At 58.5% G+C, this 203600-nt stretch carries 174 protein-coding genes and 3 riboswitches (1 of these 177 only partly in view); of the genes, 100 read left to right on the top strand and 74 right to left on the bottom strand.

Annotated elements, in window-relative coordinates; all coding sequences use genetic code 11:
• The first annotated feature begins 175 nt into the window (after positions 1-175).
• The 4 genes from lhpI to ACQZ5M_RS13235 all read left to right on the top strand — a co-directional run bounded on the left by lhpI (position 176) and on the right by ACQZ5M_RS13235 (position 5630).
• Positions 176-1126: a bifunctional Delta(1)-pyrroline-2-carboxylate/Delta(1)-piperideine-2-carboxylate reductase gene (gene lhpI / locus ACQZ5M_RS13250; RefSeq protein WP_449079950.1), complete on the top strand. Its 951-nt coding sequence runs from the start codon at positions 176-178 to the stop codon at positions 1124-1126.
• A 4-nt stretch (positions 1127-1130) separates the two neighbouring features.
• Positions 1131-3617: an ATP-dependent helicase HrpB gene (gene hrpB / locus ACQZ5M_RS13245; protein WP_449079949.1), complete on the top strand. Its 2487-nt coding sequence runs from the start codon at positions 1131-1133 to the stop codon at positions 3615-3617.
• A gap of 18 nt (positions 3618-3635) precedes the next feature.
• Positions 3636-4943, top strand: a complete 1308-nt coding sequence (locus tag ACQZ5M_RS13240) for an ActS/PrrB/RegB family redox-sensitive histidine kinase (RefSeq protein ID WP_296074023.1) — start codon at positions 3636-3638, stop codon at positions 4941-4943.
• Positions 4944-5045: 102 nt separating this feature from the next.
• On the top strand, positions 5046-5630 hold the full coding sequence (locus ACQZ5M_RS13235) for an ActR/PrrA/RegA family redox response regulator transcription factor (protein WP_296014007.1): 585 nt from the start codon (positions 5046-5048) through the stop codon (positions 5628-5630).
• A 15-nt stretch (positions 5631-5645) separates the two neighbouring features.
• Here ACQZ5M_RS13235 and ACQZ5M_RS13230 read toward each other — a convergent pair whose 3' ends face one another.
• Entirely contained in the window at positions 5646-6131 is a 486-nt protein-coding gene (locus tag ACQZ5M_RS13230) for an MmcB family DNA repair protein (RefSeq protein WP_296014005.1), read from the bottom strand.
• A gap of 183 nt (positions 6132-6314) precedes the next feature.
• Between ACQZ5M_RS13230 and ACQZ5M_RS13225 the strand changes: the two genes are divergently transcribed.
• The gene (locus tag ACQZ5M_RS13225) at positions 6315-7001 is read left to right on the top strand and encodes a L,D-transpeptidase (RefSeq protein WP_296014004.1); all 687 of its coding nucleotides are present in this window, start codon (positions 6315-6317) and stop codon (positions 6999-7001) included.
• A 117-nt stretch (positions 7002-7118) separates the two neighbouring features.
• Here the strand turns inward: ACQZ5M_RS13225 and ACQZ5M_RS13220 are convergent, their stop codons facing one another.
• The 4 genes from ACQZ5M_RS13220 to hslV form a co-directional block, all read right to left on the bottom strand.
• Positions 7119-9287 carry a malate synthase G gene (locus ACQZ5M_RS13220; protein WP_296074027.1) on the bottom strand — a complete coding sequence of 723 codons (2169 nt, stop codon included), beginning with the start codon at positions 9285-9287 and terminating at the stop codon, positions 7119-7121.
• A gap of 118 nt (positions 9288-9405) precedes the next feature.
• A complete protein-coding gene (locus ACQZ5M_RS13215; protein ID WP_296081046.1) occupies positions 9406-10359 on the bottom strand; it encodes a DUF1402 family protein in 954 nt (317 codons plus the stop codon).
• 173 nt (positions 10360-10532) lie between these two features.
• Entirely contained in the window at positions 10533-11840 is a 1308-nt protein-coding gene (gene hslU / locus ACQZ5M_RS13210) for an ATP-dependent protease ATPase subunit HslU (protein WP_449079948.1), read from the bottom strand.
• Between the two features lie 78 nt (positions 11841-11918).
• Entirely contained in the window at positions 11919-12443 is a 525-nt protein-coding gene (hslV, locus tag ACQZ5M_RS13205; protein ID WP_296081050.1) for an ATP-dependent protease subunit HslV, read from the bottom strand.
• A 213-nt stretch (positions 12444-12656) separates the two neighbouring features.
• Here hslV and hisB point away from each other — a divergent pair, with 213 nt between their 5' ends.
• From hisB to coaA, 7 genes are all read left to right on the top strand, one after another.
• On the top strand, positions 12657-13253 hold the full coding sequence (hisB, locus tag ACQZ5M_RS13200; RefSeq protein WP_296105764.1) for an imidazoleglycerol-phosphate dehydratase HisB: 597 nt from the start codon (positions 12657-12659) through the stop codon (positions 13251-13253).
• 59 nt (positions 13254-13312) lie between these two features.
• Complete coding sequence (locus ACQZ5M_RS13195) at positions 13313-13801, top strand: DUF2628 domain-containing protein (protein WP_296105765.1); 489 nt, start codon at positions 13313-13315, stop codon at positions 13799-13801.
• 1 nt (position 13802) lies between these two features.
• Positions 13803-14453: an imidazole glycerol phosphate synthase subunit HisH gene (gene hisH, locus ACQZ5M_RS13190; RefSeq protein WP_449079947.1), complete on the top strand. Its 651-nt coding sequence runs from the start codon at positions 13803-13805 to the stop codon at positions 14451-14453.
• Position 14454: 1 nt separating this feature from the next.
• Positions 14455-15189 (top strand): 1-(5-phosphoribosyl)-5-[(5-phosphoribosylamino)methylideneamino]imidazole-4-carboxamide isomerase, encoded by a 735-nt coding sequence (gene hisA / locus ACQZ5M_RS13185; protein ID WP_449079946.1) that lies wholly within the window; start codon positions 14455-14457, stop codon positions 15187-15189.
• Positions 15190-15295: 106 nt separating this feature from the next.
• On the top strand, positions 15296-16072 hold the full coding sequence (gene hisF / locus ACQZ5M_RS13180; protein ID WP_449079945.1) for an imidazole glycerol phosphate synthase subunit HisF: 777 nt from the start codon (positions 15296-15298) through the stop codon (positions 16070-16072).
• 20 nt (positions 16073-16092) lie between these two features.
• On the top strand, positions 16093-16416 hold the full coding sequence (locus ACQZ5M_RS13175) for a phosphoribosyl-ATP diphosphatase (RefSeq protein WP_449079944.1): 324 nt from the start codon (positions 16093-16095) through the stop codon (positions 16414-16416).
• A 5-nt stretch (positions 16417-16421) separates the two neighbouring features.
• Positions 16422-17414, top strand: a complete 993-nt coding sequence (gene coaA, locus ACQZ5M_RS13170) for a type I pantothenate kinase (RefSeq protein WP_449079962.1) — start codon at positions 16422-16424, stop codon at positions 17412-17414.
• A gap of 22 nt (positions 17415-17436) precedes the next feature.
• On the opposite strand, the gene arfB is transcribed toward coaA, so the two are convergent.
• Both arfB and ACQZ5M_RS13160 read right to left on the bottom strand, forming a co-directional pair.
• Positions 17437-17871: an alternative ribosome rescue aminoacyl-tRNA hydrolase ArfB gene (gene arfB, locus ACQZ5M_RS13165; protein WP_296081745.1), complete on the bottom strand. Its 435-nt coding sequence runs from the start codon at positions 17869-17871 to the stop codon at positions 17437-17439.
• A gap of 207 nt (positions 17872-18078) precedes the next feature.
• On the bottom strand, positions 18079-19689 hold the full coding sequence (locus ACQZ5M_RS13160) for a phosphoenolpyruvate carboxykinase (RefSeq protein ID WP_449079943.1): 1611 nt from the start codon (positions 19687-19689) through the stop codon (positions 18079-18081).
• A 338-nt stretch (positions 19690-20027) separates the two neighbouring features.
• On the opposite strand from ACQZ5M_RS13160, the gene chvI reads away from it, so the two are divergent.
• From chvI to trxA, 12 genes are all read left to right on the top strand, one after another.
• On the top strand, positions 20028-20753 hold the full coding sequence (chvI, locus tag ACQZ5M_RS13155; RefSeq protein ID WP_296016191.1) for a two-component system response regulator ChvI: 726 nt from the start codon (positions 20028-20030) through the stop codon (positions 20751-20753).
• 44 nt (positions 20754-20797) lie between these two features.
• A complete protein-coding gene (locus ACQZ5M_RS13150; RefSeq protein WP_449079942.1) occupies positions 20798-22585 on the top strand; it encodes a stimulus-sensing domain-containing protein in 1788 nt (595 codons plus the stop codon).
• Positions 22575-23039 carry an HPr kinase/phosphorylase gene (locus ACQZ5M_RS13145; protein ID WP_296081750.1) on the top strand — a complete coding sequence of 155 codons (465 nt, stop codon included), beginning with the start codon at positions 22575-22577 and terminating at the stop codon, positions 23037-23039. Before ACQZ5M_RS13150 ends, ACQZ5M_RS13145 begins: the two co-directional genes overlap by 11 nt.
• A gap of 145 nt (positions 23040-23184) precedes the next feature.
• Positions 23185-23586, top strand: coding sequence for a PTS sugar transporter subunit IIA (locus ACQZ5M_RS13140; RefSeq protein ID WP_449079941.1), 402 nt, complete (start codon positions 23185-23187; stop codon positions 23584-23586).
• A gap of 12 nt (positions 23587-23598) precedes the next feature.
• A complete protein-coding gene (locus ACQZ5M_RS13135) occupies positions 23599-23874 on the top strand; it encodes an HPr family phosphocarrier protein (protein ID WP_296081752.1) in 276 nt (91 codons plus the stop codon).
• Positions 23875-24004: 130 nt separating this feature from the next.
• Positions 24005-25405, top strand: a complete 1401-nt coding sequence (gene ahcY, locus ACQZ5M_RS13130; protein ID WP_296081754.1) for an adenosylhomocysteinase — start codon at positions 24005-24007, stop codon at positions 25403-25405.
• A gap of 204 nt (positions 25406-25609) precedes the next feature.
• Positions 25610-28195 carry a sensor histidine kinase gene (locus ACQZ5M_RS13125; RefSeq protein ID WP_296077759.1) on the top strand — a complete coding sequence of 862 codons (2586 nt, stop codon included), beginning with the start codon at positions 25610-25612 and terminating at the stop codon, positions 28193-28195.
• Positions 28192-29709: a tRNA (adenosine(37)-N6)-threonylcarbamoyltransferase complex ATPase subunit type 1 TsaE gene (gene tsaE / locus ACQZ5M_RS13120; RefSeq protein ID WP_449079940.1), complete on the top strand. Its 1518-nt coding sequence runs from the start codon at positions 28192-28194 to the stop codon at positions 29707-29709. The genes ACQZ5M_RS13125 and tsaE overlap by 4 nt, the downstream gene beginning before the upstream one ends.
• A gap of 10 nt (positions 29710-29719) precedes the next feature.
• A complete protein-coding gene (locus ACQZ5M_RS13115) occupies positions 29720-30439 on the top strand; it encodes a nucleotidyltransferase family protein (RefSeq protein WP_296077854.1) in 720 nt (239 codons plus the stop codon).
• Between the two features lie 22 nt (positions 30440-30461).
• The gene (gene addB / locus ACQZ5M_RS13110) at positions 30462-33638 is read left to right on the top strand and encodes a double-strand break repair protein AddB (protein WP_449079939.1); all 3177 of its coding nucleotides are present in this window, start codon (positions 30462-30464) and stop codon (positions 33636-33638) included.
• Entirely contained in the window at positions 33628-37206 is a 3579-nt protein-coding gene (addA, locus tag ACQZ5M_RS13105) for a double-strand break repair helicase AddA (protein ID WP_449079938.1), read from the top strand. Before addB ends, addA begins: the two co-directional genes overlap by 11 nt.
• 75 nt (positions 37207-37281) lie before the next feature.
• The gene (trxA, locus tag ACQZ5M_RS13100) at positions 37282-37602 is read left to right on the top strand and encodes a thioredoxin (RefSeq protein ID WP_296016098.1); all 321 of its coding nucleotides are present in this window, start codon (positions 37282-37284) and stop codon (positions 37600-37602) included.
• A 66-nt stretch (positions 37603-37668) separates the two neighbouring features.
• On the opposite strand, the gene ACQZ5M_RS13095 is transcribed toward trxA, so the two are convergent.
• From ACQZ5M_RS13095 to ACQZ5M_RS13060, 8 genes are all read right to left on the bottom strand, one after another.
• Positions 37669-39012, bottom strand: coding sequence for a bifunctional folylpolyglutamate synthase/dihydrofolate synthase (locus tag ACQZ5M_RS13095; protein WP_296016194.1), 1344 nt, complete (start codon positions 39010-39012; stop codon positions 37669-37671).
• 37 nt (positions 39013-39049) lie between these two features.
• Positions 39050-39943, bottom strand: a complete 894-nt coding sequence (gene accD / locus ACQZ5M_RS13090) for an acetyl-CoA carboxylase, carboxyltransferase subunit beta (protein WP_449079937.1) — start codon at positions 39941-39943, stop codon at positions 39050-39052.
• 168 nt (positions 39944-40111) lie between these two features.
• Complete coding sequence (gene trpA, locus ACQZ5M_RS13085; RefSeq protein WP_296016103.1) at positions 40112-40939, bottom strand: tryptophan synthase subunit alpha; 828 nt, start codon at positions 40937-40939, stop codon at positions 40112-40114.
• A 1-nt stretch (position 40940) separates the two neighbouring features.
• On the bottom strand, positions 40941-42161 hold the full coding sequence (gene trpB, locus ACQZ5M_RS13080) for a tryptophan synthase subunit beta (RefSeq protein WP_296016105.1): 1221 nt from the start codon (positions 42159-42161) through the stop codon (positions 40941-40943).
• Between the two features lie 2 nt (positions 42162-42163).
• Positions 42164-42817, bottom strand: a complete 654-nt coding sequence (locus ACQZ5M_RS13075) for a phosphoribosylanthranilate isomerase (protein ID WP_296016196.1) — start codon at positions 42815-42817, stop codon at positions 42164-42166.
• A gap of 117 nt (positions 42818-42934) precedes the next feature.
• Positions 42935-43702 (bottom strand): M48 family metallopeptidase, encoded by a 768-nt coding sequence (locus tag ACQZ5M_RS13070; RefSeq protein ID WP_296016198.1) that lies wholly within the window; start codon positions 43700-43702, stop codon positions 42935-42937.
• Positions 43703-43749: 47 nt separating this feature from the next.
• Positions 43750-44985 (bottom strand): polyhydroxyalkanoate depolymerase, encoded by a 1236-nt coding sequence (locus ACQZ5M_RS13065; RefSeq protein ID WP_296035019.1) that lies wholly within the window; start codon positions 44983-44985, stop codon positions 43750-43752.
• A gap of 142 nt (positions 44986-45127) precedes the next feature.
• Positions 45128-45970: a fumarylacetoacetate hydrolase family protein gene (locus ACQZ5M_RS13060; RefSeq protein ID WP_449079936.1), complete on the bottom strand. Its 843-nt coding sequence runs from the start codon at positions 45968-45970 to the stop codon at positions 45128-45130.
• Between the two features lie 132 nt (positions 45971-46102).
• On the opposite strand from ACQZ5M_RS13060, the gene ACQZ5M_RS13055 reads away from it, so the two are divergent.
• Positions 46103-46702 carry a nitroreductase family protein gene (locus ACQZ5M_RS13055; protein WP_449079935.1) on the top strand — a complete coding sequence of 200 codons (600 nt, stop codon included), beginning with the start codon at positions 46103-46105 and terminating at the stop codon, positions 46700-46702.
• Between the two features lie 157 nt (positions 46703-46859).
• On the opposite strand, the gene gyrB is transcribed toward ACQZ5M_RS13055, so the two are convergent.
• The 5 genes from gyrB to ACQZ5M_RS13030 all read right to left on the bottom strand — a co-directional run bounded on the left by gyrB (position 46860) and on the right by ACQZ5M_RS13030 (position 52197).
• The gene (gyrB, locus tag ACQZ5M_RS13050; protein ID WP_296035013.1) at positions 46860-49295 is read right to left on the bottom strand and encodes a DNA topoisomerase (ATP-hydrolyzing) subunit B; all 2436 of its coding nucleotides are present in this window, start codon (positions 49293-49295) and stop codon (positions 46860-46862) included.
• Between the two features lie 160 nt (positions 49296-49455).
• Positions 49456-49821 carry a helix-turn-helix domain-containing protein gene (locus ACQZ5M_RS13045; protein ID WP_296077902.1) on the bottom strand — a complete coding sequence of 122 codons (366 nt, stop codon included), beginning with the start codon at positions 49819-49821 and terminating at the stop codon, positions 49456-49458.
• Positions 49818-50393 carry a Smr/MutS family protein gene (locus tag ACQZ5M_RS13040; RefSeq protein ID WP_296016118.1) on the bottom strand — a complete coding sequence of 192 codons (576 nt, stop codon included), beginning with the start codon at positions 50391-50393 and terminating at the stop codon, positions 49818-49820. The genes ACQZ5M_RS13045 and ACQZ5M_RS13040 overlap by 4 nt, the downstream gene beginning before the upstream one ends.
• Positions 50393-51508 carry a murein transglycosylase A gene (gene mltA, locus ACQZ5M_RS13035; RefSeq protein WP_449079934.1) on the bottom strand — a complete coding sequence of 372 codons (1116 nt, stop codon included), beginning with the start codon at positions 51506-51508 and terminating at the stop codon, positions 50393-50395. Before mltA ends, ACQZ5M_RS13040 begins: the two co-directional genes overlap by 1 nt.
• Positions 51505-52197: a Tim44/TimA family putative adaptor protein gene (locus ACQZ5M_RS13030; RefSeq protein ID WP_449079933.1), complete on the bottom strand. Its 693-nt coding sequence runs from the start codon at positions 52195-52197 to the stop codon at positions 51505-51507. Before ACQZ5M_RS13030 ends, mltA begins: the two co-directional genes overlap by 4 nt.
• A gap of 140 nt (positions 52198-52337) precedes the next feature.
• Between ACQZ5M_RS13030 and ACQZ5M_RS13025 the strand changes: the two genes are divergently transcribed.
• Both ACQZ5M_RS13025 and secB read left to right on the top strand, forming a co-directional pair.
• The gene (locus ACQZ5M_RS13025; RefSeq protein WP_296016124.1) at positions 52338-52847 is read left to right on the top strand and encodes an FxsA family protein; all 510 of its coding nucleotides are present in this window, start codon (positions 52338-52340) and stop codon (positions 52845-52847) included.
• 84 nt (positions 52848-52931) lie between these two features.
• On the top strand, positions 52932-53414 hold the full coding sequence (gene secB, locus ACQZ5M_RS13020) for a protein-export chaperone SecB (RefSeq protein ID WP_296016126.1): 483 nt from the start codon (positions 52932-52934) through the stop codon (positions 53412-53414).
• A 79-nt stretch (positions 53415-53493) separates the two neighbouring features.
• Here the strand turns inward: secB and dnaQ are convergent, their stop codons facing one another.
• From dnaQ to ACQZ5M_RS12995, 5 genes are read right to left on the bottom strand one after another with little or no spacing between them, the layout of a single operon-like run.
• The gene (gene dnaQ, locus ACQZ5M_RS13015) at positions 53494-54198 is read right to left on the bottom strand and encodes a DNA polymerase III subunit epsilon (protein ID WP_296077910.1); all 705 of its coding nucleotides are present in this window, start codon (positions 54196-54198) and stop codon (positions 53494-53496) included.
• Between the two features lie 56 nt (positions 54199-54254).
• Positions 54255-54842, bottom strand: a complete 588-nt coding sequence (gene coaE, locus ACQZ5M_RS13010; protein ID WP_296077911.1) for a dephospho-CoA kinase — start codon at positions 54840-54842, stop codon at positions 54255-54257.
• Entirely contained in the window at positions 54839-55699 is an 861-nt protein-coding gene (locus tag ACQZ5M_RS13005; protein WP_296077913.1) for a shikimate dehydrogenase, read from the bottom strand. The genes coaE and ACQZ5M_RS13005 overlap by 4 nt, the downstream gene beginning before the upstream one ends.
• Entirely contained in the window at positions 55692-56291 is a 600-nt protein-coding gene (locus ACQZ5M_RS13000) for a Maf-like protein (protein WP_296077914.1), read from the bottom strand. Before ACQZ5M_RS13000 ends, ACQZ5M_RS13005 begins: the two co-directional genes overlap by 8 nt.
• Before the next feature lie 30 nt (positions 56292-56321).
• Positions 56322-57143, bottom strand: coding sequence for a pyruvate, water dikinase regulatory protein (locus ACQZ5M_RS12995; protein WP_296077915.1), 822 nt, complete (start codon positions 57141-57143; stop codon positions 56322-56324).
• Between the two features lie 409 nt (positions 57144-57552).
• Between ACQZ5M_RS12995 and hemE the strand changes: the two genes are divergently transcribed.
• The 8 genes from hemE (at position 57553) to ACQZ5M_RS12955 (ending at position 66369) form a co-directional block, all read left to right on the top strand.
• Positions 57553-58587 (top strand): uroporphyrinogen decarboxylase, encoded by a 1035-nt coding sequence (hemE, locus tag ACQZ5M_RS12990; protein WP_296077917.1) that lies wholly within the window; start codon positions 57553-57555, stop codon positions 58585-58587.
• Entirely contained in the window at positions 58584-59129 is a 546-nt protein-coding gene (hemJ, locus tag ACQZ5M_RS12985; protein ID WP_449079932.1) for a protoporphyrinogen oxidase HemJ, read from the top strand. Before hemE ends, hemJ begins: the two co-directional genes overlap by 4 nt.
• A 184-nt stretch (positions 59130-59313) precedes the next feature.
• The gene (rho, locus tag ACQZ5M_RS12980; protein ID WP_296016142.1) at positions 59314-60579 is read left to right on the top strand and encodes a transcription termination factor Rho; all 1266 of its coding nucleotides are present in this window, start codon (positions 59314-59316) and stop codon (positions 60577-60579) included.
• A gap of 177 nt (positions 60580-60756) precedes the next feature.
• The gene (gene mnmE, locus ACQZ5M_RS12975) at positions 60757-62079 is read left to right on the top strand and encodes a tRNA uridine-5-carboxymethylaminomethyl(34) synthesis GTPase MnmE (RefSeq protein ID WP_449079931.1); all 1323 of its coding nucleotides are present in this window, start codon (positions 60757-60759) and stop codon (positions 62077-62079) included.
• Positions 62080-62130: 51 nt separating this feature from the next.
• Positions 62131-64008 carry a tRNA uridine-5-carboxymethylaminomethyl(34) synthesis enzyme MnmG gene (gene mnmG, locus ACQZ5M_RS12970; RefSeq protein WP_449079930.1) on the top strand — a complete coding sequence of 626 codons (1878 nt, stop codon included), beginning with the start codon at positions 62131-62133 and terminating at the stop codon, positions 64006-64008.
• A gap of 11 nt (positions 64009-64019) precedes the next feature.
• The gene (gene rsmG, locus ACQZ5M_RS12965; protein WP_296034979.1) at positions 64020-64637 is read left to right on the top strand and encodes a 16S rRNA (guanine(527)-N(7))-methyltransferase RsmG; all 618 of its coding nucleotides are present in this window, start codon (positions 64020-64022) and stop codon (positions 64635-64637) included.
• Between the two features lie 20 nt (positions 64638-64657).
• On the top strand, positions 64658-65452 hold the full coding sequence (locus tag ACQZ5M_RS12960) for a ParA family protein (protein ID WP_296016200.1): 795 nt from the start codon (positions 64658-64660) through the stop codon (positions 65450-65452).
• A gap of 38 nt (positions 65453-65490) precedes the next feature.
• Positions 65491-66369, top strand: coding sequence for a ParB/RepB/Spo0J family partition protein (locus ACQZ5M_RS12955; protein WP_296016150.1), 879 nt, complete (start codon positions 65491-65493; stop codon positions 66367-66369).
• A 353-nt stretch (positions 66370-66722) separates the two neighbouring features.
• On the opposite strand, the gene ACQZ5M_RS12950 is transcribed toward ACQZ5M_RS12955, so the two are convergent.
• A complete protein-coding gene (locus ACQZ5M_RS12950) occupies positions 66723-66923 on the bottom strand; it encodes a DUF1674 domain-containing protein (protein ID WP_296077921.1) in 201 nt (66 codons plus the stop codon).
• A gap of 115 nt (positions 66924-67038) precedes the next feature.
• Here ACQZ5M_RS12950 and htpX point away from each other — a divergent pair, with 115 nt between their 5' ends.
• The 4 genes from htpX (at position 67039) to purH (ending at position 73181) form a co-directional block, all read left to right on the top strand.
• Positions 67039-67992 (top strand): zinc metalloprotease HtpX, encoded by a 954-nt coding sequence (gene htpX / locus ACQZ5M_RS12945; protein WP_296034974.1) that lies wholly within the window; start codon positions 67039-67041, stop codon positions 67990-67992.
• On the top strand, positions 67989-69374 hold the full coding sequence (locus tag ACQZ5M_RS12940; protein WP_449079929.1) for an RsmB/NOP family class I SAM-dependent RNA methyltransferase: 1386 nt from the start codon (positions 67989-67991) through the stop codon (positions 69372-69374). Before htpX ends, ACQZ5M_RS12940 begins: the two co-directional genes overlap by 4 nt.
• Before the next feature lie 376 nt (positions 69375-69750).
• Positions 69751-71430, top strand: coding sequence for a heparinase II/III family protein (locus tag ACQZ5M_RS12935; RefSeq protein WP_449079928.1), 1680 nt, complete (start codon positions 69751-69753; stop codon positions 71428-71430).
• A gap of 134 nt (positions 71431-71564) precedes the next feature.
• The gene (gene purH / locus ACQZ5M_RS12930; RefSeq protein WP_449079927.1) at positions 71565-73181 is read left to right on the top strand and encodes a bifunctional phosphoribosylaminoimidazolecarboxamide formyltransferase/IMP cyclohydrolase; all 1617 of its coding nucleotides are present in this window, start codon (positions 71565-71567) and stop codon (positions 73179-73181) included.
• 79 nt (positions 73182-73260) lie between these two features.
• Here purH and ACQZ5M_RS12925 read toward each other — a convergent pair whose 3' ends face one another.
• Together ACQZ5M_RS12925 and ACQZ5M_RS12920 are read right to left on the bottom strand one after the other, a co-directional pair.
• Positions 73261-74793, bottom strand: a complete 1533-nt coding sequence (locus ACQZ5M_RS12925) for a UxaA family hydrolase (protein ID WP_449079926.1) — start codon at positions 74791-74793, stop codon at positions 73261-73263.
• Positions 74794-74836: 43 nt separating this feature from the next.
• The gene (locus ACQZ5M_RS12920) at positions 74837-75529 is read right to left on the bottom strand and encodes a FadR/GntR family transcriptional regulator (protein ID WP_449079925.1); all 693 of its coding nucleotides are present in this window, start codon (positions 75527-75529) and stop codon (positions 74837-74839) included.
• Positions 75530-75786: 257 nt separating this feature from the next.
• Here ACQZ5M_RS12920 and ACQZ5M_RS12915 point away from each other — a divergent pair, with 257 nt between their 5' ends.
• From ACQZ5M_RS12915 to ACQZ5M_RS12885, 7 genes are all read left to right on the top strand, one after another.
• A complete protein-coding gene (locus tag ACQZ5M_RS12915) occupies positions 75787-77352 on the top strand; it encodes a sugar ABC transporter ATP-binding protein (protein ID WP_296077929.1) in 1566 nt (521 codons plus the stop codon).
• 8 nt (positions 77353-77360) lie between these two features.
• Complete coding sequence (locus ACQZ5M_RS12910; RefSeq protein ID WP_296016168.1) at positions 77361-78383, top strand: ABC transporter permease; 1023 nt, start codon at positions 77361-77363, stop codon at positions 78381-78383.
• Positions 78384-78529: 146 nt separating this feature from the next.
• Positions 78530-79471: an ABC transporter substrate-binding protein gene (locus ACQZ5M_RS12905; RefSeq protein ID WP_296034964.1), complete on the top strand. Its 942-nt coding sequence runs from the start codon at positions 78530-78532 to the stop codon at positions 79469-79471.
• Positions 79472-79597: 126 nt separating this feature from the next.
• Positions 79598-80611, top strand: a complete 1014-nt coding sequence (locus tag ACQZ5M_RS12900) for an aldo/keto reductase (protein WP_449079924.1) — start codon at positions 79598-79600, stop codon at positions 80609-80611.
• 3 nt (positions 80612-80614) lie between these two features.
• Entirely contained in the window at positions 80615-81436 is an 822-nt protein-coding gene (locus ACQZ5M_RS12895) for an amidohydrolase family protein (RefSeq protein ID WP_449079923.1), read from the top strand.
• 3 nt (positions 81437-81439) lie between these two features.
• Positions 81440-82450, top strand: coding sequence for a zinc-binding alcohol dehydrogenase family protein (locus ACQZ5M_RS12890; protein ID WP_296034959.1), 1011 nt, complete (start codon positions 81440-81442; stop codon positions 82448-82450).
• Between the two features lie 53 nt (positions 82451-82503).
• On the top strand, positions 82504-83781 hold the full coding sequence (locus ACQZ5M_RS12885; RefSeq protein WP_296016179.1) for an L-fuconate dehydratase: 1278 nt from the start codon (positions 82504-82506) through the stop codon (positions 83779-83781).
• Positions 83782-83860: 79 nt separating this feature from the next.
• Here the strand turns inward: ACQZ5M_RS12885 and cobD are convergent, their stop codons facing one another.
• A complete protein-coding gene (cobD, locus tag ACQZ5M_RS12880; RefSeq protein WP_449079961.1) occupies positions 83861-84889 on the bottom strand; it encodes a threonine-phosphate decarboxylase CobD in 1029 nt (342 codons plus the stop codon).
• Here cobD and cbiB point away from each other — a divergent pair.
• On the top strand, positions 84888-85853 hold the full coding sequence (cbiB, locus tag ACQZ5M_RS12875) for an adenosylcobinamide-phosphate synthase CbiB (RefSeq protein ID WP_449079922.1): 966 nt from the start codon (positions 84888-84890) through the stop codon (positions 85851-85853). The genes cobD and cbiB overlap by 2 nt on opposite strands.
• On the opposite strand, the gene ACQZ5M_RS12870 is transcribed toward cbiB, so the two are convergent.
• Positions 85840-87297, bottom strand: a complete 1458-nt coding sequence (locus ACQZ5M_RS12870; RefSeq protein WP_449079921.1) for a cobyric acid synthase — start codon at positions 87295-87297, stop codon at positions 85840-85842. The two genes, cbiB and ACQZ5M_RS12870, sit on opposite strands and share 14 nt — an antisense overlap.
• Before the next feature lie 3 nt (positions 87298-87300).
• On the bottom strand, positions 87301-87918 hold the full coding sequence (gene cobO / locus ACQZ5M_RS12865; RefSeq protein WP_449079920.1) for a cob(I)yrinic acid a,c-diamide adenosyltransferase: 618 nt from the start codon (positions 87916-87918) through the stop codon (positions 87301-87303).
• A 122-nt stretch (positions 87919-88040) separates the two neighbouring features.
• Positions 88041-88253: riboswitch (cobalamin riboswitch) on the top strand.
• A gap of 116 nt (positions 88254-88369) precedes the next feature.
• On the opposite strand from cobO, the gene ACQZ5M_RS12860 reads away from it, so the two are divergent.
• Genes ACQZ5M_RS12860 through ACQZ5M_RS12830 form a run of 7 tightly spaced genes read left to right on the top strand, consistent with a single transcriptional unit; the run spans position 88370 to position 96737 of the window.
• On the top strand, positions 88370-88795 hold the full coding sequence (locus ACQZ5M_RS12860; RefSeq protein WP_449079919.1) for a DUF1636 domain-containing protein: 426 nt from the start codon (positions 88370-88372) through the stop codon (positions 88793-88795).
• Complete coding sequence (gene cobW, locus ACQZ5M_RS12855; RefSeq protein WP_449079960.1) at positions 88789-89826, top strand: cobalamin biosynthesis protein CobW; 1038 nt, start codon at positions 88789-88791, stop codon at positions 89824-89826. The genes ACQZ5M_RS12860 and cobW overlap by 7 nt, the downstream gene beginning before the upstream one ends.
• A gap of 6 nt (positions 89827-89832) precedes the next feature.
• Positions 89833-93192 carry a cobaltochelatase subunit CobN gene (gene cobN, locus ACQZ5M_RS12850; protein ID WP_449079918.1) on the top strand — a complete coding sequence of 1120 codons (3360 nt, stop codon included), beginning with the start codon at positions 89833-89835 and terminating at the stop codon, positions 93190-93192.
• Positions 93189-94562: a precorrin-3B synthase gene (gene cobG / locus ACQZ5M_RS12845; RefSeq protein ID WP_449079917.1), complete on the top strand. Its 1374-nt coding sequence runs from the start codon at positions 93189-93191 to the stop codon at positions 94560-94562. The genes cobN and cobG overlap by 4 nt, the downstream gene beginning before the upstream one ends.
• Complete coding sequence (locus ACQZ5M_RS12840) at positions 94559-95191, top strand: precorrin-8X methylmutase (RefSeq protein WP_449079916.1); 633 nt, start codon at positions 94559-94561, stop codon at positions 95189-95191. Before cobG ends, ACQZ5M_RS12840 begins: the two co-directional genes overlap by 4 nt.
• Entirely contained in the window at positions 95188-95967 is a 780-nt protein-coding gene (locus ACQZ5M_RS12835) for a precorrin-2 C(20)-methyltransferase (RefSeq protein WP_449079915.1), read from the top strand. The genes ACQZ5M_RS12840 and ACQZ5M_RS12835 overlap by 4 nt, the downstream gene beginning before the upstream one ends.
• A complete protein-coding gene (locus ACQZ5M_RS12830) occupies positions 95964-96737 on the top strand; it encodes a precorrin-3B C(17)-methyltransferase (protein ID WP_449079914.1) in 774 nt (257 codons plus the stop codon). Before ACQZ5M_RS12835 ends, ACQZ5M_RS12830 begins: the two co-directional genes overlap by 4 nt.
• On the opposite strand, the gene ACQZ5M_RS12825 is transcribed toward ACQZ5M_RS12830, so the two are convergent.
• Positions 96704-97483 carry a cobalt-precorrin-6A reductase gene (locus ACQZ5M_RS12825; RefSeq protein WP_449079913.1) on the bottom strand — a complete coding sequence of 260 codons (780 nt, stop codon included), beginning with the start codon at positions 97481-97483 and terminating at the stop codon, positions 96704-96706. The genes ACQZ5M_RS12830 and ACQZ5M_RS12825 overlap by 34 nt on opposite strands.
• Here ACQZ5M_RS12825 and cbiE point away from each other — a divergent pair.
• The 3 genes from cbiE to cobM are packed head-to-tail and all read left to right on the top strand — an operon-like array spanning position 97482 to position 99882.
• Positions 97482-98747: a precorrin-6y C5,15-methyltransferase (decarboxylating) subunit CbiE gene (gene cbiE, locus ACQZ5M_RS12820; RefSeq protein WP_296076765.1), complete on the top strand. Its 1266-nt coding sequence runs from the start codon at positions 97482-97484 to the stop codon at positions 98745-98747. The genes ACQZ5M_RS12825 and cbiE overlap by 2 nt on opposite strands.
• A complete protein-coding gene (locus tag ACQZ5M_RS12815) occupies positions 98744-99121 on the top strand; it encodes a cobalamin biosynthesis protein (protein ID WP_363315911.1) in 378 nt (125 codons plus the stop codon). Before cbiE ends, ACQZ5M_RS12815 begins: the two co-directional genes overlap by 4 nt.
• On the top strand, positions 99118-99882 hold the full coding sequence (gene cobM, locus ACQZ5M_RS12810; RefSeq protein ID WP_296076763.1) for a precorrin-4 C(11)-methyltransferase: 765 nt from the start codon (positions 99118-99120) through the stop codon (positions 99880-99882). Before ACQZ5M_RS12815 ends, cobM begins: the two co-directional genes overlap by 4 nt.
• A gap of 2 nt (positions 99883-99884) precedes the next feature.
• Here cobM and ACQZ5M_RS12805 read toward each other — a convergent pair whose 3' ends face one another.
• Positions 99885-101024, bottom strand: a complete 1140-nt coding sequence (locus ACQZ5M_RS12805) for a M20 aminoacylase family protein (RefSeq protein WP_449079959.1) — start codon at positions 101022-101024, stop codon at positions 99885-99887.
• A gap of 589 nt (positions 101025-101613) precedes the next feature.
• On the opposite strand from ACQZ5M_RS12805, the gene ACQZ5M_RS12800 reads away from it, so the two are divergent.
• Positions 101614-110103, top strand: a complete 8490-nt coding sequence (locus ACQZ5M_RS12800; RefSeq protein WP_449079912.1) for a GH36-type glycosyl hydrolase domain-containing protein — start codon at positions 101614-101616, stop codon at positions 110101-110103.
• 90 nt (positions 110104-110193) lie between these two features.
• Here the strand turns inward: ACQZ5M_RS12800 and ACQZ5M_RS12795 are convergent, their stop codons facing one another.
• Positions 110194-110853: a YggS family pyridoxal phosphate-dependent enzyme gene (locus ACQZ5M_RS12795; protein ID WP_449079911.1), complete on the bottom strand. Its 660-nt coding sequence runs from the start codon at positions 110851-110853 to the stop codon at positions 110194-110196.
• Between the two features lie 197 nt (positions 110854-111050).
• Here ACQZ5M_RS12795 and leuS point away from each other — a divergent pair, with 197 nt between their 5' ends.
• The 3 genes from leuS to holA are packed head-to-tail and all read left to right on the top strand — an operon-like array spanning position 111051 to position 115266.
• Positions 111051-113681, top strand: coding sequence for a leucine--tRNA ligase (gene leuS, locus ACQZ5M_RS12790; RefSeq protein ID WP_449079910.1), 2631 nt, complete (start codon positions 111051-111053; stop codon positions 113679-113681).
• Positions 113674-114219: a hypothetical protein gene (locus ACQZ5M_RS12785; protein ID WP_449079958.1), complete on the top strand. Its 546-nt coding sequence runs from the start codon at positions 113674-113676 to the stop codon at positions 114217-114219. Before leuS ends, ACQZ5M_RS12785 begins: the two co-directional genes overlap by 8 nt.
• 9 nt (positions 114220-114228) lie before the next feature.
• A complete protein-coding gene (gene holA, locus ACQZ5M_RS12780; RefSeq protein ID WP_296086164.1) occupies positions 114229-115266 on the top strand; it encodes a DNA polymerase III subunit delta in 1038 nt (345 codons plus the stop codon).
• An 83-nt stretch (positions 115267-115349) separates the two neighbouring features.
• On the opposite strand, the gene fdxA is transcribed toward holA, so the two are convergent.
• The 4 genes from fdxA to ACQZ5M_RS12760 form a co-directional block, all read right to left on the bottom strand.
• Positions 115350-115688 (bottom strand): ferredoxin FdxA, encoded by a 339-nt coding sequence (gene fdxA, locus ACQZ5M_RS12775; protein ID WP_062444698.1) that lies wholly within the window; start codon positions 115686-115688, stop codon positions 115350-115352.
• 157 nt (positions 115689-115845) lie between these two features.
• The gene (locus ACQZ5M_RS12770) at positions 115846-116262 is read right to left on the bottom strand and encodes an RNA-binding S4 domain-containing protein (protein ID WP_296034904.1); all 417 of its coding nucleotides are present in this window, start codon (positions 116260-116262) and stop codon (positions 115846-115848) included.
• Positions 116263-116266: 4 nt separating this feature from the next.
• Positions 116267-119344 carry a helicase-related protein gene (locus tag ACQZ5M_RS12765; RefSeq protein WP_449079957.1) on the bottom strand — a complete coding sequence of 1026 codons (3078 nt, stop codon included), beginning with the start codon at positions 119342-119344 and terminating at the stop codon, positions 116267-116269.
• Positions 119345-119695: 351 nt separating this feature from the next.
• Positions 119696-120910, bottom strand: a complete 1215-nt coding sequence (locus tag ACQZ5M_RS12760) for a ubiquinone biosynthesis hydroxylase (RefSeq protein ID WP_296105841.1) — start codon at positions 120908-120910, stop codon at positions 119696-119698.
• 92 nt (positions 120911-121002) lie between these two features.
• On the opposite strand from ACQZ5M_RS12760, the gene tesB reads away from it, so the two are divergent.
• The 6 genes from tesB to ACQZ5M_RS12730 all read left to right on the top strand — a co-directional run bounded on the left by tesB (position 121003) and on the right by ACQZ5M_RS12730 (position 128398).
• Positions 121003-121887, top strand: a complete 885-nt coding sequence (gene tesB / locus ACQZ5M_RS12755; protein WP_296076744.1) for an acyl-CoA thioesterase II — start codon at positions 121003-121005, stop codon at positions 121885-121887.
• 214 nt (positions 121888-122101) lie between these two features.
• Positions 122102-122452, top strand: a complete 351-nt coding sequence (locus ACQZ5M_RS12750) for a P-II family nitrogen regulator (protein WP_062424736.1) — start codon at positions 122102-122104, stop codon at positions 122450-122452.
• Positions 122453-122481: 29 nt separating this feature from the next.
• Positions 122482-123837 carry an ammonium transporter gene (locus ACQZ5M_RS12745; protein WP_296099023.1) on the top strand — a complete coding sequence of 452 codons (1356 nt, stop codon included), beginning with the start codon at positions 122482-122484 and terminating at the stop codon, positions 123835-123837.
• A gap of 206 nt (positions 123838-124043) precedes the next feature.
• On the top strand, positions 124044-126674 hold the full coding sequence (locus ACQZ5M_RS12740; RefSeq protein WP_449079909.1) for a DNA translocase FtsK: 2631 nt from the start codon (positions 124044-124046) through the stop codon (positions 126672-126674).
• A gap of 152 nt (positions 126675-126826) precedes the next feature.
• Positions 126827-127510 (top strand): outer membrane lipoprotein carrier protein LolA, encoded by a 684-nt coding sequence (locus ACQZ5M_RS12735; protein ID WP_449079908.1) that lies wholly within the window; start codon positions 126827-126829, stop codon positions 127508-127510.
• Positions 127511-127594: 84 nt separating this feature from the next.
• Entirely contained in the window at positions 127595-128398 is an 804-nt protein-coding gene (locus ACQZ5M_RS12730; RefSeq protein WP_296034883.1) for an exodeoxyribonuclease III, read from the top strand.
• Positions 128399-128420: 22 nt separating this feature from the next.
• Here ACQZ5M_RS12730 and ACQZ5M_RS12725 read toward each other — a convergent pair whose 3' ends face one another.
• Together ACQZ5M_RS12725 and ACQZ5M_RS12720 are read right to left on the bottom strand one after the other, a co-directional pair.
• Positions 128421-128876: a cyclic nucleotide-binding domain-containing protein gene (locus ACQZ5M_RS12725; protein WP_296019188.1), complete on the bottom strand. Its 456-nt coding sequence runs from the start codon at positions 128874-128876 to the stop codon at positions 128421-128423.
• A 118-nt stretch (positions 128877-128994) separates the two neighbouring features.
• Positions 128995-129678, bottom strand: a complete 684-nt coding sequence (locus tag ACQZ5M_RS12720; protein ID WP_296019191.1) for a response regulator transcription factor — start codon at positions 129676-129678, stop codon at positions 128995-128997.
• 141 nt (positions 129679-129819) lie between these two features.
• Here ACQZ5M_RS12720 and ACQZ5M_RS12715 point away from each other — a divergent pair, with 141 nt between their 5' ends.
• Complete coding sequence (locus tag ACQZ5M_RS12715; RefSeq protein ID WP_296078596.1) at positions 129820-130365, top strand: L,D-transpeptidase family protein; 546 nt, start codon at positions 129820-129822, stop codon at positions 130363-130365.
• Positions 130366-130486: 121 nt separating this feature from the next.
• Here the strand turns inward: ACQZ5M_RS12715 and ACQZ5M_RS12710 are convergent, their stop codons facing one another.
• A complete protein-coding gene (locus ACQZ5M_RS12710) occupies positions 130487-131059 on the bottom strand; it encodes a CarD family transcriptional regulator (RefSeq protein ID WP_027673546.1) in 573 nt (190 codons plus the stop codon).
• A gap of 534 nt (positions 131060-131593) precedes the next feature.
• Between ACQZ5M_RS12710 and ACQZ5M_RS12705 the strand changes: the two genes are divergently transcribed.
• On the top strand, positions 131594-136357 hold the full coding sequence (locus ACQZ5M_RS12705) for an NAD-glutamate dehydrogenase (protein ID WP_296078597.1): 4764 nt from the start codon (positions 131594-131596) through the stop codon (positions 136355-136357).
• A 147-nt stretch (positions 136358-136504) separates the two neighbouring features.
• Complete coding sequence (locus tag ACQZ5M_RS12700) at positions 136505-137815, top strand: MFS transporter (RefSeq protein ID WP_449079956.1); 1311 nt, start codon at positions 136505-136507, stop codon at positions 137813-137815.
• A 91-nt stretch (positions 137816-137906) separates the two neighbouring features.
• Here ACQZ5M_RS12700 and phaR read toward each other — a convergent pair whose 3' ends face one another.
• Entirely contained in the window at positions 137907-138485 is a 579-nt protein-coding gene (gene phaR / locus ACQZ5M_RS12695; RefSeq protein WP_296019201.1) for a polyhydroxyalkanoate synthesis repressor PhaR, read from the bottom strand.
• Between the two features lie 244 nt (positions 138486-138729).
• Between phaR and ACQZ5M_RS12690 the strand changes: the two genes are divergently transcribed.
• The 4 genes from ACQZ5M_RS12690 to bfr all read left to right on the top strand — a co-directional run bounded on the left by ACQZ5M_RS12690 (position 138730) and on the right by bfr (position 141725).
• Entirely contained in the window at positions 138730-139911 is a 1182-nt protein-coding gene (locus tag ACQZ5M_RS12690) for an acetyl-CoA C-acetyltransferase (protein WP_296078599.1), read from the top strand.
• Between the two features lie 71 nt (positions 139912-139982).
• Positions 139983-140708: an acetoacetyl-CoA reductase gene (gene phbB, locus ACQZ5M_RS12685; protein ID WP_296034876.1), complete on the top strand. Its 726-nt coding sequence runs from the start codon at positions 139983-139985 to the stop codon at positions 140706-140708.
• A 248-nt stretch (positions 140709-140956) separates the two neighbouring features.
• Positions 140957-141268 (top strand): (2Fe-2S)-binding protein, encoded by a 312-nt coding sequence (locus ACQZ5M_RS12680; RefSeq protein WP_113326764.1) that lies wholly within the window; start codon positions 140957-140959, stop codon positions 141266-141268.
• Complete coding sequence (gene bfr, locus ACQZ5M_RS12675; protein WP_027673553.1) at positions 141234-141725, top strand: bacterioferritin; 492 nt, start codon at positions 141234-141236, stop codon at positions 141723-141725. Before ACQZ5M_RS12680 ends, bfr begins: the two co-directional genes overlap by 35 nt.
• A 52-nt stretch (positions 141726-141777) precedes the next feature.
• On the opposite strand, the gene ACQZ5M_RS12670 is transcribed toward bfr, so the two are convergent.
• The 14 genes from ACQZ5M_RS12670 to rplU all read right to left on the bottom strand — a co-directional run bounded on the left by ACQZ5M_RS12670 (position 141778) and on the right by rplU (position 154077).
• The gene (locus ACQZ5M_RS12670; protein WP_296078600.1) at positions 141778-142290 is read right to left on the bottom strand and encodes an RNA pyrophosphohydrolase; all 513 of its coding nucleotides are present in this window, start codon (positions 142288-142290) and stop codon (positions 141778-141780) included.
• Positions 142291-142326: 36 nt separating this feature from the next.
• Positions 142327-143517: a divergent polysaccharide deacetylase family protein gene (locus ACQZ5M_RS12665; protein ID WP_296078601.1), complete on the bottom strand. Its 1191-nt coding sequence runs from the start codon at positions 143515-143517 to the stop codon at positions 142327-142329.
• Positions 143518-143598: 81 nt separating this feature from the next.
• Positions 143599-144927: a S41 family peptidase gene (locus ACQZ5M_RS12660; RefSeq protein ID WP_296078602.1), complete on the bottom strand. Its 1329-nt coding sequence runs from the start codon at positions 144925-144927 to the stop codon at positions 143599-143601.
• Complete coding sequence (locus ACQZ5M_RS12655) at positions 144917-146326, bottom strand: murein hydrolase activator EnvC family protein (RefSeq protein WP_296019216.1); 1410 nt, start codon at positions 146324-146326, stop codon at positions 144917-144919. The genes ACQZ5M_RS12660 and ACQZ5M_RS12655 overlap by 11 nt, the downstream gene beginning before the upstream one ends.
• A gap of 248 nt (positions 146327-146574) precedes the next feature.
• Entirely contained in the window at positions 146575-147057 is a 483-nt protein-coding gene (gene rlmH, locus ACQZ5M_RS12650; protein ID WP_296019219.1) for a 23S rRNA (pseudouridine(1915)-N(3))-methyltransferase RlmH, read from the bottom strand.
• Positions 147058-147261: 204 nt separating this feature from the next.
• Positions 147262-147699 (bottom strand): ribosome silencing factor, encoded by a 438-nt coding sequence (gene rsfS / locus ACQZ5M_RS12645; RefSeq protein ID WP_296019221.1) that lies wholly within the window; start codon positions 147697-147699, stop codon positions 147262-147264.
• Between the two features lie 100 nt (positions 147700-147799).
• Positions 147800-148384: a nicotinate-nucleotide adenylyltransferase gene (locus ACQZ5M_RS12640; protein WP_296019317.1), complete on the bottom strand. Its 585-nt coding sequence runs from the start codon at positions 148382-148384 to the stop codon at positions 147800-147802.
• 42 nt (positions 148385-148426) lie between these two features.
• Positions 148427-149713 (bottom strand): glutamate-5-semialdehyde dehydrogenase, encoded by a 1287-nt coding sequence (locus ACQZ5M_RS12635; protein WP_296078603.1) that lies wholly within the window; start codon positions 149711-149713, stop codon positions 148427-148429.
• Entirely contained in the window at positions 149706-150875 is a 1170-nt protein-coding gene (proB, locus tag ACQZ5M_RS12630; protein ID WP_296078604.1) for a glutamate 5-kinase, read from the bottom strand. Before proB ends, ACQZ5M_RS12635 begins: the two co-directional genes overlap by 8 nt.
• Entirely contained in the window at positions 150872-151936 is a 1065-nt protein-coding gene (gene obgE, locus ACQZ5M_RS12625; protein WP_296019228.1) for a GTPase ObgE, read from the bottom strand. The genes proB and obgE overlap by 4 nt, the downstream gene beginning before the upstream one ends.
• A gap of 173 nt (positions 151937-152109) precedes the next feature.
• Positions 152110-152694 carry a GNAT family N-acetyltransferase gene (locus ACQZ5M_RS12620; RefSeq protein ID WP_449079907.1) on the bottom strand — a complete coding sequence of 195 codons (585 nt, stop codon included), beginning with the start codon at positions 152692-152694 and terminating at the stop codon, positions 152110-152112.
• Positions 152691-153323 (bottom strand): GNAT family N-acetyltransferase, encoded by a 633-nt coding sequence (locus ACQZ5M_RS12615; RefSeq protein ID WP_296019232.1) that lies wholly within the window; start codon positions 153321-153323, stop codon positions 152691-152693. The genes ACQZ5M_RS12620 and ACQZ5M_RS12615 overlap by 4 nt, the downstream gene beginning before the upstream one ends.
• A 129-nt stretch (positions 153324-153452) precedes the next feature.
• Positions 153453-153722: a 50S ribosomal protein L27 gene (gene rpmA / locus ACQZ5M_RS12610; protein WP_062424761.1), complete on the bottom strand. Its 270-nt coding sequence runs from the start codon at positions 153720-153722 to the stop codon at positions 153453-153455.
• Positions 153723-153762: 40 nt separating this feature from the next.
• A complete protein-coding gene (gene rplU, locus ACQZ5M_RS12605; protein WP_062424762.1) occupies positions 153763-154077 on the bottom strand; it encodes a 50S ribosomal protein L21 in 315 nt (104 codons plus the stop codon).
• A 325-nt stretch (positions 154078-154402) separates the two neighbouring features.
• Between rplU and ACQZ5M_RS12600 the strand changes: the two genes are divergently transcribed.
• Positions 154403-154846 carry a metallopeptidase family protein gene (locus ACQZ5M_RS12600; protein WP_296019237.1) on the top strand — a complete coding sequence of 148 codons (444 nt, stop codon included), beginning with the start codon at positions 154403-154405 and terminating at the stop codon, positions 154844-154846.
• A 188-nt stretch (positions 154847-155034) separates the two neighbouring features.
• Here the strand turns inward: ACQZ5M_RS12600 and ACQZ5M_RS12595 are convergent, their stop codons facing one another.
• The gene (locus ACQZ5M_RS12595; RefSeq protein WP_296019239.1) at positions 155035-155241 is read right to left on the bottom strand and encodes a DUF1737 domain-containing protein; all 207 of its coding nucleotides are present in this window, start codon (positions 155239-155241) and stop codon (positions 155035-155037) included.
• Positions 155238-156149, bottom strand: a complete 912-nt coding sequence (locus ACQZ5M_RS12590; protein WP_296078606.1) for an HpcH/HpaI aldolase/citrate lyase family protein — start codon at positions 156147-156149, stop codon at positions 155238-155240. The genes ACQZ5M_RS12595 and ACQZ5M_RS12590 overlap by 4 nt, the downstream gene beginning before the upstream one ends.
• Positions 156150-156260: 111 nt before the next feature.
• Between ACQZ5M_RS12590 and ACQZ5M_RS12585 the strand changes: the two genes are divergently transcribed.
• The 3 genes from ACQZ5M_RS12585 to leuB all read left to right on the top strand — a co-directional run bounded on the left by ACQZ5M_RS12585 (position 156261) and on the right by leuB (position 158757).
• Positions 156261-156497 carry a hypothetical protein gene (locus tag ACQZ5M_RS12585; RefSeq protein WP_363315113.1) on the top strand — a complete coding sequence of 79 codons (237 nt, stop codon included), beginning with the start codon at positions 156261-156263 and terminating at the stop codon, positions 156495-156497.
• A gap of 145 nt (positions 156498-156642) precedes the next feature.
• Positions 156643-157248: a 3-isopropylmalate dehydratase small subunit gene (gene leuD / locus ACQZ5M_RS12580; protein WP_296078608.1), complete on the top strand. Its 606-nt coding sequence runs from the start codon at positions 156643-156645 to the stop codon at positions 157246-157248.
• Between the two features lie 402 nt (positions 157249-157650).
• Positions 157651-158757 carry a 3-isopropylmalate dehydrogenase gene (gene leuB, locus ACQZ5M_RS12575; protein WP_449079906.1) on the top strand — a complete coding sequence of 369 codons (1107 nt, stop codon included), beginning with the start codon at positions 157651-157653 and terminating at the stop codon, positions 158755-158757.
• A gap of 71 nt (positions 158758-158828) precedes the next feature.
• On the opposite strand, the gene ACQZ5M_RS12570 is transcribed toward leuB, so the two are convergent.
• Positions 158829-159446 carry a helix-turn-helix transcriptional regulator gene (locus ACQZ5M_RS12570; protein WP_296078610.1) on the bottom strand — a complete coding sequence of 206 codons (618 nt, stop codon included), beginning with the start codon at positions 159444-159446 and terminating at the stop codon, positions 158829-158831.
• 112 nt (positions 159447-159558) lie between these two features.
• Between ACQZ5M_RS12570 and ACQZ5M_RS12565 the strand changes: the two genes are divergently transcribed.
• A complete protein-coding gene (locus tag ACQZ5M_RS12565; protein WP_296078611.1) occupies positions 159559-160989 on the top strand; it encodes an MFS transporter in 1431 nt (476 codons plus the stop codon).
• A gap of 49 nt (positions 160990-161038) precedes the next feature.
• Here ACQZ5M_RS12565 and ACQZ5M_RS12560 read toward each other — a convergent pair whose 3' ends face one another.
• The 4 genes from ACQZ5M_RS12560 to ACQZ5M_RS12545 all read right to left on the bottom strand — a co-directional run bounded on the left by ACQZ5M_RS12560 (position 161039) and on the right by ACQZ5M_RS12545 (position 165126).
• Complete coding sequence (locus ACQZ5M_RS12560) at positions 161039-162289, bottom strand: cytochrome-c peroxidase (protein WP_449079905.1); 1251 nt, start codon at positions 162287-162289, stop codon at positions 161039-161041.
• Positions 162290-162397: 108 nt separating this feature from the next.
• Positions 162398-162775, bottom strand: coding sequence for a hypothetical protein (locus tag ACQZ5M_RS12555; protein ID WP_296019261.1), 378 nt, complete (start codon positions 162773-162775; stop codon positions 162398-162400).
• Positions 162776-162787: 12 nt separating this feature from the next.
• On the bottom strand, positions 162788-163684 hold the full coding sequence (gene yghU / locus ACQZ5M_RS12550) for a glutathione-dependent disulfide-bond oxidoreductase (RefSeq protein ID WP_296034843.1): 897 nt from the start codon (positions 163682-163684) through the stop codon (positions 162788-162790).
• Between the two features lie 128 nt (positions 163685-163812).
• Entirely contained in the window at positions 163813-165126 is a 1314-nt protein-coding gene (locus ACQZ5M_RS12545) for a cobyrinate a,c-diamide synthase (protein WP_296078613.1), read from the bottom strand.
• A gap of 91 nt (positions 165127-165217) precedes the next feature.
• Between ACQZ5M_RS12545 and ACQZ5M_RS12540 the strand changes: the two genes are divergently transcribed.
• A complete protein-coding gene (locus ACQZ5M_RS12540; protein ID WP_296078615.1) occupies positions 165218-166339 on the top strand; it encodes a cobalt-precorrin-5B (C(1))-methyltransferase in 1122 nt (373 codons plus the stop codon).
• A gap of 7 nt (positions 166340-166346) precedes the next feature.
• Here ACQZ5M_RS12540 and ACQZ5M_RS12535 read toward each other — a convergent pair whose 3' ends face one another.
• A complete protein-coding gene (locus ACQZ5M_RS12535; protein ID WP_165457044.1) occupies positions 166347-166490 on the bottom strand; it encodes a hypothetical protein in 144 nt (47 codons plus the stop codon).
• A 224-nt stretch (positions 166491-166714) separates the two neighbouring features.
• Here ACQZ5M_RS12535 and ACQZ5M_RS12530 point away from each other — a divergent pair, with 224 nt between their 5' ends.
• Entirely contained in the window at positions 166715-167815 is a 1101-nt protein-coding gene (locus tag ACQZ5M_RS12530) for an NAD(P)/FAD-dependent oxidoreductase (RefSeq protein ID WP_296099113.1), read from the top strand.
• Positions 167816-167833: 18 nt separating this feature from the next.
• Here ACQZ5M_RS12530 and ACQZ5M_RS12525 read toward each other — a convergent pair whose 3' ends face one another.
• The 5 genes from ACQZ5M_RS12525 to denD all read right to left on the bottom strand — a co-directional run bounded on the left by ACQZ5M_RS12525 (position 167834) and on the right by denD (position 172845).
• The gene (locus tag ACQZ5M_RS12525) at positions 167834-168232 is read right to left on the bottom strand and encodes a (R)-mandelonitrile lyase (protein ID WP_449079904.1); all 399 of its coding nucleotides are present in this window, start codon (positions 168230-168232) and stop codon (positions 167834-167836) included.
• A 34-nt stretch (positions 168233-168266) separates the two neighbouring features.
• The gene (locus ACQZ5M_RS12520) at positions 168267-169241 is read right to left on the bottom strand and encodes a threonine ammonia-lyase (protein ID WP_296099110.1); all 975 of its coding nucleotides are present in this window, start codon (positions 169239-169241) and stop codon (positions 168267-168269) included.
• Positions 169242-169352: 111 nt separating this feature from the next.
• Positions 169353-170786, bottom strand: a complete 1434-nt coding sequence (locus tag ACQZ5M_RS12515; protein WP_296034834.1) for an aldehyde dehydrogenase family protein — start codon at positions 170784-170786, stop codon at positions 169353-169355.
• 173 nt (positions 170787-170959) lie between these two features.
• Entirely contained in the window at positions 170960-171862 is a 903-nt protein-coding gene (locus ACQZ5M_RS12510; RefSeq protein ID WP_296073918.1) for an NAD(P)-dependent oxidoreductase, read from the bottom strand.
• Positions 171859-172845, bottom strand: coding sequence for a D-erythronate dehydrogenase (gene denD / locus ACQZ5M_RS12505; protein ID WP_449079903.1), 987 nt, complete (start codon positions 172843-172845; stop codon positions 171859-171861). Before denD ends, ACQZ5M_RS12510 begins: the two co-directional genes overlap by 4 nt.
• A 154-nt stretch (positions 172846-172999) precedes the next feature.
• On the opposite strand from denD, the gene ACQZ5M_RS12500 reads away from it, so the two are divergent.
• From ACQZ5M_RS12500 to ACQZ5M_RS12475, 6 genes are all read left to right on the top strand, one after another.
• Positions 173000-174445 carry an FAD-binding oxidoreductase gene (locus ACQZ5M_RS12500; RefSeq protein ID WP_296076735.1) on the top strand — a complete coding sequence of 482 codons (1446 nt, stop codon included), beginning with the start codon at positions 173000-173002 and terminating at the stop codon, positions 174443-174445.
• 51 nt (positions 174446-174496) lie between these two features.
• The gene (locus tag ACQZ5M_RS12495; RefSeq protein WP_449079902.1) at positions 174497-175216 is read left to right on the top strand and encodes a FadR/GntR family transcriptional regulator; all 720 of its coding nucleotides are present in this window, start codon (positions 174497-174499) and stop codon (positions 175214-175216) included.
• Between the two features lie 191 nt (positions 175217-175407).
• On the top strand, positions 175408-176568 hold the full coding sequence (locus tag ACQZ5M_RS12490) for a fumarylacetoacetate hydrolase family protein (RefSeq protein WP_449079901.1): 1161 nt from the start codon (positions 175408-175410) through the stop codon (positions 176566-176568).
• 114 nt (positions 176569-176682) lie between these two features.
• The gene (locus tag ACQZ5M_RS12485) at positions 176683-177213 is read left to right on the top strand and encodes a TRAP transporter small permease (protein ID WP_296019291.1); all 531 of its coding nucleotides are present in this window, start codon (positions 176683-176685) and stop codon (positions 177211-177213) included.
• Between the two features lie 3 nt (positions 177214-177216).
• The gene (locus tag ACQZ5M_RS12480; protein WP_296019294.1) at positions 177217-178494 is read left to right on the top strand and encodes a TRAP transporter large permease; all 1278 of its coding nucleotides are present in this window, start codon (positions 177217-177219) and stop codon (positions 178492-178494) included.
• Between the two features lie 84 nt (positions 178495-178578).
• A complete protein-coding gene (locus tag ACQZ5M_RS12475; RefSeq protein ID WP_296019297.1) occupies positions 178579-179586 on the top strand; it encodes a TRAP transporter substrate-binding protein in 1008 nt (335 codons plus the stop codon).
• 230 nt (positions 179587-179816) lie between these two features.
• Here the strand turns inward: ACQZ5M_RS12475 and acs are convergent, their stop codons facing one another.
• Positions 179817-181775 carry an acetate--CoA ligase gene (acs, locus tag ACQZ5M_RS12470; RefSeq protein WP_296019299.1) on the bottom strand — a complete coding sequence of 653 codons (1959 nt, stop codon included), beginning with the start codon at positions 181773-181775 and terminating at the stop codon, positions 179817-179819.
• Positions 181776-182004: 229 nt separating this feature from the next.
• Here acs and ACQZ5M_RS12465 point away from each other — a divergent pair, with 229 nt between their 5' ends.
• Positions 182005-182706, top strand: coding sequence for a DUF1013 domain-containing protein (locus ACQZ5M_RS12465; protein ID WP_296019301.1), 702 nt, complete (start codon positions 182005-182007; stop codon positions 182704-182706).
• A gap of 177 nt (positions 182707-182883) precedes the next feature.
• Here the strand turns inward: ACQZ5M_RS12465 and ACQZ5M_RS12460 are convergent, their stop codons facing one another.
• Positions 182884-184668 carry a glucan ABC transporter ATP-binding protein/ permease gene (locus tag ACQZ5M_RS12460; RefSeq protein ID WP_449079900.1) on the bottom strand — a complete coding sequence of 595 codons (1785 nt, stop codon included), beginning with the start codon at positions 184666-184668 and terminating at the stop codon, positions 182884-182886.
• A gap of 331 nt (positions 184669-184999) precedes the next feature.
• Here ACQZ5M_RS12460 and ACQZ5M_RS12455 point away from each other — a divergent pair, with 331 nt between their 5' ends.
• The 6 genes from ACQZ5M_RS12455 to ACQZ5M_RS12430 all read left to right on the top strand — a co-directional run bounded on the left by ACQZ5M_RS12455 (position 185000) and on the right by ACQZ5M_RS12430 (position 193619).
• Positions 185000-185737: a helix-turn-helix transcriptional regulator gene (locus tag ACQZ5M_RS12455; protein ID WP_296019306.1), complete on the top strand. Its 738-nt coding sequence runs from the start codon at positions 185000-185002 to the stop codon at positions 185735-185737.
• Between the two features lie 120 nt (positions 185738-185857).
• The gene (gene pyc, locus ACQZ5M_RS12450) at positions 185858-189319 is read left to right on the top strand and encodes a pyruvate carboxylase (protein ID WP_449079899.1); all 3462 of its coding nucleotides are present in this window, start codon (positions 185858-185860) and stop codon (positions 189317-189319) included.
• A 114-nt stretch (positions 189320-189433) separates the two neighbouring features.
• A complete protein-coding gene (locus ACQZ5M_RS12445; protein ID WP_449079898.1) occupies positions 189434-190258 on the top strand; it encodes a DeoR/GlpR family DNA-binding transcription regulator in 825 nt (274 codons plus the stop codon).
• The gene (locus tag ACQZ5M_RS12440; RefSeq protein ID WP_449079897.1) at positions 190255-191442 is read left to right on the top strand and encodes an MFS transporter; all 1188 of its coding nucleotides are present in this window, start codon (positions 190255-190257) and stop codon (positions 191440-191442) included. Before ACQZ5M_RS12445 ends, ACQZ5M_RS12440 begins: the two co-directional genes overlap by 4 nt.
• A 196-nt stretch (positions 191443-191638) precedes the next feature.
• On the top strand, positions 191639-192889 hold the full coding sequence (ispG, locus tag ACQZ5M_RS12435) for a flavodoxin-dependent (E)-4-hydroxy-3-methylbut-2-enyl-diphosphate synthase (RefSeq protein ID WP_449079896.1): 1251 nt from the start codon (positions 191639-191641) through the stop codon (positions 192887-192889).
• 67 nt (positions 192890-192956) lie between these two features.
• Positions 192957-193619, top strand: coding sequence for an OmpA family protein (locus ACQZ5M_RS12430; protein ID WP_296013961.1), 663 nt, complete (start codon positions 192957-192959; stop codon positions 193617-193619).
• Positions 193620-193818: 199 nt separating this feature from the next.
• Here ACQZ5M_RS12430 and ACQZ5M_RS12425 read toward each other — a convergent pair whose 3' ends face one another.
• Complete coding sequence (locus ACQZ5M_RS12425; RefSeq protein ID WP_449079895.1) at positions 193819-194718, bottom strand: polyprenyl synthetase family protein; 900 nt, start codon at positions 194716-194718, stop codon at positions 193819-193821.
• Between the two features lie 252 nt (positions 194719-194970).
• On the opposite strand from ACQZ5M_RS12425, the gene mtgA reads away from it, so the two are divergent.
• Positions 194971-195621, top strand: a complete 651-nt coding sequence (mtgA, locus tag ACQZ5M_RS12420) for a monofunctional biosynthetic peptidoglycan transglycosylase (protein WP_363315912.1) — start codon at positions 194971-194973, stop codon at positions 195619-195621.
• Between the two features lie 3 nt (positions 195622-195624).
• Here mtgA and ACQZ5M_RS12415 read toward each other — a convergent pair whose 3' ends face one another.
• Together ACQZ5M_RS12415 and metA are read right to left on the bottom strand one after the other, a co-directional pair.
• Positions 195625-196650 carry an aldose epimerase family protein gene (locus ACQZ5M_RS12415; protein ID WP_296013965.1) on the bottom strand — a complete coding sequence of 342 codons (1026 nt, stop codon included), beginning with the start codon at positions 196648-196650 and terminating at the stop codon, positions 195625-195627.
• Between the two features lie 98 nt (positions 196651-196748).
• Positions 196749-197675 (bottom strand): homoserine O-acetyltransferase MetA, encoded by a 927-nt coding sequence (gene metA / locus ACQZ5M_RS12410; protein WP_296073712.1) that lies wholly within the window; start codon positions 197673-197675, stop codon positions 196749-196751.
• 62 nt (positions 197676-197737) lie between these two features.
• A riboswitch (SAM riboswitch) is annotated at positions 197738-197814 on the bottom strand.
• A gap of 90 nt (positions 197815-197904) precedes the next feature.
• Here metA and ACQZ5M_RS12405 point away from each other — a divergent pair.
• The 5 genes from ACQZ5M_RS12405 to thiP all read left to right on the top strand — a co-directional run.
• On the top strand, positions 197905-198555 hold the full coding sequence (locus ACQZ5M_RS12405) for a thiamine diphosphokinase (RefSeq protein WP_449079894.1): 651 nt from the start codon (positions 197905-197907) through the stop codon (positions 198553-198555).
• Positions 198556-198559: 4 nt separating this feature from the next.
• Positions 198560-200386: an ABC-F family ATP-binding cassette domain-containing protein gene (locus ACQZ5M_RS12400; RefSeq protein WP_296073708.1), complete on the top strand. Its 1827-nt coding sequence runs from the start codon at positions 198560-198562 to the stop codon at positions 200384-200386.
• 61 nt (positions 200387-200447) lie between these two features.
• Positions 200448-200840 carry a VOC family protein gene (locus ACQZ5M_RS12395; RefSeq protein WP_296073706.1) on the top strand — a complete coding sequence of 131 codons (393 nt, stop codon included), beginning with the start codon at positions 200448-200450 and terminating at the stop codon, positions 200838-200840.
• 44 nt (positions 200841-200884) lie between these two features.
• Positions 200885-200993: riboswitch (TPP riboswitch) on the top strand.
• Between the two features lie 38 nt (positions 200994-201031).
• Positions 201032-202045 (top strand): thiamine ABC transporter substrate binding subunit, encoded by a 1014-nt coding sequence (thiB, locus tag ACQZ5M_RS12390; protein ID WP_449079893.1) that lies wholly within the window; start codon positions 201032-201034, stop codon positions 202043-202045.
• A 19-nt stretch (positions 202046-202064) separates the two neighbouring features.
• On the top strand, positions 202065-203600 hold the 5' portion of the coding sequence (gene thiP, locus ACQZ5M_RS12385; RefSeq protein ID WP_449079892.1) for a thiamine/thiamine pyrophosphate ABC transporter permease ThiP. 84 nt of this gene lie beyond the right edge of the window; 1536 of the gene's 1620 nt are visible here — the first part of the coding sequence; it begins with the start codon at positions 202065-202067; the stop codon falls past the right edge of the window.

Raw genomic sequence — 203600 nt, 5'->3', positions numbered from 1 at the left:
TAAATCTGTCGTTTTTCCGTAAGTACACGTAATTAATGGTGTTTTTCGAGATATTTTATTCGAGGGCATCCCAAACACCCTTGCAGCGCTTGTTTTGAATTCTGCAAATCACCTGTCTCTTTCCTGATCCGCTTGGCATGCTAAGTTCGAGGCATAGGAGAAGAGGGAGAAGTCCATGCTGGTTCTGAATGAGGACGAAACGCGCAACGCCTTGGCGTGGCCGCAGCTGATCGATGCGATCGAAACCATGTTCCGTGGCGGCTGTGAGATGCCGGCGCGCCATCATCATGAGGTCACTGTCCCGGGTGAGCGTGATGCGACACTTCTCATGATGCCCGCATGGGTGCCTGGCTCCTATATGGGCGTGAAGATCCTTTCGGTCTTTCCGGATAACAGCACACGCACGCTTCCAGCGATCTTCGGGACCTATCTCCTTTCCTCTGGCAAGACCGGCGAGATGCTGGCTGCGGTTGAGGGTGGTGAGCTGACGGCACGGCGCACAGCCGCGACATCCGCTCTGGCAGCAAAGTACCTTGCGCGGCGCGATGCGTCATCCATGCTGATGGTCGGGACTGGCAGGCTGTCGCTCAACCTCATGCAGGCGCACGCGACGGTGCGACAGATATCTACGTTCCATGTATGGGGACGAAACGTCGCCTCCGCGGAGAAGGCAGCGGCTGAGGCACGCCAGATGGGCCTGAACGCCTTTGCATGCGCCGATCTAGAAGCTGGTGTGCGAAACGCCGATATTGTCTCCTGCGCTACACTTTCCAGCGAGCCATTGATCATGGGCGAGTGGCTGAAGCCCGGCGCGCATCTCGATCTCGTCGGCGCCTTCAAGCCGTCCATGCGCGAAAGCGACGATGAGACGATCCGGCGTGCGAGCGTGTTTGTCGACACCTTCGATGGTGCCCTCAAGGAGGGTGGCGACATCGTGCAGCCCCTCGAAGCAGGTGTGCTCCAGCGAAAGGACATCAAGGCAGAGCTTGCCGATCTCGTTTCGGGGCGTCACAAGGGCCGCGAGAACGATAACGAGATCACGCTTTTCAAATCGGTGGGTGCAGCACTTGAAGATCTGGCCGGTGCCATTCTCGCCTATGAGAGCGTGACGCGACGGACCAATTGATGTCATGACGCCAATCATCAAAGCGGCACTGCAAAACGCAAGCACCCTTCCTGTCACGGAGGTGCTTGCGGAACTCGGAGACAAGTTGCACCGGGCCGGGAGAGCCATTCTTTGCGCACCGCCTGGAGCCGGCAAGACCACGCTGGTGCCGCTTTACCTTCTCGACCAGTCCTGGCTTAGCGATGGCAAGATCATCCTGCTTGAGCCACGACGGCTTGCAGCGCGGGCCGCGGCGAGCCGGATGGCATCGTTACTCAAGGAGGAAGTGGGCGAAACTGTCGGCTATCGCATGCGCCTCGACAACCGGGTTTCGGAAAGAACGAGGATCGAGGTGGTGACGGAAGGTGTTTTCGCGCGGATGGTGCTGGATGATCCCGAACTCAGCGGTATTTCTGCCGTCATCTTCGACGAGTTTCATGAACGTTCGCTCGATGGCGACTTCGGTCTGGCACTGGCTCTCGACGTACAATCCGGACTGCGGGACGACTTGCGTATTCTCGTGATGTCCGCGACGCTGGATGCGGATCGGATCAGCGCGCTTCTCGATGATGCTCCGGTGGTCACCAGTCTCGGTCGCAGCTTTCCGGTCGATATTCGCTACGAAGACCGGACAGGACAGGAACGGATCGAAGACAAGGCTGCGCGGGCGATCATCGAGGCGCATGGCGCGGAGCAAGGCTCGATACTCGCCTTTCTTCCCGGGCAGGCGGAGATCAAGCGGACAGCGGAGAGGCTTGAGGGTCGTTTCGATCCACAGACGCAGGTGATTCCGCTTTACGGCTATCTCTCCCAGAAGGAGCAGGACGCAGCGATCAAGCCGACGGAAAAAGGCAAGCGCAAGATCGTGCTGGCAACCTCGATTGCCGAAACGTCGATCACCATCGATGGTGTGCGGATCGTGATCGATAGCGGGCTGCAACGGCTTCCGGTGTTCGAGCCTTCGACCGGCATGAGCCGGCTGGAAACGGTGAAGGTGTCGCGCGCCTCTGCCGAACAACGCGCGGGTCGTGCCGGGCGAACGGAGCCAGGCATCGCGATCCGCCTATGGCATGCGGGACAGACGGCAGCACTGCCGGCCTTCACGCCACCACAGATTTTGGCAAGCGATCTCTCCGGCTTCGCGCTCGATCTTGCCCATTGGGGTGTCAGTGACCCTGCAAGCCTGATGTTTCTCGATCAGCCGCCATCGGCCACGTTGAAAGAAGCGAATGCGCTGCTGTTTGGCCTCGGCGCCCTCGATCAGTCCGGTGCAATCACCGCACGCGGAAAGCTGATGCGCGACATGGCGTTGCCCCCTCGCCTCGCGGCGATGGTGATCGCAGCGGGTGAGCAAGGATGCGGCGAAGACGCTTCGCTGCTTGCCGTTCTGCTCACAGAGCAGGGACTTGGCGGCAACGATATCGATCTCGATGAGCGGCTTCGTCGATTCAAAGGCGAAAAGTCTGAGCGGGCAATGGCCGCCAAGGGGTTGGCAAGACGGCTCGCCTCTTCGCTTCCCGGCAAAAGGGCCACTGCAGCAACGACCTTAACGGCGGGGCAGCTTCTGTTGTATGCCTTTCCGGACCGCATCGCGTTTCAACGGGGCGCGCGCGGTCGCTATGTCATGGCCAATGGCCGGGGTGGAGAGCTGGAAGAGACGGAACGGCTGGCGGCGGAGAAGATGCTGGTGGTTGCCGATATTGTCGGCCGCGCCGCACGACCGAGAATTCTGGCCGCGGCGTCGATCAGCCTTAGAGACGTGGAGGCATTTCTACCCGAGGCAATCGTCAAGGAAGACCAGCTTTTCTTCGACAAACCGAGCGGACAGGTGCGCGCCCGGCGCGTCTCGCGTATCGGCGCCATTATCCTGGACGAAACACCTCTTGCGCGTCCCACCGGCGAAAAGGCCGCGCAAGCGCTGGCAAATGGCCTTCGTGAGCATGGTCTCGATATTTTGGCCTTTTCGAAGGAGGCGCAGCAGCTGCGCCATCGCCTGGGCTTCCTGTACCGCAGTGTCGGCGCGCCCTGGCCGGACATGAGCGACACAGCACTGATCGACAGACTGAACGAATGGTTCGTGCCGTTCCAGCACGATGCCAAGGCAATCCATGACATCAGTGGCGGCAACATCATCGAAGGATTGCGCTCGCTAGTGCCGCATGAGGAACTGCGCCAGCTTGGCAAACTGCTACCGACTCATTTCGAAGCGCCAACAGGCCAAAAGCATCCCATTCAATATGATGGCGAGGAGCCGACGCTGACCATCCGCGTACAAGAACTCTTTGGCTTGAAAGAGCACCCGAGTGTAGCCGGGGGAAAATTGCCACTTCTCCTAGAATTGACCTCGCCGGCGCACAGGCCGATACAGACCACGCGGGATCTGCCCGGCTTCTGGGCTGGCTCCTGGAAGGATGTGCGCGCAGACATGCGCGGGCGTTATCCACGCCACCCCTGGCCCGAAGATCCAGCATCCGCACAACCCACGCACCGCGCCAAGCCGCGCGGCACATGACATGACGAAGAGGGACCGATGGCAAAGCAGCCCGTAGAGACGACACGTTTCGGCCGTGCCAGCCGTCAAATACGCCTGCAGACCATCGTCTGGTTGCGGTGGCTTGCGGTTGCCGGACAGAGCGCCACGATCCTACTCGTGGCATTGGTTCTTGGCTTCCCCCTGCCGCTTCTCACCTGCGCGCTCCTTATTGCCGCCCTTGCAACGGCCAATCTGTTTCTGTCCGCACGCTTTCCGGCGACCTACCGCCTTGAGCCGTGGGAGGCGACGCTGTTGCTGGCCTTCGACTTGCTGCAGTTGACGGCGCTGATCTACATTACCGGTGGTCTGTCGAACCCGTTTGCGCCGCTGATCTGCGTACAGGTCATCATCGCCTTTGCCTCCCAGCCGCTGAAACATTCTCTCGTGTTGCTGTTCTTCGCGCTTGTCTGCGCCACAGCGATCGCATTTTCGCCATTTCCCGTTCCCTGGTATCCGGGTGAGGAACTGCCGATCCAGCTTATCATCCATGTCGGCATCTGGTGTTCGATCGTCGCGATGATGTCGTTTGCCGCCTTCTATGCCTATCGCGTCTCCCATGAAGCCAACCAGCTTGCCGACGCGCTGGCCGCGACCGAGCTGGTTCTGGAACGAGAGAAACATCTGTCGCAACTCGATGGGCTCGCTGCCGCGGCGGCCCATGAGTTGGGAACACCGCTTGCGACGATCAGCGTTGTAGCCAAGGAAATGGAACGCGAACTGGGCAAGGACGAACGCTTTAGCGAGGATGTGGCTTTGCTGCGCAGCCAGAGCGAGCGATGCCGCGACATTCTACGCCGGCTGACATCGCTCTCCGCCGAGGGCGAAGAACATATTCGCCGGCTTCCGCTGTCGTCGCTGATCGAAGAGGTGATGGCGCCGCACCGGGAATTCGGGGTCAAACTGAAGCTGGTGGAAAAATCAGGGCGCGCCGGTGAGCCGATAGGCGCCCGCAATGCCGGGATTCTCTACGGGCTGGGAAACCTGCTGGAAAATGCGGTCGATTACGCCAAGGATATGGTCACTGTCACCGTGTCGCATGATCAGCATCAGGTGAAGGTGATGATCGAAGATGATGGCGATGGCTATTCGCCGGATATTCTCGCGCGGATCGGCGATCCTTATGTGACAAATCGGCAAAACGACACGACCGCAGGCGGACTTGGGCTTGGGCTTTTCATCGCCAAGACGCTGCTTGAACGCTCCGGTGCGGGGCTGACATTCGAAAACCGTGGACCAAATGCCGCAGGGGCGAGGGTCACCGTTATCTGGCCGCGATCGGTTATGGAGGATAGTAACAGTCGGTGATCTTGGAGTTTGTTAGGAAACTCTTACGCTTGTAGCGCATGAAGCGTATGATCGCCCAAGAGGCACCAACCAAAGATAATAAAACGACCGAAGGAAGCGACCATGGTGGATGACGGACAGAACCAGCAGGCAGAGGCAGCAACAGCCGTGGATGCGATTGGTCCGGACAAATCGCTGCTGGTGGTTGATGATGACGGTCCGTTCCTGCGCCGTCTGGCGCGCGCGATGGAAGCCCGCGGCTTTGTGGTCGATACCGCCGAATCGGTCAGCGAAGGGATCGAGAAATCGAAAAGCGCGCCGCCGAAATATGCGGTGGTCGATCTGCGCTTGGGTGATGGCAATGGATTGGAAGTGATCGAGGCGATCCGCCAGCATCGCGACGACACCCAGATCGTCGTTCTCACAGGCTACGGGAATATTGCGACCGCCGTGACGGCGGTGAAACTCGGGGCACTGGACTATCTGGCGAAGCCCGCCGATGCCGACGATGTCTTCAACGCGCTGACCCAGCGCGAGGGCGACAAGATGGAGGTGCCGGAGAACCCTATGTCTGCCGACAGGGTTCGCTGGGAACATATTCAGCGCGTCTATGAAATGTGCGAGCGAAACGTCTCGGAGACGGCCAGGCGGCTGAACATGCATCGCCGTACACTGCAGCGCATTCTGGCCAAACGGGCTCCTAAATAGAATGACGGTAACGGATCAATCCGAATAGCTGGTGCCGGTAGACCATTCCGCCATCATCAGGCGTCGGGCTGCGGTTCTGGAAAAATCCAGCATCAGGGATTTGCGCGTGGCGGGAGCGAGCTTGTGCTCCGGCGCTTCGCGGACCATGTGGGCTCCGTAACCGTCGGAAAGAAACAGGCCGCACTCTTGCGGAAAGATATCCAGCGGCACCGCGGCATGGGTGGCAAAGAACAGCCGGTCACAATGCAGCCGGTAGTCCGGCCATTTGCGATCCACCTTGAAATCCTCGATCGAAGATTTGATCTCGATGATCCAGATTTCTCCCTTGACCGACAGACTGATCAGATCAGCCCGCCTGCCGCTGGAAAGTGCAAGTTCCGGCAACACAGAATGGCGCATCTCGTTCAGCAATATCTGCACGCCCCGGCGCACGAGCATGGCTTTTTCAGATTGGCGACCGTCGATTAACGGATTGTTATTTGTAAACGAAAGAATAGTCATCGATCGATTCTGGAAAGCGCTCCGTGAAATTGTTGCAAAAAGACCATGAAGCAGCATTTTCGCACGAGCTGTAGTCTTGCTGCGGTGCGATGGCTTGCAAAGCCTAGAGTAATCGAAAATAACCCGATTATCCAATATCGCTCCATGCACCGCTTATATAAGCGATTTTTCCGCGAGAACACCATGCGCATTCGCACTTCAATGACTGCACTCGGCCTGTCGTCCATCCTTGCCTTGGCCGGTTGCGCGTCCACGACGACTGAAACCTCCTCTGCCCGCCCTGTCGCAGCGCCTGTTGTGGTTGAGACGGCACAGATCTTCGGTGACGAGGTTTACGGCGCAACCACGGACGCCGGTTACGCCCTCCCAGCCATTCCGATCAACCGCGTTGACAAGAAGTTTCATCGCCAGATCGTAAACTATGAAACGGCGGAAAAGCCCGGAACGGTCATCGTCAATACCCGCGAGCGCTTCCTCTACTACATCCTGCCAGGCGGCAAGGCTGTGCGTTATGGCATCGGCGTCGGCAAGCAGGGCTTTGCCTGGGCAGGTGAAGCCTATGTGGCCTGGAAGCAGGAATGGCCGACATGGCATCCGCCAAAGGAAATGGCTGCACGCAAGCCTGAAGTGGCCAAGTATGTCGAAAACGGCATGGGTCCGGGCATCAGCAATCCGCTTGGTGCGCGCGCCATGTATCTCTTCAACGAACAAGGCCAGGATACGCTGTTCCGTATCCATGGGTCGCCTGAGTGGGCGTCGATCGGCACCGCAGCTTCTTCCGGCTGCATTCGCATGATCAACCAGGACGTGATCGATCTCTACAGCCGCATCCGTCCGGGCCGCAGCTCCAAGGTTGTCGTTATCCAGTAATCTCTGGACATGCCTATGAAAAAAGCCGCCGTGGAATGTCCCGGCGGCTTTTTTCGTTTCAGGCCAAACGTTTCCCGGTTGGAGGAAGCGCCCACCAAAACCTGGTGGATGGGGCGCTCATGCGCTCCGCTTTGCCTTTAGCTCGATACGGCGTCGATGCAGGACTGGCTCGGTATAGCCGTTCGGCTGTGCCCTGCCCTTTAGCACCAGTTCGACCGCAGCCTGGAACGCGACCGAATGATCGAAGTTGCCGGCCATCGGCGTGTAGGCCGCATCGCCCGCATTCTGCTGATCGACAATGGCCGCCATGCGCTTCATGGTTTCAACGATCTGCTCCTCCGAAACGACGCCGTGGCGCAGCCAGTTTGCCATGTGCTGTGCGGAGATGCGCAGCGTCGCACGGTCTTCCATCAGGCCGATATTGTTGATGTCCGGCACCTTGGAGCAGCCGACCCCTTGATCCACCCAGCGCACGACATAACCCAGAATACCCTGGGCATTGTTGTCCAGTTCCCGCTGAATTTCCTCCGGCGTCCAGTTGGGGCGAACCGCGACAGGCACGGAGAGGATGTCGGCAAGCTTGGCGCGGCCGCGGCTCTTCAGACCTTCCTGCACATGCGCGACATCGACCTTGTGGTAATGGGTTGCGTGTAGCGTCGCCGCGGTTGGCGACGGCACCCAGGCGGTGTTGGCGCCGGCCTTGGGGTGCGCGATCTTCTGCTCCAGCATCGCGGCCATGAGATCGGGCATGGCCCACATGCCCTTGCCGATCTGCGCGTGACCGGACAGGCCGCATTCGAGACCGATATCGACGTTCCAGTTCTCATACGCGGCGATCCAGGCCGCCTGCTTCATGTCGCCCTTGCGGATCATTGGGCCAGCTTCCATCGAAGTATGGATTTCATCTCCAGTGCGATCGAGGAAGCCGGTATTGATGAAGACAACCCGATCCTTGGCAGCACGAATGCATTCCTTGAGGTTGACGGTGGTGCGGCGCTCCTCATCCATGATGCCCATTTTCATGGTGTTGGGCCGCATGCCGACCAGCTGTTCGACCCGGGTGAAGATATCGGCTGCGAAGGCAACCTCCTCCGGGCCGTGCATCTTGGGCTTGACCACATACATGGAGCCAGCGCGCGAGTTCTGGTGGCGGCCACTCGGGCCGACATCGTAAAGCGCAATCAGGCCTGTGATGACGGCATCCATCATACCTTCCGGAACCTCATTGCCATCACGATCCAGAATGGCCGGGTTCGTCATCAGGTGGCCGACGTTGCGCACCAGCATCAGCGATCGCCCGGGGAGCGTCAGCGCCGAACCATCCGGCGCTGTATAGTTGCGATCCGGGTTAAGGCGACGGGTGAACGTCTGGCCTCCCTTGGACACCTCCTCCGTGAGGTCGCCGCGCATCAGGCCAAGCCAGTTGCGATAAACGATGAGCTTGTCCTCGGCATCGACGGCGGCGACAGAATCTTCGCAGTCCATGATCGTGGTGAGCGCCGATTCCAGAATGACGTCTGAAATACCGGCGCGATCAACCTTGCCGATGGCCGTGGAGGGATCGATGACGATTTCGATATGGATGCCGTTGGTCTTCAACAGGATGACGGAGAGCTGCGATGCGTCGCCATCGAAGCCGGCAAACTGCGCCGGATCGGCAAGCGGTGTCGACTGGCCATCCAGAGCGACAGTGAGAGCACCGTCGTCGACGGTGAAGCCGCTGACATCTGCCCAGCTGCCGCTGGCAAGAGGAACGGAACCATCGAGGAAGGAACGGGCCCAGGCGATGACTTTTTCGCCACGGCGAGGATTGTAGCCCCTGCCCTTTTCGGCGCCGTCCTCTTCGGCAATTGCGTCCGTGCCGTAAAGCGCATCATAGAGCGAACCCCATCGCGCATTGGCGGCGTTCAAGGCATAACGTGCATTCATCACGGGTACGACAAGCTGCGGCCCGGCAAGCTCGGCGATTTCGGGATCGACATTCTGTGTGTTGACCTTGAAGGCTGCGCCTTCCGGCACGATGTAGCCAATCTCGCGTAGATAGGCTTCATAGGCGGCGAGATCGGACGGTGCGCCGTTCTGGCGGTACCAGTCGTCCAGCTTTTCCTGAAACGCATCGCGCTTTGCCAGCAGCGCTTTGTTCTTCGGCGCCAGATCGTGGACGATGGCAGAAAAGCCACTGAAGAAGTCATCGGCGTTCAGCCCGGTTTCGGGCAGAACTTCGTCCTTCAAAAACTGATAAAGTGTCTCGTCGAACGACAGTCCGTTATGCTCGATGCGGCTCACAACATATCTCCCTATGGTCATTGTCCATAGAGTGGAGGGTGAACCCGGCTCGCGTCAACCGTTTCGCAGCATCAAAGATTTTTTCCAAATTGGAAACAATTCGCCAAACCTGTTCCTCTCACAACAGCTTTTGCAGTTCCGGCAGCTTTTCATTGACCAGCCAACCGTAATAATTCTCTTCCGGCCATACCGTGCCGCCGCTCTGGCGATTTTTCTGCGCCAGCGCTGCGGCGCGCTGTTGCGAGCCGCCGAGGTTATACAGTGTCGATGTCAGCCCTGGGTTTTTGGAAATATCCATGTCGGCAATCGACTTGTAGTCATCGATCGATTTGCGGATCGCGGCCGCCATATAGGCGAGCGAATGATCGGGATCCATGATGGCTGTGTAGACGGCAGCGGCATCGTTCTCATCGAGCTTCTCGTAGCCGGAGGTGCGAGCAACCGAATCGGAAAGCATGAGGGCCGTCAAAGGGTTGATCTGGCCGAGGCCAAACGTCTGTCCGGCATAGAAGGGCTGGAAGAACACCGCGCTAAAACGATTATCGGGATAGCTGACGCCATCGACCTTCTTGCCGCGGAAGCTCGCCTCCCAGACATCTTCACGACAGTTCCACAGGCTGTAGGAATCGCTTTTCGACTGACACTTGGAAAATTGCGAATGGGTCAGAAACTGTGCGATCGTTTCGTCCTTATAGCCGAAACGGAAGCTGTTTCCGGCGTATGAAGCCGCTTTCACATAGTAAGATTGCAGCCGGTCATAGGCATCGACGTTGTAGGTATGTTCGCCGACGATCGCGCCGACCATATGGATCGGATCGATACCGTAGCGGCTTGCCGTCGATTTGATCTTGGCGATCAGCTGCTTGTCGCCGGACAGGAGCTCATAGACCTTCTGATACTTGCGCTCGTAAGTAGAGTTCGACCCCTTGGTGCGACGCGCGGAGGCACCCGGAACATTCGGCTGTTCCGCATTGCGGTTTCCCGGAGGCACGACGGTGGCAGCCTCCGCGTAGGAGGGAAGAACAGTGCCAATGGCCAGAAGAGCGGCCAATGCCAGAAGAGTTTTACGCACGAGCGGATGCCTTTTCTCTTGCCGGCTTTGGTGCCGGAGTAATCCAGAGGATCGACTTTCGAAACTCATTAACGAAAAGCGATGCCAAATGTCGAGACAAGGCCGATAAAATAAGAGTGCGGCAAGATTTGCCGCACTCCCTCTGATTTTTGAAACTTATTCTCGAGTCTGCCTTAAAGAATGTAGCGCGACAGATCCGTGTCGGCGGCGATATCGCCTACATGTTCCTTGACGTAGGCGTCATCGATCTTGACCGACGAGCCGCCGCGATCCGGTGCATTGAAGGAAATTTCGTCGAGAACACGTTCCATCACAGTTTGCAGACGGCGCGCACCGATGTTTTCGACCGACGAGTTGAGGTGGACCGCCACGTCCGCCAAGGCGTCGATTGCATCGTCGGTGAAGTCGAGATCGAGTTCTTCAGTTGCCATCAGCGCCTTATACTGGCGGATCAGGCTGGCTTCGGTCTCGGTGAGGATGCGGCGGAAGTCTTCCTTGGTCAGTGGCTTTAGTTCCACGCGGATCGGCAGGCGGCCCTGAAGTTCCGGTAACAGGTCCGAGGGCTTGGCCACATGGAAGGCGCCGGATGCAATGAAGAGGATATGGTCGGTTTTTACCGGCCCATACTTGGTCGAGACCGTCGTGCCTTCGACAAGCGGCAGGAGGTCGCGCTGCACACCTTCGCGGGAGACGCCGGCACCCATTCCGCCATCACGTGCTGCGATCTTGTCGATTTCATCGAGAAAGACGATACCGTCATTCTCCACCGATTTGACCGCTTCGCGTTGGATCTGCTCATTGTCCAGAAGCTTGTCGGACTCATCGCGGATGAGTTCCGCATAGGATTTCTCCACCGTGGTGCGGACCTTCTTGGTGCGACCACCCATCGCCTTGCCGAACATTTCAGACAGGTTGAGCACACCGATATTGGCTCCCGGCATGCCGGGGATCTCGAAGCCGGGCATGCCGGAGGCGGTATCGGCGACCTCGATATCGATTTCCTTCTTGTCCAGCTCTCCGTCACGCAGCTTCTTACGGAAACTGTCACGGGTGGCGGGTGACGCGGTCTGGCCGACAAGTGCATCGAGAACCCGTTCTTCGGCGCTGGCATGGGCCTTGGCCTGAACGTCGGCGCGCATCTTTTCGCGCACAAGACCAATGCCAATTTCGACCAGATCGCGAATGATCTGCTCCACGTCGCGGCCCACATAGCCGACTTCGGTGAATTTCGTCGCTTCGACCTTGATGAAGGGCGCGCCGGCGAGCTTCGCCAGACGACGGGAGATCTCCGTCTTGCCGACACCGGTCGGTCCGATCATCAGAATATTCTTTGGCATGACTTCGTCGCGCAGGCTCTCATCGAGCTGCTGGCGACGCCAACGGTTACGAAGGGCGATGGCGACGGCGCGCTTGGCATCGTGCTGGCCGATGATGTAGCGGTCCAGTTCCGAGACGATCTCCCGGGGAGAAAAAGTGGTCATGTCGATCCTTTCGGCTTCCTGCTGCGGCCAGCCGTGACGGCCCGGCCCGCAGGAACCATGGGTTGATGATGCGTCCGCTTACTCAGCGTCCAGCGTTTCGATGACGAGATTATGGTTCGTGTAGACGCAGATATCGGCGGCGATATCGAGGGCCTGACGAGCGACTTCTTCCGCAGACTTCTCCGAATCCATCAGGGCGCGGGCGGCGGCGAAGGCGTAGTTGCCGCCAGACCCGATGGCGATGGCGCCATGTTCAGGTTCCAGCACGTCACCATTGCCGGTGATGGCAAGCGTCACCGTCTTGTCGGCCACCAGCATCATGGCTTCGAGATTGCGCAGATATTTATCCGTGCGCCAGTCTTTTGCCAGTTCGACAGCTGCACGCATCAACTGGCCAGGATATTGCTCCAGCTTCTTTTCCAGCCGGTCGAGAAGGGTGAAGGCGTCAGCGGTGGCACCGGCAAAACCGGCGATCACTTCGCCCTTGCCGATGCGGCGCACCTTGCGGGCATTGCCCTTCATCACCGTCTGGCCGAGGCTAACCTGTCCGTCGCCTGCCATGACGACCTTGCCGCCCTTTCGAACTGTAATGATTGTTGTCATAAAGCACCTGTCTGCCCAGTCGGGCCTTGCATGTAGAGCACGCGGACCGCTGACAAGCGGCGGTCCTTTTCGCAATTTATGTAAGTCCCGTTTTGCCGATTGCAATCTTGCCTAATCGTAGCGCTCGGGCGATGCCGACAAGGCGATGGAATGACTGGATATTTGAGGTGCGGGCTGGTAAGGAACGGCGATATTGTCCAAGGAGCAGCCGCAATGGCAGAGCGCACAGCCGAGATTTCCCGCAAGACCAATGAGACCTCCGTCTCGGTCCGCGTGAATATCGATGGAACGGGTACAGCAAAAATTTCGACGGGCGTCGGTTTTTTCGACCATATGCTGGACCAGTTGAGCCGCCATTCGCTGATCGACATGAACATCGACGTGAAGGGCGATCTTCATATCGACGATCACCACACGGTCGAAGATACCGGCATTGCTATCGGCCAAGCGATCGCAAAGGCGCTTGGCGACCGTAAAGGCATCACCCGTTACGCGTCGCTCGATCTCGCCATGGACGAAACGATGACGAAGGCTGCCGTCGATATTTCCGGCCGACCTTTCCTTGCTTGGAACGTTGAGTTTTCCGCACCCAAGATCGGCACATTCGATACCGAACTAGTGCGCGAATTCTTCCAGGCGCTGGCGCAGAATGCCGGGATCACGCTGCATATTCTCAACCATTATGGTGCCAACAACCATCATATCGCCGAGACGTGCTTCAAGGCAGTGGCGCGGGTGTTGCGTAGCGCCACAGAAATCGATCCCAGGCAGGCGGGCCGCATTCCTTCGACAAAGGGCATGCTGGCCTGATCCGGTAAAACCGAAGAGCACCCGACAGGGCTCTGCTCCGAACGTCGTCAGGAACGCCAATGACATCTTATCTGGTTCTGGAAGCGCCGGGCGGACCCGACAGGGATCACCGCACCACCCGCTTCATCGCCGACAGATTTTCGTGGCTTGCGCTGTTGTTCCCCTGGGTCTGGTTCGCCATCCACCGCATGTGGTGGGTCGCCATATCCATTGTCGTCCTGCAGATCGCAGCAGGTCAGGTTGCACGCCTCGACGGCTTCGGCATCATCGGCACTCTCTTTGCCATCGCTGTTGGATTTGTAGCCGGATTCGAGGGCCGCAACATGGTTCAGCGCCATCTGATCGCCAAGGGATGGACACTGAAGGATGTGATCGTGGCGCACGATCTCTCCACGGCGGAAGAGATGTATTTTTCGAACCTGCCCGAACAGGACCAGACACCGACATTGGTGTCGCAGCCTGAGTGGAAGACCCGTGATCGGGTGGGCGGTTTCATGACGAACGATCCTGCGGGCTCGTTCCAATTCGATTTGAATGGAAGGCGCTGACATGCGTGTGGCAATTATCGATTATGGCTCCGGCAATCTCCGTTCCGCGACCAAGGCTTTCGAGCGAGCGGCGCGGGAAGCCGGTATCGATGCAACGATCGATCTGACCGACAAGCCGGACCATGTTGCCTCCGCAGACCGCATCGTGCTGCCGGGCGTGGGCGCCTATGCCGATTGCCGCGCAGGCCTCAGCGCGGTGACAGGCATGCATGAAGCACTGATCGATGTGGTGGAAAAGAAGGGTCATCCCTTCCTCGGCATCTGCGTCGGCATGCAGCTCATGTCGTCACGCGGTCTGGAAAAGACGGTAAGCGAAGGGCTTGGCTGGATCGAAGGCGATGTCGTGGAGATGACGCCTTCTGACCCGGCGCTGAAAATCCCGCAGATCGGCTGGAATACGCTGGAGCTGCACCGCCCTCACCCGCTCTTCGAAGGCATCAAGACCGGACCTGATGGGCTGCACGCCTATTTCGTCCACTCCTACCATCTGGCGGCGAAGAACCGGGATGACGTCATCGCCACCACCAGCTACGGCGGCGCAATGACGGCATTCGTGGGTCGCGACAATATGGCCGGCGCTCAGTTCCACCCGGAAAAGAGCCAGACGCTCGGTCTCGCCCTCATTTCGAATTTTCTGCGCTGGAAGCCCTGACATGATCCTTTTTCCCGCAATCGACCTCAAGGATGGCCAGTGCGTTCGCCTTAAACTTGGCGATATGGACCAGGCAACCGTCTACAACACCGATCCCGGCGCTCAGGCCAAGGCCTTCGAGGACCAGGGCTTCGAATGGCTGCACGTGGTGGATCTGAACGGCGCCTTTGCCGGACAGACCGTCAATGGCGAGGCCGTCGATGCGATTTTAAAATCCACAAAGAACCCGGTGCAACTGGGTGGCGGTATTCGCACCTTGGAGCATATCGAGGCTTGGCTGAGCCGCGGTCTTGCTCGCGTCATCCTCGGCACCGTTGCGGTGCGCGATCCGGTTCTGGTTCTTGAAGCCTGCAAGCGCTTCCCCGGCCAGATTGCCGTGGGAATCGATGCCAAGGGCGGCAAGGTTGCGGTTGAGGGCTGGGCGGAGGCTTCTGAGCTTGGTGTGATCGAGCTTGCCAAGCGCTTCGAAGGGGCAGGTGTCGCCGCGATCATTTACACCGATATTGACCGCGACGGTATTCTGGCCGGTATCAATTGGGCTTCGACGCTGGAGCTTGCCAACGCGGTTTCCATTCCCGTGATCGCGTCCGGCGGTCTCGCCTCCATCGACGATATCAAGCGCATGCTGGAGCCGGATGCGGCAAAGCTGGAAGGTGCGATCTCGGGACGAGCGCTCTATGACGGGCGTATCGATCCCACAGAGGCGCTGGCACTGATAAAAGGAGCACGGGCATGACACTCAAAGCACGCATGATCCCCTGCCTTGATGTGAAAGACTGCCCGCGTCGCACGCAGCCGCAATGCGGCGAGGACGTGCAAACTCAAAAAAAGGCGACCGTCTGATGACACTCAAAGCACGCATTATCCCCTGCCTTGACGTAAAAGACGGTCGCGTCGTCAAAGGCGTGAATTTCGTCGATCTGATCGACGCGGGCGATCCGGTCGAGGCGGCGAAAGCCTATGATGCGGCCGGTGCCGACGAGCTTTGCTTTCTCGACATCACCGCCTCTTCTGACAATCGCGAAACCATCTTCGATGTGGTCTCGCGTACAGCCGATCACTGCTTCATGCCGGTGACGGTAGGAGGCGGCGTTCGCGCCGTTTCCGATATTCGCAAGCTTTTGCTGTGCGGGGCTGACAAGGTGTCGATCAACTCGGCAGCGGTCAAAGACCCGGACTTCGTGGCGCAGGCAGCGGATAAATTCGGCAACCAGTGCATCGTCGTTTCAATCGACGCCAAGAAGGTGTCGAGCACAGGCGAAGCGGATCGGTGGGAAATCTTCACCCATGGCGGTCGTCAGCCGACGGGAATCGATGCGGTGGAATTTGCCGTGAAGATGGTGGAGCGCGGTGCGGGCGAATTGCTGATCACCTCCATGGACCGCGACGGCACGAAGAGCGGCTATGACATCGCGCTGACCCGCACCATTGCCGATCAGGTCCGTGTTCCGGTTATCGCTTCCGGCGGTGTCGGAAATCTGGATGATCTGGTCGCGGGCGTGAAAGAAGGCCATGCGACAGCGGTTCTCGCAGCGTCGATCTTCCACTTCGGCACCTATACGATCGGGCAAGCCAAGGCCTATATGGCCGATCATGGCATTGCCATGCGTCTCGACTGATCTTTGAAAGGACAAGCAGCATGAGCGGGTTTTCCCTTTCCGATCTCGAGCGTGTCGTTGCCGAACGCGCCAATGCATCGCCGGATCAATCCTGGACGGCGAAGCTGTTCGCTGCCGGTCAGAACAAGGCCGCCAAGAAGCTCGGCGAAGAGGCAGTCGAGACAGTGATTGCCGCGATCTCGAACGATCGCAAGAACCTGACGGACGAAGCAGCCGATCTGCTTTATCACCTCCTCGTGGTCCTCAAGATCGCCGACATCCCTCTTTCCGACGTCTTTGCGGAACTGGAGAGACGGACCGGTCAGTCCGGATTGCAGGAAAAGGCATCAAGGCCTCAATCATGACGACGATGGCACGCAGGGGGGAGCAAGGCATGCCAACGACGCTCGATCATTTCCGGCCGGATGAATATTCGCCCTATCACTTCTTCAGTTCCGAAGAGTGGTCGAAATTCCGCGCCGACACACCTTTGACGCTTTCCGCCGACGAGGTGAAGCGTCTTCGCTCGCTCGATGACCCGATCGATCTCGACGAGGTCCGGCGTATCTATCTGTCGCTTTCGCGTCTGCTCTCATCCCATGTGGAAGCGTCGCAACTGCTGTTCGAGCAGCGCAACCGCTTTCTCAACATGGAACACGTCAACAAGACGCCCTTCGTCATCGGCATTGCGGGCTCTGTGGCGGTCGGAAAATCCACCACGGCGCGTATTCTAAAAGAGCTTCTGGCGCGCTGGCCTTCCAGCCCAAAGGTCGATCTGATCACCACGGACGGCTTTCTTTACCCGAACGAGGTGTTGCGGCGCGAAAATCTGATGGAGCGCAAAGGCTTTCCGGAAAGCTACGATATCGGCGCGCTTTTACGCTTCCTTTCCGCCATCAAGGCTGGCCAGCCGAACGTCCAGGCGCCGCGCTATTCACACCTCGTCTATGACGTGCTGCCCAGCGAATTCACCACTGTCGACCGACCGGACATTCTGATTTTCGAAGGCATCAACGTTTTGCAGGCACGCAACCTGCCAGCCGGCGGGCGGATCGTGCCGATGGTGTCCGACTTTTTTGATTTTTCGATCTATATCGATGCGGACGAAATGATCATCCATAACTGGTACGTCAACCGCTTCATGAACCTGCGCAAGACCGCCTTCCGCGACCCGACATCCTATTTCAATCGCTACGCCTCGATTTCGGAAACGGCGGCACTGGCGATCGCCGAGGGTCTCTGGGAAAACATCAACCTAAAAAACCTGCGCGAGAATATCGTGCCGACAAGGCCACGCGCCGACCTGATCCTGCGAAAAGGCCAGAACCATCTGATAGACATGGTGGCGTTGAGAAAGCTGTAACTCCAGGGACGGAGTGCGATGGCTAGTCCTGGCCCGGCTTGCCGCGCATCTTCTTGACGTTCGACCGGCCTGATTTCGCTTTAAGCCTGCGCTCGACGGAGCCCTTTGTCGGCTTGGTGGCTTTTCGCGGCGGCGGCGGTGGCTCGGCTGCCTTGAGGATCAGCTCCTTTAGACGCTCGCGCGCATCTTCCCGGTTCCGCTCCTGAGTGCGGAACTGGCTGGCCTCGATCATCAGCACACCTTCTTTCGAGACGCGCCGTCCCCCGAGCTTGACGAGATTGGTTTTGATCCGGTCCGACAGCGCAGGCGAGGTTGTGATGTTGAAGAACAATTGAACGGCGGTAGAGACCTTGTTGACATTCTGTCCGCCCGGCCCACCAGCCAGCACGAATTGCTCCGTCAGTTCCCATCCGGCAATCGTTATTCTGCTGCTGATATAAAGGGGCGCGCTTGCCATATCATTCTCCGGCAGGCGTGATGGCACAGATGCGGTGGAATGAAAACAGTTGAGAAGGCTTCCAGCGCCGGAATGAACTGATAGGGCGCCGTGCGTCTTTCTAGACGCACAAAGGACGCTCAATTTTCTTTAGATCTACGCATCATGCTTTTTCGAACAAAAAACCCGGCGCGAGGCCGGGTTTCGTATCTTGAAGAGATCGACCGCTTATTCGGCGGCAGCCAGGAGGCCAGGAGCCGCGTCGCGGACGGTGCTGTCGACGTGGTCTTCGAACTTGGTGAAGTTCGTGACGAACATGTTGACCAGCTTCTTGGCTTGCGCGTCGTAGGCAGCGCCATCGGCCCAGGTCGAACGTGGGTCGAGAATGCTGTTGTCGATGCCTTCGAGCGAGGTTGGCACAGCGAAGCCGAAATGCGCGTCCGTGCGGAACTGTGCGTTCTTCAGCTCGCCGGTCAGTGCGGCGGTCAGAAGGGCGCGTGTCGCCTTGATCGGCATGCGCTTGCCTATCCCATAGGCGCCACCGGTCCAGCCGGTGTTGACCAGCCAGCAATCCACGCCGTGCTGTGCAATCAGATCACGCAGCAGGTTGCCGTACTCCGTCGGGTGACGCGGCATGAAGGGAGCGCCGAAGCAGGTCGAGAAGGTTGCTTCCGGCTCGGTCACTCCCTTTTCGGTACCGGCAACCTTGGCGGTGTAGCCGGAGAGGAAGTGGTACATGGCCTGTTCCGGCGTCAGACGCGCGATCGGCGGCAGCACGCCGAAGGCGTCGGCCGTCAGCATGATGATCGTCTTCGGATGACCTGCAAGGCCTGTCTTCGAGGCGTTGGGAATGAAGTGCAGCGGGTAAGCGCTACGCGTATTTTCCGTCAGCGAATTGTCGTTGAAATCCGGAACGCGGTTTTCGTCGAGAACGACGTTTTCCAGAACCGTGCCGAAGCGACGCGTTGCCGCGTAGATTTCAGGCTCTGCTTCGGCAGAAAGCTTGATCGCCTTGGCGTAGCAGCCGCCTTCGAAATTGAAGATGCCATCCTCCCCCCAACCGTGCTCATCGTCACCGATGAGCGTGCGGGCCGGATCGGCAGACAGTGTGGTCTTTCCGGTGCCGGACAGGCCGAAGAATACAGCCGCATCGCCATCGGGGCCGACATTGGCCGAGCAGTGCATCGGCATCACGCCCTTGGCAGGCAGCAGGTAGTTGAGGACGGTGAAGACCGACTTCTTGTTTTCACCGGCATAGGACGTGCCGCCGATGAGCACGATGCCCTTGGTCAGGTCGCAGGCAATCACCGTTTCCGTGCGCACGCCATGGCGGGCCGGATCAGCCTTGAAGCTCGGCAAGTTGATGATGGTGAGCTTTTGCTTGAACGAGGCCAGCTTCTCGCGCGCCGGGCGGATCAGCAGGTTGCGAATGAAGAGGCCGTGCCAGGCAAGCTCGGTGATGACGCGGGTCGGCAGCGCATTCCCTTCATCGGCACCGCCAACGAGGTCCTGGACGTAAAGCGTCTTGCCGGCTGCATGCGCGAGCATATCCTTGTGCAGGATTTCGAAATGCTCAGGTGACAGTGGCTTGTTGTTATCCCACCAGATGGTGTTTTCCGTGTGGGCATCTCGCACCACGAATTTGTCTTTCGGCGAACGGCCGGTGTGTTGACCGGTCACGGCGCGCAATGCGCCATCCACCGTCACATCCGCTTCGCCATTGCGGATCGATTCTTCGTACAGCTCACTTTCGATGAGGTTGTAATGCACGACCGCGGCTTCGCCCAGACCAAGTGCAGCCACACCGTTTTCTGGATTGTGTACTCCGAGTTCTTTCATGGCGCGTTCCCTTTTTCTGAATGCGAGCCGTTCAAATTTTCAGTGAAGCTACCCGCAAGAAAAACAATTGGCAAGACGCCACTCCGAAAATATCTAATAATTTCAATATATTAATCGATTTAAAAGATTTTATTCCTTTTTAAATCGGTTTAGTCCGCTCGCAAATCCCGACTCTTGACGCAGTCTAGAAAATCCTCCTGTAAAGCAGGGCTTTCTGAGGGCTTGGCCTTTGCCACAATTTGTTCCACCTTTATACTCATGAGACTTGTTCACGGCGCACAACCTAGGCTGGGTGAATGTCGGGAGCAAAGATTGCAATGACGATGGAGACCAACTTTATGCAGACGATTGCGCTTGTAGACGACGACCGGAATATCCTGACATCGGTGTCGATCGCGCTTGAAGCGGAAGGGTATAAGGTCGAAACGTACACCGATGGCGCTTCCGCCCTCGACGGGCTGATTGCACGCCCGCCGCAGCTGGCGATCTTCGATATCAAGATGCCGCGCATGGACGGTATGGAACTGTTGCGCCGCCTTCGGCAGAAGTCCGACCTTCCCGTGATCTTCCTCACATCCAAGGATGAGGAAATCGACGAACTCTTCGGCCTCAAGATGGGCGCCGACGACTTCATCACAAAGCCTTTCTCGCAGCGTCTTCTGGTGGAACGGGTCAAGGCGATCCTTCGTCGCGCCAGCAGCCGCGAGGCGGCAGTACCGGGCGCAAGTCCGATGAAGACTGCGGCCGATCAGGCAGCCAGAACGTTGGAACGCGGACAGTTGGCCATGGACCAGGAGCGCCATACCTGCACCTGGAAGGGAGAGCCGGTGACGCTGACCGTGACCGAGTTCCTGATCCTGCATTCGCTGGCGCAACGCCCGGGTGTGGTCAAAAGCCGTGACGCGCTGATGGACGCCGCCTATGACGAGCAGGTCTATGTCGACGACCGAACCATCGACAGCCATATCAAGCGTCTGCGCAAGAAGTTCAAACTGGTCGACAACGATTTCGACATGATTGAAACGCTTTACGGCGTGGGCTATCGCTTCCGCGAAGCGGCCTAAAGCCGGACGATGATTCCGCGAAAGCGGGCTGAGGAACGCAATTGTTGAACAAGACGCAGGATAGCGCATCGGAAAGCTCCGATGCCGACGACCGTGAAAGCGGCCGGCGGCACCGGATTCATCCGCTGACGATCATCCGGCGTATCTTCGGCAATGCAGTGTTTTCCAGCCTGACGCGCCGCATTCTCTTTTTCAACGTCGCGGCGACCGTGGTTCTGGTCGGTGGCATTCTCTACCTCAATCAATTTCGCGAAGGGCTGATCGATGCCCGCGTCGAAAGCCTGCTGACGCAGGGCGAAATCATCGCTGGTGCGATCTCCGCCTCGGCCTCTGTCGATACCAACTCGATCACCATCAATCCGGAAAAGCTTCTCGAATTGCAGGCCGGCCAGAGCATCACGCCGGTGCCGAATGACGAGGACTTGAGCTTTCCGATCAATCCCGAGCGTGTTGCCCCGGTTTTGCGTCGGCTGATCTCGCCAACCCGTACCCGCGCACGCCTTTTCGATGCGGATGCGAACCTGCTTCTCGATTCGCGCCATCTTTATTCGCGTGGCCAGGTGCTACGCTACGACCTGCCGCCAGTGACGCCTGAAACGCAGACATGGGGTGAATGGTTTGCAAGCCTCTTCAATCGCATGCTGCAGCCCAGCAGTCTGCCGCTTTACAAGGAAACGCCCGGCGGCGACGGTTCAATCTATCCGGAAGTGATGAATGCACTGACGGGTGTTCGCGGCGCTGTGGTGCGCGTCACCGAAAAGGGCGAGTTGATCGTCTCGGTGGCGGTTCCGGTGCAGCGCTTCCGCGCCGTGCTTGGCGTTCTGCTTCTGTCCACCCAGGCGGGTGATATCGACAAGATCGTTCATGCCGAGCGACTGGCGATCATGCGCGTCTTTGGCATCGCGACATTGGTGAACATCGTTCTGTCGCTCCTTCTCTCCTCTACCATTGCGACACCGCTTCGCCGTCTTTCGGCTGCCGCGATCCGCGTGCGTCGCGGCGCCAAAGCGCGCGAGGAGATCCCCGATTTCTCTGCCCGTCAGGATGAAATCGGCAACCTTTCTATTGCGCTTCGCGAGATGACCAATGCGCTGTACGACCGGATTGACGCGATCGAGAGTTTTGCCGCCGATGTCAGCCATGAATTGAAGAACCCGCTGACATCGCTACGCAGCGCGGTCGAAACACTTCCCCGTGCCAAGACGGACGAATCCAAGCAGCGCCTGACAGAAATCATCTTCCACGACGTTAGACGTCTGGACCGCTTGATCAGCGACATCTCAGACGCATCGCGTCTTGATGCGGAACTGGCGCGCGCCGACTCCTCGCCCGTCGATCTCGAAGTGCTGCTGAACGGCCTTGTGGAAATCTCGCGACAGATCTCCAGCAAGAAGAAGGCCGTCACCATCGACTACGTGGTCGACCACAAGCCGGGCGTGAAGACGAGCTACGTCGTCAATGGCCACGATCTTCGCCTCGGCCAGATCGTCACCAACCTGATAGAAAACGCTCGCTCTTTCGTCTCTCAGGATGGCGGGCGCATCTTCGTCCATCTGTTGCGGCACAAGGATCGCTGCCTCGTTCGCGTCGAAGACAATGGTCCCGGTATTCAGGCAGAAGACATCGACCGCATTTTCGAGCGCTTCTATACCGACCGTCCAGCAAGCGAAGGTTTTGGTCAGAATTCGGGCTTGGGTCTTTCGATCAGCCGGCAGATTGCCGAAGCCCATGGCGGCACGCTGAAGGCGGAAAACATTATCGACAAATATGGTGTGATCTCCGGCGCTCGCTTCACGCTATCGCTGCCCGCAGCACACACAAATGAACGCTGACCGCATCAATTACCACGCAACAGCCATCATGATCGATGGAACCGGGCTGCTTTTCGTCGGCCCTTCCGGCAGCGGCAAGAGCGAACTTGCTTTCAGCTTCATGACCGAGGCAAAACGGTGTGGCCTCGCCACAGCGCTCGTCGCAGACGACCAGCTTTGGCTCTCTTCGAAAGACGACCGTGTGGTGGTCGCGCGTCCGGAGCGTATTGCAGGACTTCTGGAACTTCGCGGCAGCGGAATTATCGAACTCAACAGCATCCCGTCGGCAACGATGGACTATGCGATAACGACCGTTCTGCACCAGGATAGTCCTCGCCTGCCACCGGAGAATGAGTGGCTGGATCTGCCAACCGGCAACAGGCTACCACTCTTCCGGATTCCGCTTTCCAGCATCATGCCCTATGGAAAATTTGCTGCACTTGCTCAAAATCTGTTCAAAGCAAAGGGAAAGTGAACGAGAATCCCTCATTTGGGGGCTTGCGCTTCCCATTTTCCTCATCAAGATGTGGTCCCACCGATGGACAGGTTTGCGGCATTGCGATACGGCGGCACACCAAACGTAAGTCCAGGTGGCAAGTGCGTGTGTAAGGGAGCATTTCATGATCGGACTAGTGCTTGTCACTCATGGCAAGCTGGCTGAGGAATTTCGTCACGCGGTAGAGCATGTGGTCGGTCCTCAGAAGTTGATCGAGACCGTGTGCATTGGTCCCGAGGACGACATGGATCAGCGACGGCAGGATATTATCGATGCCGTAGCGCGCGCCAATGACGGCAACGGCGTCATTATCCTCACAGACATGTTCGGCGGAACGCCTTCAAACCTCGCCATCTCGGTAATGAGCAGCGGCACCGTGGAGGTCATCGCGGGTGTCAATCTGCCTATGTTGATCAAGCTTGCCGGTGTGCGCAGCGAAGACAATATGGACAAGGCCTTGCAGGAAGCCTCGGACGCCGGTCGCAAATATATCAACGTCGCCAGCCGCGTTCTCAGCGGCAAATAAAGAAGAGCGCCCATGTCCTCACTTTCGCGGGAATTGCTGATCGTCAATAAGCGCGGCCTCCATGCCCGCGCCTCCGCGAAGTTCGTGCAGATGGTGGAGGCCTTCGATGCCGCCATTACCGTCTCCAAGGATGGCATGACGGTGGGCGGCACCTCCATCATGGGTCTCATGATGCTGGCTGCAAGCCCTGGCTGTACGGTGCTGGTGGAAGCGAGCGGCAATCAGGCAGAACAGGCGCTCGCGGCACTCGAGGCCCTGGTTGCCGATCGATTCGGCGAAGAACTTTGATAACCATCATATAAAGACATAAAGACTTCTTTATATCATTATTGCCAGATGAGCCTTTGCCTGTTAGAAACGCAGCCTGAATTGCAAGGCAGCGGCACGGTTCCCTGCCAATTTTGAGCAGGAGATCTTTATGAGCACTGACAAGGACTACATCGTCGCCGATATCAACCTTGCCGACTACGGCCGCAAGGAACTGGACATTGCCGAAACCGAAATGCCTGGCCTGATGGCTTGCCGCAGCGAATTTGGCCAGAGCAAGCCGCTCAAGGGCGCTCGCATCTCCGGCTCGCTGCACATGACGATCCAGACCGCCGTCCTGATCGAAACTCTGAAGGAACTGGGCGCCGATATTCGTTGGGCATCGTGCAACATATTCTCGACGCAGGACCACGCGGCCGCTGCGATCGCGGCTGCCGGCATTCCGGTCTTTGCCGTCAAGGGTGAAAGCCTGACCGAATATTGGGAATATACCGACAAGATTTTCCAGTGGACCGACGGCGGCGTCTCCAACATGATCCTGGATGATGGCGGCGATGCCACCATGTACATCCTGCTCGGCGCGCGCGCGGAAGCCGGCGAAGACGTTTTGTCGAGCCCAGGCTCGGAAGAAGAAGAAATTCTTTTCGCCCAGATCAAGAAGCGTCTTCAAGCGTCCCCAGGCTGGTTCACCAAGCAGCGCGATGCCATTAAGGGCGTGACCGAAGAAACAACCACAGGCGTTCATCGTCTCTACGATCTCAGCAAGAAGGGCCTTCTTCCCTTCCCGGCGATCAACGTCAATGACAGCGTCACCAAGTCGAAGTTCGACAACAAGTATGGCTGCAAGGAATCGCTGGTTGACGGCATCCGTCGCGCAACCGACGTCATGATGGCCGGCAAGGTTGCCGTCGTCTGCGGTTACGGCGATGTAGGCAAGGGTTCGGCTGCTTCGCTTCAGGGCGCCGGCGCACGCGTCAAGGTCACCGAAATCGACCCGATCTGCGCGCTTCAGGCTGCCATGGACGGTTTTGAAGTCGTTCGTCTGGAAGACGTCGTTTCTTCCGCCGACATTTTCATTACCACCACCGGCAACAAGGACGTCATCCGCATCGAGCATATGCGCGAGATGAAGGACATGGCGATCGTCGGCAATATCGGTCACTTCGATAACGAAATTCAGGTCGCTTCGCTGAAGAACCTAAAGTGGACCAATATCAAGCCGCAGGTCGATATGATCGAGTTCGCCAAGGGCAACCGCATGATCCTTCTGTCGGAAGGCCGCCTGCTGAACCTCGGTAATGCCACCGGTCACCCCTCCTTCGTCATGTCGGCCTCCTTTACCAACCAGGTGCTCGGTCAAATTGAACTCTTCACCAAGCAGGGCGAGTACAAGAACGACGTATACGTGCTGCCGAAGCACCTCGACGAGAAGGTCGCGCGCCTCCACCTCGAAAAGCTTGGCGTGAAGCTGACCGAACTTTCCGACACGCAGGCAGATTATATCGGCGTGTCCAAGACGGGTCCGTTCAAGGCAGAACACTACAGATATTGATTTCATAGTTAATATCCACATCAAACACACCACATCTAGGTATCGCGGACTTGACAAAGTCCGCGATTTCTTTTTTGGCCCCGCCCTTCCCGGAAATTTGCTGAGGCGGTATTGTCTCAAGACTTGATTCGTGTGGGCGGATGCCCATGCGAAAATGGGATGTCTTGTCGAAGATGCGGCACATAGGACGGAGACAGACCGGGGATGTCGGTGAAAAAAGCAAACTCGCTTCAGCGGGTGACAAAGGACGTGGAAACCGGCGGCGATCAGACGCCAGGCACTGAGCGACTGCGCAGTTGTCTGACGACGGTTGCAGGCGCACTGCGCCGCAAGATTCGCGCTGTCTCCAGCCTTCTTGCCGGAACTGCCTTGAGCACTTTTGCCACTGCGGTCCAGGCGCAGGACGGCGCACTGATCCAGAGAGGCGGACGTCTCTTCTCTTCCGGCGAAACCATCACCTACTCGATCTTTATCGGCGTGGTATCCGCGACCCTGTTTTCCATCGTCTGGCTGGTGCGCCAACGCGGCAATATCGAAGCCGAGGTCAACGAGTACCGCACGGCACTTTCTGAGGCGCAGAACAAGATTTCCAAGTATGAGGCGCTGATTTCCGACAAGTCGCGCCGGATCGTGATTTGGGAAGAAACCGGCGAGCGACCGGAATTCCTCGGTCAGTTGCCGCCTGAGACTGGCGTTCCAGCAGCCGATAGCGACTTTCTGGCCTTTGGCCGCTGGCTTCGGCCAACATCCGCCGCTCCTCTGGAAAAGGCAATCGAGATGCTGCGCAGCCAGGCGCAGAGCTTCGATCTCACCATCGAAACACAGCGTGGCGAAGTCATCGAGGTCCAGGGACGCGTGTCGGGAGGCAAGGCTTTTGCCCGCTTCATCGCGCTCAACAACATGCGCGCCGAACTGGCGGAGTTGAGGGTAGAGCGCGAGCGGCTGCTCTCCTCCATGTCGACTTTCCAGGAGCTTCTCGATTCCATCGAACAACCTGCCTGGCGCAGGAACAATGAGGGCGCCCTGATCTGGGTGAACCATGCCTATGCGATTGCAGTCGATGCCACGACGCCCCAGCAGGCAATCGCCGAACAGCGCGAATTGCTGAACACGGTGACGCGTCAGAAGATTCGCGCCACCGCGACGCCGGAATCGCCCTATCACGACCGGATCTCCACTGTTGTTTCCGGCAACCGCACCTTCTTCGACGTGGTCGATATCAAGACACCGGGTGGTTCTGCCGGGATTGCTATCGATGCGTCCGATGCCGAGACCATCCGCGAGGAGTTGAAGCGCACGCTGAAAAGCCATGCGGAAACGCTCGATCACCTGGGCACGCCTGTCGCGATCTTCGACGGCGAACAGCGTCTGCAGTTCTACAATCAGGCCTTCTCGCGGCTTTGGGGATTGGATCTCGTCTTCCTGGAATCGAAACCCGGCAATTCCGAGCTTCTTGATCGTCTTCGCAGCGCAGGCAAACTGCCGGAGCAGCTCAGCTGGAAGAGCTGGAAAGAAACCGCACTTTCGGTCTATCGTGCACTCGACACCCAGACCGACCTCTGGCACCTGCCCAACGGTCAGACGTTGCGCGTGATTGCCACCGCGCATCCGCAGGGCGGTGCCACCTGGGTGTTCGAAAACCTGACCGAACAGGTCGATCTTCAGACCCGCTATAATACGCTCGTCAAGGTTCAAGGTGAGACCATCGATCATCTCGCCGAGGGTGTCGCGGTTTTCGGCGCGGATGGGCGCATTCGTTTGTCGAATCCGGCTTTCCGGGCGCTCTGGGCTATTACCGCAGAAGAGGCAGAAGCGGGCAAGCATATCCGCGCTATCGAGGCCGCATGCTCGCAGTCCTATGAAAAACCGGATGGATGGCGCGCCTTTGCGCAGTTCATCACCAGTTTTGACGACGAGCGGCACTCGAAACAGGGAACGCTTGAGCTTCTCTCCGGATTGGTGCTCGATTACGCGGTGATCCCGCTACCAGACGCGCAGACGATGCTGACCTTCGTCAACATGACGGACAGCGTGCGGGCCGAACGCGCCTTGAAGGAAAAGAACGAGGCACTGCGCAAGGCCGACGAGTTGAAGAACGATTTCGTCCAGCATGTTTCCTATGAGCTGCGATCGCCGCTGACCAATATCATCGGCTTTACCGATCTTCTCAAGACGCCCGGCATGGGCGAGCTGAACGATCGCCAGGCGGAATATCTGGACCATATCTCGACCTCTTCTTCGGTGCTTCTGACGATCGTCAACGACATTCTCGATCTCGCTACCGTGGATGCGGGCATCATGCATCTGAATTACTCAGAGAGCGACCTGAACGAGCTCCTGGATGATGTGGCCGTGCAGATCACCGATCGGTTGCAGGAAAGCAGTGTTTCTCTGGAAATCGTCGCACCTGCACATCTCGGCTCCATCGTCGCGGATCACCAGCGGCTGAAGCAAATCCTGCTAAAGCTTCTGACCAATGCCGTGAATTTTGCGCCCGAAGGGTCGGCAGTCCGCCTGACATGCCAAAGAAGCGAAGGCGACTTCGTTTTCTCCGTCGCAGATGAAGGTCCTGGTATTCCCGAGGACATGCTGAAAACAGTTTTCAATCGCTTTTCGACCGGCGGTCAGGGTGGACGGCGCACGGGTGCCGGGCTTGGCCTTTCCATTGTCGAGAGCTTCGTGAGCCTGCATCACGGCACCGTTACGCTGGACAGCCGCCCCGGCGAAGGCACCGTCGTAACCTGCCGCATTCCCTCGCACGATCAGCCGCAGTCCATTGCCGCCGAATGAGTGACGAGACGCTTTCCATCTCGCTCTTCCTTGCAGATGAAGCCGATACCATCCGGCTCGGTGAGGAGTTGGCACTTGCCGTTAGACCCGGCACTGCCGTTGCACTCGTGGGCGATCTTGGCGCCGGCAAATCGACGCTGGCACGCGCTCTGATCCGGGCGATTGCAGATGATGCCGAGCTTGAGGTACCGAGCCCGACCTTTACCATCGTCCAATCCTATGCGCTTCGCTTTCCCGTCGCGCATCTCGATCTATACCGCCTCTCGGACGTGTCCGAGCTGGATGAGCTAGGCATCGACGAGATGCTGTCCGACGGCGTCTGCCTGATCGAGTGGCCGGAGATGGCAAGCGATGTCCTGCCAAAAGCATCGACGATTCTGCTACGTCTGACGCATGAGCAAGGCGGCCGGCGCGCTGTGATTGAAGGGTCGCGACGCAATATCGAGCGGCTTGAACGGGTCTTCGCCATTCGCCGCTTTCTGGAGCGGAATGGCAAGTCGGGTGCTACCCGGCGCTATTTTAGTGGTGACGCCGCCTATCGCACCTACGAACTGGTGCGCGATAATAACGATCAATATCTCTTGATGGACTGGCAGCCTCAGCCGCCCGGCCCCGCCCTTCACAATGGCAAATCCTATTCGGAGATCGTGCATCTTGCACGCACGGTGGAGCCGTTCGTTGCGCTTGATCTTTATCTTAAGAGCGAGGGCTTCGCACCGCCGGAAATCCTCGCCTTGGATATGGATGAAGGCATCCTGCTTTTGAGCGATATGGGACGCGCAGGCGTTCTGGATGCCGATGGCACTCCGATTGAGGAGCGCTACATCGAAAGTGCTGCTTGTCTGGCAATCCTGCACGAAAAGACGATGCCCGAGGCAATCCCTCTGCCTGATGGCACTGGTTACGACATTCCACGTTTCGATGCCGATGCGATGAAGATCGAGACGTCATTGCTGCTGGATTGGTACCTGCCGTATATCAATGGCGGGAAGCCCACCGAAGACTCCAAGCGACAGGATTTCTTCGCCGTATGGGATCGGTTGATCGCCAAGCTTGATGATGTGGAAACGGGGCTCGTCCTGCGGGATTTTCATTCGCCGAACATCATCTGGCAGCAGGATAGACCAGCGCCTCGCAACGTCGGCATCATCGACTTTCAGGACGCGATGATCGGTCCAACAGCCTATGATCTGGCCTCTCTGGTACAGGATGCCCGCGTCACCATACCCCCGGATCTGCAGGCACGGATGATGGAGCGGTATTTCGATATCCGCCGCAGAAACCCTGCTTTCGATGAGCCCGTGTTTCTGAAAGCCTTCGCCATCATGGCGGCGCAACGCAACTGCAAACTTGTCGGTGCTTGGGTCCGGCTTTTGAAGCGCGACGGCAAGCCGGGCTATATGAAGCACATGCCGCGCACCTTCACCTATATGCGCGCCGTATTGGACCACCCCGATCTTGCGCCGCTGCGCGACTGGTTTTCACGCGCCGACATAGACCTCAACTCTCATTGAAGTTTTTCCCATGACGATCACACAAGCGATGGTTCTGGCGGCGGGTCTCGGCACGAGAATGCGCCCGATCACCGACACGATCCCCAAGCCACTTGTAAAGATCGCCGGCAAATCGATGATCGATTACGTGCTCGATCTGCTGGTCGAAGCCGGCGTGGAGACCGTATCCATCAATGTCCATCACCATGCAGACCAGATGGTCACACATCTTGAAGCGCGTCGCGACCTCGAAATCCTGATCTCGGATGAGCGGGCGGGGTTGATGAATTCCGGCGGCGGCCTTGCCAAAGGGTTGAAACTGCTAACGCCTGGACCGGTGCTGGTGATGAATGCGGATCTGTTCTGGGTCGGGGAACAGCAAGACCTTCCCACCAACCTGCAGAAACTTGCGGCGGGTTTCGATCCTGCCCGCATGGATATGGCGATGCTCTGCGTCGATATGGATCGCACGACCGGTCATAACGGCAAGAAGGATTTCAACTTCGCAGAAGATGGTCACCTGACCCGGTATCAGGAAGGCCAGCCGCACCCGGTCGTCTATGCCGGTGCGATTGCCATGGATTCGCGATTGCTGGAGGACGCCCCAGAGGGCGCGTTCAATCTCAACATCTATTTCGATCGTGCCATTGCAAAAAACAGGCTTTATGGCGTGATGCTCGACGGTCAATGGATTACGGTCGGCACACCGGATGCTATAGAGGATGCGGAGCGCACCATCGCTGCCAACTGATCCTTGATAGAAAGTCGAACCATTGGCGCATGCCAAACGCATCCTGACCATCGCGCCGGGAACACCCTTCCTTAAGACCCTGGCGCAAAGCCTGTGCGACGGGGCACTCGTGAAGGACTTTGCCTACGATCCCGCCGATCCGCTGTCGCTTGCCCGCGTCACGGTCTATGTGCCGACACGGCGTTCGGCCCGTGTGCTGCGCTCCGAATTCGTGGATATTCTCGGCGGTCGTTCGGCCATCCTGCCCGTCATCCGACCGCTTGGCGAGACAGATGACGACAGCGGCTATTTCGATATCGAAACGCCTGCGACCATCGATCTTGCACCCCCGATTTCCGGCACGGCGCGGCTGGTGGAGCTTGCGCGGCTAATCCTTGCCTGGCGAAACAGTCTGCCGGACGCCATTCGTGCCATCCACTCCGATTCGCCGCTCGTTGCACCCGCAAGCCCGGCGGATGCCATCTGGCTGGCGCGTGCGCTTTCCGAAGTCATTGACGCAATGGACACGGAAGACCGGGAGTGGGAGGCACTCGCCGATCTCGATACAGCCGATCATGCGCAGTGGTGGCAGTTGACGGCGGATTTTTTAAAGATTGCCAGCGTCTTCTGGCCTGCCCGACTTGCCGAACTCAATCGCTCCTCTGCCGGGCGTCACCGCAACGCCATTCTGCGCGCCGAAGCCGAACGACTGAAGAAGAGCGCCAGCAGCGATCCCATCATCGTTGCCGGTTCCACCGGCTCCATTCCCGCTGCGGCGGATCTGATAGCCGCCGTCGCCTCGCTGCCGCATGGTACTGTCGTGCTACCCGGTCTCGACCGCGATATGCCTGAAGATCAGTGGCAGGCGATCAATGAAGCGCCGGATGACGCGGCAAGCCGAACCCATTCTCAGTATGGACTCTTCATTCTGTTGCAGAAGCTCGGCGTTTTGCGTCGCGATGTGGAGCAGATCGGTGCGGTGGATGATGATCTGAAAAACCGCGCTGCCGTCTTTTCTACTGCGCTTGCTCCGGTGCGAGCAACAGCCGAATGGAATGAATGGCGCGCTCATAAATCTGCGGACTTCTTCCAAAATGCCTTTTCCGCAGCCTCGATGATAGAGGCAGCTAACGAGCGTGAAGAGGCCACCGCTATCGCCATTGCGCTGCGGCTTGCGCTGGAAAAGCCTGGCGCGAACGGACCTTCGCAAGCAGCCCTCATCACACCAGATCGCGGACTTGGCCGACGTGTTGCGACGGAACTTGCCCGCTTCGGCATCGAAGCGGACGACTCCGCCGGTACGCCGCTCTCCGCGACGCCACAGGCCGGCCTTCTGCAACTGGCGCTGGAAGCGATCTTGCGGCCGGGGGATCCGGTGGCGGTCATTTCGCTGTTGAAGCACCCGCTCTGCCGCTTTGGTATGAGCGAGCAGCAAATCATGCAGGCTGTGGCAGCGCTCGAGCTTCTGGCACTGCGTGGTGGGCGTGAAGAGACAACGCTCGGCACTCTCGATGAACTTCTGGCGCATCAGATCACGCTTCACGCTGAGGACCGTCATCCGCCGCATTGGCGCACGGCTCTGTCAGAGGACGCGCGCCTCGTTGCCGCCGATCTGGCAAACCGCATCAGGTCGGCCATAGAACCGCTGGAACAGGCCTTTATCCACCGCGATCCGATCCGGGGTCGGCTGACCTCTCGACTGACGCTGGCCGAGTGGGCGGAGCGGTCGGGCCGTGTGATCGAGGCGATATGCCTTGATGAGGCGGGCGATCTGGCGAGCCTCTGGTCTGGTGAAGCAGGGGAAAAGCTATCCAGTCTTTTTGCCGAGCTGTTGGACTGTGGCAATGCGCTTGAGGCGGATGGTCCACAATGGATCGATATCGTGGCGGCCTTTGTCGCGGGTGAATCGATCAAGCCACGGGCCATGCGTCATCCACGTGTTTTCATCTTCGGTGCTTTGGAGGCACGCCTTCAGAGTGTCGATACGGTGATTATTGGCGGGTTGAACGAGGGGGTCTGGCCGGGTCAGACCGCCAACAATCCTTTCCTGTCGCGCAGCATGAAAACATCCATCGGGCTTGAGCCGCCGGAACGGCGCATCGGACAGCTCGCGCATGATTTCGAGATGGCAAATGGTACACGCCACATCATCTATAGCCGGGCGTTGCGCCAGGGTTCGACACCTGCCGTTGCGTCACGCTGGCTGCAAAGGCTGTTGGCGCTCGGTGGCGACGAGCTGGCCAAGACACTTAAACGCAAAGGTGAATCCTATCGGCATTGGGCCGCCATGCTGGACGAAGGTAACACTCAGGATGCAGCCCGGCGACCTTCTCCGACCCCGCCTGCCGATCTGCAACCGAAGAGCTACTCTTTCAGCGAAGTCGGGCGGCTGCGTCGTGATCCTTATTCTATCTATGCCCGGCGCATTCTGAAGCTCGATCCGCTGGACGAGTTCAACCGTGATCCTGGCGCTGCCGATCGCGGCACGCTCTACCACCGCATCATCGAACTTTATTCGCGCGAAGACCATGTGCCCGGTACACCCGCATCGGAAAACGCGATGATGCGCGTATTGAACGCGTGTTTCGATGAGGAAAATCTGCCCGCACATATCGATATTGTCTGGCGACCGCGCTTCGTCGCGGTGGCGCGGGAGTTTCTCAACTGGGAGAAGGATCGCCGTCCTCTGGTGCGCCGCTCCTATGTGGAGGCCCGCGCCGGACAGGAAATTCCCGAAGCCGGTATCCGACTGACGGGCGTAGCCGACCGGATCGATATCAAGACCAATGGCAAGGCGGATATCGTCGATTACAAGACCGGACTTTCGCCGACCGTGAAACAAGCCCGGTCCCTGCTCGACCCACAATTATCGCTGGAAGCCGCAGCGCTGATGCGTGGCGCTTTCCGCGATACTGGCACGCCGACGCCAGAAGATCTAATCTATGTGCGCCTTCGGCCCGGAGAACGCTTCGGTACTGATGTCGTGAACAACGAAAACACAAAGGCTACCGCGAAGACCGTGCCGAAGAGCGCAGTGGAGCTGGCAACGGATTCCATCGACCAACTGACCAAGTTCATCAAGGCGTTACGCGAGGGAAAGAATGGGTTCGTGTCGCGGCTGATCCCGGAAGAACAGCAATCCTATGGTGGCGAATACGACCATCTGGCGCGCGTTTCCGAATGGTCCACCGCAGAACCGGGAGATGGCGATGGCGAATGATCTTTTCGAATACGCCGCCGAACGGGCGCTTGATCACGGCCCGGCGCGCGACGAGCCCAATGCCTGGATCGACTGGACAACACAGCAGCAGACCCGTGCGTCAGATCCGAAAAGCTCGGCATGGGTGTCGGCCAATGCGGGCTCGGGCAAGACGCATGTCTTGACGCAGCGGGTAATCCGTCTGTTGCTGGCGGGTTGCCGTCCGTCGGCCATCCTCTGCCTGACCTATACCAAGGCTGCCGCATCGGAAATGTCCAGCCGCGTCTTTGATCGCCTCGCGGATTGGGCAACGCTTTCCGACGCGGCCTTGAAAGAGCGCATCGCCTCCATCGAAGGGCGGATGCCGGATGCAATCAAGCTGAAGGAGGCGCGACGCCTCTTTGCCAAGGCGCTGGAAACGCCGGGCGGATTGAAAATACAAACGATCCACGCCTTCTGCGAAGCGCTGCTACACCAGTTTCCGCTGGAAGCGAACGTTGCCGGTCACTTCTCGGTTCTGGATGATCGCGCTGCGAGCAGCTTGCTTGCCGAAGCACGCCGCAGCCTGTTGACCGCCGTTTCTCTGGAGCGCGACACGCCACTGGCACAGGCGCTCGCCTATGTGCTGGATCTTTCCGATGAGACTGGACTGGAAGCGCTGCTGAGCGCCATCGTGGCCAATCGTAACCCTCTGCGTGGTTTTCTCGAAGAGGCCGTCCGCACCGGTGGGATCGATGCGGCGCTTCGACGCCATGCAGGCATCGGCGCGAGTGAAACACTTGAGACAACTGCTATCGCCTATTGGCCACTTCCGGGTCTGTCCGGTCTTTCGCTCGATACCTATCTGGCGCTCTCCGACGAAAAGGGCGGCGCGCGTACCCATGAAGTATCCTATGCGCTGAGGGAAGCAGCGAGAGAGACGGATGTCTTCAAGCGCATCGCCTTTATCGAAAGCGCCCTCCTGACCCAGAAGGGTGAGCGCAAATCCGATGCCTTTGTCATCAACAAGGCGATGCAGACGGCAGCGCCCAATCTTCTGGACGACCTGACGCTTGCACGCACCCATGTCGTTGCCTGCCGCGACCGGTACCGGACATTGCGCATGTTGGAGGCAACCCGGCATGCTTTGACGCTGGCAGACCGGCTGATCGGCGATTTCGAGGATTTGAAGAAGCAGCGCAGCCAGCTCGATTTCGAGGATCTGATCGAGCGCGCAGCCACCCTTCTCAACCGTGATACGGCGGGCGCCTGGGTGCATTACAAGCTGGATCAGGGTATCGACCATATTCTCGTCGATGAGGCGCAGGATACCAGCCCGGTGCAATGGTCGATCATCCAATCGCTGGCGGCGGATTTCTTTCATGGCGAAACGGCGCGCGCCGGTCAGCGCACGCTGTTTGCGGTGGGGGATGAAAAGCAGTCCATCTATTCCTTTCAGGGCGCCAGGCCGGAGCGATTTTCTCAAGAGCGTGAGGAGACGGCACGGCGTGTGACTGCCGTCCAGCAGACATTTCATCCGGTCCGCCTGCCGCTATCCTTCCGTTCCACGGCGGATGTGCTGGCTGCGGTGGATCAGGTCTTCTCCCTGCCCGAAAATGCCGCGGGTCTCAGCGCCGACAACGAGCCCGTTGAGCACCGTTCCAACCGCCTCGGCCAGCCGGGAACGGTGGAAGTGTGGGATATGGTCGCCGCCGAGCCGGTGGAGGATGAGGAGGACTGGACGGCACCCTTCGACGCGCTGCGCGAAAGCGCCCCGCCCGCCATCGTCGCGCGCCGGATCGCAGCGCGCATCGCGGCGATGATCGGCACGGAAACGGTGATTGAGAAAGGCGTGGAACGCTTCATCGAGGCGGGAGACATTCTTGTTCTCGTGCGCAAGCGCCACGCTTTCGTCAACGCGCTGACACGCGAATTGAAGCAGCGCAAAGACATTCCCGTTGCCGGCGCCGACCGGTTGCGACTGACCGACCACATTGCCATTCAAGATCTTCTGGCGCTTGGACGCTTCGTGCTTCTCCCACAGGATGATCTTTCGCTCTCCGCCCTGCTGAAAAGCCCCCTCTTTAACCACAACGAAGACGATATTTTCGATCTCGTCGCCAAGCGTCCGGAGAAAACCAGTGTGTGGGATCACCTGCAACACTTCATGCAGGAGGACGGCAGTCGTTTTGCTGGGACGCTGAAAACACTTTCCAACCTCATTGCCCTCTCCCGCAGCGCGACGATCCATGATTTTTACGCGGCGGTGCTGACCATACATGAAGGCCGCAAACGCTTCCTTGCCCGGCTTGGTAACGAAGCCAGCGACGTTCTAGACGAGTTTCTCTCCTTTGCACTGGCTCATGAAAAGACCGGCCTTCCCGGACTGCAATCCTTCATTTCCGTGCTGGAGACCGATGCACCGGAAATCAAGCGCGAGCAGGACAAGGAGCGCGGCGAAGTCCGCATCATGACGGTTCACGCCTCCAAGGGTCTTGAGGCGCCGGTGGTGTTTCTGGTCGATGGCGGCTCGAAGGCTTTCATTCCAAGCCACGTTCCGCGATTGCGCTTTCTTGAATCCAAGGGAGCCGCCTTTCCTGTCTGGCTGCCCGGAAAGAGTTTCGACAATAGCCTGATCGACCATGACGACAGTCGTTTGAGGGATGCAGCAGAAGAGGAGTATCGCCGCCTTCTCTATGTTGCCATGACGCGTGCTGCCGACCATCTGATCGTCTGCGGTTATCGTGGGCCGAAGGAAAATCCGGATTGCTGGCACCAGATGATCAAGCGGGCGCTCGCCACCGACGAAAATCGCTGCGCGCCTTATCAGTTCGAGGCGGGCGGCGAAGCTTGGGACGGTCTGCTGTGGCGAATGAATGCACAGGCTCCAAGAGCAATTGCTCAGGCAGATACCGTGCCGAGTTTGACCCCAGAGGCGCTTCCAGCGTCGCTGATGCAACCGCTGCCACCGGTCCCTGCCCTTCCTCGGCCACTCAGCCCCTCCGGTGCAGGAACGATCGTCGATGACGGCGCGGACGATCTTCTCATCACCTCTCCGCTTTTTGCCAAGCCGGAAACATCGTCGGGCCTTGCGCTGCAACGCGGTCGGCTTGTGCATCGGATGCTTCAGACGCTGCCGGAATATCCTGACCATGAGCGGGCAGATGCAGCCCGCCGCTATGCAGAGCGTGCAGCACACCATTGGCCGGACAGAGAACGCGAAAGGCTGATCCGCACCACGCTTGCGGTTCTTGCCGAACCGGCAATCCAGCCCGCCTTTGCCGTCAACAGTCGCGCGGAAGTGTCGATCATGGGAACCTTGCGTCTTGGCAGGCAGGATTTCGCCGTTTCCGGTCGCATCGACAGGCTGGCAGTAGACGGCGGGCGCGTCATTCTGGTGGACTACAAGACCAACCGGGTGCCACCGGCCAACGAGAACGCCATCCCGTTCTCCCATATCGCGCAGCTTGCGATCTATCGCGAAATCCTGAAACCGCTTTATCCGGACAAGTCTTTTACCTGCGCGCTGGTCTACACGGAGAATGCATCCTTTGTGACGGTCAAGGAAGAAGCACTGTCACAAGCCCTTGCCGCCATCTCGACAAAGTGAGATACCGGACATTGAAAAAGTGTCCCTCCCGCATCACATGAATGCCGAACAGATTCACTGAAAGGAGAGCCAATTATGGCTACCGTGAAAGTCGATACCTCCAACTTCCAGTCTGAAGTTCTGGACTCCGCCGAACCCGTCGTCGTGGACTTCTGGGCGGAATGGTGTGGCCCGTGCAAGATGATTGCACCGAGCCTCGAAGAGATCGCAACTGAACTCTCCGGCAAGGTCAAGGTCGCAAAGCTGAACATCGACGAAAATCCTGAGCTTGCCGCTCAGTTCGGCGTTCGTTCCATTCCTACCCTTGCTATGTTCAAGGGCGGCGAAGTGGCCGACATCAAGGTTGGCGCTGCTCCCAAGACCGCGCTTTCTGCCTGGATTTCCAGCGCCGCCTAATCGTTTGCTATACGCAAGGTAAAAAGCCCGGCTCTGCCGGGCTTTTTTCGTGAGATCATTCGCGCATTATTGCGGCGGGGTGCCGTTCAGCGCCAAGGCATTGCCCGCGAGATAAAGCGATCCGCCGATCAGGATTCGTGGCGCGGGCTTGGCCGGATCGAGGCGCTTCCCCAATTCTTCCAGAGCCTCTTCAATCGATGAAGTGGGTGCCGCCGTCAGCCCGGCATCGAAGACGGCATGGGCCAACACGACCGGATCTATTGCCGCATCCGAGCCGTGGATGGGCACAGTGAAGACGTATTCAGCGATACCTGCGAAGGCCTTGAAGTAACCCACCTGATCCTTGGTGTTGATCATTCCCGCTATCAGCACCAGCGGACGGGCACTCTTCTCTTCGAAACCGGCCATAGCCTCGGCAATGACTTCGCCGGCACCAGGGTTGTGGCCGCCATCGATCCAGATTTCGCTGCCTTTTGGCGCGAGATCGAAGATGCGGCCACGCGTGATGCGTTGCAGACGGCCAGGCCATTCAACCGAAGTCATGGCCTTCTCGATCATGCGGTCGGTGACGATGAATCCCGCCGCCTTGACGGCACGAATGGCAGCCGCGGCGTTGCCCAATTGATGACGGCCCGGCAGGCGCGGCAGCGGAGCGTCGACCAAGCTGAACTCGTCCTGATAAACCATGCGGCCATGCTCTTCATGGGCGGAAAAATCCTGCCCGTAGACCGCCGTCGGGCATTTCAGCCGCTCGGCAGTGGCAATCAGCACATCGAGTGCCGCATCATATTCCTGATGGCCGATAACGACCGGCGATCCGGTCTTCACGATGCCTGCCTTTTCCGCCGCGATCAGTTCGACGCGATCGCCGAGATAGGCTTGATGATCGAGCGAAATCGGCATGATGACCGACACGGCGGGATTGGAGATGACATTGGTCGCATCGAAGCGGCCGCCAAGACCCACTTCCAGAACCACGACATCTGCCGGCTGTTCGGCAAAGAGGACGAAGGTGACGGCGGTGAGGATTTCAAAGACGGTTATGTGCTGGCCTTCATTGGCCGCTTCCACGCGCGCCAAAGCATCGGCAAGCGTGGCGTCTTCTACCAGCCGACCGGGAGCACCGGCGACGCCGATGCGGTAGCGCTCATTCCAGTTGACCAGGTGCGGCGACGTGTGAACATGCACAGAAAGACCCGCGGCTTCCAGGAGCGCGCGACTAAAGGCCGTGACTGACCCCTTACCATTGGTACCCGCCACATGAATGACGGGCGGCAAGCGCTTATGCGGGTTGCCAAGCTTTTCGAGCAGGCGGGTGATCCTGTCCAGCGACAGATCGAAGCCCTTGGGATGAAGCTGCATCAATCTTTCGATGATGCGGTCCGCCTCGCTCATCTCAGGCTTCGTCATATCCGTCATCCACCCCTCCGGAGCGCGTTCGATGGCTTTAGGCCGTGGCTGCCAACGGCAGAGTATCCTTAGATGCGTTGGCCGGTGCCTTCGTCATGATCTTCAAGAGATCGGCGAGTGTGTCCGGGATCGCGTGTCGATCGACGACCATGTCCACCATGCCGTGATCCAACAGGTATTCGGACGTCTGGAAGCCCTCCGGGAGCTTTTCGCGGATGGTCTGTTCGATGACGCGCTTCCCAGCGAAGCAGATTTCAGCGCCCGGTTCGGCGATGTGAACGTCACCCAGCATGGCGTAAGATGCCGTTACGCCACCCGTCGTTGGGTTAGTGAGGACGACGATGTAGGGCATGCCGGCTTCTTTCAGCATATTCACCGCAACGGTCGTACGCGGGAGCTGCATCAGAGAAAGAATGCCTTCCTGCATGCGGGCGCCGCCAGAGGCGGGGAACATGACAAGCGGGCAGCGTTCCGAGATGGCGCGCTCGAACGCTTTCACGATCGCTTCGCCTGCGGCAATACCGAGCGAGCCACCCATGAACTGAAACTCATGCACGACCGCGACGATCTTCAGGCCTTGCAGCTTGCCCACACCTGCAAGAATCGTGTCTTCCTGCTCGGTCTTTGTGCGGCTGTCGCGCAGGCGATCGGCATATTTCTTGGAATCGCGGAACTTCAAGGGGTCCTGCGCAACCTTGGGCTGGGGAAGCGCTTCGTACTCACCGCCATCGAAAAGATCGGCAAGACGAGCCTTTGCCGGCATTTTCATGTGGAAGCCGGAAGCGGGAATAACCCACTTGTTCTCTTCCAGATCCTTGTGGAAGACCATCTCGCCAGTTTCCGGGCACTTGATCCAGAGATTTTCCGGGGTATCGCGGCGGCCCAGCATGGAATTGATCCGTGGGCGTACGTAATTGGTAATCCAGTTCACGTTCTTTACTCCTGACTGTCCCCGCTGAACCGACGATCATTCGGCAGCAGTTGAGCGCAATGGCGACGCATCTCTGCGACTTCGACCGAGTTCCGCTCTTCTTCTTCTTTTACATTCAAAATCAGAATGGCGATTTCAAGTCGATCATGACCTGATATCGCCCCGATGTCATGCGCGCGAGGCACGCACGCCCGTCGAAAGACCCTTTACCAAGGTCGTTACCGCGGGCACGGTGTCGTTCGTTGCCTTACCATCCTTGGTGAGGCTCAGCGCGATCTGGTTGACGATGGCCGAACCGACCACGACGCCATCCGCCACCGCACCGATTGCCTTGGCATGATCGGCAGTCTTGACGCCGAAGCCGACGCAGACAGGCAGATCCGTATGCGACTTGATCCGCTCGACAGCACCGGAAATCGTCGATGGATCGGGCAAGGCCGAGCCGGTGATGCCGTTCATCGAAACGTAGTAGACGAAGCCCGACGTATTTTTCAGAACGGTTGGAAGCCGCTTCTCATCGGTCGTCGGCGTTGCCAGACGAATGAAGTTGACGTCTTTCTGGACTGCGGGAATGCACAATTCGTCATCCATCTCCGGCGGGAGATCGACAACGATCAGTCCATCGATGCCAGCCGACAGCGCATCGTCCAGGAACTTATCGACGCCGTAAATGTAGATCGGATTGTAGTAACCCATCAGCACGATCGGCGTTTCATCATCCTGCTTGCGGAATTCGCGTGCGAGATCGAGCGTCGTTGCCAGCGTCTGTCCACCTTTCAGCGCACGCTGGCCAGCCATCTGGATCGCCGGGCCATCGGCCATCGGATCGGAAAACGGCATGCCGAGTTCGATGACATCGGCACCGGCTTCCGGCAGCGCCTTCATGATGCCGAGCGAGGTTTCGAAGTCCGGATCGCCGCCCATGAAATAGGTTACGAGGGCCGGACGATTTTGCGCACGCAGATCGGCAAAGCGCTTGTCCATACGTGCAGTCATATCAGAGTCCCATTCCCAGAATTTTACCGACCGTGAAAATGTCCTTGTCGCCGCGGCCACAGAGATTCATCAGAATGATCTCGTCCTTGCCCATCTTCGGCGCGCGCTTGATGACTTCCGCCAAAGCGTGGCTAGGCTCGAGTGCCGGAATGATACCTTCCGTGCGCGTCAGCATCTGGAAGGCGTCGAGTGCCTCATTGTCCATGATCGGCACATATTCGACGCGTCCGGCATCCTTCAGCCAGGAGTGCTCAGGCCCGATGCCCGGATAATCGAGACCGGCGGAGATCGAATGACCTTCCTTGATCTGGCCGTCACCATCCTGCAACAGATAGGTCCGGTTGCCATGCAGAACGCCCGGTGAACCGGCGGTTAGCGAAGCGCAATGCTCTTCGCCCTCCAGCCCCTTGCCGCCCGCTTCGACGCCGACGATCTTGACGCTCGTGTCATCGAGAAACGGATGGAACAGACCGATGGCATTGGAGCCGCCACCAACGGCTGCAACAAGCATATCCGGCAAACGGCCTTCCAGCGCCAGCAGTTGCTCACGCGATTCCTTGCCGATGACCGACTGGAACTCTCGCACCATTTCCGGATAAGGATGCGGGCCGGCAGCGGTGCCGATCATGTAATAGGTGTCGTCGACATTGGTGACCCAGTCACGCAAAGCCTCGTTCATCGCGTCCTTCAGCGTGCCGTGGCCTGCCGTCACCGGCTTAACTTCCGCACCAAGGAGTTTCATGCGGAACACGTTGGGCGCCTGGCGCTCCACATCGGTCGCGCCCATGTAAACCACGCAAGGAATGCCAAAGCGTGCGGCAACCGTTGCAGATGCCACACCGTGCTGACCGGCACCGGTTTCAGCAATGATGCGTGTCTTGCCCATGCGCTTGGCAAGCAGGATCTGGCCAAGGCAGTTGTTGATCTTGTGCGAACCGGTGTGGTTCAACTCGTCACGCTTGAAGTAGATCTTCGCGCCGCCGAGCTCAGCCGTCAGGCGCTCCGCAAAATAGATCGGGCTTGGGCGTCCGGTGTAATGCGTATTGAGATGCTCAAGCTCCGCCTTGAACTCCGGATCATTCTTGGCTTTTTCCCACTCGGCCTGCAGGTCGAGGATCAAAGGCATCAGTGTTTCGGCAACGAAGCGGCCTCCGTAGATACCGAAGCGTCCGTCCTCGTCGGGACCGGCGCGAAACGAGTTGGGTTTCAGCGTTTCGTTCACTTTCAAACTCCCTGCAGCCTAGCCGATCGAACCGCATCAAAAAATGCGTCGATCCTGGCCAAATCCTTTACACCAGGCGCGCTTTCCACACCCGACGATACATCCAGTCCGCTTGCTCCGGTTTTTGCCAAAGCCTCGGCAACGTTATCCGCGTTCAAACCTCCCGAAAGCATGTAATTCACGCTCTCGTCAAGAGAATGCAGAACACTCCAATCGAAGGAGACGCCATTGCCTCCCGGCAATTCGGATCCGGCCGGCGCCTTGGCATCGAACAGGAAACTGTCCGCGATCCCGATATAGGGATCGATCTTGGCAAGATCATCGGCGTCACGAATAGAAAAAGCCTTGATCACCGGCAGGCCGTAAAGCGCCTTGACGCTCAGCACACGTTCCGGGGTTTCGCTTCCATGGAGCTGGAGGATATCGGGTTTCAAAAGATCGATGATCTCATCAAGCTCGTCATTATCGGCATTGACGGTGACGGCAACCACTTTGACGCTGCCGCGCACGGCATCCGCCAGCTTACCGGCGATATCCGGCTCGATGTTGCGCGGGCTCTTCTCGAAGAAGATAAAACCGATATGCGTCGCCCCACGTCGAACCGCGCGTTCAATGGCTTCCGGCGTTTTAAGCCCGCAAATCTTGATGTCCGGCATACTGGCACTTTTCATGACTGGGACGTGACACGAAACGCCTTGCGAGTCGAGCCAAAATGCGGGCGAAGCGGACATGCGAATAAATGTTTCACGTGAATCCAAACCTGCAATTGCAGACTAGTCAAAATCGATAGCATGAAGTTGCGAGCCGTTCTGCTTCAACCATGCTTTCGCCTTCTCCATCTCGGGGCAAAGCTTCTTGCACAGCGCCCAGAATTTCGGGCCGTGATTCATCTCTTTAAGATGTGCCACTTCGTGGGCGGCCAGATAATCGATCACGCTTTCCGGCGCCATAACGATGCGCCAGGAAAAACTCAGGTTCCCTTCATGCGAACAGGAACCCCAGCGGCTGCGCGTATCTTTCATCGAGATCGAGCGCACTGGCCTGCCAACTGCCTTTGAATGGATGGTAACAAGTCGCTCCAGATCGGCCCGGGCTTCCTTCTTCAGGAAAGTCGCAACGCGCCGGCCTGTATGTTCAGGTAACCCACTCACCTTCAGCAGAGGCTGACCGTCCTCATCTTGAGTGATATGGGTTACGCCGCGCATTGAACCCGAGTGCCGGATCGTATGGAGCGTACCACGGATGGAAATGGACGCCCCGTCATTCATTCCCGTCGGCGCAGAAAACTTTGCAAATTTGGTTTCAAGCCATCCTTGATGACGATCAAGAAACATATCGACCTGCGCATGGTGGAGGCCATAAGGGATCGTCAGCTTCAGCGCCTTGCCGCCTGGCTCGATGCGCAGCGTAATACGCGTTGCCCGCTGGTTTTCCTTGATCGTGATCGGCACGTTGCGCCCGCCCACCTCGACCGTGCGCTGGGTATGCGCCGGTTTGCGGGAAGACGGTGATTTCAGGGACTTTCGAAGCAGCGAAAACATGGACACGGTCATAGCCCGTCTCGCCGCGAAAAGCCATCCGCTCTCGTTCAGGGCCGGCGCTGATGCGTCTGAAAAAAAGCTATCATTTGCGGCACGATTTCATTGCGAAAGCGAGAGCCGTTGAAGACGCCGTAATGGCCGACATCCGGCTGCATATAATGGCGACGTTTGTCGGCTGGCAGGTTCAGGCAAAGATCATGTGCGGCCCTGGTCTGCCCGACACCGGAAATGTCGTCATTCTCTCCTTCCACGGTAAAGAGCGCGACAGTACGAATGGCAGTTGGATCAACCGCCCTGCCCCTGTGCATCATCATGCCTCTCGGAAGCGCGTGCTCGATGAAGACGGTTTCGACTGTCTGAAGGTAGAATTCGGCGGTCAGGTCCATAACGGCGAGATATTCGTCATAGAATTCCCGGTGCTTTTCCGCCGAATCGCCGTCATTCTTCACGAGGTTCAGATAGAAATCCTTGTGCGCCGTCATGTGCCGGTCGAGATTCATGGACATGAAGCCGGAAAGTTGCAGGAAACCCGGATAGACCGCACGTCCGAAGCCCGGTTGCGGCCACGGCACGGACATGACGACATTGTCGCGAAACCAGTCGATGGGCTTGGCCTTGGCGAGCTCGTTGACGGCAGTCGGATTGATGCGCGTATCGATCGGCCCGCCCATCAAGGTCATGGAGGCAGGCGCAAAGCGATCCTGATCCGCCTCCATCAGCGCAACGGCGGCGAGCACCGGAACCGATGGCTGACAGACGGCCACCACATGCGTTCCATCACCAAGGTGATGCAGCATCTCAATGATGTACGAGATGTAATCGTCCAGATCGAACCGGCCTTCGGTCAGCGCAACTGTTCGGGCGTCGATCCAGTCGGTTACATAGAGATCCGCGTGCGGCAGCAGCGCCTCGACCGTGCCACGAAGGAGCGTGGCGTAGTGGCCGGACATCGGTGCAACCAGCAAAACTTTTGGATCGTCCCGTCGATCTTCAGGCAGATTTCGATTGAAATGGAGCAACCGGCAAAAGGGTTTGGACCAGGCGATCTCTTGCGACACATCGACAGTTTCTCCACCGATCTCAGTCTTCGCGATGCCAAATTCGGGCTTGCCATAGCGGCGCGTCATTCGCTCGAAGACTTCAAAACCCGCATCGAGGCTGCGGCCAAAAGCGGTGTTGGAGAGGGGGTTGAGAGGGTTGTTGCAGGCCTGACGCATTAGATCAGCGCTGGCGCGCAAAGGTGCCATGGCCGCATGGTTCATTTCATAAAGATGATAGAACACGAATAAACGCCTCCCGTCGTCATCGTCGTCTTTTGTGACAGTCTAGCATCTTTTCGCAGTTGCACAAAACGGCTTGGTTCCCCCCTGCCCTCTTCTCCAGCGAAATGCGAAGGGCAAGGACAGGGATGAACCGCCTCGTTCGTTAGATATCGGCGACGAAAGTTTGCTTTTGAGTGCCAAGACCTTCGATGCCGAGCTCGACAACATCGCCGGCTTTGAGGAAGCGCTGCGGCTTCATGCCAAGGCCAACGCCTGGAGGCGTGCCGGTGGAGATTACGTCGCCCGGATGCAGCGACATGAACTGGCTGAGATAGGACACGACATTGGCAACGCCATAGACCATGGTCTTGCTGGAGCCGTTCTGCATGGTCTCACCATTCACCTTCAGCCACATGCCGAGGTTCTGTGGGTCGGCGACCTCATCCTTTGTAACGAGCCATGGACCGATCGGACCGAAGGTGTCGCAAGACTTGCCCTTTGTCCACTGGCCCTGGCGCTCCGTTTGGAAAGCGCGCTCAGAGACGTCATGCGAGACGCAGTAGCCAGCGACGTAATCCAAAGCATCAGCTTCCGACACGTATTTCGCTGTCTTGCCGATAACAACGCCGAGTTCGACTTCCCAGTCGGTCTTTTCGGAGCCGCGTGGAATGACGACGTTGTCATTCGGTCCCACGATCGCTGATGTCGCCTTCATGAAGATGACCGGCTCGGACGGAACAGCAGCGCCTGTTTCGGCAGCGTGGTCGGAGAAGTTCAGACCGATGCAGATGAACTTGCCTGTGCCGGCAACGCATGCGCCGATGCGATCTTCGGTTAGAACTGGCAGCGTGGACAAATCCAGTGCTGCGATTTTCTTCAGACCTTCGGGTGAAATCGCTTCCCCGCCAATATCTTTCACGTGGCCTGAGAGATCGCGGACTTTTCCTTCCGCATCGAGAATGGCGGGCTTTTCGTGGCCGGGCTGACCGACGCGCATCAGTTTCATGGATCTCTCCCAGTTGTCAGACAAGATGATGCATATATGAACGAACTATTTATCCTTGTCACCCCTTGACCATGAAGAGGCGGCAAAAATACGATCGCATCTGCCTTCCTCTCCTATTGATAAGGACACATCATGACGACCAGCAATTCGCGAGACACAGATTACCCCGTCGATCCTCTTTTCCTCGATCGCTGGTCCCCTCGCGCTTATGACGGCAAGCCAATGCCGAAGGACGATGTGTTGACCATTCTCGATGCCGCGCGTTGGGCACCGTCGGCTTCCAACCAACAGCCTTGGCGTTTTGTCTACGGGTTGAATGGATCGGCTGAGTGGGAGGACTTTGTTGGCCTTCTCATGGAGGGCAATCAGCGCTGGGCCAAGAATTCATCTGCCCTGATCGTCATTCTGTCGCGTACCTACAATCTCCGCGACGGTGAAAAGAAGCCAGCAGCGACGCACTCCTTCGACGCGGGCGCGGCCTGGTTTGCTCTCGCAATGCAGGCGCACAAGCTTGGCTATCACGCCCACGGCATGGCAGGCATATTCAAGGACAAGATCGTCGGGCAGCTGGGTGTCCCGGAAGGCTACGTCGTCGAAGCCATGGTTGCTATCGGAAAGATCGCGCATAAAAGCACGCTCCCTGACGACCTGGCAGAACGCGAAGTCCCGAGCCAGAGGCTTCCACTCTCGCAGATCGCATTCGAAGGCAAGTTCACAGGCAACGCGGACTGACTCGCAGGGGTTTACCGATTAGCCGGATTCTTGAGCCTCCAGCTTGAGCGTAACCGAAGCCTTCTTCCCTCTCGCCAATAAAAAACCCGGCATCGAAGCCGGGTTTCTTAATAAACTGTTTCACGTGAATCGTGCGCCGACACGATCCACAGCAAAATCATATATCGAGGTTTGCGACGCTCAGCGCGTTTTCCTGGATGAAGTCGCGGCGTGGTTCCACCTCATCGCCCATCAGACGGGCGAACAGGCCATCGGCATCGGTCGCATCATTGACCTTGACCTGCAGCAGCGAACGGACGTTGGCGTCGAGCGTGGTTTCCCATAGCTGCTCGGCATTCATTTCACCAAGACCCTTGTATCGCTGCATGGAAAGGCCCTTGCGACCAGCTGCGAAGATGGCCTCAAGAAGCGCGCGAGGACCGGAAATCTGCAGACTTCCATCCTTGCGCTGCAGGACCGGAACAGTCGCATAGACTTCACGGCTTCTTGCGGCCAGCTGGTCGATGTGGCGGGCGTCGGCGGAGCCGAGCAAGCCGATATCGATCGTCGAAAGTTCCTTGACACCACGGACCATGCGTTGGAAGCGCAAGCCACCATCGGCCAGAACCTCACCGGACCAGCCGCGCTCCGTCTCTTCGGCGATCATATCCAGACGACGGGAGACTTCCGCAACCGTGGCTTCCGCTTTGCTGGCGTCCGCGGAGAGTTCCGGATTGAGCGCTCCAGCAATGGCCGCCTGTTCCACGACCGACCGATTATATCGGGAATGCAGGCCGTCGATCAGCGAGCGCATGCGAACGGCGTCAGCAATCACTTCACGCAGATCTTGGCCGACGCGCACCTCACCGGAGCCAAGCGTCAGCGATGCTTCTTCGATACCCATAGAAATCAGGTAGTCTTCCAGCGCCTTTTCGTCTTTCAGATATTGGACGGACTTGCCGCGCGTGACCTTGTAGAGCGGAGGCTGAGCAATGTAGAGATGGCCGCGTTCGATCAGTTCCGGCATCTGGCGGAAGAAGAATGTCAGGAGCAGGGTGCGAATATGGGCGCCGTCCACGTCAGCATCGGTCATGATGATGATCTTGTGGTAACGCAGCTTGTCCGCGTTGAATTCGTCCTTGCCGATCGAGGTGCCGAGCGCGGTAATCAGCGTGCCGATTTCCTGGCTGGACAGCATCTTGTCGAAGCGGGCGCGCTCCACGTTGAGGATCTTACCGCGCAGAGGCAGGATGGCCTGCGTTTCACGCGAGCGTCCCTGCTTGGCTGACCCACCAGCGGAATCACCCTCGACGAGGAAGAGTTCGGATTTTGCCGGATCGCGCTCGGAGCAATCTGCAAGCTTGCCCGGCAACGAGGCGATATCGAGTGCGCCCTTGCGGCGGGTCAATTCGCGGGCCTTGCGTGCGGCCTCGCGCGCAACGGCAGCTTCCACCACCTTGCCGACGAGAATCTTTGCTTCTGTCGGGTGCTCTTCGAACCACGTGCTGAGCGCCTCGTTGACGAGGTTTTCGACGACAGGGCGCACTTCGGACGAAACGAGCTTGTCCTTGGTCTGCGAGGAAAATTTCGGATCTGGCACCTTGACCGAGAGAACCGCCGTCAGGCCTTCACGGCAGTCTTCGCCCTGAAGCGAGACCTTTTCCTTTTTGGTGATACCTGAACTATCCGCATAGGAGGTGACCTGACGTGTCAGCGCGCCGCGGAAGCCCGCCATATGCGTGCCGCCATCGCGCTGGGGAATGTTATTGGTGAAGCAAAGCACATTCTCGTGGTAGCTATCGTTCCACCACATGGCGACTTCGACCGTGATGCCGTCCTTTTCGCCACGAATGGCAACTGGTTTGTCGACCAGCGGCTTCTTGGCGCGGTCGAGATACCGTACGAAAGCTTCCAGACCGCCATCGTAAACCATCTCCTCCTGCTTGATGTCGGAGTGGCGCTTGTCGGTAAGCAGAATGCGAACGCCCGAGTTGAGGAAGGCAAGTTCGCGCAGGCGATGCTCAAGCGTAGCGTAGTTGTATTCCGTCATCGTGAAGGTGTCGGAGCTTGCCAGAAAGGTGACTTCCGTGCCCGAGCGGCCTTCATATTCGCCGATCACTTCCAGTGGCTTGTCCGCGACGCCATGGGTGAAGGAGATTTCGTGGACCTTGCCGTTGCGGCGAATACGCAGCTTCAGCCAGACGGAGAGAGCGTTGACGACCGAAACGCCGACGCCATGCAGACCGCCGGATACCTTATAGGAGTTCTGGTCGAACTTGCCGCCGGCATGGAGCTGCGTCATGATCACTTCCGCAGCCGAGACGCCCTCGCCCGTATGAATGTCGGTCGGGATACCGCGGCCGTTGTCTGTCACGGTGACGGAGCCATCGGCATTCAACGTCACGGTGACGAGATCGGCATGACCGGCCAGCGCCTCGTCGATCGCGTTGTCCACCACTTCATAGACCATGTGGTGGAGACCGGACCCATCGTCAGTATCCCCGATATACATCCCGGGACGTTTGCGCACAGCATCAAGGCCCTTGAGAACCTTGATCGAATCGGCTCCATATTCCGTATTCACGCTGTTTTCGCTCGACGGTGTTTCAGTCATAAGCATTCTTTCCAATGGGCGCTGCCAGAGCGTACCGCTTTTCGGGCGCGCAATCGCAGCGAATCACTTTCAATCCGGTTGGCCGACTATAGGAATTCCGTCCCGATATCCAAAGTCTGCGCCCCTCAAACCCTCGATAAAACAGGGGATAGCGCGACTTTCAGTCACAAGAACGGCCTTTTTGCAGCACGGCTGACAATTCGTCTATCACAGTCCGGGGCAGCTTGCGAATATCATGCGCAAGCGCATTGGCAAGAGCGGTATATTCTGGCGGAAGACCGACCGTATCAATGATGACACGGGGATGCGAAGTGCCGGCGAGGCGGAACAACTCCTCGGCATCATCCCAGATGATGTTGAAGTAGCCGGCGATGCGCTGCAACAGGTCGAAGCTCGGTGTACCCCGCTTCCCATGTTCAAGTGCCGAGAGATAAGCGGGCGACACACCGATGGCAAAAGCCATGTCCTTCTGCGTCACGCCCTTCTGCTCGCGCAGACGCCGAACGGCTTCGGCGAAGGGCGTCACGACTTGTCTCCCCGTCTGCGGGACAGCCGCACGTAAAGCGCGCCATCGCCGCCATGGTTCATGGAAGCATCCTCGTAAGAGGAGATCAGATGGCGGTACTCCGGCTTAGAGAACCACATGGGTACCGCGCGCTTCAATGCCCCATCGCTGCCCATAGACCGACCTTTACCGGTGATCACCAGCACGTGACGCAGACCGCGCTCATGCGCGCGCACGAGAAAATCGAGAAGCACCGCATGCGCCTCGCTCTGGAACATGCCGTGAAGGTCGATACGTGCTTCGAGCGCCAGTCGACCGCGCGTGAGCTTGCGCTTTACCGGCTTTTCCAATGGGTGATGAACACGATCCTTTTTCACCCCTGGCGCGGAAGACTCTGGCACAGGTTCTATAATCATCTGCGGGAATGGCGGAATGGGCTTGGCGGATGCGATGGGCGGATTAGGGGCCGGATCCACCTCGACGTCCTCGAAGACCAGCAGATCTTCCATGCGACCGGAGATCGGCCGCGCTGTGCGGGCAACCTTGCCCCACAGCACGCGCTCCTCCTTGCCGAGTTTGCGCCCACCCTTCATCAGAGATACCTTTCCGCAGCCTCTTTGGGGATGAGTATAGTGAAATCCGCGTGATTGCGCACGGTGCCTGCAAGTTCGCCCGCCTCATCTCCCGAACCGGTGAAGATATCGCCTCGTGCGGGTCCGACGATTGCGGAGCCGGTGTCGAGCGCCAGCATCAAACGGGCAAACGGCTTTCCGCCATCCAAATGGGTCAGGCTCTGCGACTGGATGAAAAAAGGAAAACCGAAGGTGTGGATCAAGCGGTCGACGGCGAGCGATCGTCCAACGACAAGAGGCACTTTAGCAGCAGCGATCGGCCCGAGCTCCAGCCCGTCTACGTCCGCCTCGCGAAAGAATATGTAGGACCGATTGTTCCAGAGCACCTCATCCACCTGGTCGGGATGATCGGCAAGCCACTGACGGATCGTCTGCATGGAGACGGTGGCAGGATCGAGTTCTCCGCGATCCAATAACAGGCGACCGATCGGGGAGAAGCGGTGGCCAGCTTTGGCCGCATAAGTCACGCGTTTCAGCGACCCGTCGGTAAATCTCAGCCTCGCGGCACCCTGGACGTGGACGAAAAACAGATCGACCTTGGATTTTGCAAAGGCAATTTCGAGCCCCCTGCCTTCAAGATAGCCCTGATCGATTTGCCGTCGATCCGGATATTCGGAAATCTCGCCGTTTCTTTCCAGAGCGAAGGCATAATAGGGGTCGATATGGGACGGGCGGTTGCTGTCATCGATATCGACCAGGTCGCCCGGGCGGTTGTAGATCGGATATTTCCAGACCTCGTCCCGGAGTGCCGAAACCTCCAGTTCCGGCTCGTAAAACGCGGTGACGAAGCCACGCTTTTCGTCCGCCAGGATAATCCGGAAGGGAACGCAGTTCTCCTCGAAGAAGGCGCGCGCCTGATCGGCAGTGTCGATCTTTGCCGTCGTTGCCTTTTCCAGCAGCACCGTGAGATCCTCAGCCGAAAGACCGAGGCTTGCACTGCGGTAGGGCTTGCCCTTTTTCATATGGGCCAGGATATCGCCCATCACGGCAAAAAGGGCTGAGGGGTCATCATGCCCCCAGCCCTCCAACTTATCGAACGACACCTTTTGAAGGTGAAACTCTCTCGTCGTAATCATGCTTCGGATTCAGTCGCGATCAGCTTCCAGTTTGGATCGCGGGAACGGATATCGCGGGAGAAGGTCCAGATGTCGTCGACTTCGGATACGTTTTCCGCATCACCATCCACCAGCTTGCCATCTTTGTTATAGGTGGCGGAAATCAACTGGCTGATGATGCGCAGCGTAATCTGTTCCTCGGATCCGCGCACCGTTGCCTGGGTGATATCGATTTTCTCGATGCCGACAAAGGTGGACTTCACCACTTCGCCGCGCTTTTCGCGTTCGGAGATCGCCGCATCGAAGCCGTCGTAGACTTCCTTGGAAAGAAGGTTCTTCAATGTGTCCCGATCGCCGTCCGCAAAGGCCATGACGATCATTTCATAAGCCATCCGGGCGCCATTGAGGAATTCTTTCGGCTGGAAAGACGGATCGCTCTCGATAAGCTGGCGCAGGGAATCATTCAGAGCAGAACCGGGTGGCGCGATCATGTCCACGCCAGCAAAACGGTTTTCATCCGTTTCGCCACGCTTCGCCAAGGTAACGACCTTGTTATCGTCATTTGGCGCTTTTGCTGCTTCACGGGCGCTGAAGGGATCGAATGGCGGCTTCTCGTTGCCGGTGCGGCGGCCAAGCACACTGCGAAGCTGGAAAAAGATCAGCACCGCCGCCACAAGGAAAAACAATGTTATGAAGTCGCTTGAGCCCATCTTTTACCGAAACCACCATTTAAATCCAATGTTGAACCATCATATAGTCTTCATCCGATCAATCTTCAAATATGCAGATTCAATCGGCGGTTCCTGCAGATCGGTTTTCTGCTCACTATCCAACACGCAAGGCTAGAAATATGCGTTTCTCACTGCTGCCGGTCATCGTGCTTTTGATGCCCATTCTGGAAATTGCCGGCTTTATCGTGGTCGGGAAGGCAATCGGCCTGTGGCCGACACTGGCATTGATCATCCTGACCTCAATGCTGGGCCTCATCATTCTGCGCAATGGTGGTTTGGGTATGGTGCGAAATCTGCAAAATGCGGGACGTACGGGCGACCAGCCAGCAGAGGCGCTTGTCAGCGGCGGCATGCGTGTCATCGCTGGTATCCTCCTTTTCGTTCCGGGATTTTTCACCGATATTATCGGGATTTTGCTGCTTGTGCCGGCAGTGCGCCGGTTTTTCTGGACGATCTTTCGACCCAATATCATCGTTGCGGATTTTGCTCGTGGCGGTTTTCGCAATGCTCCGCGTGGTTCGACATCGTCAAAGGTGGTCGATCTGGACGAGGACGATTTTCATCGCGAAGGTCCGAACAATTCACCCTGGTCACCCGATCGCAATGACCGCAATCTACCCAGAGAGTAAGTCTGCCAGACGGCGCCGGAGGGTTGTAAGCCTCGGGTCCAGATGATAGACGGCATTCACGGCATTCACTTTACGAGGCACATCATGACCACTGAAAATGGCGCACAGAACGGCGCGGCGCCGTCTCTCAATATTCTGACCCAGTACACAAAGGATCTTTCGTTCGAAAATCCGGGTGCGCCGCGTTCGCTTCAGGCTCGTGATGGCGCGCCTTCGATCAACATCAACGTCAATGTCAATGCAAACCCGATTTCCGGTTCCGACTTTGACGTCGTCCTGACGCTGAATGCAGAAGCCAAGGATGGCGACAAGGTTCTGTTCGTGGCCGAGCTGACCTATGGCGGCGTCTTCCGCATCACCGGTTTCCCGCAGGAACATATGCTGCCGGTTCTGTTCATCGAGTGCCCGAGACTGCTCTTCCCATTCGCCCGTCAAATCATCGCAGACGTGACGCGCAATGGCGGCTTCCCGCCTTTGATGATCGACCCGATCGATTTCGCGCAGATGTTTGCCCAGCGCGTTGCCGAAGAACAGGCCCGCTCTCAGGTTCAGGCCGTCCCGAACTGATCGGATCGCCCAAGACCATTCTGTAACCCGGGTTCATCGAGCCCGGGTTTTTTGTTGTCCGGTGTCTTGCACAGAGAGTTCAAGAAGGCTGGCGATATTTATTCCAAATCGCCTTCTCACCCATCGACTGCAAAAGCTTTTCGTGCGCGGCTAGCGCCTGCACATCAAGGCGTGACGGCAGTGGCCGCTCGCGCTGCAGCGGTGGCGTAGGACGATCATCCTCTTGTGCGGTGATTTGCGTTTTAGACGCAGAGCCGAATCCAAGTGCCGTCTGCCGGCCACCGATCATCTCGATATAGACGTCGGCCAGAAGTTCGGAGTCAAGAAGCGCTCCGTGTTTGTCGCGACGCGAGTTATCGACACCATATCGACGGCAGAGCGCGTCCAGGGAGTTCGGACCCATCGGATGTTTGCGGCGCGCAAGCGCAAGCGTATCGGTTACCCATTCCGGCGATACAGGCTCGATGCCAAGGCGCGCAAATTCCGCATTGACGAAACCCATATCGAAGGTGGCATTGTGCGCTACCCAGCGGGCACCATCGAAGAATTCCCGAATCTGGTCCACAACCTCGGCAAATTTGGGCTTATCCTGCAGAAACTCATCGGTGATGCCGTGGACTGCAAGCGCATCGGGATGGACTTTCCGGTCCTCCGGATTGATGTAGATATGGATGCTTCTTCCGGTCGGAAAATGATTGATCAGCTCGATCCCGCCAATTTCGATGATACGATCGAATTTGGATTCCAGACCTGTGGTTTCCGTATCGAAAATGATTTCGCGCATCGGAATGACTGCCCTTCTGATATGATCGCTAGTTTCGCAAGGTCGCGTACGGAGTTTTAAGTCCGTTGCGAGAGCACTTGAAGCACCGAGCGAACCTGCATTCTCGCGTCCTCGATACCATGTCCCGTATCAATGATGAAATCCGCTTTTCGACGCTTGTCCACATCCGGCATCTGCCGGGACAGGATCATCGCGAATTTCCCTTCCGTCATGCCAGGACGCGACAACACACGTTCACGCTGGATCTCTGGCGAGCAACTGGCCACCACAACAACATCGACGCGGCTCTCTGCCTTCGTCTCGAACAACAGAGGAATATCCAGAAGCGCAACCGCTTCGCCATTTTGCTTATGCTGGGCGACGAATGCGTCCTGCTTGCTGCGAACGAGTGGGTGGACAATGCTCTCCAGGACCGAAAACTGAGCCGGATTCTCACGCAGGATATGGCTTAGGACGTCACGATTCACCCTGCCCTCTTGCACCGCTTGCGGGAAAGCGACCGCAATCGGAGAGACGGCCTCGGAGCGATAAAGATCATGAACCACGGCGTCTGAATCGCAGACTGGCACACCCTCGTCGGCAAAGAGTTTTGCAGTTGTGGTCTTTCCCATTCCAATGGAGCCGGTCAGACCTATGACAATCATGCGTGTTCTTCCATATCCGCGATAATCATCGACCGAAGGTTCGACGTAACGTCCGGCCTGACGCCGAACCACTTATCGAAGCCTGGACGCGCCTGATGAAGAAGCATGCCGAGCCCGTCGACGGTTTCAAATCCCTGCCTCTCTGCCATATCGAGAATAGGCGTTTTCAGAGGCACATAGACGATATCTGTCACAACGGCGTTTTCTGCCAATGGTGAAAAGTCGATATCGCGCACGTCCGTCCCATCCATGCCGAGCGAGGTGGTGTTGACGAAAAGCCCGCAATCCTTCGACACTTCCGCAAGCGCTTCCATGGGGTGCCCGTGGACGGCTGGACCGAACCGGTCTGCGAGTTCCCGCGCTCGTTCCACGGTGCGATTGACCACATGGATTTCGGAAATACCGCGATTGCGGATAGCCTGTATGACAGCGCGGCTGGCGCCCCCTGCCCCCAGAACCAATGCCTTGCCGCTCTTGTCCCATCCCGGATGTCTGTCATCCAGATTGGCAACAAAGCCAAAACCGTCCGTGTTGGTGGCGTGGATCAGTCCATCCTCAACCCAAACCGTATTGGCAGCACCGAGCTCTTCAGCCAGATCGTCCGGCCTGTCTGCGAGTCTGTAGGCAGATTCCTTGTGGGGAATCGTCACGTTCCCACCAACATAAGGCGTATCGGTCCCCTTCAAATAAGCGAGAAACGAGGGAAATTCCTCCGGCGATTTTTCTACCGCTCCGTAGTTACCGTCGATCTGAAACTGTTTGAGCCAGAAGTTGTGAATGAGCGGCGAACGCGAGTGCTTGATTGGGTAGCCAACGACGAAAGCATTTTTGGTTAATGTTTCACGTGAATCAGCCATCGATCACCCTAAGCTCCCGTAATTGCGCCAGCAGAGGAAGGAGCGGCAGCCCCAAGATTGTAAAGTAGTCTCCCTCGATCGAACTGAATAGCTGGATTCCTTCTCCCTCCAACTGGTAGGCTCCCACGCTGGACAGCACTTGCGAGCCGGATCGTTCGAGGTAGCGCGACACATAATCGGCAGACAGTTCACGCACCGTCATCTTTGCAATGCTGACGGTATCCCAAATGACTGCGCCGTTCTTCGCGAGTGCTACGCCGCAATTCAGACGGTGCGTCTTTCCAGACAGTGACAGGACGTTGGCGTGCGCCTGCGCCATATCTTTCGCCTTGTGGTAGATTCGGTCGCCGAGCGACATCGTCTGGTCCGAACCGATCACGAAGGCTTCCGGATGTAAAAGACTGACGGCAATAGCCTTGGCCTTAGCGAGCTCCAGAGCGATAACCTCGGGAGCGGCGCCGTCTTGCTCGAGCTTTGTGTCGATTGCGCGCTCATCAATTTGCGCCGGAATGCTGGAAAATGTAAGACCTGCATTGCGCATGAGCATCTGGCGCGAGGCGCTGGCAGATGCAAGTATCAGTTCGGACGTCATGGTTGTCTCCGATGAATGTCGGGATTCGGATTAGCGTGTCCGTTGGCGCAGGGCAAGGATAGCAGCGGCCGTCTCTTCGATGGAGCGCCGTGTGACATCAATCAGAGGCCAGTTGTTGCGAGCACAGAGCGCGCGGGCATATTTCAACTCTTCCATGATTGTGGCCCTGTCGATATATTGTCCCCGGTCGAAGCCACCCGTTGCTCCAAGTTCCCGGTTTTCGCGGATTTGCGATATTCTGTCGGAGGTTGCGACAAGTCCTACGATCAACGGTTTCGTGGCCGTATAGATGCTGTCAGGCAGGGGAACGTTCGGCACAACCGGTATATTCGCGGTCTTGATGCCGCGGTTGGCGAGATAGATGCTCGTCGGCGTTTTCGAGGTGCGGCTGATCCCGATGATGACGACATCCGCCTCATCATAATGCTCCGGCATCTGTCCGTCATCATGGTCCATGGCGAAATTCAGCGCTTCGATACGGGCGAAGTAATCTGCATTCAGTGCATGCTGCGCACCAACGCGCCGGCGTGAGGTTGCCCCCAGATAGCTCTGGAAAATGCCGATAATCGGTTCCAGCACATTGACGCAAGGGACACCAAGCGCGTGGCATTGAAGTTCTAGGAAGGACGACAGTTGCTGATCGACGATGGTGTAAAGCACAATGCCGGGCTGGCGATCGATCTCTTCTACCACCGCCTGCAATTGCTTTTGATTTCGGATCATCGGATAGACATGTTCAATCGGCATGGACGCGTGGAACTGCGCCGATACAGCCCGCCCGGCAGACATCAGAGTCTCTCCGGTCGAGTCCGATATCAGGTGCAGATGGAAGAAGTTTTTTTTATTCTCCACGCTGTTTTTGCCTCCCTGTTGATAAAGCTGGACAAGTCCGACATGGCGCGCGCGGTCGATCCTGCGTGGCGGAAAACCGCCCACTTATCCACACTTCGGTGTTTGGTGTAGCAAGCAGAAAGGCTGCTGTGAATCGTTGGGATAAAGAAAAACATCTTTCATGTTGTCCCCCTGTTATCCACAGCTCGTCTCACAAAGGAACGTATGACAAGGTTTTGAAAATTAATACGAAAATTGGATTTCCCAAGGAATGCTGAGGAACCGCGTGTAATGATCACACAAGAGCCAAGGCGATCCGCCCACTGCGGCATATCAGCTTGAAAGTTTTTAATCCTTGCTACTCACCGACTCTAAGAAATAGAAAATCTTTTAAATCTCTTTGTTTTTTTATTTGGAAGAGCTGCGCGCAATGATCGAACGGAACGTCATGAGGGTTTTGAACGGAGAAACCGTAAGCCCTCCTCCTATCTGGCTTATGAGACAGGCTGGAAGATACCTTCCGGAGTACAGGGAAACGCGAAAGGTCGCAGGAAGTTTCCTGGACCTCTGTTACAATCCAGAGCTTGCAACCGAAGTCACGCTTCAGCCGATCCGCCGCTTTGGCCTCGATGCTGCAATCCTCTTTTCCGATATTCTGGTCGTCCCGGATGCTTTGAAGCGAAACGTCAGTTTCTCCGAAGGCAAGGGACCGCAGATGGATCCGATCAGCGCGTCTGAAATCGAAGCGCTGGATGCCTCAGGTGTTATCGGTTATCTCGATCCGGTCTTCAAAGCTGTCGGCAAACTGCGTGCTGAATTACCTCAACAGACCACGCTGCTTGGCTTCTGCGGTGCGCCGTGGACCGTTGCGACCTACATGATTGCAGGTCATGGCACGCCCGATCAGGCACCTGCCCGGCTTTTCGGCTATCAGCATCCACATGCTATGGAAAAGCTTCTGGCGTTTCTGGCGGAGGTTTCGGCGGACTACCTGGTGGCGCAACTCGATGCCGGTGCTGACGCCGTGCAGATCTTCGATTCCTGGGCAGGGGTGTTGGGCGAGAAGGAGTTTGAGGCTTATGCGGTCAAACCGGTGGCTAGGATCATCCAGTCCGTCCGCGCGCGCAGGCCAGATGCCAAGATCATCGCCTTTGCGAAGGGCGCCGGCATTTTGTTGAAAGATTACCGACGCAAGACCGGAGCTGATGCGATCGGTCTCGACTGGAGCGTGCCACTGTCCTTTGCGCGCGAGTTGCAACAAGACGGCCCTGTTCAGGGTAATCTCGATCCCATGTTGATGATTGCCGGTGGCAAGCCGTTAGAGGACGGGATTGATTCGATCCTGCAATCTCTCGGCCATGGACCGTTAATCTTCAATCTCGGCCACGGTATTACGCCCCAGGCCGATCCCGAGAACGTGGCCCGTCTGGTGGCGCGGGTGCGTGCTCAGGGAGCGTCACTGTGAGCGAGGAAAAGCAGATTTCGGCGACGGCGGGCCGTAAAACGCATCTTCGTGCTGCTGCCGCTCTCGCCGTCTTCATCGGCTTTATCGCGCTGATCCTGCATGTCGATCCGGCGGACGCCTATCTCTGGATCAAGGCTCTGCACATTGTGGCTGTCATCTCATGGATGGCGGGTCTTCTCTACCTGCCGCGGCTCTTCATCTACCATACGGATGCGCCTGTCGGCTCAGCACAGTCTGAAACCTTCAAGGTGATGGAACAGCGGCTGGTAAGGCTGATCATGAACCCCGCCATGATGGTGACGTGGGTTCTTGGCCTTTACCTTGCATGGTCTGTCTATGGCTTCACCGGTGGCTGGCTTCACGCCAAAATTGCTCTGGTGATCGCTTTGACAGCGACCCATGTTTATTTCAGCCGTAGTGCAAAAGCCTTCGGCCGGGATGAAGACAGACGTTCTGCCCGTCACTGGCGGTTGATGAACGAGGTTCCTACGGTTCTCATGATCGTCATAGTCATACTTGTGGTTGTGAAACCGTTCGGATAACTGACGATCACGATAATTTTCCCGGAATTGTTGCTTTGCTCTTGCGGCGGCGGGCCCGAAACGCTATTTTCAGCCTACTCATCTCCTGGCATGTGAATTATTCAGACGGCTGCGGTTGCACCTCAGAAGCTGATTCGCGAACACGCCGCTCCCCCACATATTTTTAAAGACGGTCTTTCTCTTCATGGCTGAAATGAAGCTACAGGAACTCAAAAGCAAATCGCCGACCGATTTGCTGACGTTTGCCGAATCCCTGGAAGTTGAAAATGCGAGCACCATGCGCAAGCAGGAGCTCATGTTCGCTATTCTCAAGATGCTGGCAAGCCAGGATGTCGAGATCATCGGGGAAGGCGTCGTAGAAGTTCTACAGGATGGCTTCGGCTTTCTCCGCTCTGCCAATGCCAACTATCTGCCCGGCCCCGATGATATCTATATCTCTCCCTCCCAGATCCGCCGCTTCTCGCTGAAGACCGGCGATACGGTCGAAGGCCCTATCCGTGGACCGAAGGAAGGGGAGCGCTATTTCGCGCTTCTCAAGGTCAACACAATTAATTTCGACGATCCGGAAAAGATCCGTCACAAGGTTCACTTCGACAACCTGACGCCGCTTTATCCGAATGAGCGCTTCAAGATGGAGCTTGACGTTCCGACGTCGAAGGATCTGTCGTCTCGCGTCATCGATCTTGTCGCGCCCCTCGGCAAGGGCCAGCGCGGTCTGATCGTCGCGCCCCCAAGAACCGGTAAGACGGTTCTCCTTCAGAACATCGCTCACTCGATCACAGCGAACCATCCGGAATGCTACCTCATCGTTCTTCTGATAGATGAACGGCCCGAAGAAGTGACCGATATGCAGCGTTCGGTAAAGGGCGAAGTCGTATCCTCGACCTTCGACGAGCCTGCGGTGCGCCACGTCCAGGTCGCGGAAATGGTGATCGAAAAGGCCAAGCGTCTTGTCGAGCATGGTCGCGATGTGGTGATTCTGCTGGATTCGATTACCCGCCTTGGTCGCGCCTATAACACCGTCGTGCCTTCTTCCGGCAAGGTTCTGACAGGTGGTGTCGACGCCAATGCGCTTCAGCGTCCAAAGCGTTTCTTTGGTGCTGCACGTAACATCGAAGAGGGTGGCTCGCTCACCATCATTGCCACGGCCCTGATCGATACCGGTAGCCGTATGGACGAAGTGATCTTCGAAGAATTCAAGGGTACGGGTAACTCCGAAATCGTGCTTGATCGCAAGGTCGCCGACAAGCGTATCTTCCCTGCCATGGATATTCTTAAGTCCGGCACCCGTAAGGAAGACCTGTTGGTGCCGCGTCAGGATCTTCAGAAGATCTTCGTCCTTCGCCGTATTCTGGCTCCGATGGGCACAACCGATGCAATCGAATTCCTTATCGACAAGCTCAAGCAGACGAAGAACAATGGCGACTTCTTCGACTCGATGAACACATAATCTAATTAGCCGGATTCTCGCGGCGAATTATGGGCTGCGCTCCTGAACCGGGCGCGGCCATTTTATTTGGAGCGCGACGCGCCGTTTGCTGTGGACGCTCTATTCGTTTGACTCGTGGCATCGTGCTCGTCAAAGGCCGCTTCGACCTTGGAGCCGATGCAAGAAGTGAGCGTTGGCATGTCCTACTCGACTGATACGATTTATGCTTTATCCAGCGGATCACTCCCCGCAGGGGTTGCGATCATCAGGATAAGTGGGCCTAGCTCCCTCGACGCCTTACGAAGCTTGGCAGGTGATGAACTGCCCCCTCCGCGCCAAGTTGGTCTGAAAACGATTCGTGGCCGTAACGGCGATGTTATAGACCAGGCGCTGGTTCTTCAGTTCCCCTCCCCTCACTCATTTACGGGAGAGGACTGTGTCGAACTCCAAGTTCATGGAAGTCGGGCGGTGGTCGCGGCAATATTCGCGCTGTTGGAAACGATGCCTGGGCTACGTCCCGCAGACGCTGGAGAGTTCTCAAGACGCGCCTTCGATAATGGCAAGATGGACCTTGTCGAGGTTGAAGGTCTTGCCGATCTCCTGCAAGCCGAAACGGAAATGCAGCGCCGCCTCGCGGTGGAACAGAGCAGCGGCCATCTGTCTGCGCTCTATGACGGCTGGGCAAACCAGTTGACGCGCTGCAGAGCCTTGATCGAAGCAGAACTTGATTTTGCTGACGAGGATGATGTGCCGGATTCTGTGGCGGGTCAGGTCTGGGCCGCCGTTCGTAGTCTGGAAGGTGAGCTTGCGCGCCATTTGGCGGATGGGCAAGGGGCTGAGATTATCCGAGATGGTTTTAAGGTCGCTCTTTTGGGTGCTCCAAATGTCGGAAAATCGAGCTTGATGAACGCTCTAAGCGGCCGTGAGGTGGCAATCGTGACAGAGATAGCCGGCACCACTCGCGACGTACTCAGCGTCGATCTCGACATAGATGGCTACCTGGTAACACTTTTCGATACTGCGGGGCTGCGTGATGCGACAGATATTGTTGAGCAAGAGGGGATAAAGCGCGCAGAGCGCACGGCGGAGCAATCCGATCTCGTTCTTTACCTTGTGGACATCGATTCGGAGGCGGAACATTTTGTCGCAAAGCCTCATGCTCACAGCCTACTCGTGCGGACGAAAGCTGATCTGGCATCCCATCACCCTGGGCCAGCTGATCTCCTTATCTCCGCAAAAACGGGGTCAGGCCTAGATGCGTTAAAGTCAGCCATCAAAAAAGCAATCGATCATAGGGTTGGAATTGCTGGGAACCTTATGCCTGCCCGATCAAGGCATAAAAAACGGCTTGAAGAGACGCTGAACTATGTTAGGGATGCGCTAAATTCTGAAGGTATGGAACTTGCAATCCGTTCGGAGTACCTTCGTCTAGCAGCGACGTCGCTAGGACGTATCACTGGCAGAGTGGACGTTGAGGACTTGCTCGGCGTCATATTTTCCGAGTTCTGCATCGGTAAATGATTCACGTGAAACACAAGGCGTCCCTTCGCCTCGTTCTTTGTTGGAAATTCGATGGTTTATGATGTCGTCGTCATTGGTGGTGGTCATGCTGGCAGTGAGGCTGCGGCTGCGTCAGCGCGTTACGGCGCCCTGACCGCCCTCTTAACCCACAAGCGAGACACTATTGGCGTCATGTCCTGTAATCCGGCGATTGGCGGATTGGGCAAGGGTCATCTTGTCCGGGAAATTGACGCTCTAGACGGCTTGATGGGCCGGATGGCGGACGCAGGTGGCATTCAGTTTAGGATGCTCAACCGCAAGAAGGGACCTGCTGTTCGCGGCCCTCGCACACAGGCAGACCGGCGTCTTTACCGCGAGGCCGTGCAAAAAGAAATTGCGAACACCGACAACCTGGACGTTATCGAGGGTGACGCATACGATGTCGAGATTCAGGACGGACAGATAGAGGCGGTGATCCTCAGCGATGGCCGCAGGATTGCCTGTCGTGCAGTCGTATTGACAACCGGCACATTTCTCCGCGGCCTCATTCATATCGGATCCGAAAAGATTCCAGCAGGTCGTGTTGGCGAGAAACCCTCGGTTGGACTGTCTGACACTCTGTCTCGCGCCGGGCTGGCACTTGGGCGGCTCAAGACTGGAACACCTGCACGGCTCGACGGTCGCACGATTGATTGGGCTGGGTTGGATAAGCAGGGGCCGGATGAAGAGCCCGTTCCCTTCTCGTTCATGACGGATCAGATCACGAACCCGCAGATCGATTGCGGCGTAACGCGTACGACGCCTGAAAGCCACAAAATCATCCAGGATAATATTCACCTCTCCGCGATGTATTCCGGCCAGATCGAAGGGGTTGGTCCTCGCTATTGCCCATCGATTGAAGATAAAATTGTTCGTTTTGGGGAGCGCGACGGCCATCAGATCTTCCTCGAACCTGAAGGGCTCGATGATCACACCGTATATCCTAACGGTATTTCAACGTCGCTCCCTGCTCATGTGCAAGAAGCGTTCATTCACTCCATTCCGGGGCTTGAGCGCGTCTCTATTCTTCAACCAGGCTACGCGATCGAATACGATTATGTCGATCCGCGTGAGTTGAAGCCATCTTTGGAATGTAGAAAGGTTCCCGGTCTATTTCTCGCGGGGCAAATCAACGGGACCACCGGTTATGAAGAGGCTGGAGCGCAGGGCCTGGTCGCGGGGCTGAATGCTGCTCGTCTCGCGGGTGGAGCTGAAGCGCATATCTTCAGCCGAACTGACTCTTACATAGGCGTGATGATCGACGATCTCACATCGAAAGGCGTCACGGAGCCCTACAGGATGTTTACCTCTCGAGCCGAATATAGACTTTCTCTCAGAGTGGATAATGCCGACCTCCGACTGACTCCGACAGCACTCGATCTCGGACTTGTTGGTCAGGAGCGTGCCACGAAGTTTAGAGCTTATACGGGAGCATTGGAGACTGGCCGACAGCTCTTGAAGCAATTGGCGATAACGCCTGCGCAAGCTGCAAAGCAAGGATTAAAGCTCAATCAGGACGGTCAACGTCGTAGCGCCTATGAACTATTGGCTTATCCAGAGATGACACTGGAGGCTTTAAAGCCGATATGGCCTGCGCTGAACGATCTGGCACCACGAGTTTCAGAGGTACTTGAGATCGAAGCGAGCTACGCTGTATATATGCAGAGGCAAAGTGCTGATATCATTGACATCAAACGGGACGAAGATCGTCAGATACCCGAGGGTTTCGAGTTTGGTGCCATCTCCGGCCTCTCTAACGAATTGAAACAAAAACTTATTGCTGCCAAGCCGATCAATATTGCGCAGGCGGCACGTGTTGACGGAATGACGCCGGCTGCAATCTCTCTGATCCTTGCGCTGATTAAAAAAGGGACTTATACGCGAGCGGAGCAAATCCGCTTACAGCCCTAACGAGTCCCAATATGACGATAAACGGCCAAAGTGTTTCACGTGAAACACAGGACCGGCTCGAGCACTTCGTCGAGCTTTTCAAGAAATGGAACGCAACAACCAACTTGGTCGCGCCTTCGACTTTGAAGGACGTCTGGTCTCGGCACGTTGCCGATAGTGCCCAGATTTTCCAACTCGCTCCGAAGCCTCTGGTTTGGGCTGATCTCGGCAGTGGTGGAGGTTTTCCGGGTATCATCACGGCTATTTTTCTTGCTGAACTCAAGGATGGCTGGGTTCATCTTGTCGAAAGCAACCATAAGAAGGCTGCATTTCTCCGTATCGCATTGGCGGAGACTGGAGCTCGGGGTTCCGTTCATCCTATCCGAATTGAAGCGGCGTCCGATATTATCGGCCCATGCGATGTTGTATCTGCGAGAGCGCTGGCAGAATTGGATCTTTTGCTGTCCTATATCCATCCTTGGGCGGCGAAGAATGAAAATCTCAAGGCCTACCTCAATAAAGGCCGGGATTATGAAACTGAGGTTGCGAAAGCCCGTGGTCGTTGGTCATTCGATCTGTTAAAACATCGAAGTGCGGTCGATGAAGACTCGGTTGTTCTCGAGATTCACAATCTGTCGACGAAGCGCTGATCCAGCAAGCCAGGTGCAGCATTATGTCTGATAAGAACCGGATTATTACGATAGCAAATCAGAAAGGCGGCGTTGGTAAAACCACGACGGCCATTAATCTTGCAACTGCGCTGGCCGCGATTGGCGAGCGGGTTCTGGTTGTTGATCTTGATCCGCAGGGCAACGCCAGCACGGGGCTTGGTATCGATCGTCGGGAGAGAAAATTATCGTCCTACGATTTGCTTGTGGGCGCCAACAGCGTGGCTGAAGTCGCCGTGCCGACAGCTGTTCCCAACCTGGATATCATTCCGTCGACGATGGATCTGCTTGGCTTCGAAATGGAAGTGGCAAATGCGCCGAACCGCGTTTTCCTGTTGCGCAATGCTTTGCGGAGCATGGAAGCGATGGCCTATTCCTATATTCTGCTTGACTGCCCCCCGTCCTTTAATCTTCTGACGATGAATGCGATGGCGACGGCTCATTCCGTGCTCGTGCCACTGCAATGCGAATTTTTTGCGCTGGAAGGTCTGAGTCAGTTGCTGGACACGGTCAATCAGATTCGCGGAACGGTAAATCCGGGTCTCGATATCCAGGGCATTGTTTTGACGATGTTCGATGCACGCAACAATCTGGCGCAGCAAGTCGTCAACGATGTGAGGACCCATCTGGGCGATAAGGTTTACCATACGCTCATTCCGCGAAATGTGCGTGTGTCCGAAGCGCCGTCCTATGGTAAGCCTGCCATTCTCTATGATCTGAAATGCGCTGGCAGCCAGGCTTATCTGCAGCTAGCCTCAGAGGTCATTCAGAGAGAGCGTCTGCGCAAGGCTGCCTAAAGATCGGTTGGTCTTCGAGATTTGGTACGGAGTAAAATATGAGTGACGATCTTTCCAAACGTCGTTTGGGTCGCGGTCTTGCTGCCCTCATAGGTGAGATGGATCAGCCCCTTCCTGTCGGCGAGCCGCAGCGGGCGATCAGCCCTGACCGCACGGTTCCTATCGAATTTATCGCGCGTAGCCCACGCAACCCGCGCCGTCATTTCGATGAGAACGAATTGCAGGACCTTGCCGCGTCGATCCGTCAGCATGGTATCGTCCAGCCGGTCGTCGTTCGGACTGTCGATCAGAACCGTTTTGAAATCATTGCCGGTGAACGTCGCTGGCGTGCAGCTCAACTTGCCGGTTTCACCGAAGTTCCCGTTATCGTTCGTGATGTCGATGATCGGACCGCGCTTGAGCTTGCAATCGTCGAAAACGTTCAGCGCTCCGACCTGAACCCGCTCGAAGAAGCGCTGGGTTACGAGCAATTGATCGCTGAACATGGCTACACTCAGAATGATCTGGGTGAGATTATCGGCAAGAGCCGTAGCCACGTGGCTAACAGCCTTCGTCTTCTGAAGCTTCCCGACCCTGTGCGCGACATGCTGTCGGAGGGGTCGCTTTCCGCTGGTCACGCCCGTGCGTTGGTATCCACATCAGACCCCACCACGCTCGCCAAGACCATCGTATCAAAAGGTCTATCCGTGCGCGACGCTGAGCGCATGGCGCAGAACGACATCCGATCGCAGCTTGATCCGATGCAACCGCGCAAACCGGAAAAGGATTCCGACACAGTCGCGCTGGAGCGGACGCTTTCCGATGCCCTCGGTCTCGACGTGTCGATCAGTCACAAGGGTAATGGTGGTCAGGTGCGTATCAATTACAAGACGCTGGAGCAGCTTGAAGCTGTATGCCGCCTGTTGGAGCAGCGCTGACAACGAGCGGTCGCAGATCACACGATTTGTAAGAACTATATCCGGGGCGGCTGGTGGAATGGCATCCGCCCCTCCTCTTTGCCAGCTAAGGCGGAAGACCCGTTTTTTCACATGACGCTGCAATAGGTTTAACGGTCTTGCGTGACATCCTCGGCTCTGCACTGCAAGTCGCTGCCGGAGTGCAAAGTGTCTGCCAGAAAAATTCTGTCCGTACGAAGCGCCGAGATGACTTTTCCCTGTTTCATCACGCCGGGCTGCGCCACGATCATCGTGGTTCAGATTCTTTCGCATATTGGAATACAAACTAAGTAATTGTTATTAGAAAATAAAATGCATTGGGATCATGGAAGCGATCAGAAATCGATCGCTCTGCCGTTTATCTCGTAGTCTCCAAAACGCACAGGTTCGGCTCCGCCGCGTCCTCCGGTTTCTGGAGGGAGCTTTAATGCCTCGGCTTTGCGACGTCGTTCTTCAGCTTCCTGCAATGCGCGTTGCGCAGCAGGCGAAAGCACCTTCTTGTCTTCGTTCGCATTGTCGTTATCGGCGTTCTGCATGGGCTTCACCCTCGTCACGGCATATTGAAAAGCAGTTCTCTATAACCAGATTATAGAAAACTGGCCGGTTTGGTAAGTCTCGGCCGCCAATTGATTGCTTCGACGGAGATGCTGGATGAATTTGATGCGTACGGCCATGCTTCTGGCCTTCATGACGGCGCTCTTCATGGGTGTCGGATTTCTCATTGGCGGCAAGGGCGGAATGATGATCGCGCTGGTGATTGCCGCGGGCATGAACCTGTTCTCGTACTGGAACTCCGACAAGATGGTGCTTGCAGCCTATCGAGCCCGGGAAGTGGATGAACGAAACGCGCCGGAATTCTTTCATATGATCCGCGACCTATCGCAGAATGCCGGTCTGCCAATGCCGAAGGTCTATGTCTACGACAATCCGCAGCCCAATGCTTTTGCTACCGGCCGTAACCCTGAGAATGCAGCAGTGGCCGCCTCCACCGGGCTTATGGAAATGTTGACACCTCAGGAAGTCGCAGGCGTCATGGCGCATGAACTGGCGCATATCCAGAACCGCGACACCTTGACGATGACGATAACCGCTACGCTTGCCGGGGCGATTTCCATGCTCGGCAACTTTGCCTTCTTCTTCGGCGGCAATCGTGAGAACAACAATCCGCTTGGATTCATCGGCGTTCTCGTTGCGATGATCGTCGCTCCGCTTGCAGCCATGCTGGTACAGATGGCGATTAGCCGCACACGCGAATATTCAGCGGATCGACGCGGTGCCGAAATCTGTGGCAATCCGCTTTGGCTTGCCTCTGCTTTGCAGAAGATTGCCGGGGCTGCCCAACACATTCATAACAACGACGCTGAGCGTAATCCTGCCACAGCGCACATGTTTATCATCAACCCGCTGTCAGGCGAACGAATGGACAACCTGTTTTCTACCCATCCGAATACGGATAACCGGATTGCAGCGCTTCACGCCCTGTCGCAAGAGTTCAGCCAGGCATCGACCTATCGCGCCACAAGTGGTAATGCCGTGCGCAAATCACGTTCCGTTCCGACAACCGGTCGTGGCACAAACAATCCGCAAAAAGGTCCCTGGTCTTGACATCATCCAACGCCCCTGCCCGGCCCAAGTTCAACAAGAGAAAGCCTGCGCCGTCCGACGCGGGTGGGTCAGATGGGGAATGGAAGCCGGGGCTGTCGGCCCGTATGGCGGCGGCAAAGATCATTTCTGCCGTCATCGACAAGAAGACGTCTCTTGACGGAATGATGGATGCGGAACACGGAAATCCAGCCTACCGCGCGCTTAACCTTGCGGATCGCGCATTGGTCCGCGCTATCGTCAACAGCGCGTTGCGTCACTTGCCCAGAATCGAAGCCGCGATCTCCATGATGCTGGACGGGCCTTTGCCCCAAGGCGCCCGTTCCTTGCATCATGTTCTAGTGGTTGCCGTCGCCCAGATGCTCTACCTCGATGTCCCCGATCACTCTGCAGTCGATCTGGCCGTGGAACAGGCGCACCGCGATCCGCGCAACAAGCGTTTTGTCAAACTTGTCAACGCCGTGTTACGCCGCCTTGGCCGCGAGAAAGACACGGTCATGGCGGCAATAGAGGCCATTGCGGTGCTTCCGGACTGGTTCTACGGCAGATTGGTAAAGGCCTATGGCGAAGAGACAGCGTCGCGTATCGCGGCCTCTCAGCTTTTGCCCTCCTCTATCGATATTACCGTCAAATCCGATCCCGCACATTGGGCGCAGGTGCTGGGCGGAACCGTTCTGCCGAATGGCAGTGTGCGGCTTGGAGCATTCGAAGGCCAGGTTTCTGCCCTGCCGGGTTTTGCTGAAGGCGAGTGGTGGGTGCAGGACTTTTCTGCCAGCATGCCAGTACGGCTGATGGGAGACCTGTATGGCAAGCGCGTTGCGGATCTTTGTGCGGCACCTGGCGGCAAGACCGCCCAGCTCATTCTTGCAGGGGCCAAGGTCACGGCGCTGGATCAATCGGGAAATCGTCTGAAACGACTTCGCGCCAATCTTGAGCGGCTTGGATTCGAAGCCGAAACGGTCGAAGCCAACATGCTGAAGTTTCAACCGGACGCGTTGTTCGACGCAGTCCTACTTGATGCTCCCTGCTCGTCCACCGGCACGATGCGTAAACATCCCGATGTCAGTTGGACCAAGGATGAGAAGGATATCGCCAAACTTGCCGCGCTTCAGGAGCAGATGCTGCGACACGCTGTGACTCTGGTCAACGATGGCGGCATGATTATCTTCTCCAACTGCTCCCTTGATCCCTCGGAGGGAGAGGAAATGGTGGGGCGCGTGCTTTCATCCGATCCCCGTTTGGAACGAGTTCTGGTCGATGCGAAAGATTTGCCAGGCATGGAAACTGCCATCAATGATAATGGTGATTTGCGCACGACCCCGGACATGTTTGGCGGTGTGGATGGATTTTACGCTACGGTGCTGCGTAAAAAAGCCACCTCATAAACTCCTGCTAAATCACACTCGACCCGGTATTTGGTGCTGTCAGCCGTGAACCTTGATCGCGGCGCTTCCTGATATTCTCCACGGGTGTGCGAACGTGTCTCTCGTTCCCGCCCAATTTTTCAGCGAATGCTGTATAGGTGACTCGGCGTGGTGCGCTTGCCCCTTTATTCGTTTACAGAATATGAAGTTTTTCGTGAAACTTTATCCATCTTCTTTCATCGCGCTTCATATGCACCCTCTCTAAAAGCATGGTCCGCGCAAAAGCATGCAGCGATTTTGTGATCAAAACATGCGAAAAAACGAGGACCTAAAGCGTAGGAAGTGCATCTGAAAGATCGCGACACGCTTTAAACTCTGCGAGGCAGGAAAAACACGTTTGGCGAGCTCTCTGAACAATCGCTTCAGCGTTGCGGTTTATGTCCTGCGCACGATCCGTAGCCGCATCATGGTGTCCGTCGCACCCGTGCGTCTGAAGCTGTGGAAGCTTTCCAGCCGAGTTCCAAGCGCGCTCGTGGCAGCGCCGACGGATTTACGTGCCGTCGATCCTTATGTTGCCCAGGAACTGGTGCATGGGCGAATCTTCCTGGCTGGACGCATTCTGGAAACCGGCGGTCTTTCTCCCTTTTTGCTCGAGGCTCCTTCAACCGCCTTTGAAGCGCGGCTGCACGCGTTCGGCTGGCTAAGGCATGTACGGGCCAGCAGATTGGAAGAAGCCGGTCACCGTGCTCGGATGCATGTGGCGGAATGGATGAGCCTGCACGGCAAACGCATTCGCGGCGTGGCCTGGACGCCGGAATTGGCAGCCCAGAGATTGACGTCCTGGCTCTCTCATTCGCCAGTGATCCTTCAAAAGGCGGACACCAATTTCTACAGGCGCTTCCTTAAATGTATCGGGCTGCATGTCGCCTATCTCGGATTAATCGCCAAACATGTGCCGGATGGTGAAATCCGCCTTAAGATTCGGATTGCCCTTGCCATGGCCTCCATCTCCATGCCGAACAGTGCCACGAAGATCGCCCGGCAAGGACGAAAACTCGACCATGAAATGGAACGTCAAATCCTTTCGGACGGTGGACATGTATCGCGTAATCCGCGCGTCATGCTCGAACTGCTGCTGGATCTGCTCCCGCTTCGGCAAAGCTACATCAATCTCGGCCACGACGTGCCGGCAGGCCTGGTGCCCGCCATCGATCGCATGTTTCCAGCGATCCGCTTCTTTCGTCACCAGGATGGCGATCTGGCCCTGTTCAACGGAACGACCGCCACGCTTGCAAATGAACTTGCCTCGGTTCTGCGCTATGATGAAACGGCGGGAAAGCCATCGCGATCACTGCCCGATCTTAACTATCATCGACTGTCTGTCGGCGACACGGTCGTTATCGTCGATACGGGTAAGCCTGCGTCCATCGAGTTATCCCGCAGCGCCCATTGCGGCTGCCTATCTTTCGAGCTTTCTTCGGGCCGTTATCGCTTCATCGTCAATTCTGGCTTCCCGCAATACGCGTCTGCAGCCTTCAAGCGCGTCAGCCGTAGCACCGCCGCCCATACCACCGTCACGATCGCAGACCGTTCATCGGCCCGAATTTCCAATTCCAGCCTTCTCGGTCCGGTCGTCGTAGCGGGCATTGACGAGATCGAGGTCGACCGGCGCATCGATGAGAAAAAGGCCGATATACTGAGCGCCTCTCACGATGGTTATATCAATCTCGGCTACATTCATCAGCGTGAGCTGGAACTGAACGCGGCCGGCAACAAGATCAGGGGGCGTGACTGGATCAGGCTTGTGGAAAAGCGGCAGCCCGAGCCGGCCGAGGCAGTCTGTCGTTTCCATGTTCATCCACTGATCGAGCTTACTCAGGAAGATGAGGAAACTGTGTTGATGCAGGCGCCGGATGGTACGGCCTGGACATTCACAGCGCCGGCGCGGCAGGTTACGATTGCTGAAGACGTCTTCATGGCGGATGCATCCGGCATAAGGCCTTCGCAGCAGATCGAGGTTGCTTTCCAGCTTCCGGAAACCACCGAGATCCGATGGCTTCTCGAGCAGAGAGGCTGATGCGTCTTTCAAGCTGGCTTTCCCGATAAAGCCCACCGCTCTGTTTATTAATCAATCAAGCTGTGCTAACGCGGCGACAACCGCCGGGGCGCGCTTTCTCCGGCTCATCCTCCACCGTTTACGGAGTTGCCACGATGGCCGTCGTTTCCAAGAAGATCCCCGCTCCCGACAAAGTTCGCATCCGCACCGCGCTTCTGTCCGTCTCCGACAAGACCGACATTATCGAGCTCGCCGGCGCACTGGTGAAGCTGGGTGTGAAGCTGCTTTCTACCGGTGGTACATCCAAGGCAATTGCCGAGGCAGGTCTCCCGGTCACGGACGTATCCGACATCACCAAGTTTCCGGAGATCATGGATGGCCGGGTTAAGACCTTGCACCCGAATGTGCATGGCGGGTTGCTTGCCATTCGCGACGATGCCGAGCACCAAGAGGCCATGCGCGCCCACGGTATCGAAGGCATCGACCTTTCCGTCATCAATCTCTATCCGTTCGAAGAGGTTCGCGCCAAGGGTGGCGACTATCCGACGACAGTCGAGAATATCGATATTGGCGGTCCAGCGATGATCCGCGCTTCCGCCAAGAACCACGCCTATGTGACGGTTGTCACCGATCCTAGTGATTACCCTGAACTTCTCGAGGCCTTGCAGGCCGATGACGGTCAGACGTCTTATGCGCTGCGCCAGCGATTTGCCGCCAAGGCCTATGCCCGTACCGCCGCTTACGATGCCGTCATTTCCAACTGGTTTGCAGAGGCTCTCTCCATAGAGACGCCGCATTACCGCGCCATTGGCGGTACGCTGAAGGAAAAGATGCGTTACGGCGAAAACCCGCATCAAAGTGCTGGTTTCTATCTGACGGGTGAAAAGCGCCCTGGCGTGGCAACCGCCACGCTGCTGCAGGGAAAAAAGCTTTCCTACAACAATATCAACGACACGGACGCTGCCTATGAACTCGTTGCCGAGTTCCTGCCCGAGAATGCGCCTGCTGTTGCTATCATCAAGCACGCCAACCCTTGCGGGGTCGCAACGGGTTCGACGCTGCTTGAAGCCTACAAGCGTGCACTTGCCTGCGACCCGGTCTCGGCCTTTGGCGGCGTTATCGCCCTGAACCAGACACTCGATGCGGAAACCGCGGAAGAAATCATCCAGCTGTTCACCGAAGTCATCATCGCACCGGATGTCACCGAAGAGGCAAAGGCGATTGTCGCGCGCAAGCCAAACCTGCGTCTCCTCTCCGCCGGTGGCCTGCCCGATCCGCGCGCTGCCGGCATCACCGCCAAGACCGTGTCGGGTGGTCTCCTAGTGCAGAGCCGAGACAACGGCATGGTGGAAGACCTCGATCTGAAGGTCGTCACCAAGCGTGCGCCGACGGCGCAGGAGCTTGAGGACATGAAGTTCGCCTTCAAGATTGCAAAGCATGTGAAGTCGAATGCGGTGATCTACGCAAAGGACGGCCAGACCGCCGGTATCGGCGCCGGTCAGATGAGCCGAGTGGACTCTGCCCGCATTGCAGCTCAAAAGGCAGAAGACGCTGCCAAGGCCATGGGTCTCGCAGAGCCTTTGACAAAGGGATCGGCGGTTGCGTCGGAAGCCTTCTATCCCTTCGCGGATGGCCTTCTTGCTGCAATAGCTGCCGGTGCAACCGCTGTCATTCAGCCGGGCGGCTCCATGCGTGATCAGGACGTCATCGACGCGGCAGATGCCCATAACGTCGCGATGGTGTTTACCGGCATGCGCCATTTCAGACACTGAGACTGATACTGTTCAGAAGAAAGGCCCGAAGATCATTCTCCGGGCCTTTTCTTTGTCTATCGATGTTTCATGTGAAACGTCAGGTGACAGCACCGACCTGCCACGGCACGAATTCGTTGTCGCCATAGTCATAGATCTCGCTGACAGTCTTCTCACCTGATGCGACCGCGATGATATGGTCGAAGATCCGCTGACCTGCTTCCTCAATCGTCTCCATACCGGTGACGATTTCACCGCAGTTGAGATCCATATCCTCCTTCATGTGTTCAAACATTTCGGAGTTGGTAGCAATCTTGATGCAGGGCGCGGGTTTGAAGCCGGACACCGAGCCACGGCCCGTGGTGAAACAGATGACATTGCATCCGCCCGCCACCTGACCTGTCACGGCGACCGGGTCATAGCCTGGCGTGTCCATGAAGACGAAGCCGGGTTCGGTCACGGTTTCGGCGAATTCATAGACCGCCTTCAGCGGCATGGAGCCGCCCTTGGCAACAGCGCCCAGCGACTTTTCCAGAATGGTGGTGAGGCCACCAAGCTTGTTGCCGTGGGACGGATTGTTGTTCAACTCGTCGCCGTTGCGCGCTGTATAATCGCGCCACCAGTCGATGCGCTGTAGCAGCTTTTCAGCAACCGCAGGCGTCACCGCACGGCGCGTCAAAAGATGTTCTGCGCCATAAATCTCAGGTGTTTCCGCCAGAACAGTGGTCCCGCCGTTGCGAACGATGAGATCCGATGCGTAGCCGAGCGCCGGGTTTGCCGAGATGCCGGAATAGCCGTCCGAACCGCCGCATTCGAGCGCCAGCTTCAATTTGGACAGAGGCTGCTCGGTACGCTTTGCAGCATTGACGATCGGCAGCATCTCTTTGATGTTGGCAATTGCCGCTTCGATGGTCTTGCGCGTGCCGCCATGCTGCTGGATCGTCATCGTCCGCAGGCGGTCGCCCTCTTCCATCTTGTAGTGTTCAAGGATCGGCGCGATCTGGTTTGTCTCGCAGCCAAGCCCGATCAGCAGGATACCGCCGAAATTCGGATGGCGGGCGTAGCCTTGGATGGTCCGGATCAGCAGGCGATAGCCTTCCGACTTGGTGTTGAGGGCGCAGCCCGTGCCGTGGGTCAGGGCCACGACGCCGTCGACATTGTCGAAACCGGCGAGCCCGCCCTCCTTGTTGAAATAGTCGGCAATGTAACGCGACACTGTCGCCGAACAGTTCACAGAAGCGATGACGCCGATGTAGTTGCGCGTGCCGGCACCGCCCGTTCCGCGATCATATCCCATAAAGGTCCGACGTTCGGCTTCCGGCAACATGCCTTTTTCTTCGATATCGACACTGAACTGATGCGCATGTTCGGATGGCACCATTGCGAGGTTGTGCAGGTGAACATGGCGGCCAGGTTCGATATCCTGCGTCGCGACGCCAATCACCTGACCATATTTGATCACCTCTGCGCCGCTCTTGATCGGTTGCAGTGCGACCTTGTGGCCGCGCCCGATCAGATCAAGCGCCTTCAGATCACCGCGCCCTATTTCCGTATCCTTAGGAATGGGTCGGCGGGCGACCGCAACGTTGTCTTTGGTGTTCAGCAGAATGGTCGTTTCGGTATTCTCAGTCACTCTTTTCCTCCTCCCGACAGGATCGCTGCCGAGGCATGTTTAATTACGTCTCGATCCAGCGCCGTCTCGAGTTTTCCAAGTGGATACGCATCGCCGCCTGTGCCAGCAGCGGATCGTGGCTTTCCAACGCGGCCAGGATCGCCTCATGTTCTTCCAGTGCAAAGCCCCAGGTGCCGCGGTCTTCGAACTTCACGCGCAATTGCGTGGAGATGGGGCTATGCCTGTCATCGAAGAGGTCAGCCACCAGCCGCGCAAGAATGGTGTTGCCAGATTGCTCGGCAATCATGGTGTGAAACCTTCTATCCTGATCGAGCGGTTTACGGCCGGCTTCGATCTCCCTCTTCATTTCATCGAGCGTTGCTCTGAGTGACAAGAGCCCCGCGTCATCAATCCGGCTTGCCGCCATAACAATGGTCGCTCCCTCAAGTGTTGAGCGCGCCTGCATCAGTTCGGAAGGACTGTCCCCCAAAGAACGGGTTCGCGCTTGCTGGGCTCCGTTCTCCAGCGAGACATAAACGCCAGAGCCCATGCGAATCTCAACGCTGCCGTCGATTTCAAGCGCGATCAGCGCTTCGCGTAGCGAAGGCCGCGATACTCCGAGTTTCTGAGCCAGATCTCTTTCCGATGGCAGCCGCGTGCCAGGCTGAAACTCTCCACCGTCGATCAGATCGCGGATCTGGTCTGCGACCTGCTGATAGAGGCGTCTCGGCTCCACGATTTTGGCCTGACCATTCATCTGAGGCTCACGATCATCCTGAGGGGGTTGAAGATTTGGCCTTACCGTAAACCTTACGGAAGGTATTGGCAAAGATATATTTCATCTACTTGATTTCATTTGAAATTATCAGATTAATTACGTTCTGACGTTTAGGGTTCAATATGTTCAACAATAAAAAATCATAAATTGGCTTGACCACCCAAAAAATGCGGCCTAACCATTGCGACCATTGAAGCGCTCTGCGGGAGAACGGAGCGGCTATTGGGAGGTAGCGGATGTCGCAAGGCGCATCGTCCATTTCGAGCCATGATGACACACGTCACGACGCGCTTCAGGCGTCCGGTACGCTTTTGCGTCTTGAAGACATCTGCAAGGAGTTCCCAGGCGTCAAGGCTTTGAGCGATGTGCGTTTCGACTTGCGCTCCGGCGAAGTCCACGCCGTCTGCGGCGAGAACGGTGCTGGCAAGTCCACCTTGATGAAGATCATCAGCGGTGTCTATCAGCCCACCAGCGGTACCATCCTGCACAAGGGCCAGAAAGTCCAATATGCTTCCCCGCTCGAGTCTGAGGCGGCGGGCATCGCCATCATCCACCAGGAACTCAATCTCGTTCCGCATTTGAGCGTTGCCGAAAACATTTATCTCGCTCGTGAGCCGAAAAAAGGCTTTCTCGTAGACCGCAAGAAGTTACGCGCTGACGCCGGACGCTGTCTTGATCGGCTCGGCGTAGACATCAGTCCCGATATGCTCGTGCGCGGCCTTTCGGTGGCGCAATGCCAGATGGTCGAAATAGCCAAGGCGCTTTCGCTTGACGCCGAAGTGCTCATTATGGATGAGCCAACGTCATCGCTGACCGAGCAGGAAACACGCCTGCTGTTCAAGGTCATCCGCGACCTGAAGGCCTCTGGCGTCGGCATCGTTTACATTTCCCACCGCCTGGACGAGATGGCCGAGATCGTCGACCGCGTTACCGTGCTTCGCGATGGACGCTACATCTCGACGGATGATTTCAAATCTATCACGGTCGATGACATCGTTACCCGTATGGTGGGTCGCTCGCTGGAAGAGAAGTTCCCGGAGCGCACCTCCAGGCCGACGGACGAGGTCATCTTCTCCGTCAACGGCTTGACGCGGACGGGCATGTTCCACGATGTCAATTTTGAGCTGCGCCGGGGAGAAATCCTCGGATTTGCGGGGCTGATGGGGGCCGGTCGCACCGAAGTCGCACGGGCCATCTTCGGCGCGGATGCTTTCGACGCCGGGACTATCACCTTCGAAGGCCGCGAGCTCTCGATCAAGTCTCCGCAGGATGCCATCGAAGAGGGAATTGCCTATCTTTCCGAGGACCGGAAGAGCGACGGACTGGCGATCAAGATGTCGGTCGCAGCCAACACTTCGCTGGCAAACATGGAAGAGGTTTCAAACCGCTTCGGCCTGATCGACTTCAAGAAACATGATGAGGTCGCGCAGCGTTATGTCGATCTCCTGAATGTTCGCACCCCTTCGATCAAGCAAACAGTTCGCCTCCTGTCCGGCGGCAACCAGCAGAAGATCATCATCGGCAAATGGCTGTTTCGCCAGTCGCGCATCCTGTTCTTCGATGAGCCGACCCGCGGTATCGATGTCGGTGCGAAGTTCGCTATCTACAAGATCATGGACGAGCTCGCTGCCCGCGGGATCGGCGTCATCCTCATCAGTTCGGAACTGCCCGAAGTGTTGGGCCTGACGGATCGTATCGCTGTGTTCCACGAAGGAACGATTACCGGCGTGCTGGAAACGGCCAAGACCAATCAAGAAGAAATCATGCGCTATGCCTCGGGCTATAGCCGCAAGGGGCAATGAGGTAAGACATGTCGAAAGCACCTGAACCCGTTAAGACCTCCGCGCTCAGCGACAGGCAGAAAGACATCATCCAGAAGTTTGCCGCACTCGGCAGCCTCGTGGTGCTGGCAATCGTGTTTTCGGCCACCAGCAGCGCTTTCTTCAGCGTCAACAACGCCATGACGATCGCGCTGCAGGTCACGTCCATCGCTCTTTTGGGTATTGGTGCAACCTGCGTCATCATCACCGGTGGCATCGATTTGTCTGTCGGCTCGGTTCTGGCGCTGGCTGGCGTGGTCGCAGCACTTGCGGTGAAGGAACTCGGCATGCCGGTTCCGGTCGGCATGTTCCTCGGTATTCTGACCGGCTCGCTCTGCGGTCTGATCAACGGTTTCCTCGTCACCCGCTTCAAGCTGCCGCCCTTCATCGCAACGCTTGGCATGATGTTGATTGCGCGTGGTGTGGCGTTGCAGATCACTGGCGCCCGTGCCGTCTCCGGCCTAGGCGAATCCTTCGGTGAGCTTGGCAACGGTGCCCTCTTCCGCATCGTCAATATCGGCGACGACGGGTTCCCGAATGTGGTGTTCCCGGGCATCCCTTACCCGGTCATCTTGATGGTCGTCATTGCGCTTGCCGTGGCCTTCATGCTGAACCGCTCGGTTCTCGGACGCCACATCTATGCGGTCGGCTCAAACGCCGAAGCAGCTCGGCTCTCGGGCGTCAATGTCGCTCGCGTCACCAACTTCACTTACGTTCTTTCCGGCACGCTTGCGGGTCTGACGGGCTGCGTTTTGATGTCGCGCCTCGTTACCGCACAGCCGAACGAAGGCGTGATGTACGAGCTTGACGCCATTGCCAGCGCCGTCATCGGCGGCACCTCGCTGATCGGTGGCGTCGGAACGATTTCAGGCACGGCAATCGGTGCATTCGTCATCGGTATATTGCGCAACGGTCTCAACATGAACGGCGTCTCTGCCTTCACGCAGCAGATCATCATCGGCCTCGTCATCTTGATGACCGTTTGGATCGACCAGCTGCGCAACCGCCGTTGATTGCAGTGCCAGCATTTTCAGCGAAAGGGTTTTCGGTTTTGCCTCCGAAAGCACTCTAGCTTCTGAAAGGGGTGCGGACCCTATCCGCGGGACAGCCGGTGTCGAGAAGAGGAGCTCTCCCTTCGCCGGTATAAATGGAGGAAGACATGAAGAAACTGACGACTGTTCTTTTAACATCCGTGATCGCGCTTTGGAGCGTGTCCGCGGTGCAGGCTGGCGAAATCGCCGTCATCGTCAAGACAGTCAATTCGACATTCTGGCAGAACGTTCAGAAGGGCGCCGACGCTTCGATGAAGAACGCCAAGGGCGAAACGATGACCTTCCAGGGTCCGGCGTCCGAATCCGCCATTGCCGACCAGGTCAACATGGTCGAAAACGCGGTCAACCGTAAGGTCGACGGCATCGTGCTTGCACCGTCCGATCCGGACGCTCTTCTGCCAGCCGTCAAGAAGGCATGGGAAGCCCGCATCCCAGTCGTGCTGATCGACTCGCAGCTGGCCAAGGGTGGCGAGCAATACTACCAGTCTTTCCTGGCGACCGACAACAAGAAGGCCGGTGAGCTTGCAGCCGAAGAAATGATCAAGAAGGTCGGCAAGGAAGGCAAGATCGCGGTCATGTCTTACGTTGCGGGTGCCGGTTCTGAAATCGGCCGCGTCGGTGGCTTCATCGACTACATCAAGGCAAATTCCAAGCTGGAGATCGTTGGCCCTTATTACTCTCAGTCCCAGATGGCGACCGCTCTGAACCAGACCACTGACGTTCTGGCCGCCAACCCCGACCTGAAGGGCATCTTCGGCGCCAACGAGCCGACCGCAATCGGCGTCGGCCGTGCGCTCGCTCAGTCCGGCAAGGCTGGCAAGGTCGTTGCCATCGGCTTTGACGGTAACGAAGATCTCCAGAACTTCGTCAAGGATGGCACACTGTCTGCGATCGTCGTTCAGGGATCCTACCAGATGGGCGAAAAGGGCGTTGAAACCGTCGAAAAGCTGATCAAGAAGGAAAAGGTCGAGAAGTTCGTCGATACCGGTGTCGTTGTCGTCACCAAGGACAATATCGACAAGCCGGAAGCCAAGAACGTTCTGTACTGATATCCTTCCTTCGCCATGCCCGGGATCGTCTCGGGCATGGCGAGACCGGACTTCGCATACGCAATATCAATGATCGCACCGCAGGGCGCGATCACAATCACACGACACATTTGAAAGTGCGCCGCCATGAAGGTCTCCGATAAACGCAAACTGCCCCATAGAGACGTCGAAGTGACCATCATGGGTCTCGGCTGTGCCCAGATGGGCAATCTCTATCGCCTGACGCCTTACGAGGAGTCCAAGGGCGCTTTCGACACCGCTTGGAACAGCGGCATGCGTTACTTTGATACCGCGCCCTTTTATGGCTACACCCGCTCAGAGCGTCGTCTCGGCACGATGGTGACCGAGCACGACCGCAGCGAATATACGCTCAGCACCAAGGTCGGCCGTGTCATGGTGCCGGATGAAACGGTAGGACCGGAAGAAGATACCTATGTCGCACCGCTGCCGTTCCGTCCGGTCTACGACTATTCCTATGACGCCATCATGCGCTCCTTCGAGGCAAGCCAGCAGCGTCTCGGCGTGCTGAAGCCCGACATTCTTTATATTCACGATATCGGCCCTTACACGCACGGCGACAAGCATCAGCATTATTGGGACCAGCTGACCACAGGCGGCGGTTTCAAGGCGCTTGGCAAGCTGCGTGACGAAGGCTCGACGAAAGCTGTCGGTCTCGGCGTCAATGAATGGGAAGTCGTCCGCGACGCCATGGACGTGTTCGATATCGACGCCGCGATGCTTGCCGGCCGTTACACGCTTCTGGAACAGCAGAGCCTTGGCTTCATGAATTCTTGCGTCGAAAAGGGCGTGGGGATCGTCGTCGCCGGCGCTTTCAATTCCGGTATTTTGGCTGGCAATCGCAAGTTCAACTACAAGGACGCGCCGGCAGAGCTTCTGGCGCGTGTGGATGCGCTGCATGATGTCTGCGAGGAGATGGGCGTTTCGCTCCAGGCCGCAGCGCTACAGTTCCCGCTTGCTCACCCTGCATCCGTTACCGTCGTTTCCGGTGCGCGTAATTCAGCGCAACTCTCCTCCAATATCGGTTGGTTCGAGCAGGATATTCCAGATGCGTTCTGGTCTGAATTGCAGCGTCGCGGGCTGATTGCCGAAGGTGCTCCGGTGCCGGGCGCGAAGGGTTGAGCCATGCTCATCGACGCACACCAGCATTTCTGGCTGTTGAAGGAACGGCAGGGTCAGTGGCCGCCAGCTTCGCTTGAAGCCATTTACAGGGATTTCTTGCCTGCCGATCTTGAGCCTTTGCTGGAAGAGGCCGGTATTTCCGGCACTGTGCTGGTACAGACCATGGAGAGCGCTGGCGATACGGATTTCATGCTGGCCCTTGCCGATGAAAACGCGTTCATCAAAGGTGTTGTGGGCTGGGTGGACATGAAGGCAGCGGATGCGCCTGCCGAGATCGCGCGGCGCGCTTCGCATCCTGCCTTCAAGGGCCTGCGGCCGATGTTGCAGGATATTGCCGACGTGGAGTGGATCGAGGATCCGGCACTTGCTCCCGCGGTCGAAACCATGATCGAAAAGGGCCTGATCTTCGATGCGTTGGTTCTACCGCCGCACCTGCCTTATCTGCTGCGTTTTGCGAGCCGCCATGCTGCTCTGCAGATCGTCATCGATCACGGTGCCAAGCCTAAGATCGCAACGGGACATTATGTCGCTTGGCGACGGGATATGGCGGCGCTTGCTGCACTTCCAAACGTCTTTTGCAAGCTGTCCGGTCTTCTTGTGGAGCGCGGAGAGCAGAAAGTGGAAGCAGTTCGGCCCTATGCGGAAACCATTTTCGAACTGTTTGGCCCAGACCGGGTGATTTTTGGAAGTGACTGGCCGGTGATCAGGCTTGCCGGTGACTATCAGGGTTGGCTGGATTTCTGCCGGGACGTCGTTCCTCAGGAGCACCACGCCAAGGTTTTCGGCGCAAACGCCGCACGTATTTATTCTCTTTCCGACAGGTGATTCATGCTGGCTATTTTCTGTGACAAACCCGGCGAACTCGTTTCCAAGGAAATGCCAAAGCCATCGAGAGCATCCAATGAGGTTTTGGTGCGTGTCCGCCGCATCGGCGTCTGCGGAACGGATCTGCATATCTTCACCGGCAATCAGCCCTATCTCTCCTATCCGCGCATCATGGGCCATGAATTGTCGGGCACGGTCGAGGAAGCACCGGAAGGTAGTGCGCTTGCGACAGGCGATATCGTCACCATCATTCCCTACATGTCCTGCGGGCATTGCAGCGCCTGCCTCAAGGGCAAGAGCAACTGCTGCCGCAACATCGGTGTGCTCGGCGTTCACCGCGATGGCGGCATGGTGGAGTATTTGAGCGTTCCGCAGCAGTTCGTGTTGAAGGCTGAAGGACTGTCTCTCGACCAGGCCGCCATGACGGAGTTTCTTGCTATCGGCGCGCATGCCGTGCGTCGCGGCGCGGTCGAGAAGGACCAGCATGTGCTGATCGTCGGTGCTGGCCCAATCGGCATGGCCGTCGCGGTCTTTGCAGCGATGAACGGTGCCGTGGTGACCATGATCGACAGCCGCGAAGACCGGCTTTCATTCTGCCGTGATCATCTTGGCGTTGCCAATATCGTGTTGCTTGGCGAAGGTGACAAGGATCGGCTAAGCGAGATTACCGAAGGCAACTTCTTCGATGTCGTGTTTGACGCGACCGGCAATCCGAAGGCGATGGAGCGCGGCTTCTCCTTCGTCGGACATGGGGGCGCCTATGTTCTCGTTTCTATCGTTGCCAGCGATATCAGCTTCAACGATCCTGAATTCCACAAGCGCGAAACGACGCTTCTGGGCAGTCGCAACGCCACGCCTGAAGATTTCGAGCGTGTGCTGGAGGCCTTGCGCGCCGGACGTGTGCCGGAAGCACTGATCACCCACCGCATGACGCTCGCCGAAGTGCCAGCCAATTTCGCTGGCCTGACCGATCCACGAGCAGGCGTCATCAAAGGCATGGTGGAAGTGGCCTGAACTTCCAGCTCTTCTTATATTCAACGACCCCCTGACCGCGAGTAAAAACGGCCATGACCAAGATTACAGACCTGCGCGTTTTCGATCTGCGCTTCCCCACCTCCCAGAGCCTTGATGGCTCGGATGCGATGAATCCCGACCCGGATTACTCGGCAGCCTATGTCATTCTCGATACCGACGAGCCGTCGCTGAAAGGCCATGGCCTGACCTTCACCATCGGTCGCGGTAACGATATCTGCTGCATGGCCATCAAGGCGATGCGGCATCTGGTGGTCGGGACGGATCTCGCAACCGTTATCGAGAACCCCGGAAAATATTGGCGCCATCTGACAAGTGACAGCCAGCTTCGCTGGATCGGCCCAGATAAGGGCGCCATGCATCTTGCCACAGGCGCCGTCGTCAATGCCGTCTGGGATCTGCTCGCAAAGCAGGCTGGCAAGCCAGTCTGGCAGTTCGTGGCCGACATGAGCGCTGAGGAAATCGCTGATATTGTCGACTACCGCTATCTGACGGACGTTCTGACGCGCGAGGACGCGCTCGCCATCCTGAAAAAGGCGGAAGCCGGCAAGAAAGAGCGCATCGATATTCTCAAGGCGGAAGGCTACGCCTGCTACACAACCTCCGCAGGTTGGCTCGGTTACAGCGACGAGAAGCTTCGTCGCCTTTGCCATGAAGCCATCGATGCCGGATTCAACCATGTGAAGATGAAGGTCGGTCGCGATCTGGAAGACGACATTCGTCGTCTCACCATTGCCCGTGAGGTTATCGGTCCGGACCGCTATCTGATGATCGATGCCAACCAGGTCTGGGAAGTCGATCAGGCTATCGAGTGGGTCAACAAGCTCGCCTTCTGCAAGCCGTTCTTCATCGAAGAGCCGACGAGCCCGGACGATGTCGCCGGTCACCGCAAGATTCGCCAGGGTATTGGCTCGGTGAAAGTCGCGACTGGTGAAATGTGCCAGAACCGCATCATGTTCAAGCAGTTCATCGCCGAAGGCGCGATCGATGTGGTGCAGATCGACAGTTGCCGTATGGGTGGCCTGAACGAGGTTCTGGCCGTGCTGCTGATCGCCGCGAAGTATAATCTTCCTGTCTGGCCGCATGCTGGTGGCGTCGGGCTTTGCGAATATGTGCAGCATCTGTCGATGATCGACTATCTGGTCGTATCCGGCACCAAGGAAGGCCGTGTGATCGAGTATGTCGATCATCTGCACGAGCACTTCTTCGAGCCCTGCGATATTCAAAACGCCGCCTATATGCCGCCGAAAATGGCTGGCTTCTCCATCGAAATGAAGCCGGAGTCGATCGAAGCCTATACCTTCAAAGGCTGAGGTTCCGGCTTCTGCTTCCCACCCTTCCTTATGCCCGGACCAGTTCCGGGCATAATTGTTTTGGATTGTCGGAGAACAATCAGAATTCGGAAAAAGCTACCTCTAGCCTTGTCCATTCGCCTTCCGTCTCCGGTAGGCCGAAGCGCACGTCATAGGGGCGCTCGTCGAAGATGCGAACGAGAATACCACGCTGTGCAAGATGCTCGAACAGCGCTGCCGCCCTTTCGTCCCGAACCAGGCGGAAGAGACTTGTGCCGCCAACCACGGTGAGACTTGCATTTCCCAGCAGCCCGTCGAGACGCGCAGCTTCTTCTCTTAGCCGGAGTCTCATCGCTTCGCGCCAGTTCCAATCCGCCAGCGCCTCGGTTGCCACATGCAGCGCTGGGCCGGATACCGCCCATGGTCCGAGGCGCTGCTCCAGCCTATTGGCAATCTCCGGATGAGCAATGGCAAAGCCAAGGCGCAGACCCGCCATGCCGTAGAACTTGCCGAAAGAGCGCAACACCACGAGTCCCTCAATCGCGGTGGCTTCGCCTACGCTTGCCGCATAGCCGGTCTCGATAAAGGCCTCATCGACCACCAGCAGACCGCCTTTGCGGTGCATGTGGTCAGCGAGAGCCAGAATATGATCGTGCTCGATCACCCTGCCATCGGGATTGTTGGGATTGATCACCACCGCATAGTCGAAATCCGCGAGGTCGGAGAAGTGCGCGACTTCCGTCACCGCAAGTCCTGCCATCCGCGCCGTTCTGGCATGTTCCGCGTAGGCGGGTGTCAGCACGGCAGCATTTTTGGCGCCGCGTTGAACGGCAATCTCGGCAAGCAGCGGCATGAGCATTTGCGTTCCCGGCGCTGCGGCTAGATGCTTGACAGACGGCGCGCTGAAAGCGTTGGCGGCAACCGCCTTCAGGCGTTCCAGCGCGTCAGGCTCCGGCAGGCGTGAGAAGGCGCTGGCAGGAAGGGGAGAATGCGGATAGGAATGTGGATTGATCCCTGTGGACAGGTCGATCCAGGGTTGAGGCGCTAGCGGGTAGGACGCACGCGCCCGGCCAAGATCGCCACCGTGGCGGATCGCTGCCTCTACCCTCTCTGGTCCCAGGTTGCCCATGTTCTTCACCATTGCTTTCCTGTCGCTTTTGATCGAACGCTTCGCTGGCTATCCCGATTGGCTGTTTCGCCGGATCGGCCATCCGGTCACTTGGATCGGTTCGCTTATTGCGCTGCTCGACGCAAAATGGAACCGGGAACACCGATCATTTTTGCATCGGGAAGGCAAAGGCGTCCTGGCGCTCATCGTTATTTTGGGTGTCACGGTGACAATCTCCCTTCTGCTGCAGAGTATTCTTCTACTTTTTCCGCTTGGGTTTTTACTGGTCGCGATCGTCGGCGCATCTCTTCCCGCGCAAAAAAGCCTGGAAACGCATGTCGAGGCAGTGGCAATCGCGCTGGAAAGCGAAGGCCTCGAAGGTGGGCGCAATGCCGTGTCGATGATCGTTGGTCGCGATCCCGATCAACTCGATGAGGCAGCGGTGTGTCGGGCGGCCATCGAGAGCCTCGCCGAGAATTTTTCCGATGGCATCGTAGCACCTTCGCTGTGGCTCGGTTTGCTCGGACTGCCCGGTGGGGCGGGCTACAAGGCGATCAATACGGCAGACAGCATGATCGGTCACCGCACACCACAATACAAAGCCTTTGGTTGGGCTTCTGCCCGTGTGGACGATCTCGTCAATCTTCCCGCCTCGCGCCTCAGCGGTCTGCTCTTCGTGGTCGCCGCCTTCTTCTTGCCGGGGGCCTCTCCCTCCAATGCGGTTCGGGCGATTTTTCGTGACGCTGGCCACCACCGCTCTCCCAATGCCGGATGGCCGGAAGCGGCTCTTGCCGGGGCGCTGGGTTTCGCACTTGCCGGACCGCGCTCCTATGGTGGACAGATGATCCAGGCGCGCTTCATGGGCGAAGGCGGACGTCGGGATCTGACCGCCGCCGATATTCGTCAGGCTCTGAAGCTTGCGCGTATCGCGGATGGCCTGCTGATCGGCTTCTTTGGTCTTATGGTATTGCTTATCTGGCGATAGAGAGCAGCGCGTCTAGATCGAGATGGCGCTCCATGTGGTCGGCCAGCCGGTCCAGCACCGCATCCACCTGCGCTTCGTAATTCAGCGCCGAGCGCTGCCCGCCAAGCCGTTGCAGCCAGGCGCTACGCTGTCCGTCATCGGAAAACAGACCATGGACATAGGTGCCGAAAACGCGGCCATCGGCGGATATCGCGCCATCCACATGGTTGCCGATGGTGTAGAAGGGCCGTTCGCAATCGACACCTTTGGTCACACCCACATGCATTTCGTAGCCGGAGAACGCCTCGCCGTCGAAGCTTCGCCCTTCGACCGAGACCAGCCGCTTGTCTCCGGTCAGCACCGTCTCGACGTTTAAAAGCCCCAGCCCTTCCACGGTCGATGGCGGCCCTTCGATGCCGTCCGGGTCCGATAGGGTCGCTCCAAGCATCTGGTATCCTCCACAGAGGCCCAGAATCATTCCGCCGCGGCGAAGATGCGCCTTGATGTCTATATCGAACCCGGCCTGCTTCAGGACGGCTAGATCGGCAATCGTCGCTTTCGATCCGCACAGCAAAATAAGGGCGCAATCGCCAGGAATGGCGGTTCCGGGACGCACGCGGATCAGTTCGACATCCGGCTCCATATCCAGCGGGTCGAGATCGTCGAAATTGGAGATGTGCGGCAGGATCGGCACTGCGATGCGGATCTTCGCGCCCGGTTTCGTTTGGGCTTCGCCAGTCAGTCCCAGCGCATCTTCGGCGGGCAGGCGTGCGGCGTCGGCAAAGTGCGGCAGAAGGCCGATGGACGTCCAGCCGGTGTGGTCTGCGATAATATGCATCCCCTCATCGAAGAGCGAGGGATCGCCGCGAAAACGATTGACGATGAAGCCTTCGATCATCCTCGCGTCGTCTGCATCCACCACCGTCTTCGTGCCGACGAGACTGGCGATCACCCCGCCTCGGTCGATATCACCGATCAATATCACCGGAACATTGGCGGCGCGGGCAAAACCCATATTGGCAATGTCATTGGCACGCAGATTGACTTCCGATGCGCTGCCGGCACCTTCGACCAAAACCAGATCGGCATTGGCCTTCAGATGCTCGAAGCTTTCCAGCACGTGCAGCATCAGCCTTGCTTTCATGTGCTGGTACTCTGCCGCCTTGGCGTTGCCGAGGATCTTGCCCTGTACCACCACCTGCGCGCCGGTTTCGCTCTGGGGCTTCAAAAGAACCGGGTTCATGTGCACCGAGAGCGGAACATTTGCCGCCCGCGCCTGCAAGGCCTGCGCCCGACCGATCTCGCCGCCATCCGCAGTCACCGCGGCATTGTTGGACATATTTTGCGGCTTGAAGGGCAGGACCGAAAGTCCGCGACGGGTAAAGGCACGCGCCAGACCCGCCACCATCAGCGACTTGCCGACATCCGAGCCGGTTCCCTGAAACATGATGGATCTGGCGACCATGGATCAGAACTCGATGCCGGATTGGGCTTTGACGCCCGCCTTGAAGTGATGCTTCACCAGTGTCATCTCCGTCACCATGTCTGCTGCCTCGATCAGCGGCGGCTTGGCATTGCGCCCGGTCACGATGATGTGCAGATCGGGACGGCGGCTCTGCAAGGTGGCGACAACGTCCGCCAGATCCAGATAATCGTAGCGAAGCGCGATATTCAATTCGTCCAGAACCAGAAGACCGATCGTCTCATCCGCCATCAGGAGCTTTGCCTCCTCCCAGGCCTTGGTTGCCGCGGCGATATCGCGTTTCAGGTCCTGAGTGTCCCACGTGAAACCCTCGCCCATGGTGCGCCATTCCACCCGGTCACCAAAAAGCGTCAGCGCCTGCTGTTCACCGGTCGACCACGCGCCCTTGATGAACTGGACGATACCAACGCGTCGGCCCGTGCCGAGCATGCGCAGCGCAAGGCCGAAGGCTGCGGTGGACTTGCCCTTGCCGGGGCCGGTATTGACCATCAATAGACCCTTCTCGATGGTCTTCTCGGCTACTTCCGCATCCTGCACGCTCTTGCGGTTCACCATCTTCTCGCGGTGGCGGGCGGCGTCACTGTCGCTGATCTCGCGTGTCATGATGTCCACGTCCTTCCGAGCCTGTTTTGGAAGCGGCGACTATAGTCAAAACGCCCTTCTCGGCAATGGCACCGAGAGCATCGCTCAAGAATCCGCGCATTGACCGCAAGCCAGCTTGCCCGTAAAGGTAAGGCACTGACGGTCTTTTTCCGGCAACGGGAAAAGCTAAGAGGGAACACGGTTCCGCCCGCTTCTCGGGTCAATCCGTGGCTGCCCCCGCAACTGTAAGCGGCAAGCCCGCACCGTAAAGCCACTGGATTTCGATCCGGGAAGGCGGTGCAAGGGCGCCTATTCAAGCCGCAAGCCAGGAGACCTGCCGTTTCAGAAAAAAACGTCTGCCGGGCGGGGTGCTCCGGTCAGTCGGTTGCGCCGAATATCGGTTTGCGCTGTCTCGCATTCCGTCTTCGGCACCGCACCCCTTGCATGTTTTAACGGCGGAAGCGGGCTCGGTTTGGATATTACAGCGACATCGTCTCGGACGGAAGGATCGACCGAAAAGCAGAAAGCTTCCGGTCTTGTTGTCTATGTCTGCCGCAGTTGCCGTAGTGAGGCAGAACCGAATGCCGAGCCGCGCCTCGGCGCGCTGCTGGCAGAGGCTGCGATCGCGCTTGGTGCGGAAGCCGATATCGAGGTACGCAGCGTCAACTGCCTTGCCAATTGCAAGCGTGGTGCCAGTGCCGCGATGCGCAGTGCCGATGGCTGGTCTTACGTCTTCGGCGGGCTGACGCCCGATCATGCCGATGATCTGATCACCGGCGCGCGCCTGCTTGAAAGTTCCACCGACGGCCTGATGCCTTGGCGCGGGCGTCCGGACAGCTTGAAGCGCGGCATGGTCGCGCGCATCCCCCCTTTGAATTTCCTCGAGGAGACATCATGACCACGCTAGAGCGCGTTCCCTGCACCATCGTCACCGGCTTTCTGGGCGCCGGCAAAACCACGCTGCTGCGCGGCCTTCTGGAAAAGCTCGATGGCAAGCGTCTGGCGATTATCGTCAATGAGTTCGGCGATGTCGGCATCGATGGGGACATCCTCAAGGGCTGCGGCATCGAAAGCTGCCCGGAAGAAAACATTGTCGAGCTTGCCAATGGCTGCATCTGCTGCACAGTCGCGGATGATTTTCAGCCGGCCATCGAGGAGATCTTGAGCCGCCAGCCGCGGGTCGAGCATATCCTGATCGAGACCTCCGGTCTTGCGCTGCCCAAGCCACTGGTCCAGGCCTTCCAATGGCCGGCGATCAAGAGTCGCGTCACCGTCGACGCGGTCGTTGCCGTTGCCGATGGTGCGGCACTTGCCGAAGGCATGGTGTCGCATGACATGGACGCGCTCGCCGCCCAGCGCGCCAATGACGAAGCGCTCGACCATGACGATCCGGTCGAGGAAGTCTTCGAAGATCAGATCGCCTGCGCCGACCTGATCGTGCTGACCAAGGCCGATCTTCTCGATGCCGAAGGTCTGGAGCGTGCCAAGGCGCATATCGGCGAGCATCTGCCAAAGGCCGCCAAGATCGTCGTTGCTTCCCACGGCCAGATCGATCCTGCCGTGCTGATCGGGCTTGGGCTGGCAGTCGAAAACGATATCGAAAACCGCCATACCCATCATGATGAGGAAGAGGACCACGATCACGACGAATTCGACAGCTTCGTGGTCGAACTCGGTGCGGTGTCCGATCCGGAGGCCTTGGCAGAACGTATCGCCCAGACCGCGGCGTCTGAGAACGTTCTGCGCATCAAGGGTTTCGTCGAAGTCTCGTCCAAGCCCATGCGCCTTCAGGTTCAGGCCGTCGGCGCGCGCGTCAATCACTATTTCGACCGCCCCTGGGCCGCAGGCGAAGTACGCCGTTCGGCGCTCGTCGTGATCGGTGAAAAGGGCCTCAACCGCGAGAAGATCGAACAGATGCTGGCGGCCTGACGCGTCATGCATATCCTCGCCACCACATCATCGTCTCTGGACGACCTGATCGAGCCGGTTGATCTCAACCAGCCGCAGGCGGATGTGGTGGTGTTGTCGTTCTCCTCAAGCGACCTTGCCGGTTTGCAGCGGGCATGGCCGGAGGGCTCCGGCGTCTCACTCAGCGTCGCCAATCTGTCCGAGCTTCGCCATCCCATGTCGGTCGATCTCTGGATCGAAAAGACTGCGGAGCATGCCAAGCTGATCCTTATCCGGTTTCTGGGTGGCGCGGATCGCTGGCGCTACGGCGTTGATCAGCTGGCAATGATGGCGCGCCGGCGCGGCATCAAGCTCGTGCTTCTGCCAGGCGAATGCAGCGAGCGCGATGAAAAGCTCGAAGCGCAATCGACGGTCGATCAGGGCCAGCTTGGCTCCGTCCTCTCCTTCTTCCGGCAAGGCGGGCAGCAGAACATGCGTCGTCTTTGCGAAGGCCTCACCGCTTTTGCCAAGGAAGGCGTCTGGCCGGATGTCGAGCCGGAGCCGCTGCCGAAATCCGGCTTCTATATCCCAGACCTTGGCGTGGTCGATCTTGCTCAAGCGCTCTCCGCTTTTCCGCCAGAAGCTCCAAAGCTGCCCATTCTCTTTTACCGTTCCATGCTTCTGGCAGCCGATGCCGCGCCCATCGATGTGCTGTTTGAGGCGCTGAAGGACCGTGGCTTTGCCCCCCTGCCGATTTTCGTCAGTGGCTTGAAGGATGGTGAGGCGATTCTGTTTCTGGAAGACACGCTGGCACCGCTGAAGCCTGCGGCCATCATCGCCGCAACGGCCTTCGCCAGTCAGACGGATGAGAACGGCAAAAGCCTGTTCGACCGGCTTGGCGTGCCGGTTTTCCAGGTCATCATGGCCACGACGCGGCGCGATGCCTGGGCTGAGAACATGCGCGGCCTCAACCCATCGGATCTTGCCATGCATGTGGTCCTGCCGGAACTGGATGGCCGGATTCTGGCCGGTGCCATCTCCTTCAAGCAGTCCGATCCTTCAGGGCGCCAAGGACTGCTCAATGCGCCAGAGCCGGATCGTGTGGCCCAGGTCGTGGACCGAATCGCTGCCCATCTGCGGTTGACGCAGACGCCGGTGGCGGAGAGGCGTCTCGTTATCCTCATGCCGGACTATCCGGGTGCTGCACCCGGTCGCACCGGATATGCAGTCGGTCTCGATGTGCCGCAAAGTGTTTTGGAGATGCTGCGCGACCTACGTGATGCGGGCTATGCGGTTGGCGATATTCCGGAAACGGCAAGAGCGTTGCTGGATAGGATCGAGGCGGAGAGCGCCAGTCTTCCGATATCTCGCTACCAGCACTTTCTGGACGGTCTCCCGCTTGCCGCCTGCACCTCTATCGTATCCGCCTGGGGTGACGCGGCTGACGACGAGGCCGTTATCGATAGGTCATTCCGCTTCCGTGCCGCCCGTTTTGGCTCCGTCATCGTCGCGCTTGCTCCGGATCGTGGACGGCAGGCGGACAGGCGGGTGGATTATCACGATCCGGCCTTGCCGCCGCGTCATGCGCTGGGCGCCTTCGGCGCGTGGATGCAGGAGGATTTCGACGCCCATGCCATCATCCATGTCGGCGCGCATGGCACGCTGGAATGGCTGCCCGGGAAAACGGTCGCATTGTCGGAAGCCTGTTTCCCGGAGATCGTCACCGGATCGCTGCCGGTCATCTATCCCTTCATCGTTTCCAATCCGGGTGAGGCTGCCGTTGCCAAACGGCGCATTGCCGCCCTCACCATCGGGCATATTCCCCCCGTTCTGGTGTCCGCCGGTCTTTCACCGGAGCAGGCTGCACTCGAACAGCTGGTCGATGAATATGCCCAGGCCGATGGGCTCGATCGCCGCCGCCGCGATCGTCTGGCCAAGCTGATTGTCGAAAAGGCCTTCGAGACGGGGCTTGCCGCCGATGCCGGTATCGGTGTGGAGGAGGATGCGGATTCGGCGCTGATGCGGATCGATGCGTTTTTGTGCGATCTGAAGGATTTCGCCATTAAGGACGGCCAGCATGTCTTCGGGCGCTGCGCGGATGATGAGCCGGATTCTCTGAGGCGCGAGAGTGCGATCCGCGAGAAGGCAGCGCTGCTCGCCGCCCTGGACGGCTACCACATTTTGCCCGGCCCTTCCGGCGCGCCAGCCCGAGGACGGCTGGACGTCCTGCCGACAGGGCGCAATCTTTACGCTGCCGACCCGCGCACCATGCCAACGCCGACCGCCTTCGAGTTGGGCAAGGCCGCAGGCGAAGAGGTGCTGCGCCACTATTTGCAAAGCCATGGCGACTGGCCGCGCCATCTGGTCTTGGATCTCTGGGGCTCTGCGTCTTTGCGCAATGGCGGCGAAGATGTCGGACAGGCGCTGCATCTGATGGGCGCGCGTCCGATCTACGATCAGGCGACCGGCCGGGTGAACGGCATCGAGGTTCTGCCACCGGCCGCGCTCGGGCGCCCGCGTGTGGATGTGACCTTCCGCATTTCCGGCCTATTTCGCGATATGTTTCCGGCTCTCATCGCGCTTCTCGATGCGGCGGCAAGGGCGATTGCGGCGCGGGAAGAGTCCCCAGGCGACAATCCGCTCGCTGAGGAGACAGCCTCTCTTGGTCATGTGCCGGCACGCATCTTCGGGTCGGCCCCTGGCACCTATGGCGCGGGTATCGAAGACGCGATTGCGCGTGGGGACTGGGACGAGCGCGAGGCGCTGGGCCAAGCCTATCTGGATGCCGCAAGCCACGCCTTTGGCGGGCCCGATGGGCTGGAGATCGTTGTTGATCCGGGGTTTGCGCGCCAGGTCGGACGCGCCGAGCTTCTAGTTCATACCGGTGATGATCCGGGGCGCGATCTGCTGGATGGCTCGTCGGACGTCGCCTTCATCGGCGGCTTTGCCGCTGCCAAGGCCAAGCTTGGGCAAGCGGCGGATGTGGTGGCGCTCGACACGACCGATCCCGCCCGCCCGCGTGCCAGATCTATTGCGCAGGCGATTATCCGGGTCGTGCGCGCCCGCGCGATCAATCCGCGCTTTATTGCCGGGCAGCTGCGCCACGGCCCGCGTGGTGCCGCCGAATTTGCCGAGACCGTCGACCGGTTGATCGGTTTTGCCGAAATCACGCAAGCCGTTTCCTCATCGCTGATCGAAGCGGTCTATGATGCCTATTTCGGCAATGAGGAGGTGCGCGATTTCATCCTGCGGGAGAACCCGAAAGCAGCGGAGTTGATGGCCGAGCGCTTCCTCTCCGCGCGCCACCGCAACCTCTGGCACAGCCGCCGCAATGCGGTTGATGCGGAACTGGAGATGCTGATCGCACCACGGTCATCGGCGGCACCATCGGCGAGGGTTTCGGCTTGAACCCGCTTCCTTCTGTGCAGCCCTTTTCCCGCCGTGGCGCCTGCCCTGCCCTGTCCGCACCGATGCAGACCGGCGACGGTCTGTTGTCGCGCGTGGCTTTCACTGATGGTCTTGCGCCACCTGCTCTCGATTCCCTTTCCGCTCTCGCACACCGTCACGGTAACGGCCTTCTCGATGTCACCGCGCGCGGCAGCCTTCAGTTTCGTGGGCTGACCGCCGAAAGCGCTGTTCTGCTGGAGCGCGATGTGCTCGCACTGGACCTTCCTTTGCGCCAAGGCCTTGCGGTGGAAATGTCGCCGATTGCTGGGATCGACGGCAGCGAGGTCGCCAATGCCGCGCCGATCCTCGATCGGATCAGTAAAAGGGCCGCAGCACTCGGTCTTGATGCCAAGCTCGCGGCCAAGATGTCGGTGATCGTCGATGGCGATGGTATGGTTTCGATGGGTGGGTTGCTTGCCGATATTCGGCTGAAGGCTATCCAGCATGAGGTTGGCATTGTCTGGCATCTGATGCTGGGTGGTACGGAAGACAAGGCGCTGCTCGCCGGGGCAGTCCAAACTCATGATGCTGCCGATTGCGTCATCGATCTTCTCGTCCACCTCGCCGAATTGGGGCCGGATGTGCGGGGCCGTGATTTGGATCGGGCGACGGTGCATGCGGTGTGTGGGGATCGTCTTTCGCCTGTCCCGCCCACTGCCCTGACCTCAAACAGACATGCGGATACGAAAAAGCGCGCAGACCAGCGCAGGCTTTGGCCCTTGAACGATAATCTCTCTGCTGCCGTCATCGCGCCCGCATTCGGACACATCACCTCGGATGCCCTGTCTGCCCTTTGCAGGAAGGCGCGCGATATCGGTGTCCAATCCATCAGGCCCGGACCGCAGCATGGGTTCTATGCGGTGGGCGAAAACGACGCATGTCACTCCCTTCTCGATTACGCCGAGAGTGCCGGCTTCGTCGTCAGCGATGGCGATACGCGCTCTTCCATCGCCGTTTGTGCCGGTGCGCCTGCCTGCGCATCGGCTTTCATCCCGGTTCAATCGCTGGCCGCGTTTGCCGCCAAAGAGTGTCGCGATATGCTGGATGGCTCCTTAACGCTGCACCTCTCCGGTTGCGGCAAGGGGTGCGCCCATCCAGCGCCCGCCCTTCTTGCCTTTTCCGGCACAGCTAGCGGCCTCTCCTTTGGCTATAAGGCCAAGGTTTCGGCGCCCTCGGACGCGGTTTTGGCTGGCTCTCAAGCGCAGGCCGGGCTTTCCCGGCTTGCCCGCCTCTATGAAAAAGAACATAAGCCCGGAGAAAATGCCCGCAGCCTGTTTGTCCGATTGGGCAAGGACAGGGTTATTGCGGCGCTCCGACAGGACGAGACATGACGACTTACGACTATATCCGCAATGGCGATGCGATCTATGAGCGCTCCTTTGCCATCATCCGTGAGGAAGCGGATCTTACCGCCTTCACGCCCGAACAGGCGGATATTGCCATTCGCATGATCCATGCCTGCGGGCAGGTCGAGGCGGCCGGGCATTTCCGCTTTTCTGCGGATTTCGTGTCAGCCGCACGCGGCTCCCTAGCTGCTGGAAAGCCCATTCTCTGCGATGCGGAAATGGTAGCGCATGGCGTCACACGGGCGCGTCTGGCGGCCGGCAACGCCGTCATCTGCACGCTGCGCGATCCGCGCACACCGGAGCTGGCAAAGACCATTGGTAATACCCGTTCAGCCGCCGCACTCGATCTCTGGGCCGATCATCTCGACGGCGCTTTGGTTGCCATCGGCAATGCGCCGACGGCGTTGTTCTATCTCCTGGAAATGCTGGAAAGAGGCGCCCCGCGGCCTGCGGCGATCATCGGCATGCCGGTGGGCTTTGTTGGGGCAATGGAATCGAAGGATGCGCTGGAAGACAGCACGCTCGGCATTCCCTATGCTATCGTAAAGGGCCGCATGGGCGGCTCCGCCATGACGGCTGCCGCCGTCAATGCCGTTGCGAGGGCTGGCCTATGAGTGCCGCACTTTACGATCCCGCACCGGAAAAGGCGCTGAAGGGCAAGGTCATCGGCGTCGGGACCGGTCCGGGTGATCCCGATCTTCTGACGCTGAAGGCCGTGCGCGCCATCGAGACTGCGGATGTGATTGCCTTTTTCTGCAAGCGCGGCAGCAAGGGCAATGGCCGCGGCATCGTCGAAAGCTTTATCCGGCCCGGTACGCTGGAAATGCCGCTTGTCTATCCTGTCACGGTCGAAAGCGACAAGAACGGTGACGACTATCGCGGCGCGATTGCCGCCTTTTTCGATCAGTCGGCACGCGATATCGCCGTTCATCTGGATGCCGGACGCACCGTGGCCGTGCTCTCTGAGGGCGATCCGCTCTTCTACGGCTCCTATATGCATCTGCATCTTCGACTTGCGCCGAATTATCCGGCGGAAGTCGTTGCGGGGATCACGGCCATGTCCGGCTGCTGGTCGATGACCGGACTGCCGCTGGTGCAGGGCGACGATATCTTGAGCGTCCTGCCGGGTACGTTGAATGAGGTTGCGCTTTTCGAGCGGCTCTCGGGTACGGATGGCGCTGTCATCATGAAGGTCGGTCGCAACCTGCCGAAAATCCGCCGCGCGCTGGAAAAGGCAGGTAAGCTGGAAGGCGCGCTCTATGTCGAACGCGGCACCATGGCCAATGGACATGCCATACGCCTGATCGAGCGCGACGAGTCACCCGCTCCCTATTTCTCTCTGGTTCTCGTGCCCGGCTGGAAGGATCGCCCGGCGGGAGAGCCTGCATGAGCTCGTCCTCCACCGGACGTTTGACGGTCGTTGGTCTGGGGCCAGGAAGCCTTTCGCAGATCACTCCGGAGGCGCTGGCTGCGGTGGATGCGGCGGAGGATTTCTTCGGCTACATTCCCTATCTCGACCGGTTGTCTCTGCGTCCAGACCAACGGCGTCACGCATCGGATAATCGCGAGGAAATTTCACGCGCGGAGGCAGCGCTGACATTGGCCGCTTCTGGCGGAAAAGTCTGCGTTGTCTCAGGCGGCGATCCAGGCGTCTTCGCCATGGCGGCGGCCGTCTGCGAGGCGATTGAGAACGGTCCTGCCGAATGGCGCGACATCGACTTTTCGGTTGTGCCAGGGGTGACGGCCATGCTCGCTGTCGCGGCACGGGCGGGCGCACCGCTCGGTCACGATTTCTGCGCCATTTCGCTCTCCGACAATTTGAAGCCCTGGTCACTGATCGAAAAACGGTTGGTGGCCGCAGCTGAAGCCGGTTTCGTCATGGCCTTCTACAATCCCGTCAGCAAGGCAAGACCGCATCAACTGGCAACGGCCTTCGATGTGCTGCGGGCGCACCTGCCGGGCTCGGTGCCGGTGATTTTCGGCCGCGCTGCCGGGCGCGCCGATGAGCGTATGCGCGTCGTGCCCCTATCAGAAGCGTCGAGCTATATGGCGGATATGGCGACCTGCATCATTGTCGGGTCGGTCGAGACACGCATTATCGACCGTCAGGACCAGCCGTCTCTGGTCTATTCGCCGCGTTTTTCCAGAAGGGAAAGCTGATGGCGGATGGCGGTCAGCGCAGTCTCGATATCCAGCACTTGCATGCCTATGGCACTGGATTGCAGGCGGGGTGGCCTGTCGATCATGATGACCGGAATGCCGAGAACGCGTGCGGCTTCGATTTTCGCATAGGCCGCTGCGCCGCCGGAGTTCTTCGAAACGATGACGTCGATATCGTTTCCCTTCAACATGGCGATTTCGTCTGCAAGCGCAAAGGGTCCTCGGGCGGTCATGTAGCGCGCATTCGGCACGGCAAGTGGCGGCTCCACGGGGTCGACGCTGCGGATCAGATAGCTGTGCTGGGGTGCGGTTTCAAAGGGCAAAAGCTCTTGCCGACCAAGCGCCAGAAAGGCGTATCGGCGGATGCTCCCCAAGGCGGTCACCGCCTCCTCCATGCTGCCAACCCTTTCCCATCGGTCGCCCTTTTCTTCGACCCAGGCCGGACGCGACAGCGAGACCAGAGGCACGCCGGTCAGCCTAGCCGCCTCGGCAGCATTGGCGGAAATCCGCGCCGCGTAAGGGTGGGTCGCATCCACCAGCAGATCGAAGCCTCCCTCGGTGAGGAAGGTCTTCAGTCCAGCTGCGCCGCCAAAGCCGCCAACGCGAACCGGCACGGGTTGCTTCGCCGGTTCCTTGGTACGGCCCGCCATGGACAGCAAAATCCGGTAGCCGGATTCGTCGGCAATCTTTCCGGCCAGAAGACGGGCATCCGCCGTGCCGCCGAGAATGAGGATGGAGCGTGTCATGGCCGTTGAATATGACGGAATATCCTCTGTCGCCAGCGAAAAACTTGTGCCTTGGCTTTCCATCGTCGGTATCGGCGAGGATGGTCTTGCCGGTTTGCCGGCAAATGCCATCCAGGCCATCGAAAATGCCGAGGTCGTCTTCGGTGGCAAGCGCCATCTCGGATTGGTCTCTGGTGCGATCAAAGGCGAGCCCCGCCCCTGGCCTGTCCCCTTCGATGTCGCCATGACGGATGTCGTGGCGCTCAGGGGCAGAAAGGTCTGTGTGCTGGCTTCCGGCGATCCGTTTTTCCATGGCGTCGGGGTGTCATTGCTGAGACACATCGATGCGGGTGAAGTGATCACCTATCCAGCCCCGTCGGCTATTTCGCTTGCCGCCTCGCGGCTCGGCTGGGCGTTGCAGAACACCGAATGCATTTCCCTGCATGGGCGCTCCATCGATCTGATCCGCCCATATCTTCAGTCCGGTGCGAAGATCATCGCGCTCACGTCCGATGCCAGCGCCCCGGCACTGATTGCCGCTCTTCTGAAGGAGACCGGTTTTGGCCGGTCAATTTTCCACTTGCTGGAAGCGCTTGGCGGTCCCCGCGAAAATCCCCGCGCGACGACGGCAAAGGACTTTGACTTTGCTGATATAGACCCGCTCAATGTGGTTGCTATCGAGGTCGTTGCCGATGAGGCTGCGCGGATACTGCCTTTTGCCAGCGGTTTGGACGACGCGCTTTTCGAGCATGATGGGCAGATGACCAAGCGTGAAATCCGCGCCGTCACGCTGTCGTCACTCGCACCTCGCCATGGTGAGCTGCTGTGGGATATAGGCGCAGGTTCCGGCTCGATCGGCATCGAGTGGATGCTCTCTCACCCATCGCTCAGGGCTATCGGTATTGAACAGAATGCCGAGCGGGCAGAACGCGCCATGCGCAATGCGCAAGCCTTCGGCGTGCCGGGTCTCGACGTGGTGATTGGCACCGCACCCGAAGCCTTTGAAGGCTTGCCGACGCCGGATGCCATATTCATCGGCGGCGGCGGCAGCGAGGCTGGGGTTCTGGAGGGCGCAATCAGCGCCTTGAAGCCGGACGGAAGGCTTGTCGCCAATGCCGTGACGCTGGAAATGGAGGCCATGCTGCTCTCGGCACAATCACGACTCGGCGGCTCCCTGATCCGGCTTGAGGTTGCACGCGCATCCCCGGTCGGGCAGATGCAGGGCTGGCGTGCCGCCATGCCGGTCACGCAATGGTCCTGGGTCAAACCGAAGGACATGCCGTGATCGTGGCGGGGATCGGGTGCCGCAAGGGTGTCAGCCCGGAGGCCGTCCTGGCCGCGCTCGCGCAGGCCTCTGCCAAGTTCGGCGTAGCGTTCGACTTTATTGCGACGGCACCGATCAAGGCGGATGAGCCCGCCTTGCTGGAAGCAGCAACACGGCTCGGCATGGCCTTCGTCGTGGTGGCGCAGGCCGATTTCGAGGCCGCTGCGAACCGCGCATTGACCCGGTCAGAACTGAGCTCAAAATATGCCGGTTCGCCAAGCGTCAGCGAGGCAGCCGCACTTGCAGCGCTTGGCGAAGCGTCGAAACTGATCGCGCCGCGCATGATCGTCGGCGATATTACCGTGGCCTTTGCCACGTCTGGAGACAAGACATGACGGTTCATTTCATCGGCGCTGGCCCCGGTGCGGCAGATCTCATTACGCTGCGCGGTCGCGATCTGATCGCCGCTTCTCCCGTCTGCCTATATGCCGGTTCGCTGGTGCCGAAGGCGCTGCTGAATTATTGCCCGGCAGGCGCACGTATCGTCGATACTGCAGCCCTGTCGCTGGACGAGATCGAGGCCGAGTTCGTTGCGGCTGCGAAGGAGGGCAAGGATGTAGCGCGGTTGCATTCCGGCGATCTTTCCGTCTGGAGCGCCATGGGCGAGCAGATCCGCCGTCTGGAACGGCTCGGGCTCGATTACACCGTGACGCCTGGTGTGCCGTCCTTTGCAGCTGCGGCGGCTACCTTGAAGCGGGAACTGACGGTGCCGGAAGTGGCGCAAAGCCTGGTGCTCACGCGTGTTTCCGGTCGCGCGTCCAAAATGCCGGAGAGCGAAAACCTCAAGGCCTTTGGCGCGACAGGCGCGACACTTGCCATCCATCTCGCCATTCATGCCATCGGGCAGGTGGTCGAGGAGCTGACGCCGCTTTACGGCGCGGATTGCCCGGTGGCCATCGTCGTGCGAGCCTCGTGGCCGGAAGAGCGTGTTATTCGCGGTACGCTGTCCGATATAGAATCCCTTCTTGCGGAAGAGCCAGTCGAGCGCACCGCAATGATCTTCGTTGGTAACGGGCTCGCATCGTCCGATTTTCGCGAAAGCGCGCTCTACAGCACCGATTACGTTCGCCGCTTCAGAACGCCCGCCACTGAGTAGCTTCAGTCAGCTTTCAGAAAATCTTCCGCAAGCTCCACCCAGAAGGCGGTTCCGATCGGAATGATATCGTCATTGAAGTCGAACTTCGGATGGTGCAGCGGCGGGTCGTTGTCGGTGCGCTTGGTGCCGAGGAAGAAATACGAGCCGGGGCGCTTTTCCAGCATATAGGCAAAGTCTTCCGCTCCCATGGTCGGGCGCTCCATCTCCAGCACCTTGTCGGCCCCGGCAAAGCGCGTGGCAAGCGCCCGTACATAGTCCGTTTCCGCCTTGTGATTGACGGTCGGGCTATAGCCGCGCTCATACTCCAGCGTCACGCTCATGCCGTAGCTTGCGGCCTGACCTTCGGCGATCATGCGAATGCGCTTTTCCAGTTCATCGCGGGCTTCAGGGTCGAAGGAGCGGATGGTCAGCAGCATTTCCGCCGTTTCCGGGATCACATTGCTTGCCTTGCCGCCATGGAACGCGCCGACGGTGACGACGGCTGGCATCAGCGGGTGGATGTTGCGCGAGACCACCGTTTGCAGCGCCATGACGATGCTGGCACCGGCAACGATCGGGTCGGAGGCGCTTTGCGGCTCTGCCCCATGGCCGCCATAGCCGTTGACGGTGATCTTGCATTCGTCCACTGCCGCCATCACCGGGCCGTCACGCAAAACAAAATGGCCGAAAGGCTGGCTTGGATCATTATGCAGGGCAAAGACTGCGTCGCAGGGAAAGCGGTCGAACAGGCCGTCTTCGATCATGATGCGCGCGCCGCCGAAATTTTCTTCTGCCGGCTGGAAGATCAGATGGATCGTACCGTCGAAATTGCGCCGCTCAGCAATGATCTTCGCCGCGCCCAGCAGCATGGCGGTGTGGCCGTCATGGCCGCAGGCATGCATCATGCCTGGTGTCTCGCTGGCATAGTCGGCGCCGGTTTCCTCGTGGATCGGCAGGGCATCGATGTCGGCGCGGATGCCGACGCTGCGATTGCTTGTGCCATTGCGCAAGGTGGCGACCACGCCGGTGCCTGCGAGGCCTCGCGTTACCTCGTAGCCCATTTTAGTCAGGCGCTCTGCGACGAAATCGGACGTCTTGAATTCGGATAGGCCGATCTCCGGATTGCGATGCAGATGGCGGCGGATTTCAACCACCTCTTCCATGACGTTGGACGACGAGGAAATGGTCACCGGATGGAGTGTCATGCTTTGCTGTTCCGTCTCTTTGCCGCAGCGGTTGCTGGCCGGCGCATTCTTCATCGATCATGAATAGCAAGAGTGGACCGTCTTGATAAGGGCGTGCTGTTATTGGCCTGGATTTGTGTTCTTGCGCGGCAATCAAACAGATGGCATGGAACTGAAAATGCCTTGAAACATTCAAAACCTTCTGATCACATCACGTCAGGAAGAAGAATGCCAAGCGGATATGGGGAGATATCGGGGAAAGGCAGCAGCGTTTTCGCGGGGGAATTTTGCGAAATGTCTGGTTCTGGGGTCATGCTCCCTTAGACGCCAATTCGTTCTCGAGAAACTATTGATATTATATAGTGAAATCCGAATGCCCCGATTTCACCATGTCGGGCGATAAGATTGTTTCTCGCTACCGTGCGCTGGTCCGCGGTGGTTCAGCAAAGGTTCAGGATCAGCACGAAATAAAGCTTGCCACATTGTTTCACTCTCGATGAGAACTCCGAAACAGTTAAGGGTTAAAGACTAGCCTCAGCATTTCACTCAGGGTCCAGAATACGAGCCGATGTCATTTCATATTACGCCGACCGCCGCCGCCCGTGACTCCGAAACCAAGCAGATCGATCACAACGACTCGATCCGCTCTGTCTATTTCAACATAGACGAGCTTAAAGCTTGCGGGGCAGACCTGTCGCACTCAGGTTCTGCCTCCCTTCCCGGTTTCATGGAGTTCGACTTCTTCGCGCGTCACCGCGAGAACGAGAAGGAAATTCTGCGCGTCTATCGCACCACGGCGGTAGATTCGGAAAACGGCCTGACCATCACGCCGGCTGCGGAATGGCTGCTCGACAATCACTATGTGATCGAAGAAGCCATCCAGGAAGTCCGTCGCGATTTCCCGAAGAAATTCTATCGGCAACTGCCGACGATGCGGATCGGCAATGCCGAAATCCCGCGCGCTCTGGCACTGGCATGGCTCTTTGTCGCCCACACCCACAGCACGGTTTCGCGCGAAAGTCTGACGGCGCTGGTCGAAGGCTTCCAGACCAACAAGACGCTACAGATAGGTGAAATCTGGGCGCTGCCGTCCTTCCTGCGCTTCGTGCTGATCGAGAACCTGCGCCGCATCTCCATTCGTGTCGAGCGCTCGCGCCGCATGCGCCACAAGGCCAATGAGGTTGTGGACGAGATCATCCGTCTCAACGAGGCGGAGCCTTCGGCGGAATTCCTCAAGCAGATCGACCCGCTGGTCGATGACCCGACATTCGCGACCCAGTTCCTCTATCGTCTGAAGAACGGCTCGCAAACCTCGAACTTCGCACTGAACTGGCTGGAAGAGCGTCTCAACAGCGTCGGCACTGACGCTGAAAACGTTATGATGGCGGAGCACAACCGCCTTGCCTCTGGCAACGTGACGATGGGCAATATCGTCAAGAGCCTGCGTGAGATCGATGACACCGAATGGTCGGTCTGGTTCGAAGACGTCAGCCACATCGACAAGGTTCTGCGCGAGCAGACCGACTACGAAACGCTCGACTTCGGCTCGCGCAACACTTACCGCAACAATGTGGAGCTGCTGGCGCGCCGTTCCAGCAAGACCGAAGTTGAGGTGGCTCAGCTTGCTGTCGACATGGTGACGGAAGCCGCCACGTCGAATGATGCCTATCCGCATCAGCCGAATGTCGGCGCCTTCCTCGTCGGTCAGCGCCGCAAGGAACTGGAGCAACGCATTGGCTACAATCCCTTGTTTGCCCAGCGCGTCGTGCGCACCATGCGCCGCTTCAACTGGCTTGCCGTTGCTGTCCCGGTTCTGGTTCTGACAGCTATTGCTATGCTGGCGGTTGGCTGGTTCCTGGCTGAAGCCGGCATGCCCTGGTATGTCGTCAGCGCGTTCCTCTTGATGTTTGCACTTCCAGCCTCCGAAGGCGCGACAGGTCTTTTCAACACGCTTGTCACTTTCTTCGTTAAACCGTTCCGCCTTGTCGGTTACGAGTTCAAGAGCGGCATTCCTGAAGATGCCCGCACCCTGGTTGCCGTGCCTTGCATGATCACCAGCCGCGATGCGGTTGACGAGATGATCCGCAATCTGGAAGTCCACTATCTCGCCAATCCCCATGGCGAGATCTATTTCTCGCTGATCAGCGATTGGCGCGATGCGCAGCAGGAGCAGACCACCGAGGATGTGGAGCTTCTGGAATATGCCAAGCGCGAAGTGGCGAACCTCTCCGCGCGCTACGCCTTTGACGGCAAAACCCGCTTCTTCCTGCTTCATCGCCGCCGCATCTACAATCCGTCCGAAGGGTGCTGGATGGGCTGGGAACGCAAGCGCGGCAAGCTGCATGAACTGAACCTGTTGCTGCGCGGCGACAAGGACACGACCTTCCTCAACGGTGCGAACACCGTGCCGAAGGATGTCAAATATGTCATGACGCTGGATGCCGATACGCGTCTGATGCGCGATGCCGTCACCAAGCTCGTCGGCAAGATGCATCACCCGATCAACCGTCCGGTTCACGATCCGGAAACCGGCCGTGTGATCCATGGTTATGGTCTGCTGCAGCCGCGTGTCACGCCGTCGCTGACGACGGGTAAGGATGCGTCGGTCTTCCAGCGCGTCTTCTCGATCAACCGCGGTATCGACCCTTACGTGTTTACCGTGTCCGACGTCTACCAGGACCTAACCGCAGAAGGCACCTTTACCGGCAAGGGCCTTTACGATGTGGATGCCTTCGAAAAGGCTCTGAAGGGCCGCATCGACGAGAATTCCGTTCTTTCTCACGATTTGCTTGAAGGCTCCTTTGCCCGCTGTGCATTGGTGACGGACGTGGAACTCGTCGAGGATTTCCCGACCCGTTATGAGGTCGAAGTCTCGCGCCAGCATCGCTGGGCGCGTGGCGACTGGCAGTTGCTGCCCTACATTCTCGATGCCGCACGCGGTGTAACCGCGCTCGGCCGTTGGAAGATGATCGACAACCTGCGCCGTTCGCTGACCCCGATCGCCTGGTTCGTGGCGTCTGTTCTCGGCTGGTACTTCATGGACCCGTTCGGCGCGCTGATCTGGCAGATTCTGTTGATCTTCTCGCTCTTCGTTGCGCCGACCATCTCGCTTCTGACGGGCCTTGTGCCGCGTTCAACGGATATCGTGCCCCAGGCGCATTTCCACACGATTTGGTCGGAAATCCGCGCTACCAATGCACAGGTCGCGCTCCGCATCGTCTTCATTGCCGACGGCGCTTGCATGATGGCTGATGCCATCGGACGTTCGCTCTATCGTCTCTTTGTCAGCCGCAAGCTGCTGCTGGAATGGCGTACCGCCGCCAGCATGCAGTCCAGCGCCCAGGGCAGCGTCTTCGATTACTATCGTCAGATGTGGCATGCGCCGGTCGTCGCTCTCCTCGGCCTTCTGTTCGCAGCGCTCCCTGGTGACAATGCCTTCCTCGTCGGCGTCCCGTTCGCTCTTCTGTGGGTCTTCTCGCCGGTAGTTGCCTGGTATGTCAGCCAGTCTGCGGAAACCGAAGACCGCATGTTCGTTTCAGAGCATGTGTCGAGTGAGTTCAGAAAGATCGCGCGTCGCACGTGGCGCTATTACGAGACCTTCGTCAACAAGGACGAAAACTATCTGCCGCCGGACAACTTCCAGGAGACGCCGGAGCCTATCGTTGCCAGCCGTACCTCGCCGACCAACATCGGCGTCTACCTGCTGTCGACGATTTCTGCCCGTCAGTTTGGCTGGATCAGCTTCTCCGACACGATCGAGCGTCTGGAAAAGACCATCGAGACGGTAGAGAAGATGGAGAAGTATCGCGGTCACCTCTACAACTGGTACCATACCGATACGCTGCAGACGCTCGGCCCCCGCTACGTTTCCGCCGTGGATAGCGGTAACCTCGCCGGCCATCTGATCGCCATTTCCTCTGCCTGCCGCCAGTGGGCGGAAGCGCCGTCGGCTCACCTTCAGGGCAATCTCGACGGTATCGGCGATGTCGCGGGCATCGTTCGCGAAAGCCTGAAAGAACTGCCGGACGACCGCAAGAACCTGCGTCCGCTGCACCGCCGTCTGGAAGAGCGCATCATCGGCTTCTCCAACGCGCTTACCTCGGTCAAGCGCGAGCACGAGTTCGCCTCGATCCGCGTCATCAACCTTGCGGTTCTGGCGCGTGACATTCAGAAACTTGCGGCCAATCTCGATCTGGAAGTGAAGTCCGAGCAAAGCGCCGAAATGACCCGCTGGGCGCAGATGCTGGTGGATTGCTGTGAAGCGCATATTTCCGACAGCGCCTTCGATCACTCCACGATCGATTCGCTGCGGGAGCGTCTTGCCTCGCTTCGCGATCGCAGCCGCAATCTCGCTTTTTCCATGGACTTCGGCTTCCTCTACCGCAAGGATCGCCGTCTGCTCTCGATCGGCTACCGTGTGGAAAGCCAGGAGTTGGACGAGGCCTGCTACGACTTGCTGGCTTCTGAATGCCGCCTGACCTCGCTCTTTGCGATTGCCAAGGGCGATCTGCCGACGGAGCACTGGTATCGTCTCGGCCGTCAGGTCGTGCCGATCGGCGCGCAGGGCGCGCTGGTTTCCTGGTCGGGTTCGATGTTCGAATATCTGATGCCGCCGCTCGTCATGCAGGAGCGTCAGGGTGGTATCCTCAATCAGACCAACAATCTGATCGTTCGTGAACAGATCAATCACGGTCGCCGTCTCGGCACGCCTTGGGGTATCTCCGAAGCGGCCTTCAATGCCCGCGACCACAATATGAACTACCAGTACACCAACTTCGGTGTTCCGACGCTCGGCCTCAAGCGTGGTCTTGGCCAGAATGCCGTCATCGCGCCCTATGCGTCGATTCTCGCCGCGCAGTACGATCCAGACTCGGCGCTCGAAAACCTCGAGAAGCTGCGCAAGCTGGGCGCGCTTGGTCGCTATGGTTTCCACGATGCCGTGGACTTTACGCCGACCCGCGTTCCCGATGGCAAGGTCTGTGCCGTCGTCTACAACTACTATGCCCACCACCATGGCATGTCGATTGCGGCTGTCGCCAACGTCGCCTTCGACGGTTTCCTGCGTGAACTGTTCCATGCCGATCCGGTGATTGAAGCAGCCGAACTGCTGCTGCAGGAAAAAGCACCGCGCGAAGTGCCGGTGATGAGCGCCAAGTACGAGCCGGAAACTCCCGGCAAGGAACAGGCGGATCTTCTGCGCGCCGAAATCCGCACGGTGACCGATCCGGCCATCCGCGATCGCGACGTGGTGTTCCTGTCAAACGGCCACTATTCCACGATGCTGACGGCAACCGGTGCCGGTTACTCCAAGTGGAACGGCCAGGCGGTATCCCGCTGGAAGGCCGATCCAACGGAAGACCGTTGGGGTACCTTCCTGTTCCTGCGCGACACCACGACTGGCCAATGGTGGAGTGCGACCGCAGAACCACGCGTTGCGGAAGGAGAAAAGACCAAGACTGTCTTCATGGACGATCGTGCCGAATTCCACAAAACCGTGGGCGATCTGCAGAGCGTCGTCGAGTGCATCGTTGCCACCGAGCATGATGCTGAAGGCCGTCGTATCACCCTCCTTAACGTCGGGACGGAAGATCGCTACATCGAAGTGACCTCCTATCTCGAGCCGGTGATCGGCAAGGAGGACGACGACAACGCCCATCCTCTGTTCTCGCGCATGTTCGTGCAGACAGAAATCGGCAAGCGCGGCGATGTCATTCGCGCATGGCGCAACAAGCGTTCGCCGAGCGATCCCGATACCATCATCGCGCATCTGGCGGCAGACAATGCCGGCACGTCTCGCGCGACGGAATACGAGACCGATCGCGCCAAGTTCATCGGCCGTGGCCGCACACTTGCAGAGGCTGCCGCCTTCGATCAGGGAGCGACGCTTTCGAATTCCGATGGCTTCACGCTTGATCCGATCCTGTCGCTGCGTCGCGTCGTGCGCGTGCCTGCCGGCAAGAAGGTCAGCGTGATTTTCTGGACGATTGCAGCGCCTGGCCGTGAGGATGTCGACAAGGCGATCGATCGCTATCGTCACCCGGATGCATTCGCGCATGAACTTGTTCATGCCTGGACACGCACCCAGGTGCAGATGCGCCATGTCGGCGTCTCCTCGCAGCAGGCAGCAGCCTTCCAGCATCTCGGTCGCTACCTTGTGTATCCGGACATGCATCTGCGCGCCGATGCGGACACGCTGAAAACCGGTCTCGCCTCGCAGCGTTCCCTCTGGTCGCTGGCGATTTCGGGCGACTTCCCGATATTCGCGCTGCGCATCAATGACGACATGGACATGGATATCGTCCGTGAAGCCTTGAGTGCGCATGAATATCTGCGCTCGCGCGGCGTGATCTTCGATCTCGTCATCGTCAATGAGCGCTCCGCATCCTATGCGCAGGATATGCAGCATGCGCTGGATCACATCTCCGAAGCGCAGCGCCGCATCAACCCGGCGGATGGCGGAAGACCGCATGTCTTCTCGGTGCGCCGTGACTTGATGGATGAGGAAACCTGGGCAGCACTTCTGGCCGCATCTCGCGTCGTGCTTCACGTGCGCAACGGCAAGATCGTCGACCAGGTCAACCGCGCCGTGTCGCTCTTTGCGGCCAACCGTGGACCGGATGCCAATGCGACGCTCGCGCGTTTGCCCTCACCCGCCTATCCGGTTGCCGATCCCGTCGAAGACACTCAGGATCTCGATTTCTGGAACGGCTTTGGTGGCTTCACCAAGGATGGTCGCGAATACGTCGTGCGGCTGAACCGTGGACAGTCCACGCCGCATCCGTGGATCAACGTCATCTCCAACGAGAAATTCGGCTTCCATGTTTCAGCGGAAGGCGCCAGCTTCACCTGGAGCCGCAATTCCCGCGACTATCAGCTGACACCGTGGACCAACGATCCGGTTACCAACCGACCGGGTGAGGCGATCTATGTTGCCGATGCCGAAAGCGGAAAGATCCATTCGCCCTTTGCTGCCATCGGTCGCAACCCGGAAGCGGTCTTCGAAGCCCGCCATGGTCTCGGTTACTCCACTTTCCGCAGCGTCGATGACGGTCTCGATATCGAGGTGACGCAGACGGTGGATCGCGAAAAGCCGGTCAAGCTTTCGCGTCTGACGATCCGCAACGTCGGAACGCAGAACCGCCGCCTGAAGACCTATGGTTACGTCGAGTGGGTGCTTGGAAACAACCCGCAGAAGTCTGCGCCGTTCATTCTGAGCAGTCATGATGAGGACACCGGGGCACTCTTTGCCTCCAACCCCTACAGCATCGACTATAATGAGAGAACGTCGTTCCTGTCGCTCGATGGACCGTCGACCAGCTTCACGACCAGCAAACGTGAGTTCATCGGTCGCTTTGGCACCATCAACGCACCGCAGGCCGTGGTCACGGGTGCTGCGCTTTCCGGAAGCACGGAGCTTGATGGCGCGCCTTGCGCGGCAGTGATGCAGGAAATTCACCTCAAGCCGGGTGAAGAACGCCATGTGCTGTTCTATCTCGGAGATGCCGATACGGTGGATGAGGCTCGCGCATTGGTGAAGGATATCCGCAGTTCGGATTTCGACACCGTGCTTCAGGCTAACAAGGATTTCTGGAAGGGCTTTACCGGCCAGTTGCAGGTTTCGACACCGGATGCTGGCTTTAACCACCTGGTCAACACCTGGCTGCCCTACCAAGCCTTCTCCTGCCGCATCCTGGCACGCACGGCCTTCTATCAGTCGAGCGGCGCTTTCGGCTTCCGCGACCAGCTGCAGGACACGCTTGCCTTCCTGCTCTACCAACCGGATCTCGCCCGCGCGCAGATCATCCGCGCTGCTGGTCGACAGTTCGTCGAAGGTGACGTCCAGCATTGGTGGTTGCCGCTGACAGGAGCAGGTGTTCGTACCACGATCTCCGATGACGTCGTGTGGCTTGCCTACGCGACCTATCAGTACATCGCCACCACCGGCGACAAGGCAATCCTGGAGGAGGATATCCCCTTCCTCAAGGGTGCAGCCTTGATGCCTGGCCAGCATGATGCCTTCTTCCAGCCGGAAACAAGCGAGAAGACGGCGAGCCTCTACGAGCATGTGGCACTGGCGCTTGATCTCGCCATCCATCGCACCGGCGAAAACGGTCTTCCACTGATGCTCGGTGGCGACTGGAACGATGGCATGAACCTCGTCGGCATTGGCGGCAAGGGGACGAGCGTCTGGCTTGGTTGGTTCCTGGCCGGAACGCTGCGCGACTTCATCGCTATTGCAGAAGAGCGTCGCGATCTCGACCGCGTCGAACGCTGGAAGACGCACCGCGACAAGTTGCGCGCAGCACTCGAAACCGCAGGCTGGGACGGTGACTATTACCGTCGTGGCTATTTCGATGACGGCACACCGCTAGGTTCCTCCAGCAGCGAGGAATGCCAGATCGATTCGCTCGGCCAGAGCTGGAGCGTACTGTCCGGCGAGGGTGAGACCGACCGCTCGCAGCAGGCGATGAATGCAGTCATGAGCAAGTTGGTGGACGAGGATCTCGGCATCATCCGTCTCTTCACTCCGCCGTTCCGTCGCACGCCGCACAATCCCGGCTACATCAAGGGGTATCCGCCGGGCGTTCGTGAAAATGGCGGTCAGTATACCCACGCTGCAACCTGGGTGGTTCTTGCGCTTGCCAAGCTTGGCCGCAGCGAAGATGCATGGAAGTGCTTCTCGATGCTGAGCCCGGTCAATCACGCCCTGGACCGCGAAACGTCCGAGACCTACCGTGTCGAGCCCTATGTGGTGACGGCGGATGTCTATGGCGAAAACGCCTATGCCGGGCGGGGCGGCTGGAGCTGGTATACGGGCTCTGCCGGCCTGCTCTATCGTGCTGCGGTCGAAGGCATTCTCGGCATCACGCGCAATGGCGGCAAGCTGCATATCGCGCCGTCGTTGCCTGAAGCCTGGGATGGGTTCTCCGTCCAGGTCACGATCGATGGAACCACCCGCGACGTTTCCGTGAAGCGCACGTCAGGCTCCTCGGACATTGCCGTCACGATCGATGGCAAGCCGGTCAAGAGCACGAATCGCGCCATCCCGTTCGACTGAACGGGGTGAGCCTCGAAGGCCTCTTCAAAGAAAAAAGCCACGGCGCTGAAAACGCTGTGGCTTTCTGGTTTTCGAGGGTCGTTAAGGGCGTCAGCGCGCGCCGAAGAGGGCAGAGCCGACACGCACGCTGGTCGCGCCGAATTCGATCGCCGTTTCGAAATCGCCGGACATGCCCATGGATAGCTTTTCCACACCGCATTCCTTGGCGAGCTTTGCGAGAAGCGCAAAATGCGGACCGGGATTTTCATCCGCTGGCGGAATGCACATCAGGCCCTCGACGGAGAGCTTCAGCTCATTGCAGCAGAGGTCGACGAAGGCTTTCGCCTCGCGTGGATCCAGGCCTGCCTTCTGTGGCTCCAGCCCGGTATTGACCTGAACATAGAAGCGCAGCGCCCTCCCCTGCTTGGCACATTCTTCCGCAAGCACGCGGGCGATCTTCTCACGGTCGACGCTTTCGATCACGTCGAACAGTGCCACGGCGTCGGCAGCCTTGTTGGATTGCAGCGGGCCGATCAGATGCAGCTCAATGTTCGGGGTCTTGTCCTTCAGCGCCGGCCATTTGCCCTGCGCTTCCTGGACTCGGTTCTCGCCGAAGACACGCTGGCCGCAATCGATGACCGGCTGGATGGCGTCGCCATCGAAGGTTTTCGAAACCGCAACCAGCGTCACATCGCCGGGCTTTCGGCCTGCCTTCTCGGCAGTGGTTGCAATCCGTTGCTTGATGTCGGCAAGACGGGCTTCGATGTCCATGGGAGGCCTCTGTTCTATCTCAAACGATAATCTGCTCGTCCTAAAGCTGGCGATGCTCGATGCCAAGCGTGATTGTCACCATTTAGGCGCTGTATTCCAAGTTTGCGCCCCCTAACGCCCTGCAAAACTTGACGCATCGGTCGTTTCATGGTGAAGGTCAGCGCGCATTACCCCCTCGATACCCGGATTTCAGAAGTATGGCCATCGAACGTTATAATCCTCGCGACGCCGAGCCGCGCTGGCAGCAGCAGTGGAACGAAGACAAGGTCTTCGTCACAGACAATAGCGACACCCGCGAGAAATATTACGTCCTCGAGATGTTCCCGTACCCGTCCGGTCGCATCCATATGGGCCATGTGCGCAACTATGCGATGGGCGATGTAGTCGCCCGCTACAAGCGCGCACGCGGCTATAACGTGCTGCATCCCATGGGTTGGGATGCCTTCGGCATGCCAGCAGAAAACGCGGCGATGCAGAACAAGGTTCACCCGAAGGACTGGACCTACCAGAACATTGCCACCATGCGTGGCCAGCTGAAGTCCATGGGATTGTCGCTGGACTGGAGCCGTGAATTTGCGACCTGCGACGTGGATTACTACCACCGTCAGCAGTCGCTGTTCATCGACTTCATGCAGAAGGGTCTGGTCTATCGCAAGCAGTCCAAGGTCAACTGGGACCCGGTCGACCATACCGTTCTGGCCAACGAACAGGTGATCGACGGTCGCGGCTGGCGTTCCGGTGCGCTGGTCGAGCAGCGTGAGCTGACACAATGGTTCTTCCGCATCACCGATTTCAGCCAGGATCTGCTGGATTCCCTGGACGAGCTGGATCAGTGGCCGGAAAAGGTCCGGCTGATGCAGAAGAACTGGATCGGCAAGTCCGAAGGCCTGTCGCTGCGCTGGCAGACGGTGGCCGCCACTGCGCCGGAAAGGTTCAGTGACATCACGGTTTACACCACGCGCCCAGACACTCTGTTTGGTGCGTCGTTCCTGGCGATCGCTGCGGATCATCCGCTGGCGAAAGCCTTGGCCGAGAACAATACCGCCATTGCCGAGTTCTGCGACGAATGCCGTCGTCAGGGCACGTCTCTGGCTGCTTTGGAAACGGCTGAGAAGCGCGGCATGGATACCGGCGTCAAGGTCGTCCATCCTCTGGATTCGTCCTGGGAGCTGCCGGTCTATATCGCCAACTTCGTGCTGATGGATTACGGCACCGGCGCGATCTTCGGCTGCCCGTCTGGCGACCAGCGCGACCTGGATTTTGCCCGCAAATATGGCCTGCCCGTCGTTCCGGTCGTCATGCCGGAAGATGGCGATGCAGCAAGCTTCACCGTTGGTGATACGGCTTATGTCGATGACGGCGTGATGATCAATTCCCGCTTCCTGGACGGCATGAAGACCACGGACGCCTTCGAAGCGGTCGTTACCAAGCTGTCGCAGCAGATGCTGGGTGACGCCCCACAGGCGGAGCGCAAGGTCAATTTCCGACTGCGCGACTGGGGCATTTCCCGTCAGCGTTATTGGGGTTGCCCGATCCCGGTCATCCATTGCGAAGTCTGCGGCGTCGTGCCGGTTCCGAAGAAGGATCTGCCGGTCAAGCTGCCCGACGACGTCACCTTCGATGTCCCCGGCAATCCGCTGGATCGCCACCCGACATGGCGTCACGTCGCCTGCCCGCAATGCGGCCACGATGCGCGGCGCGAAACCGACACCATGGATACGTTTGTCGATTCCAGCTGGTACTTCACCCGCTTTACCGCACCTTGGGAGAATGAGCCGACCGATCCAAAGGTCGCCAATCGCTGGCTGCCGGTCGACCAATATATTGGCGGCATCGAACACGCGATCCTGCACTTGCTCTATTCGCGCTTCTTTACCCGCGCGATGAAGGAAACTGGCCATGTGGATGTGAAGGAGCCTTTCAAGGGCCTGTTCACCCAGGGCATGGTGGTGCATGAGACCTATCGCCTGGGCGAAGGCCAAAACGGCCAATGGGTCGTACCGGCCGATATCCGCATCGAAGATGTCGACGGTAAGCGTCGTGCCTTCATGCTGGAGGGCGGCGCGGAGGTGACGATCGGCTCAATAGAGAAGATGTCGAAGTCGAAAAAGAACGTGGTCGACCCCGACGATATCATCGCCTCTTACGGCGCCGATACCGCGCGCTTCTTCGTGCTGTCCGATAGCCCGCCGGATCGCGACGTGATCTGGTCGGAAGCCGGTGTCGAAGGCGCGCATCGTTTCGTGCAGCGCGTCTGGCGCATTATCGGCGAAGCTGCCGACGAATTGAAGACTGCCAAGGCAGCTCCGGCCACGGCAGGCGACGGCTTGGCGATTTCCAAGGCCGCGCACAAGACGCTGAAGGCCGTACAGGACGATCTGGACAAGCTTGCCTTCAACAAGGCGATCGCCCGCATCTACGAACTGGTCAACGCACTGGCTGGTCCGTTGGCCGAGGTTGCCGCCGGTGGCAAGGCGGATGACGTGAAGGCTGCGGCGCGCGATGCCGCAGAAATACTCACCCGCATGATTGCGCCGATGACGCCGCATCTGGCTGAAGAGTGCTGGAAGGTTCTTGGCAATTCCGGTCTGGTTGCTCAGGCGGCATGGCCTGTCTTCGTGCCAGCGCTGGTCGAAGAGAACGAGGTTGTTCTGCCGATCCAGATCAACGGCAAGAAGCGTGGCGAATTGACAATCGCCCGCGATGCGGATCAAGATACCGTACGCGCCGCTGTGCTGGAACTGGATGCCGTCAAGGCGGCACTCGCCGGTTCAGAGCCGAAGAAGATCATCGTGGTTCCACAAAGGATCGTGAACATTGTTGTTTGATGCCTATTCCAGATGGGGCCGCATAGCCGCCGCAGTGTCTGTCGTCGTTTTGTCTGGTGCGCTTGCGGGCTGCCAGGTTCGCCCGCTCTATGGCGTGGAATCGGGAACGCGTGAGAAGCTTGCCTCCGTCAGCTTCTCATCGGCTGGCGACCGCATCACTCAGGAGGTTCGCAACCACCTGATCTTCCTCGCCTATGGCGGGCAGGGCGCTCCCACCAAGACGGATTATCAGGTCAAGCTGGTGGTTTCCTCCAGCGCCAGCTCCACCGAGGTTACCAACGACACCAGCCTGTCGGTCGGCAAGAGCAACTATGACGGTCCTTATCCGGGTCGCGTGACGATGACCGGTCAATATGTGCTGACGCGCATGTCCGACGGTCAGGTGCTGCGGTCCGCAAAGCGCACCGTCACCGCCATGCTCGACCTGCCGCAGCAGGAATTCGCCAAGATCCGTGCGATCCGTGACGGCGAAAACCGTGCGGCGCGTGAACTGGCAGAGATCATTCGCACGGACATTGCCGCCACGCTCAGCCGATAAGCTGCGATCATGACGGAAATCAAGTCTCATGAATTCGAACGCTTCGCCGAAAATCCGGCGGAGCGTTTTCGCATCTTTGTCCTATATGGACCGGATCGCGGACTGGTATCGGAACGTGCTGCGATCATTGCAAAAAAGACCGGTATCGATCCGAATGATGCCTTCGCCTCGCTGAAACTCGCCGTCACCGACCTGCAGGGCGACCCTGGACGGCTTTTGGACGAGGTGAACGCCATTGGCCTCTTTGGCGGCGAAAAGCTTGTCTGGGTCAAGGGTGCGGCCAATGAAAAGCCGTTGGTCGATGCGCTTCAGGTGCTGGCGGATAGTCCGCCAGAGACAAGCTTTCTCATTATCGAGGCAGGCGACCTTAAAAAAGGCACGGGGCTTCGCAAGATCGCCGAGCCCTCACGCGCTATTGCCGCCATTCCTTGCTACGCCGATGATGCAAGATCGTTGAACGCGTTGATCGATCATGAGCTTGCCGATGAAAACTTAAGGATCACGCCAGCGGCACGACAGCGGCTAATCGAGTCGCTGGGTGGCGACCGCATTGCCTCACGCAACGAGGTGAAGAAACTGGCGCTCTACTGCCGTGGCCGAGATGTCATCGAGGAAGACGATGTCGAGGCGATCATTGGCGATGCCAGTGCGGTGTCTGCGGACGACGCCGTGGACGCGATCCTCAAGGGCGATCGCAACGGCTTCTTTCACGCTAGCCAGAAGATCATCTCCTCGAAGACGCCAATCTTTCTTGTGCTGCAGGGATGCCTAAGGCAATTTCAGTTGCTCGACCAGATGCGGGCCGAAATGGACGAGAAGAAGCTTCAGGCAGGCCAAGTGATGCAGACGCTTGGGCGCGGCATTCATTTTCGCCGCAAGCCGATCATCGAGCGTGCGCTACGCACATGGCAGCCGGCCGCGATTGCCAGAGAAATGAACCGGTTGCAGTCAGCGATCCTGCAAAGTCGCCAGCGTCAGAGCCTGGAAGAGAGCGTGGCGCTTCTGACGCTGCTTGCCACAACCCTGCAAGCGGGTAGGGGCAGCTGATCTTTCTATCGATCGAGAGAAATGAAAAAGCCTCCGCGGCAGGTGCCGGGAGGCTTTTAATATTTACACAGAGCTGACTTGTATCAGTCGCCTTTGCCAGGCTCAGCGGAGAAGTAGAGATCGAGCTTGCCCTCGACGCCGTCCATCTCCTTGGCTTCCGGCAGCGGATCGCGCTTGACCGTGATGTTCGGCCAGATGGCAGCGTATTCGGCATTGATCTTCAGCCACTTGTCGAGGCCCGGCTCGGTATCCGGCTTGATCGCCTCGGCGGGACATTCCGGCTCGCACACGCCGCAATCGATGCATTCGTCGGGATTGATGGCGAGGAAGTTTTCACCTTCGTAGAAGCAATCCACGGGGCAGACTTCAACACAATCAGTGTATTTGCAGCGAATGCAATTATCGGTCACGACATACGTCATGAAGAACTCCAGAATATGCAGGCCGGGTCAGTGGCTTTCGAACACAAGCCTTCGCCCGGAATTCAGACAGGGCATTTTCGCAAGTGACGTAATGCCTTTGACCCAAGATAGCAAGGATAAACCATGCTGAAAAAAGCGAGCAAAATAGTCGTTTATTCTAATCTGGATCGTTATCGCTCTCCGAGATGAACCTGTCTAGCGCCCGGCGTTCCTTCTTGGTCGGACGACCGCTGCCTGGCTGGCGAACAGCCTGCTCCAGCAGGGTCAAGCGATCCTTCGGTTCGCGGGGAGGGGTTTGATCGTCATACAGAAGCCTGGCCTCTTCATAAGGCCCGCGCCGCTCGCCCGCCGCCTTGACGATGAGAATGCGGTCCATCCGCTCGACGGAGATATCGAGCTTGTCACCGGGCTTCACCATATGGCTGGCTTGGCGGATGGGCGCGCCATTGACCCGGATATTGCCCGACTGAATGTAGCTCTGGGCAATCGATCGGGATTTTGCCATACGGGCGAAGAACAGCCACTTGTCGAGGCGCTGACGCCCGGCTTCGAGTGGCTGTTCCTTTTGACCCATAGACTTACTTCTTCAGCTGCTCCTTGAGAGCAGCGAGCTTGGCGAAAGGCGAATCCGGATCCATCGGCTTTTCCTTGCGCGGTGGCTTTGCCTCGAAACGCTGCTGACCCTGCGGCTTGCCGCCGCGATCGTTGCGTTCGGGACGATCCTTGCGCTCGCCCCGATCAGGACGATCGCCACGATTGTTGTTGCCGCGTGCCTTATTGTCCGGACGGCCGCCTTCGCGCTTGCGATCGCCATCACGGTTAGCGTCACGATTGATATTGTGGCGGTTGCCTGGACGACCTTCGCCCGCTTCGCGACGTTCGCCTTCACCGCGGTTACCGGCACTGCGGTTGCCCGGGCGGCGGTTATCGCTGCGCTGATTGTCGTTGCGGCCACCTGGACGCCACAGAAGGACCGGCTTCGGCTCAGCATTTTCAGCCGTCGCTTCCTCGCTCTTGCCTTCTTCAGACGTGCTTCCTTCGGTTTTCGGCTCTTCAGCCTTCACCTCTGCAGCTGTTTCGACTGGCGCTTCGGCAGAGGCTTCCTGTTCGGAGGCATCGGAGGCGTCCGCATCGTCATTTGCAGCGTCTTCAGCTGGAGCGGCGTCTGTCGCACCTGCCTTGGCAGGCTCGCCGCTCTGCGCGGCCAGGAAAGTCGCTGCCTCTTCTGCGGAGACCTGATCGGCACGGTAGCCGAGACCCTTGAGGATCTCTTCCATGTCGTCCAGCGTCGCACCGAGGATCGACAGCATTGCTGTCGTGGTGGTGAAGCGGCGACCATCATAGGCGCCTTCTGGGCGCGGCTGCTGACCGGGCTTCCACTGCAGCAGCGGACGGATGAGGTCTGCCAGACGCTCGAGAATATCGATGCGCACGGCGCGCTTGCCGAGGAAACGGAAACCAGCAAGCTTGTAGAACATGCGCTCGAAGCCGGGATCGGTCACGACCGAGGTGCGGCCAGCGGCCAGAACCGGAATGAGATCGCCATAGCCCGGCTTGCCAAGTCCGTCATTCTTCAAGGCCCAGAGCAGTGTCACGAGCTCGGCAGGCGCCGGCTTCAAGAGTGCAGGCAGAAAGACGTGATAGGCGCCGAAGCGGATGCCGTAACGGCGCATGGAAGCTCGCGCGTCCTGATCGAGCGTCTTGACCTCCTCGGCCACATCACGACGGAACAGGATGCCGAGATTTTCGACCAGCTGAAACGCCAGGCCCTTGGCAAGACCCTGCAGGTCTTCGGCACGAGAAATATCGTCGAGCGGCTTCAGAACCGTTGCGATCTGATGATTGACGAAGCGCTCGATGCGGGCAAGTGCGTGGTCACGCGCATTGCCGCTCAACTGCTCGTCGGCCAGCATGATGACGCGTGGCTTCATGATGTTGTCGCCGGCTGCCAGACGCGCCACGGGCTCACCGAGCCAGCGGACGAGGCCGTCCGAGCTCAAGGCGAGGTCGCCGTTGCCACTGGCATGGAGGCGGGCGGCACGCGCCTCGTACTCCAATGCGAGCGCCTTTTGCGCTGCCGCCTGCACGGCCTTGGCATCCGGGCCTTCGGTTCCCGAAACCGGGGTGAACCGGAATCCCGCCAATTGACCGACATGATGTCCTTCTACGAAGACATCACCATTCACACTGATTTCAGCTTCAAGCATCGCATTCTCTCTTAGGCGCCTCATGAGCACAGATGTCCTGCGATCAACAAAGCGTTTCGTCAACCTTTCATGTAGCGCATCGGACAATCGATCCTCGATTTCCCGTGTCTTTTCTTGCCAGTGTGTCGGATCGGCAAGCCATCCTGGGCGGTTGGATACATACGTCCATGTTCTGATCTGCGCAATCCTGGCGGAAAGCGTGTCGATCTCACCGTCTGTCCGGTCGGCGCGGCGCACCTGTTCGGCCATGAAATTCTCATTGACCGTACCGCGTTTCACCAAATCGAAATAGAGGGTCGAAATCAGATCGGCATGTTGTGCAGGCGCGATGCGGCGATAGTCCGGCAAAGCGCAGGCTTCCCACAATCTTTCGACACGCTCCGCCGTCGTGGTGACGTCGATGATCTCCGGATAGCGCGCTAGATATTCAAGCGCCTGCTGGTCGATCGCGGGAAGCGCACGTGACAGGCCCTGCACCGTTGGTGCGGCGTCAAGGCTCGCCTGGAGATTTCTGATGGATGAGAAATCAAAATTCTTGGTGCGCCATTGCAGCACTTTGACCGGATCGAACTCGTGTGATTCGATCCGCTCCACCAGTTCATCGTCCAGCGGATCGACCCGACCCGTGACACCAAAGGTGCCGTCGCGCAAATGACGTCCGGCACGACCGGCGATCTGGCCCATTTCAGCCGGGTTCAGATTGCGGAACTGGTAGCCGTCGAATTTGCGGTCCTGGGCAAAGGCCACGTGGTCGACATCGAGGTTCAGACCCATGCCGATGGCATCGGTCGCGACCAGGTATTCCACATCGCCATTCTGATAAAGGCCGACCTGGGCGTTGCGGGTGCGCGGAGACAGCGCGCCAAGAACGACGGCAGCACCGCCGCGCTGACGACGTACCAGTTCGGCAATCGCATAGACCTCGTCGGCGGAGAAGGCGACGATGGCTGAACGCTGCGGCAGGCGGGTGATCTTCTTCGAGCCCGCATAGAAGAGCTGTGAGAGGCGAGGGCGCTCGACCATCACGATGCCCGGCAGCAGCTTTTCGAGAATGGGCCGCATAGTGCCGGCACCCAAAAGTAGCGTCTCTTCCTTGCCGCGCAAGTGCAGGATGCGGTCGGTGAAGATGTGGCCGCGTTCCAGATCGCCCGCGAGCTGTACCTCGTCGATGGCAACGAAGGCGGCATTGGTTTCGCGCGGCATCGCTTCCACTGTACAGACGGAATATTTGGCGCGGGGAGGGGAGATCTTCTCTTCGCCGGTGATCAGCGCGACGTTGTTGGCGCCGACCTTTTCCACCAGTCGCGTATAGACCTCGCGCGCCAGCAGGCGCAGCGGCAGGCCTATGACCCCGCTTCCATGCGCCACCATTCTTTCAATGGCATAATGGGTCTTGCCGGTATTTGTCGGTCCAAGAACGGCCGTTACACCGCGGCCGCTCAAGATCATGGGGCGAAAATTCAACGTACTATCCGCGAAAACGACGATGCTGCTACTCTTCGGACACGGCGTGAGGGCGCCCGCATTTTAGTCCTTCACACATGGCAATCGAGAGGGCCAAACGCAAGGACGAAAGCGTTATCAGCGGCGTCTTCGCTCATTTGATTGCCGGATACGGTCGCGCAAAACGCTTTTTTACCGAGAAACGCCAAAGCCACAAGATTCGGAACAGGTTGAGAACGAATCAGAGACGAATCGCTGACTCCAGAAGATTCAGTCTTTGTTCACGGCAAGATGTGGCTTTCTCTGCCGTCAAAGCCACCAGATGCTGAATCAGATGTCGCTAAAGAACGATGCCGGCTACAGAGGTTGTCCCGCCAGCAGTTTTGGGCCATTGCGATCCGAGGTTCCGGCAGCTTGGCCGATAAAGTAGGATTTGAGAGCTGGAATCCGGTCGACGAGGCCAAGCCCGAAATCGCGCGCGACGCGGATAGGGCCGACATCGTTTGAAAAAAGACGGTTCAGCACGTCGGTTGTCACGCCCATACGCACGGTATCGAAGCGGCGCCAGGACTGGTAGCGCTCCAGTACGTTGAGAGAACCGATATCGAGCCCGATGCGATCGGCCTCGACGACGGTTTGCGCCAGCGCTGCCGCATCCTTGAAGCCAAGATTGAGCCCTTGGCCGGAAATTGGGTGAATGCCGTGAGCGGCGTCGCCGGCCAGCGCAATGCGCGGTGCGACGAAAGCGCGGGCGAGCGTGAGGCCAAGAGGGAAAGCGCGGCGCGGACCGACAGGGCGGATGGGTCCGAGCTTGTGGCCGAAGCGCCGCTCAAGCTCTTCTTCGAAAATCAGATCGTCGGACGCAACGAGACTGTCGGCGTCCGCAGTACGTTCGGTCCACACCAGCGAGGAGCGATTGCCTTTAAGCGGCAGGATGGCGAATGGGCCGGACGGGAGGAAATGCTCTTCCGCGCAGCCATTGTGCGGGCGTTCGTGCTCGACCGTCGTAACGATGCCAGATTGGTCATAAGCCCAGTGGACAGTCTTGATGCCAGCCATGTCGCGCAGCGCCGATTTGACGCCATCACAGGCAACCAGCAGACGTGTCTCAACCGACGATCCGTCGGAAAGAGAAATCATGTTGCTTTGTGGTCCTGCGGAAAAGCCGGTAACGCTTAGGCCATGGCGTATCTCGATGCCGAGTCGCTCGCAAAGACTACGCAGAGCGCCGACCATGGCGACGTTCGGCACCATATGCGCAAATGGCTGGCCTTCCGCCACATCGCCATCGAAGGTCAGAAACACCGGACGAACGGGATCTGCCGTGCGCGAATCCGTCACGATCATCTTGTTGATCGGCTGTGCTTCCGGCTCCAGCTCCTGCCAGATGCCGAAGACATCCAGCATGCGGCTTGCGGCCGCAATGATTGCGGAAGCCCGCACGTCTTTCTTCCAGACGTCTTCGGGCGCAGCCTCGATGACCTGTATGCCCAGATGCGGCGCTGCCTGCTTGATGGCGACAGCAACGCTCAAGCCCACATATCCGCCCCCGGCAATCACGACATCAAGCATTGCGTCTTCTCCTGCGCCTTGCGTTCTTGTGCATAGTGTCCTCCCATTATAGACCATCCCATCACGTCTTCATACAGCCGGAGCATGCCGAAATGTCGCATTCTTCTCATTCATCAAGCCCGATGGAAAATCTTGTCGCCACGCTTGATCTTGAAAAACTTGAAGAAAATCTCTTCCGCGGCACCAGTCCGCAGGTCGGGTGGCAGCGTGTCTTTGGCGGTCAGGTCATAGCGCAGGCATTGATGGCAGCGCAGCGAACGGTGGATGCGGACCGCTATATCCATTCGCTGCATGCCTATTTCATGCGGCCGGGTGATCCTCTCGTGCCGATCGTCTATCAGGTCGATCGTATTCGCGATGGGGCAAGTTTTGCCACGCGGCGCATCGTTGCCATCCAGCATGGCCATGCGATCTTTTCCATGTCCGCCTCGTTCCAGATTGAGGAAGGCGGTTTCGATCATCAAAGCGAAATCCCGAACGTCCCGCAGCCGGAAAGCCTGATGAGCGAGGCGCAGTTGCAGGAAGCCTTTCTCGCCAATGCGCCGCCTGCGATCCGCAAATACTGGGAGAACAAGCGGCCGATCGAAATCCGCCCTGTGTCGCTCACGCATTATATTTCCAAGGAAAAGCTCGACCCCAAGCAGGATATCTGGGTGAGAGCGGTCGGCGATGTGCCAAACGACAGGCATTATCAGGCAGCCGTTCTCGCCTATCTTTCCGACATGACGCTGCTCGATACGTCGCTTTATGCTCATGGAACGACCATCTTCGATCCGACGATCCAGGTAGCGAGCCTCGACCACGCCATGTGGTTTCACCGCCCCTGCAAGTTGGAAGACTGGCTGCTCTACACGCAAGACAGCCCGAGCGCATCTGGTGCTCGCGGATTGACCAGAGGCAGCCTTTTTACCCGCAACGGCGTCCTTATTGCCTCGATGGCGCAAGAGGGCCTGATTCGCAAACGAGCAAATGACTAAAAAATACTCAAATTAAAAAAATCGCCCATAAATTGCTCGCCTAAAGTGCGGACAATTGCCTGTTTTGCGGCCGAATTATTTATAGTCTTTACTTTTCAATTGCTTATGTCCCTCGTGCGCAAACTGGCACGGCCTTTGAATATAGAGTGGCAGTCGCTGTTACTGATCTGCCAGCGGCAAGGAGAGTCGGCTCCATGCCGAGCACAAACAAAGGATGGGAAACCAGATGAAAATTGTGATGGCCATTATCAAGCCGTTCAAGCTGGATGAGGTGCGCGAGGCTCTCACCGCCCTCGGCATTCAGGGCCTGACCGTCACCGAGGTCAAGGGTTACGGACGTCAGAAGGGGCATACCGAGATTTATCGCGGTACCGAATATGCGGTCAGCTTTCTTCCCAAGCTGAAGATCGAGATCGCGGTGGCGTCCGACGTCGTGGAAAAGGCAGTCGATGCAATCGCATCCGCGGCCAAGACGGGGCAGATCGGCGACGGCAAGATTTTCGTCTACTCGATTGAACAGGCAGTGCGTATCCGCACCGGCGAAACGAACACAGAAGCGCTTTAAAGCTCGGCTGACAGGGGAGTCCTCACACTATGAACTTCAAGAAAATTTCCACACTCAGCGCGCTTAGCGCCGGTGCGGCAGCCCTCCTGGCGCCGGTCATCTCTTTTGCACAGGACGCCGCGGCCCCCGCAGCGGCCGCTGCCGCCGCGGTCCCGGACAAGGGCGACACCGCCTTCATGTTCCTCTCCACCCTTCTGGTGCTGTTCATGGCCGTTCCGGGTCTGGGTCTGTTCTACGGCGGTCTGGTTCGCGCCAAGAACATGCTTTCGGTTCTCATGCAATGCACGGTCATCGCTGCGACCGTCATGATCGCCTGGGTCGCCTACGGCTACTCCTTCGCTTTCGGCGGTTCTGAAAGCCCGTTCTTCGGCGGCTTTGCCAAGCTCTTCCTCGCTGGCGTCACAAAGGATACGACCGCTGCGACCTTCTCGCAGGGCGTCGTCATTCCGGAATACATCTTCGTGATGTTCCAGATGACGTTTGCAGCCCTGACACCGGCGCTGATCATCGGTGCCTTTGCCGAACGCATCAAGTTCTCTGCCTCGATCCTCTTCTGCCTGCTCTGGGTCACCTTCGTCTACTTCCCGATCGCCCACATGGTGTGGGATGCCAAGGGCTATCTCTTCGGCCTCGGCGCACTTGATTTTGCTGGCGGCACGGTCGTTCACATCAATGCCGGTGTCGCCGGTCTCATCGGTGCGATCATGGTTGGCAAGCGCACGGGTTACGGAAAGGACATGATGGCTCCGCACTCCATGACGCTGACTTATGTCGGTGCAGCCATGCTGTGGGTTGGCTGGTTCGGCTTCAACGCCGGTTCCAATCTCGAAGCCTCCGGTGGGGCGATGCTCGCAACCGTCAACACCTTCGTCGCCACGGCTGCTGCCATTCTCTCCTGGTGCCTGGTTGAAAGCTTCACGCGCGGCAAGGCTTCCATGCTGGGTGCGGCTTCCGGTATGATCGCCGGTCTCGTTGCCATCACGCCTGCTGCCGGTATTGCCGGTCCGATGGGCGCGATCATCATGGGTCTGCTCGTCTCGCCGATCTGCTACTTCTTCGTCTCGGTGGTGAAGAACAAGTTCGGCTACGACGATACGGCTGACGTCTTCGGCGTTCACGGCGTTGGCGGCCTCTTCGGCGCTCTCGCAACCGGCATCTTCGCCAGCGCGTCTCTCGGTGGCGTCGGTTACGCCGGCGAACAGACCATGGGCGGTCAGTTCATGGTTCAGGTTCAGGCTGTCGTCATCACCATCCTGTGGACGGGTATCGGCTCTGCGATCCTCTACAAGATCGTCGACATCATCGTCGGCCTGCGTGTGCCGGTCGAAGCCGAACGCGAAGGTCTCGATCTCGCGTCCCACGGCGAAGCTGCCTACCACAACTAAGATCATTCGGGTGCTTGCGCACCCGAACCTTGCTTTATCGAAGCCCGGCGATCGCCTCGCCGGGCTTATTCTTTTTGACGCGCTGAGCTTGGTAAACGAGTTTTCCCGTGGTTAATGCCGCATTAACCACCATGCCGCTACTTTGCCCTGTCATCCCTGCTTCGGTCACGAAGCTCCGGAAACACTAAGGACGACAGGTTCAACATATGGGCAGAGTGAATTCTCCGACATTCGAGGGCCGCGACAATCGCTTCGTGCTGACGGCATTCGTCGTGCGACAGATCATGGCGCTGTGTGGTTTTGCCGTTCTGGCAGCATTGGCGCTGGGCGTGACGGCACTCGCGACTTGGAATGTGGCTGACCCCAGTCTTTCCTACGCGACCTCCAACGAGCCCACCAACCTGCTCGGACATAGCGGCGCGATCTTCGCCGATATCATGATGCAGTTTCTCGGCCTGTCGTCGCTGATTGCCATGTTGCCTGTGCTGTCTTGGGCCTTCGTGCTGATTTCCGGCCGAAAACTGACGCGTATGCCAGTCCGTTTGACGGCGTGGATCGGCGGTGCCTTTATCGCTTCGGCTGCGCTTGGCTGTTTTCCGGCCCCTCAGACATGGCCGCTGCCCAACGGGATCGGCGGCGTCATCGGCGACATGATCCTGCGTTTCCCTGCGCTTTTTCTCGGTGCTTATCCTACTGGCACCACAGCGACCGTTCTTGGCTCCATTCTTGCCGTGCCTGCTGCCTGGCTGATGCTGATCGCCTCCGGACTTCTTGGCGCCCTGGATCAGGATGCCGAGGAGCCCTTCGCGCCGCAGGCTGCCACTGCCAGCAAGGTCCGCAAGGTTCAGGAGATCGAAGAGGACGACGAAGATGACGGCGAGGGCTTCTTCGCCAACGCCCTGGCCTTTGGCGCGCTTGCTCATTACTGGTACATCACCCAGGCAAGGTTGCGCCGTATTCTGCGTCTCAAGCCCAAGTCGCTCACCAATGAGTTCGAGCAGCCTTACGATTTCAACGACTACGAATTCGGGACACTAAACGAGCCATCGCGATTGAAAACAGCGATCAACCGTCTGGAAAGAGCGGAGCCGTCCTTCGAGGAACGGGCAGAAGCGCGTGCCCGACGGCAGGCACCATCCGCCAACGGCGGCGATCTCGACGAGCCCTTCGATGACGAGGATAGCCTGCCGGATGGCATACTCTCCGGCGATGCGCCCTTTGCCGCGCGACCCGCACCGGGAAGCCCAACGCGCATTACCGCGCCACCTGCCCGACCAAAGCCGAGCGAGCGGGTTGCACGCGAAGCGCAAACCTCCTTCATCTCCCCGGATGGCTTCCAGGTCCCCTCAATCCACCTGTTGGCCGAGCCAAAGAATGTCGTCAAAGACAACACGCTGAATGCAGACGTGCTGGAGCAGAATGCCCGCCGTCTGGAAGGCGTACTGGAAGATTTTGGCGTCAAGGGCGAGATCATCCACGTTCGCCCCGGCCCGGTCGTAACACTTTATGAGCTTGAACCCGCTCCTGGTATCAAGTCGTCGCGTGTCATTGGTTTGGCGGACGATATCGCCCGCTCGATGAGCGCCATTGCCGCCCGCGTTGCCGTCGTTCCTGGCCGCAACGCCATCGGCATCGAGCTTCCCAACCGCACGCGCGAGACGGTTTTCTTGCGCGAACTGGTCGGCTCGCGCGATTTCGAAAGCAGCAAGGCCAAGCTGCCCATGGCACTCGGCAAGACGATTGGCGGCGAAGCCGTCATCGCCGACCTCGCCAAGATGCCGCATCTTCTCGTTGCCGGTACCACCGGCTCGGGCAAGTCGGTGGCAATCAACACCATGATCCTGTCGCTCGTCTATCGCATGACACCGGAACAGTGCCGCCTGATCATGATCGACCCGAAGATGCTGGAACTGTCGATCTATGACGGCATCCCGCATCTGCTCTCGCCTGTCGTCACCGATCCGAAGAAGGCCGTCGTCGCCTTGAAATGGACGGTGCGGGAGATGGAAGAGCGCTACAAGAAGATGTCGAAGATCGGTGTTCGTAACATCGATGGCTTCAACACCCGCGTTCAGCAGGCACTCGATAAGGGCGAAGTCCTGACGAGAACCGTACAGACCGGCTTTGACCGCCAGACCGGCGAAGCCATGTATGAGACGGAAGAATTCGATCTGAAGCCGCTGCCCTACATCGTCGTCATCATCGACGAAATGGCCGACCTTATGATGGTCGCGGGCAAGGATATCGAAGGGGCAGTTCAGCGTCTGGCGCAGATGGCGCGCGCTGCCGGCATTCACGTCATCATGGCAACCCAGCGTCCGTCCGTCGATGTCATCACCGGTACGATCAAGGCGAACTTCCCGACGCGCATATCCTTCCAGGTTACCTCCAAGATCGACAGCCGTACCATCCTTGGTGAGCAGGGCGCGGAGCAGCTGCTCGGCATGGGCGACATGCTCTATATGGCAGGCGGCGGGCGCATCCAGCGCGTTCATGGTCCCTTCGTTTCGGACAATGAAGTGGAGGAGATCGTCTCTTACCTCAAGACGCAAGGTTCGCCCGACTATCTCGAGGCGGTCACCGAAGAGGAAGAGGACGAGGATGGTGGCGGTCCCGCAGGGACCGGCAACATGGCCGAGTCCGACGACCCCTACGATCAGGCCGTGGCCGTCGTATTGCGTGATGGCAAGGCCTCGACATCCTATGTCCAGCGCAGGCTTGGTATCGGTTACAACCGGGCCGCCTCGCTGATCGAACGGATGGAACAGGAAGGCATCATCGGCCCTGCCAACCACGCCGGAAAGCGCGAAATCCTCGTGCCGACGGAGAATGATTAAGCCTCACATGCCGGATGCGCCACCGCGGGTTGGCCTTTGGCACCCGCCGCCTGTGTGCCGGTTCGGCAACCGCAACCAGGCGTGTGCTTCCGACGTTATAGCCGTCGCTCCATGTCATGAAGCCGCCGTGTTTTTTCGGCACATGGAATGCGATGAAGGAGAACAGAATGAAGAATACCCGCTCGGTCGTTTCCGCTCAGCATTCCGGCCTTGAAAGCAGCATGACGCGCAGAGCTGTGATGACACTGTTTTCGGCAGCCTCTGTAGCGCTCTCGCCGGTCGCGGCTTTTGCCCAAGGTGCAGGTGACGGCGCAACGGCGCAGAAGATCGCCAATCACTTCTCGTCGGTCAAGACGATGATGGGCGAGTTCGTTCAGTTCGGCCCACGTGGCGAACAAACCGGCGGCAAGTTTTATATTTCGCGGCCCGGAAAACTTCGCTTCAACTACGAAGACCCGTCGCCCATGCGCGTGATTGCAGATGGCCGCAATGTCGTCATCGGCAATATGAAGCTGAAGACCTGGGACCTCTATCCGCTGTCCAAGACGCCGCTCAGCCTCTTGCTTTCCGACAAGATCGACCTTAGCAACCAGAAGGTTCGCAGCGTCAAGGAAGAGTCCGATCTGATCACTATCGTTCTCGGTGATAAAAGCATTTTCGGCGATTCCACCATCACGCTGATGTTCGACCCGAAAACCTTCGACCTCCGTCAATGGACGACCACTGACGCCCAGAACAAGGACACAACCGTGATGATCTTCAACGTTCAAACGGGCGTAAACCTTGACGACAAGGTTTTTGCCATCAACTACGAAGACGTCCGCAAACGCGGCTGACGATCGCTCGGGCAGAAAGCGGTTTCCGTTTTATGCCCGATGTTATAAGCCTGCCTCCACTCAAGACGAGACGGAGCGTGAGGCATGGCTTTTTCAATAACCACCTGGAACATCAACTCGGTGCGGCTACGCATGCCGATCGTCGAGCAATTCCTGGTGCGTTACAAGCCAGACGTTCTCTGCTTGCAGGAAACCAAGTGCCCGAACGGCGAATTCCCGCTGAAGCCTTTGCGGGCGCTTGGCTATGAGCACATCATTATTCACGGTCAGAAAGGCTATCACGGCGTCGCCATCGCTTCGAAGCTGCCGCTCACAGAAGATCATCGCCAGGATTACTGCGGGGTAGGGGACGCCCGCCATATCTCCGCGCTGGTAGAGGTCGGCAGTCGCCGCATTCGCCTTCATAACTTTTATGTCCCGGCAGGTGGCGATGAGCCGGACCGGTCGATCAATCCGAAGTTCGGCCACAAGCTCGACTTCGTGGAAGAGATGAAGGTGCTGAGCGCTGACAGTACTCCTGGCACTTCATCTATCCTGGTCGGTGACTTGAACATCGCTCCGTTGGAAAACGACGTCTGGTCGCATAAGCAATTGCTGAAGATCGTCAGCCATACGCCTGTCGAAACGGAGGGGCTCATGGAGGTGATGAAGCGTGGCAACTGGCTCGACCTGATGCGGCTCAACGTGCCGGAGACGGAAAAGATCTACACGTGGTGGAGCTATCGGGCCAAGGACTGGGAGGCTGCCAATCGCGGCCGCCGTCTTGACCATATCTGGTCATCGCAGGATCTGGGCCCGTCGCTCGATCGCATAGAAATCCTGAAGGAAGCCCGCGGTTGGAACCGCCCTTCTGACCACGTGCCTGTCACGGCGCATTTCAAGTTCTAAGGATAGCGCCTCTTAGCGCCTCCTAGAGAAAGCGCTTTTGCATCGCAGCCGCACTGGAGGCGAGCGCCGCGATATTGCCGCGGATGCGCTCGGTCACCACCTGTGCCACATCCGGAAATTCCTCAATCATACGATGGAAAAGAATACGGGTGATGCGGATGACCTCGGAATCCTGGCGCGCAACGGCTGTAAACTTGCGCTCGCACAGGGTGAAGAGCGCGAGTTCCGACAGAAGGCAGCCACTGCCGACCGTCGCCTGGATTTCGCGCGTGCCATCACGGTCCTCGGTCCAGAGATCGAAGCTTCCATGACAGACGACAAAGGCGCATTCGGCGGGAGAGTGCTGGCGAAACAGCATATGCCCTTCAGCAACGCGCCGGCGCTCTGCGCCAAACGCGATCAGCCTCAGCTGGTCCTCGCTGAAACCCTGAAACAGCGGCACCTGCGCGAAAAGCTTGATATCGTCGTTCAACGCCATGAGCTGGTCCAGATGGGAGATCGAAGTCGGAAGCCGCGTCTCTCAAACAAGGGCACACGGTCCGACTGGTTTTCAACCAATGTGAGCGCCAACACAAGGGGTCATGCCACAAAAGGCCCTAAGGGACGATTTTGTAGCCGCCGTTTTCGGTGACGAGAATTTCCGCATTTGACGGATCGCGCTCAATCTTCTGACGAAGACGATAGACATGGGTTTCCAGCGTGTGGGTGGTAACGCCCGAATTGTAACCCCAGACTTCTTCCAGCAAAACGTCGCGTGTGACGACGGCGCTGCCAGCGCGGTAGAGGTAGCGGATGATGGCTGCTTCCTTTTCCGTCAGACGGATCTTCTTGCCGTCTTCCGTGGTCAGCAGCTTCTGGCTTGGCTTGAACTGGTAAGGTCCGACAGTGAAGACCGCGTCTTCGCTCTGCTCGTACTGGCGTAGCTGCGCACGGATGCGAGCAAGGAGGACTGCGAAGCGGAAAGGTTTCGTCACATAGTCGTTCGCGCCAGCCTCAAGACCCAGTATGGTGTCGGAATCGGTATCGTGCCCGGTCAGCATGATAATGGGAGACTTGAAGCCGTTCTTGCGCATCAGCTTCACGGCTTCGCGCCCGTCCATGTCCGGCAGGCCCACATCCATGATCAGCAAATCGACCTGTGCGGATTTTACCGTCTGTATGGCGTCGTTGGCGCTCGCGCCAGTGAGAAGCGAGAACTCATCATAGGGCGAAAGCTGTTCGGCAAGGGTGTCGCGCAGATCGTCGTCGTCATCAACTAGAAGCAATGTACGGGCCGTCATAGAATGCCTTCACCTTTCCTATTTAATTTCCAAACCAATTCAGCGGTTTGCGCGCTTCGCGTCAACCCTTGTGCGGCAATAACGCCGTGCTATGACGTCAGGGTGAAGCATCTTCAAAGCAAAATCTCGTGAAGAAAAGTGATGACCAGAAAGATTAAATCTCGAGCACCACTTCCAAGACTTCTCGTTCGTCCCTCCCCTTTAAGCAAAAGTCGAGCGATCGTTCAGCTAGGTCACTTAACGTTTCAGGCTGCGATTGGTCGCAAGGGTCGCACCGCTTTCAAGTGCGAAGGCGATGGTAAAACACCGATTGCGCAGATGCCGCTGCTTTACGGCTTCATCCGGGGAGAGCGTATGCGGGCGGTTCAAACTCGCTTGACATTGCGCAGGGCGGTAAAGCCGATGTTGTGGTGCGATGCGCCAAGCGATCCGAACTACAATCGGATGGTCAAGGCTCCGTTCAAACCGAGCCATGAGGAGATCTGCAGGGAGGACGGCCTTTACGACGTTTGCCTGGTGCTCGACTGGAACGTCAGATGCAGGCAGCGCAATCGTGGCTCAGCCATCTTCATGCATATGATCCGTCCGGGTTACGAGCCGACTGCCGGCTGCGTCGCGCTTCACCCCAGAGATATGCGCCGTCTTCTGTCGCACCTTCATGGAGGACAGATTATCCAGGTTTTATAGTGCCTTAGAGAAAGATTGACGCATCGAGAGACCCTCAACACAGAATGGCCATCTTTGCGAAAGAAACAAAAAACCCGCCACGAAGCGGGCGGGTTTTTTGACATTCTGTAAGTGATAAGCCTTAAGCGGCTTCTTCTTCCGGCGCGTCGTCTTCTTCGACGGCCTTGCCGCGCTTGGGGCCTTTATTGAGGTTGACCTCGACAAGGCGAACAGCTTCGGTCTCGGACATCTTGTTCACGGCTGCAATTTCGCGAGCCATGCGGTCGAGAGCGGCTTCGTAAAGCTGACGTTCGGAGTAAGACTGCTCAGGCTGGTTCTCGGCGCGGTAAAGATCGCGAACCACTTCTGCGATGGCGATCAGATCGCCGGAATTGATCTTGGCGTCATATTCCTGCGCGCGACGCGACCACATGGTGCGCTTGACACGTGCCTTGCCCTGAACAACCTTCAGCGCACGCTCAACGAAATCCCCTTCGGACAGCTTGCGCATGCCGATGCTGACAGCCTTGGCGACAGGCACCTTGAGGCGCATCTTGTCTTTCTCGAAATCGATGACGAAAAGTTCGAGCTTCATGCCCGCGACTTCCTGTTCCTCGATTGCCGAAATGGTACCGACACCGTGAGCGGGATAAACGATCGCTTCTCCGGTTTTAAAACCGTGGCGCGCTGGAGATTTCTTCTGCTGGGTCGTCATTCGTTTTAAAAACTCCCTGTTACATACACCCGGGGGTTTCCGGGGTCGGGTCGGTCAGGCCCGGATGAGACGGGGGAAACCGTCAGGTGACTCCGCACTGGTCCAGCCAAGCACGCAAAAAGAACCCATCTTGCAATCTGGGGATCGATAACACAAAAGTAGGATATGTCACGGAAACCGCGTGCAATTGATGATTTGCTTTCGTGGTGTTTTAGGGCACACAAGTGCCGCGCTGTGGATCAGTTTTATCTGTCTACCACAAAAATACGTGGAAATCAATAATTTGCTTCCACCGTGACTCTGGAGTCACAACAAGGATTATTCAGACGTTAACATCAAGCGCACAATAAACCATCGAAATCGAGCGGCCAAGCGGGGTCAATCGATTAAATTCCAAGCGCTTCTTTAAATTGTCGATTGCCACTTAAACTATTCATAATTCCGGGCCAATATCCGATTCGAGTTTGGGGAAAATCATGATTTTTCTCCCTTTTATCGTCGAGATGGACGGATTTTCGGAAGAAAGAAGGCAAAATGGGCTACCGAAGCAACCCAAAACGCGACAAACAGCTCGAAAAAGCAAAAAATCTGGCGCAAGCCAATGGCAAGCCCTTTATCGATCCAACTACACTTTTTAGTCGTGCCAGCACTGACGATATCGAATACTATTCGCCGGAGATGCTGGCGCTCGCGGCAAGCCATACATCGAGCGAATTGTCGCACTGGAAAGACGGTCGTCCCTATATCGGCATTGCGCAGGTCGAGGGTGTGTCTCCGCGTGAGGTCCCGGTTTCCGTTCTCACGATCATCGGGGGCAATATGCCCTTCCTTTATGACTCGATAATGGGGGAAGTGACCAGCAGCTATCGTAGCCTTTATCTCGCAATACATCCTATCATGGTGGCCGATGCCCAGGCGATTGGCGGCTATAGGCTGGCCGATCCGGACGCAGATGCAGCGCAAGACACTATCAGCCTCATCCAGCTGCATATCGCGCCAATCTCATCTCAGGCTGCAGACGCATTGAAAGAGCGGCTTCGCTTTGTTCTAGCCCAGGTTCAGTCTGCCTATAGCGACTGGAAGCTAATGTTGGCCAAGCTCGATGAGGCGCTGCACGAATTGAAGGAGCGCGGTTCCTCGCGCCGCAAGGCTGACCGCGCAGAAGCCACAGAATTCCTCGAATGGCTACGCAAGGACAATTTCACTTTTCTCGGCATGCGCGACTACATCTATTCCGGCAAAGGAAGTTCGGCGAAGATCGAGCGCGGCGACGGTGTCGGTCTCGGGATATTGAGCGATCCTGATGTGCGCGTGCTGCGGCTTGGCAAGGATGCTGTTATGACAACGCCGGAAATCCTGGCGTTTCTGGACGGCCCGGATTTTCTCATTGTCACCAAGGCCAACGTAAAGTCGCTCGTCCATCGCCGCGCCTATATGGACTATATCGGCATCAAGCGTTTCGACGCTGATGGCAACGTGATCGGCGAACTGCGCATCGTTGGCCTGTTCACTGCAACCGCTTATACACGCTCGGTCAGGGATATACCCCTTCTGCGCGCCAAGGCCGCCGAGGTGGAAGAGCATTTCGGCTTCGACCCCAACAGCCACTCGGGGCGCATACTGCACAACACGCTTGAATCCTATCCGCGTGACGACCTCTTCCAGATCGAAACCGATCTTCTGGTTCGCTACACAGAGCAGATCATGGAGCTTGCCGACCGTCCGCGGGTGAGGGTGCTTGCCCGTATCGATCGTTTCGACCGCTTCGTCTCCGTCATCATCTATGTGCCGCGAGAGGAGTATAATTCCTATGTGCGCGAAAAGATCGGCGACTATCTCGCCCGCGTCTATGACGGCCACATCTCCGCCTATTACCCGGCGTTTCCGGAAGGGGCACTGGCCCGCGTTCACTTCATCGTCGGGCGCAGTAATGGCAAGACCCCGCGGATTGCGCAGGACAAGCTGGAAGATGCCGTCAGCGATATCGCCGCACGCTGGATCGATCATTTCACCGCACTCTCAGAGCCAGGCGCTCCGTCGCTCGATGTCGATCAGGCCTATCAGGAAGCCTTCACACCAGAGGAAGCGATCGGCGACATGGCCGATATCGTCGCCACTGCCAAGGGCGAGCCGGTTCGCATCGAGTTCTACCGTACGCCTGAGCAGGCTCAGAACATTCTCTCGCTGAAGATCTTCCACCGTGACGGCCATCTGCCGCTGTCGCGCCGCGTGCCGCTTCTGGAAAATCTCGGCTTCAGCGTCATCAGCGAACGGACGTTCGATATCGGCGTCCTTTCCGGCGATCATACCGATGTCATCGTTCTTCATGATATGGAGCTGAGGGTTCAGCCGGGCGTGACGCTTGATCTTTCCGTCAATGGGCCGCGGCTTGAAGAGGCGTTTCTCGCCGCCTTCAACGGCACTGTAGACAATGACAATTTCAACCGCCTGATCATTGCCGCCGGGCTGACGGTACGCGAGGTTTCGGTGCTGCGCGCCTATGCGCGCTATCTGCGCCAGACGGGCATCGTCTATTCGCAGGAGCATATTTCCGAGACGCTGTTCAAATATCCGGCGATTGCGCGGAGAATTTTCGAACTCTTCGCCCATGGTTTCGATCCGAAGCTCGGTGAGAAGGCGCGGCTGCGTAAGCTGTCCGATCTCCACAAAGCCATCGAGGCCGATCTTTCCGGCGTGCCCAATCTGGATGAGGACCGCACGCTTCGTCGCTACGTGAACGCAATCGATTCCACGCTTCGCACCAACTACTTCCAGCGCAACGAAGACGGTTCGCCAAAGGCGATGCTTGCCTTCAAGTTCGATCCGAAGCTTCTAGATGGACTGCCGGACCCACGTCCCTTCCGTGAAATCTTCGTCTACGGCACGGAGGTGGAGGGCGTCCACCTGCGCTTCGGCAAGGTGGCACGCGGCGGTCTTCGCTGGTCGGATCGTGGCCAGGATTATCGCACGGAAGTTCTTGGTCTCGTCAAAGCCCAGCAGGTAAAGAATGCCGTCATCGTGCCGGTCGGCGCCAAGGGCGGGTTCTTTCCAAAGATGCTGCCTGTAGGCGGCAATCGCGACGAGATCTTCAATGCCGGCAAGGATGCCTACAAGACCTATATCCGCACGCTTCTGTCCATCACCGACAATATCGTAGGCGATGATGTTGTTGCGCCTGTTGATACGGTTCGGCTCGATGGTGACGACCCCTATTTCGTCGTTGCTGCCGACAAGGGAACGGCGACCTTTTCCGATACCGCCAACGGGCTTGCCCGAGAGGCTGGTTTCTGGCTCGACGATGCCTTTGCCTCTGGTGGATCTGCCGGTTACGACCACAAGAAGATGGGCATTACCGCACGTGGCGCCTGGGAAACCGTCAAGCGCCATTTCCGCGAAATGGACACCGATATCCAGACCACGCCGTTCAAGGTCGTCGGCGTGGGTGACATGTCCGGCGACGTCTTCGGCAACGGCATGTTGCTATCGGAAAAGATCGAACTGATCGCCGCGTTCGATCATCGTGATATCTTTATCGACCCGACGCCGGATACGGACAAATCCTTTGCCGAGAGAAAGCGGCTCTTCGAACTGCCGCGTTCAAGCTGGCAGGATTACGACCGCTCGACACTCTCCACGGGTGCGATGATCATTTCGCGAGCGGAAAAATCCGTGACGCTAACGGCGGAAGCTGCGGCGGCCATCGGTATCGACAAGACGGTGGCGACACCCTTCGAAATCATGACGGCGATCCTCAAAGCTCCTGCCGATCTCCTGTGGTTCGGCGGTATCGGAACCTATGTGAAGGCGGCGGTTGAAACCAACGCAGAGGTCGGAGACCGTGCCAACGATCCTATCCGCATCAATGCAACGGAAGTGCGCGCCAAGGTGATCGGCGAGGGCGCCAATCTCGGCATCACCCAGAAAGGTCGCATCGCCTATGCGCTGTCCGGCGGACGCTGCAACTCGGATGCCATCGACAATTCGGCGGGCGTCAATTCCTCCGACGTCGAGGTCAATATCAAGATCGCGCTGGCATCTGCCGTCAATGACGGTCGCTTGACCTTGCCGAAGCGCAATCAGCTGCTGGCCTCCATGACGTCGGAAGTGGCGCAACTGGTGCTGCGCAACAATTACCTGCAGTCGCTGGCGATCTCGCTTGTCGAGCGTAAGGGCAGCGGCAACCGCGAGGAGCTCGGCCGTCTGATGGCGGCACTGGAATCCTCCGGCCAGTTGAACCGCAAAGTCGAAACCCTGCCGAACGATGCGGAGTTTAGCGAGCGCTATGCTTCGGGCAAGTCGCTGACCCGGCCGGAAATCGGCGTCCTGCTCTCTTACGCAAAGCTGACCCTGTTCGACACGCTGGTGGCAAGCACCCTGCCTGACGAATCCTATCTGCAGCACCTGCTTACCGACTACTTCCCAAGCAAGATGCAGAAGACTTATGCGGGCGATATTTCCAGCCATCGTCTGCATCGCGAAATCGTCGCCACTGTCCTTGCCAACCAGGTGGTCAACCGTGGTGGTCCGGGTTTCGTGCAGAAGCTGGTGGATGCGAGCGGCCTGCTGGCGCCTGCCGTCGTCAAGGCCGCAATGATCGTCGAGGATGGCTTCGGTCTTAAGCGGCTGTGGGGAGAAATCGACGCACTTGATGGGCAGATTTCCGGCGATGTGCAAAACGATTTCTATGCCAAAATTATGGGGATCTTCGGCGACGCGACGCGGCTTTATCTCCAGACGGCAGGCACCATCACTGGTGCCATGCAGGACGAGGTGGAGCGACTGAGAAGTGCCATCAAGACGCTGTCTCCGGCTGCGGCAAAGTATCAGGATGAAATCGGTCTTGCCGAAGTCGATGGCGTTTCACCTTCGCTGCTCAAGGAGTTGGAAACGCTTCGATTGCTGGTCTATGTACCGGAAATCATGCTGATCGCTGATCAGGCCGGCACGACATTGGCGCGGGCTGCGGAAAGCTACGCCGCTGTCTCCACCACCTTCCGCGTCGCAAGGCTTCTTGATGCCAGCCAGCGGGTCAGCCCGGCTGATCACTATGAAAGCCTCGCGCTGCTGCGCAGCCAGGACCAGATTGCCTCATCGCGTCGACGTATCGTGGTTTCTGCGCTGACCGAGCATGCCAAGGAGAAGAACCCGGTGCAGGCGTGGTATTCAGCCGATCGTGTCCGCGTCAATCGCATCGTCTCGGAACTTGCTGCACTCAGCGATAGTGGCGAGACAAATCTGGCGCGCCTCACCGTTGCCGCCGGTCTGCTTTCCGATATAGTCCAGACCAGAAGCGTATAAGGTCCAACGGCGAAATGACCCGGCTGTAAAAGCCGGGTCGCCTGCATGCGGAAAGGCAATCCATTGAGTTCTTCTTTCCGTGTGACAGAATCGGTCGAGTCCACGGCGGACGCGCCAAAAACGGACGCCAAGGGGATCTGGGGTTGGATGCTGTTCGATTGGGCAGCGCAACCCTTCTTCACCGTCGTCACCACCTTCATCTTCGGGCCTTATTTCGTCGCGCGGCTGACGGATGATCCCGTCTCGGCGCAGACGCTCTGGAGCAATGTCGCGACCATCTCGTCCGTTGTCATTGCGATCTTCTCACCGATCCTTGGATCGATTGCCGATCAGTCCGGGTCGCGAAAGCCCTGGATCGCGTTTTTTGCCGTCATCAAGATTATCTGTCTTGCGATGTTGTGGTTTGCCGCGCCCGGATCACCGGTGCTGTGGCCGGCCCTCTTCATGATCTTTGCCTCGATTGCGGCCGAGTTCTCCATCGTCTTCAACGATTCCATGATGCCGCGTCTGACGACACCTGAAAATGTCGGGCGGATTTCCAACGCCGCCTGGGGGCTCGGTTATCTTGGCGGGATGATCGTACTGATCTTCATCGTGCTGTTCATGGCAGCCAGCCCACAGACGGTCCTTACCATCATCGGCCTGCCGCCGCTTTTCGGTCTGGACCCGGCATCGGGAGAGGATGCCCGCATCACCGGACCGATCGCCGCGATCTGGTATTTCATCTTTATCCTGCCGATGTTCTTCTTCACGCCGGATGTAAAGAAGGGGCTGCCGCTTGGGCGGGCCGTGCGCTCGGGTCTGTCGGAATTGACATCGACGCTGAGGGAGCTGCGCCACCGCCCGCTGATCACGCGTTTTCTGATCGCGCGGATGCTCTACCAGGATGGCGTCAACGGGCTGCTCATCCTCGGTGGTGCCTTCGCGGCTGGCATGTTCGGCTGGGCGACGATGGAAATCGGCATTTACGGCATCATTCTCAACATCGTCGCCATTGGCGGCTGCTTTGCGGCCGGCCGGCTCGATCAGCGGCTCGGCTCGCGCAGGATGATTATCGTCAGCCTGCTGCTGCTGTTGCTGGCAACGCTTGGCATCGTCTCGACCGAGAAGACATCGACACTGTTTGGCCTGCTGCAGTTCTCGACGGAGGAAACCCAAGGCCTCTTCAGCAGTGGGGCGGAGAAGGCCTATCTGGTCTATGGTGTTCTGATCGGCCTTGCCTTCGGCCCGGTGCAGGCCTCGTCGCGCTCCTATCTGGCTCGCAACATTACCGTTGCCGAAGCGGGTCGCTACTTCGGTATCTATGCGCTTTCCGGGCGCGCCACCAGCTTCATGGCAACGCTGATGTTTTCCGCAACCACCTATGTAACTGGCTCCGCCCATGTCGGCATGGCAACGCTGATCCTGTTCCTGGGCGCTGGATTTATGCTGCTGCTCAGGGTGCCGAAGACGATCTAAAGCGTGTCGCGATCTTTCAGCTTCGCCCCACGCTTTGGTTTTGTCGCATGTCGTTGTCGCAAACCGCTCAACAGTTTCGCGCTGACCGAGTTTAAAGCTGATCGAGCTTTGTCTGGAGGTTGCGCAGTTGTGCCTTCAACTCGTCGATCTCGGAGGCGTCAGGCTTGCGCTGTTCCTTCGGCGCCGATGCAGGTGCTGCAAAGGGCGTGAACATCTGCATCGTCTGCTTGAAGAGTTCGGTATTGCGCTTGATCTGCTCTTCCATCAGCTGGAACGGCGCGGAGAAATTCTTCGTCAGCGACGGGTCGCCGAACGCCTTGCCCATATGCTCCTGCATATGGCTTTGCTGCTCGGAGAAGGTCTTCATCGAATGCTCGAGAAAGGTCGGCACGACCATCTGCATCTGATCGCCGTAATAGGAGATCAACTGGCGGAGAAAGGCGGTCGGTAGCAGCGTGTTGCCGGTCTTGGCTTCCTGTTCCACGATGATCTGCGTCAAGACGGCGTGCGTGATGTCTTCAGATGTCTTGGCGTCCTGAACCTTGAAGTCCTCGCCGCGCTTGACCATTTTCGCCAGGTCTTCCAGCGTCACGTAGGTGCTGGTGCCGGTATTATAGAGACGCCGATTGGCGTATTTCTTGATAATGGTCTCGCCGCCATGTCTTCCCATGCTCGCCTCCTCGCGATGCCGGTATTGCGCATTTTTTTGGTGTTTTTACTCTTCCCATCCAAAAGACTATGCTGAAACAAAGGCATCTGACAAATGGTTTGTGCGATGCAGCAGTCACTTTCTTGCGCAGCAATTGTACAGCATGTCGATGTTGCTTTGCGGCGTGCCATGAAATCAACCTCGCCAAATTGACTTGCGCTTCAAGCTTTGACAGTCTCGCGCCAAAATTCGGGAGAAAACATTCATGGCTTCATCCTCAATCGTGATCGCAAGCGCTGCCCGCACGCCGGTCGGTTCATTCAACGGGAGCTTTTCCAACACGCCGGCGCACGAACTCGGCGCAGCCGTCATCACCGCTGTTCTGGACCGTGCAGGCGTTGCCGCGACCGACGTCGATGAGGCGATCCTGGGACAGGTGCTGACTGCAGGCGAGGGGCAGAACCCCGCGCGCCAGGCGGCAATGAAGGCTGGCATCCCGCAGGAAGCAACCGCGTTCGGTATCAATCAACTTTGTGGTTCGGGCCTTCGCGCCGTTGCACTCGGCGCGCAACAGATCGCGCTTGGGGATGCTTCCCTGATCGTGGCAGGCGGCCAGGAATCCATGTCCATGGCACCGCACTGCGCGCATTTGCGGGGCGGCGTGAAGATGGGCGATTTCAAGATGATCGATACCATGCTGAAGGACGGTTTGATCGATGCCTTCCATGGATATCACATGGGTATCACGGCAGAGAATATCGCTCGCCAGTGGCAGCTTTCGCGCGAAGAGCAGGACGAATATGCGGTGCGCTCGCAAAACCGCGCAGAAGCTGCACAGACAGCCGGGCGCTTTGAAGACGAGATTGCCCCCTTCGTTATCAAGGGCCGCAAGGGTGATGTGACGATTGCCGCAGACGAATATATCCGTGCGGGTGCCTCGCTCGAGGCGCTGACGAAGCTGCGCCCGGCCTTCGACAAGGACGGCAGCGTGACGGCTGGCAATGCCTCCGGACTCAATGATGGCGCAGCCGCCGTGCTTTTGATGACGGAAGAAGAGGCTGCCCGACGCAACATCCAGCCGCTGGCACGCATCGCGTCGTGGGCCACCGCCGGTGTCGATCCACGGATCATGGGAACTGGCCCAATCCCTGCCTCGCGCAAGGCGCTTAGCAAGGCAGGTTGGTCCGTTGGCGATCTCGATCTGGTCGAGGCAAACGAGGCCTTTGCCGCCCAGTCCTGTGCCGTGGTGCGCGACCTCGATCTCAACCCGGAGATCGTCAACGTCAATGGCGGGGCGATTGCCATCGGTCATCCGATCGGTGCGTCTGGCGCGCGTGTCTTGAACACGCTCGTTTTCGAGATGAAACGGCGTCAGGCAAAAAAGGGCCTTGTGACACTCTGCATTGGCGGTGGCATGGGCGTTGCCATGTGCCTAGAGGGTCTGTGATCGTCTGAAAACATTGAAATGCCATGTTGGCCCCTCTAAAGGACCATGCATTAAAATCGAGGGCCTTGAAGATGAGCCGTGTGGTATTGGTAACGGGTGGAACGAGCGGCATCGGCGCAGCAATCGCCAAGGCCTTCCAGGCAGCGGGTTACAAGGTCGCGGTGAATTACGTCTTTACCGAGGATCGCGCCGAAGCCTTTCGGCAGACAACCGGCATCCCAGCCTTTCAATGGGATGTGCGGGATTACGATGCTTGCGTGGCGGGCGTGGCGGAGGTTGAGCGAACGCTCGGACCGATCGACATCCTCGTCAACAATGCCGGCATCACGCGAGATGCCATGTTCCACAAGATGACGCCGCAGCAATGGCGCGACGTCATCGATACCAATCTCAATGGCGTCTTCAATATGACCCATCCGGTCTGGCCCGGCATGCGCGAGCGCGGTTTTGGGCGCATCATCACCATATCCTCGATCAACGGACAGAAAGGCCAGGCGGGACAGGCGAACTATTCCGCCTCCAAGGCTGGCGATATCGGGCTGACGAAGGCGCTGGCACAGGAAGGCGCGTCGCGCAATATCACCGTCAACGCAATCTGCCCCGGCTACATTGGCACAGAGATGGTGCGCGCTATTCCCGAAACCGTTTTGAGCGAGCGCATCCTCCCGCAGATCCCGGTCGGTCGATTGGGTGAGCCGGACGAGATTGCCCGATGTGCGCTCTTCCTTGCATCCGATGATGCCGGGTTCATCACAGGATCGACACTAACGGCCAATGGCGGACAGTACTTCGCCTAACGGACGGCGAAAAAGAGATCACAAACCCGTGAGATCGGATGCCTTTCGCCGATTGAGTTCATCGGGCCGATCAACGCTCTGCTCATCAAGAATCTGCTAAATAAATGAAAAGACGAAACTTTTCATCTAGTTTAGAAGCGATCTAAGCCGATCACTTGTCCAATCGCGTGATTGTTTTTCTTGACATTGAATGTCCTGTTTTGGTTTAACAGAAAAAACAACGCGTTGGGTCACACAGGCATTGGATCATGCTGGTTTGTAGCTGCAATTACATCACCGATAACGACATTCGCGATGTCATCAACGAGCTTCTGGACGAAGACTGTTGGCAGCTCATCGTTCCTGCGAAAGTCTATCACGCCATGCAGAAGCGCGGTCGTTGCTGTGGCTGTTTCCCGACTGTCGTCGACCTGATCATCAAAACGACGGAAGACTATCATGCACGTCGGCACTCGACTGAGGCCGAAGTTTTTGATTTTATGTCCCGCTTGAAACAATTACATGAAGACCACAGGAGAGCGGACATTGAAAGGCGACAAAAGAGTCATCGAGCAGCTTAACGAGGCACTGTTCCTCGAACTCGGTGCGGTGAACCAGTACTGGCTTCACTACCGGCTGTTGAACGACTGGGGCTATACGAAGCTCGCCAAGAAAGAGCGCGCCGAGTCGATCGAAGAGATGCAGCACGCTGACAAGATCATCGATCGCATCATCTTCCTCGAAGGCCATCCGAACCTTCAGACCGTAGCGCCCCTGCGCATCGGCCAGAATGTCAAGGAAGTGCTGGAAGCCGATCTCGCTGGCGAATATGACGCTCGGACAGCCTACAAGAAGTCTCGCGACATCTGTCACGACGCTGGCGACTACGTCTCGATGAAGCTGTTCGAACAGCTACTCATCGACGAAGAAGGCCATATCGACTTCCTCGAAACACAGCTCGATCTGCTCAACAAGATCGGCGAAGCCAAGTACGGCCAGCTCAACGCCGACTCGGCCGATTCTGCCGAATCCGAGTAATTCTGACAGACGATTGAAAAAGGCGGCAGAGATGCCGCCTTTTTTGTTGCCATCACTTGGCTGCCAGATGGCGGAACTGGTCGACGACCTGTTCGTAGACCGCACGTTTGAACGGCACGATCAGGTCGGGCAAGGTTTCCATCGGCTTCCAGTCCCAGGCGTCGAATTCCGCTTCGTTACTGCCGGGCGGTGGGTTGATCTGGATTTCGCTTTCGTCGCCATCGAACCTGAACGCAAACCATCTCTGCGCTTGGCCGCGATATTTGCCGCGAAGCCCGATGCCGATCAGCTGCGGCGGCAGATCGTAATGGATCCAGTCACGCGCCTCGGCCAGCAGCGTCACCGTCTTCATGCCCGTTTCTTCATAGAGCTCACGAATGGCGGCAGCCAAAGGGGCTTCTCCCTCGTCGATGCCGCCCTGCGGCATCTGCCAGAGTTGGGGCGACCCATCGAACTCTGAATTGCCTTGCGAGATACGGCGTCCGGCCCATACGAGGCCCTTATCATTCAGAACCATGATACCGGCGCAGGGGCGGTATGGCAGATCGGCTGCTGTGATCGACATTTTCTAATCCGGACGTTGTTGGGTTGTGGGGAAGACTTACTGTTTGGCGTCTTGCGAAACAAGCGCGGAAACACCAACGATCTCGATGCCGCGACCAGCTGCCTCGACCGACCATTTGGAAATGGCGGCAACACTTTCATCGAAGGCAGAGGCGACGCCGATAGCGGAGCCGTTTCTGCGGGCAATTCGCTCCAGATCGTCCAGCTTGCGCAGAATGGCTGTCTCGTTCACCTGATCGTCCAGTTGCAGATCGGAAAAGCCTGTCGGCGTGGAAACGGCCTTCGCGATTATGCTGGTGCGCGATTGCGCCGACGAACCGTCATCCAGAAAGAGCAGGCCACGTTGGCCAATATCGCGAAGGACGGGTTCAAGCGACTTGTCATCGGCCATGAATCGCGCGCCAAGATAGTTCATCACGCCGGTATAGTTGGTGATCTTGGCCATGGAGCGGTGCAACCGCTCGATATTGACCTTGGGCGGATCGGAAATGAGCAGCGTATCGGGGCCGGGATTGGTGCCAGGATAACCGAAAGGCTCGAACGGTATCTGCAGCAGGATTTCATGACCTTCGCGGCGGCCCTCCTGCATCCAGCGCTGCAGGCTGTTCCCCGACGCGGCAAAGCCGAGGGTGACTTCAGGCGGAAGTTCCTTGATGGCCTTCTGCGTGCCGGTCTGGCTGAGCCCCAGGCCACCAACGACGATAGCAATCCGGGTGCCACGCGCACCGGACCAGGGTCTGGCGTACTGATCCATCGGTTTCAAGCCGTCTGCGCTGACAATCGGCAGTCTGCCGAAGGGGCTATCCTCCAAAAGCTCGTCATTCGGCCGCATGGCCACACGTGGATCCTGCCCAACCGTCTGGCCGGTCATCAGCACAGGCGCATTATCGGTTCTGTCCTTCGGCGAAAAGACGGAGACGACGTTGCCGTCCGACATGGTATTGCGCTGAACATTGGCGCCGGAACGGCCACTTTGCAGGTCAACGGCGTTACCGTCGTTTGCGGCTACCGCCTGGTCCTGCGGCGCTCCCGCCGGTCCCAGTGTCACGTCCGGCGCGGTGGAGCTTTTTGCCAGATTGCCTGGAGAGAGAGCCGTGTAGAGGGATAGTCCGGCCACACCGCCGCCAACAAGAATTGCAAGCAGCATCGACACAGAAAAGCGCCGGAAGAACCCGGCGCTCTGTTTACGCTTCCGACCCATGAGCGGTTTACGCAGGTCTGATGACAATGATGTTTCCGTGGCTGATGCGTGGGTAACGTCTGAGCGGACATGAAAAGGCACCGGCCTTAGACCAGTGCCTTAGATGTCCTACTGCTTGTTGACGACTGCCTTTTCCGGGTTCGGCGGGAAGGATGGGTCGTTCTTGGTGCCATGCAGCAGGTCCAGCGCATAGTTCAGCTGGATGTCGTCCTTGGCTTCCGGCGGAACGTAAGCTGCGGAACCCGAGCCCTCTTCGGTTTCGCTCTGGCCCTGGATGTGGCCGCGAAGGCTCGATTCTCCTTCAGCGCGAACACGGCCCTGAAGTTCTGGCGGCAGCGGCTGTTCCACCTTGATGTCAGGCGTAATGCCGGTACCCTGGATGGATTTGCCGGATGGCGTGTAATAGAGCGCCGTCGTCAGACGAAGCGCACCGGTTTCGCCCAGCGGAATGATCGTCTGGACCGAGCCCTTGCCGAAGGACCGCGTGCCGACAACCGTTGCGCGACGCAGATCCTGCAGCGCGCCGGCAACGATTTCAGACGCCGACGCCGATCCACCGTTGATCAGAACGATAACCGGCTTGCCATCGGTCAGGTCGCCAGCCGTTGCATTGAAGCGACGGGTTTCATCCGGGTTACGTCCGCGGGTGGAAACCACCTCGCCGCGCTCCAGAAATGCATCGGAAACATTGATCGCCTGATCGAGCAGACCACCCGGGTTCAAGCGCAGATCGAGCACATAGCCCTTGAGCTTTTCGGCCGGTACATCCTGCTTGATCTTCTTGATCGCCTTTTCGAGATCGTCATAGGTCTTCTCGGTAAAGGAGATGACGCGCAGATAACCGACATCGCCACCTTCGACGCGGGACTTGACCGCGCGAACTGCGATGATGTCACGCATGACGGTGATGTCGAGCGGCTTGTCGGCGCCCTGACGAATAATGGTAAGCTTGATCGGCGTCTTGACGGCGCCGCGCATCTTCTCGACCGCTTCTTCGAGCTTCAGGCCACGCACCGGCTGACCGTCGATTTCGGAGATGAAGTCGCCTGCGAGAATACCAGCCTTGGCGGCCGGCGTATCGTCCATCGGCGAGATGACCTTCACCAGTTCGTTTTCCATCGTCACTTCGATGCCGAGACCGCCGAACTCACCCTTGGTCTGGGTGCGCATGTCATTGGCATCTTCGGCATTCATGAAGCTCGAATGCGGATCGAGCGAGCTCAACATTCCGTTGATGGCGTTTTCGACCAGCTTCTTGTCATCCGGCGGCGTTACATATTGCGCACGCACGCGCTCGAAGACATCGCCGAAGATCGACAATTCCTTGTATGTGGAAGGGCCTGCGGCTTGCGCCGGCAGGCTGGCAGAATAGATAACGCTCATCGCTGTGGCGCCCATGAGCCCACCGATGAGAAGAAGCGAAGCCTTACGAATCATTACGCGCCCTTCCGGTATTTTTTGCGGACCACCAGGGTTGAGAATCAACCGGCACTCCGTCCTTTCTGAATTCAATGTAAAGCGTTGGCTTGTCAGTTTCCAGCGCCAAAGCCGCTGCACTTGCCACTCTTTTTACGCCCATGGAGGCAATCGGTTCACCGGAGAAAACAAACATGCCCTGCCGCGTTCTCACATTGTCCATGCCTGTCAGGACCAGATGATAACCGTCACCAGCATTGAGGATGATCATGCGGCCGTAGCTTCGAAATTCTCCAGCAAAAACCACGAAGCCGTCCGCTGGTGCTGTAACGAGTGCTTCCGGGCCGGTCGCGACGACGATTCCCTTGGAGAAATGCCCGGTTCCATCGGCATCGCCGAAGCGTCGAAGCACTTCGCCTGAAACCGGCATTGCCAGCTTACCCTTCAAGCTCGAAAACGGATATGCGGGCGCAATGCGGTTTTTATCGGGCGTTCCAGCCTCGCTCTGCGCCTCCAATTTGTCACGTTCAGCAGGCGGAAGACGGGCGATCCGCTCTTCTTCCAAACGCGCCTTTTCCTTGGCCTCGCGTACCGACGATATCTCGTTTTCGAGCGATGAAACGAGGCCTTCAAGGCTTGTCGCCTTGCTGGCAAGTTCTTCAGATCGCTTGCGTTCTGCTTCCAGTTCGGCTGCGGTCTGGCTGTTCTTCTTGTCGTTTTCGGCGCGCAGCAGATCGAGGCGTTTTTCCTCCTCCAGACTTGCCGTCATCATGCCTGTCAACTGCTCACGCTCCACAGCGATCGCCTGGCGCAAGTCAGTCAATTCTTTGAGAGCGGTGATGAGCTTGTCGGTTTCGGCCCGGATGCCCGGAACCACAGCTCCCAGCAGGATCGCGCTTCTGACGGAGGCGAGCGCATCTTCAGGGGACACCAGAAGGGCGGGTGGCGGGTTGCGGCCCATGCGCTGGAGGGCGGCCAGAACTTCGGCCAGAACGCCGCGGCGCTCGCGAAGTGACGCCTTTACGGAATCCTCGCGCACGCTCAGCTTTGCCAGCCGGTCCTGCCCATCATTGATTTTGGCTTCCAGATCCTTGCGTCTCTGGGCGGACGCGATCAGCTCTTCCTTGATCCTCGCGGTATCCTGGTTCAGCGCCGCGATGCTCTCTTCAAGCTGGCGCGCCTTGTCTTCAGACAAACCAATACTGTCCACCAGTTCCTCCAAATCCTGGCGGTTCTGGTCACGGCGCGTCTCCAGTTCCTGCAATTCGCTTGGCGTCTCTGCCGGTTGCGTGGCTGGGGGTGTGGCTGGCGCTGCGTCCTGGGCGGAAGCTTGGGGCGTGTGAAGGGATGCGGCGCCAAGGACGACAAGTGCCACGCCCGTCGTCAGCGCAAGCCGGAATTTGTCGCACGTTTGACCCATTACGTCGTTCTTCTACCCGCTCGATAAGATTGGCGACCATACGCTGCTTCGCGGCTTTGCGCCAATAGGCATGAAAGCCAGCCGACATAGATGCGCGTTTGCGACGAAAGCATGTCGGTGAGAGCCGCAGAGGGGAGATTGTCTGCAGCATCGGCCCGAAAATCGAATCGATTTTCGGAGAGCACGATGCGTAGATTCGAAAAGTTAGAGCGTCCTTTGTGCACCCTGAAGGACGCACAAAGGAAGCTCTATACGCGGTGGTAGGGATGGCCTGATAAAATGGTCACGGCCCGGTAAAGCTGTTCGGAAATGAGGAAGCGCACGATCTGGTGCGGCCATGTCAGCTTGCCGAGGCAGAGCGTGGCGGCTGCCTTCTCCGTCAGCGATTGGTCCAGCCCGTCCGCACCGCCGATTGCGATGATGACATCGCGCTTGCCATTATCGCGCATGGTGGCGAAAAGCTCGGCGAAAGCGGGACTGTCGAGCGCCTTGCCGCGCTCGTCCAGAAGGATCAGTGCGGCGCCATCGGCCAGGTGCTTTTCCAGCATCGCCGCTTCTTCGCGTTTGCGCGTATCCGGGTTGGAGGCGCGGCTTTCCTGCACCTCGATCATCTTGCCGAATTCCAGCCCGATGGCCGGGCCGGCCTTGGCGAAGCGATCCAGGTAGCGAGACGCAAGCTCTTTCTCGGGGCCGGATTTCAGCCGTCCCACCGCAAAAATTGAAATCCGCATTCACATATCAGCCCGTTCGCAACCCTGTAAGGCTGCGGTTTGTAGCAGAACTGGCTGCGGATTTCCATGCGACCGAGAAAAGCCTTCGGCCTAAAGCGTGTCGCGACCTCTCAGATTGGCGCTTACGCCTTATTCCTACGCTTCATCGCGTGTCGTTAATGCAAAACCGCTGCATATATTTGCGCGGCATGCTCTAACCCGCGATCAATGCAGTGTTTCTTCCTCGATGTCCGGGGTCGCCCACATCTTTTCGATGTTGTAGAACGCCCGCACTTCTGGACGGAACACATGGATGATGACATCGCCTGCGTCGATCAGCACCCAGTCGCCGGCCTCCAGGCCTTCAACACGCGCGCCACCGAAACCCTCATCCTTCATGTCGGTGATGAGATGTTCGCAGATCGCCGTCACATGCCTGCTTGAGCGCCCGGACACGACCACCATGTAGTCTGCCAGCGCCGACTTTCCGGCAATGTTCAGGGAAACGATATCTTCTGCTTTGGAGTCCTCGACACTCGCAAGGACGGTTTCCAGGGCACGACGGGCGGCATCGACGCCACTCTCCTGGCCCTTCGGGATAGCGCTGTAAGCTCTTCCCTTAGTGTGTACTGTTGTCAGAGGTTTTCCTTTCCGAAATGACAAAACAGATACTGAGCGCCGCGATTCACCACGGCACACAGTAAAGGTGGCATCATTATATTCACTTTTCAAGATGGTGGGCCGTAGCGCAGAGGCTCATACTTCATTTATGCCCGTTGCGTATGGCAGTGGAACTCAAGGTCGAGCGAGGACCGTGAATGAAAACCCAAGCGGGGGCGTCCTTCTTCCACAAGACCCCGGCATCGTCCTCATCGATCCGCGCATGGCTGAAGGCCTGCGCCATGGTGGATGAGAGGTAGGCAAGCGTGGCCCCTGGGCGGTCGATGACGGCAATTGGAAAGGTCTCAGCAATCACGCGCCATTTCTGCCAATGGTGGAAGGTCCTCAGATTATCCGCACCCATGACCCAGATGAAACGGGCGTGCGGATTTCGCGCTTTGATCTTGGCGAGCGTATTGGCCGTGTAGCTGACCCCAAGGGTCTGCTCGAATGCGGTGATCTTGATGCGCGGATCAGTGACGAGGTCCTCACAGGCGGCGATCCGTTCGGCTAGTGGTGCCAGTCCCGTCTTGCTCTTCAGCGGGTTGCCGGGTGTCACCATCCACCAGAGTTGATCGAGGCCCAAACGACGCATAGCGATTTCCGCCACCAGTGCGTGGCCATCATGCGGGGGATTGAAGGACCCGCCAAATAGCCCGATCACCATGCCGCGCTCGGTGTGCGGCATGGTCAGGTAACGTTGGTCAAGAACCGGATCAGCCGCCAAATATCAGATCCGCGTCTGGCCGGTGCCGTGCACACGGTATTTGAAGGAGGTCAACTGTTCGACGCCGACCGGACCGCGCGCATGCATCTTGCCGGTCGCAATGCCGATTTCAGCGCCCATGCCGAACTCGCCGCCATCGGCAAACTGCGTGGAGGCATTGTGCAGAAGAATGGCGCTATCGATCTCGTTGAAGAAGCGGGCAACCACTTGCGGGTCTTCAGCAATCACCGCTTCCGTGTGATTGGACGAATAGGTGCCAATGTGCTGGATCGCGCCATCGATACCGTCCACCAGGGTCACCGATATGATGGCATCGAGATATTCAGTGCGCCAGTCTTCCTCCGTTGCAGGCTTCACCCCTGCCATGGCCTTTTGAACCTCATCTGAGCCACGCACTTCACAGCCCGCGTCCAGCAGGATTTTCACCAGCGGCTCAAGATGTGTTGCGGCCGCTGCACGGTCCACCAGCAAGGTTTCGGCGGAGCCGCAAATGCCGGTACGGCGCATCTTGGCGTTCAGCACGATCTTCTGTGCCATATCGAGGTCGGCGGATTTGTCGACATAGACGTGGCAGATGCCTTCCAGATGCGCAAAGACCGGTACGCGGGCTTCCGTCTGTACTCGGCCTACGAGGCTCTTTCCGCCGCGCGGCACGATCACATCGACAGTCCCGCCAAGGCCGCCGAGCAGCAGGCCGACCGCGGCGCGGTCGGTCACCGGCACCAGTTGGATCGCATGCTCTGGAAGCCCAGCGATCTTCAGGCCCTCCACCAGGCAGGCATGGATAGCGCGCGATGAATATTGCGAATCCGATCCGCCGCGCAGGATCACGGCGTTACCGGCCTTGAGGCACAGCGCACCGGCATCCGCCGTCACATTCGGACGGCTTTCATAGATCACACCGATAACGCCAAGTGGTGTGCGTACGCGCTCAATCTTCAAACCGTTTGGACGGTCCCAGGAAGCAATCATCTCGCCGACGGGATCGGCGAGTTCTGCGATTGCCCGGATGCCTTCCGAGATGCTGGAAATGCGCGACGGGTCGAGCTTCAGACGATCAATAAAGGAGCCTGCCACGCCCGCCTGTTCGGCAGCCGCTACATCCTTTTTGTTGGCGTCGAGGATCCGGTCCACCGATGCATCGATGGCGGATGCCATGGCCAGAAGCGCACGGTTCTTCTGCGCGGTCGAAGCGATGGACAACGGTCGTGAAGCAGCCTTCGCCTGTGCGCCGATATTCATCATCAGCGCATCAACGGACTGGCTTTGCTTCACGGCCTGGTCAGGCATCGACTTCATCCTTCTTTGCTTTTTTCACTTTGACGGCGGCTCCGGTCATCACCAGATCGTCGCGATGGATCATCGCCGAGCGTCCGACATAACCGAGAATGGCTTCGATCTCGTTCGACTTGTGACCGTTGATGCGGCGCGCCTCGTCGGCATCGTAACCGGCAAGCCCGCGCGCAATCTCCCGGCCTTGCACCCCGATGATCGCAACGGCATCGCCACGTCCGAAATTGCCTTTGACGAGCTTGACCCCGGCAGGCAGCAGGCTCTTGCCCTGATGCAGCGCCTTTTCCGCGCCCTCATCCACGTGCACCTCGCCTGCTGGCTGAAGCTGACCGGCGATCCATGTCTTGCGGGCTGTCACCGGCGTGCCGGAGGGCGCAAACCAGGAGGAGCGTGCTCCCTCTTCGATGGCCTTCAATGGATGCAGCGTCTTGCCGGAAGCGATGATCATGGCGCAGCCAGCGGCAGTGGCGATCTTTCCGGCATCGATCTTGGTGCGCATGCCGCCACGCGACAGTTCCGATGCAGCCCCCCCTGCCATAGCCTCAATCTCGGGCGTGATTTCCGCGATTGTCTCGAGGAACTTGGCGTCAGGATCGAGATGCGGCGGCGCGGTATAGAGGCCGTCGATGTCGGACAGCAGCACCAGAAGGTCGGCACCCGTCATGGTCGCGACGCGGGCGGCGAGGCGATCATTATCGCCATAGCGGATTTCGGTGGTGGCCACCGTGTCATTCTCGTTGATGATCGGCGTAGCACCGATCTTCAGCAACTGGTTGATCGTCGCGCGCGCATTGAGATAGCGGCGACGTTCTTCCGTATCGGAAAGCGTCAGCAGGATTTGACCGGCGACGATATCGTGCTTGGAGAGGCTTTCGGACCAAGCTCGTGCCAGAGCGATCTGCCCGACAGCCGCTGCCGCTTGGCTTTCCTCCAGCTTCAAGGCGCCAGAGGGCAAGTTGAGAACCGTTCGGCCAAGCGCGATCGCGCCCGAAGAAACCACCTGTACATCGGCACCGTTCTTCTTCAGCGCTGCTATGTCATCGCAGATCGCGTCCAGCCAATCCTTCTTCAGCCCCGTCTTGCGGTCCACCAGCAGGGCAGAACCGATCTTGATGACGATGCGATGATGGCTGCCGAGCGGTTTTCGCACAAGCGTCATAGACGGTCGTCTCCGTCTTCCAGCTCTTCGATGGGCATGGAGCGGTCGGGAAGGGCGGTCTCGCCACCTTCGCTGGCATCGACGATCACGTCACGCAGTGCGCGCAATGCTTCCGTCATGCCGATATGGGCGGCAGCAGATAGAAGAAGCGGAGGACGGCCACAGGCCTTTTCCAGTTCCTTGGCCTTCTTCTTCAGCTCCTTCTCGTCCAGCACGTCGATCTGCGACAATGCCACGATCTCGCGCTTGTCGGTTAGGCCGCCGCCATAGGCGTTCAGTTCCGCCTTGACGGTCTTGTAGGCCTGGCCAACCTTTTCTTCCTGCGCCGACACCAGATGAAGCAGCACGCGGGTGCGCTCCACATGGCCGAGGAAGCGGTCGCCGATGCCCACACCTTCATGCGCGCCCTCGATCAGGCCTGGAATATCGGCAAGAACAAATTCGCGACCGTCAATCGTAGCAACGCCGAGATTGGGGTGAAGCGTGGTGAAAGGATAGTTGGCGATCTTCGGACGTGCGCGTGTGACGGTTGCCAAGAAGGTGGACTTACCGGCATTGGGCAGGCCGACCAGACCCGCATCGGCGATCAGCTTCAGTCGAAGCCAGATGGTCTTTTCTTCACCTGCCAGGCCTGGGTTGGCGTGTGTCGGCGCCTGGTTGGTCGAGGATTTGAAATAGGCATTGCCGAAACCGCCATTGCCGCCAGCGGCCAGACGAAAGCGCTGGCCTTCCTTGGTCAGGTCGACGATCAGCGTTTCGTTGTCTTCTTCGAAAATTTGCGTGCCGACAGGGACTTTCAGCACCACGTCGGAGCCCTTGGCGCCGGTGCGGGTCTTGCCCATGCCGTGCTGGCCGATGGAGGCTTTGAAGTGCTGCTGAAAGCGGAAGTCGATCAGCGTGTTGAGGCCGTTGACGACCTCGACCCACACATCGCCGCCGCGTCCGCCGTCACCGCCATCCGGGCCGCCGAACTCGATGAATTTTTCGCGCCGGAAGGAGACGGCACCTGCGCCGCCATCGCCGGACTTGATATAGACTTTTGCTTCATCGAGAAATTTCATCGGACTGCCGTTCTGTCAGCTTGCATGCGGTCATGGCCTTGCCAGCCGCGTCAAAAAGGTTCTGTCGCCTGGAATATAGCCGCTTGCCCTGAAGGTCAAAGATTATCATGGCCAAGCGCCTATGGAACAAGGCCGGTTTGCGACGAAACCGGCCTTGTCATTAATGACTTGCCTTACGGTCGGACGAAGTCTTCCGCCGTCAGCTCTGTATCGATATGCGCCACCATGGTGGAGCGTGCGACCGCATAGATCTCGCTGCAGCCGGTAATGTTGAAGCCGAGCTTTTGCTGCACCTTAAGCGACGCTGGGTTATCGGCAAATATGCCCGAATGCAGCACTTCGTTCGGCATGCGCCGGAAGAAGCGCTCGACGACAGCGCCAACAGCCTCGGTCATATAGCCCTTGCCCCAGTAGAAGCGGTTCAACCAGTAGCCGAGATGCCACTGGCCGTGACGCCGCTCCACCGAAACCACGCCGATCAGGGTGTCATCACCTGCGGTGATGGCGAAATCCCAATCGGGCAGGGTGCCGGAGGTACGCAGGATCAGCCACTCTAGCGCATCCTGCTCGTAGTAGGGTGCGGGAACGCGGGCCAACATCCGGGTGACCTGGAAGTCGGCAAGCGTTTCCGCAATCGAGCCGGCATCGGCAAGCCGCTGGGGCCGAAGCACCAGGCGCCTGGTTTCGATCGTCGGGCAGGGGCCTGGCGCAGCCATGGTTTGAACGCTGCGCGGACGCATCAACTGAGCCGTACTCATCGCATGTCTCCCCAGCTTCTCAATGATACCCATGTCTTGCGATCCAGCCTGTACCATTCCACCGGGACCATGCCGCCAAGCGCCAGCGATCCGACCATGCCGGAACCCTGCAACTGAAAGCCGCACTTTTGTATGACCCGTCGCGAGCCAATATTGGTGACCCGGCACCGCGCATCGATCTGATCTATCTCACGGGTGCGGAAGGCCATATCGATCAGCGCATGGGCCGCTTCTGTGGTGTAGCCCCTGTTCCAATAGGGTTCGCCAAGCCAGTAGCCCATCTCAAGGGTCTTTTCGTCTTCCTGCGGCTCCAGTCCGCAGCACCCCATAAACTCGCCATTGTCCATGCGCGTAATCGCATAGACGCACTTGCCAATCTCGCCATTTGCTGCACGGCGCACGAAATCCGCGGCGTCTTTCGCCGTGTAAGGGTGCGGCATGCGCGACACCATGGTCGCGATGTTGGCGTTGTTGGCAAGATGGGCAAGGGCGTCGATGTCTTCTTCGTGGGGTTTGCGCAGAACTAATCTCTGCGACAACAAGACGGGGCAATCGCTCCTTGACCGTTCAGGCCTTATCCGTTCTTCGGGTGACCGTGATTGGTCGACCCTCAACAATTCAGCTTGCATGGTTCAGTCCTCCGTGGAGTTAAGAAAAAAGGGGAGTTGGGTGGTGCCCCAACTCCCCTTTTTTGTGACTGAACCTGTTACCTCTCAGCCGGGTCATTGGGACACCGGCTGCATATGACGCTTACCGGCTTATTCTGCGGCTTCCGCTTTCGGCGCTACGGACACGAATACGCGACCATTGGCCTTCGTGCGGAAGTTTACGTTGCCTGCTGTGAGTGCAAAAAGCGTATGATCTTTGCCCATGCCGACATTGGCGTCGGGATGCCACTGCGTGCCACGCTGACGAACAATAATGTTGCCTGGAATGACGGCTTCGCCGCCGAACTTCTTCACGCCAAGGCGCTTGGAGTTGGAATCGCGACCGTTACGCGAAGAACCGCCAGCTTTTTTGTGTGCCATTGGATTGCTCCTTTAAACCTAGTTTCCCGTGTCGCGCCGATTAGGCAGCAACGATGTCCGTGATGCGGACGACAGTGTGATGCTGACGATGGCCGCGCGTACGCTTGGAGTTCTGACGACGACGCTTCTTGAAGGCGATGACCTTCTTGCCGCGATTGTGTTCTACAACTTCAGCCTTGACCGTTGCGCCTGCAACGAAAGGTGCGCCGAACTTTGCATCAGCGCCAACGCCGACAACGAGAACTTCAGTGAATTCTACAGTTGCGCCTGCGTCTGCTTCCAGCTTTTCGATGGTCAGCACGTCGTTGGCGCTTACGCGGTACTGCTTACCGCCGGTCTTGATGACTGCGAACATTTTTTGTCCTTTCATGTTCGTTCCGGCTCTGCGCTTTTGACGCTGGCCGTCTTTTTATCAGTCGGAGTAGCGGAAATTCGTCGAGGCAAATGCCCCTTGAAACTCTGCCGGTGGGCCGCTTTTTTCAAAGCGGATTAAACGGAAGGCGCAATACGCCCCCAATTTGGCTGCGGAGTTACGCGAGAGAGCCGCTTATGTCAAGGTTCACAGCGGCCTAAAAACAACGGTCTCTCCTAGAAAATCAGGCCTTTTATGCGGTTGTTGCAAACAGGTCTCGAATTTTGCGTCGCAAGGGTTTATATCAGCCCCACAGCAAGGAGCAGAAATGGCCCGCATAGACAGTACCGACGATTGGCGGGATCGCCACGCGCCGACAATATCAGCGTTTGAATCGCTTGCCATTGAGGCATATGGCCACCTGCCGGAAGAATTTCGCGCCCTGACCAAAGACCTCATCATCGAGATCTCGGAGTTTCCGACCGATGATGTGTTCGAGGATATGGCGCTCGAAACCCCGTTCGACCTGCTTGGCCTTTTCGAAGGTCGCGGTCTGTCGGAGCGCTTCACCATGGAAACCGGCGAGATGGTGAACCGCATTACCCTCTATCGCCGCCCGATCCTGGATTATTGGGCCGAGAACGAAGAGACGCTCGGTGACATCATCACCCACGTCCTCATCCATGAAATTGGCCATCACTTCGGCCTTTCCGATGACGACATGGAGCGGATCGAGGAAAGCGCCGACGACGCGGCGACGGACCGCGGGTGAATGTTGTAAGAGAGGGTGCTGTCGAGTGAGGCACCCTTAACGCTTGCTTTTCGTCATCCTCGCCCGCGAGGCGAGGATCCATAAGCCATCGAGGTTTTTGGGGCGTCGGTGGATCCTCGGCTCAAGGCGGAGGATGACGGCAGAGAAGGTGTCGACCGTCACGACAACGGTCGATGATACAGCAGCCCTTACTGTTCGCCCAGCTTCATATCAGGATGGTATTCCTTGCCCTCGACGGTCTTGGTCACCGCTTGGCCGCAGTGCATCACACCGGCGGCAGCATTGAAGGCGTAGCTTGGAGAGCCGGCGAGTTCCCAGCCCTTGTTCAGGGCTTCGGTGACGCGGTGACAAAACTTGGCATCGTCGGGACCGGTGATGAAACGATAGACCTTCATGGGTTTTCTGCCTTTCTTGCGGCGATGATCTCGGCAATGGCGACAAGGCGCTCTGCACCCGTCACATGCAGCCGTTCGATCATTCGCCCGTTCATGTTGATGACGTTCAATCCCACAGATTCGGGTTTTGCGAAAGCCGCGATCGTCTCGCGCGCCTCGGCAAGTGCGGCCTCATCCGGAGCGAAAGCAGCGTTCGCCGCTTCGATCTGCGCCGGGTGGATCAGCATCTTGCCATCGAAGCCCATATCGCGGCCTTGTTCGCATTCCGTGGCAAAGGCATCTAAATCGCGAAAATCGTTGGAGACGCTGTCGATGACGTCGAGGCTGTAGGCGCGAGCTGCGAGCAAGATCTGCATCAGCCAGGGGACGAGATAGGTGCGTCCGGGTCTTGCCGGAACGCGGGTATCCTTGCGCAGATCGTTTAGCCCCACGACGAGAGCGCCGAGCCTGCTGCCCGTGGTGTGTGCGGCCTCTGCAATCGCCGCGGCGTTCAAAATGCCGCGCGGGGTTTCGATCATCGCCCAGATTTGCATGCCTTCGGGAGCATCGGCCTCATCCAGCAAATCGGCCAGTTCATGAATATCGGAGGGCTGCTCGACTTTCGGCAGCAGCACGGCTTGGGGCAGGCACCTCAGGACCGCGTCCACATCCTTGCGTCCCGCTGTGGTCGATAGAGGATTGATGCGGATGATCGCTTCACGGTTAACCAGCGGCGTCTCGCGAAAGAAGGAGAGGAGATTGTCCCTTGCCTCGTCCTTCACCTCCGGTGCGACCGAATCTTCCAGATCGAAGATCGCGCCATCGCAGGTAAGAGAGCTCAGTTTTTGCAAGGCTCGCAGATTGATAGCAGGCACTGAAAGCAACGAGCGGCGCGGGCGTGCAGTATTATCGACAAAAAATTCGGCCATGCCCCACTTGTGTCAATCTTTTGTTACATCTGCAAGATCGATGACGGTGTGAAACCTCTTGCAAGCGTCAAGAAGAAGGCCCACATTCGTCTGGACAGAAAGGTTTGGACCATGCAGGGCATTCGTACATTCTTCATCGCAGCCTCCAGCATTGCAGTTCTGGCGTTGGCCGCGCTCTTCACCGCATCTTTGACGATCGCATTCGTCGGAACGCTTGCGGTTCTCAGCATCGCCAAGATGTTTTCTGCCCGGATGAAGGCGGAGCCGATCCGCGTCAAGACGCAGGATCGCCGCCAGCAGAACATGCGCGTGTGGAACGACGGTCGCGGCACGATCATCGATCTCTGATCGCATCGGCAGGCCTTCAGGCGTTTAGACCCATATTATTAGCGGCGTACCGCATCGGCGTGCTTTGATCTTCAAAAGCGCGCCTTTTTGCTTTAATGGCGGTGATGACGCGGTTTGATACCGCAGTAGAATTTCGGAGTGAGAGATGGATAAGTTCACCAAGCTGACGGGTGTCGCCGCCCCCATGCCGGTCGTCAATGTCGACACGGACATGATCATTCCAAAGGATTACCTGAAGACGATCAAGCGCACTGGCCTCGGCAAGGGCCTGTTTGCCGAGTCGCGCTATCTGGAAGACGGTTCGCCCAACCCTGCTTTCGTACTCAACAAGCCTGCTTATCAGAATGCGCAGATCCTGGTTGCGGGCGACAATTTCGGCTGTGGCTCCTCGCGTGAACATGCGCCTTGGGCGCTGCTCGATTTCGGTATCCGCTGCGTTATCTCCACCAGCTTTGCCGATATTTTTTACAGCAACTGCTTCAAGAACGGCATCCTGCCGATCGTTGTCAGCCCGGAAAACCTTGAGAAGCTCCTGGATGATGCTTCGCGCGGCTCAAATGCGGTGATCACCGTCGATCTGGAAAACCAGGAAATCAGCGGTCCGGATGGCGGGCGCATCAGCTTCGAGATCGACGCATTCAAGCGCCACTGCCTGCTGAATGGTCTTGATGATATCGGCCTGACGCTCGAACATGCCAGCGCGATCGACAGCTTTGAGAAGAGCAATGCTTCCGCCCGGCCCTGGGCCTGATCATCCTTCCAACGAAGCGCCAACACCTCCCTGTCGTCATCCTCGGCCTTGAGCCGAGGATCCATGTCTTCCAGTCTCGTCAATTAGTTATGGATTCTCGGGTCGTGCCCGTGGGTGACGAGGAGGAGAGCTTTGACCTCAAGAGGGCTTTGTGCCGAAGACGCCCTCTGACCTCCAACCACGCAGTCGATGCCTGATACATCGTGTGTCATGCATTTTCGGGGATGAGATAATACTGAGATCGTGTGAAAGTCGGTTTGGTGCGTCACCCGTACCGAATCGGCTTTTGCTTTGCTTGAAATGCGCAAGGGTGAGCGTTAAGAAGCCCGCATCTTGCAGGCTTTCGGCATTGCAAACCATGTTTTGACGCGCGCTTCTCATAAAGCGCCCAAGGAGGATTTCATGACTGTGCGCTCGCTCTTCCTGTTGCCCGGCGACGGTATTGGACCAGAAGCCATGGCCGAGGTCCGCAAGCTGATCGATTACATGAACAGCGAGAAGAATGCCGGCTTCACGGTCGAGGAAGGTCTTGTCGGCGGCTCAGCCTATGATGCGCATGGTGTGGCGATTTCGGATGCCGATATGGAAAAGGCGCTGGCCGCCGATGCCATTCTGTTTGGTGCCGTTGGTGGACCGAAGTGGGATGGCGTGCCGTATGACGTTCGCCCCGAAGCCGGTCTTCTTCGTCTGCGCAAGGATCTCGAGCTTTTCGCAAATCTGCGTCCCGCCATCTGCTACCCGGCGCTTGCCGCTGCCTCGTCGCTAAAGCCGGAGCTGGTCGAAGGTCTCGATATTCTCATCGTTCGCGAGTTGACAGGTGGCGTCTATTTCGGCGAGCCGAAGCAGATCATCGATCTCGGTAACGGTCAGAAGCGCGGTATCGACACGCAGATTTACGACACGTTCGAAATCGAGCGTATCGCGAGCGTTGCCTTCGAACTGGCCCGCACCCGTGGCAACCGCGTTTGCTCCATGGAAAAGCGCAATGTGATGAAATCCGGCGTTCTGTGGAACCAGGTCGTCACCGAAACGCATGCGGCAAAGTACAAGGATGTCCAGCTGGAGCATATGCTGGCGGATGCCGGTGGCATGCAACTGGTGCGCAAGCCCAAGCAGTTCGACGTCATCGTCACCGACAATCTATTCGGCGATATGCTTTCCGATGTTGCCGCCATGCTCACGGGCTCGCTCGGCATGCTGCCATCCGCCTCGCTTGGTGCGCTGGATGCAAAGACCGGTAAGCGCAAGGCGATGTATGAGCCGGTTCACGGCTCCGCCCCGGATATCGCCGGCCAGGGCATCGCCAACCCGATTGCGATGATCGCTTCCTTTGCCATGTGCCTGCGCTATTCCTTCAACATGGTGGATGATGCCACGAAGCTGGAAACCGCCATCGCCAATGTTCTGGAAAAGGGCATTCGCACCGCCGACATCATGGCGGAAGGCGCACGTCAGGTCAGCACCTCCGACATGGGCGATGCTGTTCTGGCGGAATTCAAGGCTCTGTAAGAGCCCTGCTAAGGTTCATCGCGCCCGGGCCTGCCTCGGGCGTGACTCTTGTTAGTGATCGGTAGCATGTTCTAACCAATCCGATAGGCGCATCGCCGTGCGCCCTGCAGAAGGTGCTCGGTCCGCTCAACGGGCGCGGCCAGCACGCTTCGGAAAATATCGATTTCCGATTGGCAAAAGCCTCGGCAAGCGGTTGCCGCGGCGCAGATCGGACAATGATTTTCCACTAGGATGAAATGCCCATCTGCCTCCTGCCACCAGCTTGCCATATAGCCCTCAGTCACCCGCAAGGCTGACAGCCGCGCAACCCGTTCCTCCAGCGTTTCGGCGTCGGCAAGCGCTGCGCGATAGATCGCCTCTGTCTTGCGCTCCCGCGCTACCATGATCGTGTCCAGCGCATCCTCGCCAAGCTCGCTGCCGATGGCATCGATAAGCGAAACGGCAACATCGGCATGACCATCCGGAAACTCGCGATGGCCAGCACTGGTCAGACGCCAGCTTTGACGTGGCCGACCGCGACCGATGGCCGGTTGCGTGATGCTTTCCACCAGTCCTTCATCTGCGAGTTTGGCAAGCTGCTGGCGTGCCGCCTCACCCGTCAGGCCAAGGGCGTCACTGAGGGCCGACGTCGCTTGCGGGCCTTCGGTCTTCAAAAGAAAGAGCAATCTGTCACGGGGGGAAGGGCGCATTATTATCTGTCCTGCCGCTTGCATAATTCGGCTTGAAGTGTAATTTCCAAGTTATAACTTGGAATAATGCCTCGCCGTCGAGATTGCAACGGCCTTTACCGGAAATCCGATCATGCCTCCTGCCGACGCTCCTTCATCAACCAGCCTCTGGGCTCTGTTCTCAGCCAAGCATCTGGGGGCAAGCCTGATGCTCGCCGGTGGCATCGCGCTCTATGCGATCGAGACCTATGTGACAGCCACCATCATGCCGTCTGTCGTGCGAGATATTGGTGGTCTGCCCCTTTTTGCCTGGGTGACGACGCTTTACGTCACGGCCTCCGTGCTCGGTTCGGTCTTCATCGCCATCCGCCCAAGGGGCCTCAGCCTCAATCGCACCTATAGTGTCGGCGCAGCGCTCTTTCTTCTCGGTTCGGCGATCTGCGCGGCTGCCCCCACCATGGAAATCGTTCTTGCCGGGCGCGCTGTGCAGGGGTTCGGGGCCGGGACCCTGGCAACGCTCGGCTATGCTTTCATACGCTACGTCTATCCGGAGCATTTATGGAGCAAGGCAACGACGCTCTACGCGGCGATCTGGGGCATCTCGACCTTCATTGGCCCAACGCTCGGCGGATTTTTTGCCGATGGGAGCGCCTGGCGCCACGCGTTTGCGGTCATCGTCCCTTTCGCGCTGCTGATGAGCCTTCTGGCACCGAGGCTGTTGCCGAAAGGCGCGGACGAGAGGACCGAGACCAAGGCACCACTTTGGCAGATGATCCTGCTGTCTGCCTCGCTGTTGCTGGTCAGTTTTGCCAGCACCGCTGAAAAGGTCGATCTGCGCATCTGGCTTGTTATCGGCGCCCTCTTCGCCATAGCGGCCCTTGTATGGGTGGAGCGACGGGCGACCCTGCGCATTCTGCCACGCGGCGGAACGGTGCTGTCAATGCCGATCGCCCGCGTTTATGGCGCCATGTTCATGCTGCTGGCGGCGCTGACCTGCGACATCTACATTCCGTATTTCCTGCAGAATCTGCATGCGGTGCCGCCGCTGATCTCTGGCTATATCGTTGCTCTCGTGGCTCTCGGCTGGACAGCGTCTGCATTTCTGTGCAGCGATTTGAAAGGCAAGGCCATGCGCCGCTCTATCCTTGCTGGCGCCATTCTGGAATCTGTCTGCATTGGCCTGCTGGCGGTGACCCTGGCGCGGCCCAATCCCGAAGGCGATGTGCTGGTGCTGAGTGCAGCCGCGCTTCTGATCTTCGGCATGGGCTTTGGCGTCGGACTGGGCTGGGCGCATCTGGTGACCCATATTCTGCATCTCGCCGAGCCCGATGAGAAGGACAAGGCATCGGCTGGCATCACCACCATGCAGTCTCTTGGCAGCGCCTTTGGCGCGGCACTCTCCGGTGTCATCGTCAACAGCACCGGCCTTCTCAATCCGGGTGGCGTTGAAGGGGCGGCATCTGCCGGAACGTGGCTGTTTGCGCTCTTTGCTCTGCCAGCGGTCCTCGCGGCACTGGCAGCCTTCTCATTGCCAGAGCCACGTTATGGCACGCAAACTGCGTGATGACGGCTGATCGGTAGCCGAGCGACCTTTGAAAAGCATCGGTGCATGCTCAGTTCTTCGCTGCCTCACGGGGGGTAGCGGAGACAGAATGCACTGCTGGATCTTCCGGTCGGCCGATATTCTCACCCTTGGCAAGCAGCGGTTCGTAGCGCTTGTCGGTCAACGTCTTCAGGAACGCCACGATTGCGTCGACACGCTTGTCGTCGAGTGCCGGCGCGGATGTCAGTTCTTCCATGGCGATGTTGTCGGGCACTTCCGGCGCATCCCACTTCTCGCCGGTTTCCGGGTTGATCTGGCGGCTCGGCTTCTTGCTTTTGTACTTCACGTAAAAGAGCACGACGGTGCGCAGGTCCTTGAACACGCCATTATGCATATAGGGCCCGGTCACTGCGATATTGCGCAGTGACGGCACCTTGAACTTGCCGCGTTGCGTCGGATCGTCGCCGACCGCCGGGTTTTGCGCCAGACCGAGATCGACGGCATCCGGCTTGGAGCCATTGGCGGCACGGGCGAGCTTGTTGGCCGGAACGCCGATATTGAAATATTTGTGGTTGGTGAAGACGCCATCTGAAAGGCCATGCTCACCCTTGATCGTGTGGCAGGTGTTGCAGTTGGTGAACTGCGTCGAGGACATCAGAACGCGGCCAAGTTCTTCCTGATCGGTCAGCTTTTCCTCGCCGCGCAGGAAGCGGTCATATTTGGAATCGAAGGTCGAAAGCGCGTCGGAGCGTTCGTAAGCGGCGAGCGCCTTGCCCATGGCGGCAAAGGCCGCCTCGTCATTTTCGAACACATCAGGCCCAAAATGGGTGGCGAAAGCGCTCATGTAGTCCTGGTTTTCTTTCAGCCGTTTTACGACGCTGCCCTTGTCGCCCATGCCCATTTCAATGGGATTGAGTGGCGGGCCACCGGCCTGATCTTCCAGCGTTGCGGCGCGTCCATCCCAGAACTGGCCGCCGACATAATTCTCCTCCGCGTCCTTGCCAAAGGGTGGTGAGAACTTGGCATAGGTCGCGGTGGGCGCGTTGCGATCACCGAGCGACTTTCCGTCATCGCCGAGCGAGACAGCATGGCCCACCTTCTCGGTGTCACGAATATCGGTAAAGCCGTTGGCAGATGTGTGGCAGGTAGAGCAGGACATGGTCCGGTTCATCGACAGATTGGCGTCGTGAAACAGCGCGTCGCCAAGCTTCTCGATGGTCGGATAATCGGTGCCGCCATGGGCGGTTCCGCCCAGGCCCATGGCCACGGGAAGAAGGATCAGTGCCGAAGCGGCAAGGAAATGAGCAAATTGCCTGACCATGTCAGAGCCGCCGGAAATGATGAAACCGGTGGCTCTATACCATCTTCTTTGCGCCGCGCACAGAAACTTTCTTCAACCGCTCCACTTTGTCGCAGGAAGCTTTGGGCCTCAGATTTCGAAGTAGTTCTCGAAGGATTCAGGAAAGCTCTGGCGTGCCACGCGTTCATCGATGACCAGCATCGCCTCATAGGAGAGCGGGTCGAAATTCTTCTCGGCGGGGAGAACCTCGCGTCCGAAGAGCAGGCTGAGGCGGGCGGCATCGAGATTGCCCCGCTCAAAGGGTTCAGCGCCGAAATGGTGCCAAAGCGCATGCAGGAAGGCCGCATCGATGCGATGTTCGGGCGTGCCGGGGCGCGCCTTGCGCGGCAGTTGCTTGATAGGAGTAACGCCGCGCGGATTGGCGCGGCGTATGGTAAACTGGACGCCTGTGCCCGGCATGCCGGATGGAAAACCACGGTGTTTGGTCATGTCGGGCAGGTTCGCCATTTCGTCTATCCTTCAGCTCTTGCCGATCTTGTCCTGCGTCTTGGTGTCGAAGTCGGACGCATCGTGACGCTCATGTAGCTGTTCTGAGGGATCACCGGAAGCCTTGTTGACCATACGACCACGTTTGACGGCAGGACGCTCGGCAATTTCATCGGCCCAGCGCTTCACATTCTTGTAGCTTGCGGCGTCCAGGAACACTTCCGCGTTCGGGTAGGATTGTCCGCGTGCCAGGTTGCCATACCATGGCCATATGGCGATATCGGCAATCGAGTATTCATCGCCTGCCATGTAACGGTTTTCGGCGAGATGGCGATCGAGCACGTCCATCTGGCGCTTGGCTTCCATCGCAAAGCGGTCGATGGCGTATTTGATGTGGATCGGCGCATAGGCATAGAAGTGGCCGAAACCACCGCCGAGGAAAGGAGCAGAGCCCATCTGCCAGAAAAGCCAGTTCAGCGCTTCGGTACGAGCCTTATGCTCCTTCGGCAGGAAGGCACCGAATTTTTCCGCGAGATAAAGCAGGATCGAGCCGCTTTCGAAAACGCGGGTCGGTTCCGGCGTGGAGTGATCGATGAGAGCCGGGATCTTGGAGTTGGGATTGGCCTCGACGAAGCCCGAGCCGAACTGATCACCATCGCCGATCTTGATCAGCCACGCATCATATTCGGCGTCCGAATGACCGGCTGCCAGAAGCTCTTCCAGAAGAATGCCGACCTTCTGGCCGTTAGGGGTGGCCAGCGAATAGAGCTGCAGCGGATGTTTGCCGACCGGTAGTTCCTTCTCATGGGTCGGACCAGCGGTTGGCCTGTTGATGCTGGCAAATGCGCCGCCATTGCCCTTTTCCCACTGCCAGACCTCAGGCGGCTGGTAGCCTGCGGGAAAATTGTTTTCGGGAGACTTGTCGGTCATGAAGATCCGTCCTTGTTCCGGTTTGCAGTTTCAGGTGTGGATGCTGTGTTCTCGCAATATAGGAAACGCAAAGCCATTCCTCCACTCCCGCGGCTGACGTAACACCAGCCTTTATGAAAAAGAAACCGCTAAGCCTTTGCGATCGCGTGAAAAAATGTTCCGCTGACAAGGCCACGCCTACCGCCGGATGGTCCTAAGGGTTTGCCAAGACCGTCGGCTATGTCTGCGAACGGCTGATCGTTTCCGGTATCCGTGACGCTGGCATAATGGAACTCATGGCCGCGCAGGACATCGCCTGCTTGGCCAAGCGGCCCGCTATGCGTGATCTTTGCCTGACGATAGCCAAGGTTCATTTTTCGCTTGGCAAAGCTGGTGGCATGGGAGAGCAGGCCGGTCATCGCATGGGTTACGCCGTTGGTGTCCTCCAAGGCTTCCCCCAATACCATGTAGCCTCCGCATTCACCATGGACCGGCTTCGTCTGCGCAAAGCCTGCGAGCGACGCCTTGAAGTGCGAGGCGGCAGCAAGCTGTCCGGCAAAAAGCTCCGGGTAGCCGCCCGGCAGCCAGCAGATATCGCAGGAGGCATCGGGGCCTTCATCGGCAAGCGGCGAGAAAGGCAAGATCTCGGTGCCTGCTTCCCGCCATTGGCGTTTCAGGTGTGGATAGAGGAAGGTGAAGGCAGCATCTTCGGCCAGAGCAATGCGCTGGCCGGGCGGGGCGATGCCGGCTTGCGTTGAGCCCTTAACCAGATCGATGGGGCTAGCGAGAGCAAGCAATGCATCGAGATCGATGGCGCGCTCCATGGTGTCCGCCAGTCTTTCGATATGGGCGTCGATTTCGGGATGTTCGCTCGCCTGTACCAATCCGAGATGCCGCTCGGGCAGGGTGAGCGTCGGATCGCGCATGACGCAGCCCGCGACAGGCAGGCCGATCTTTTCGATAGCCTCGGTGCAGAGTGTGCGGTGGCGTTCGCTGCCAGTCCGATTGAGGATGATGGCAGCCATTTTTACTGCGGGATCGTAATGGGCAAATCCATGTGCCATGGCGGCGGCCGTCTGCGACTGGCCGGACACATCCAGCACCAGCAGCACGGGAATGTGGAACAGGCGCGCCAGATCTGCCGCCGAACCGGTGCGGTTGTCGGAGACGGCAATACCGTCGAACAATCCCATGGCGCTTTCGATGAGTAGGAGATCTGCACCCTCTGCCTGCTGGGTGAGAAGGTGGCGCAGCAGATCCGGCTGCATCGCCCAGCTATCCAGGTTGAGGCCGGGCGTTCCGGTTGCGACGGCATGAAAGCCGGGATCGATATAATCCGGTCCAGTCTTGATGCCGCGCACCTTGACGCCGCGCCGGGCAAAGGCGCGCAGCAAACCGATGGTGACGCTGGTCTTGCCGGAGCCGGAGCGTGGCGCACCGATGATGAGGGCTTTTGCGGTCATGGCGATTGTCTCAACTTTCGGCGCTTTCGATCGTGCAGTTGGTCTGTTGTTTACCGATGACGGCTCGCGCTGCAAGGTCTATAGGACATTCATGGAAACGGATGGCAAAAACCTTCGGCGTGGCTGGACCACCGGCACATGCGCTGCCGCGGCGACGAAGGCCGCCTGTCAGGCGCTTTTGACCGGTTCCTTTCCTGACCTTGTCGATATCGAACTTCCAAACGGGTCGCGCCCGGCTTTCGTCCTTGCCACGCATGAGAGATGCGATGATTTTGCCTGCGCTGGCATCGTCAAGGATGCCGGCGATGATCCCGATGTGACTCATGGCGCGCTGATCGAAAGCACCGTGCGCCGAACCGCGAAGGGGAGCGGCATCCGTTTCAAGGCTGGCAAGGGAGTGGGTATCGTCACCCGGCCCGGTCTGCCGCTTTCGGTCGGAGAGCCCGCGATCAATCCTGTTCCAAGGCAGATGATCGCTTCGGCAATCCATGAGGTAGCGGGCTCGGACGCCGATTTCGAGGTGGAAATCTCAGTGCGCGACGGCGAGAAACTGGCGGAAAAAACGCTGAATGGACGGCTTGGCATCGTCGGTGGCCTCTCCATTCTCGGCACCACCGGCATCGTCATTCCCTTTTCCTGCTCGGCCTGGATCCACTCGATCTGGCGCGGTATCGATGTGGCGCGTGCTGAAGGGCTTCCCCATCTACTGGGAGCGACGGGCGATACATCGGAAAAGGCGGGGCAAGCCTTTTACGGGCTGCCCGAGACCGCCCTTATCGACATGGGCGATTTCATTGGCGGTATGCTCAAATACTTAAAAAGCCATCCGGTTCCAAGGGTAACAGTTGCGGGTGGTGTTGCGAAGATGACCAAGTTGGCCCAAGGTATGCTGGACGTGCATTCCAAGCGGGGACTGGCAGATCTGGAAGCGCTGGCAAAACTTGCGGAAGAGGCAGGTGCGACGACCGAGCTATCGGGCGCTCTCCGTCAAGCCAATATGGTAGCGCACGCCTTTCAATTGGCCGAGGCGGCGGGGATCGATCTTGGTGGTATGGTCGCGGAAAAAGCCTGGGCCACAGCAGCGAGCGCACTTGGCCGTAATGATATTGCTCTCGACATTCTGGTATTCGATCGTGATGGTTGCCTGAAGGGGCGTACCGCACCAACGCCATCCGATCGAGCTGCCCCTTATTCTGGGGACCGGATCGGCTAGGCTGTCATCAAGGCACGAGGCCGAAGATCACCGCGGCGACAAAGGCGAAGCAGATGCCGACGAGCGCTGTGTGGATCGATGCCTGCCAGCCGCGGTGCGGCGCGGTTGATGGCGTGAAATCTCTCGCTTTTCCTGCTTTGGAATAAGACATCGCACCCTCCTGTTCGTCCAAAAATCGGTACCGCCGATCTGCGGGATCATGACACTGAGAATATCGCTATTCACACGGGTTCAAGTAGGCACAAATTTCCATAAGATTGGTCTTGCGGGGAAAATACTGGTCGTGACTTGCCTCCCAACAAGGTCCGATCTACCGCATTCACGATTCCTTAACGCGTGACTGGTGTTTCGGTTCAAGCATAAGAAGGCGCAATGTTGGCGGATATCGATGCGATTATCATAGGGGCGGGCGTCATCGGCCTTGCAATCGGACGCAGGCTTGCTCGTGCTGGCCACTCCGTCATCGTCCTTGAAAAAGAAGGCGAATTTGGAGCCGCGACCTCCTCGCGAAACAGCGAGGTGATCCATGCCGGACTTTACTATCCGCAGGGCAGCCTGAAGGCCAGACTCTGTATCGAAGGGCGAAATCAGCTTTATCACTATTGCGAGAGCCACGGGGTCGCACACCGTCGCTGTGGCAAGTTGATCGTGGCAACAGACGAGGCAGAAGTTCTGCTGATCGAGGACTTGCAGCGCCGCGGTCTCGATAACGGCTGCGAGGCGCTGGATCTGATCAGTGCGTCCGAGGCCCGGCGTCTGGAACCGGCACTCTCCTGCAAGGCGGCCTTGTCGTCACCGATGACCGGCATCATCGATAGCCATGGCTACATGCTGGCGCTGCTTGGCGATATGGAAGATGCGGGCGGCAGCTTGGCCTACAGGGCGCCGTTCCTGCGCGCGGTCGTGGAGGAGGATGGCTTCCGGGTCTTCGTCGGCGGGAGCGAGCCGGTGGAATTGACCGGCCGAACGCTGATCAATGCGGGAGGGCTGGTTGCGCCGCAGATTGCCAGCGCCATCGAAGGACTGCCTTCGGCACATGTTCCTGAAGCCTATTATGCCAAGGGCTCCTATTTCTCGCTGAAAGGCAGAGCGCCATTTTCGCGACTCATCTATCCGGCACCCCATGCCCATGGGCTTGGCGTCCACCTGACGCTCGACATTGCCGGACAGGCGCGCTTCGGTCCGGATATCGAGTGGATCGACCGCATCGATTACGTCGTCGATCCAAAGCGCTCGGCGGGCTTTGACGAGGCGATCCGTCGATATTGGCCGGGATTGCCGGATAATGCGCTCCAGCCCGCCTATTCCGGCATCAGGCCGAAGATTTCTGGACCTTCAGAGCCCGCGATGGATTTTCGCATCGATGGACCGGAGCGCCATGGCGTTGCCGGCCTCGTCAATCTTTTCGGTATCGAAAGCCCTGGGCTCACGGCCTCTCTGGCGATTGCGGATGAGGTGGTTTTGAGATTGGCGTAGTTACACTCTCGCCGATCGTCAACCGCCCGCGTATTGCGTGTCGGTTACATGCTCCATCCAGTCCACCACCTTGCCGTCCTTCACTTCCTGAATGGCAATGTGGGTCATGGCAGTTTGCGGCGACGCGCCATGCCAATGCTTTTCCTCCGGTGCAAACCAGACGACATCGCCGGGCGCGATCTTCTCGATAGGGCCGCCTTCACGCTGCACCAGTCCCGATCCGGAGGTCACGATCAGTGTCTGACCAAGCGGATGGGTATGCCAAGCTGTGCGGGCACCGGGCTCAAAAGTTACCTGCGCGCCCTGCACGCGCTCTGCATCATGCGGATTGAACAGTGGATCGATGCGGACCGTTCCGGTGAAATAGTCGGAAGAGCCTTTGCCCGATGGTTTCGTGCCAGCGCGGGTGATTTCCATGATCATGTTCCTCGTCTCGTTAAAATCTCGAAGATCACGCGTATTTCGACAGCGCGTCCGCCATGATGGCGCTATCGACATTGCCCCCGGATGCAACAGCGATGACGGTATCGGTTTCCAGCTCATTGCCATGGAAAAGGGCGGCTGCCAGTGCCACGGCACCGCCCGGTTCCACCACGATTTTCAGGCGCTGGAAGGCGAGCACCATGGCCCGCAGCGCTTCTTCTTCGGTGACGGCAACGCCAGCACCACACAGGCGCTTGAGGATCGGAAAGGTGATGTTGCCGGGCTGCGGCGTGATGATCGCGTCGCAGATGGAGCCACTGAGGGCTACGTTTCTCTCGATCTTTCCCGAGGCGAGCGAGCGCGCCACGTCGTCGAAATGTTCGGGTTCTGCGGTACGGACCTTCAGGCCTAGGGCCTTGGCTTCTAAGGCAAGCGCGACACCCGATGTCAGCCCGCCGCCACCGCAGCAAACCAGCACCTCTGCTTTCTCGATGCCAGCCTCCTGCGCCTGTTCGGCAATCTCCAGCCCGACCGTTCCCTGGCCTGCGATCACCAGCGGTTCGTCATAGGGGCGAATCAAGGTCAGGCCGCGTTCTTCGGACAACGTCGCGCCGATTGCGTCACGGTCTTCATTGGCGCGATCATAGAGCACGACCTCGGCGCCATAGGCTTTGGTGTTTTCGATTTTGATCTTCGGTGCATCGCGCGGCATGATGATGACGGCGGGCACGCCGTGCAGGCTTGCCGCCAGTGCGACGCCCTGGGCGTGATTGCCGGAGGAAAAGGCGATGACGCCGCGCTTTCGCACCTCTGGTTCCAGTGCCGAGACCGCCGACCAGCCGCCGCGAAACTTGAAGGAGCCGGTGCGCTGCAGGCATTCCGGCTTGACCAGGACCTTGCGTCCGGCAATCTCGTCAAGAAAAGGGGAGGACATCAAGGGGGTGCGGATGGCCTCGCCATTCATGCGCTGGCGGGCGGCTTCGATCATCGCAATATCGGTCATCATCGTCTCACGTCATTCGAATTTTGCCCTACCATAGGGCCAAATGCGGCGACGTGAAGCCAAAAAAATCCCCGGTCGAAGCCGGGGATCTTTGTGCGTCTGTGTTTGGACTTAGGCCAGCGTGTAGGCCGTCTTCACCGTGGTGAAGAACTCGTTGGCATACTTGCCCTGTTCGCGCGGGCCGAAGGACGATGCCTTACGGCCGCCGAAGGGAACGTGGAAGTCGACGCCTGCGGTCGGCAGGTTGACCATGACCATGCCGGCTTCGGCGTTGCGCTTGAAGTGCGTAGCGTGCTTCAGGCTGGTGGTGGCGATGCCGGAGGACAGGCCGAAGGGCGTGTCATTGGCAACGGCCAGAGCCTCATCATAATCCTTGACGCGGATGACGGAGGCGACCGGTCCGAAGATTTCTTCGCGCGAAATGCGCATGTCGTTGGTGGCTTCGGTGAACAGCGTCGGCTGCAGGAAGAAACCGGGGGTTTCGCGCTTCAGCACTTCGCCGCCAAAGGCCAGCTTCGCGCCCTCTTTTTTGCCGATTTCGATATAGTCGCAATCCTGCTTCAGCTGCTTTTCATCGACGACCGGTCCGACATGGGTGTCCTTCGACATCGCATTGCCGACATTGATCTTGGCCAGACGCTCGGAAAGCGCTGCCACGAACTTGTCGTGAATGCCTTCGGTGACGATGATGCGCGAAGAGGCGGTGCAACGCTGTCCGGTAGAGTAGAAGCCGGAGTTGGCTGCAGCTTCCACGGCGACGCCGAGATCCGCATCATCGAGAACGACGAAGGGGTTCTTGCCGCCCATTTCCAGCTGGAACTTGCGGTTGAAAGGCAGCGACGAAGCTGCGACGCGCTGGCCAGTGCCGGTGGAGCCGGTAAAGGTGATGCCGGCAAGATCCGGGCTGTCGAGCATAGCTTGGCCGACGACGGAGCCGCGACCCATGACGAGGTTCAGAACGCCCTTCGGCAGGCCCGCACGGTGCAGGATATCGACGATCGCCCAGGCGCAACCGGGAACGAGGTCGGCCGGCTTGAAGACGATGGTGTTGCCGTAGCAGAGCGCCGGTGCAATCTTCCACGCGGGAATTGCGATCGGGAAGTTCCAGGGCGTAATGATGCCGATGACGCCGAGAGGCTCGCGTGTGACTTCGACGCCGATATTCGGGCGAGCCGACGGAATGACTTCGCCTGCCAGGCGCAGTGCCTCGCCGGCAAAGAAATCGAAAATCTGCGCGGCACGGATCGTTTCGCCGATGCCTTCAGCAAGAACCTTTCCTTCTTCGCGGGCCAGAAGCGCGCCAAGCTCGTCCTTGCGGGCGAGGATTTCATCGGCGGTCTTCTTCAGGATGGCGTGACGCTCGAGAATGCCGGAGCGCGACCAGGCCGGAAATGCGGCCTTGGCTGCTGCAATCGCCTGCTTGGCGTCATCGGCGGAAGCCTGGGCGTAATGACCGACGACTTCGTTTGTGTCGGATGGATTGATGTTCTTCGACGTGTCAGCGCCGATCCACTCGCCGTTGATAAGGTTTTGATGAATTGTCATGGGTGTACTCCCTATAATATCTTGAATTCTTCGGCGTTCTGGCAGCGTCTGGGCGCTGCCTTCCTCCCGTGTGGGTGCGTCGCACGACTACGCGCGACGATGTCGGCGGTGACCCTATGTCATGTCATCCCATCGCGAAAGGCGTCTGCGCATCTAATTGTATGATTTTTTAATCAGCCCTCATGCTCTCGCTTGTTGAGCCTTTCCAGATGCAGCAGCAGGCCGCTATGATCCTTGTCTGCGCCACCGTCGTTGACGAAGGCATCGAAGGCGCGGGTCACTTCTTCCGTCAGTGGCAGCGCCAGATCGAGATCCTTGGCGGTTGCCAGAACGCCGTTCAAATCCTTCAGCTGGAACTTCGACGGACCGCCGGGGGTGAAATTACGTTTCACCATGCGCTCGCCATGCAGTTCCAGAATGCGGCTTTCGGCAAAGCCGCCACGGATGGCGTTGCGGAAGCCTTCGCGCGATGCGCCACCCGCTTCGACCAGCATCATGGCTTCTGCCACTGCGCCGATGGTGATGGCGACGATCTGCTGGTTGGCGAGCTTGCAAAGCTGTCCCGCCCCGGATGGTCCAACATAGGTCAACCGTCCCATGGCGGAGAAGATATCGCCAAGGCTTGTCACCGTCGCCTCGTCGCCACCGGCCATGATCGCCAGCGTTCCGGCTGTCGCCCCCGGCACGCCGCCGGAGACGGGTGCGTCCACATGAGCAATGCCCAGCGCTTGGAGTTTTTGCGAATGGTCACGGGCAATTGGCGGTGCAATCGAACTGCTATCGATGACGATGGCGCCTTTTCCCAGCGCGTTGGCTACGCCCATGTCGAACAGCACATTGCCGACAGCGTTGCCATCGCTCAGCATCGTGATGACGATATTGGCGCCTTTGGCGGCCTCAGCCGGAGAGGCGGCAAGCATGGCGCCATCCTCCATCAGCGCCTGTGCTTTCTCCGTGCTGCGGTTCCAGACGCGGACTGTGAAGCCTGCCTTCAATAGGTTGCGGGCCATGGGACCGCCCATCAGGCCGGTGCCGAGGAAAGCGATGGTGCGCGCTTGTTTGTCAGACCCATTCATTTCAACGAACCTCCCAGCTCATCTTCGATATGGACCTTGATGATCTCTTCGAAGTTCGTCTCGGCTGTAAAGCCCAGTTCGCGGGCGCGGGTCGCCTCGAAACCGGGTGCCCAGCCCTCACACATGCGCATGATCATCTCATTCGGCTCGCGGCGGATGAGGCTGACGGCCTTTTCGCCGGCGATCTTGCGCAGGGCCTCGATCTGCTCGCCGACCGTTGCACTCAGGCCCGGCATGGAAAGATTGCGCCGGGGACCGACCTTGTCGGAATCGATGGTTGCGCCATGCAGCAGGAAGTCGACAGCCGAACGCGGCGAAGCATGCCAGTGGCGGATGGTCTCTGGCACTGGCAGCACGGCTTCCTGGCCGACCAGAGGCTCGCGCAGAATGTTGGAGAAGAAGCCGGACGCGGCAGCATTCGGCTTTCCGGGACGGATGCAGATCGTCGGCAGGCGAATGCCGATGCCTTCGAAGAAACCGCGGCGGGTGTAATCGGACAGCAGCAACTCCGAAATCGCTTTCTGCGTACCATAGCTGGTCAAAGGCGTGGTGTGGAAATCGTCGGGGATCGGGTATGGCAGCGGCGCGCCGAAGACGGCGATGGACGAGGTGAAGACCACGCGCGGCTTGTAGCCGTCCTGACCGTTGGCAATTCGGATTGCGTCGAAAAGATAGCGTGTGCCATCCAGATTGATGCGATAGCCCTTGTCGAAATCGAGCTCGGCTTCGCCAGAGACGATGGCCGCCAGATGGAAGATCACATCGGGTCTTGCGGAAACCAGCTTTTCGGCCTCGCCGGGCGCGGAAAGATCGGCTGCGCGCGCATCGACCGTGCCATCGAAGCCGGCGGGCGGCTCTGGTTGAAACACGTCGATCAGCGTGAATTTCCCGATGGTCCTGCCGCTCAGACCTCCTTCACGAACCAATCTTTCGATCAGCTTTCGCCCCACCATTCCGGCTGCCCCGATAATCGCGATATGCATCCTGTGTCTCCTCCTCACCGTCCAAAAATTTAACTTGTAAGGTTGTCTGATAACCTTATATTGCTAGCTTGAAAACAGTATTTTGAAAAACCGAAAAATTTAAGAGCGGAGACGCCAAAGTAGCGTTACCGCCGGGGTGGAGGCGAGAGGGAAGATGCTCAAGGGTCAAGAGCGATCACGCGAGGAGTTGCAGGCGTCCTTAACGGCCAGTCTTGGCAATGAGCTGGTTCTGACAAACGCGACAGACATGGTTCGCTATTGCCGCGATTGGCATGGCGATGTGTCCAGTGGCGCGGTCGCTATCATTCGCCCCCGTAATGTAGAGGACGTCGCCGCCGCCGTCAGGCTCTGCGCAGAGCTTGGCCTTGCTATCGTGCCGCAGGGCGGCAATACCGGTCTCGTGCTCGGCGGCGTTCCCGACGCGCCGGACCGCCAGGTCGTTCTCAGCCTCGAGCGCATGAACGCTATCCGTTCCATCGATACGGAAGACTTTTCTGCCGTGGTGGAGGCTGGCTGCATCCTGTCGGAATTCAAGGATGCGGTGCAGGAAAAGGGCATGTTTTTCCCACTGTCTCTCGGTGCGCAAGGCTCATGTCGCATCGGCGGTAACGTATCGACCAATGCCGGCGGCATCAATGTGCTTCGCTATGGCATGACGCGAGAGCTGGTGCTCGGTCTTGAAGTGGTGCTGCCGGATGGAACGATCTGGAACGGTCTCTCGACACTTCGCAAGGACAATCGCGGCATCGACCTCAAGCAGCTTTTCATCGGCGCGGAAGGCACGCTCGGCATCGTCACTGCCGTGTCGGTCAAGCTCTATCCCAATCCCGATCATGTCGAGACCGCGCTCCTCGGGTTGAACTCGCTTGATGACGCGATCAAGCTTTACCGTCGCGCCCGCCGGGAGTGCTGCGATCTGATGTCAGCCTTCGAATTCATGCCTCCGGTCGCCTTCGCACTTGCCATGGAAGCGATTCCCGCTCTGAAAATGCCGATCGCGGATGATTACGCAGCCTATGTGCTGATGGAAATTTCCGGCTCGGGTCTGGTCGATACCGGCGATCTGATGAGCCGCTTCCTCGAAGGCGTTATGGAAGACGGGCTTGTGCTCGATGGCGTTATTGCCTCCTCGCGTGCGCAGGCGCAATCGCTCTGGCTGTTCCGTGAGGGCATGAATGAGGGGCAGGCGCTGCGTGGGGCCCATATGCGCACCGATATTTCCGTGCCGCTTTCCCGCCTTGCTCAGTTCGTTGCGGAGGCGGAAGCCGAGCTCGCCAAAAATTTGCCGGAATGCCTGGCGGTTTCCTATGGCCATGTCGGCGACGGCAATGTGCATCTCAACGTGCTTCCGCCAAACGGCAGCACGCGGGAAGAGCGGGATGCGTTCATCTATAAGGCCAAGGTCATCGTCAACACGGTGCTCGACCGCTACGCAGGCAGCATCAGCGCTGAACACGGCATTGGCCGATTGAAGCGGGAGGATTTCGAAAGCCGGCTTGGTGACGTGCAGCGGGATATGATCGAGCGGCTGAAAGCCGCTTTCGATCCGCAGCTTCGCATGAATCCCGGTTGCCAGCTTGCCGTACAAGTGGCTAGCTAGAAGAAGCAGAAATGCGCCCTCATCGGCGTTTCGTGTCCACCGGGAGCCATCATGACGTTGGAGTTCAATCAGATTCACCGTGCAGATCATCTTCCCGGCCGTATTGCTGCGGAGATCGCGCGTGAGATCAATGATGGAAAGCTGAAAGCCGGTGACAAGCTACCGACGGAGCATGTGCTCTCCAAAACCTTCGGGGTTAGTCGCTCTGTCATCCGCGAAGCGATTGCTCAGCTGCGCAACGAGGGTGCGGTCGAAACCCGCCAGGGGGTCGGCGCTTTCGTCACCGATCCGAGGCAGCGCGTTTCTATCCGTATCGAAAGATCCAAACTCAACGATCCGGATAATTTCCGCGATCTCTTTCAGTTGCGCATGCCTCTTGAAATAGAGGCGGCAGGACTTGCTGCCGTCCACCGCACGGACGCGCAACTGGAGCGGCTGAAGACGGCGGTCCACAAGATGCGCCACGCGCCGGTATGGGAAAAGGACGGGATTGCGGCCGATCTCGATTTCCACCGGACGCTCGCCGACGCGACCCAGAACGATTACTTCTCGATGTTCCTGGGCTTTATTGCAGAACGGATCAGTTCGGCTATCAACACGGCCTTTTCCCGCGCAGTCTTCGGCGAGATTCTTGAAACTACGATTGCTGAGCATGTGGCGATCTATGAAGCGGTTGCCGCCTCAGATGCGTCGGCTGCCCGGGCTGCAATGCGCGCGCATCTGTCCGGTGCCGCCGAGCGCGTCAATCTCCATCTCGAAGTCTATTCGTGAGCAAGGGCATCACTGCTTGCCCGCGCCGGTTTTGATTTTACGACTTTCCGCCGAAATTCGGAGCAATGCAGGCTGGACTAAGCGATTTTCTCATACTAAGAAGATGTATGTATTCAGGTTGTCAGACATCCAGACAATATAGGTGCTGTGGAGGCAGCTGTCGGATGGTCTGAAAGTGGGAGGGATAAGGCTTGGTCGGAATCAGGACTGTCGAATCAGCTGGAATTTTGCCGGAAGACCATCAGGACGCCATCCTGATCGGTCGCGTCTGGTCCAAGAGCGAAGATGGCCCGTGTCCCGTTCTCTTGAAGGACGGTGTTCTCTACGATCTCTCCAGCCTCGCGCCGACCGTTTCGGAACTGCTGGAAAAGCATGATCTCATCGATCGTCTGGCCGACACCATGCAATTTGCGGCACTCGGGGCCTTTGACGCTTTTCTTGATGGTTCGGCTGGACAGCTGCTTGCGCCGAACGACATTCAGGCGGTGAAGGCTGCCGGCGTTACCTTCGCCGATAGTATGCTGGAACGCGTCATCGAAGAACAGGCAAAGGGTGATCCGCAGCGCGCACAGGAAATTCGCGGCCGCCTGGCCCCCGTGCTCGGCGACAGCCTGAAAGGTGTCGAAGCCGGTTCGGAGAAGGCTGCCGAGGTCAAGCGCCTGCTGCAGGAAATGGGCCTTTGGTCGCAATATCTGGAGGTCGGTATCGGCCCCGACGCGGAGATTTTCTCCAAGGCGCAGCCCATGTCGTCCGTTGGCTGCGGCGCGTTGATCGGTGTTCATCCCAAGTCGCAGTGGAACAATCCTGAGCCGGAAGTGGTGCTGGCCGTCACCTCCGACGGTCGCATCGTCGGTGCAGCGCTCGGTAACGACGTCAACTTGCGAGATTTCGAAGGGCGCTCCGCCCTGTTGCTCAGCAAGGCGAAAGACAACAACGCTTCCTGCTCGATCGGCCCGTTCATCCGTCTTTTCGATGGCAAGTTCACGCTGGACGACGTCAAGCAGGCGCAGATTTCGTTGCTCGTCGAAGGTGAAGATGGTTTCACCATGACGGGTGTGAGCCCAATGCAGGCGATCAGCCGCACGCCGGAAAACCTGGTGTCGCAGCTCTTGAACCGCGATCACCAGTATCCGGATGGCGCGGTCTTCTTTCTCGGCACGATGTTCGCTCCGGTCAAGGATCGTCATGGCCCGGGCCTTGGTTTCACCCATGCCAAGGGTGACCGCGTGGAAATCTCAAGCCCGAGGTTGGGTAAGCTGGTCAACTGGGTGGCCAGCACATCCGATTGTCCGGAATGGACCTTCGGCACCACGGCATTGATGCGCAATCTCGCAAAGCGCGGGCTTCTATAATCTCCGTTGCCGGGCGAGTTCGCCTGGCGCGGCACGCATATCCTTAAGGCTTAGACCGTTGCGCGCGCACCTTCGTGTGTCCGCGCCGCCTCGCAGCATTCTCGGGAGGGGAAGATGCAGAAAGTCATCAATCTTTTTTACCGCATCCTCGAGACCATTCTCGTCGCGCTTCTCGCAGGCATGGCAATCATGGTCTTCGTCAATGTGGTCATGCGCTACACCATGAATTCCGGCATCAATGTCTCGGAAGAACTGGCGCGCTATTTCTTCGTCTGGATCACCTTCATCGGTGCGGTCGTGACCTTCCGTGAAAACAGCCATATGGGCATCGAAACGCTGGTGATGTTCCTGTCGCGGCGCATGCGCATATTCTGCATGATCCTGTCGAACATCATCATCCTTCTTTGCTCAGCGATCTTCTTCTGGGGAACCTGGAAGCAGTCCGGCATCAATGCCAGCATGCATGCGCCGGTCACGGGTCTGTCGATGATCTGGGTTTATGGCATCGGCATGTTCACTGGCGGCATTATGTTCATCATCGCACTGGAACGGCTCTACCGGTTTCTGACGGGCAAGGTTCGCGAAGACGAAATTGCCGCCTTTGCCGGTGAAAATCTCACCATCGAACAGCTTTCGGAGCGCTGACACATGACACTTCTGGTTTTTGTCGGCTCGCTCCTCGGCGCCATGGCCATCGGTGTTCCCGTTGCCTTCTCGCTAATGTTCTGCGGCGTCGTGCTGATGTGGTATATGGGGATGTTCAACACGGCGATTATCGCCCAGAACATGATCTCCGGAGCTGATACCTTCACGCTGCTCGCCATTCCCTTCTTCATCCTGGCGGGTGAGTTGATGAATTCCGGCGGACTGTCGCGCCGCATCATCGATTTTGCCATTGCACTCGTCGGCCATATTCGCGGCGGTCTCGGCATCGTCGCCATCGTTGCCGCTATCATCATGGCATCGATCTCCGGTTCGGCTGCAGCCGATACCGCAGCACTTGCGGCGATCCTCATCCCGATGATGGCGAAGGCCGGTTACAACATTCCCCGTTCCGGCGGTCTGATTGCTGCCGGCGGCATCATCGCCCCCGTTATCCCACCGTCCATGGCCTTTATCGTCTTCGGTGTGGCGGCAAACGTGTCGATTACCCAACTATTCCTTGCCGGCATCGTGCCTGGCGTCCTGATGGGCGCATCCCTGATCATCGCCTGGCTGATCGTCGTGCGTAAGGACAATGTCCAGCCGCTGCCGAAGACGACGGCAAAGGAACGTCTCGTGGCAACGGGTCGCGCCGGATGGGCACTCGGCATGCCGGTTATCATTCTCGGTGGCATCAAGGCCGGGATCATGACGCCGACGGAAGCCGCGGTCATTGCCGCCGCTTATGCACTCTTCGTAGGTATGGTCATCTACCGCGAGCTGAAGCCTGCCGATCTGTGGCATGTGCTGCTACGCGCTGCCAAGAGCACGTCAATCATCATGTTCCTCGTTGCTGCAGCGCTGGTTTCGGCCTGGTTGATCACCGCTGCCAATATTCCGGCGGAAGTTGCGGGCTACATCGAGCCGCTGATCGACCGTCCGATGCTGCTCATGGCCGTAATCATGGTGCTGGTCTTCGTGGTCGGTACCGCGCTCGATCTGACGCCGACTATCCTGATCCTGACGCCCGTTCTGATGCCGATCATCAAGCAGGCGGGTATCGATCCGGTCTATTTCGGCGTGCTCTTCATCATCAACAATGCCATCGGCCTCATTACGCCGCCGGTCGGTGTTGTCCTCAACGTGGTGTCGGGCGTCGGGCGCATTCCGCTGGGCAAGGTGACGGTCGGCGTCTGGCCGTTCCTGGTCGCCGAAACCATCGTGCTCGCTCTTCTGGTGATCTTTCCGCAGATCGTCATGGTGCCGCTGCAATATCTGCGGTGAGGAATACTCCTCACTCCACCACATTCGCGGCCGTAAAGCCGCACACATCTTGACTGGACTTGCTCAATTCCAAGGGAGGAAAACATGAGAAAGCTACTTCTACTCACAACAGCCATCGCCTTCACCGCCGGTGCCACGGCACCTGCTTTCGCCGAATACAACAGCCGCATGATCCGCGTGTCGAATGGCATCAATCAGGACCACCCGGTCGGCAACGGCATCAAGGCCATGCAGGCCTGCCTCGATGACAAGACCGGTGGCAAGCTGAAGATGACGGCCTTCTGGGGCGGCGCTCTCGGCGGCGACCTTCAGGCAACGCAGGCACTGCGTTCTGGCGTCCAGGAAGCAGTCGTGACGTCGTCCTCACCGCTCGTCGGCCTGATCCCGGCACTCGGCGTCTTCGATCTGCCCTTCCTGTTCTCCAACACGAAGGAAGTCGACGCCGTTCTCGACGGCGAGTTCGGCGACATGATGAACAAGAAGCTGGAAGAGCAGGGCCTCGTAAACCTTGCCTATTGGGAAAACGGCTTCCGCAATCTGTCCAACTCCAAGCGCGCGGTCGACAAGTGGGAAGACTTCTCCGGCCTCAAGGTCCGCGTGATGCAGAACAACATCTTCCTCGACACCTTCCAGAACCTGGGTGCCAATGCGACACCAATGGCGTTTGGCGAAGTGTTCTCGGCGCTTGAAACCAATGCGATCGACGCGCAGGAAAACCCCTATGTGACGATCGACACCTCCAAGTTCTACGAGGTGCAGAAATTCGTCACCGAGACGAACCACGCTTACACGCCGTTCCTCTTCCTCTTCTCCAAGCCGATCTTTGACAGCTACACGCCCGAAGAGCAGACGGCTTTGCGCGAATGCGCGATCGTTGGTCGTGACGAAGAGCGCAAGGTCATCCGCGCGCTGAACCAGAAGTCACTCGACAAGATCAAGGAAGCTGGTCTCAAGGTGAACGTTCTGTCTGCGGAAGAGCAGGCGCGTATCCGCGAAAAGTCTGCGGTCGTCTACGAAAAGCACAAGGCTGAAATCGGTGCGGATGTCGTTGACGGCATTCAGGCCAAGCTCAAGGAAGTTCGCGCTCAGTAACAGTCTATCCCATAATCGCCATTGGCCGCCTGCAAATGGCAATTTCTGCGCTTCCGGTGCTCACGTACTTTAGTACGCTTAAGCTCCGGTTCTCGAAATCACCATTTTCGGCAGGCCAACGGCAACTCTTGAGCAGACTGTGAGACGCGCAGCCTCATATGAAAATGCCCGGTGACAGATCGTCACCGGGCGTTTTGTTTCTCAGGACATGTCAGGCGACCATAAGGGCCTCAAGCCGCTGCAGGCTTGTTCTGACGGTTTTCGATCAGGTCGTCGACGACGGCGGGATCGGCAAGCGTCGAGGTGTCGCCAAGCGCGCCAAAATCGTCCTCGGCAATCTTGCGCAGGATACGGCGCATGATCTTGCCTGAGCGGGTTTTCGGCAGTCCGGGCGCGAACTGGATCTTGTCAGGCGTTGCCACCGGGCCAATCTCGTCGCGCACATGCTTGACGAGTTCAGCGCGGAGCGCTTCGTCGCCCGTCTTGCCCGCCATCAGCGTCACATAGCAGTAGATGCCCTGTCCCTTGATGTGGTGCGGATAGCCAACCACGGCGGCTTCCGAAACGGCGCTGTGAGACACGAGTGCCGATTCCACTTCCGCTGTTCCAAGACGGTGACCGGAGACGTTCAGCACGTCATCCACACGTCCGGTGATCCAATAATAGCCATCCTCATCGCGCCGGCAGCCGTCACCGGTAAAGTACTTCCCCTTATAGGTGGAGAAGTAGGTCTCGATGAAGCGCTGGTGATCGCCATAGACGGTGCGTGCCTGTCCTGGCCAGCTATCGATGATGCAGAGGTTGCCGTCGGCTGCCCCTTCCAGCACCTTGCCTTCGGCATCGACGAGCTGCGGCTGAACGCCGAAGAAGGGGCGGGTGGCCGATCCGGGCTTCAGGTCGGTCGCACCCGGCAACGGCGAAATCAGGATGCCGCCGGTCTCGGTCTGCCACCACGTATCGACGATCGGGCTCTTATCCTCGCCCACGACGTGATAATACCATTCCCAGGCTTCCGGGTTGATCGGCTCGCCGACAGTGCCGAGCAACCGGATGCTGGAGCGCTCGGACCGTTTGACGAATTCGTCGCCGGCACCCATCAGGGAGCGAAGTGCAGTTGGTGCGGTGTAGAAAATATTGACCTTATGCTTGTCGATGACTTCCCAGAACCGTCCCTGGTCGGGGAAGTTCGGCACGCCCTCGAACATCAGCGTCGTGGCGCAATTGGCGAGCGGGCCGTAGACGATGTAGGAGTGTCCCGTAACCCAGCCCACATCTGCGGTACACCAGTATATATCGCCGTCCTTGTAGTCGAAGACATATTCATGCGTCATCGACACGTAGACCAAATAACCGCCGGTGGTGTGCAACACGCCCTTCGGCTTACCCGTGGAGCCTGACGTGTAGAGAATGAAGAGCGGGTCTTCCGCCTTCATCTTCACCGGTTCGCAGTGCGCCTTCACACTTGCGGTTTCCTGATGGTACCAGAGGTCGCGGCCTGGCGCCCAGTTGGTCTTGCCGCCGGTGCGGCGCACGACCAGAACCTTGTTGACGATGACATGCTGGCGCGCAGCGATGTGGATCGCCTTGTCGGTGTTTTCCTTCAGCGGAATGGGCTTGCCGCCGCGAACGCCTTCATCGCAGGTGATGACGAAGGTGGACTGGCAGTCGACGATACGACCGGCGAGCGCTTCCGGCGAAAAGCCGCCAAAGACCACGGAATGGATGGCGCCGATACGGGCGCAGGCGAGCATCGCATAGGCCGCTTCCGGAATCATCGGCATGTAGATGGTGACGCGGTCGCCCTTCTTCACGCCATGCTTTTTCAGCACGTTGGAAAGCCGGCAGACGGCGTCATAGAGCTGGTTATAGGTGATCTTCTTGTCGATATAGGGATTGTCACCTTCCCAGATGATCGCGGTGCGCTCGCCGTGGGTTTTCAGGTGACGGTCGATGCAGTTGTAGGAGACGTTTGTCTGGCCGTCCTCGAACCACTTGATCGGTACTTTGCCCTTGAAGGAGGTGTTCTTGACCTTGGTATAGGGCTTGAACCAGTCGATCCGCTTGCCGTGCTTGCCCCAGAACTTTTCCGGATCTTCTACGCTATCCTGATACCATTTCAGATAGCGGTCATTGTCGATCAGCGTGCCGGTCTTGGCCGATTTGAGAACCGGGTAGATCTTCGAAGCCATGAACTCCTCCTCATGCAGATTGTCTTTTTAAGTCTGGAGACTCCTTTCTCCAGTCATGTGCTCAATTCATAACAGGTTGGTGACGTCCGGCAATTAGACAAAGGTCATTTGTCGCGCGAACAATTGCAATTCTGATGCAGTCCGGTTATAGAACGGTCATATTCCCGGAAATCAGTGGTTTCATCCCACGCCCGCGACACCGGCGCGGACGCTCAGAAGGATTGTATCTATGGCTCAAACACTGCTCATGCCGAAAGCGACGGCCGTTTGGCTCGTTGACAACACGGCGCTGTCGTTCGATCAGATTGCCACGTTCTGCAAGCTTCATCCGCTTGAGGTCAAGGCAATCGCCGATGGTGAAGCAGCGCAGGGTATTAAAGGTCTCGATCCGATCGCGACCGGGCAGCTTTCCCGCGACGAAATCCAGCGCGCAGAAGCCAATCCAAACCACAAGCTCAAGCTTTCGGAGCCGAAGGTTCGCGTTCCCGAATCCAAGCGCCGTGGCCCGCGCTACACGCCTGTTTCCAAACGTCAGGACCGTCCCAATGCCATTCTCTGGCTGGTGCGCAACCACGCTGAATTGAAAGATGCGCAGATTTCGCGCCTCGTCGGCACCACCAAGTCGACCATCGAGCAAATCCGTGACCGTACGCACTGGAACGCGGCCAATCTGACGCCGATGGATCCGGTCACGCTCGGCCTTTGCAGCCAGATCGATCTCGACCTTGAAGTTGAACGCGCATCGCGCGGTCGTCCGCTTCCGACCCAGGAAGAGCTGGACGCAACCCTCCAGCCGGCAAGCACCACCGAGAAGCTTGACTTCAGCTACGAGCGCGAAGAGGAGAAGGAAATCGACGCCAACGCCGTTTTCGCCAAGCTCTCCTCGCTCAAGTCTACCCGCAAGGACGAAGACGAAGACGACAATTATTGAGACGTTCGATCGGGGTTATCCGCTTTGCGGCAGCCCCAGTCCAGCATCAGCGCTACTTGCATGACAGCCCCGGTTCAAGCCGGGGCTTTTTTGTTGTTGCGACGAGGCCTGAGAAAAGAAAAACCCCCGCAGCGCGAAGCGGCGGAGGTCAGTCTTAGATCACGAGGTCTTTTTATCTTATGCGTGGTTCAACTGCCGCTGTGGCATATTGAGCGACGGCGTGCCGGTCTTCTCATCGTCGTTGACGAGGCCGCTCGCTCTGAGCAGCGATGTGAAACGACCGCCGCGCATGCTGAGCTCATCGAAGGTGCCCTTTTCGATAATCCGGCCATTCTCCATGAACAGCACCAGATCGGCGTCGCGGACCGTCGATAGGCGGTGGGCGATGATGAAGGTGGTACGGTCCTTGCGCAGCGCATCGACCGCATCCTTGACGCGTGCTTCGGTTTCCACGTCGAGCGCACTGGTCGCTTCGTCGAGCACGAGGATCGGCGCATTTTTCAGAACCGCACGGGCGATGGCGATACGCTGGCGCTCACCTCCGGACAAACGGTTGCCGCGCTCACCGACCTGGGTCATGTAGCCATTCAGCCTGCTGTCGATGAAGTCGGTCGCGGCCGCCGCAGTTGCGGCCTGGACGATCTCATCGTCGGTGGCCGTTTCGCGGCCAAGGCGAATGTTGTCGCGGATCGAGCGGTTCAGAAGGCCGGCATCCTGGAACACGGTTGCGATCGAGCTTCTGAGCGACTGGCGGGTGACCGTCGAGATATCGGTGCCATCGACGAGAATCTGGCCCGAGTTGGGGTCGTAGACACGCTGCAGCAGATTGATGAGCGTCGTCTTGCCTGCGCCCGTCGGGCCGACGATGGCAACCGTTTCGCCGGCATTGGCAACGAAGGAGACGTCGTGGACGCCCTGCTTGGTGTTGGCAAAGCCGAAGTTGACATTGCGGAATTCAACCGTGCCTTTGACGTGACCAAGTTCGCCGGCCGAACTCGGTTCTTCACGCTCCTGAACGGAATCTTCGAGCTTGAAGAAGTCCTCGAGCTTGGCGCGGGCTTCGAAAATCTGGCTAACGAAAGCGCGCATCTGGTCAAGGCGACCGATGAGAAGGTTGGCAAAGCCGATAAAGGCAATGACGTCACCCACGCGAAGCTCGCCGTTCTTCACCAGGATCGTACCGATGATCAGGATGATCATCATCGACAGCGTCGAGGCCGTGCGGTTCAGCGCGCTGGCAAACGCCCACCAGTCGAGAACCGGGTACTGGGCACTCAGCAACCGCTCGGTGAAAGACTTCAGAGCCTTGGTTTCCGCTTCGATACGGTTGTAGCTGTGCAGCACCGAGACGTTGCTGATGGAATCGCTCACATGGGCAAAAACGGTGTGGTAATGCTCCTCGACGGAGGCCTGGCCTTCCTTCGTGCGGTTCATCACCCACTTGCCGATGAACCAGTAGAAGATGCCGAGGCCCACCAGCACGAAGCTGAGGCGGATATCCATCGAAAATGCAGTCGGGATCAGCAACGCGACGGCAACGAAGGTTGCCAGATGCGTGCGCATGAATTCGAGCCACAGGCCGAACAGCGTCTCGCTGGCGCGCAGCAGCGTATGCAGCGCGTTGGAGGTACCGCGCTGGTGATGCCAGGACAGCGGCATGGAAATGATACGACCGAAAGCTTCGGTCAACAGCGATGCGCGGCGTCCATGGGCAAGCCGGTCTGCCTCACGCGCCACAGCGACGTAAGCGACCGTGTTGAACAGGCCGAAAGCGCCCCAGAGAATGAGGATATTGGTCGGAACGGAACCCGTGGACAACGCATCGATGATGCGGCCGAAAAGAACCGGCTCCGCAATGGTGATTGCCGCAAGAATAACGTTTGCAATAACGACGATCGTGACCCGCCACTTGTTGGTTGCAAGGTAGCGCAGTGCGCGCGTGTAAACTTGAAACAGTGTCAATTTCCAAATCCCGTCTTCATTTCAGTCGTGCCCGGTTGGGGCGAAACCCTGAAGCCTTGAGCGACAAGGGCGATTGCGGGTTAGGCAAGCAGTTGTTTTATTGCACTTTCTACATGAATGGGCGCTTAACGGGGATTCTCGGCGCGAGGCCAATAGAATCGCAGGTCGGAAATTTGCCGCGAAAGATTGTCAAATCATCATAATTCGCGGATAAGTTTTGTAGTGCTGTGGACTGATTGCAATTTTGTCGTGACAACGCCTGATCCATGAGGGCAGGAGGGCCCCTCTCGCTACGGTCACGATCTATTCGAGTGCCAGGATACGTCTTGAAATGCAGAAGGTATTTGATTTTCTCTACACCCATGCCGAGCCCATGGGAAGGAGCGAGTTTCTTTCCGTTTTTCAAAGCCTCATCAGCCACTACGGGTTCGATCATTACCGTGTCTTCCGCCGCGTCGTCAGCCATGCAAGTGTCACCGACATCACTCTTTCAGAGCACTTGCCGGATGGCTGGGCTGACCTTTACCGCGCCAAGAAATATGTGGAAGTGGATCCGGTCGAGAGAGCGTTCTGCCTGATGCAAGTTCCATTCAGATGGCGTGATGGGATCGCATTTCTGTCGCAGGCGACACATCGCAAACGGGCCTCGGAACTTTTTCAGGATGCGGCGCGCTCTGGATTGGACGAAGGATATGCCTTTCCGATCCATGGTCGCAACGGGTTGCTCGGTGGCGTTTTCATCAGTGGTCGGGGATGCGAGTTTAGCGCGGCAGAGCTTTGCACCCTTGATGCGGCCATGCGCGCCACATTTTGGCGTCTTGCCGAGTTTGCCGGTCACATGCAAGAGCTGCTGGCTCGCCCCAATCTTTCGGTGGCGCAACTGACGCGCCGGGAACGGGATGTGCTGAACCTGCTGGCGCTCGGCAACACCTCCCCGGAGATCGGCCACGCCCTTTCCATTTCGAGCCACACGGTGGATTGGTACATCAATGGTATTCAGCGCAAGCTCGACGCGCGCAACCGTCAGCATGTTATCGCGCTTGCGTTTCGCTGTGGTCTGATTGCCTGACGCATCCAGACGAGCGCACCAGAACCGTGAAGTTGAAAATCGGCCTTTCCAACATCTGATTTTACTGCTTAGTTTCGCGCTGCAGCATGTTGACTTGCTCTAGGTTCTTGGGAGGCCGTTTTGAAGATATCGAAAATTCTCGTTGCCAATCGTTCGGAGATCGCAATCCGCGTATTTCGTGCCGCCAACGAGCTCGGTATAAAAACGGTCGCCATCTGGGCGGAAGAGGACAAGCTGTCGCTTCATCGCTTCAAGGCGGATGAAAGCTATCAGGTCGGTCGCGGTCCGCACCTTGCCAAGGATATGGGACCGATCGAGAGCTACCTGTCGATCGAGGAAGTCATACGCGTCGCCAAGCTGTCTGGCGCAGACGCTATCCATCCAGGCTACGGCCTTCTGTCGGAAAGCCCCGAATTCGTCGATGCTTGCGATGCGGCGGGCATTACCTTCATCGGCCCACGACCTTCAACCATGCGCCAGCTCGGTAATAAGGTAGCGGCTCGCAATCTGGCGATCTCGGTTGGCGTTCCGGTGGTTCCGGCAACTGAACCCCTTCCGGATGATCTCGCCCAGGTTGAGCGCATGGCCGAGGAAATAGGATATCCAGTGATGCTCAAAGCCTCCTGGGGCGGTGGCGGTCGCGGCATGCGCGCCATTCGCAAAAAGGAAGATCTGGCGCGCGAAGTCACCGAAGCCAAGCGCGAAGCCAAGGCGGCCTTCGGCAAGGATGAAGTCTATCTCGAAAAGCTGGTGGAGCGTGCCCGCCATGTGGAGAGCCAGATCCTTGGCGACACGCATGGCAATGTCGTTCACCTCTTCGAGCGCGACTGCTCCATCCAACGCCGTAACCAGAAGGTGGTCGAGCGCGCGCCTGCGCCCTATCTGACAGAAGCGCAGCGTCAGGAACTTGCCAGTTACTCGCTGAAGATCGCATCGGCGACGAATTATATCGGCGCAGGCACGGTCGAATATTTGATGGATGCCGATACCGGCAAATTCTACTTCATCGAGGTCAATCCGCGCATCCAGGTGGAGCACACGGTGACCGAAGTCGTCACCGGCATAGATATCGTCAAGGCGCAGATCCACATTCTCGAAGGTGCAGCCATCGGCACGCCGGAATCGGGCGTTCCCGAGCAGAAGGATATCCGTCTTAACGGCCACGCGCTGCAGTGCCGTATCACCACCGAAGATCCCGAGCACAATTTTATTCCGGACTACGGGCGTATAACGGCCTATCGTTCCGCTTCGGGCTTCGGCATTCGTCTGGATGGTGGCACCTCCTATACCGGCGCCGTGATCACCCGCTATTACGATCCGCTTCTCGTCAAGGTGACCGCCTGGGCGCCGCAGCCGGATGAAGCGATCAGCCGTATGGATCGTGCGCTGCGCGAATTCCGTATTCGCGGCGTGGCGACAAACCTCACCTTCCTTGAGGCTATCATCGGTCACGAGAGCTTCCGGAACAACACCTACACGACGCGCTTCATCGACTCGACGCCAGAGCTTTTTGCCCAGGTGAAGCGTCAGGACCGCGCCACCAAGCTTCTCACCTATCTGGCCGATGTGACAGTCAACGGCCACCCGGAGACCAAGGGCCGCGCAATGCCCTCCGACAAGGCCGTCAAGCCTGTCGTGCCCTACATCGACGCGCCAACGCCGGATGGCACCAAGCAGCTTTTGGACACACTTGGGCCAAAGGGCTTTGCCGAGTGGATGCGCAACGAAAAGCGCGTTCTCGTCACCGACACCACCATGCGCGACGGCCACCAGTCGCTCCTGGCAACGCGCGTGCGCACTCATGACATTTCTCGCGTGGCAAGTGTTTATGCCAAGGCTTTGCCGCAGCTTCTCTCGCTGGAATGCTGGGGTGGCGCGACCTTCGACGTTTCCATGCGCTTTCTCACTGAAGACCCGTGGGAGCGTCTGGCGCTGATCCGCGAGGGCGCGCCGAACCTGCTCTTGCAGATGCTTTTGCGTGGCGCGAATGGCGTCGGCTACAAGAACTATCCAGATAATGTCGTCAAATACTTTGTCCGTCAGGCGGCCAAGGGCGGCGTGGACCTGTTCCGCGTCTTCGACTGCCTGAACTGGGTCGAAAACATGCGCGTGTCGATGGATGCGATCGCCGAGGAGAACAAGCTCTGCGAAGCGACGATCTGCTATACGGGCGACCTGTTGAATTCGGCGCGCCCGAAATACGACCTCAAATATTATACCAACCTCGCAGTCGAGCTGGAAAAGGCCGGTGCCCATATCATTGCCGTCAAGGATATGGCGGGCCTTCTGAAGCCTGCCGCCGCCAAGGTGCTGTTCAGGGCGCTGCGTGAAGCCACCAGCCTGCCAATCCATTTCCACACGCATGACACCTCCGGCATTGCTGCCGCAACAGTGCTCGCCGCCGTCGATGCAGGTGTGGATGCCGTGGATGCGGCGATGGACGCCTTCTCCGGCACCACGTCGCAGCCTTGCCTCGGCTCCATCGTCGAGGCGCTGGCCGGTTCGGAGCGCGATACCGGTCTCGATGCCGAGTGGATCCGCCGCATTTCCTTCTATTGGGAAGCCGTGCGCAACCAGTATGTCGCCTTCGAAAGCGATCTCAAGGGACCGGCATCGGAAGTCTATCTGCACGAAATGCCCGGCGGCCAGTTCACCAACCTCAAGGAGCAGGCGCGCTCGCTCGGTCTCGAAAGCCGTTGGCACGAAGTGGCGCAGGCCTATGCCGATGCCAACAAGATGTTCGGCGATATCGTCAAGGTCACGCCATCCTCCAAGGTCGTCGGCGACATGGCGCTGATGATGGTCAGCCAGGATCTGACGGTGGCCGATGTCGAAAACCCGGAGAAGGAAGTCTCCTTCCCCGATTCGGTCGTCTCCATGCTGAAGGGCGATCTCGGCCAATCGCCGGGTGGCTGGCCAGAAGCGTTGCAGAAAAAGGCGTTGAAGGGCGATAAGCCTTACACGGTCCGTCCAGGCTCGCTGCTGGAAGATGCCGATCTGGAGGCCGAGCGCAAGGCAATCGAAACCAAGCTTGAGCGTCCGGTCGATGATTTCGAGTTCGCCTCTTACCTGATGTATCCGAAGGTGTTCACCGATTTCGCGCTGGCTTCGGAGACCTACGGTCCGGTGTCTGTGCTGCCGACACATGCTTACTTCTACGGCATGGAAGATGGCGAGGAACTGTTTGCCGATATCGAACGCGGCAAGACGCTCGTCATCGTCAACCAGGCGTCGTCGGGCGTCGATGACAAGGGCATGGTCACGGTGTTCTTCGAAATCAATGGCCAGCCGCGCCGCATCAAGGTGCCGAACCGCGCCCATGGCGCAACGGGCGCCGCTGCTCGCCGGAAGGCAGAACCAGGCAATGCCGCGCATGTCGGCGCGCCGATGCCGGGTGTCATTTCCCGCGTCTTCGCCAATGCCGGTCAAGAGGTAAAGGCCGGTGACGTTCTGGTCTCCATCGAGGCCATGAAGATGGAAACCGCGCTTCACGCCGAGCGGGATGGCAAGATCGCCGAAGTGCTTGTTCGCCCAAGCGACCAGATCGACGCCAAGGATTTGCTGGTCGTCTACGCAGAGTAACGAACCGACATCAAGAGTGACAAGAATGCCCGCCATTGTGCGGGCATTTCTGCTTGTAGGTGAGGCATCGCGCATGTATGCATGTTTATACACGATTCTACATGTTGATGCCGAATGTCTAAGATCGATCACTTTGTCAGCGAGCGCCAGACGCTCATCTTCGCCGAGCTGCAAAGCAAGGGGCGCGTTCTAGCGCAGGACCTGGCGCAGACATTCGATGTGTCGGAAGACACGATCCGGCGCGATCTTCGCGATATGGCAGCGCGCGGCCTGTGCGAACGGGTCTATGGCGGCGCACTGATTGCCAGTGGCAAGACCGTGCCACTCAGCCATCGTATGACGGATATGCAGGACCGCAAGGATGCTCTCGGCCAAGCGGCTGCCGCGTGCATCGCGCAAGGAGCGACGATCTTCCTTGATGCGGGTTCCACCAATCTTGCCATCGCCCGGCATCTGCCGGAGGGCGCTGGGCTCACGGTCATCACCAATACGCCGGTTATCGCGGCAGAACTTTCAGGCCGTGCCGACCTGGAACTGATCGTCGTCGGTGGCAGGATCGATCCTGCCGTCGGTGCCGCCATCGATATGACGGCTATTGCGCAGCTGGATGATATGCGGCCGGATCTCTGTATCCTCGGCGTCTGCGGCATGACCGCTGCCGACGGCCTTTCAGCCGATATCTATCAGGACGCCACGTTCAAGCGACTGGCCTGCAAGGCGAGCCGCAGAACTATGGCTGCGATTACCAGCGAGAAGCTGGGCGCGGGAGCCGCCTTCCATGTGGCGCCGCTCAACCCCGATCTCACCCTTGTTCTGGAAGATGACGCCGACGAAGCCTTTGTCCGCGATCTGCGCAGACACAAGCTCGATATTCATCTTGCCGGGCGCAATACCCGTGCCTCATCCCATCCGCATTCACTGAAGGACCAGCCCGCATGACCGGCTCCCCGATGTCCGTCTCCACGGCCCGCACCCCCTATATGACGCGCACACGCTTTGGCGTTTCCCTGCTGTTCCTCATGAATGGTTTCATGATGGGGTCGTGGGCGCCGATGATCCCCGAGTTCGCCAAGCGTCTTTCCCTGAGCGAGAGCGAACTTGGTCTGGTCATTCTCGTCTTCGGTCTTGGCTCGCTTTCCTGCATGCCGGTGGCCGGTTCACAGATCGCCCGTGTCGGCTCGCGCTCGGTCACGCTGTTCTGTGCGGCGATCTTCGTGCCGACGCTGCTTCTCATCACACTCTCCAACACCGTCTGGGCGGGCGTGATCACCGTGTTCCTCTTCGGCGGGCTGACGGGTGCCATGGATGTGGCGATGAATGCCAATGCCGTTGCTGTGGAGCGTGGCATGCGGCGCGCCATCATGTCCTCCTGCCACGCCTTTTGGAGCCTTGGCGGATTGATCGGCGCGGGTCTTGGCGGTTTGCTGATCACCAAGATCGGTATTTACGGCCACGCTATTGCCCTGACCATCATTTCTGCAGCGCTGCTGGCGATCGCTTGGCCGCGCGTGATGGTGGATCGTCCGCATCCGGAAGAAGAGCGCCCGAAAGGCCGCCTGCCGCTCACACCGCTTCCCTGGATCATCGGCCTCATGGCGCTGTTTTCCATGGTGCCGGAGGGTGCGGTGCTTGATTGGGGCGCGCTCTACCTGCGCAACGAGCTTGGTGCGTCGGTTGCCGTTTCGGGCTTTGCCTTCGCCGCCTTCTCCCTCACCATGGCCGTCATGCGCTTTGCCGGCGATCTGGTGCGCGAGCGTCTGGGAGCAGTGCGCACATTGCAGGTCTGCTCGATCATGTCGATCGTCGGGCTTCTGATTGCGGGTACAGCTGGCAACGCGTTCATCGCCATTATCGGCTTTGCCATTGCGGGTATCGGCATTTCCAACATGGTGCCGATTGCCTTCTCCGCCGCGGGCAACATGCCGGGACTGGCGCCGGGGATCGGTCTGTCTGTGGTCACCACCATGGGCTATTCCGGTATTCTCGTTGCACCATCGGCCATCGGCTTCATTGCCGAACATACCGGTCTTGCAACCGTCTTCCTGTTCATTCCGCTTCTGCATGTCGTCGTGCTGCTGCTCTCCAGGCTCGCACGCCATGCGGATGGCGCAAGTGGACACTGAAGACTAGACTTTGCCTGCTCCACTTCATCAAAGCGCTTCCATTGCCCGTGGAAGCGCTTTCGTTTTGGTAAGCTGGCAGACAGGCTCGAATTTCGCCACGATTGCAGTAAACTACCAGTTGACTGCTTCGATGTTGACAAGGCGCTCGCCTTGATCCACCTGAAAGACCACACTCACCGCAGTTGTAGAGACCGTCATGAACGCACACTCCGATTACGATCCGAAGCCACGCCGCGCCTCCGTTGCCGTCGATGTGGGCGGCGTTATCGTCGGCGGTGGCGCACCCGTCGTGGTGCAGTCCATGACCAATACGGATACCGCCGATATCGATGCAACGGTCCAGCAGGTCGCGGCACTGCATCGCGCGGGCTCGGAGATCGTCCGCATTACCGTGGACCGGGATGAGAGTGCTGCCGCCGTTCCGAAAATCCGCGACCGTTTGCTGCGGCTCGGCATGGATGTGCCGCTCGTCGGTGATTTTCATTATATCGGCCACAAGCTCTTGGCCGACCATCCCGCCTGTGCCGAGGCTCTGGCAAAGTACCGCATCAATCCCGGTAATGTCGGCTTCAAGGACAAGAAGGACAAGCAGTTCGGTGACATCATCGAGATGGCGATCCGCTATGACAAGCCGGTGCGCATCGGCGTCAACTGGGGGTCGCTCGACCAGGAACTGCTGACCAGTCTGATGGACAAGAACAAGGAAGCGGGCTTTCCGCTATCGGCTCGTCAGGTCACGCGTGAAGCCATCGTGCAATCGGCGCTGATTTCCGCCGAGCTCGCCGAAGAGATCGGCCTGCCACGCAACCGCATCATTCTGTCTGCCAAGGTCAGCCAGGTTCAGGATCTGATCGCGGTCTATTCCATGCTCTCGGAGCGCTCCGACCACGCGCTGCATCTCGGCCTCACCGAAGCCGGCATGGGTTCGAAAGGCATCGTCGCCTCGTCTGCTGCCATGGGCTATGTGTTGCAACAGGGTATTGGTGACACGATCCGTGTGTCGCTGACACCGGAACCGAATGGCGACCGCACCCGCGAGGTGCAGGTGGCGCAGGAACTTTTGCAGGTCATGGGCTTTCGTCAGTTCATCCCCGTGGTCGCGGCCTGTCCGGGATGCGGGCGCACGACGTCTACCGTCTTCCAGGAACTGGCACAGAATATCCAGAACGACATTCGCAAGAACATGCCGGTCTGGCGTGAGAAATATCCAGGCGTCGAGGCGCTGAACGTCGCCGTCATGGGCTGCATCGTCAATGGCCCTGGCGAAAGCAAGCATGCCGATATCGGCATTTCGTTACCCGGCACGGGTGAGAGCCCTTCGGCACCTGTCTTCATCGATGGCGAAAAGGCGCTGACACTGCGCGGACCGAATATCGCCCAGGACTTCGAGGCGCTGGTCATCGACTATATCGAAAAACGTTTTGGCCAAAAGGACGCGGCAGAGTGAGTAGCGACCGTGAAAATGCCAGAATTGCTGTGTCTTACCTCCAAAAACTCACGGAGCAATGATTTCAATGATCAAGAAGTTTGCTGTTCTTGCGCTTGCCGCAACCTACCTGTCCGCCTGCACCACGACCGACCCCTATACGGGTGAGCAGAAGGTCTCCAACATGGCGGGCGGTGCCGGGCTTGGCGCGCTGGCCGGTGCGGTTGGCGGCCTAGCCATCGGCGGCGGCAACAAGGGCCGCAACGCCCTGATCGGTGCCGGTATCGGCGCGCTCGCCGGTGGCGCGATCGGCGGCTATATGGACAATCAGGAAGCGGAACTGCGCCAGCAGCTGCAGGGTACAGGCGTATCGGTGACGCGCCGTGGCGACAGCATCGTTCTCAACATGCCGTCCAACATCACCTTCGCAACCGATCAAGACCAGGTGATTCCGCCATTCTACCCGACGCTGAACTCTGTGGCGATCGTTCTGAACAAGTTCAACAAGACCTATATCGACGTCAACGGCTTTACCGACTCCACCGGCAGCCTGAACCACAACCAGTTGCTCTCGCAGCGTCGTGCCGCCTCGGTTGCCAATTATTTGGGAAGCCAGGGCGTCGATCAGCGCCGCATATCCACCATGGGCTTCGGCCCGTCGCAGCCAGTGGCATCCAACGCAACGCCCGACGGCCGCGCCCAGAACCGCCGCGTAGAAGTGCTGATCTCGCCGTTGACGCAAAACGGCTGATAGCCTTTTACCTCAATGATCGTTTTCGAAGAGGGCTGCTTTGGCGGCCCTTTTTGGTGTGTGTAGACGGTGTGCAGGCGTGGTAGGCGCTTCAACATCGGCCCGAAAATCGGAATCGATTTTCGGAAAAGCATGATGCGTAGATTAAACAGGATAGAGCGCCTTGGTGCGTCCAGTGAGACGCATGGCGCTCTAGCTCTCAGCTTTTGCGCTCGGCTATGAAGCGGGCCGCTTGCACCAGAATATCGGCCTTCTCTCCGTAGGGGGCCAACAGGGTTGCCGCGTCGCGCACCTGTTCCTGAAGTTTTTCACGCGCCCAGTCTTCCCCGCGTAACGCCACAAGCGTGCCCTTGCCGCGAGCGGCATCCTTGCCGGTGGCCTTGCCCATGGTGGCGGCATCCGAGGTGAGGTCGAGAAGATCGTCGGCAAGCTGGAAGGCGAGGCCGATCTTTTCGCCGAAGCTGCGCAGCGTCTTGCGGTGAGATGCGTCGTTTCCGGCAATGATTGCACCTGCCTCGCAGGCAAAGCGCAGCAACGCGCCTGTTTTCATCGTCTGCAAGGTCACGATGCCCGCTTCATCCGGCGCCTGCTTTTCTGCCGCCAGATCGAGCGCCTGACCGCCTGCCATGCCGCCAATGCCGGCAGCGCGCGAAAGCGCCAACACCAGTGCCGTCTTCTGATCGCCGGTCAGCGGCGTTTGCGGGCTCGCGATAATATCGAAAGCGAGCGTCAGGAGGCTGTCGCCCGCCAGAATGGCTGTGGCCTCATCGAACTTCTTGTGGACCGTCGGCTGGCCGCGACGCAGATCGTCATCGTCCATGGCGGGTAGATCGTCATGCACCAGCGAGTAGCAATGGAGACATTCAAGCGCGGCGCCCACACGCAGCGCTGCAGCCTCATTGCCGTCGAGCAGCCGCGCTGTCTCGATGACGAGGAAAGGCCGAAGGCGCTTGCCGCCGTTCAGCACGCCATGGCGCATGGCATCCAGCAGGTTGGCCGGCCGTGCGATCTCGTCATCACCGACCTTGCCCGTCAGGATCTCTGCCAGCAGTTTTTCCGTGCTTGCCGCGTTGTCGCGCAGCCGTGTCTCGAATGTCATGGCACCGCTTCCTTCCATCTCGCGGCTGTTTGGCATGGGGTAAAAGGGCTGGCAAATGTTTTGTTGAACGGGTGTGGAACTTCGCCCTCGTGAGTAGCCTTGATGGTGCGAGCGGAATATGAAAGGCTTGATCTGAACGAGTGGGGACGGGATGTGAGCAGTACGCCGGAAAGCGAAAGGGAGTATGAGGCGCTTCCCGACGAGGAGAGCAGGCCCAAATTGGATATCAAGAGCCTCGCCAAACGTGTCGGCATGTTTCTGCTGGCGCTGTTAGTCCTGCCCTATCTGCTGATCCCCGTTTATGCCATTCCCTTCATCCGACCCATCTCGACGCTGATGCTTGCCGATCTGGTGACTTTCCAAGGCTACGACCGGCAATGGGTGCCTCTGGAGGATATCTCGCCTCGGCTCATCCAGTCGGTGATGATGTCGGAAGACGGCCAGTTCTGTTTCCATGGCGGGGTGGACTGGAATCAGATGCAGGGAGTCGTCAATGACGCACTGGAAGGCGAGGCGACACGCGGCGCCAGCACCATTCCGATGCAGACGGCCAAGAACCTATTTCTCTGGAACGGTCGGTCCTTCATCCGCAAGGGACTGGAACTGCCGCTTGCGCTCGTATCCGACTTCATCTGGTCGAAACAGCGGATGATGGAAATCTATCTCAACATCGCCGAATGGGGCCCCGGTATCTACGGCATCGAGGCCGCGGCGCAGTACCATTTCAAGGTGCCAGCGTCGAAACTCAGCTCCCGGCAGGCAGCATTGCTTGCCGTGTCCTTGCCGAACCCGATCGATCGCAATGCCAGCAAGCCCGGTCGCGGGATGCAGCGTCTCGCGGGGCTTATCGAGCGCCGGGCAAGAGGCTCCGGCGCTTATGTCGGCTGCGTGCTGGACCGATAGGCTTTAGTCTTTGGTGAAGATGTAATCCGTTTCCTGGCGAAGCGTTTCGCCGGGACGCAGGATCGCTTTCGGGAAGCCTTCGTGATTGATGGCATCCGGCCAGATCTGCGTTTCCAGGCAGAAGCCCGCGAAGGGGCCGTAATGGCGTCCGTCATGTCCCGGAACGGCAGTGTTCAGCTTGAAACCAGAATAGAACTGAACGCCGGGTTCGGTTGTGTGAACATCGAGCGAAATGCCGGAGGCTGGCGCGTGGACATGCGCGACCATGCGCTTGGCCACACGCTCTGCCGAAAGGCAGAAATTGTGGTCGTAGAGCACCTGTTCGCCATGGTCGTCCTTCCGGCTCATCAATGTCGGCTCACGCAGATCGAAGACCGTTCCGGAGACGGAGCGGATTTCGCCGGTTGGAATCTGGCGCTCATCGGTTGGCAGATAATGATCGGCGGCGATTTCGATATGATGGCCGAGGGCGGTCTCTGCGCCGTCGAGATTGAAATAGGAATGCTGGCAGACATTGGCGATCGTCGGCAGGTCGGTCGTCGTCTCATAGACAACCGACAGCACGCCGCCCTCGCGGATCGTGTAGGTTGCCGTCATCGTGCAATTGCCCGGGTAGCCGGCGCGACCGTTGGGATCGATGATCTGCAGCACGACATGGCTTGGTCCGTGCTCCATGATCATCCAGTTGCGCTTGCCCGTGCCGTCGCTTCCGCCATGCAAATGCGACACGCCCTTCTCGTTCAGCTCCAGCTGGTAGTCTTTGCCGTCGATGGAAAACTTGCCGCCACCGATACGATTGGCGTTTCGGCCCGGTGTCGCGCCGAAATAGGAGGAGTATTTCGGATAGTCGTCAAACCCGTCGAAGCCAAGAACCAGCGGCGGCTGATGTCCCTCAAGCCGCAGATCCTGAATGACCGCACCCCAGGTGATAACCTTGGCCGTCAGGCCGCCAGCGCTGATCGTCACCCGTTCGACCTTTTCGCCGGTCGCTGTCAGGCCGAAATTCTCCCGAACGCTTGCGTCACTCATCCGACATTCTCCCTATCGCTCGCAATTTGTGCCGGACGTTGCGCCATTTTGGCGGCTGACGCAACGTCGGAAAATGCGTTTTTCGCAGAAGCGATCGGTCAGGCCGAGGCCTTGCCGATCTCCTCCAATGCGTAAGGGGTCGTCTGATAGATCTCGTTGATCCAGTTGCCGAAGAACAGATGCGCATGGCTCCGCCACCGGTTGAGCGGCGTCAGTGATGGGTCGTTGTGCGGGAAATAATCATGCGGCAGCTTGATCGGCACGCCGGAATTGACGTCGCGGAAATACTCGTCCCCGAGCGAGGTGGAGTCATATTCCACATGGTTAAACATGTAGAGCCGCTTGCCGCGCTTCTCATGCACGAGACACACGCCCATTTCCTCGGATTCCATCAGGATTTCGAGATCGGGATGCTTTTCGATATCGGCGCGGCGCACCTCCGTCCAGCGCGACACCGGCACCTGGAAATCGTCGGAGAAGCCGTTGAGATAGATGGAAGCAGGGCAGAGATTGCGGTGGCGATAGACGCCGAAGGCCTTCTGCTTCAACTCATGCTTCGGCACGCCATGGAAATGATAGATCGCCGCCATGGCGCCCCAGCAGACATTCAGCGTCGAATGGACATTGGTTTCCGTCCAGTCGAAGATTTTCTTCATCTCATCCCAGTAGGTCACGTCTTCATAGGCCAGCGTCTCGACGGGCGCGCCGGTAATGATGAAGCCATCGAACTTGCGGTGACGGACCTCTTCCCATGTCTCGTAGAAGGACAGCAGATGTTCCTCTGGCGTGTTCTTGGCGCGGTGTCCGCCAATCCGCACCAATGAGAGCTCCACCTGCAGCGGCGAGGCACCGACAAGCCGGGCCATCTGGATTTCGGTCTTGATCTTGTTCGGCATGAGATTGAGAAGCCCGATCTGGAGCGGGCGAATATCCTGACGGATCGCCATGGTCTCGGTCATCACCCGTACACCCTCATTGACGAGGGTTTCGAAGGCGGGCAGCGTATCGGGAATCTTGATGGGCATCTCGAACTCTCACGTCCAAACACAAAAAAACCGGCAGCGAAATCGCGACCGGTCCTCGGAAATTGCCTTTTTCCTCGACCCTTTAGCGACTTCTTTAAAGTGGCTGCAAGCCGGTCGGCAAATCACCACTGCTGGCTGTCATAATCCTGTCTGGCTGAAAAATCAATATCGCCGCCTTTTGCGGCGTTTGCGCCTTTCCTTGAGGTGATGTTTCGCGATAAGGCAGGGCATGACATCGGATCATTTCACCATTCTGCTGGGCGGCGATATCGTCGTGACGGAGCGCCTGCGCCGTGCGGTTGCCGGATCGCGGGTGATTGCTGCCGACAGCGGCATGAAACATGCCAGGCCGCTCGGGCTTCAACCTGAATTGTGGGTGGGCGATTTCGATTCCGCCGATGCGTTTCTAGTGCAGGAATGGCCGGATGTGCCGCAACAGCCTTTTCCAGCTGCTAAAGGCGAAACGGATGGCGAGATTGCCGTTTCTGAGGCTTTGGCGCGCGGCGCGAAGCGGCTGACGCTCGTCGGCGCGCTGGCGGGGGAACGCTCCGACCATGCGCAGTTTCATCTGCTTTACGCCGTGGCGCTGGCCGAGCGGGGTTTCGAGGTTATGCTGACCTCCGGCAATGAAGAAGCGTTTCCGCTGATTGAAGGTGAACTTGCCCTCGATCTGCCACGCGGATCGCTGTTCTCGGTGGCGGGATTTACCGCACTTTCCGGTCTCGATATCGAGAGCGCCCGCTATCCCCTCAGTGATTTTGCGCTTGCCTTCGGCTCATCGCGCACTATGTCCAACGTGGCTGAGGGCGACATTCGCCTTCGCCTTAAAAGCGGCAAGGCTATCGTCCTTGCCCGTCCTTACGATCTGACCGGAGCCTGATGCCTTGGCACCCCCCATTCTGAAACTCGACGACATCAAGCTGACCTTCGGCGTGACCCCGCTGCTCGACGGCGCCAATCTGCAGGTGGAGCCGGGCGACCGCATCTGCCTTGTCGGCCGTAACGGTTCGGGCAAATCGACGCTGATGAAGATTGCCGCCGGTCTGGTGGAAGCGCAGTCCGGCGAGGTGTTCCGTCATCCGTCCGCGACGATCCGCTATCTGGAGCAGGCGCCGGATTTCGGCGCTTACGAGACGGTGCAGGCCTATGCCGAGTCGGGTCTGGGGCCGGGCGACGATCCGTATCGCGTCAGCTATATTCTCGAACATCTAGGGCTGACCGGCCAAGAAAATCCTTCGAGCCTTTCCGGTGGGGAAGCGCGCCGTGCCGCACTTGCCCGAGTGATGGCGCCCGAGCCGGATATTCTGATGCTGGACGAGCCGACCAACCATCTGGATCTTCCGACCATCGAATGGCTGGAAAGCGAATTGCAGCAGACGCGAAGCGCGCTTGTGCTGATTTCGCACGACCGTCGCTTCCTTGAGAAGGTGTCGACCGCCACCGTCTGGCTCGATCGCGGCCAGTCCCGCAGGCTCAGCCGTGGCTTCGGCCATTTCGAGGAATGGCGCGACAAGGTGCTGGAAGAGGAAGAGCTTGAGCAGCACAAGCTCGGCAAGGCCATCGAGCGCGAAGAGCACTGGATGCGCTATGGCGTGACGGCACGGCGCAAGCGCAACATGCGCCGCGTCGGAGAGTTGCGCGACATGCGCGCCGCCTATCGCGGCCACAAGGGGCCGCAGGGCTCGGTACAGGCCACAGCCGTGGAAGCGCGCGAATCCGGCAAGCTGGTGATCGAGGCGGAGGCCATCACCAAGGCCTATGGCGATCGTACCATCGTCGCACCCTTTTCGCTGCGGGTGCATCGCGGCGATTGCATCGGTCTCGTCGGGCCGAATGGTGCAGGCAAGACCACGCTGCTCAAGATGCTGACAGGTACGCTCGCGCCCGATAGCGGCACGGTGAAGCTCGGCACCAATCTGGAAATCGCGACACTCGACCAGAAGCGCGAAGACCTCAATCCGAACGACACGCTGGCACATTACCTGACCGACGGTCGTGGTGAAAGCCTGCTGGTCAACGGCGAGCAGAAGCATGTGACCGGCTATATGAAGGACTTCCTCTTCCAGCCGGAACAGGCCCGCACGCCGATCCGCAATCTGTCCGGTGGCGAGCGCGCCCGTCTTATTCTAGCGCGTATCCTGGCAAGACCGACCAACCTTCTCATCCTCGATGAGCCGACGAACGATCTCGATATCGAGACGCTGGACCTGCTTCAGGAAATCGTCGCAAGCTTCTCGGGCACCGTCATTCTCGTCAGCCACGACCGTGATTTCCTTGATCGCACCGTGACCTCGACCATTGCGCCCGCCAATCCGGATGCGCCGGATGGCCGCTGGATCGAATATGCAGGCGGCTATTCCGACATGATGGCGCAGCGTAAGGGTGCGGCAGAAGACAAGAAGCGCTCGGACAAGCAGGAGAAGGCGAAAGTCTCGGCCAATGCCGCTCCCGCTACTGAACCTGCAAAGGGCAAGGGCAAGCTGTCCTTCAAGCAGAAATTTGCGCTGGAAAATCTGCCGAAGGAAATGGAAAAGCTGCAGCAAGAAATCGCCAAGCGCGAAGAGCGAATGGCCGATCCGCAGCTTTTCGCCAAGGACCCCGGCGCTTTCAACAAGCTGGCGGAGGAAATGGCAAAGCTTCGCCAAAAGCTGGAGGTCATGGAGGAAGAATGGCTGGAGCTTGAGATGCTGCGCGAAGAGATGGAAGGCTAGGCCTCTTTGACAGGCGCGTGAATATGGGCTCTGCTTTGTTCCAACAGGGAGGAGCCCGCCCATGCGCATGATCTTCGTCAATATGCCGGTCAAGAATATCGAGACATCGAAAGCCTTCTTCACCGCGCTCGGCTTCAGTTTCAATCCGGAATATTCGGATGAGCGCACGCTGTGCATGATCGTCGAGAAGAACATCTTCGTCATGCTGCTTCAGGAGGAGCGGTTTCGCGATTTCATCAATGGCGAGATTGCCGATGCAAAGAGCAGCACGGAAGTTCTGACCTGCCTATCCGCCTCCAGCCGTGAGGAAATCGACAGCATGTTGAAAACGGCACTCTCTTCCGGCGGGCAGGAGTGGAAGCCGGTACAGAATCATGGCTTCATGTATGCAGGCAGCTTCCAGGATCCAGACGGCCACGTCTGGGAACTCGTGCATATGACGGAGCAGGCATAGCTTCTCGCGTCTTGCCAATAACCGATTGTCACATTACATCTTTTCTCGCTCTAACGGGGTGCTTTGTCTTTCGGGACAAGGCTGAGAGGCGAATGCCAACCCGAAGAACCTGATCCGGTTAACACCGGCGGAGGGATTAGACGGCTTCCATCCAGACGCCTATTCCCGTAACCCATTCGAGAAGGTGTCTGATGAACCGTCGTTTTTTGCTGTCCGGCCTCGTTGCCGCATCCTTCCTCCTGCCGGGCATCGCCTCTGCGCAGGATAAAAAAGTCCTCACCGTCTATACTTATGAGAGCTTCGTCTCCGAGTGGGGTCCAGGCCCAAAGGTGAAGGCAGCGTTCGAGAAGACCTGCGATTGCACCGTCAACTTCGTCGGCGTGGCCGATGGCGTGGCGCTCCTCAACCGGTTGAAGCTGGAAGGTGCGGGCTCCAAGGCGGATGTGGTGGTCGGTCTCGATACCAATCTTGTCGCCGAAGCCAAGGACACCGGGCTTTTCGAAGCGTCGGGTGTCGATGCTTCCGGGGCAAAAGTCCCAGGCGGCTTCAAGGATGACGTCTTCGTCCCATATGACTACGGCCACTTCGCCGTCATCTATGACACCCAGACGCTGAAGAACCCGCCCAAAAGCCTGAAAGAGCTGGTGGAGGGCGACCCGTCGCAGAAGATCGCCATTCAGGACCCTCGGACCTCGACGCCGGGTCTCGGCCTGCTGCTGTGGGTCAAGTCGGTCTATGGCGACAAGGCGCCGGAGGCTTGGACGAAGCTCAAGAACCGCGTTCTGACGGTCACGCCCGGCTGGTCGGAATCCTACGGTCTCTTCACCAAGGGCGAAGTGCCGATGGTGCTCTCCTATACCACCTCGCCCGCCTACCATATGGTGGCCGAGCACAGCGAGCGCTATCAGGCCGCAAGCTTCGAGGAAGGCCATTACATCCAGATCGAGGTCGCTGGCCTGTTGAAAAATGCGCCCGAAAAGGAGCTTGGCAAGAAATTCCTGGCCTTCATGCTTACGCCCGGCTTTCAGGATGCCATTCCGGAAAACAACTGGATGATGCCGGTCACTGCCACGTCGCAGCCGCTGCCGGATGCGTTCAGCAAGCTGGTGCAGCCGACCAAGACGTTCCTGATGTCGCCGGAAGAGGTGGCGAAGAACCGCAAGGCCTGGATCGATGAGTGGCTGACCGCGATGAGCGTGAAGTAAGCGCTAGGCGACGCCGCAGGTGATTGCGCGCAGCGACAGACGCAGGTTCTTGATGGGAGGCATGGCGGCATTCACCGCCGTGCTGCTCTTCATCGCGCTAGCGGTCGCGGCGCTTCTTTCCTTTGACAGCAATGCGGCGTCGAGCGCCCTCTTCGAACCCTATACGCTGCGCATCCTCCGGTTCACCCTTTGGCAGGCAACGCTCTCGACCGTGCTTTCGGTGGCTCTCGGACTGCCTGTTGCCTTGGCACTCGCGAGGCAGAGAGATTTTCCGGGCCGCATCTGGATCATAAGGTTGATGGCGGTGCCGATGGGGCTGCCGGTGATCGTCGGTGCCTTGGGGCTGATAGCCATCTGGGGTAGGCAGGGACTGCTCAATACGGCCCTTCTTTACGCAGGGGTGGAGCAGCCCTTCAGCATCTATGGTCTTTCCGGCATTCTCATTGCCCATGTCTTCTTCAATCTGCCTCTGGCCGTGCGCTTCTTTTTGGCGGGGCTGGAAAGAATACCGAGTGAATATTGGCGCATGAGCAGCGTTCTCGGCATGAACGCTATCTCCGCCTTCCGCTTCATCGAATGGCCGGTGGTGCGTCGGTTGGTGCCGGGGGTGGCGGGGCTGATCTTCATGCTCTGCGCCACAAGCTTCACGCTGGTACTGCTACTTGGCGGCGGTCCGGCTGCGACGACCATCGAAGTCGCGATCTATCAGGCATTGCGCTTCGATTTCGATCCGCCACGCGCCATTGCGCTGTCACTGATGCAGATCGCCATGACCGGCCTGTTGCTGGCTCTGCTTTCGCTTCTGCCGGGGGCAGATGCGGAGGGGCAAACGCAAGGCCAGGCGGTTCGTCGTTTCGATGCTTCGCGTCCGTTACGGCGGCTGTGGGACGGTATAATCCTCGTCCTTGCGGTGCTTCTGGTGGGGACGCCGCTCGTGGCAGTCGCTGCCTCCGGCCTGACTGCCGACCTGTGGCGCCTCTTGAGTGCCGAGGTGTTCCGTCGTGCGGCGATCACCAGCCTGTCCATCGCGCTCGTTTCCGCGTCGCTGGCCGTGCTGATCTCGGTCGCGCTTATCCGCGCCCGGCAAGTGATTTCGGATAGCAGCAAGCCTGGGCGGCTTGCGAAGCTTCTCTCGGCGATTTTGGGTGGCGGCGCGTCGATGGTGCTTCTGGTGCCGCCCGTGGTGCTGGGCAGTGGATGGTTTTTGCTGCTGCGCCCCTTCGGCGATGTTTCCGTCTTCGCGCCATTGCTTGTGGCACTCATCAACATGCTGATGGCCTTGCCCTTCGCCATGCGCGTTCTTGAACCCGCCTTCGCCACCCATCAGGCCAGAACCGGCAGGTTGGTTGCCAGTCTTGGTCTCACCGGCTTTTCGCGCTTTCGCCTGATCGATCTACCGGTTCTGTGGCGTGCCTTTGCCATGGCCTTTTCCTTTGCCATGGCGCTGTCGCTTGGTGATCTTGGCGCCGTCGCGCTCTTCGGTTCGGAAAGCTTCGTCACCTTGCCGTGGCTGGTCTACAGCAATATGGGAAGCTACCGCAGCAATGACGCGGCG

The sequence above is a fragment of the Rhizobium sp. 22-785-1 genome, assembly GCF_053521965.1.
Note: the sequence above shows the minus strand (reverse complement) of the source record. Positions and strands in the feature narration are given on the sequence as shown.

Coding starts and splice junctions, on each gene's coding strand:
- ACQZ5M_RS13135 (WP_296081752.1), top strand. CDS start 23,599: ATGTCCTCACTTTCGCGGGAATTGCTGATCGTCAATAAGCGCGGCCTC.
- holA (WP_296086164.1), top strand. CDS start 114,229: ATGACGGAAATCAAGTCTCATGAATTCGAACGCTTCGCCGAAAATCCG.
- ACQZ5M_RS12835 (WP_449079915.1), top strand. CDS start 95,188: ATGAGTGCCGCACTTTACGATCCCGCACCGGAAAAGGCGCTGAAGGGC.
- ACQZ5M_RS12565 (WP_296078611.1), top strand. CDS start 159,559: ATGCCTCCTGCCGACGCTCCTTCATCAACCAGCCTCTGGGCTCTGTTC.
- ACQZ5M_RS12510 (WP_296073918.1), bottom strand. CDS start 171,862: ATGAATGGGTCTGACAAACAAGCGCGCACCATCGCTTTCCTCGGCACC.
- ACQZ5M_RS12955 (WP_296016150.1), top strand. CDS start 65,491: ATGAGTGACGATCTTTCCAAACGTCGTTTGGGTCGCGGTCTTGCTGCC.
- ACQZ5M_RS12870 (WP_449079921.1), bottom strand. CDS start 87,297: ATGGTCGCCAGATCCATCATGTTTCAGGGAACCGGCTCGGATGTCGGC.
- ACQZ5M_RS12495 (WP_449079902.1), top strand. CDS start 174,497: ATGACGTTGGAGTTCAATCAGATTCACCGTGCAGATCATCTTCCCGGC.
- proB (WP_296078604.1), bottom strand. CDS start 150,875: ATGACGCTTGTGCGAAAACCGCTCGGCAGCCATCATCGCATCGTCATC.
- ACQZ5M_RS13115 (WP_296077854.1), top strand. CDS start 29,720: ATGACGATCACACAAGCGATGGTTCTGGCGGCGGGTCTCGGCACGAGA.
- ACQZ5M_RS12555 (WP_296019261.1), bottom strand. CDS start 162,775: ATGGCGAACCTGCCCGACATGACCAAACACCGTGGTTTTCCATCCGGC.
- ACQZ5M_RS12585 (WP_363315113.1), top strand. CDS start 156,261: ATGCAGGGCATTCGTACATTCTTCATCGCAGCCTCCAGCATTGCAGTT.
- ACQZ5M_RS12670 (WP_296078600.1), bottom strand. CDS start 142,290: ATGTCGATCACAGCAGCCGATCTGCCATACCGCCCCTGCGCCGGTATC.
- metA (WP_296073712.1), bottom strand. CDS start 197,675: ATGCCCATCAAGATTCCCGATACGCTGCCCGCCTTCGAAACCCTCGTC.
- ACQZ5M_RS13060 (WP_449079936.1), bottom strand. CDS start 45,970: ATGAAACTGATGCGCGTCGGTCAGCCCGGCCACGAAAAGCCCGCCATT.
- mnmE (WP_449079931.1), top strand. CDS start 60,757: ATGTCCTACTCGACTGATACGATTTATGCTTTATCCAGCGGATCACTC.
- ACQZ5M_RS12620 (WP_449079907.1), bottom strand. CDS start 152,694: ATGAGTACGGCTCAGTTGATGCGTCCGCGCAGCGTTCAAACCATGGCT.
- ACQZ5M_RS13055 (WP_449079935.1), top strand. CDS start 46,103: ATGACGACCAGCAATTCGCGAGACACAGATTACCCCGTCGATCCTCTT.
- ACQZ5M_RS12680 (WP_113326764.1), top strand. CDS start 140,957: ATGCTGGTTTGTAGCTGCAATTACATCACCGATAACGACATTCGCGAT.
- cbiB (WP_449079922.1), top strand. CDS start 84,888: ATGTTCTTCACCATTGCTTTCCTGTCGCTTTTGATCGAACGCTTCGCT.
- ACQZ5M_RS12825 (WP_449079913.1), bottom strand. CDS start 97,483: ATGACACGCTCCATCCTCATTCTCGGCGGCACGGCGGATGCCCGTCTT.
- ACQZ5M_RS12950 (WP_296077921.1), bottom strand. CDS start 66,923: ATGCAGAACGCCGATAACGACAATGCGAACGAAGACAAGAAGGTGCTT.
- ACQZ5M_RS12840 (WP_449079916.1), top strand. CDS start 94,559: ATGACGACTTACGACTATATCCGCAATGGCGATGCGATCTATGAGCGC.
- ACQZ5M_RS12710 (WP_027673546.1), bottom strand. CDS start 131,059: ATGACGACCCAGCAGAAGAAATCTCCAGCGCGCCACGGTTTTAAAACC.
- ACQZ5M_RS12640 (WP_296019317.1), bottom strand. CDS start 148,384: ATGCCGCACACCGAGCGCGGCATGGTGATCGGGCTATTTGGCGGGTCC.
- ACQZ5M_RS12915 (WP_296077929.1), top strand. CDS start 75,787: ATGTCGCAAGGCGCATCGTCCATTTCGAGCCATGATGACACACGTCAC.
- hslU (WP_449079948.1), bottom strand. CDS start 11,840: ATGACCACTTTTTCTCCCCGGGAGATCGTCTCGGAACTGGACCGCTAC.
- ACQZ5M_RS12885 (WP_296016179.1), top strand. CDS start 82,504: ATGACCAAGATTACAGACCTGCGCGTTTTCGATCTGCGCTTCCCCACC.
- ACQZ5M_RS13230 (WP_296014005.1), bottom strand. CDS start 6,131: ATGACTATTCTTTCGTTTACAAATAACAATCCGTTAATCGACGGTCGC.
- coaE (WP_296077911.1), bottom strand. CDS start 54,842: ATGATTGTCATAGGTCTGACCGGCTCCATTGGAATGGGAAAGACCACA.
- ACQZ5M_RS13125 (WP_296077759.1), top strand. CDS start 25,610: ATGTCGGTGAAAAAAGCAAACTCGCTTCAGCGGGTGACAAAGGACGTG.
- hemE (WP_296077917.1), top strand. CDS start 57,553: ATGATCGAACGGAACGTCATGAGGGTTTTGAACGGAGAAACCGTAAGC.
- tsaE (WP_449079940.1), top strand. CDS start 28,192: ATGAGTGACGAGACGCTTTCCATCTCGCTCTTCCTTGCAGATGAAGCC.
- obgE (WP_296019228.1), bottom strand. CDS start 151,936: ATGAAATTTCTCGATGAAGCAAAAGTCTATATCAAGTCCGGCGATGGC.
- leuB (WP_449079906.1), top strand. CDS start 157,651: ATGACTGTGCGCTCGCTCTTCCTGTTGCCCGGCGACGGTATTGGACCA.
- ACQZ5M_RS13070 (WP_296016198.1), bottom strand. CDS start 43,702: ATGTTTTCGCTGCTTCGAAAGTCCCTGAAATCACCGTCTTCCCGCAAA.
- ACQZ5M_RS12920 (WP_449079925.1), bottom strand. CDS start 75,529: ATGAATGGTCAGGCCAAAATCGTGGAGCCGAGACGCCTCTATCAGCAG.
- ACQZ5M_RS12760 (WP_296105841.1), bottom strand. CDS start 120,910: ATGCTTGATGTCGTGATTGCCGGGGGCGGATATGTGGGCTTGAGCGTT.
- ACQZ5M_RS12590 (WP_296078606.1), bottom strand. CDS start 156,149: ATGGCCGAATTTTTTGTCGATAATACTGCACGCCCGCGCCGCTCGTTG.
- ACQZ5M_RS13040 (WP_296016118.1), bottom strand. CDS start 50,393: ATGAAGGGTGGGCGCAAACTCGGCAAGGAGGAGCGCGTGCTGTGGGGC.
- ACQZ5M_RS12715 (WP_296078596.1), top strand. CDS start 129,820: ATGACCAGAAAGATTAAATCTCGAGCACCACTTCCAAGACTTCTCGTT.
- ACQZ5M_RS12545 (WP_296078613.1), bottom strand. CDS start 165,126: ATGACCGCAAAAGCCCTCATCATCGGTGCGCCACGCTCCGGCTCCGGC.
- ACQZ5M_RS12740 (WP_449079909.1), top strand. CDS start 124,044: ATGGGCAGAGTGAATTCTCCGACATTCGAGGGCCGCGACAATCGCTTC.
- ACQZ5M_RS12890 (WP_296034959.1), top strand. CDS start 81,440: ATGCTGGCTATTTTCTGTGACAAACCCGGCGAACTCGTTTCCAAGGAA.
- ACQZ5M_RS13225 (WP_296014004.1), top strand. CDS start 6,315: ATGCGCATTCGCACTTCAATGACTGCACTCGGCCTGTCGTCCATCCTT.
- ACQZ5M_RS13030 (WP_449079933.1), bottom strand. CDS start 52,197: ATGGGCTCAAGCGACTTCATAACATTGTTTTTCCTTGTGGCGGCGGTG.
- hslV (WP_296081050.1), bottom strand. CDS start 12,443: ATGACAACAATCATTACAGTTCGAAAGGGCGGCAAGGTCGTCATGGCA.
- ACQZ5M_RS12570 (WP_296078610.1), bottom strand. CDS start 159,446: ATGCGCCCTTCCCCCCGTGACAGATTGCTCTTTCTTTTGAAGACCGAA.
- ACQZ5M_RS12485 (WP_296019291.1), top strand. CDS start 176,683: ATGCAGAAAGTCATCAATCTTTTTTACCGCATCCTCGAGACCATTCTC.
- rho (WP_296016142.1), top strand. CDS start 59,314: ATGGCTGAAATGAAGCTACAGGAACTCAAAAGCAAATCGCCGACCGAT.
- ACQZ5M_RS12500 (WP_296076735.1), top strand. CDS start 173,000: ATGCTCAAGGGTCAAGAGCGATCACGCGAGGAGTTGCAGGCGTCCTTA.
- rplU (WP_062424762.1), bottom strand. CDS start 154,077: ATGTTCGCAGTCATCAAGACCGGCGGTAAGCAGTACCGCGTAAGCGCC.
- ACQZ5M_RS12475 (WP_296019297.1), top strand. CDS start 178,579: ATGAGAAAGCTACTTCTACTCACAACAGCCATCGCCTTCACCGCCGGT.
- ACQZ5M_RS13195 (WP_296105765.1), top strand. CDS start 13,313: ATGACATCTTATCTGGTTCTGGAAGCGCCGGGCGGACCCGACAGGGAT.
- trpA (WP_296016103.1), bottom strand. CDS start 40,939: ATGACTGCACGTATGGACAAGCGCTTTGCCGATCTGCGTGCGCAAAAT.
- ACQZ5M_RS12705 (WP_296078597.1), top strand. CDS start 131,594: ATGGGCTACCGAAGCAACCCAAAACGCGACAAACAGCTCGAAAAAGCA.
- ACQZ5M_RS13140 (WP_449079941.1), top strand. CDS start 23,185: ATGATCGGACTAGTGCTTGTCACTCATGGCAAGCTGGCTGAGGAATTT.
- thiB (WP_449079893.1), top strand. CDS start 201,032: ATGAACCGTCGTTTTTTGCTGTCCGGCCTCGTTGCCGCATCCTTCCTC.
- ACQZ5M_RS12560 (WP_449079905.1), bottom strand. CDS start 162,289: ATGGTCAGGCAATTTGCTCATTTCCTTGCCGCTTCGGCACTGATCCTT.
- ispG (WP_449079896.1), top strand. CDS start 191,639: ATGAACGCACACTCCGATTACGATCCGAAGCCACGCCGCGCCTCCGTT.
- ACQZ5M_RS13175 (WP_449079944.1), top strand. CDS start 16,093: ATGAGCGGGTTTTCCCTTTCCGATCTCGAGCGTGTCGTTGCCGAACGC.
- arfB (WP_296081745.1), bottom strand. CDS start 17,871: ATGGCAAGCGCGCCCCTTTATATCAGCAGCAGAATAACGATTGCCGGA.
- ACQZ5M_RS12465 (WP_296019301.1), top strand. CDS start 182,005: ATGGCTCAAACACTGCTCATGCCGAAAGCGACGGCCGTTTGGCTCGTT.
- hisB (WP_296105764.1), top strand. CDS start 12,657: ATGGCAGAGCGCACAGCCGAGATTTCCCGCAAGACCAATGAGACCTCC.
- ACQZ5M_RS12415 (WP_296013965.1), bottom strand. CDS start 196,650: ATGAGTGACGCAAGCGTTCGGGAGAATTTCGGCCTGACAGCGACCGGC.
- acs (WP_296019299.1), bottom strand. CDS start 181,775: ATGGCTTCGAAGATCTACCCGGTTCTCAAATCGGCCAAGACCGGCACG.
- leuD (WP_296078608.1), top strand. CDS start 156,643: ATGGATAAGTTCACCAAGCTGACGGGTGTCGCCGCCCCCATGCCGGTC.
- ACQZ5M_RS12730 (WP_296034883.1), top strand. CDS start 127,595: ATGGCTTTTTCAATAACCACCTGGAACATCAACTCGGTGCGGCTACGC.
- denD (WP_449079903.1), bottom strand. CDS start 172,845: ATGCATATCGCGATTATCGGGGCAGCCGGAATGGTGGGGCGAAAGCTG.
- ACQZ5M_RS12750 (WP_062424736.1), top strand. CDS start 122,102: ATGGGAAACCAGATGAAAATTGTGATGGCCATTATCAAGCCGTTCAAG.
- hrpB (WP_449079949.1), top strand. CDS start 1,131: ATGACGCCAATCATCAAAGCGGCACTGCAAAACGCAAGCACCCTTCCT.
- ACQZ5M_RS12910 (WP_296016168.1), top strand. CDS start 77,361: ATGTCGAAAGCACCTGAACCCGTTAAGACCTCCGCGCTCAGCGACAGG.
- lhpI (WP_449079950.1), top strand. CDS start 176: ATGCTGGTTCTGAATGAGGACGAAACGCGCAACGCCTTGGCGTGGCCG.
- ACQZ5M_RS12690 (WP_296078599.1), top strand. CDS start 138,730: ATGGCTTCATCCTCAATCGTGATCGCAAGCGCTGCCCGCACGCCGGTC.
- fdxA (WP_062444698.1), bottom strand. CDS start 115,688: ATGACGTATGTCGTGACCGATAATTGCATTCGCTGCAAATACACTGAT.
- mltA (WP_449079934.1), bottom strand. CDS start 51,508: ATGATTACGACGAGAGAGTTTCACCTTCAAAAGGTGTCGTTCGATAAG.
- ACQZ5M_RS12595 (WP_296019239.1), bottom strand. CDS start 155,241: ATGAAGGTCTATCGTTTCATCACCGGTCCCGACGATGCCAAGTTTTGT.
- yghU (WP_296034843.1), bottom strand. CDS start 163,684: ATGACCGACAAGTCTCCCGAAAACAATTTTCCCGCAGGCTACCAGCCG.
- mnmG (WP_449079930.1), top strand. CDS start 62,131: ATGGTTTATGATGTCGTCGTCATTGGTGGTGGTCATGCTGGCAGTGAG.
- hisA (WP_449079946.1), top strand. CDS start 14,455: ATGATCCTTTTTCCCGCAATCGACCTCAAGGATGGCCAGTGCGTTCGC.
- ACQZ5M_RS12515 (WP_296034834.1), bottom strand. CDS start 170,786: ATGACAATTCATCAAAACCTTATCAACGGCGAGTGGATCGGCGCTGAC.
- chvI (WP_296016191.1), top strand. CDS start 20,028: ATGCAGACGATTGCGCTTGTAGACGACGACCGGAATATCCTGACATCG.
- tesB (WP_296076744.1), top strand. CDS start 121,003: ATGTCGCATTCTTCTCATTCATCAAGCCCGATGGAAAATCTTGTCGCC.
- ACQZ5M_RS13025 (WP_296016124.1), top strand. CDS start 52,338: ATGCGTTTCTCACTGCTGCCGGTCATCGTGCTTTTGATGCCCATTCTG.
- secB (WP_296016126.1), top strand. CDS start 52,932: ATGACCACTGAAAATGGCGCACAGAACGGCGCGGCGCCGTCTCTCAAT.
- addA (WP_449079938.1), top strand. CDS start 33,628: ATGGCGAATGATCTTTTCGAATACGCCGCCGAACGGGCGCTTGATCAC.
- htpX (WP_296034974.1), top strand. CDS start 67,039: ATGAATTTGATGCGTACGGCCATGCTTCTGGCCTTCATGACGGCGCTC.
- trxA (WP_296016098.1), top strand. CDS start 37,282: ATGGCTACCGTGAAAGTCGATACCTCCAACTTCCAGTCTGAAGTTCTG.
- phaR (WP_296019201.1), bottom strand. CDS start 138,485: ATGGGAAGACATGGCGGCGAGACCATTATCAAGAAATACGCCAATCGG.
- ACQZ5M_RS13095 (WP_296016194.1), bottom strand. CDS start 39,012: ATGACGAAGCCTGAGATGAGCGAGGCGGACCGCATCATCGAAAGATTG.
- rpmA (WP_062424761.1), bottom strand. CDS start 153,722: ATGGCACACAAAAAAGCTGGCGGTTCTTCGCGTAACGGTCGCGATTCC.
- ACQZ5M_RS12405 (WP_449079894.1), top strand. CDS start 197,905: ATGACATCGGATCATTTCACCATTCTGCTGGGCGGCGATATCGTCGTG.
- ACQZ5M_RS12425 (WP_449079895.1), bottom strand. CDS start 194,718: ATGACATTCGAGACACGGCTGCGCGACAACGCGGCAAGCACGGAAAAA.
- ACQZ5M_RS13075 (WP_296016196.1), bottom strand. CDS start 42,817: ATGCCGGACATCAAGATTTGCGGGCTTAAAACGCCGGAAGCCATTGAA.
- ACQZ5M_RS13160 (WP_449079943.1), bottom strand. CDS start 19,689: ATGAAAGAACTCGGAGTACACAATCCAGAAAACGGTGTGGCTGCACTT.
- ACQZ5M_RS12720 (WP_296019191.1), bottom strand. CDS start 129,678: ATGACGGCCCGTACATTGCTTCTAGTTGATGACGACGACGATCTGCGC.
- cbiE (WP_296076765.1), top strand. CDS start 97,482: ATGGCCGTTGAATATGACGGAATATCCTCTGTCGCCAGCGAAAAACTT.
- gyrB (WP_296035013.1), bottom strand. CDS start 49,295: ATGACTGAAACACCGTCGAGCGAAAACAGCGTGAATACGGAATATGGA.
- hisF (WP_449079945.1), top strand. CDS start 15,296: ATGACACTCAAAGCACGCATTATCCCCTGCCTTGACGTAAAAGACGGT.
- cobO (WP_449079920.1), bottom strand. CDS start 87,918: ATGACACGCGAGATCAGCGACAGTGACGCCGCCCGCCACCGCGAGAAG.
- ACQZ5M_RS13000 (WP_296077914.1), bottom strand. CDS start 56,291: ATGACGTCCGAACTGATACTTGCATCTGCCAGCGCCTCGCGCCAGATG.
- ACQZ5M_RS13240 (WP_296074023.1), top strand. CDS start 3,636: ATGGCAAAGCAGCCCGTAGAGACGACACGTTTCGGCCGTGCCAGCCGT.
- ACQZ5M_RS12830 (WP_449079914.1), top strand. CDS start 95,964: ATGAGCTCGTCCTCCACCGGACGTTTGACGGTCGTTGGTCTGGGGCCA.
- hisH (WP_449079947.1), top strand. CDS start 13,803: ATGCGTGTGGCAATTATCGATTATGGCTCCGGCAATCTCCGTTCCGCG.
- rsmG (WP_296034979.1), top strand. CDS start 64,020: ATGACGATAAACGGCCAAAGTGTTTCACGTGAAACACAGGACCGGCTC.
- ACQZ5M_RS12765 (WP_449079957.1), bottom strand. CDS start 119,344: ATGATCTTGAGCGGCCGCGGTGTAACGGCCGTTCTTGGACCGACAAAT.
- ACQZ5M_RS12430 (WP_296013961.1), top strand. CDS start 192,957: ATGATCAAGAAGTTTGCTGTTCTTGCGCTTGCCGCAACCTACCTGTCC.
- ACQZ5M_RS12395 (WP_296073706.1), top strand. CDS start 200,448: ATGCGCATGATCTTCGTCAATATGCCGGTCAAGAATATCGAGACATCG.
- dnaQ (WP_296077910.1), bottom strand. CDS start 54,198: ATGCGCGAAATCATTTTCGATACGGAAACCACAGGTCTGGAATCCAAA.
- ACQZ5M_RS12660 (WP_296078602.1), bottom strand. CDS start 144,927: ATGATTCGTAAGGCTTCGCTTCTTCTCATCGGTGGGCTCATGGGCGCC.
- leuS (WP_449079910.1), top strand. CDS start 111,051: ATGGCCATCGAACGTTATAATCCTCGCGACGCCGAGCCGCGCTGGCAG.
- ACQZ5M_RS13145 (WP_296081750.1), top strand. CDS start 22,575: ATGAACGCTGACCGCATCAATTACCACGCAACAGCCATCATGATCGAT.
- ACQZ5M_RS12445 (WP_449079898.1), top strand. CDS start 189,434: ATGTCTAAGATCGATCACTTTGTCAGCGAGCGCCAGACGCTCATCTTC.
- cobD (WP_449079961.1), bottom strand. CDS start 84,889: ATGGGCAACCTGGGACCAGAGAGGGTAGAGGCAGCGATCCGCCACGGT.
- ACQZ5M_RS12535 (WP_165457044.1), bottom strand. CDS start 166,490: ATGTCTTATTCCAAAGCAGGAAAAGCGAGAGATTTCACGCCATCAACC.
- ACQZ5M_RS13005 (WP_296077913.1), bottom strand. CDS start 55,699: ATGGCTGATTCACGTGAAACATTAACCAAAAATGCTTTCGTCGTTGGC.
- cobM (WP_296076763.1), top strand. CDS start 99,118: ATGACGGTTCATTTCATCGGCGCTGGCCCCGGTGCGGCAGATCTCATT.
- rlmH (WP_296019219.1), bottom strand. CDS start 147,057: ATGCGGATTTCAATTTTTGCGGTGGGACGGCTGAAATCCGGCCCCGAG.
- phbB (WP_296034876.1), top strand. CDS start 139,983: ATGAGCCGTGTGGTATTGGTAACGGGTGGAACGAGCGGCATCGGCGCA.
- ACQZ5M_RS12900 (WP_449079924.1), top strand. CDS start 79,598: ATGAAGGTCTCCGATAAACGCAAACTGCCCCATAGAGACGTCGAAGTG.
- ACQZ5M_RS12655 (WP_296019216.1), bottom strand. CDS start 146,326: ATGGGTCAAACGTGCGACAAATTCCGGCTTGCGCTGACGACGGGCGTG.
- coaA (WP_449079962.1), top strand. CDS start 16,422: ATGGCACGCAGGGGGGAGCAAGGCATGCCAACGACGCTCGATCATTTC.
- ACQZ5M_RS12800 (WP_449079912.1), top strand. CDS start 101,614: ATGTCATTTCATATTACGCCGACCGCCGCCGCCCGTGACTCCGAAACC.
- mtgA (WP_363315912.1), top strand. CDS start 194,971: ATGTTTCTGCTGGCGCTGTTAGTCCTGCCCTATCTGCTGATCCCCGTT.
- ACQZ5M_RS13235 (WP_296014007.1), top strand. CDS start 5,046: ATGGTGGATGACGGACAGAACCAGCAGGCAGAGGCAGCAACAGCCGTG.
- ACQZ5M_RS12745 (WP_296099023.1), top strand. CDS start 122,482: ATGAACTTCAAGAAAATTTCCACACTCAGCGCGCTTAGCGCCGGTGCG.
- ACQZ5M_RS12895 (WP_449079923.1), top strand. CDS start 80,615: ATGCTCATCGACGCACACCAGCATTTCTGGCTGTTGAAGGAACGGCAG.
- ACQZ5M_RS12520 (WP_296099110.1), bottom strand. CDS start 169,241: ATGACCGATATTGCGATGATCGAAGCCGCCCGCCAGCGCATGAATGGC.
- ACQZ5M_RS12455 (WP_296019306.1), top strand. CDS start 185,000: ATGCAGAAGGTATTTGATTTTCTCTACACCCATGCCGAGCCCATGGGA.
- purH (WP_449079927.1), top strand. CDS start 71,565: ATGGCCGTCGTTTCCAAGAAGATCCCCGCTCCCGACAAAGTTCGCATC.
- ACQZ5M_RS12540 (WP_296078615.1), top strand. CDS start 165,218: ATGGAAACGGATGGCAAAAACCTTCGGCGTGGCTGGACCACCGGCACA.
- ACQZ5M_RS12600 (WP_296019237.1), top strand. CDS start 154,403: ATGGCCCGCATAGACAGTACCGACGATTGGCGGGATCGCCACGCGCCG.
- ACQZ5M_RS12805 (WP_449079959.1), bottom strand. CDS start 101,024: ATGGAAGAGGTGGTTGAAATCCGCCGCCATCTGCATCGCAATCCGGAG.
- ACQZ5M_RS12725 (WP_296019188.1), bottom strand. CDS start 128,876: ATGGCGTTGAACGACGATATCAAGCTTTTCGCGCAGGTGCCGCTGTTT.
- ACQZ5M_RS12615 (WP_296019232.1), bottom strand. CDS start 153,323: ATGCAAGCTGAATTGTTGAGGGTCGACCAATCACGGTCACCCGAAGAA.
- ACQZ5M_RS12480 (WP_296019294.1), top strand. CDS start 177,217: ATGACACTTCTGGTTTTTGTCGGCTCGCTCCTCGGCGCCATGGCCATC.
- cobN (WP_449079918.1), top strand. CDS start 89,833: ATGCATATCCTCGCCACCACATCATCGTCTCTGGACGACCTGATCGAG.
- ACQZ5M_RS12770 (WP_296034904.1), bottom strand. CDS start 116,262: ATGGGTCAAAAGGAACAGCCACTCGAAGCCGGGCGTCAGCGCCTCGAC.
- ACQZ5M_RS12905 (WP_296034964.1), top strand. CDS start 78,530: ATGAAGAAACTGACGACTGTTCTTTTAACATCCGTGATCGCGCTTTGG.
- ACQZ5M_RS12795 (WP_449079911.1), bottom strand. CDS start 110,853: ATGGACATCGAAGCCCGTCTTGCCGACATCAAGCAACGGATTGCAACC.
- ACQZ5M_RS12440 (WP_449079897.1), top strand. CDS start 190,255: ATGACCGGCTCCCCGATGTCCGTCTCCACGGCCCGCACCCCCTATATG.
- ahcY (WP_296081754.1), top strand. CDS start 24,005: ATGAGCACTGACAAGGACTACATCGTCGCCGATATCAACCTTGCCGAC.
- ACQZ5M_RS12735 (WP_449079908.1), top strand. CDS start 126,827: ATGAAGGAGAACAGAATGAAGAATACCCGCTCGGTCGTTTCCGCTCAG.
- ACQZ5M_RS12525 (WP_449079904.1), bottom strand. CDS start 168,232: ATGGAAATCACCCGCGCTGGCACGAAACCATCGGGCAAAGGCTCTTCC.
- ACQZ5M_RS12635 (WP_296078603.1), bottom strand. CDS start 149,713: ATGCCTGACCAGGCCGTGAAGCAAAGCCAGTCCGTTGATGCGCTGATG.
- ACQZ5M_RS12700 (WP_449079956.1), top strand. CDS start 136,505: ATGCTGTTCGATTGGGCAGCGCAACCCTTCTTCACCGTCGTCACCACC.